This window comes from Escherichia sp. E2562 (assembly GCF_005781075.1).
Lineage (GTDB): Bacteria > Pseudomonadota > Gammaproteobacteria > Enterobacterales > Enterobacteriaceae > Escherichia.
Genome location: NZ_VATM01000003.1, coordinates 287,633 through 518,318, shown reverse-complemented (window position 1 = coordinate 518,318; position 230,686 = coordinate 287,633). Strand labels below are relative to the sequence as shown.

At 50.6% G+C, this 230,686-nt stretch carries 208 protein-coding genes, 5 tRNA genes and 12 pseudogenes (2 of these 225 cut by a window edge); 102 read left to right on the top strand and 123 right to left on the bottom strand.

The features are described 5' to 3' along the window. On the top strand, window positions 1–103 hold the 3' end of the coding sequence (gene yjdP / locus FEK43_RS06385) for a DDRRRQL repeat protein YjdP (RefSeq protein ID WP_130205873.1). 227 nt of this gene lie to the left of the window's left edge; the window shows 103 of its 330 coding nt (coding positions 228–330); its start codon lies off the left edge, out of view; its stop codon occupies window positions 101–103. Between the two features lie 26 nt (window positions 104–129). On the opposite strand, the gene phnP is transcribed toward yjdP, so the two are convergent. The 16 genes from phnP to FEK43_RS06305 form a co-directional block, all read right to left on the bottom strand. Further along, window positions 130–888 (bottom strand): phosphonate metabolism protein PhnP, encoded by a 759-nt coding sequence (gene phnP / locus FEK43_RS06380; RefSeq protein WP_135408678.1) that lies wholly within the window; start codon window positions 886–888, stop codon window positions 130–132. Between the two features lies 1 nt (window position 889). Further along, window positions 890–1,324: an aminoalkylphosphonate N-acetyltransferase gene (gene phnO, locus FEK43_RS06375; protein ID WP_001110490.1), complete on the bottom strand. Its 435-nt coding sequence runs from the start codon at window positions 1,322–1,324 to the stop codon at window positions 890–892. Beyond that, on the bottom strand, window positions 1,311–1,868 hold the full coding sequence (phnN, locus tag FEK43_RS06370; RefSeq protein WP_135408680.1) for a ribose 1,5-bisphosphokinase: 558 nt from the start codon (window positions 1,866–1,868) through the stop codon (window positions 1,311–1,313). The genes phnO and phnN overlap by 14 nt, the downstream gene beginning before the upstream one ends. Next, entirely contained in the window at window positions 1,868–3,004 is a 1,137-nt protein-coding gene (phnM, locus tag FEK43_RS06365) for an alpha-D-ribose 1-methylphosphonate 5-triphosphate diphosphatase (protein WP_130205881.1), read from the bottom strand. Before phnM ends, phnN begins: the two co-directional genes overlap by 1 nt. Continuing rightward, window positions 3,001–3,681 (bottom strand): phosphonate C-P lyase system protein PhnL, encoded by a 681-nt coding sequence (phnL, locus tag FEK43_RS06360; RefSeq protein ID WP_000611425.1) that lies wholly within the window; start codon window positions 3,679–3,681, stop codon window positions 3,001–3,003. Before phnL ends, phnM begins: the two co-directional genes overlap by 4 nt. A 110-nt stretch (window positions 3,682–3,791) precedes the next feature. Further along, window positions 3,792–4,550, bottom strand: coding sequence for a phosphonate C-P lyase system protein PhnK (gene phnK / locus FEK43_RS06355; protein WP_135405667.1), 759 nt, complete (start codon window positions 4,548–4,550; stop codon window positions 3,792–3,794). Beyond that, complete coding sequence (phnJ, locus tag FEK43_RS06350) at window positions 4,547–5,392, bottom strand: alpha-D-ribose 1-methylphosphonate 5-phosphate C-P-lyase PhnJ (RefSeq protein WP_097482381.1); 846 nt, start codon at window positions 5,390–5,392, stop codon at window positions 4,547–4,549. Before phnJ ends, phnK begins: the two co-directional genes overlap by 4 nt. Next, window positions 5,385–6,449, bottom strand: coding sequence for an alpha-D-ribose 1-methylphosphonate 5-triphosphate synthase subunit PhnI (phnI, locus tag FEK43_RS06345; protein ID WP_130205885.1), 1,065 nt, complete (start codon window positions 6,447–6,449; stop codon window positions 5,385–5,387). Before phnI ends, phnJ begins: the two co-directional genes overlap by 8 nt. Further along, window positions 6,449–7,033, bottom strand: coding sequence for a phosphonate C-P lyase system protein PhnH (phnH, locus tag FEK43_RS06340; RefSeq protein WP_135408683.1), 585 nt, complete (start codon window positions 7,031–7,033; stop codon window positions 6,449–6,451). The genes phnI and phnH overlap by 1 nt, the downstream gene beginning before the upstream one ends. Continuing rightward, entirely contained in the window at window positions 7,030–7,482 is a 453-nt protein-coding gene (phnG, locus tag FEK43_RS06335) for a phosphonate C-P lyase system protein PhnG (protein WP_135408684.1), read from the bottom strand. Before phnG ends, phnH begins: the two co-directional genes overlap by 4 nt. Then, window positions 7,483–8,208, bottom strand: coding sequence for a phosphonate metabolism transcriptional regulator PhnF (gene phnF, locus FEK43_RS06330; RefSeq protein ID WP_135408686.1), 726 nt, complete (start codon window positions 8,206–8,208; stop codon window positions 7,483–7,485). It lies immediately after the preceding gene. A gap of 20 nt (window positions 8,209–8,228) precedes the next feature. Beyond that, on the bottom strand, window positions 8,229–9,008 hold the full coding sequence (gene phnE / locus FEK43_RS06325) for a phosphonate ABC transporter, permease protein PhnE (RefSeq protein WP_130259490.1): 780 nt from the start codon (window positions 9,006–9,008) through the stop codon (window positions 8,229–8,231). Window positions 9,009–9,068: 60 nt separating this feature from the next. Then, on the bottom strand, window positions 9,069–10,085 hold the full coding sequence (gene phnD / locus FEK43_RS06320) for a phosphonate ABC transporter substrate-binding protein (RefSeq protein ID WP_000991997.1): 1,017 nt from the start codon (window positions 10,083–10,085) through the stop codon (window positions 9,069–9,071). A 24-nt stretch (window positions 10,086–10,109) separates the two neighbouring features. Beyond that, complete coding sequence (gene phnC / locus FEK43_RS06315; protein WP_001193408.1) at window positions 10,110–10,898, bottom strand: phosphonate ABC transporter ATP-binding protein; 789 nt, start codon at window positions 10,896–10,898, stop codon at window positions 10,110–10,112. 132 nt (window positions 10,899–11,030) lie between these two features. Next, window positions 11,031–11,474, bottom strand: a complete 444-nt coding sequence (gene yjdN / locus FEK43_RS06310; RefSeq protein ID WP_130205897.1) for a VOC family metalloprotein YjdN — start codon at window positions 11,472–11,474, stop codon at window positions 11,031–11,033. Between the two features lie 376 nt (window positions 11,475–11,850). Next, window positions 11,851–12,186, bottom strand: a complete 336-nt coding sequence (locus FEK43_RS06305) for a zinc ribbon domain-containing protein YjdM (protein WP_001300891.1) — start codon at window positions 12,184–12,186, stop codon at window positions 11,851–11,853. 397 nt (window positions 12,187–12,583) lie between these two features. On the opposite strand from FEK43_RS06305, the gene crfC reads away from it, so the two are divergent. From crfC to pmrR, 4 genes are all read left to right on the top strand, one after another. Beyond that, window positions 12,584–14,812 carry a clamp-binding protein CrfC gene (gene crfC / locus FEK43_RS06300; RefSeq protein ID WP_135408689.1) on the top strand — a complete coding sequence of 743 codons (2,229 nt, stop codon included), beginning with the start codon at window positions 12,584–12,586 and terminating at the stop codon, window positions 14,810–14,812. Beyond that, window positions 14,809–15,687, top strand: coding sequence for a diguanylate cyclase regulator RdcB family protein (locus FEK43_RS06295; RefSeq protein WP_138158465.1), 879 nt, complete (start codon window positions 14,809–14,811; stop codon window positions 15,685–15,687). The genes crfC and FEK43_RS06295 overlap by 4 nt, the downstream gene beginning before the upstream one ends. Before the next feature lie 262 nt (window positions 15,688–15,949). Then, window positions 15,950–17,452, top strand: coding sequence for a glycine betaine/L-proline transporter ProP (proP, locus tag FEK43_RS06290; RefSeq protein WP_130205905.1), 1,503 nt, complete (start codon window positions 15,950–15,952; stop codon window positions 17,450–17,452). Between the two features lie 114 nt (window positions 17,453–17,566). Then, on the top strand, window positions 17,567–17,656 hold the full coding sequence (pmrR, locus tag FEK43_RS06285) for an LpxT activity modulator PmrR (RefSeq protein WP_074399408.1): 90 nt from the start codon (window positions 17,567–17,569) through the stop codon (window positions 17,654–17,656). On the opposite strand, the gene pmrB is transcribed toward pmrR, so the two are convergent. The 7 genes from pmrB to melR form a co-directional block, all read right to left on the bottom strand. Further along, on the bottom strand, window positions 17,632–18,732 hold the full coding sequence (gene pmrB, locus FEK43_RS06280; RefSeq protein ID WP_138158463.1) for a two-component system sensor histidine kinase PmrB: 1,101 nt from the start codon (window positions 18,730–18,732) through the stop codon (window positions 17,632–17,634). The genes pmrR and pmrB overlap by 25 nt on opposite strands. Next, window positions 18,733–19,401 (bottom strand): two-component system response regulator BasR, encoded by a 669-nt coding sequence (gene basR, locus FEK43_RS06275; RefSeq protein WP_135408694.1) that lies wholly within the window; start codon window positions 19,399–19,401, stop codon window positions 18,733–18,735. Continuing rightward, window positions 19,398–21,041 (bottom strand): phosphoethanolamine transferase EptA, encoded by a 1,644-nt coding sequence (gene eptA, locus FEK43_RS06270; RefSeq protein ID WP_135408696.1) that lies wholly within the window; start codon window positions 21,039–21,041, stop codon window positions 19,398–19,400. Before eptA ends, basR begins: the two co-directional genes overlap by 4 nt. 104 nt (window positions 21,042–21,145) lie before the next feature. Beyond that, a complete protein-coding gene (gene adiC / locus FEK43_RS06265; protein WP_130259497.1) occupies window positions 21,146–22,483 on the bottom strand; it encodes an arginine/agmatine antiporter in 1,338 nt (445 codons plus the stop codon). A 136-nt stretch (window positions 22,484–22,619) separates the two neighbouring features. Beyond that, window positions 22,620–23,381, bottom strand: a complete 762-nt coding sequence (gene adiY / locus FEK43_RS06260) for a DNA-binding transcriptional activator AdiY (RefSeq protein WP_130221796.1) — start codon at window positions 23,379–23,381, stop codon at window positions 22,620–22,622. 333 nt (window positions 23,382–23,714) lie between these two features. Further along, entirely contained in the window at window positions 23,715–25,982 is a 2,268-nt protein-coding gene (gene adiA, locus FEK43_RS06255) for an arginine decarboxylase (protein WP_135408864.1), read from the bottom strand. A 198-nt stretch (window positions 25,983–26,180) separates the two neighbouring features. Next, window positions 26,181–27,089 carry a transcriptional regulator MelR gene (gene melR, locus FEK43_RS06250; protein WP_130205915.1) on the bottom strand — a complete coding sequence of 303 codons (909 nt, stop codon included), beginning with the start codon at window positions 27,087–27,089 and terminating at the stop codon, window positions 26,181–26,183. A gap of 282 nt (window positions 27,090–27,371) precedes the next feature. On the opposite strand from melR, the gene melA reads away from it, so the two are divergent. Then, window positions 27,372–28,727, top strand: coding sequence for an alpha-galactosidase (gene melA, locus FEK43_RS06245; RefSeq protein WP_130205917.1), 1,356 nt, complete (start codon window positions 27,372–27,374; stop codon window positions 28,725–28,727). On the opposite strand, the gene FEK43_RS06240 is transcribed toward melA, so the two are convergent. The 5 genes from FEK43_RS06240 to FEK43_RS06220 form a co-directional block, all read right to left on the bottom strand. Then, window positions 28,724–29,374 carry a DUF2238 domain-containing protein gene (locus tag FEK43_RS06240; protein WP_131161354.1) on the bottom strand — a complete coding sequence of 217 codons (651 nt, stop codon included), beginning with the start codon at window positions 29,372–29,374 and terminating at the stop codon, window positions 28,724–28,726. The two genes, melA and FEK43_RS06240, sit on opposite strands and share 4 nt — an antisense overlap. 122 nt (window positions 29,375–29,496) lie before the next feature. After that, window positions 29,497–31,143 (bottom strand): class I fumarate hydratase, encoded by a 1,647-nt coding sequence (gene fumB, locus FEK43_RS06235; protein WP_135408698.1) that lies wholly within the window; start codon window positions 31,141–31,143, stop codon window positions 29,497–29,499. A 77-nt stretch (window positions 31,144–31,220) separates the two neighbouring features. Continuing rightward, on the bottom strand, window positions 31,221–32,561 hold the full coding sequence (gene dcuB / locus FEK43_RS06230) for an anaerobic C4-dicarboxylate transporter DcuB (protein ID WP_000899528.1): 1,341 nt from the start codon (window positions 32,559–32,561) through the stop codon (window positions 31,221–31,223). Between the two features lie 556 nt (window positions 32,562–33,117). Beyond that, window positions 33,118–33,837: a two-component system response regulator DcuR gene (gene dcuR, locus FEK43_RS06225; RefSeq protein ID WP_135408700.1), complete on the bottom strand. Its 720-nt coding sequence runs from the start codon at window positions 33,835–33,837 to the stop codon at window positions 33,118–33,120. Beyond that, window positions 33,834–35,465, bottom strand: a complete 1,632-nt coding sequence (locus tag FEK43_RS06220) for a sensor histidine kinase (RefSeq protein WP_130216767.1) — start codon at window positions 35,463–35,465, stop codon at window positions 33,834–33,836. The genes dcuR and FEK43_RS06220 overlap by 4 nt, the downstream gene beginning before the upstream one ends. A gap of 179 nt (window positions 35,466–35,644) precedes the next feature. Here FEK43_RS06220 and yjdI point away from each other — a divergent pair, with 179 nt between their 5' ends. From yjdI to ghoT, 4 genes are all read left to right on the top strand, one after another. Continuing rightward, on the top strand, window positions 35,645–35,875 hold the full coding sequence (gene yjdI, locus FEK43_RS06215; RefSeq protein WP_130205927.1) for a 4Fe-4S mono-cluster protein YjdI: 231 nt from the start codon (window positions 35,645–35,647) through the stop codon (window positions 35,873–35,875). Between the two features lie 11 nt (window positions 35,876–35,886). Beyond that, on the top strand, window positions 35,887–36,159 hold the full coding sequence (locus tag FEK43_RS06210) for a GNAT family N-acetyltransferase (RefSeq protein WP_000405646.1): 273 nt from the start codon (window positions 35,887–35,889) through the stop codon (window positions 36,157–36,159). A gap of 217 nt (window positions 36,160–36,376) precedes the next feature. Beyond that, a complete protein-coding gene (gene ghoS, locus FEK43_RS06205) occupies window positions 36,377–36,673 on the top strand; it encodes a type V toxin-antitoxin system endoribonuclease antitoxin GhoS (RefSeq protein WP_130205929.1) in 297 nt (98 codons plus the stop codon). A 26-nt stretch (window positions 36,674–36,699) separates the two neighbouring features. After that, window positions 36,700–36,873: a type V toxin-antitoxin system toxin GhoT gene (ghoT, locus tag FEK43_RS06200; RefSeq protein WP_130205931.1), complete on the top strand. Its 174-nt coding sequence runs from the start codon at window positions 36,700–36,702 to the stop codon at window positions 36,871–36,873. Between the two features lie 118 nt (window positions 36,874–36,991). Here ghoT and lysS read toward each other — a convergent pair whose 3' ends face one another. The 11 genes from lysS to aspA all read right to left on the bottom strand — a co-directional run bounded on the left by lysS (window position 36,992) and on the right by aspA (window position 52,102). Then, on the bottom strand, window positions 36,992–38,509 hold the full coding sequence (gene lysS / locus FEK43_RS06195) for a lysine--tRNA ligase (RefSeq protein ID WP_135408703.1): 1,518 nt from the start codon (window positions 38,507–38,509) through the stop codon (window positions 36,992–36,994). A 237-nt stretch (window positions 38,510–38,746) separates the two neighbouring features. Beyond that, window positions 38,747–40,204, bottom strand: a complete 1,458-nt coding sequence (gene dtpC, locus FEK43_RS06190) for a dipeptide/tripeptide permease DtpC (protein ID WP_130205935.1) — start codon at window positions 40,202–40,204, stop codon at window positions 38,747–38,749. Window positions 40,205–40,262: 58 nt separating this feature from the next. Further along, a complete protein-coding gene (gene cadA / locus FEK43_RS06185) occupies window positions 40,263–42,410 on the bottom strand; it encodes a lysine decarboxylase CadA (RefSeq protein WP_130205937.1) in 2,148 nt (715 codons plus the stop codon). A 79-nt stretch (window positions 42,411–42,489) separates the two neighbouring features. Beyond that, window positions 42,490–43,824 carry a cadaverine/lysine antiporter gene (gene cadB / locus FEK43_RS06180; RefSeq protein WP_130205939.1) on the bottom strand — a complete coding sequence of 445 codons (1,335 nt, stop codon included), beginning with the start codon at window positions 43,822–43,824 and terminating at the stop codon, window positions 42,490–42,492. Between the two features lie 362 nt (window positions 43,825–44,186). Then, on the bottom strand, window positions 44,187–45,725 hold the full coding sequence (gene cadC, locus FEK43_RS06175) for a lysine decarboxylation/transport transcriptional activator CadC (protein ID WP_130205941.1): 1,539 nt from the start codon (window positions 45,723–45,725) through the stop codon (window positions 44,187–44,189). Window positions 45,726–46,326: 601 nt separating this feature from the next. After that, a tRNA-Phe gene (locus FEK43_RS06165) sits at window positions 46,327–46,402 on the bottom strand. Window positions 46,403–46,508: 106 nt separating this feature from the next. Then, a complete protein-coding gene (locus FEK43_RS06160) occupies window positions 46,509–47,084 on the bottom strand; it encodes a transcriptional regulator (RefSeq protein WP_001188520.1) in 576 nt (191 codons plus the stop codon). Between the two features lie 35 nt (window positions 47,085–47,119). Then, entirely contained in the window at window positions 47,120–48,817 is a 1,698-nt protein-coding gene (gene dsbD, locus FEK43_RS06155) for a protein-disulfide reductase DsbD (protein ID WP_130259504.1), read from the bottom strand. Then, window positions 48,793–49,131, bottom strand: a complete 339-nt coding sequence (gene cutA / locus FEK43_RS06150; protein WP_064525746.1) for a divalent cation tolerance protein CutA — start codon at window positions 49,129–49,131, stop codon at window positions 48,793–48,795. The genes dsbD and cutA overlap by 25 nt, the downstream gene beginning before the upstream one ends. A 115-nt stretch (window positions 49,132–49,246) precedes the next feature. Beyond that, a complete protein-coding gene (dcuA, locus tag FEK43_RS06145; RefSeq protein ID WP_130205947.1) occupies window positions 49,247–50,548 on the bottom strand; it encodes an anaerobic C4-dicarboxylate transporter DcuA in 1,302 nt (433 codons plus the stop codon). A gap of 117 nt (window positions 50,549–50,665) precedes the next feature. Next, window positions 50,666–52,102: an aspartate ammonia-lyase gene (gene aspA / locus FEK43_RS06140; protein ID WP_130205949.1), complete on the bottom strand. Its 1,437-nt coding sequence runs from the start codon at window positions 52,100–52,102 to the stop codon at window positions 50,666–50,668. 336 nt (window positions 52,103–52,438) lie between these two features. On the opposite strand from aspA, the gene FEK43_RS06135 reads away from it, so the two are divergent. After that, window positions 52,439–52,915: an FxsA family protein gene (locus tag FEK43_RS06135; protein WP_130258490.1), complete on the top strand. Its 477-nt coding sequence runs from the start codon at window positions 52,439–52,441 to the stop codon at window positions 52,913–52,915. A 15-nt stretch (window positions 52,916–52,930) separates the two neighbouring features. On the opposite strand, the gene yjeH is transcribed toward FEK43_RS06135, so the two are convergent. Continuing rightward, window positions 52,931–54,187, bottom strand: a complete 1,257-nt coding sequence (gene yjeH, locus FEK43_RS06130) for an L-methionine/branched-chain amino acid transporter (RefSeq protein WP_138158461.1) — start codon at window positions 54,185–54,187, stop codon at window positions 52,931–52,933. A gap of 275 nt (window positions 54,188–54,462) precedes the next feature. Between yjeH and FEK43_RS06125 the strand changes: the two genes are divergently transcribed. The 3 genes from FEK43_RS06125 to FEK43_RS06115 all read left to right on the top strand — a co-directional run bounded on the left by FEK43_RS06125 (window position 54,463) and on the right by FEK43_RS06115 (window position 56,937). Further along, the gene (locus FEK43_RS06125) at window positions 54,463–54,756 is read left to right on the top strand and encodes a co-chaperone GroES (protein WP_001026276.1); all 294 of its coding nucleotides are present in this window, start codon (window positions 54,463–54,465) and stop codon (window positions 54,754–54,756) included. Between the two features lie 43 nt (window positions 54,757–54,799). Beyond that, window positions 54,800–56,446, top strand: a complete 1,647-nt coding sequence (groL, locus tag FEK43_RS06120) for a chaperonin GroEL (RefSeq protein ID WP_000729132.1) — start codon at window positions 54,800–54,802, stop codon at window positions 56,444–56,446. Between the two features lie 137 nt (window positions 56,447–56,583). Continuing rightward, on the top strand, window positions 56,584–56,937 hold the full coding sequence (locus tag FEK43_RS06115) for a DUF4156 domain-containing protein (protein WP_000558209.1): 354 nt from the start codon (window positions 56,584–56,586) through the stop codon (window positions 56,935–56,937). 202 nt (window positions 56,938–57,139) lie between these two features. Here the strand turns inward: FEK43_RS06115 and FEK43_RS06110 are convergent, their stop codons facing one another. Together FEK43_RS06110 and epmB are read right to left on the bottom strand one after the other, a co-directional pair. Further along, window positions 57,140–58,009, bottom strand: a complete 870-nt coding sequence (locus tag FEK43_RS06110; RefSeq protein ID WP_130205955.1) for a YjeJ family protein — start codon at window positions 58,007–58,009, stop codon at window positions 57,140–57,142. 393 nt (window positions 58,010–58,402) lie between these two features. Continuing rightward, entirely contained in the window at window positions 58,403–59,431 is a 1,029-nt protein-coding gene (epmB, locus tag FEK43_RS06105; RefSeq protein WP_130205957.1) for an EF-P beta-lysylation protein EpmB, read from the bottom strand. Between the two features lie 41 nt (window positions 59,432–59,472). Here epmB and efp point away from each other — a divergent pair, with 41 nt between their 5' ends. The 4 genes from efp (at window position 59,473) to sugE (ending at window position 61,147) form a co-directional block, all read left to right on the top strand. Further along, window positions 59,473–60,039: an elongation factor P gene (gene efp / locus FEK43_RS06100; protein WP_000257278.1), complete on the top strand. Its 567-nt coding sequence runs from the start codon at window positions 59,473–59,475 to the stop codon at window positions 60,037–60,039. A gap of 51 nt (window positions 60,040–60,090) precedes the next feature. Next, on the top strand, window positions 60,091–60,216 hold the full coding sequence (gene ecnA, locus FEK43_RS06095; RefSeq protein WP_064525758.1) for a lipoprotein antitoxin entericidin A: 126 nt from the start codon (window positions 60,091–60,093) through the stop codon (window positions 60,214–60,216). A 110-nt stretch (window positions 60,217–60,326) separates the two neighbouring features. After that, window positions 60,327–60,473, top strand: coding sequence for a lipoprotein toxin entericidin B (gene ecnB / locus FEK43_RS06090; protein WP_000239596.1), 147 nt, complete (start codon window positions 60,327–60,329; stop codon window positions 60,471–60,473). Window positions 60,474–60,829: 356 nt separating this feature from the next. After that, complete coding sequence (gene sugE, locus FEK43_RS06085; protein WP_130205961.1) at window positions 60,830–61,147, top strand: quaternary ammonium compound efflux SMR transporter SugE; 318 nt, start codon at window positions 60,830–60,832, stop codon at window positions 61,145–61,147. On the opposite strand, the gene blc is transcribed toward sugE, so the two are convergent. From blc to frdA, 6 genes are all read right to left on the bottom strand, one after another. Next, window positions 61,144–61,677, bottom strand: coding sequence for a lipocalin Blc (gene blc, locus FEK43_RS06080; protein ID WP_130205963.1), 534 nt, complete (start codon window positions 61,675–61,677; stop codon window positions 61,144–61,146). The two genes, sugE and blc, sit on opposite strands and share 4 nt — an antisense overlap. Before the next feature lie 87 nt (window positions 61,678–61,764). Beyond that, the gene (locus FEK43_RS06075) at window positions 61,765–62,907 is read right to left on the bottom strand and encodes a BlaEC family class C beta-lactamase (protein WP_135408708.1); all 1,143 of its coding nucleotides are present in this window, start codon (window positions 62,905–62,907) and stop codon (window positions 61,765–61,767) included. Window positions 62,908–62,969: 62 nt separating this feature from the next. After that, window positions 62,970–63,329, bottom strand: coding sequence for a fumarate reductase subunit FrdD (gene frdD / locus FEK43_RS06070; protein ID WP_130205967.1), 360 nt, complete (start codon window positions 63,327–63,329; stop codon window positions 62,970–62,972). A gap of 10 nt (window positions 63,330–63,339) precedes the next feature. Then, a complete protein-coding gene (gene frdC / locus FEK43_RS06065) occupies window positions 63,340–63,735 on the bottom strand; it encodes a fumarate reductase subunit FrdC (protein WP_135408710.1) in 396 nt (131 codons plus the stop codon). A gap of 10 nt (window positions 63,736–63,745) precedes the next feature. Then, a complete protein-coding gene (gene frdB / locus FEK43_RS06060) occupies window positions 63,746–64,480 on the bottom strand; it encodes a fumarate reductase iron-sulfur protein (protein ID WP_064525766.1) in 735 nt (244 codons plus the stop codon). Next, the gene (frdA, locus tag FEK43_RS06055; RefSeq protein WP_130205969.1) at window positions 64,473–66,281 is read right to left on the bottom strand and encodes a fumarate reductase (quinol) flavoprotein subunit; all 1,809 of its coding nucleotides are present in this window, start codon (window positions 66,279–66,281) and stop codon (window positions 64,473–64,475) included. Before frdA ends, frdB begins: the two co-directional genes overlap by 8 nt. A gap of 324 nt (window positions 66,282–66,605) precedes the next feature. Here frdA and epmA point away from each other — a divergent pair, with 324 nt between their 5' ends. The 3 genes from epmA (at window position 66,606) to FEK43_RS06040 (ending at window position 69,716) form a co-directional block, all read left to right on the top strand. After that, window positions 66,606–67,583, top strand: a complete 978-nt coding sequence (gene epmA / locus FEK43_RS06050; protein WP_000004771.1) for an elongation factor P--(R)-beta-lysine ligase — start codon at window positions 66,606–66,608, stop codon at window positions 67,581–67,583. Between the two features lie 218 nt (window positions 67,584–67,801). Continuing rightward, window positions 67,802–69,304 carry a glutamate/gamma-aminobutyrate family transporter YjeM gene (yjeM, locus tag FEK43_RS06045; protein WP_135408712.1) on the top strand — a complete coding sequence of 501 codons (1,503 nt, stop codon included), beginning with the start codon at window positions 67,802–67,804 and terminating at the stop codon, window positions 69,302–69,304. Window positions 69,305–69,401: 97 nt separating this feature from the next. Beyond that, window positions 69,402–69,716 carry a YjeO family protein gene (locus tag FEK43_RS06040; RefSeq protein WP_130216739.1) on the top strand — a complete coding sequence of 105 codons (315 nt, stop codon included), beginning with the start codon at window positions 69,402–69,404 and terminating at the stop codon, window positions 69,714–69,716. A gap of 30 nt (window positions 69,717–69,746) precedes the next feature. Here the strand turns inward: FEK43_RS06040 and mscM are convergent, their stop codons facing one another. The 3 genes from mscM to rsgA all read right to left on the bottom strand — a co-directional run bounded on the left by mscM (window position 69,747) and on the right by rsgA (window position 75,209). Next, window positions 69,747–73,070, bottom strand: a complete 3,324-nt coding sequence (gene mscM, locus FEK43_RS06035) for a miniconductance mechanosensitive channel MscM (protein ID WP_135408714.1) — start codon at window positions 73,068–73,070, stop codon at window positions 69,747–69,749. Window positions 73,071–73,091: 21 nt separating this feature from the next. Next, the gene (asd, locus tag FEK43_RS06030; protein ID WP_130259511.1) at window positions 73,092–74,060 is read right to left on the bottom strand and encodes an archaetidylserine decarboxylase; all 969 of its coding nucleotides are present in this window, start codon (window positions 74,058–74,060) and stop codon (window positions 73,092–73,094) included. 96 nt (window positions 74,061–74,156) lie between these two features. After that, complete coding sequence (rsgA, locus tag FEK43_RS06025; RefSeq protein ID WP_130205979.1) at window positions 74,157–75,209, bottom strand: small ribosomal subunit biogenesis GTPase RsgA; 1,053 nt, start codon at window positions 75,207–75,209, stop codon at window positions 74,157–74,159. A 94-nt stretch (window positions 75,210–75,303) separates the two neighbouring features. Here rsgA and orn point away from each other — a divergent pair, with 94 nt between their 5' ends. The 5 genes from orn (at window position 75,304) to FEK43_RS06000 (ending at window position 76,766) form a co-directional block, all read left to right on the top strand. Further along, window positions 75,304–75,849 carry an oligoribonuclease gene (gene orn, locus FEK43_RS06020; protein WP_064525781.1) on the top strand — a complete coding sequence of 182 codons (546 nt, stop codon included), beginning with the start codon at window positions 75,304–75,306 and terminating at the stop codon, window positions 75,847–75,849. A gap of 210 nt (window positions 75,850–76,059) precedes the next feature. Continuing rightward, a tRNA-Gly gene (locus FEK43_RS06015) sits at window positions 76,060–76,135 on the top strand. A gap of 157 nt (window positions 76,136–76,292) precedes the next feature. Then, window positions 76,293–76,368, top strand: a tRNA-Gly gene (locus FEK43_RS06010). Window positions 76,369–76,403: 35 nt separating this feature from the next. Then, a tRNA-Gly gene (locus FEK43_RS06005) sits at window positions 76,404–76,479 on the top strand. A gap of 233 nt (window positions 76,480–76,712) precedes the next feature. Beyond that, a complete protein-coding gene (locus FEK43_RS06000; protein WP_100699686.1) occupies window positions 76,713–76,766 on the top strand; it encodes a hypothetical protein in 54 nt (17 codons plus the stop codon). Here the strand turns inward: FEK43_RS06000 and queG are convergent. Further along, window positions 76,749–77,888 carry a tRNA epoxyqueuosine(34) reductase QueG gene (gene queG / locus FEK43_RS05995; protein WP_135408717.1) on the bottom strand — a complete coding sequence of 380 codons (1,140 nt, stop codon included), beginning with the start codon at window positions 77,886–77,888 and terminating at the stop codon, window positions 76,749–76,751. The two genes, FEK43_RS06000 and queG, sit on opposite strands and share 18 nt — an antisense overlap. Between queG and nnr the strand changes: the two genes are divergently transcribed. From nnr to FEK43_RS05890, 21 genes are all read left to right on the top strand, one after another. After that, the gene (gene nnr, locus FEK43_RS05990) at window positions 77,887–79,434 is read left to right on the top strand and encodes a bifunctional ADP-dependent NAD(P)H-hydrate dehydratase/NAD(P)H-hydrate epimerase (protein ID WP_135408719.1); all 1,548 of its coding nucleotides are present in this window, start codon (window positions 77,887–77,889) and stop codon (window positions 79,432–79,434) included. The two genes, queG and nnr, sit on opposite strands and share 2 nt — an antisense overlap. Beyond that, window positions 79,406–79,867, top strand: coding sequence for a tRNA (adenosine(37)-N6)-threonylcarbamoyltransferase complex ATPase subunit type 1 TsaE (tsaE, locus tag FEK43_RS05985; RefSeq protein ID WP_000981977.1), 462 nt, complete (start codon window positions 79,406–79,408; stop codon window positions 79,865–79,867). The genes nnr and tsaE overlap by 29 nt, the downstream gene beginning before the upstream one ends. A gap of 18 nt (window positions 79,868–79,885) precedes the next feature. Next, entirely contained in the window at window positions 79,886–81,223 is a 1,338-nt protein-coding gene (amiB, locus tag FEK43_RS05980; protein WP_138158459.1) for an N-acetylmuramoyl-L-alanine amidase AmiB, read from the top strand. 9 nt (window positions 81,224–81,232) lie between these two features. Next, window positions 81,233–83,098, top strand: coding sequence for a DNA mismatch repair endonuclease MutL (gene mutL, locus FEK43_RS05975; RefSeq protein WP_135408721.1), 1,866 nt, complete (start codon window positions 81,233–81,235; stop codon window positions 83,096–83,098). Next, window positions 83,091–84,041: a tRNA (adenosine(37)-N6)-dimethylallyltransferase MiaA gene (gene miaA / locus FEK43_RS05970; RefSeq protein ID WP_001280339.1), complete on the top strand. Its 951-nt coding sequence runs from the start codon at window positions 83,091–83,093 to the stop codon at window positions 84,039–84,041. The genes mutL and miaA overlap by 8 nt, the downstream gene beginning before the upstream one ends. Window positions 84,042–84,126: 85 nt before the next feature. Then, a complete protein-coding gene (gene hfq / locus FEK43_RS05965; RefSeq protein WP_001051883.1) occupies window positions 84,127–84,435 on the top strand; it encodes an RNA chaperone Hfq in 309 nt (102 codons plus the stop codon). Window positions 84,436–84,511: 76 nt separating this feature from the next. Beyond that, window positions 84,512–85,792, top strand: coding sequence for a ribosome rescue GTPase HflX (gene hflX, locus FEK43_RS05960; protein ID WP_135490672.1), 1,281 nt, complete (start codon window positions 84,512–84,514; stop codon window positions 85,790–85,792). Window positions 85,793–85,877: 85 nt separating this feature from the next. After that, complete coding sequence (hflK, locus tag FEK43_RS05955) at window positions 85,878–87,137, top strand: FtsH protease activity modulator HflK (RefSeq protein WP_130205989.1); 1,260 nt, start codon at window positions 85,878–85,880, stop codon at window positions 87,135–87,137. 2 nt (window positions 87,138–87,139) lie between these two features. Beyond that, a complete protein-coding gene (gene hflC / locus FEK43_RS05950; protein ID WP_001232411.1) occupies window positions 87,140–88,144 on the top strand; it encodes a protease modulator HflC in 1,005 nt (334 codons plus the stop codon). 81 nt (window positions 88,145–88,225) lie between these two features. Continuing rightward, window positions 88,226–88,423 (top strand): DUF2065 domain-containing protein, encoded by a 198-nt coding sequence (locus tag FEK43_RS05945; RefSeq protein ID WP_135408723.1) that lies wholly within the window; start codon window positions 88,226–88,228, stop codon window positions 88,421–88,423. Between the two features lie 103 nt (window positions 88,424–88,526). Further along, a complete protein-coding gene (gene purA / locus FEK43_RS05940) occupies window positions 88,527–89,825 on the top strand; it encodes an adenylosuccinate synthase (RefSeq protein ID WP_000527955.1) in 1,299 nt (432 codons plus the stop codon). Between the two features lie 206 nt (window positions 89,826–90,031). Next, the gene (gene nsrR / locus FEK43_RS05935) at window positions 90,032–90,457 is read left to right on the top strand and encodes a nitric oxide-sensing transcriptional repressor NsrR (RefSeq protein ID WP_001177639.1); all 426 of its coding nucleotides are present in this window, start codon (window positions 90,032–90,034) and stop codon (window positions 90,455–90,457) included. 38 nt (window positions 90,458–90,495) lie between these two features. Continuing rightward, window positions 90,496–92,937 (top strand): ribonuclease R, encoded by a 2,442-nt coding sequence (gene rnr, locus FEK43_RS05930; RefSeq protein WP_130216725.1) that lies wholly within the window; start codon window positions 90,496–90,498, stop codon window positions 92,935–92,937. A gap of 180 nt (window positions 92,938–93,117) precedes the next feature. After that, window positions 93,118–93,849 carry a 23S rRNA (guanosine(2251)-2'-O)-methyltransferase RlmB gene (gene rlmB / locus FEK43_RS05925; protein WP_001293284.1) on the top strand — a complete coding sequence of 244 codons (732 nt, stop codon included), beginning with the start codon at window positions 93,118–93,120 and terminating at the stop codon, window positions 93,847–93,849. Window positions 93,850–93,975: 126 nt separating this feature from the next. Continuing rightward, the gene (locus tag FEK43_RS05920; RefSeq protein WP_135408725.1) at window positions 93,976–94,377 is read left to right on the top strand and encodes a DUF2170 family protein; all 402 of its coding nucleotides are present in this window, start codon (window positions 93,976–93,978) and stop codon (window positions 94,375–94,377) included. Window positions 94,378–94,395: 18 nt separating this feature from the next. Further along, window positions 94,396–95,094, top strand: coding sequence for a PspA/IM30 family protein (locus tag FEK43_RS05915; protein WP_135408728.1), 699 nt, complete (start codon window positions 94,396–94,398; stop codon window positions 95,092–95,094). A gap of 49 nt (window positions 95,095–95,143) precedes the next feature. Further along, a complete protein-coding gene (locus tag FEK43_RS05910) occupies window positions 95,144–95,803 on the top strand; it encodes a YjfK family protein (protein WP_135408730.1) in 660 nt (219 codons plus the stop codon). A gap of 17 nt (window positions 95,804–95,820) precedes the next feature. Then, window positions 95,821–96,219, top strand: coding sequence for a DUF350 domain-containing protein (locus tag FEK43_RS05905; RefSeq protein WP_131419496.1), 399 nt, complete (start codon window positions 95,821–95,823; stop codon window positions 96,217–96,219). A gap of 9 nt (window positions 96,220–96,228) precedes the next feature. Next, the gene (locus tag FEK43_RS05900; protein ID WP_135408732.1) at window positions 96,229–96,867 is read left to right on the top strand and encodes a DUF1190 domain-containing protein; all 639 of its coding nucleotides are present in this window, start codon (window positions 96,229–96,231) and stop codon (window positions 96,865–96,867) included. Between the two features lie 2 nt (window positions 96,868–96,869). After that, entirely contained in the window at window positions 96,870–98,033 is a 1,164-nt protein-coding gene (locus tag FEK43_RS05895; RefSeq protein ID WP_135408734.1) for a glutathionylspermidine synthase family protein, read from the top strand. A gap of 83 nt (window positions 98,034–98,116) precedes the next feature. Next, complete coding sequence (locus FEK43_RS05890; protein ID WP_130206003.1) at window positions 98,117–99,742, top strand: isovaleryl-CoA dehydrogenase; 1,626 nt, start codon at window positions 98,117–98,119, stop codon at window positions 99,740–99,742. A gap of 116 nt (window positions 99,743–99,858) precedes the next feature. On the opposite strand, the gene yjfN is transcribed toward FEK43_RS05890, so the two are convergent. Both yjfN and bsmA read right to left on the bottom strand, forming a co-directional pair. Next, window positions 99,859–100,134, bottom strand: a complete 276-nt coding sequence (gene yjfN / locus FEK43_RS05885; protein WP_000811566.1) for a DUF1471 family protease activator YjfN — start codon at window positions 100,132–100,134, stop codon at window positions 99,859–99,861. Between the two features lie 148 nt (window positions 100,135–100,282). Continuing rightward, the gene (bsmA, locus tag FEK43_RS05880; protein WP_000254636.1) at window positions 100,283–100,612 is read right to left on the bottom strand and encodes a biofilm peroxide resistance protein BsmA; all 330 of its coding nucleotides are present in this window, start codon (window positions 100,610–100,612) and stop codon (window positions 100,283–100,285) included. 181 nt (window positions 100,613–100,793) lie between these two features. On the opposite strand from bsmA, the gene yjfP reads away from it, so the two are divergent. Next, window positions 100,794–101,543 (top strand): esterase, encoded by a 750-nt coding sequence (gene yjfP / locus FEK43_RS05875; RefSeq protein ID WP_135408737.1) that lies wholly within the window; start codon window positions 100,794–100,796, stop codon window positions 101,541–101,543. Here yjfP and ulaR read toward each other — a convergent pair. Together ulaR and ulaG are read right to left on the bottom strand one after the other, a co-directional pair. Beyond that, window positions 101,540–102,295 (bottom strand): HTH-type transcriptional regulator UlaR, encoded by a 756-nt coding sequence (gene ulaR / locus FEK43_RS05870; RefSeq protein WP_000133631.1) that lies wholly within the window; start codon window positions 102,293–102,295, stop codon window positions 101,540–101,542. The two genes, yjfP and ulaR, sit on opposite strands and share 4 nt — an antisense overlap. A gap of 107 nt (window positions 102,296–102,402) precedes the next feature. Then, entirely contained in the window at window positions 102,403–103,467 is a 1,065-nt protein-coding gene (gene ulaG, locus FEK43_RS05865) for an L-ascorbate 6-phosphate lactonase (protein WP_135408739.1), read from the bottom strand. Between the two features lie 353 nt (window positions 103,468–103,820). Here ulaG and ulaA point away from each other — a divergent pair, with 353 nt between their 5' ends. From ulaA to ulaF, 6 genes are read left to right on the top strand one after another with little or no spacing between them, the layout of a single operon-like run. Next, entirely contained in the window at window positions 103,821–105,218 is a 1,398-nt protein-coding gene (gene ulaA, locus FEK43_RS05860) for a PTS ascorbate transporter subunit IIC (RefSeq protein ID WP_131161338.1), read from the top strand. 15 nt (window positions 105,219–105,233) lie between these two features. Next, window positions 105,234–105,539, top strand: a complete 306-nt coding sequence (gene ulaB, locus FEK43_RS05855) for a PTS ascorbate transporter subunit IIB (RefSeq protein ID WP_000218362.1) — start codon at window positions 105,234–105,236, stop codon at window positions 105,537–105,539. Between the two features lie 9 nt (window positions 105,540–105,548). After that, window positions 105,549–106,013 carry a PTS ascorbate transporter subunit IIA gene (gene ulaC / locus FEK43_RS05850; protein ID WP_000776505.1) on the top strand — a complete coding sequence of 155 codons (465 nt, stop codon included), beginning with the start codon at window positions 105,549–105,551 and terminating at the stop codon, window positions 106,011–106,013. Between the two features lie 13 nt (window positions 106,014–106,026). Further along, complete coding sequence (gene ulaD, locus FEK43_RS05845; protein WP_023216462.1) at window positions 106,027–106,677, top strand: 3-keto-L-gulonate-6-phosphate decarboxylase UlaD; 651 nt, start codon at window positions 106,027–106,029, stop codon at window positions 106,675–106,677. Window positions 106,678–106,686: 9 nt separating this feature from the next. Beyond that, the gene (gene ulaE / locus FEK43_RS05840; RefSeq protein ID WP_044697638.1) at window positions 106,687–107,541 is read left to right on the top strand and encodes an L-ribulose-5-phosphate 3-epimerase UlaE; all 855 of its coding nucleotides are present in this window, start codon (window positions 106,687–106,689) and stop codon (window positions 107,539–107,541) included. Continuing rightward, window positions 107,541–108,227 carry an L-ribulose-5-phosphate 4-epimerase UlaF gene (gene ulaF / locus FEK43_RS05835; protein WP_135408741.1) on the top strand — a complete coding sequence of 229 codons (687 nt, stop codon included), beginning with the start codon at window positions 107,541–107,543 and terminating at the stop codon, window positions 108,225–108,227. The genes ulaE and ulaF overlap by 1 nt, the downstream gene beginning before the upstream one ends. Window positions 108,228–108,356: 129 nt before the next feature. Here ulaF and yjfY read toward each other — a convergent pair whose 3' ends face one another. Continuing rightward, window positions 108,357–108,632: a DUF1471 family protein YjfY gene (gene yjfY / locus FEK43_RS05830; RefSeq protein ID WP_000492914.1), complete on the bottom strand. Its 276-nt coding sequence runs from the start codon at window positions 108,630–108,632 to the stop codon at window positions 108,357–108,359. Window positions 108,633–108,958: 326 nt separating this feature from the next. On the opposite strand from yjfY, the gene rpsF reads away from it, so the two are divergent. The 6 genes from rpsF (at window position 108,959) to FEK43_RS05795 (ending at window position 112,154) form a co-directional block, all read left to right on the top strand. Further along, window positions 108,959–109,354, top strand: coding sequence for a 30S ribosomal protein S6 (gene rpsF, locus FEK43_RS05825; RefSeq protein ID WP_001216676.1), 396 nt, complete (start codon window positions 108,959–108,961; stop codon window positions 109,352–109,354). Window positions 109,355–109,360: 6 nt separating this feature from the next. Then, window positions 109,361–109,675: a primosomal replication protein N gene (priB, locus tag FEK43_RS05820; RefSeq protein ID WP_001296681.1), complete on the top strand. Its 315-nt coding sequence runs from the start codon at window positions 109,361–109,363 to the stop codon at window positions 109,673–109,675. A 4-nt stretch (window positions 109,676–109,679) separates the two neighbouring features. Further along, window positions 109,680–109,907 carry a 30S ribosomal protein S18 gene (gene rpsR / locus FEK43_RS05815; protein ID WP_000135199.1) on the top strand — a complete coding sequence of 76 codons (228 nt, stop codon included), beginning with the start codon at window positions 109,680–109,682 and terminating at the stop codon, window positions 109,905–109,907. Window positions 109,908–109,948: 41 nt separating this feature from the next. Continuing rightward, window positions 109,949–110,398, top strand: coding sequence for a 50S ribosomal protein L9 (gene rplI / locus FEK43_RS05810; RefSeq protein ID WP_001196062.1), 450 nt, complete (start codon window positions 109,949–109,951; stop codon window positions 110,396–110,398). 410 nt (window positions 110,399–110,808) lie between these two features. Next, window positions 110,809–111,300, top strand: coding sequence for a helix-turn-helix transcriptional regulator (locus FEK43_RS05800; RefSeq protein ID WP_130206011.1), 492 nt, complete (start codon window positions 110,809–110,811; stop codon window positions 111,298–111,300). A 2-nt stretch (window positions 111,301–111,302) separates the two neighbouring features. Further along, window positions 111,303–112,154: a hypothetical protein gene (locus tag FEK43_RS05795; protein ID WP_135408743.1), complete on the top strand. Its 852-nt coding sequence runs from the start codon at window positions 111,303–111,305 to the stop codon at window positions 112,152–112,154. Window positions 112,155–112,210: 56 nt separating this feature from the next. Here the strand turns inward: FEK43_RS05795 and FEK43_RS05790 are convergent, their stop codons facing one another. From FEK43_RS05790 to FEK43_RS05755, 8 genes are read right to left on the bottom strand one after another with little or no spacing between them, the layout of a single operon-like run. Beyond that, the gene (locus FEK43_RS05790; RefSeq protein ID WP_130206015.1) at window positions 112,211–113,182 is read right to left on the bottom strand and encodes a TRAP transporter substrate-binding protein; all 972 of its coding nucleotides are present in this window, start codon (window positions 113,180–113,182) and stop codon (window positions 112,211–112,213) included. A gap of 52 nt (window positions 113,183–113,234) precedes the next feature. Continuing rightward, window positions 113,235–114,536, bottom strand: coding sequence for a TRAP transporter large permease (locus FEK43_RS05785; protein ID WP_130206017.1), 1,302 nt, complete (start codon window positions 114,534–114,536; stop codon window positions 113,235–113,237). 42 nt (window positions 114,537–114,578) lie between these two features. Continuing rightward, window positions 114,579–115,055 carry a TRAP transporter small permease gene (locus tag FEK43_RS05780; protein ID WP_130259525.1) on the bottom strand — a complete coding sequence of 159 codons (477 nt, stop codon included), beginning with the start codon at window positions 115,053–115,055 and terminating at the stop codon, window positions 114,579–114,581. A gap of 20 nt (window positions 115,056–115,075) precedes the next feature. Next, window positions 115,076–117,157: an FAD-binding protein gene (locus FEK43_RS05775; RefSeq protein ID WP_135408745.1), complete on the bottom strand. Its 2,082-nt coding sequence runs from the start codon at window positions 117,155–117,157 to the stop codon at window positions 115,076–115,078. Next, entirely contained in the window at window positions 117,154–118,695 is a 1,542-nt protein-coding gene (locus FEK43_RS05770) for a CoA-transferase (protein WP_130206023.1), read from the bottom strand. The genes FEK43_RS05775 and FEK43_RS05770 overlap by 4 nt, the downstream gene beginning before the upstream one ends. Window positions 118,696–118,704: 9 nt before the next feature. Continuing rightward, complete coding sequence (locus FEK43_RS05765; protein ID WP_130259528.1) at window positions 118,705–119,481, bottom strand: enoyl-CoA hydratase/isomerase family protein; 777 nt, start codon at window positions 119,479–119,481, stop codon at window positions 118,705–118,707. 9 nt (window positions 119,482–119,490) lie between these two features. Further along, window positions 119,491–120,333, bottom strand: a complete 843-nt coding sequence (locus FEK43_RS05760) for a sugar phosphate isomerase/epimerase family protein (RefSeq protein ID WP_130206027.1) — start codon at window positions 120,331–120,333, stop codon at window positions 119,491–119,493. Window positions 120,334–120,342: 9 nt separating this feature from the next. After that, window positions 120,343–121,134, bottom strand: coding sequence for a 3-ketoacyl-ACP reductase (locus tag FEK43_RS05755; protein ID WP_130216695.1), 792 nt, complete (start codon window positions 121,132–121,134; stop codon window positions 120,343–120,345). Window positions 121,135–121,345: 211 nt separating this feature from the next. On the opposite strand from FEK43_RS05755, the gene FEK43_RS05750 reads away from it, so the two are divergent. Beyond that, the gene (locus FEK43_RS05750; protein WP_130206029.1) at window positions 121,346–121,993 is read left to right on the top strand and encodes a TetR/AcrR family transcriptional regulator; all 648 of its coding nucleotides are present in this window, start codon (window positions 121,346–121,348) and stop codon (window positions 121,991–121,993) included. Here FEK43_RS05750 and ytfB read toward each other — a convergent pair. Next, complete coding sequence (gene ytfB, locus FEK43_RS05745; protein WP_130259529.1) at window positions 121,977–122,612, bottom strand: cell division protein YtfB; 636 nt, start codon at window positions 122,610–122,612, stop codon at window positions 121,977–121,979. The two genes, FEK43_RS05750 and ytfB, sit on opposite strands and share 17 nt — an antisense overlap. 217 nt (window positions 122,613–122,829) lie before the next feature. On the opposite strand from ytfB, the gene fklB reads away from it, so the two are divergent. Then, window positions 122,830–123,450 (top strand): FKBP-type peptidyl-prolyl cis-trans isomerase, encoded by a 621-nt coding sequence (gene fklB / locus FEK43_RS05740; protein ID WP_064525832.1) that lies wholly within the window; start codon window positions 122,830–122,832, stop codon window positions 123,448–123,450. Window positions 123,451–123,751: 301 nt separating this feature from the next. Further along, the gene (cycA, locus tag FEK43_RS05735; RefSeq protein WP_130206033.1) at window positions 123,752–125,155 is read left to right on the top strand and encodes a D-serine/D-alanine/glycine transporter; all 1,404 of its coding nucleotides are present in this window, start codon (window positions 123,752–123,754) and stop codon (window positions 125,153–125,155) included. A gap of 41 nt (window positions 125,156–125,196) precedes the next feature. Here cycA and FEK43_RS23310 read toward each other — a convergent pair. Then, window positions 125,197–125,295, bottom strand: a pseudogene (locus FEK43_RS23310) (hypothetical protein); the annotation flags it as partial. A gap of 126 nt (window positions 125,296–125,421) precedes the next feature. Here FEK43_RS23310 and FEK43_RS05730 point away from each other — a divergent pair. Together FEK43_RS05730 and FEK43_RS05725 are read left to right on the top strand one after the other, a co-directional pair. Beyond that, a complete protein-coding gene (locus tag FEK43_RS05730) occupies window positions 125,422–126,579 on the top strand; it encodes a hypothetical protein (protein ID WP_135408865.1) in 1,158 nt (385 codons plus the stop codon). A 32-nt stretch (window positions 126,580–126,611) separates the two neighbouring features. Beyond that, entirely contained in the window at window positions 126,612–128,105 is a 1,494-nt protein-coding gene (locus FEK43_RS05725; RefSeq protein ID WP_138158457.1) for a hypothetical protein, read from the top strand. 52 nt (window positions 128,106–128,157) lie between these two features. On the opposite strand, the gene ytfE is transcribed toward FEK43_RS05725, so the two are convergent. The 3 genes from ytfE to FEK43_RS05710 form a co-directional block, all read right to left on the bottom strand. Continuing rightward, a complete protein-coding gene (ytfE, locus tag FEK43_RS05720; RefSeq protein ID WP_000331451.1) occupies window positions 128,158–128,820 on the bottom strand; it encodes an iron-sulfur cluster repair protein YtfE in 663 nt (220 codons plus the stop codon). 107 nt (window positions 128,821–128,927) lie between these two features. Further along, window positions 128,928–129,893 (bottom strand): DMT family transporter, encoded by a 966-nt coding sequence (locus FEK43_RS05715; protein WP_131161393.1) that lies wholly within the window; start codon window positions 129,891–129,893, stop codon window positions 128,928–128,930. A gap of 107 nt (window positions 129,894–130,000) precedes the next feature. Continuing rightward, a complete protein-coding gene (locus tag FEK43_RS05710) occupies window positions 130,001–130,849 on the bottom strand; it encodes an SDR family oxidoreductase (RefSeq protein ID WP_135408750.1) in 849 nt (282 codons plus the stop codon). Window positions 130,850–130,937: 88 nt separating this feature from the next. On the opposite strand from FEK43_RS05710, the gene FEK43_RS05705 reads away from it, so the two are divergent. Beyond that, complete coding sequence (locus FEK43_RS05705; RefSeq protein WP_000084622.1) at window positions 130,938–131,318, top strand: helix-turn-helix domain-containing protein; 381 nt, start codon at window positions 130,938–130,940, stop codon at window positions 131,316–131,318. 212 nt (window positions 131,319–131,530) lie between these two features. Here the strand turns inward: FEK43_RS05705 and cpdB are convergent, their stop codons facing one another. Beyond that, window positions 131,531–133,474, bottom strand: a complete 1,944-nt coding sequence (cpdB, locus tag FEK43_RS05700; protein ID WP_135408752.1) for a 2',3'-cyclic-nucleotide 2'-phosphodiesterase — start codon at window positions 133,472–133,474, stop codon at window positions 131,531–131,533. Window positions 133,475–133,645: 171 nt separating this feature from the next. Here cpdB and cysQ point away from each other — a divergent pair, with 171 nt between their 5' ends. Next, entirely contained in the window at window positions 133,646–134,386 is a 741-nt protein-coding gene (gene cysQ, locus FEK43_RS05695) for a 3'(2'),5'-bisphosphate nucleotidase CysQ (protein WP_130206045.1), read from the top strand. Here cysQ and FEK43_RS05690 read toward each other — a convergent pair. Further along, window positions 134,376–134,933 carry a YtfJ family protein gene (locus FEK43_RS05690; protein WP_135408754.1) on the bottom strand — a complete coding sequence of 186 codons (558 nt, stop codon included), beginning with the start codon at window positions 134,931–134,933 and terminating at the stop codon, window positions 134,376–134,378. The two genes, cysQ and FEK43_RS05690, sit on opposite strands and share 11 nt — an antisense overlap. Window positions 134,934–135,257: 324 nt before the next feature. On the opposite strand from FEK43_RS05690, the gene FEK43_RS05685 reads away from it, so the two are divergent. Beyond that, entirely contained in the window at window positions 135,258–135,464 is a 207-nt protein-coding gene (locus tag FEK43_RS05685) for a DUF1107 domain-containing protein (protein ID WP_000689228.1), read from the top strand. A 60-nt stretch (window positions 135,465–135,524) separates the two neighbouring features. On the opposite strand, the gene FEK43_RS05680 is transcribed toward FEK43_RS05685, so the two are convergent. Both FEK43_RS05680 and msrA read right to left on the bottom strand, forming a co-directional pair. Next, window positions 135,525–136,892: a hemolysin family protein gene (locus tag FEK43_RS05680; RefSeq protein ID WP_135408757.1), complete on the bottom strand. Its 1,368-nt coding sequence runs from the start codon at window positions 136,890–136,892 to the stop codon at window positions 135,525–135,527. A gap of 187 nt (window positions 136,893–137,079) precedes the next feature. Beyond that, window positions 137,080–137,718 (bottom strand): peptide-methionine (S)-S-oxide reductase MsrA, encoded by a 639-nt coding sequence (gene msrA / locus FEK43_RS05675; RefSeq protein WP_131161328.1) that lies wholly within the window; start codon window positions 137,716–137,718, stop codon window positions 137,080–137,082. A 205-nt stretch (window positions 137,719–137,923) separates the two neighbouring features. Here msrA and tamA point away from each other — a divergent pair, with 205 nt between their 5' ends. The 3 genes from tamA to FEK43_RS05660 are packed head-to-tail and all read left to right on the top strand — an operon-like array spanning window position 137,924 to window position 143,780. Continuing rightward, on the top strand, window positions 137,924–139,657 hold the full coding sequence (gene tamA, locus FEK43_RS05670) for an autotransporter assembly complex protein TamA (protein ID WP_130206051.1): 1,734 nt from the start codon (window positions 137,924–137,926) through the stop codon (window positions 139,655–139,657). After that, entirely contained in the window at window positions 139,654–143,433 is a 3,780-nt protein-coding gene (gene tamB, locus FEK43_RS05665) for an autotransporter assembly complex protein TamB (protein ID WP_135408760.1), read from the top strand. The genes tamA and tamB overlap by 4 nt, the downstream gene beginning before the upstream one ends. A gap of 2 nt (window positions 143,434–143,435) precedes the next feature. Next, entirely contained in the window at window positions 143,436–143,780 is a 345-nt protein-coding gene (locus FEK43_RS05660; protein ID WP_130206055.1) for a gamma-glutamylcyclotransferase, read from the top strand. Window positions 143,781–144,348: 568 nt separating this feature from the next. On the opposite strand, the gene ppa is transcribed toward FEK43_RS05660, so the two are convergent. Then, window positions 144,349–144,879 carry an inorganic diphosphatase gene (gene ppa / locus FEK43_RS05655; RefSeq protein ID WP_000055075.1) on the bottom strand — a complete coding sequence of 177 codons (531 nt, stop codon included), beginning with the start codon at window positions 144,877–144,879 and terminating at the stop codon, window positions 144,349–144,351. A gap of 308 nt (window positions 144,880–145,187) precedes the next feature. Here ppa and ytfQ point away from each other — a divergent pair, with 308 nt between their 5' ends. From ytfQ to yjfF, 4 genes are all read left to right on the top strand, one after another. Next, window positions 145,188–146,144: a galactofuranose ABC transporter substrate-binding protein YtfQ gene (gene ytfQ / locus FEK43_RS05650; protein WP_064525873.1), complete on the top strand. Its 957-nt coding sequence runs from the start codon at window positions 145,188–145,190 to the stop codon at window positions 146,142–146,144. A gap of 146 nt (window positions 146,145–146,290) precedes the next feature. Next, a complete protein-coding gene (gene ytfR / locus FEK43_RS05645) occupies window positions 146,291–147,793 on the top strand; it encodes a galactofuranose ABC transporter, ATP-binding protein YtfR (RefSeq protein WP_135408762.1) in 1,503 nt (500 codons plus the stop codon). A gap of 13 nt (window positions 147,794–147,806) precedes the next feature. After that, on the top strand, window positions 147,807–148,829 hold the full coding sequence (ytfT, locus tag FEK43_RS05640) for a galactofuranose ABC transporter, ATP-binding protein YtfT (protein ID WP_135408867.1): 1,023 nt from the start codon (window positions 147,807–147,809) through the stop codon (window positions 148,827–148,829). Beyond that, the gene (gene yjfF, locus FEK43_RS05635; RefSeq protein ID WP_135408764.1) at window positions 148,816–149,811 is read left to right on the top strand and encodes a galactofuranose ABC transporter, permease protein YjfF; all 996 of its coding nucleotides are present in this window, start codon (window positions 148,816–148,818) and stop codon (window positions 149,809–149,811) included. The genes ytfT and yjfF overlap by 14 nt, the downstream gene beginning before the upstream one ends. Before the next feature lie 32 nt (window positions 149,812–149,843). Here yjfF and fbp read toward each other — a convergent pair whose 3' ends face one another. Then, a complete protein-coding gene (gene fbp / locus FEK43_RS05630; RefSeq protein WP_000853753.1) occupies window positions 149,844–150,842 on the bottom strand; it encodes a class 1 fructose-bisphosphatase in 999 nt (332 codons plus the stop codon). 175 nt (window positions 150,843–151,017) lie between these two features. Here fbp and mpl point away from each other — a divergent pair, with 175 nt between their 5' ends. Further along, the gene (gene mpl, locus FEK43_RS05625) at window positions 151,018–152,391 is read left to right on the top strand and encodes a UDP-N-acetylmuramate:L-alanyl-gamma-D-glutamyl-meso-diaminopimelate ligase (RefSeq protein WP_130206063.1); all 1,374 of its coding nucleotides are present in this window, start codon (window positions 151,018–151,020) and stop codon (window positions 152,389–152,391) included. A 179-nt stretch (window positions 152,392–152,570) separates the two neighbouring features. On the opposite strand, the gene yjgA is transcribed toward mpl, so the two are convergent. After that, complete coding sequence (yjgA, locus tag FEK43_RS05620; RefSeq protein ID WP_130259537.1) at window positions 152,571–153,122, bottom strand: ribosome biogenesis factor YjgA; 552 nt, start codon at window positions 153,120–153,122, stop codon at window positions 152,571–152,573. Between the two features lie 94 nt (window positions 153,123–153,216). On the opposite strand from yjgA, the gene pmbA reads away from it, so the two are divergent. Together pmbA and cybC are read left to right on the top strand one after the other, a co-directional pair. After that, window positions 153,217–154,569, top strand: coding sequence for a metalloprotease PmbA (pmbA, locus tag FEK43_RS05615; RefSeq protein ID WP_001162191.1), 1,353 nt, complete (start codon window positions 153,217–153,219; stop codon window positions 154,567–154,569). Between the two features lie 183 nt (window positions 154,570–154,752). Then, a complete protein-coding gene (cybC, locus tag FEK43_RS05610) occupies window positions 154,753–155,139 on the top strand; it encodes a cytochrome b562 (protein ID WP_130206066.1) in 387 nt (128 codons plus the stop codon). Window positions 155,140–155,183: 44 nt separating this feature from the next. Here cybC and nrdG read toward each other — a convergent pair whose 3' ends face one another. From nrdG to treR, 4 genes and pseudogenes are all read right to left on the bottom strand, one after another. After that, window positions 155,184–155,648, bottom strand: coding sequence for an anaerobic ribonucleoside-triphosphate reductase-activating protein (gene nrdG / locus FEK43_RS05605; RefSeq protein ID WP_064530204.1), 465 nt, complete (start codon window positions 155,646–155,648; stop codon window positions 155,184–155,186). A 325-nt stretch (window positions 155,649–155,973) separates the two neighbouring features. Beyond that, window positions 155,974–158,112, bottom strand: coding sequence for an anaerobic ribonucleoside-triphosphate reductase (gene nrdD, locus FEK43_RS05600; protein ID WP_130206068.1), 2,139 nt, complete (start codon window positions 158,110–158,112; stop codon window positions 155,974–155,976). A 393-nt stretch (window positions 158,113–158,505) separates the two neighbouring features. Next, window positions 158,506–158,601, bottom strand: a pseudogene (locus FEK43_RS23010) (hypothetical protein); the annotation flags it as partial. 46 nt (window positions 158,602–158,647) lie between these two features. Then, complete coding sequence (gene treR, locus FEK43_RS05595) at window positions 158,648–159,622, bottom strand: trehalose operon repressor TreR (protein WP_276320292.1); 975 nt, start codon at window positions 159,620–159,622, stop codon at window positions 158,648–158,650. Window positions 159,623–159,778: 156 nt separating this feature from the next. On the opposite strand from treR, the gene mgtL reads away from it, so the two are divergent. Both mgtL and mgtA read left to right on the top strand, forming a co-directional pair. Continuing rightward, window positions 159,779–159,832 carry a mgtA regulatory leader peptide MgtL gene (gene mgtL / locus FEK43_RS05590; RefSeq protein ID WP_001387276.1) on the top strand — a complete coding sequence of 18 codons (54 nt, stop codon included), beginning with the start codon at window positions 159,779–159,781 and terminating at the stop codon, window positions 159,830–159,832. Window positions 159,833–159,974: 142 nt separating this feature from the next. Beyond that, the gene (gene mgtA / locus FEK43_RS05585; RefSeq protein WP_135408766.1) at window positions 159,975–162,671 is read left to right on the top strand and encodes a magnesium-translocating P-type ATPase; all 2,697 of its coding nucleotides are present in this window, start codon (window positions 159,975–159,977) and stop codon (window positions 162,669–162,671) included. A 205-nt stretch (window positions 162,672–162,876) separates the two neighbouring features. Here the strand turns inward: mgtA and FEK43_RS05580 are convergent, their stop codons facing one another. The 4 genes from FEK43_RS05580 to pyrL all read right to left on the bottom strand — a co-directional run bounded on the left by FEK43_RS05580 (window position 162,877) and on the right by pyrL (window position 164,883). Beyond that, window positions 162,877–163,263: an enamine/imine deaminase gene (locus tag FEK43_RS05580; protein ID WP_000047542.1), complete on the bottom strand. Its 387-nt coding sequence runs from the start codon at window positions 163,261–163,263 to the stop codon at window positions 162,877–162,879. 72 nt (window positions 163,264–163,335) lie between these two features. Further along, window positions 163,336–163,797, bottom strand: coding sequence for an aspartate carbamoyltransferase regulatory subunit (gene pyrI, locus FEK43_RS05575; protein WP_000148581.1), 462 nt, complete (start codon window positions 163,795–163,797; stop codon window positions 163,336–163,338). A gap of 12 nt (window positions 163,798–163,809) precedes the next feature. Then, complete coding sequence (gene pyrB / locus FEK43_RS05570) at window positions 163,810–164,745, bottom strand: aspartate carbamoyltransferase (protein ID WP_000013052.1); 936 nt, start codon at window positions 164,743–164,745, stop codon at window positions 163,810–163,812. Between the two features lie 3 nt (window positions 164,746–164,748). Further along, on the bottom strand, window positions 164,749–164,883 hold the full coding sequence (gene pyrL, locus FEK43_RS05565) for a pyr operon leader peptide (RefSeq protein WP_032341226.1): 135 nt from the start codon (window positions 164,881–164,883) through the stop codon (window positions 164,749–164,751). 259 nt (window positions 164,884–165,142) lie between these two features. Between pyrL and tabA the strand changes: the two genes are divergently transcribed. Continuing rightward, window positions 165,143–165,595, top strand: coding sequence for a toxin-antitoxin biofilm protein TabA (gene tabA, locus FEK43_RS05560; RefSeq protein WP_130216649.1), 453 nt, complete (start codon window positions 165,143–165,145; stop codon window positions 165,593–165,595). Between the two features lie 46 nt (window positions 165,596–165,641). On the opposite strand, the gene argF is transcribed toward tabA, so the two are convergent. Continuing rightward, window positions 165,642–166,646, bottom strand: a complete 1,005-nt coding sequence (argF, locus tag FEK43_RS05555; protein ID WP_135408769.1) for an ornithine carbamoyltransferase — start codon at window positions 166,644–166,646, stop codon at window positions 165,642–165,644. A gap of 161 nt (window positions 166,647–166,807) precedes the next feature. Between argF and rraB the strand changes: the two genes are divergently transcribed. Further along, window positions 166,808–167,224: a ribonuclease E inhibitor RraB gene (gene rraB / locus FEK43_RS05550; protein ID WP_130206080.1), complete on the top strand. Its 417-nt coding sequence runs from the start codon at window positions 166,808–166,810 to the stop codon at window positions 167,222–167,224. Window positions 167,225–167,269: 45 nt separating this feature from the next. Here the strand turns inward: rraB and FEK43_RS05545 are convergent, their stop codons facing one another. Next, a complete protein-coding gene (locus FEK43_RS05545) occupies window positions 167,270–167,773 on the bottom strand; it encodes a GNAT family N-acetyltransferase (protein ID WP_135408771.1) in 504 nt (167 codons plus the stop codon). A 192-nt stretch (window positions 167,774–167,965) separates the two neighbouring features. On the opposite strand from FEK43_RS05545, the gene FEK43_RS05540 reads away from it, so the two are divergent. Further along, entirely contained in the window at window positions 167,966–169,153 is a 1,188-nt protein-coding gene (locus FEK43_RS05540) for a DUF898 family protein (RefSeq protein ID WP_131161392.1), read from the top strand. Window positions 169,154–169,202: 49 nt separating this feature from the next. Here the strand turns inward: FEK43_RS05540 and valS are convergent, their stop codons facing one another. The 3 genes from valS to pepA all read right to left on the bottom strand — a co-directional run bounded on the left by valS (window position 169,203) and on the right by pepA (window position 174,467). Beyond that, window positions 169,203–172,058: a valine--tRNA ligase gene (gene valS, locus FEK43_RS05535; RefSeq protein ID WP_130259542.1), complete on the bottom strand. Its 2,856-nt coding sequence runs from the start codon at window positions 172,056–172,058 to the stop codon at window positions 169,203–169,205. Then, the gene (gene holC, locus FEK43_RS05530) at window positions 172,058–172,501 is read right to left on the bottom strand and encodes a DNA polymerase III subunit chi (protein WP_000786399.1); all 444 of its coding nucleotides are present in this window, start codon (window positions 172,499–172,501) and stop codon (window positions 172,058–172,060) included. The genes valS and holC overlap by 1 nt, the downstream gene beginning before the upstream one ends. Window positions 172,502–172,955: 454 nt before the next feature. Beyond that, entirely contained in the window at window positions 172,956–174,467 is a 1,512-nt protein-coding gene (gene pepA, locus FEK43_RS05525; RefSeq protein ID WP_000397144.1) for a leucyl aminopeptidase, read from the bottom strand. A 153-nt stretch (window positions 174,468–174,620) separates the two neighbouring features. On the opposite strand from pepA, the gene ytgA reads away from it, so the two are divergent. The 3 genes from ytgA (at window position 174,621) to lptG (ending at window position 176,916) form a co-directional block, all read left to right on the top strand. Beyond that, complete coding sequence (gene ytgA, locus FEK43_RS23005) at window positions 174,621–174,671, top strand: protein YtgA (protein WP_211180521.1); 51 nt, start codon at window positions 174,621–174,623, stop codon at window positions 174,669–174,671. A 62-nt stretch (window positions 174,672–174,733) separates the two neighbouring features. Beyond that, a complete protein-coding gene (gene lptF, locus FEK43_RS05520; RefSeq protein WP_105290081.1) occupies window positions 174,734–175,834 on the top strand; it encodes an LPS export ABC transporter permease LptF in 1,101 nt (366 codons plus the stop codon). Continuing rightward, entirely contained in the window at window positions 175,834–176,916 is a 1,083-nt protein-coding gene (gene lptG, locus FEK43_RS05515) for an LPS export ABC transporter permease LptG (protein ID WP_105290080.1), read from the top strand. The genes lptF and lptG overlap by 1 nt, the downstream gene beginning before the upstream one ends. Window positions 176,917–177,041: 125 nt before the next feature. On the opposite strand, the gene FEK43_RS05510 is transcribed toward lptG, so the two are convergent. Continuing rightward, complete coding sequence (locus FEK43_RS05510) at window positions 177,042–178,544, bottom strand: helicase HerA-like C-terminal domain-containing protein (RefSeq protein ID WP_130206088.1); 1,503 nt, start codon at window positions 178,542–178,544, stop codon at window positions 177,042–177,044. 109 nt (window positions 178,545–178,653) lie between these two features. Next, window positions 178,654–178,840, bottom strand: a pseudogene (locus tag FEK43_RS23000) (alcohol dehydrogenase); the annotation flags it as partial. Between the two features lie 193 nt (window positions 178,841–179,033). Here FEK43_RS23000 and FEK43_RS05500 point away from each other — a divergent pair. The 4 genes and pseudogenes from FEK43_RS05500 to FEK43_RS05485 all read left to right on the top strand — a co-directional run bounded on the left by FEK43_RS05500 (window position 179,034) and on the right by FEK43_RS05485 (window position 180,849). Continuing rightward, window positions 179,034–179,118 (top strand) — tRNA-Leu (locus FEK43_RS05500). A 189-nt stretch (window positions 179,119–179,307) separates the two neighbouring features. Further along, window positions 179,308–179,418: pseudogene (locus FEK43_RS05495) on the top strand (Arm DNA-binding domain-containing protein); the annotation flags it as partial. 103 nt (window positions 179,419–179,521) lie between these two features. Beyond that, a complete protein-coding gene (locus tag FEK43_RS05490; protein ID WP_131161319.1) occupies window positions 179,522–180,301 on the top strand; it encodes an HNH endonuclease in 780 nt (259 codons plus the stop codon). A 68-nt stretch (window positions 180,302–180,369) separates the two neighbouring features. Continuing rightward, the gene (locus FEK43_RS05485; protein WP_240780247.1) at window positions 180,370–180,849 is read left to right on the top strand and encodes a hypothetical protein; all 480 of its coding nucleotides are present in this window, start codon (window positions 180,370–180,372) and stop codon (window positions 180,847–180,849) included. Here the strand turns inward: FEK43_RS05485 and FEK43_RS05480 are convergent. The 14 genes from FEK43_RS05480 to FEK43_RS05415 form a co-directional block, all read right to left on the bottom strand. After that, window positions 180,812–182,020, bottom strand: coding sequence for an IS256 family transposase (locus FEK43_RS05480; protein WP_135408774.1), 1,209 nt, complete (start codon window positions 182,018–182,020; stop codon window positions 180,812–180,814). The genes FEK43_RS05485 and FEK43_RS05480 overlap by 38 nt on opposite strands. 106 nt (window positions 182,021–182,126) lie before the next feature. After that, window positions 182,127–183,596, bottom strand: a complete 1,470-nt coding sequence (locus FEK43_RS05475; protein WP_135408775.1) for a serine/threonine-protein kinase — start codon at window positions 183,594–183,596, stop codon at window positions 182,127–182,129. Further along, window positions 183,593–184,135: a hypothetical protein gene (locus FEK43_RS05470; RefSeq protein WP_240783060.1), complete on the bottom strand. Its 543-nt coding sequence runs from the start codon at window positions 184,133–184,135 to the stop codon at window positions 183,593–183,595. The genes FEK43_RS05475 and FEK43_RS05470 overlap by 4 nt, the downstream gene beginning before the upstream one ends. Window positions 184,136–184,142: 7 nt before the next feature. Next, window positions 184,143–185,828, bottom strand: a complete 1,686-nt coding sequence (locus FEK43_RS05465; RefSeq protein ID WP_131161316.1) for an ATP-binding protein — start codon at window positions 185,826–185,828, stop codon at window positions 184,143–184,145. Then, complete coding sequence (locus FEK43_RS05460; protein WP_024223197.1) at window positions 185,818–186,975, bottom strand: hypothetical protein; 1,158 nt, start codon at window positions 186,973–186,975, stop codon at window positions 185,818–185,820. The genes FEK43_RS05465 and FEK43_RS05460 overlap by 11 nt, the downstream gene beginning before the upstream one ends. A gap of 2 nt (window positions 186,976–186,977) precedes the next feature. Beyond that, window positions 186,978–187,826: a hypothetical protein gene (locus FEK43_RS05455; RefSeq protein WP_135408778.1), complete on the bottom strand. Its 849-nt coding sequence runs from the start codon at window positions 187,824–187,826 to the stop codon at window positions 186,978–186,980. 10 nt (window positions 187,827–187,836) lie between these two features. Next, complete coding sequence (locus FEK43_RS05450; RefSeq protein ID WP_135408780.1) at window positions 187,837–192,123, bottom strand: hypothetical protein; 4,287 nt, start codon at window positions 192,121–192,123, stop codon at window positions 187,837–187,839. Further along, window positions 192,120–193,406, bottom strand: coding sequence for a hypothetical protein (locus FEK43_RS05445; protein ID WP_135408782.1), 1,287 nt, complete (start codon window positions 193,404–193,406; stop codon window positions 192,120–192,122). Before FEK43_RS05445 ends, FEK43_RS05450 begins: the two co-directional genes overlap by 4 nt. A 17-nt stretch (window positions 193,407–193,423) precedes the next feature. Then, entirely contained in the window at window positions 193,424–194,947 is a 1,524-nt protein-coding gene (locus FEK43_RS05440) for a restriction endonuclease subunit S (RefSeq protein ID WP_138158455.1), read from the bottom strand. A gap of 2 nt (window positions 194,948–194,949) precedes the next feature. Then, entirely contained in the window at window positions 194,950–197,097 is a 2,148-nt protein-coding gene (locus FEK43_RS05435; RefSeq protein ID WP_135408785.1) for an N-6 DNA methylase, read from the bottom strand. Between the two features lie 50 nt (window positions 197,098–197,147). Next, the gene (locus FEK43_RS05430; RefSeq protein ID WP_131161310.1) at window positions 197,148–197,534 is read right to left on the bottom strand and encodes a hypothetical protein; all 387 of its coding nucleotides are present in this window, start codon (window positions 197,532–197,534) and stop codon (window positions 197,148–197,150) included. Next, window positions 197,531–198,874, bottom strand: coding sequence for an McrC family protein (locus FEK43_RS05425; protein WP_135408787.1), 1,344 nt, complete (start codon window positions 198,872–198,874; stop codon window positions 197,531–197,533). The genes FEK43_RS05430 and FEK43_RS05425 overlap by 4 nt, the downstream gene beginning before the upstream one ends. Next, window positions 198,867–200,942, bottom strand: a complete 2,076-nt coding sequence (locus FEK43_RS05420) for an AAA family ATPase (protein ID WP_135408789.1) — start codon at window positions 200,940–200,942, stop codon at window positions 198,867–198,869. The genes FEK43_RS05425 and FEK43_RS05420 overlap by 8 nt, the downstream gene beginning before the upstream one ends. A 169-nt stretch (window positions 200,943–201,111) precedes the next feature. Then, window positions 201,112–201,984, bottom strand: coding sequence for a phosphorothioated DNA-binding restriction endonuclease (locus tag FEK43_RS05415; protein ID WP_135408791.1), 873 nt, complete (start codon window positions 201,982–201,984; stop codon window positions 201,112–201,114). A 99-nt stretch (window positions 201,985–202,083) separates the two neighbouring features. Between FEK43_RS05415 and FEK43_RS05410 the strand changes: the two are divergent. After that, window positions 202,084–202,188, top strand: a pseudogene (locus FEK43_RS05410) (HNH endonuclease); the annotation flags it as partial. A gap of 7 nt (window positions 202,189–202,195) precedes the next feature. Here the strand turns inward: FEK43_RS05410 and FEK43_RS05405 are convergent. Together FEK43_RS05405 and FEK43_RS05400 are read right to left on the bottom strand one after the other, a co-directional pair. Further along, window positions 202,196–202,375, bottom strand: a pseudogene (locus FEK43_RS05405) (sialate O-acetylesterase); the annotation flags it as partial. A 104-nt stretch (window positions 202,376–202,479) separates the two neighbouring features. Next, window positions 202,480–203,586, bottom strand: coding sequence for an N-acetylneuraminate epimerase (locus FEK43_RS05400; RefSeq protein ID WP_135408795.1), 1,107 nt, complete (start codon window positions 203,584–203,586; stop codon window positions 202,480–202,482). Window positions 203,587–204,145: 559 nt separating this feature from the next. Between FEK43_RS05400 and uxuA the strand changes: the two genes are divergently transcribed. The 4 genes and pseudogenes from uxuA to iraD form a co-directional block, all read left to right on the top strand. Beyond that, a complete protein-coding gene (gene uxuA / locus FEK43_RS05395; RefSeq protein ID WP_135408798.1) occupies window positions 204,146–205,330 on the top strand; it encodes a mannonate dehydratase in 1,185 nt (394 codons plus the stop codon). Window positions 205,331–205,410: 80 nt separating this feature from the next. Then, window positions 205,411–206,871 carry a fructuronate reductase gene (locus tag FEK43_RS05390; RefSeq protein ID WP_000208194.1) on the top strand — a complete coding sequence of 487 codons (1,461 nt, stop codon included), beginning with the start codon at window positions 205,411–205,413 and terminating at the stop codon, window positions 206,869–206,871. A 268-nt stretch (window positions 206,872–207,139) separates the two neighbouring features. Further along, window positions 207,140–207,913, top strand: a complete 774-nt coding sequence (gene uxuR, locus FEK43_RS05385; protein WP_130216613.1) for a Uxu operon transcriptional regulator — start codon at window positions 207,140–207,142, stop codon at window positions 207,911–207,913. 413 nt (window positions 207,914–208,326) lie between these two features. After that, a pseudogene (gene iraD / locus FEK43_RS05380) lies at window positions 208,327–208,674 on the top strand (anti-adapter protein IraD); the annotation flags it as partial. Between the two features lie 36 nt (window positions 208,675–208,710). Here iraD and FEK43_RS05375 read toward each other — a convergent pair. From FEK43_RS05375 to FEK43_RS05365, 3 genes and pseudogenes are all read right to left on the bottom strand, one after another. After that, window positions 208,711–208,987 (bottom strand): annotated as a pseudogene (locus FEK43_RS05375) (LysR family transcriptional regulator); the annotation flags it as partial. A gap of 64 nt (window positions 208,988–209,051) precedes the next feature. Continuing rightward, window positions 209,052–210,224, bottom strand: coding sequence for a beta-aspartyl-peptidase (iadA, locus tag FEK43_RS05370; protein WP_130204694.1), 1,173 nt, complete (start codon window positions 210,222–210,224; stop codon window positions 209,052–209,054). A gap of 12 nt (window positions 210,225–210,236) precedes the next feature. Then, window positions 210,237–210,425: pseudogene (locus tag FEK43_RS05365) on the bottom strand (hypothetical protein); the annotation flags it as partial. Between the two features lie 177 nt (window positions 210,426–210,602). On the opposite strand from FEK43_RS05365, the gene kptA reads away from it, so the two are divergent. Next, window positions 210,603–211,157 carry an RNA 2'-phosphotransferase gene (gene kptA / locus FEK43_RS05360; protein WP_130204700.1) on the top strand — a complete coding sequence of 185 codons (555 nt, stop codon included), beginning with the start codon at window positions 210,603–210,605 and terminating at the stop codon, window positions 211,155–211,157. A 12-nt stretch (window positions 211,158–211,169) separates the two neighbouring features. Here kptA and FEK43_RS05355 read toward each other — a convergent pair whose 3' ends face one another. The 4 genes and pseudogenes from FEK43_RS05355 to FEK43_RS05345 form a co-directional block, all read right to left on the bottom strand. After that, window positions 211,170–212,348, bottom strand: a complete 1,179-nt coding sequence (locus FEK43_RS05355) for an MFS transporter (protein WP_135408800.1) — start codon at window positions 212,346–212,348, stop codon at window positions 211,170–211,172. A gap of 76 nt (window positions 212,349–212,424) precedes the next feature. Then, window positions 212,425–213,276 carry a YjiK family protein gene (locus FEK43_RS05350; RefSeq protein WP_135408802.1) on the bottom strand — a complete coding sequence of 284 codons (852 nt, stop codon included), beginning with the start codon at window positions 213,274–213,276 and terminating at the stop codon, window positions 212,425–212,427. 60 nt (window positions 213,277–213,336) lie between these two features. Further along, window positions 213,337–213,497: pseudogene (locus FEK43_RS22995) on the bottom strand (2-hydroxyacyl-CoA dehydratase); the annotation flags it as partial. Window positions 213,498–213,531: 34 nt separating this feature from the next. Next, window positions 213,532–214,812 (bottom strand): DUF445 domain-containing protein, encoded by a 1,281-nt coding sequence (locus tag FEK43_RS05345; RefSeq protein ID WP_135408804.1) that lies wholly within the window; start codon window positions 214,810–214,812, stop codon window positions 213,532–213,534. A 184-nt stretch (window positions 214,813–214,996) separates the two neighbouring features. On the opposite strand from FEK43_RS05345, the gene FEK43_RS05340 reads away from it, so the two are divergent. Then, window positions 214,997–215,941, top strand: a complete 945-nt coding sequence (locus tag FEK43_RS05340) for an Rpn family recombination-promoting nuclease/putative transposase (protein ID WP_135408806.1) — start codon at window positions 214,997–214,999, stop codon at window positions 215,939–215,941. 243 nt (window positions 215,942–216,184) lie between these two features. Here the strand turns inward: FEK43_RS05340 and FEK43_RS05335 are convergent, their stop codons facing one another. Continuing rightward, window positions 216,185–217,597 (bottom strand): PLP-dependent aminotransferase family protein, encoded by a 1,413-nt coding sequence (locus FEK43_RS05335; RefSeq protein ID WP_135408808.1) that lies wholly within the window; start codon window positions 217,595–217,597, stop codon window positions 216,185–216,187. Window positions 217,598–217,739: 142 nt separating this feature from the next. On the opposite strand from FEK43_RS05335, the gene FEK43_RS05330 reads away from it, so the two are divergent. From FEK43_RS05330 to FEK43_RS22985, 3 genes and pseudogenes are all read left to right on the top strand, one after another. Further along, the gene (locus tag FEK43_RS05330; RefSeq protein WP_232379226.1) at window positions 217,740–217,892 is read left to right on the top strand and encodes a cytoplasmic protein; all 153 of its coding nucleotides are present in this window, start codon (window positions 217,740–217,742) and stop codon (window positions 217,890–217,892) included. A 142-nt stretch (window positions 217,893–218,034) separates the two neighbouring features. Then, window positions 218,035–218,917: pseudogene (locus tag FEK43_RS22990) on the top strand (DUF262 domain-containing protein). A gap of 47 nt (window positions 218,918–218,964) precedes the next feature. Next, window positions 218,965–220,128, top strand: coding sequence for a DUF1524 domain-containing protein (locus FEK43_RS22985; protein ID WP_135408811.1), 1,164 nt, complete (start codon window positions 218,965–218,967; stop codon window positions 220,126–220,128). Window positions 220,129–220,174: 46 nt separating this feature from the next. Here FEK43_RS22985 and symE read toward each other — a convergent pair whose 3' ends face one another. The 4 genes from symE to FEK43_RS05300 all read right to left on the bottom strand — a co-directional run bounded on the left by symE (window position 220,175) and on the right by FEK43_RS05300 (window position 226,456). Beyond that, complete coding sequence (symE, locus tag FEK43_RS05315; RefSeq protein ID WP_135408813.1) at window positions 220,175–220,516, bottom strand: endoribonuclease SymE; 342 nt, start codon at window positions 220,514–220,516, stop codon at window positions 220,175–220,177. Window positions 220,517–220,736: 220 nt separating this feature from the next. Next, complete coding sequence (locus tag FEK43_RS05310; RefSeq protein ID WP_138158453.1) at window positions 220,737–222,488, bottom strand: restriction endonuclease subunit S; 1,752 nt, start codon at window positions 222,486–222,488, stop codon at window positions 220,737–220,739. Beyond that, window positions 222,488–223,957, bottom strand: a complete 1,470-nt coding sequence (locus tag FEK43_RS05305; RefSeq protein ID WP_135408816.1) for a type I restriction-modification system subunit M — start codon at window positions 223,955–223,957, stop codon at window positions 222,488–222,490. The genes FEK43_RS05310 and FEK43_RS05305 overlap by 1 nt, the downstream gene beginning before the upstream one ends. Window positions 223,958–224,023: 66 nt before the next feature. Beyond that, window positions 224,024–226,456, bottom strand: coding sequence for a DEAD/DEAH box helicase family protein (locus tag FEK43_RS05300; RefSeq protein WP_135408819.1), 2,433 nt, complete (start codon window positions 226,454–226,456; stop codon window positions 224,024–224,026). A 140-nt stretch (window positions 226,457–226,596) separates the two neighbouring features. On the opposite strand from FEK43_RS05300, the gene FEK43_RS05295 reads away from it, so the two are divergent. Next, complete coding sequence (locus FEK43_RS05295) at window positions 226,597–227,565, top strand: hypothetical protein (RefSeq protein WP_135408821.1); 969 nt, start codon at window positions 226,597–226,599, stop codon at window positions 227,563–227,565. Between the two features lie 40 nt (window positions 227,566–227,605). Beyond that, a pseudogene (locus tag FEK43_RS05290) lies at window positions 227,606–227,767 on the top strand (antitoxin); the annotation flags it as partial. A gap of 114 nt (window positions 227,768–227,881) precedes the next feature. On the opposite strand, the gene yjiA reads toward FEK43_RS05290, so the two are convergent. The 3 genes from yjiA to btsT form a co-directional block, all read right to left on the bottom strand. Next, window positions 227,882–228,838 (bottom strand): GTPase, encoded by a 957-nt coding sequence (gene yjiA, locus FEK43_RS05285; RefSeq protein ID WP_135408825.1) that lies wholly within the window; start codon window positions 228,836–228,838, stop codon window positions 227,882–227,884. Between the two features lie 10 nt (window positions 228,839–228,848). After that, window positions 228,849–229,052, bottom strand: coding sequence for a YbdD/YjiX family protein (locus tag FEK43_RS05280; RefSeq protein ID WP_000467859.1), 204 nt, complete (start codon window positions 229,050–229,052; stop codon window positions 228,849–228,851). Between the two features lie 130 nt (window positions 229,053–229,182). After that, on the bottom strand, window positions 229,183–230,686 hold the 3' portion of the coding sequence (gene btsT, locus FEK43_RS05275) for a pyruvate/proton symporter BtsT (protein ID WP_001309197.1). Its footprint extends 647 nt past the window's final position; 1,504 of the gene's 2,151 nt are visible here — the last part of the coding sequence; its start codon lies beyond the right edge, outside the window — the gene reads right to left on this strand; it ends in the stop codon at window positions 229,183–229,185.

The window sequence follows — 230,686 nt, the reverse complement described above, 5'->3', positions numbered from 1 at the left end:
AGATCGCCGCAGGCAGCTGGACGATCGCCAGCGCCAGCTTGATCGGGAGCGTCGGCAACTGGAAGATGAAGAGCGGAGGATGGAAGATGAGTATGGGCGGTGAGGGGGCCAGTGCGCACATTCTCCCCATCACGCTACCCCAATCTCCATCCCATCAAACCCCGCCTCAAATCCCGACGGCAGCGCGTTCTCCATCAGCCACGCATCAAACTGGTGGCTGATGTGCGTCAGAATCACGCGCGGCGAGCGGATAACTTCATTCAGCGCCAGCACGGTGTTTAAATCGCAGTGATTACGCGGCGCATCCTCGCGCGGCGGGTGGCTGCAATCAATCACCATCACTTGCGGCTGGTTATTGCGTAAAAATTTCAGCGTTTTTTCCGGCAGGCCAGCGGTGTCAGACAGCCACGCCACCCGGCTATGTGCCGTTTCCAGTAAATAGCCGAAAGTGAGTTTTGAGTGGGTGAGCGGCAGGGGCGTGACCTGCACCCCCTGCAAATCAAACACTACAAACGGTTCCACCGTGTGGCTGAAATCAAGCAGGCCCGGATGTTTAAACAGATCGTCGCAACCCTGTTCATCCGGCGGGCCGTAAACCGGGATCGGATCGCCAACGCCCCAGCGCAGCGGAAACAGCCCCTGCACGTGATCCATATGATAATGCGTCAGCAAAAACTGCTGGAACGATCCGGGTGACCAGCGATCGGCGAGATCGTGCCGCCCGGCGTCGATCAGGGTGACAGCCTCGTTAAACTTCACCACGCCGCTGCATGGCTGGCGGCGATACTGCGGTGAGCGCCGCGCTCTGACGCAGGCCGCGCACTCACAGCCCCATGCCGGAACGCCCTGTGCGCCGCCAGTGCCGGTGAGCGTGAGAGTCAGGCTCATGTTACAGCGCCTTCGTGAAGCGGAAATGGCTCTGCTCGTAGCCTTCGCGCAGATAGAAACGGTGCGCGTCGTGGCGCTTCACGTTGGTGGAAAGCTCGGTCATTTCGGCCCCGGCCTGGCGGGCTTCTTCTTCTGCCCATGCCAGCAACTTGCTACCGACGTTCAGGCCGCGCGCCTGCGGCATCACCACCAGTTCCTGAATTTCGCCGATCCAGTTGACATGATGCAGATGAAACTGCAAATGCAGGCCGATCATGCCGACAACTTCGCCATCCAGCAGCGCCAGATGGTAGCGCATATTCGGGTCGCGCAGGTTGGCGTTAAAGCCCACGCGAAACGCGTGATGGTCAAACTCCGCCTGTTTTAGCTCACAAATCAGCGCGTAAACCGCGTCGGTATCGTACTGCGTGGCCGGGCGAAGCTCACAAGCAGGCATGGTGTTTCTCCTTCTGATGGATCAGCGTCAGCAGCGTGTCGACCGACTGGCGCAGGCTGCCGTCATTGTTGAGCGTATGGCAATCCTGCGGAGTATAGCGGGCGGCGCGCGCCAGCCGGGCGTTAATTTCACTGGGGTTTTCACGCCCACGGTTTTCCAGGCGCTGGCGGAGGATCTCCGGCGAAACCTGTAAACAAATGGGCAGCAGCGCCGATTGATAGCGCGCCCGCGCCTGCGGCAAATGCGCGCGTGAGCCGTTGACCACCACGTCGAATCCAGCGTGCAGCCAGAGGTCAATCTCGATGCCGATGCCATAATACAGACCATTAGCGTGCCAGCTTAAGGCCAGCAGATTTTGCCCCGCGCGGGTAAAAAACTCCTGCTCGCTCAGGGCGATATGGTTTTCGCTTCCGGCACAGGCATCGCGCGTGATGTAGCGATGTGCCACCAGTAACTGCGCCTGTTCCCGCTGGCGCAGCGCCGCCAGCAGGCTGTCTTTCCCGGAGCCGGAAGGCCCCATCAACCAGATTAGCTTTCCCATCATCAGAACACCCTTTTACCCTGACGCCAGACGTGGTCGATATGAATATGATTGCCCTTGCGATGCGCCAGCACCAGGTCGGCGCGTTTGCCCTCGCCAATCACCCCGCGATCCTGAAGATTCAGCGCCTGGGCCGGATTTTTGGTCACCAGCTTCACCGCCTGCGGCAGCGTAAAGCGGTTGCTCTGGTCATCGGCGACGCGAAATGCCGCATCCAGCAGGCTGGCGGGGTAGTAGTCGGAAGAGAGGATATCCAGCAGGTCAAGCTGCGCCAGTTCACTTGCCGCCACGTTGCCGGAGTGCGAGCCGCCACGCACGATATTCGGCGCGCCCATCAGCACGTTCATGCCATGCTTACGCGAGGCTTCCGCTGCTTCAAACGTGGTGGGAAATTCGGCGATCACGCTGCCAAGCTGGTGGGATTCGGCGACGTGGGCGTGCGTGGCGTCATCGTGGCTGGCAAGCGCAATCTGGCGTGTGCGGCAGATCGCGGCAATGGTTTCGCGATTCGGCTGCGACCAGCGTGCGGCGAGCGCCAGTTGTTCCTCTTCGTACTGCTGCATCTGCGCATCGGTGAGCGAGTATTTGCCCTGATAATATTCGCGATACTTCTCGCGGTTGGCGAACTGGCGCTGGCCGGGTGAGTGGTCCATCAACGACACCAGCGTGACTGGCTCGCGCTGCACCAGTTTTTCAAACAGCGGCAGCGTGGTGTGATGCGGCAGTTCGCAGCGCAGGTGCAGACGGTGCTCGGCGCGGTTGACGCCGCGTTTCTGCGTCTCTTCGATGGCGTTGATCATCTTCTCCAGATTCTCCAGCCGATCGCCGCCGTCGCGCACATCACCAATCGCCACGGCGTCCAGCACGGTGGTGATGCCGCTCGCCACCATCAGCGCGTCGTGGCTGCTCATCGCCGAGTGGGCAGGCCAGTCAACTTTCGGGCGCGGGGTGAAGAATTTATCGAGGTTGTCGGTATGCAGCTCAATCAGCCCCGGCAGCAGCCAGCCGCCTTCGCCGTCCATCGCTTCTGGCAGGCGGCTCTGGCTTTCGGCAAAGGCGCGGATTTCGCCGTCCTGCATCTCCAGCGAACCGTGCACCACTTCGTTTTCCAGCACCAGTTTGACGTTATTGATAATCATGCAGAGGCTCCCATTGGGTGCAGGCGGTCGGCGACGTCATTGCGTACGGCTTCATCATGGAAGATGCCGACGATGGCCGCGCCACGGGCTTTGGCTTCGCGAATCAGCTCGACTACGGCGGCGCTGTTTTTGGCGTCCAGCGAGGCGGTGGGTTCGTCGAGCAGCAGAATGGGGTAGTCGACGATAAAGCCACGGGCAATGTTGACGCGCTGCTGTTCGCCGCCCGAGAAGGTTGATGGCGCAAGGTGCCACAGGCGTTCCGGTACGTTCAGGCGCGTGAGCAGACGCGCGGCTTTAGCGGCGCAGGCTTCACGCGGAACGCCAGTATCGAGCAGCGGCTGCATCACCACTTCCAGCGCCGAAATACGCGGGATGACGCGCAGAAACTGGCTCACCCAGCCGACGGTGGTTTTGCGGATTTCCACCACTTTGCGCGCTGGTGCAGTGACCAGGTCTACCCATTCGTCACCGTGTTTGATCTGGATTTGCCCTTCGTCGGGCAGATAGTTGGCGTACAGCGAGCGCAGCAGGGTTGATTTGCCGCTGCCGGAGTGGCCGTGGAGCACCACGCATTCGCCCGCGTTGACGGTGAGCGAGGCGCGTTGTAAGACGGGCAGGCGCACGCCGTTTTGCTGGTGCAGGATGAAGGTTTTACTGACGTTTTGTACGTTAATCATTTTTCGCCTCGTGGTTCGGGTGTCGGATGCGACGCTGATGCGTCTTATCCGACCTACTGGGAGCGCATTTGTAGGCCAGATAAGGCGTTTACGCCGCATCCGGCACCGGCTCAATTCTGCAAAACCGATGACACCAGCAGTTGGGTATACGGGTGATGCGGGTCGTCGAGCACACGGTCGGTTAACCCACTCTCCACCACTTGCCCCTGCTTCATCACCAGCAAACGGTCCGCCAGCAGGCGGGCGACGCCCAGATCGTGGGTGACAATTACCACTGCCAGATTCAGCTCCACCACCAGGCTGCGCAGCAGATCGAGCAGGCGTGCCTGTACCGACACATCCAGCCCGCCGGTTGGCTCGTCCATAAACACCAGCTTCGGATGCGTCACCAGGTTGCGGGCGATCTGCAAACGTTGCTGCATGCCGCCGGAAAAGGTGGTCGGCAGGTCGTCGATCCGGTTAGCGGGAATCTCCACCTCTTCCAGCCATTTCTGCGCGGTGGCGCGAATGTCGCCGTAATGACGCGCCCCGGTCGCCATCAGCCGCTCGCCGATATTGCCGCCTGCCGACACCTGGCGGCGCAGGCCGTCGAGCGGATGCTGATGCACCACGCCCCATTCGGTGCGCAGCAGGCGGCGGCGGTCGGCTTCGCTCATGCCATAGAGGGAACGGTTCTCGTAGTAAATCTCCCCCTGTTGCGGCGTCAGGCGGGCGGAGATTGATTTCAGCAGCGTGGTCTTCCCGGAGCCGGATTCCCCGACAATGCCCAGCACTTCCCCCGGCCATAAATCAAAAGAGACATCGCTGAAGCCTTTGCCCGGCGCGTAAAGATGAGTCAGGTTATTGACCGAAAGTAACGGTTGATTCATTGGCTTTTCGCCTCGCTCTGTTGGCGGCAATAATCGGTATCGGAGCAGACAAACATGCGGTTTCCGGCGTCATCCAGCACCACTTCATCAAGATAGCTGTGGGTCGATCCGCAGATGGCGCACGGCTCATCCCACTGCTGGACGGTGAACGGGTGATCGTCGAAATCGAGGCTTTCCACGCGGGTAAACGGCGGCACCGCATAGATGCGTTTTTCGCGCCCCGCGCCGAACAGCTGCAGGGCGGGTATCATGTCCATTTTCGGGTTATCAAATTTCGGGATCGGCGACGGGTCCATCACGTAGCGCCCGTTTACTTTCACCGGATAGGCGTAGGTAGTGGCGATATGACCGAAGCGGGCGATATCTTCATACAGCTTCACCTGCATCACGCCGTACTCCTCCAGCGCGTGCATGGTGCGGGTTTCCGTTTCGCGCGGCTCGATAAAGCGCAGCGGTTCCGGGATCGGCACCTGGAAAATAATGATCTGATCTTCGGTCAGCGGCGTTTCGGGGATGCGATGGCGCGTCTGGATAAGCGTCGCATCGTCCGTGCGCTCGGTGGTGTTTACCCCGGTCACGCGCTTAAAGAAGTTGCGGATCGACACGGCGTTGGTGGTGTCGTCTGCGCCCTGGTCAATCACCTTCAACACGTCGCTTTCGCCAATCACGCTGGCGGTGAGCTGAATGCCGCCGGTTCCCCAGCCGTACGGCATCGGCATTTCGCGCCCGCCAAACGGCACCTGATAACCGGGGATCGCCACCGCTTTTAAGATGGCGCGGCGGATCATGCGTTTGGTCTGCTCGTCGAGGTACGCAAAGTTGTAGCCGCTCAGATTAGCCATGGTTCTGCTCCTGTTGCAGACGTTTGAGTAGCTCCAGTTCGGCCTGGAAATCGACGTAGTGCGGAAGTTTGAGGTGCGAGACAAAGCCTGCGGCTTCGACGTTATCGGCATGCGCCAGCACGAACTCTTCATCCTGCGCCGGGCCTGTCGCGTGCTCGCCGTATTCCGGGGCTTGCAGAGCGCGGTCAACCAGCGCCATTGCCATCGCTTTGCGCTCGCTCATGCCGAACACCAGCCCATAGCCGCGTGTAAAATGCGGCGGCTCATCCGGCGGGTCGATAAAACCGTTGACCATTTCACACTCAGTCATCAGCAGTTCGCCGACGTTCACCGCAAATCCCAGCTCTTCCGGCACAATCGACACGTCGATATAGCCGCTGCGGATTTCGCCTGCGAACGGGTGGTTGCGCCCGTAACCACGCTGGGTGGAGTAGGCCAGCGCCAGCAAATAGCCTTCGTCGCCGCGCATGAGCTGTTGCAGGCGGGAGGAGCGTGAGCAGGGGTAAACCGGCGGCGTGCGGGTGATGTCGTCCGGCTGTGCGCCGCTATCTTCTTCAAACTTCGCCAGCCCCTGACGCGCCAGCAGGCTGAAAACGTGCGGCGACGGCTGTTGTTCGCTGTCGGCGGTGGTTAGCGTCGGCGCTTCACCGTTTGCCAGCAGAGTGAAATCGAGCAGGCGATGGGTGTAGTCGTAGGTTGGGCCAAGCAGCTGGCCGCCGGGAATGTCTTTATAAACCGCCGAAATACGCCGTTCGAGGCGTATCTCGGTGGTGTCGAGCGGCTCGCTTACCGCCAGCTTTGCCAGCGTGGTGCGGTAGGCGCGCAGCAGGAAAATCGCTTCAACGTTATCGCCGCTGGCCTGTTTCAGCGCCAGCGCCGCCAGTTCGCGGTCGGCAATGCCGCCTTCGGTCATCACGCGATCCACCGCAAGGTTAAGCTGCTGTTCAATCTGGGCGACGCTCAGTTCAGGCAAATCGGTATTGCCCCGGCGTCGGCTTTCTTGCAGGGCGTGGGCGGCGTCGATCGCCTTTTCGCCCCCTTTCACGGCAACGTACATCAGCACACCTCCACATGAGTGGTCCGCGGAATAGCCAGCAGGCGCTCGCCGCAGGTCAGGATCAGGTCGATGCCGAGCGGGAACGGGTGCGGGCGCTCGGTGAGTTCGTGCAGAACGCACTCCGGTAGCTGCGGGGCGATCATTCGTTCTTCGGCAATACCCGCGCCGGTTAGACGCAACATGCGCCCGCCGCTCAGGCTGGCGACCTGTAAAATCAGCGTCGCGCCCGCTTCTGGCGCAACGGCGGTGCCGGTGGAAAGGGCGTTGAGCTGTTCGCTGGAAATCGCCTCATCCGTTACCGCGAAGGTCGCCTGTTCCGGTTGATTGACCAGCGGCGCGTTGGTATGAAAACGCAGGCTCTGGCTGACGATATCGTTACTTAATGGCGCGGAAAGCCACACCGGCGTGTCGTTATCGGCCAGCGTGAGCAGCACGCTGGTGGTGGCGATATTCAGCGGCTGCCAGCCGCGTTTGAGCTGATGCAGGGCGACAATCACGCCCGGCTCGCTCATGGCCTTTAACAGGCGACGAAAACTGTGCTGGGCATCCTGCACAGGAAGCATAAAAGCGGTTTCCAGGGTCATGCGTTGTCTCCGCGAACCATCGTAAAGAAGTCGACCTGGCTGGCGTTCACTTCGGCCTGGCGTGCGGCAATGCGTGCCATACGGTCAGCGTCCAGCGGGGCAATAAGGGTTTCTGATAAGTTTTGAAAGTGGCGAGATTGCTGCATCAGCGCGTCAATCAGCGCGCAGCGTTCGGCATGCTGTTTATCACGCCCCAGCACCCAGCTGTAGCCGAGCGTGCCGTCAGTCAGGCGCACGGCGGCGCGGGTGAGCGTGGCGTCGCCAGCAAAAAAGCGTTCGCCGGTGCCGCCCATCCGCGCCTGAATCTGCACCAGGCCGGTTTCAGCGGCGCGAATCACTTCATAGTCGGCGGTGATGTTCAGCGCTTTCAGGCGGGCTGCCAGTTCAGCCGGTTGGCTGTGCGCCAGCACGGACATCCAGTGCTGGCGGGTCGCGGTATCTGCGTGCATTCAGTGCTCCATAGTGAATTCAATCATGTCGGCGCGCGTCAGGCTGACGGAGTACTCCGCCTGGCTGCTTTCACCGTCACGGTGGTTAAGGGTGCGCACGCACAGCAGCGGCGACATATTCGGGATTTCAAGACGCTGGCACTCTTTGGCCTGGGCGCGGCGGGCGCTGATCCGCGTCTGGCTGCGGCGCAGCGCAATCCCCGTTTGCTCGCGCAGAAAATCGTGCAGCGAGCCGCTGTCGAAGCGTTGCAGCGTCGGCCAGAGGGTGAGGTCCGCAAAGTAGTGGTCGATTAAACAGAGCGCGACGCCGTTGACCCGACGCAGGGTGCGCAGGTGGATGACGTTCTCCCCCTCAGTTATCCCCAGCGCATCAGCGACGTGACCGGAGGCGGGGCGCAGCACCGACAGCAGTTTTTCGCTGGTGGGGTGGCTGCCCTGGTCCAGCAGGTTCTGGCTAAAACGCGCCTGGGCGTTGAGCGGGTAATCGAACGGGCGCATCAGCACCAGCACGCCGACGCCCTGACGGCGCTGTACCCAGCCTTTCTCCACCAGTTGGTCGATGGCGCGGCGCAAGGTGTGGCGGTTCACCTCAAAGCGTGCCGCCAGTTGATGCTCCGCGGGGAGATAGTCACCGCAGCGGTAGTGTTGACGAAGCTCCTGCTCAAGTTTTGCGGCTATCTCCTGATAGCGTGTCGGGTAGCTGGTCGGATGTGTAGACAAGTGCATAGATATCAATGCCTCGCTAATCAGATAAAGTGCTTACGCAACCGTTGAGAGAGGAAATCCAGCAGGCTGACCGTGACGATAATCAGCACCATCAGGGCGCAGGTTTGCTGGAACTGGAAACCGCGAATCGCTTCCCACAGCGTGACGCCGATCCCGCCCGCGCCGACCATGCCGACGACGGTCGCCGAGCGGACGTTGGATTCGAAGCGATAGAGGGAGTAGGAAATCAGCAGTGGCATCACCTGTGGCAGTACGCCGTAGAGGATCTCTTCGAGCTTGTTGGCGCCAGTGGCGCGAATGCCTTCCACCGGGCCGGGTTCAATCGCTTCCACTGCTTCGGAAAGCAGTTTGGAGAGCACGCCGGTGGTGTGGATAAACAGCGCCAGCACGCCAGCGAACGGACCGAGGCCGACGGCGACCACGAACAGCATGGCGAAGACCATTTCGTTAATGGCGCGGCAGGCGTCCATCAGGCGGCGCGTGGGCTGGTAAACCCACCAGGGCACCAGATTTTCGGCGCTCATCAGACCGAAGGGAATGGAGAGAATGATGGCCAGCGCAGTTCCCCAGACGGCGATTTGCAGCGTGACGGCCATTTCGGTGAGGTAATCCTGCCACTGGCTGAAATCGGGCGGGAAGAAGTCGGCGGCGAAAGTCGCCATGTTGCCGCCATCTTTAATCAGCGTGAGCGGGGCCATTTCCGCGCCCTGCCACGAGACGACCAGCACGGCGAGAACAACGGCCCAGCTGAAGATCGAGAACCAGCTGCGCTTGGGTGGGGCGATGGTGATGGTTTGCATGTTTGGCTCCGTTTAATGTTTTCTCCCTCTCCCTGTGGGAGAGGGGACCGATCGAGCACATTACTGCACCGCTTTACTCACCGAACTCATCGCGCTTAACGCGTTGTTCAGGCGGTCTAGGTCATCCAGCTGTGCCTGAATCTCGGTGGTTTTCGCCAGCTTGTCCTGCTCATTCAGTCCTTTATTGCCTTTTACGCCCTGCATCTCTTTAAACAGCGCGAGCTGGCGAATGGGTACCAGTTGCAGGTCGCTGGAGGCGCGGAACGGCGCCCAGCCCAGACGCTCCAGCACCGCTTTCTCTTCCGGCGTTTTGCCGTAGTTCATAAAGAAGTCGTAGATCTTGTCTTTGGTGGTTTCGGACAGGTTTTTGCGCCAGACGATCGGATCGCCTGGGATCAGAGGCGACTTCCAGATCACTTTCAGTTCTTTCAGCTTCTCTGGTGCGGAGGTTTTCAGCTTGTCGAGGTTTTCAGTGTTGTTGGTGGCAACATCCACCTGTTTGTTGGCGACGGCGAGGGCGTTGGTTTCATGCCCGGCGTTGACCGTGCGCTTAAAGTCGCTGGCGGAGATATTGTTTTTGGCAAAGACGTAGTAACCGGGGACGAGGAAGCCAGAGGTGGAGTTAGGATCGCCATTGCCGAAGGTGAGATCTTTCCGCTTTGCCAACAGATCGTTCAGGTTGTTGATCGGGCTGTCTTTGTTGACGATCAATACGCTCCAGTAACCCGGCGATCCATCCGCCGCAACCGTCTGGGCGAAGACCTGGCCGTTGGCGCGATCCACCGCTTCCATCGCCGACAGGTTGCCGTACCAGGCGATATCCACTTTGTTGAAGCGCATTCCCTGGATAATGCCCGCGTAGTCCGGGGCAAAGAAGGCGTTGACCTTCACGCCCAGCTTCTTTTCCATATCCTGTAAGAACGGCGTCCATTGCGGTTTCAGGTTTTGCTGTGATTCCGTTGAAATAATGCCGAAATTCAGCGCCTTTTCCTGCTCTTCGGCGTGTGCCGGGCTTAACAGGGTGCTGAGGCTGAACATGCTGGTGAAGGCCAGCGAGGCAATTATCTTAGCGTTCATTCGTTTTCCTCAATGATGGGGATGTCAGGCAGCTTTCGCGTTCTCTTCGATGCGATTAATGCTGCGGTAGAGATGGTCAAAACGTTCGTTATCAAACTGTTGGCTGCTGCCGTCGTAGAAGACGTGCCCCTGGCGCAGGGCGACGATGCGTTCGCAGTAGCGCAGGGCGTAATCCACCTGATGCAGCGTGACGACCACGGTGATGCCGTCGTTCTGGTTGATGTCGCGCAGGGTGTCCATCACGATGCGCGCTGATTCCGGGTCCAGCGAGGCGATCGGTTCGTCCGCCAGAATTACCTTCGCCTGCTGCATCAGCGCACGGGCAATCGCCACACGTTGCTGCTGGCCGCCGGAGAGGGTGGAAACGCGCTGATGAGCAAAGTGCACCATGCCAACGCGGGTCAGCGCCTGTAACGCGCGCTGTTTCTGCTCGCCGGTGAACCAGCTAAAACAGGTGCGCCAGAACGGCGTGCTGCCGAGCGCGCCAATCAGCACGTTCTCCAGTACGCTCAGGCGATTCACCAGGTTGAATTGTTGGAAGATGTAGCCGGTATGGGCGCGGCTTTTGCGGATATCGCGCGCCAGACGGCCTTCGCGCTGGACAGTGCGGCCCAGCAGCTCGATATGGCTACCGACAGATTTATCGCCGGTAATCAAACCGCTTAAGTGACGTAAAAGGGTGGATTTGCCGGAACCCGACGGCCCAAGCAGAGCCACCATTTCACCATGATGAATGTTCAGATCAACCGCGTGCAGCGCCTGATGCTGATTGAAGGTTTTGGCGAGCTTCTCGACACGGATAATCGTTTGCATGATGCAGCCTCCCTAAAAAAGTGGCTCCATCGTGGCGGATTATTGTGACGATTTGGTTAATTAAAAGTGACTAACAGATGAAGAGTTAACGGGAATTCGATGACAGTGCGGGAGGGCGGGCCTCCCGGCGGGTTATTGCGTTGGTTGTTGTTTGACGACATTAATCATCCACGGTACGCCAAATTTATCGGTGACTTTGCCGAAGCCATGCGCCCAGAAGGTTTCCTGCCAGTCCATTTCGATTTTTCCGTTAGCTGCAAGGTTATCAAACCAGCGTTTTCCTTCTTCGACCTGTTGCGAATCGAGCACCAGCGTAAAGCCGGAGTAGCTGGCTTTTCCTGACGGCATGGCATCGCTCATCATGATATCGCTTCCGGCAATACGCACGTTAGCATGGGCGATGGCGGTATCGGGAAATTGCAACCCGGAAGGGCAGCCTTCGGCGCTGTCCTGCGCTGATTTCGGCATTTCGCCGAAGCTGATTTTATAGAGCAGTTCCGCGCCCAATGTGCGTTGATAATAAGCAATTGCGTCGGCACAGTTACCGGCAAAAGAGAGGTAGGGACTTAACGGCATGATGGTGACCTCAGTTAAGAGAAGCCAGTTAAGTGTAGTTCGAAATTTGTACAGATGAGAGGCGGCCTGATAAGACGCGCGAGCGTCGCATCAGGCAGTCGCACTGTTGCCGGATGCGGCGTGAACGCCTTATCCGGCCTACGGATGGTGCGAGAATTTGTAGGCCTGATAAGACGCGCAAGCGTCGCATCAGGCAGTCGGCACCGTTGCCGGATGCGGCGCGAGCGCCTTATCCGCCCTACGGATGGTGCGAGAATTTGTAGGCCTGATAAGACGCGTGAGCGTCGCATCAGGCATCTGGCACCGTTGCCGGATGCGGCGCGAGCGCCTTATCCGGCCTACCGATCATGTGCCAACATTACATTGAGCAATACAATCAGTTCTTTTTCACGAACTCAGATTTCAGTTTCATCGGACCAAAACCGTCGATTTTGCAATCGATGTTATGGTCGCCTTCAACCAGGCGGATGTTTTTCACTTTGGTGCCGATCTTCAGCATCGAAGAGCTACCTTTCACCTTCAGATCTTTAATGATGGTAACGCTGTCGCCGTCAGCCAGCAGGTTGCCGTTAGCATCTTTAACGATCAGCTCGTCACTTTCCTGTGCAGGTTCTGCGTCGTTCCATTCGTAGGCGCATTCCGGGCAGATGTACATGCCGTTATCTTCGTAAGTGTATTCGGAGTTGCATTTTGGGCAGTGTGGTAATGACATGTGGATTTCCTCAAAAGTCAGCGGGGCAAAAGCGCCAAAAAACGGCAGATTGCCGAAAAAGGCCGCAATTATACACAAAATCCCTGAGTTTGTCGGGGGTACTGCTGATTTTAGACGACGATCGTTTTCATTTGAAAGAGAAGGCAAAAAGAAAATAATCTTTTTGCCTCAGTTTATTATTTGAGATAAGGTTAACTTTATTCTTGTTCTTTTTTTTATTTAATTGTTTTCTATCTTTCTGACTTTTAAACGTGTCGGAAGAGACGTCGTCATTCTAATAAAAACAACAAATTAAATATAAATTATTTCCCGCAGTAATTATAAAAGCCGAAAACAGAACTAAAAAACGATCTGGCTAAATAAAAGTAATAAAATTTGCTTTAAGGAAGAACTTTCCATGTGCACACAGACAATATATGAGTTAAGTCAGGAGGCGGAACGTCTGTTACTGCTTTCCCGACAACAGTTGCAGTTACTGGAAAAAATGCCTCTCGCTGTACCTGGAGAAGTGGCGCCGCCTCTGACTTTACCCTGGAGTCAGCATAATATCGTCGAGCGCCACGCGATGCTGAATAATGAGCTGCGTAAAATTTCCCGTCTGGAAATGGTGCTGGCGATTGTCGGCACAATGAAAGCAGGGAAATCAACCACCATTAATGCCATTGTTGGCACTGAAGTTCTTCCTAATCGCAATCGCCCTATGACTGCGCTGCCAACGCTTATTCGCCATACACCGGGGCAAAAAGAACCCGTGCTGCATTTTTCACATGTCGCGCCAATTGACCGTTTAATCCAACAATTACAACAACGCCTGCGTGATTACGATATTAAACATCTGACCGATCTGCTGGAAATAGATAAAGATATGCGTGCACTTATGCAGCGGATCGAAAATGGCGTCGCTTTCGAAAAATATTACCTGGGCGCCCAGCCTATTTTTCATTGTCTGAAAAGTTTGAATGATTTGGTGCGCATGGCGAAAGCGCTGGACGTTGATTTTCCTTTTTCTGCTTACGCCGCCATTGAACATATTCCGGTGATTGAAGTGGAGTTCGTCCATCTGGCGGGGCTGGAAAGTTATCCGGGGCAGTTAACATTACTGGATACTCCCGGGCCAAACGAAGCCGGACAACCACATCTGCAACAAATGCTTAATGAGCAGCTGGCGCGCGCTTCTGCGGTGCTGGCGGTGATGGATTATACGCAACTGAAATCGATCTCCGATGAAGAGGTGCGTGCGGCGGTTATGGCCGTCGGCAAGTCAGTACCGCTGTATGTATTGGTCAATAAATTCGATCAGCAGGATCGTAACAGCGACGATGCCGAACAGGTGCGGGCGCTGATTTCCGGGACGTTGATGAAAGGCTGTGTTACGCCAGGGCAGATATTTCCGGTATCGTCGATGTGGGGCTATCTGGCGAATCGGGCGCGCCATGAGTTAGCCAGCAGCGGCAGGTTGCCCGATCCTCAACAGCAACGCTGGGTGGAGGATTTTGCTCATGCGGCGCTCGGTAGGCGCTGGTGTAACGCGGATCTGGAGGATATCGACCATATTCGCCATGCAGTTGAGCAATTGTGGGAAGACTCGTTATTTGAACAGCCGGTGCAGGCGTTGCTTCATGCCGCGTATGCCAACGCGTCGTTGTACGCTCTGCGTTCTGCCTCGCATAAATTGTTGAATTACGCCCAGCAGGCGCGGGAGTACCTTGATTTTCGCGCCCACGGCCTGACTGTCGCCTGCGAGCTATTGCGGCAAAATATCCACCAACTCGAAGAAAATTTGCAGCTATTGCAACTCAATCAGACGCAGGTGAGCGGTGAGATTCAACATGAAATAGAACTTGCTCTGGCATCAGCCAACGACTTTTTGCGTCAGCAGCAAGAGCAGGTGAATGCCCAGTTAGCCGTGCTGTTTCAACATGATTCGTGGCCATTAAGCGAGATTCGTACTCGCTGCGAGACACTGTTACAGACGGCACAGACCCAAATCAGCCGGGATTTCACGCTGCGTTTTGCTGAACTGGAATCAACCCTTTGCCGGGTACTAACCGATGTTATTCGTCCCATTGAACAACAGGTTAAAGTGGCATTGAGTGAGTCTGGGTTTCGCCCTGGATTTGAGTTTCCTGTTTTTCGCAGCGTGGTTCCCCACTTCAATACTCGCCAGCTATTCAGCGATGCAATATCACTCCAGGAAATACCGGATGAGCAGGTCACCCGTTTAGGTGTTGTACGTGAGACTTTCTCGCGCTGGTTGAATCAACCAGACTGGGGACGGAGTAGTGAGAAATCCCCGACGAAGACCGTTGATTACAGTGTGCTACAACGTACGTTAACCGAAGAAATTGACCTCTATTGCCAACAAATGGCTAAAGTTTTAGCGGTTCAGGTCGATGATTCTGTCACGGCAGGAATGAGCACATTTTTCGCTGATTTCGCTGTATGTTTGACGGAATTACACACGCGTTTACGCGAAAGTCTGGCTTTGCGACAGCAAAATGAATCCGTGGTGAAAATTATGCAGCAGCAATTGCAGCAGACTGCAACAACGCACGGCTGGATTTATACGGACTCTCAGTTGTTACGCGATGATATTCAAACTCTTTTCACGGCAGAACAGTATTGACAAAGACGTTACTGGACGGCCCCGGTCGCGTACTGGAGTCGGTTCATCCCCGCTTTTTAGTGGATCTGGCGCTGGGCGATGATACCCGCCATCCGCAAGCCCATCAGCAGCAGTTTCGTGAACGACTGATGCAGGAGATCCTTGCTCGCACACAGCTTCAGACGTGGGCGAATGCCGGAATGTTAAATGCGCCGCTTAGTCTACGCCTGGCATTGGTGGAAAAATTGGCGGCAATGCTTGACCCCGGTCATCTGGCGTTGACACAGATCGCACAATATCTGGCGTTACTGCAAAAAAGGGATCTCCGCCCACAATCCGCTTTCCCGGAACTCCAGCAGCAAATTACCGCTTTATATGAGTGGTTTTCAGCCCGTTGTCACTGGAAGGAAAAAGCCTTAACGCAACGAGGGTTGCTGGTGCAGGCGGGCGAACAGAGCGAGCAAATTTTTACTCGCTGGCGTGTCGGTGCGTATGACAGTTGGTCGCTGCCTGGACGTGGTTTCATCGTTCTGGAAGAACTGCGTTGGGGGGCGTTTGGCGATGCCTGCCGTCTGGGAAGTCCGCAAGCGGCAGCGTTGTTGCTTGATGATTTGCGCGTGAAAGCGACGCAATATCTGGCTGAAAGTATCAACGCGGCACCGACTACTCGTCATTATTACCACCAATGGTTCACATCACCCACAGCTCTAAGCGGTGGGGAGCATGCTGACTTTTTAGGTTGGTTGGGTAAGTGGTCCGATGCAGATAAACAGCCCGTTTGCTGGTCGGTGACCCAACGTTGGCAAACTGTCGCGGTAGGGATGCCACGGCTCTGTTCAGCACAACGTCTGGTGGAGGCCATGGTCGAGGAAATCTTCTCTGTAAATTGCGTGTAAATGATTAGTTACATTGATGGGTGTTTAACGAAATCCATGTGTGAAGTTGATCACAAATTTAAACGCTGGTAGGGTAAAAAGGTCATTAACTGCCCAATTCAGGCGTCAACTGGTTTGGTTGTACAATTCTTAATCGGAACGTGTAAGTAAACCCGCTACGCTTGTTACAGAGATTGCACCCTGCAATTCCCGCTTCCCTTTTGCGGGCGCCACGTCATTTGCCTGACGTGTGCGGAAATGGGCTTACTCTGCGAGGAAAGCTATGCTGAAAAGGAAAAAAGTAAAACCGATTACCCTTCGTGACGTCACTATTATTGATGACGGTAAACTGCGCAAAGCCATTACCGCAGCATCGCTGGGTAATGCAATGGAATGGTTCGATTTTGGTGTTTATGGTTTTGTTGCCTACGCATTAGGTAAGGTCTTTTTCCCGGGGGCTGACCCCAGCGTGCAGATGGTTGCTGCACTTGCCACCTTCTCCGTTCCCTTTCTGATTCGACCGCTTGGCGGGCTCTTCTTCGGTATGTTGGGCGATAAATATGGTCGCCAGAAGATCCTTGCGATCACCATTGTGATTATGTCGATCAGTACGTTCTGTATTGGCTTAATACCGTCCTACGCCTCTATTGGTATTTGGGCACCGATTCTGTTGTTGATCTGTAAGATGGCGCAAGGATTCTCGGTGGGGGGCGAATATACCGGGGCGTCGATATTTGTTGCGGAATACTCCCCTGACCGTAAACGCGGCTTTATGGGCAGTTGGCTGGATTTCGGTTCTATTGCCGGGTTTGTGCTGGGTGCGGGCGTGGTGGTGTTAATTTCGACCATCGTCGGTGAAGAAAACTTCCTCGACTGGGGCTGGCGTATTCCGTTCTTTATCGCTCTGCCTTTAGGGATTATCGGGCTTTACTTGCGCCATGCGCTGGAAGAGACGCCAGCTTTCCAGCAACATGTTGAGAAACTGGAGCAGGGCGACCGGGAAGGTTTGCAGGATGGTCCGAAAGTCTCGTTTAAAGAGATTGCCACCAAACACTGGCGCAGTCTGTTGACGTGTATTGGCCTGGTGATTGCCACCAACGTCACTTACTACATGCTGCTGACCTATATGCCGAGTTATTTGTCGCATAACCTGCACTACTCCGAAGACCACGGAGTGCTGATTATTATCGCCATTATGATTGGTATGTTGTTTGTGCAACCGGTGATGGGGCTGCTTAGTGACCGTTTTGGCCGTCGTCCGTTTGTGATCCTCGGCAGTGTTGCGCTGTTTGCGCTGGCGATCCCGGCGTTCATCCTGATTAACAGTAATATCATCGGCCTGATTTTCGCCGGGTTGTTGATGCTGGCAGTGATCCTTAACTGCTTTACGGGTGTTATGGCCTCAACGCTGCCAGCGATGTTCCCGACGCATATCCGTTACAGTGCACTGGCGGCGGCATTTAATATTTCGGTGCTGATTGCTGGTCTGACGCCAACACTGGCGGCCTGGCTGGTCGAAAGCTCGCAGAATCTGATGATGCCCGCCTATTATCTGATGGTCGTGGCGGTGGTTGGTTTAATCACCGGCGTAACCATGAAAGAGACGGCGAATCAGCCATTGAAAGGTGCGACGCCAGCGGCGTCAGATTTACAGGAAGCGAAGGAAATTCTTGTCGAGCATTACGATAATATTGAGCAAAAAATCGAGGATATTGACCACGAGATTGCCGATTTGCAGGCGAAACGTTCTCGCCTGGTGCAGCAACATCCGCGTATTGATGAGTAATCTGAAATGGATGGCCTGATGCGACGCTGTCTTATCAGGCCTACAACCGAACTCTTAAGGTTCACTTAATCTCTGGCGCGCATACTCTCCTCCAGGTTAACGGAGGAGAGTGCAATGAAAAACCGTATTTATGAACGTTTAACTACCGTGTTCAGCGTGCTGGTAGTCAGCAGCTTTCTCTATATCTGGTTTGCCACGTACTGATCTTTCTTCAGCCGTACCCAGGCACGCGTGCCGGAGGTTTCTTCCCGGTTTTGCAGGAAAAACTGCCCGTGATGCAACTGCGTGATGCGGCTGACAATACTTAATCCCAGACCAATTCCGCCATAACGGCTGTCCATTCGTACAAACGCTTTGCTTAACTCCCCGCATTTACTCTCATCAATACCTGGCCCTTCATCTTCAACCGCCATTACCGCACCGCCATCTTCTTGCAGCTTAATCATAATGTTGCTGCCTTGTGGGCTGTAACGATGGGCGTTTTCTACCAGGTTTCGCAATAACATCCGCAGCAGGGTTGCATCACCCTGAACGGTGATGTCGGCGGCGCTTTCTGGCAACAGCAAGGTTTGCTGACGCTGATCGAGCATGGTACTTAACTCGTCATACGAGGGCAGAATCACATCTTCCAGCAGTTTTACATGCTGATAATTACCGGATGAAAATGACTGACCCGCACGCGCCAGTTGTAACAACTGGGAGACGCTCTCCATCATCTGATCAAGCCGCGCCACTAACGGCGCTACATCAATGTGATGCGTTTTCGCCAGCAACTCCAGATGCAAACGTACCCCCGCCAGCGGCGTTCGCAGTTCGTGAGCGACGTCAGCGGTAAACAAGCGTTCGTTATCCAGCGTGCTGGTCAGGCGAGATACCAGATCGTTCAAAGCCGAAACCACCGATTCGATTTCGAGGGTGGCACTGTGAATGGCAATGGGCGTTAAGTTGTCGGCGGTGCGCGCTTCCAGCTCTTTTTGCAACTCCGCCAGCGGACGGGTGATGCGCCGTACCGCTTGATAGCAGATAAATAGCGCCAGGCTGACCATAAACACGCCGGGGACAATCAGGCTGGCGACCGCCTCGCGGATCTCACGCATGATGTGGCGATCGTTGTTGCGATTGTCGCGTAACGCCTGCTCAAATAGCTGAATCTGCTCGGTACTTTCATGCCATAGCCAGAAGACGCTGATCAGCTCAAACACCAGCAAAATGGCCCCGATGGTCAATATTAGCCGCTGGCGTAGCGATATTGGACGACGCAGAAAACGAATCAGATTCAATTAGTTCTCCTCATTTATGACCAGCATATAGCCAAAACCGCGTACGGTACGGATGCGCGACTTACCCACTTTATCGCGCAGGTTGTGGATATGCACTTCCAGGGTGTTAGTCGAGGGTTCGTTGTCCCAGTTATAGATGTCGTTGTAGAGAATTTCCCGATGCACGGGGCTGCCTGCCTTGAGCATCAACCGTGACAGCAGAGCATATTCTTTCGGCGTCAGAATCAGTTCTTCACCGCCCATCCATACCTGACGGCGGCCCATATTCAGCGTCAGGTTGCCAACAATCAACTCGCTTTCGCCCTGATTATTATGGCGTCGCAGCAGGGCGCGAATGCGGGCGTGTAACTCTTCCAGCGCAAAAGGCTTCACCAGATAGTCGTCAGCCCCGACATCCAGCCCAGCGATTTTGTCGGTCAGAGTGTCGCGGGCGGTGAGGATCAGCACCGGCAGGGTGTATTTTTTCTGCCGGATGCGGGCGAGAAAATGCAGTCCATCTTCGTCGGGTAACCCTAAATCCAGTACCACCAGGCTGTAATGACCGGCTTCAAGGCTTTGTTCCGCCATCCGTGCGGTCGTGACGCCGTCGCAGGCGTAGCCTTCCGTTTGCGCCGCCAGAATCAATCCCTGCAATAACAGTGTATCGTCTTCAACAATTAGAATTTTCATTCAGTCGTTCTCCTGCAAGTTTGCAGAATATCATCCGCAGCCTGGTAATACTTCGTCTCAACACCGGTTAATCCCAACAGCGTTGAGAATAAATTGTCTTGTGAATAGTGCTGCGTTTGCGCCTGTTTTTGCAGGCAATTCTGGTCAACCTGATACCGCTTTTGATAATCCTCCGACATCCACAGCAGCATTGGCACCTGTTTTTGGCTATCCGGGGCGATGGCATAAGGCAGGCCGTGCAGATAGATGCCATTTTCACCTAACGATTCACCGTGATCAGAAAGATAAACCAGGCTGGTGGTAAATTTATCCTGATGTTCTTTCAGCAGATTAATCGCTTTATCAACAATATAGTCGACGTAGACCAGCGTGTTGTCGTAAGTGTTCACCAGTTGTTCTTTCGTGCAGGTTTGGATCTCGTTGGTGTCGCAAGTAGGGGTAAATTTCCTGAACTGCGGCGGATAACGGTTGTAATAGGTCGGGCCGTGGCTGCCGATGGTGTGTAATACAATCACGCCATCTCCCAGCAGGTTATTGATGTACTCTTCCAGCCCGTGGAACAGCACTTCGTCATAGCATTCGCCGTTGATGCACTGACCAGGCAAGTTCAGCGCAGTGACGTTCTGGTGAGGCACGCGGTCGCAGACGCCTTTGCAGCCGCCATCGTTGTCATTCCAAAGCACGTTGATACCCGCCCGCTGAATGATATCCAGCACGCCTTCCTGGTGTTGTGCCAGCTCTTCTTTGTAATGCTCGCGCGGCATATCCGAGAACATGCACGGTACAGAAACAGCCGTTGCTGTGCCGCAAGACGCAGTATTTGGGAAATAGACCACGTTATCTTTCGCCAGCCGCGGGTTAGTTTCACGCGGGTAGCCGTTGAGCGAGAAGTTTTCCGCCCGTGAAGTTTCACCGACGATCAAAATGGTCAGGTTTTTCCGATCTCCATTTTGCATTAACGGGTTGCGGCGAGCATCCTCACCAATGCGTACCAGCGGCAGATTCGCCAGTCGTTGATGAGAATACCATGACCAGCTGGCAACAATGCTGTTAGAGGGGCTTAAGGATTTCACCAGCTCTTTGTTGTTGCGAAACAGCGAGGCGTAGTCTTTATAAAACAGTGCGGCGACCAGCACAATCAGCAGTATAGAAATCAGGATGCTGGCTCCGCGGAAAAGAACACTGCGCAGGCGCGAGGTGGCAGGTTTGATTTTTATCCAGCAGGCAATCAGCGCGGCAAGTACGCCGCTTAACCCTAGCGTTAATAACATCCGCGGCGTCATCAACGCATAACTTTCCGCCGCTGTGGTATCCATAATATTGGCAATCATTGAACGGTCGATGACGATGCCATAAGTCATGATGAAATATTGCGCTGATGCGCCGACAAGAATAAACAGACATGCCAGCGGGCGATTAAGCCATAAGAAAGAGCTTAGTGTCAGGACAATATTAATCACGCTGAAGGCGACGACCGGCATCGACAAGAAAACCAGCACGTTATGCAGTGAATCCAGCGGTAACGCCTGTAAGACCTGTTTAAAAAAGGCAATATTCAGGCAGATAGAGATATAAAAAGAGGCCAGCAATAGCCAGGCGAGTAAATTCAAAGAGGGTCTTTTTAGAAGGCGCTTCAACATCACGGTGTTTCCATCGAACAAAGTGCGCATATGTTCGCAAAGCAAAGTTAAGCCAACCTTAAGTTCTTAAGGTTGGCTTATGCGTTTGCTGGATTAAGAGAGGCTTAATCTTTACTGGTCGGTGCATCTAAAGGATAGGGGTTTTTATGCATCCGGTTGTAGTTCAGCGTGTACATGGCTGTGATCACCATCAGAGTGACGAATGACCACATGACCTCTTTTGCGCCAGAACCGACCACCGCCCAGATACAGTAAAGGAAGGCGATAGTCGTGATGGTCACATACGCCGGACGCGTTTTGCCAAAGTGACCGTGACCTAAAAGCAGTAAAGCGGCACAGGTGTAAAGATAAGGCACGAGGGTAAAGATTACCGATACGGAGGACACCAGACCAAACTCTTTGGTGGCGTTTGGCGAGATGCTGCTGAACTGGAAGATAGTCATCAGAATACCAACGATAATCAACCCGGCAACCGGAGTACCCGCTTTGTTAACGCGGGCAAAAATGGGGGGGAACAGGCCGTCATCGGCAGCCGCTTTCGCCGTTTGCCCGGCCAGTAGTGTCCAGCCGCCCAGCGAGCCTAAGCAACCTGCCGCTGCGCAGAAGGAGACAATGGCCCCAGCGGTATCACCCAGCGCCATCCGCGCTGCATCGCCAAAAGGTGAGGCGGAAACGCGCAGCGCGGCATTAGGGATCATCCCCATAATTGCCGTGGTCGAGAGTACATAGCAGACGGCGGCAATCAACACCCCGCCAATGGTGGCGATAGGCACGTTGCGTTTCGGGTTTTTCACTACGCCCGCCGCAACGGAAGCACTTTCTACCCCGATAAACGACCACAACGTGACGTTTAAGGTACTTTGAATCGCACCGAAAGTACCCTGACCACTCACGTTCCAGGCTGCCATATACGTTTCACTGTGGAACCAGAACCAGCCGAATACTGCAATCCCGACAATGGGGATCAGCGCCAGCACAGTGGCGACAGCCTGCACGCGGGTGATCATTTTTGGACCGACGATATTAAGTAGAACGAAGATCCACAGCACCACCACACAGGTGATGGTTAATACCAACGGATCTTTGAGGATAGGGAAGAAGTAGCTTAAATACCCCACGCCAATGACCACCATGGCAATATTGCCGATCCAGCAGGCCAGCCAGTAGAGAACGTTTGTTTGATACCCGAGGAAAGGGCCAAAGCAGCGGCGCGCGTAGGCATATGAACCGCCAGGGCTGGGATCAAGGAAAGACATTTTGGCGTAGACCATCGACAAAGCCAGCGCACCGATAATCGTCACCAACCAACCATATATGGCTATCCCGCCTGTCGAGGCCAGGTTTGCAGGTAACAGAAAAACACCTGACCCCATAATATTCCCCGACACCATCAGGGTGACGGGGATTAAGCCCACTTTGTGAGCGTCAGCATCCGAAGACATAATTAAACTCCTGCGAAGGCGAGCTTCGTGACAATAAATTACGTCATATCATACGCCTACACTCGCGCGTTGAATTATCCTCAACCGGGTTATCGCTGATGCTGTTATTAATATAGCTCTTCGTTCAGGTTATAAATCAGGCGACAGAACGTTCTCTGTGCTGGCTAACATAATGGAGAGGCGTCATACCATAGAAGTCTTTAAATACAGATATAAAATAGGAAGTGCTGTTGTAGCCGCAGGATTGTGATACCTGTGAGATATTTTTGCCGTCCATCATTAATTCATTTACGGCATAACGCATACGGCAGGTGGTGATTATTTGGCTATAACTGGTGTTTTCACTTTTCAGTTTTTTCTTTAACAGGCTGGGGCTTAGACATAAACAGCTTGCTACCATACTAAGATTCCAGTCTTTATGAATATCGCTTTCAATTATTTGATAAACGCTATCACTTACACAATTACGTAACATATACATCATAAGAGAAAGGAATTTTTTACTGTCGAGAAAGCGTGATAGCACAGTGAATAATAATGCACGAGTGCGTTCTTTTTCTGACTCTGTTTCAGCGGGCATCATGCTATGTTGAGCAGCGACGCGAAAGAGGTCCAGTGTCAGGCATGGTAAGGCCAGAACTGGGGTGGCGCTTCGTTGCCAGACGGGTATTTTTGAGAGATCTTTATTCAGAAAACGGAGGTAATCTTTGATGATGTTATGACTAATATGCGCAACCAAAGTGTTATTAAGTGAGGAGACATCAATAATATTATTTTCACAACTTAATAACGCCATGTGGTTAGCCTTCAGGCTTATAGGTTCTTTCCCATTCACCCTTAACCAGACATCTTTTTCAGTCAATAAAACAATACAAGGTTGGTCGCTGCAAATCCTCATACATGTACTCCTGAATGCAAATAAAAGACCCGTTTTCGCCAGGAAGAGCGATACGGGGAAATGGTTATATAATTGTATGACGAATCAAAACATGCATAAAAATAACGTGTTTTACTAATATTACAAATTTTTATAGTAATTTCTCATGTACAAAAAATTTTACATGCTGAAAAAGTGTAAATAACAGGCAAAAAAAAGCGCGGGGTGGGGCCGCGCAAAAAGTATGACATTTTTGTTTGCAGCAATTTTTATGAAAACGTTGCCATACTCAAAAGGCCTCAGGCCAGGCGGCGTAATGTTATTTAAACAATTACGCCTTCAGCGGAATAGTGGTTACGCTTTCACACACATCACGTGGTAAATACCGTCAATAATTTCGGTACCTTCAGTTTCGTGTTCGAAACCAGGGAAATGATGATCCCAGGATTGTAGTGAGCGTAAATAGCTTACCTGCGGACTGTTTTTATCGCCGAAGTTTTCGCCAGAGAGCAGCATTGGGATTCCTGGCGGATACGGGATGACAGAGTTCGCCGCAATACGTCCCGGCAGGTTTTCAATGGATACCAGTTCGACGTTGTTATCGACAATCGCGTTGTAGGCTTCACGCGGGGTGATTTCAGCCACCGGCAGGCCAGAATAGGCTTCGTTCAACCGTGCGCCTGGGTTGTTTTCTTTCAGCCAGGCAAACATTTTGTCACCCAGATCGTGAATACCCATATTCGCGTAAGTGTCAGGATATTGTTCAGCAAGTTCCGGCATCACCTGCGCCAGGGGGGTATTAGCATCGTAGTGGCGTTTGAAAGAGCAAAGTGTGTTAACCAGAGTTCCCCATTTCCCACGGGTTACGCCCATAGAGAACAGGAACATAATCTGGAAGTCAGTGGTGCGGGTTGGCACAATGCCGTGACGACCAAGCCAGGCGGTGACCAGTGCGGCAGGTACGCCAGTCTCTTCCAGTTCGCCGTCTTCTCCCATCCCCGGTGCGAGGATGCTGACTTTAATCGGGTCGAGCATGCTCCAGTTGTCCGGGATATCTTTAAAGCCGTGCCAGCTTTCGCCTGGGTGCATTACCCAGCAGTCCTGAACGGTGGTCAGCAGTTTGCTCGGCGCATCGGCAAAGTCATAGGTTTTACCAGTTTCCGGGTCGGTAACCACTTCTTTATTCCACGGTTTAAAGAACCAGTTTCCTTCGTCGGTAAATTCTTTATACAACCGCGCCATTGCCTGACGGAAATCGACCGCTTCGTCGATTACTTCCTGCGTCAGCGACAGGCCGCTGTTGCCGTCCATCATCGATACTGCCACATCGTTTGATGCGCAGATGGCATACAACGGGGAAGTGGTGGCATGCATCATGTATGCCTGATTAAAGCGGGAGAAGTTAATCGCTCCACGACCTTCACGCACATGAATGTAAGACGCCTGCGACAGCGCATTCAGCAGTTTGTGAGTGGAGTGGGTAGCAAAAACGGTTGGGCCGTTATGATCGCCCGGTTCACCGCGCATGGCATAGTGATCGGCATAGATCGGATTAAAGCGCGCATAGCCGTACCAGGCTTCGTCGAAGTGCAGACGATCGGAGGTTTTTTCTAACAGATCCTGCGCTTCTTTGGCGTTGTAGCATACGCCGTCGTAGGTGCAGTTGGTTACCACGCAGTAAGAGGGTTTTTGCCCAACTTTATCTTTGGTCAGCGGGCTTTCGCTGATTTTCTTCTGTAAAGTTTCAGGCTGCATTTCCTGCGGGTAGATTGGCCCGATAATGCCGTAGCGGTTGCGGCTTGGCACCATGTAGACCGGTTTCGCGCCAGTCAGCATTAAGCCTTGTTCGATGGATTTGTGGCAGTTACGGTCAACGACCACCACATCGTTATCGGTCATGCAAGCCTGCATGATAGTGCGGTTAGAGCCGGAAGTCCCAACGACGACCGACCAGGAGCGATCGGCACCAAATACGCGCGCGGCATATTTTTCGCTTTCGCCAAATGCGCCAGTATGGTCGAGTAAAGAACCGAGGGAAGTTCTTTCGATGCCCATGTCGGTACGGAACAGATTTTCACCATAATAGTCATGGTAGAAACGCCCGGCTGGCGTTTTGGTGAAGCCAACGCCGCCCTGGTGGCCCGGTGCGGCCCAGGAATACTCGTGGATGTCGCTATATTTCATCAGCGCGCTGAACAGTGGCGGCAACAGTTGCTGACGATAGCGGGTCATCGCGGCAACGGCGCGTCCGGCGATAAAGTCGGCGGTATCTTCCAGAATCCAGGCGAATTCATCGACAAGCTCCAGCAGGTCGCGATCTATTGCGGCGAGGGCTTTTTCCCGATCGCCCAACAGGAAGACCGGCACATTTTGCTGGCGTTCGTGAAGCTTACCGATCAATTCTCTGACGTTTTGATGTTCGTCCGGATGTTCCATTTGATAGCTGAACATCAGACAATCAATGGCCTCATTTGAAGAGAGAATGGCAAAGCCGTCATCAAATGAGGTTGATTTAATGACAGTGACATTTTGCTGGCTTAAGGCATTCGCCAGACGCTCAACGGCGTTACCGACCCAGGTGTCCTGATGGAGAAACTCGCTTTCAACAATTAATACTTTCATCATTGCTTACCCGGTTATGAAGGAATCTTCGTTGCGGGCAAGTATCTTCTGGGTATTTCAGGCTGTAAAGCGAGTAAAAAAACAGTCGCTTTTGTTTTTTTATTTTTATAAACAAACAATTACATTGATTTCTAAAGTTGTTTTCACTGCTTATTATCGACAGCTAAACTATTTTTTTGGCTGATACTGATATCATCTTTATCCGGGAAGTGTCTGGCGGTGTTGTTGGCTAAGTTTGCGGTATTTTTGCGGCGACATGCCGACATATTTGCCGAACGTACTGTAAAAGCGACTGCTCGAACGAAAGCCTGCTGTCAGGGCAATATCGAGAATACTTTTATCGGTATCGCTCAGTAATGCGCGAACGTGGTTGATGCGCATCGCCGTAATGTACTGTTTCATCGTCAATTGCATGACCCGCTGGAAGATCCCCATCGCATAGTTGGCGTTAAGTTTGACGTGCTCGGCCACGTCGTTGATGGTTAGCGCTTGATCATAGTTTTCTGCAATAAAGCCCAACATCTGGCTGACATAAAACTGTGCATGACGCGAGACGCTGTTTTTGTGCGTACGCGAGGTTTTATTGACCAGAACCGGCTCCCAGCCAGAGAGGCTAAATCGCTTGAGCATCAGGCCAATTTCATCAATAGCGAGTTGGCGAATTTGCTCGTTTGGGCTGTTGAGCTCCTGCTGCCAGCGACGCACTTCAAACGGACTAAGCTGCTGTGACGCCAGTGATTTGATCACCATACCGTGAGTGACGTGGTTTATAAGGTCTTTATCCAGCGGCCAGGAGAGAAACAGATGCATCGGCAGATTAAAAATTGCCATGCTCTGACAGGTTCCGGTATCTGTTAGCTGATGTGGCGTACAGGCCCAGAACAGCGTGATATGCCCCTGGTTGATCTTCACTTTTTCATTGTTGATCAGGTATTCCACATCGCCATCGAAAGGCACATTCACTTCGACCTGACCATGCCAGTGGCTGGTGGGCATGATATGCGGTGCGCGAAACTCAATCTCCATTCGCTGATATTCTGAATACAGTGATAGCGGGCTGCGGGTCTGCTTTTCATCGCTGCTACACATAAAGTTATCAGTATTCATGGATGGCTCTCTTTCCTGGATTATCAGAATTATGACATGAGTGGGGGAGGATGACTGCGAATGGGAGCACGGTTTTCACCCTCTTCCCAGAGGGACGCGGGGAGCGTCCAAGGATAAGGAGGCCGAAATCTCTGCTTTTCAGCTAATTTATTTCCATAAACTCAGATTTACTGATACTTCACTCAGGATCTGAGTTTATGGGAATACTCGACGGGGAAGCCGGAAGTTTTCTGCGGTATCGCCTGCCATGATGAAGTTATTCAAGCAAGCCAGGAGATCTCCATGATGTCTGCACCCAAAATTACATTTATCGGCGCTGGTTCGACAATTTTCGTTAAAAATATTCTTGGTGATGTGTTTCACCGTGAGGCACTGAAAACGGCGCATATCGCTCTGATGGACATCGATCCCACACGGCTGGAAGAGTCGCACATCGTGGTGCGCAAGCTGATGGATTCAGCAGGAGCCAGCGGCAAAATCACCTGTCATAGCGAACAGAAAGAAGCCTTACAGGGCGCCGATTTTGTGGTGGTGGCGTTTCAGATTGGCGGTTATGAACCCTGCACAGTGACTGATTTTGAGGTCTGTAAGCGCCACGGTCTGGAACAAACCATTGCCGATACGCTGGGGCCTGGCGGCATTATGCGTGCGCTACGTACCATTCCGCACTTGTGGCAGATTTGCGAGGACATGACGGAAGTTTGCCCCGATGCCACCATGCTCAATTACGTTAACCCGATGGCGATGAATACCTGGGCGATGTATGCCCGCTATCCGCATATCAAACAGGTGGGGCTGTGCCATTCGGTGCAGGGAACGGCGGAAGAGCTGGCCCGCGACCTGAATATCGATCCGTCCACGCTGCGTTATCGTTGCGCTGGTATCAACCATATGGCGTTCTACCTGGAGCTGGAGCGCAAAACCGCAGACGGCAGTTACGTGAATCTCTACCCGGAACTGCTGGCAGCGTATGACGCAGGCCAGGCACCGAAACCGAATATTCATGGCAATACTCGTTGCCAGAATATTGTGCGCTATGAAATGTTCAAAAAGCTGGGCTACTTCGTCACGGAGTCGTCAGAACATTTTGCCGAATATACGCCGTGGTTTATTAAGCCAGGTCGCGAGGATTTGATTGAGCGTTATAAAGTGCCGCTGGATGAGTACCCGAAACGCTGTGTTGAACAGTTGGCGAACTGGCATAAAGAGCTGGAGGAGTATAAGAACGCCTCCCGGATTGATATTAAACCGTCGCGGGAATATGCCAGCACGATTATGAACGCTATCTGGACCGGTGAGCCGAGTGTGATTTACGGCAACGTCCGTAACGATGGTTTGATTGATAACCTGCCACAAGGATGCTGTGTGGAAGTGGCCTGTCTGGTTGACGCCAATGGTATTCAGCCAACCAAAGTTGGTGCACTGCCTTCGCATCTGGCTGCCCTGATGCAAACCAACATCAACGTACAGACGCTGCTGACCGAAGCCATTCTCACCGAAAATCGTGACCGTGTTTACCACGCCGCAATGATGGACCCGCACACCGCCGCCGTGCTGGGCATTGACGAAATTTATGCCCTGGTTGACGACCTGATTACCGCTCACGGCGACTGGCTACCTGGCTGGTTGCACCGCTAAGGTGTAATCGCTTCCGGCGCTCTGGTGATTAAGCCATAGCGCCGTAACTGGCGGCAGTGAAGACGAGCGAGCAATATCACTGTCGTTAATGCGCCAAGCAACGCACAGAACATATCGGATTGCGTGTCCCACTGGTCGCCCTGGGTGCCGAGAAAATCATCCGCCCCCTGGCCCATCGCCAGCGCCGCCCACCACTCGATCAACTCATACATGGCGCTTATTGCCAGCGCTACGCAGCAGACCAGGAACGCCACCATTTTCCGTCCACGAACGTACATTCCGCGCACGAGAATTTCTCGTGCCACCAGTGCAGGCACCAGCCCCTGGAAAAAATGCCCCAGCTTGTCATACGGATTACGGCTCAACCCTAACCATTCCTGCACCTCAAAACCGATGGGAACTTTCGCGTAGGTGTACTGCCCGCCGACCATCAGGATGATGGCGTGAAAGAAAATGAGCGTATAGAGCAGCGGCGTTAACGGGTAACGTCTGGCGGTGGCAAGCAGTAGCGGCACGACAATAATCACCGGTGTCACTTCCATCAACCAGGTGAGTTTGTCATGGGCCGAAATGCCGGTATAAATCAGGATTAACGTTAGCGCCAGTGCGCCGGTGTTAAGAATTAACGGCTTGAGTGTGCGGGTCATGGTGAGTTCGCAAGTCAGGGAAAATACTGACTATTCACCAGCAAGCGTGAAATTACAATCGCAAAAGAGGTGGCCCAGGGGGATCACCTGGCAGCATGCTGCCAGGCGCTGGGCCGAAGAGGTTACTTAGTGCAGTTCGCGCACTGTTTGTTGACGATTTGCTGGAAGAAGTCGTTGCCTTTGTCATCGACCAGGATAAACGCCGGGAAATCTTCTACTTCGATTTTCCAGATAGCTTCCATACCCAGCTCCGGATAAGCAACGCATTCCAGACGCTTGATGCTCTGCTGCGCCAGTACCGCCGCCGGACCACCGATGCTACCGAGGTAGAAGCCGCCGTGTTTATGACACGCGTCGGTAACCTGCTGACTGCGGTTACCTTTCGCCAGCATGATCATGCTGCCGCCGTGGGATTGCAGCAGATCCACGTAGGAGTCCATACGACCTGCGGTGGTTGGGCCAAGTGAACCTGATGGATAACCGGCAGGGGTTTTCGCCGGACCCGCGTAGTAGATCGGGTGATCTTTGATGTACTGCGGTAGTTCTTTACCGGCGTCAATCAGCTCTTTCAGCTTGGCGTGTGCAATATCGCGACCCACGATAATGGTGCCGGTGAGCGACAAACGAGTGGAAACCGGATATTGCGAAAGCTGGGCGAGGATCTCTTTCATTGGGCGGTTGAGGTCAACTTTCACCGCTTCGCCTTCACCCGCCAGGCGCAGTTCTTCCGGAATGTACTGGCCTGGGTTGTGTTCCAGTTTTTCGATCCAGATACCTTCGCGGTTAATTTTCGCTTTGATGTTACGGTCAGCGGAACAGGACACGCCCATACCGACCGGGCAGGAAGCGCCGTGACGCGGCAGGCGGATTACGCGGATATCGTGAGCAAAATATTTACCGCCAAATTGCGCGCCGAGGCCGAGTTTCTGGGCTTCTTCCAGCAGTTCCTGTTCCAGCTGGACATCGCGGAACGCCTGACCGTGTTCGTTCCCTTCGGTCGGCAGTTCATCGTAATAGTGAGCGCTTGCTAACTTGACGGTTTTCAGGTTGGTTTCCGCAGAAGTGCCGCCAATCACAAACGCGATATGGTACGGCGGGCAGGCTGCGGTCCCGAGGGTGCGCATTTTCTCGACGAGGAAGTTTTTCAGTTTACCCGGAGTCAGCAGGGCTTTAGTTTCCTGATAGAGATACGTTTTGTTGGCAGAACCGCCGCCTTTGGCGACGCAGAGGAATTTATATTCATCGCCATCTACCGCGTACAGGTCGATTTGCGCAGGCAGGTTAGTGCCAGTGTTGACCTCTTTGTACATGTCCAGCGGCGCGTTCTGTGAATAGCGCAGGTTATCTTCGATATAGGTGTTATAGACGCCTTTCGACAGCGCTTCTTCATCACCACCGCCGGTCCATACGCGCTGACCTTTTTTACCAACAATGATCGCGGTGCCAGTATCCTGGCAGGTCGGCAGCACGCCTTTGGCGGCGATTTCGGAGTTTCTCAAGAATTGCAGCGCCACGTACTTATCGTTCTCGCTGGCTTCTGGGTCGTGAAGAATAGAAGCAACCTGTTTCTGGTGTGCTGGGCGGAGCATGAAAGAGGCGTCGTGGAAGGCTTGCTGCGCCAGCAGGGTCAGGGCTTCTGGTTCCACTTTCAGGATGGTTTCGCCGTTGAATTCGGCAACGCTAACGTAATCGGAAGTGAGCAGATAGTATTCGGTGTTGTCTTTCCCCATCGGGAAAGGCGCCTGGTAGATAAATGGTTTGTTTGACATAGCTTCCAGCCTGTAACTCTGTATTTGTTATACGAAAATGGCGTGCCGCACAGCGACGGGCGGCACGCAAAGTGCATTTATAAGAACCCGTACATCGCGGCGAAGATCCAGCCAAAGACGCAAGATACGCTCACGCCAATCAACCCTGGCAGAATAAAGCTGTGGTTGATGACGAAGCGACCGATGTGGGTGGTGCCGGAACGGTCAAACTGAATCGCTGCCAGATCGCTCGGATAGGTCGGCAGGATATAATAACCGTAGCAAGCCGGTGCTGAAGCCACGATGTAAGCAGGGTCAACGCCAATCGCCAGTGCGACAGGAACAATCGCCGCCAGCGCCGCGGCCTGGGAGTTTACAAACTTGGAAACCAGCAGCAGAACAATGGCATAGGCCCACGGATACTCTTTCACCATTTCGCCCAGTACGCCCTGAATTTCAGACATATGCGCACCGAACATGGTTTCTGCCATCCATGCGATACCGTACACCGCCACGATAGCGATCATACCGGAACGGAATACTTCGTTTTTTGAGATAGACGCGGGATTGGTTTTGGTCAGGATAATAATCAGCGCCCCGGTCAGCAGCATAAACATCTGAATAACCAAGACCATCGACAGCGGTTTGCCGCCGAAGGACGGACGCAGGTCCGAATCAGCACCGAGAAGTGCGACCACGGCAATTGCCCCGAGGAAGATCCACATTGCCAGCCAGTTGCTTTTCGGCAGTTTTTTATCCAGCAGCGTCGCGGTGTCACCGTAAACGTACTCACGGTTTTCCGGTACGGAGATGAATTTCTGGAACTCTTCGTCTTTATCCAGATCTTTACCGCGGAACCAGCTGAAGATACCGATCGCCAGGATACCGAGTAACGTCGATGGAATGGTGATTGCCAGCAGGTCGAGGAACTCAAGGTGACGACCATCAAAGGTAACGTTACCCAACATCGCGACCAGTGACACTACCGCAACCGACACCGGACTGGCGATAATCCCCATCTGTGCACCGATAGAACTTGCCGCCATCGGACGTTCCGGACGGATATTGTTCTTAATTGCCACGTCGTAGATGATTGGCAGGATGGTGTAAACCACGTGACCTGTACCGCAAAGAATGGTCAGCGTACAGGTAACAAACGGCGCGACAATGGAGACATATTTCGGATTGCGGCGCAGCAGTTTCTCGGCAATTTGCAGCATGACGTCAAGGCCGCCCGAGGCTTGCAACGTGGCCGATGCCGCCACCACCGCGATGATAACCAGCATAACATCAACCGGTGGTTTACCTGGCTGAAGATGGAAGACGAATACCAGAATGACGAGGCCGATACCGCCTAATAGACCTAGCGCGATACCGCCCTTTCTGGCGCCATAGAACAGACATATCAATATTATGATAAGTTGGATAGTAAATAACATTTGTGAACCCTCGCGATAATCCCATTTAAATTTCTACTGAATAGAACGCAGTCTCGTTCTGTTTGTATGAACTTTTTTCAGAGCCTGACTAATATCCTTTTGGTCGTTACTGGCCTGAGTAATTACTTCACAGTGAATATTGGCTGATTCAGGCAGCAATAAATTAATACACTGTGATAAGCGACTTTTTCAGAGAAAAATACTCTCTGGCGATGGGGTTATAGTTTGTGCTGCGCAGATGTTAATAGTTTGTTTTCTACTATCTTATTGATATTTATTGGTGTATTTTTTGTTCTAATGACGGTTATAGATTATTCTTATCTACCCATTTATGGGTAAAAATACACATAATGCGGGTGACATAATAGTTAATTAACTTTTGTTAGCGTTTTGAAATTAAAAACACTATTTATCCTAAAGAATATTAAATCGATGAAATGAGAAGGGGATAATTATATTTGATCTGGCACAAGTTTTACTGATGGACGATGTAACTTGTGCCAGTGCTCTTTTGCATTACTGCAATAATTGTTACTTGCGGATAACCAATGGTGCGTTATTGGCAATATTGTTTCAGCAATGAGTAATGTTCCGCTTGAATACGGTAACGGTAAACCGGACGACCCGTGACGCCATAATGGATGCTGGTAAATAAGATGTGGCAGTTGACCAGCCAGATCAGGTACTTGCGGCAGGAAACGCGCGAGATGTTCACCTCGTTGGCCAACTCGTCGGTTGAAAACTCATAGTCCTGATGCGCGTCAATCCACTGGCACAGCGTGCGTAACGTCTGCGGCGTTAAGCCTTTTGGCAAGCGACGAGGATCCTGCTCGTTGGCGCTGCTGCCGTGGATTAGCTGATCCAGCTCGGCCTGGTCATAATACTGATGTTTTTCCAGCGCCATTTTCTTTTGTCGCCAGCCGGTGAGTGCCTCTTCAAAGCGTGATGCCTGGAAGGGTTTTATCAGGTAATCAACAACGCCGTAATGCAGCGAATCTTTAATCGTCGCGGCATCGGCGGCGGAAGAGATGACTATCACATCGCTTTTGCAGCGAGCGTTATGCAGTGCCGGAAGTAAATCGAGCCCGTTCTCCTTCTGCATATAGATATCGAGCAATATCAGGTCAATAGACGTGTCGCTGTTGAAAATTATCTCTTTGGCTTTTTCCAGTGTCGAGGCCGTTCCGCAGCATTGAAAGCCCGGGATCTGCGCCACGTATCGGCGATTCAGCTCCGCCACCATTGCGTCGTCATCGATAATTAATACATTGATCATTTGCTCGACTTCTCCCCGTCCCAGGGTATCTGGACAAAAAATTGTGTGAAAATCCCGGGTTCCGATTCTACGGCGATACTGCCGTCGAGATTTTCTACCTGTTGTTTGACAAGAGCTAAACCGACGCCTCGTTCGCTTCCTTTTGTCGAGACACCTTTGTCAAAAATGTGATCGATTTTGTCGGGTGCGATCCCCGGTCCATCATCGTTAACTTCACAGTGCAGCCAGCCGTGACGGTAGTGCAATGTTACGCTAATTTCGCCTCCAGCTTCCGGCCCTAATGCCTCCAGCGCGTTTTCTATCAGATTTCCCAACGTGGTAATCAGCGTCGCGACCTGGTCTTCACTGCCGCTGTCGGGCAACTGGCTTTCGCTGTTTAAAATCAGCGTATGGCCTAAATCGGTCGCGCGGTTAATCTTGCTGATTAAAAAACCAGCGATAACCGGCGATTTGATCTTGCCCAACAGAGAGCCAATCTCTTCCTGATAGTTATTGGCTGTTTTGAGAATGTAATCTTCCAACTGCTTATAACTCTTCAGATGCAATAATCCGAGAATCACGTGCAATTTATTCATAAATTCGTGGGATCGTTCACGAAGTGCGTCAGCATAGTTGACCAGACCATCCAGTCGCTGCATCAGTTTACGTACTTCAGTTTTATCCCTGAAGGTTGAAATGGCACCGATGATAACGCCATTACTGCGCACCGGAACGGTGTTGATCAGTAATAGCCGATCTTTGACGGTAATCTCTTCGTCGCGGCGCGGCGTACCGTCGCGTAACACTTCCGAGACATCTACTACCTGTGACCACGAGTGGCTTAGCGTCGACAGTTTCTCATCGTCCTGCGACTTACGGTAATTCAGCAATTCTTGTGCGGCATCGTTGATCAGCGTGACTTCGCCGCGATCGTCCACGGCAACGACGCCTTCTTTGATAGACTGCAACATGGCCTGGCGTTGCTCAAACAGTGTGGATATTTCGTAGGGTTCCAGGCCGAAAAGGATTTTTTTCAGCACCTTAACCAGAATGCAGGTGCCGATGAGGCCGACCAGCATGCCAAATAACACCGACCAGATAATGCTCCAGCGACTGTCATTGATTTGTTGGGTCACGCGGCTTAATTCAAGGCCGATCGCCACCACGCCAATCTGTTTATTATTCTCATCATAGATGGGGGTAAATACGCGTAAAGCCTGCGCCAGAAAACCGCGATTGATAGCGACATTTTCTTCGCCATTCAGCGCTTTAAGGATGTCATCACCTTTAAATGGCTGACCAATACGCTGGGCTTCAGGATGCGAGTAGCGAAGACTTTGCATATCGGTAACGACAATAAATAGCAGATCGTTACGTTTGCGCACGGCTTCCGCGATGGCCTGGATCCCGCTCTCCTGCGGTTTTTTCTGCAAGCCCTGACGGATTTCCGGCGAATCGGCAAGGGTACGCGCTACCGCCAGCGCCTTGTTGGCCAGTCCGTCACGCGTCATATTACTGATTTGCGAGAAGTAAATCAGATGCACCACCAACAGCACCGAGAACAGCACCGCGCTGACCATTAAGATCACTGTGGTACTCAATTTCATCGGACGTTTGCGTAACTTGCGGTAGGGCAATGGATGTCTCATCAGCTTCCTTGTGTGACAAATTTCTTAAGCATTATCTCTGATGAGGCAGGTAATTCAAAGGGAGTAAGAATAATTGGCTATATAGGGGGAGAGACTCTGGAAACTGAAACTGCCGGTGCTGTATGAAGATTCCGGGCTATGCTTATTGCGAAAACCATACTGATGAGAGAGGGAAGGTCATGGATCAGGATCTACTGGACGGTGGTTATCGCTGCTATACCGGCGAAAAGATCGATGTCTATTTCAACACTGCAATATGTCAGCATTCTGGCAATTGCGTACGTGGCAACGGCAAGTTATTTAATCTCAAACGTAAGCCGTGGATCATGCCGGATGAAGTGGACGTCGCCACTGTAGTGAAAGTGATTGATACGTGCCCGAGCGGCGCACTGAAATACCGTCATAAATAAGCGAGGGAAAAATGGAAATACGTGAAGGTCACAATAAATTTTACATCAATGACGAACAGGGTAAGCAAATCGCTGAAATTGTCTTTGTGCCGACTGGAGAGAATTTAGCGATTATCGAACATACCGATGTTGATGAAAGCCTGAAAGGGCAAGGGATTGGTAAACAGTTGGTTGCGAAAGTCGTGGAAAAAATGCGCCGGGAAAAACGAAAAATTATCCCACTGTGCCCATTTGCGAAACACGAATTTGATAAAACGCGTGAGTATGATGATATTCTCAGTTGATGAGTAACGATATTTTTCATGCTCTGCGTAATGCGATGCAGGGGAGTATCTGAAGGGTCGGGGGATGCACAAAGAATGGTCAGAGAGAGCTTTTTCTTGTCCCAAGTCATCCCCTTTAGTGAGCAAAAAAAAAAGAATATCTCCTATATGAGAATCATCAATCGGGGTTAATAAACTTTGCATACCCAGGGCATTTAATATTGATAGGAGTCTTATTATGGAAGGTAAAAAAAAGTTCAATACTTATGTCGTTTCTTTTGATTATCCATCATCTTATTCCTCAGTTTTCTTAAGGTTAAGATCATTGATGCATGATATGAACTTCTCCTCTATAGTGGCTGATGAATATGGAATACCACGACAATTGAATGAGAATTCTTTCGCAATAACGACATCATTAGCCGCAAGTGAAATTGAAGATTTAATCAGGATCAAATGCTTAGACTTGCCAGATATTGATTTTGACCTCAACATTATGATAGTTGATGATTATTTCCGTCAGTTTTACAAATAGATGGAAGGGATAAGAAGATATTCAAAATGACACTATTCTATAAAATATTAATTTTTTATGTGATTGGTGTGAACATATCCTTTGTCATTATCTGGTTTATCTCACATGAGAAAACACATATTCGTTTACTTAGTGCATTCCTGGTAGGAATAACCTGGCCAATGAGTCTGCCTGTGGCATTACTTTTTTCTCTCTTTTAGGAGCTGTGGTTGAGTGGATCCGCTGGTTATCTTGAAACGAAGCGTCTCTCCTCAAAACTTGATTTGCGGAACGACGAACGAAGCAGTCGCCTGGCTGCTTCGTTCATTAAAGTGAAACTTATTTCTGTGGACGCATCGCCGGGAAGAGAATAACGTCGCGAATAGTATGACTGTTAGTAAACAGCATAATCATTCGGTCGATACCAATTCCCAGACCTGCGGTTGGCGGCAGACCATATTCCAACGCAGTCACGTAATCTTCGTCGTAGAACATCGCTTCGTCGTCACCTGCAGCTTTGGCGTTAACCTGTTCCTGGAAACGTTCAGCCTGATCTTCTGCGTCGTTTAATTCGCTAAAACCATTACCGATTTCACGACCACCGATGAAGAATTCAAAACGGTCGGTGATTTCCGGGTTAACATCATTACGGCGCGCCAGCGGTGACACTTCTGCCGGATACTCAGTAATAAAGGTTGGCTGAATCAGATGTGCTTCTGCAACTTCATCAAAGATTTCGGTGACAATACGTCCCAGTCCCCAGCTTTTCTCTACTGTAATACCGATAGATTCAGCTAATGCTTTAGCGGCATCAAAATTATCCAGGTCGGCCATATCGGTTTCTGGACGATATTTTTTGATTGCTTCGCGCATGGTGAGTTTTTCAAACGGTTTGCCGAAATCAAACACATGCTCGCCATAAGTGACTTTAGTGGTACCCAGTACCTCTTGTGCCAGGGTGCGGAACAGTGACTCTGTCAGTTCAATCAAATCGTGGTAATCCGCATACGCCATGTAGAGTTCCATCATCGTGAACTCAGGATTATGACGAACAGAAATACCTTCATTACGGAAGTTACGGTTGATTTCGAATACCCGTTCAAAACCACCTACAACCAGACGTTTCAGATACAGCTCCGGCGCGATACGCAGATACATATCTAAATCCAGAGCATTATGATGGGTAATAAACGGGCGAGCAGATGCCCCACCTGGAATTAACTGCATCATCGGGGTTTCTACTTCCATAAAGCCGCGTGCGACCATGAACTGGCGGATAGCGGCCAGAATTTTTGAACGGACAACAAACGTTTGACGGGATTTATCGTTAGCGATGAGGTCCAGATAACGTTGACGATAACGGACTTCCTGATCCTGCAGACCATGGAATTTATCTGGTAAAGGACGTAGTGCTTTAGTCAGCAGGCGTAACTCAGTACAGTGAATGGAAAGCTCACCAGTTTGCGTCTTAAACAGCGTACCGCGGGCACCGATAATGTCACCCAGGTCCCATTTTTTAAACTGATCGTTATAAACACCTTCTGGCAGGCTATCTCGTGCAACGTACAGTTGAATACGGCCACCGACATCCTGCAATGTTACAAAGGAGGCTTTCCCCATGATTCGACGGGTCATCATTCGGCCAGCAATTGAGACTTCAATGTTTAAGGATTCCAGTTCTTGGTTATCCTTCGCATCAAACTCTTCGTGCAACTGGTCAGAAGTATGGTCGCGGCGAAAATCATTGGGAAACGCCACGCCTTGCTGACGCAGCGCTGCCAGTTTTTCGCGACGATTTCTCATTTCATCGTTAAAATCAATAGCCTCATTGGCTCCCTGTGTTTCTTGTTCAGACATTTTGGTTCCTCTTAATCCAGCTTTCAATTTAGCGTAGATAAAGAGACAGATCGGTACACTGTATTATCTGCCTCGACTATTAGTAACTCAGTTCATCTTATCTAAACCAACGCTTACCTCAAGTTGATATCACTAATAAATAACCATAAAAATGGTTTAAATATCTTATTAATCTGGGATTTGCTAGTGTGATTAACTGAAAGTAAATTGATTCATAACTAATTGTTTTTACGGAAGTTAATCGTTGCTTTCCTGTATCATATTCGTCGGAGTGCTAAACAGAAATCGGGTAGCAAAGGCCAATGCCACGATGATCGCGACACAAGCCAACGTCCACTCTCCCATCTGGGAAAAGAATCGCTGGTAAGCTGCAATTGCCATACCGCTAATTTGCGACTCTGTCGTCTGTTGTGCCACTACGCCTGCCAGCCAGTTGGCGACCGCGCCTGTTGCCAGCATATAAATACCGGTTAATACGCCAGACATTTTCAGACGCGTGATTTGCGCAATCGCCACCGGGTCAATAAAGAGTTCGGCAAAGCCCATTAGCGCCAGCCCGGATATCATCACACCCATTGACGCTTGACCGCCAGCCGCTGCATGTCGGGCATCAAATGCCAGCAACATAAAGCCACAAGCCATCAGCAGTAAGCCAAAGGCAAACTTCAGCCAGACGCGCAATGTTGAGTTGCCGTGGCTTTCTGGCGACGCCAGCCAGGCAAGTACAACCCCAGCGAGCATCACCGCAATTGCATTCACTGACTGGAATAGCGCAGTAGGTACTTCAATATTGAATGCCTGACGATTCACAAAGCGATCGATAAACAAGCTGATGGTACTGCCGCCCTGTTGTGCCAGTACCCAGAACAACGTCCCGACAAACATCAACAATACAATTTGCCAAAGAGCACGGCGGTGTTCGGGGAATTTGATCATCATGCGGGCAATGATTTGTGCAGCAATAAGGCAAACAATCGCCAGCAAATATCCGGACCAGTCGTTCTCCAGCAGCAGGGTAAAAAATACTGGGGCTAAACAGAGCATCACCACTAACCAGCTCCATACCGGTAAGGCAAACTTCACGCGAGTGAGCGCTTTTTTATCCATACTACGCGTGGACTGGAAATGACGATGACCGCTTAAGAAAATCAACAAACCGATAAACATGCCGCCACCCGCAAGGGCAAAGCCAACATGCCATCCATACCACTGAGCAGCCAGGCCGCAGGCGATGGGGGCTGCGATAGAACCGATATTGCCCGCAGCATACAGCAGCGAAAAACCGCCATCACGTCGATGATCGTTCTCGTCGTAGAGCTCGCCAAGCAAACAGCTGATGTTTGATTTGAATAAACCGTAGCCACAAATAATGATTGCCAGCGCCAGATACAGGCTAAAGGTTGAATTTGTATCAATGCCCAGCACCACATGGCCAAGGGTCATTAACAGCGCGCCGGCAATTACCGCAGTGCGGTTGCCGAGCAGGCGGTCGGCAAGCCAGCCGCCGAGAATAGGGGTAACGTAAACCAAAGAAGCGTATGCGCTGAACAGGCTGATGGCATGGTTATCATCAAAACCAAGCTGATGGGTGAGATAGAGAATGAGTAAGGCACGCATGCCGTAAAAACTGAAGTACTCCCAGATCTGGATCGCCACGATATAGTATATCGCGCGCGGCTGTGAGGGTGTTTTCATGTGTTCTCCTTATGAGCAAAAAAGGGAAGTGGCAAGCCACTTCCCTTGTACTAGCTAATTATTTTTTGCTTTCTTCTTTCAATACCTTAACGGTATAGCGGCCATCAGCCTGACGGTATGCACCGTGAATATCGGTTTCAAAGCCCGGATAGTGAGCGCCGATTTCACACAGCATCTGCAGGAACTCCAGAACCGGACGGCTTTCTTCGGTGATCATTTCACCCGGCATTACCAGAGGAACTCCCGGCGGATACGGAAGGATCATATTGGCGTTAATACGACCTACCATTTCGTCGAGGTAAACTTCTTCGGTCATACCGTGCAGCTCTTTCTGGAACGCAGCATACGGAGTCATTACCATTGTCGGCAGCACTTCAAATGCGCGATACATCAGATCCGGCAGATTGTGGTGAACAATCAGTTTGTGGATATTCTGAGCCAGTTCCTGAATACGCATGTTTTCATAGAATTCAGGATCTTCACGATACAGAGACGGCAGCATGTTTTTCACACGCAGGTTCAGGTCGAACGCACGTTTGAAGTCAGTCAGAGCACGCAGCAGGCTCAGTGCTTTGGTCTTATCAATACCGATGCTGAACAGGAACAGCAGGTTATACGGACCGGTCTTCTCAACAACGATGCCATGTTCGTCGAGGTATTTCGCCACGATGCTGGCCGGAATACCAAAGTCGCTCATGGTGCCGTCTTTTTCCATCCCCGGAGTCAGCAGAGTGACTTTGATCGGGTCAAGATACATGTGCTCGTTATCGATGTTTTTGAAGCCGTGCCAGGTGCTGTCAGAACGCAGCGGCCAGCATTCAGTAGTATCGATATGATCCGGCTGCCATACATCAAAGAACCAGCCATCAGATTCTGTTCTCAGACGTTTGATCTCTTTACGGAACTTGATCGCACGTTCAATGGAACCGTCGATCAGGCGTTTACCGGCATTACCTTTCATCATCGCCGCAGCGGTTTCAGTGGACGCCACGATACCGTAGTGCGGAGAAGTGGTGGTGTGCATCATGTAGGCTTCGTTAAAGGTTTCTTCGTTTACGTCACCTTTAACGTGGATCATGGAAGCCTGAGAGAACGCCGCCAGCAGTTTGTGAGTGGACTGGGTTTCGTAAATCACTTTCCCTTCGACACGGCCACCGCTCATACCGCATTTACCTTCGTAAATCGGTGAGAAGTTGGTGTAAGGCACCCACGCGGAGTCAAAGTGGATGGATTTCACATCCAGCGTTTTCTTAATGAAGTCGGTGTTGTACAGCAGACCATCATAGGTAGAGTTAGTAATTACGGCATGTACCGGCCAGGTCGCGTTTGGTGTTTCTTTCACGCGCTTAGCAATGGTAGCGTGCTGGAATTCACTCTGTGGGATACCGCCAAGAATACCGTAAGCGTTACGGGTCGGGCGGAAATAGATTGGCGTAACATCGCTCATCATCATCAGATGGGTCAGCGATTTGTGGCAGTTACGGTCAATCAGAATGGTGCTGCCTGCCGGAGCAGAGTACATACCAACAATTTTGTTCGCAGTGGAAGTACCGTTGGTCACCATGTAGCTGCGCTCTGCGTTAAAGACGCGAGCGATATACTGTTCTGCTTCTTTGTGTGGACCGCTGTGATCCAGCAGGGAACCCAGTTCAGATACTGAAATGGAAATATCAGATTTCATGGTGTTCGGACCAAAGAAATCATAGAACAGGCTACCTACCGGGCTTTTCTGGAATGCAGTACCGCCCATGTGACCAGGAGTACAGAAAGTATATTTACCTTCACGAACATATTTAAACAGCGCTTTGGTCAGCGGAGGCAGAATAGTGTTGATATATTCGTCAGTGGTCTGCTTGATCTTGTTAGCAATATCATCAGCAGCACCCAGCGCATATTCAAAGAAGCTAATCTGTAAACGCAGATCGTTCAGGCTTACATCGAGTGTGGAATATGTATTAGCGAACGCGTACAACGGCAGGTTCTCGTTCATTTTGCTAATTTCTTCGCACAACTCGAGATTATATTTATCCCAGTCAAAAATAACACCGCACAGACGCGCATTGTTTTCGATCAGTTTTAATAAGTCGTCACGGTCGTTCGGGTAAACAATCTGGAAGTTCAGACGTTCAAGCGCGCGATGAAGTTCACGGATGGGTTCTTCTTTAAAATAAACCCCCATGTGATTCAATATTGCAATAACGTTCATAGTCATATCTCCAGGTAAAAAAGGCCCCTCCCAACACATGGGACAAAATGAAAGGAGGAGCCTCGGAAAATACTTTTAATTAATGTGCGTTAGATGCTGTGTGGTTATCCATTGAGTGGCTCTGGCGCTCATGCATTTTGCGAGCGTAGAACATCAGGATAATCAGGCTGACGATGAAGGTACCTGCCAGCTCGAAGGAGCTTGCGCCCATCAGAGCGATGAAGCAGAACACGCAACCCAGTACAGAGCAGATCAGGCTGACAAAGTTGCGGATGTTAACGCCTTCAAAACGAATCAGGTCAACGCAAGAGTAGAAGTACGGCAGCATAGTCAGCAGTACTGCGATACCGGTCAGTTCACCGAACAGGTCAGATGCTTTACCACCGGCAGAGTTCATCAGAGTGATGAGGATCATCAGGGCAGTCATTTTCACTGCAGCCAGCAGCAGACCTTTTTTCGGAATACCGTTGCTGTCGACTTCACCATAAACTTTCGGGAAGTTACCGTCGTTAGCGGCACGTACACCTGCCTGGCCTACCAGCATCATCCAGGAGCCCAGAGAAGTCAGGCACGCAAAGGCGGTGAATGCAGAAACCAGCGGCGCAGCCCAGTTACCGAGGATAGTTGAAGCACTGATTGCAAACGGAGCACCGGAAGCTGCCATTACAGAAGACGGATACATACCGGAAAGCACCTGAGTCGCAGCAATGTAAACAATACCTGCTAAACCAGTACCCAGCATGGTTGCCAGTGGAACGGTACGTTTCGGGTTTTTAACCATACCAGTACTTACAGCTGCGGATTCAACACCCACGAAGGCCCACAGGCAGAGCAGAATACTTTTAATGATCGCATGACCATCAGTGGTACCCGCAGTATTCCAGTTAGCTGCATAAGTTGCAGCATCAAACCAATGCCAGCCAACAATAGCAGTCATAACCACAGGAATAAGAACCAGCACCAGGCCAATAGTGGTTAAACGGCTTACCCAGGTACCGCCGAGCATATTTACAAAGGTAAATACCCAGACGATAGCAATACAGGCGATACCCGCCGGAACAGGATCATTTAATACTGGGAAGAAGGTGGAAAGATAAGATACAGCGGTAATACCAATCGCCAGGTTACCAATCCAGTTAGCATGGTAATAAAGAACACCTGTCTGAAAACCAAATGCAGGGGAAATTTCTCCAGCATAAGCAATTGGGCCACCTTGTTGCGGGTTCTTTGTTGCCAGTCGGGCATATACATAAGCCAGCGACATTGCACCAATAATAGAGATGATCCAACCCCAGATAGCAATACCACCGATACTTGCAAGGTTCGCAGGTAATAATGCAATACCGCTCCCCATCATATTACCGGCAACAACACCGGTACAGGCAAATAGCCCAATCTTCTTGGCAGAACTCATGCTCTTCTCCTAATTTCATTTTAGAATTTGGAGTCCGGGTCATGATGTATAACTATTTACTGACCAGACCAAACTGGCGACAAGACTACTCAAAAAAAAAGATTAATCCTAAAGATTAGGTGAAATAATACAAAAGTTTATGTCAGTGATTATTTTAGCTCTTCATTAACAGATCAGAATCGCAAGTTGATATCATGAAAAGATAAACATTCAATATTTACAATGAATTACGAGAAAGTTGCTGGTTAAATTTATGTAATAAAAAATTATGCAGCAAATAAATTGCTGCAACATGTTATGTCAATAAATATACAAGCGTTTAACGCTAAAAATCCCCGCGAATGAATCAACCCAGGATTCGTTTATTCTGAAGCGAGAAATTTGTCGAGATAAGGAACAACATAAGAAACAGAAGTCTGGAATATGCCATTTTCAATCCAGTAAAGGGTGTTTGCTCCTGGGCGTAAATTAAAGGCGGTGAGATATGCATCAGCAGCTTCTCGGTTCATCCCCTTCATCTCATAAACTTTGCCAAGCAATACATAATTTAGCCAGGACATTTCAAGGTCAATGCCAGTATTTATCGCCTGATAAGATTCGTCTGTTTTTCCTTTTGTCAGAGCACTGACCGCTTTTATTTGATAGAGAATGGCCAGACTATTCATTCCTGGCAGTGTAGCAATGTTATCAATTTCTGTGTTCAGTGCTGCTAATTGTTTTTCATCTAAAGGATGCTGAGAATGACGTACTATATCAACTAATGCTTTCTCTGCTCTCGCGTAGGTAAATTCGGGAGATGATTGAACAATCTCACCTAATAACTCACTGGCACGGTTCAATGATTTATCATCACCATGCATTAAATAATCATGTGCCTGATAAAAATTAGTTAATAACGCACCACGATGAGGCAAAATTTGTTGGAGCATCTCCTGCATTCGTTGTGGCCACGGTTGATTTAACGCTTTTGACAAACTCTCCAGTAAATCATTTTGAATCGCCAGCTGATTACCGTTAGTGATGACATAACGTTTATCCAGCATGGTTGAACCATCTGCATTGTCTACCAATTTCACCGACATAAAGCACTGTTGAGCGCGGTATTGGCGCTGATTAACAAACGCAATAGATAATGTTTTACCGGAACTGCTCGGTTCATCAATGTTGTAGTTGATTTTGTCATGAACCATAAAAGTGGAGAAGGTATTAAGTGACGTAGCCACCAAATCACCCACGCCTATCGCGTAAGAGAGCTGATACGGGGAAGTCCAGCTGTTACAACTCTTATTCACCATATTAATGTCAATATCGCGTGGATTGAGCAAAATACGCGATTTACTCATAGGAAGGCGCGTTTCAAGACTGGAAAACGCCACCAGTGCTACACAGATACCTAACGACAACAGGAAAAAAAACCATACCCAAAAGGTAGTGAATCGTTTGCTTTTAAGTTGGGATTGTTCAGGTGGCGTTGCGGTGTTTTGAATGTTAAGACTGTGGGAAGGAGAATCTGTGTCAGGAATCGCCTCTGGTATAGGGGGAGGCGAAGATTGCATTATTTCTTCTCCCTCCTCTTCGCTGTACCAGATAACTGGCACCATTAATTTATAACCGCGCTTTGGTACAGTAGCGATATAGACAAGACTATCTTCATCATTATCTTTTAATGACTTACGCAGTTCTGAGATACTCTGCGTTACAACGTGATTGGTAACAATACTTCTCTTCCAGACATTATCGATAAGTTCATCTCTGCTAAGTACTTCGCCACTGTGTTGAGCAAAGAAAACCAGAAGATCGATTAGTCTCGGCTCAAGGGTAAGTTGACGCCCATTGCGACTAATTTGGTTTATGGACGGAGTAACAAGCCACTCGCCAACGCGAACTACAGGTTGTTGCATAATAAAAACTCATTCGAAAAGGGAATGGTGCAATGATAATTGCCATAACCTATTTTTACCATCTATAGATGGATGCGTTTACATATTACAGGTGAATGTGAGACGTTATTTTTACCACCCGTAAACCTCTTGATTACATCGCCTTACGAAATGACTTTAATGAGAATCAGAAGTAATTTGCCTTACCACCAAGATTGATTATCTTTGCCAAAGAAAACGTTCAGAAAATAATCCCCGGAAAATTGCCTGGAACGCTTACTATTTTAATGGATTGTTAGTCTTTGCATGATCAAACGGACTGATACATTTCTCTTTGTTCGCATCCAGGAAATCTCATCAGTCGGCGTTCTGTTTATGGATGCGTTACGCTCCTGATGACGTCATTTGACGTTCAACAGCATCACGGGGGCGCACGACATTTCGCGTCAGTCAGTGTCATAGCTCAGGGACAAATTTTCTCAAACAGGGGTATACCCGCAAAATGCTGGTGATGTGGGAGAATTTGGTTGAGTTTGGTGGGAGTGATTTGGAGGAAGAACGGTTAAATCGTCGCGTCCTGAAACGAAAAACGGACCTCCGTGGAGGTCCGTTCATATGAATTTGGTGCCCGGACTCGGAATCGAACCAAGGACACGGGGATTTTCAATCCCCTGCTCTACCGACTGAGCTATCCGGGCAACGGGGCGCATTAAACCGTAATCTGCACATCTCGTCAACCTAATTTCAGTAAAAGCGATTCAACTGCTTAAGATTGCGGCAAATCGCTTCTTTTCTGTGTTTCTGTCAGGTCAGTGCGCCACCCTGGCGGCAGCGAGCGAAGCGCAGGATATCTTCCGCCAGCCGATGTGCGGTGTCGACATCCGCCTGGCTACGATTCACCAGCATTCGGCTTAAACAACCTTCCAGCACCAGTTCCATCTGCTTTGCTACCATCGCCGGATCGTCCACTTCCAGCGTGGTTAACAGTTCGTGGGTAAAGTCGTAGGCCGCGCTTTTTTGCTGATCGGCCAATTGATGAATAGGGTGGCCAGGATCGGGATAAAACGTACAGGCAGCGATAAACAGACAGCCCGGATAGCGGTTGTTTTTAACGCACTCCGATAGCGCCTGATAACGTGCCAGCAGCTTTTGTTCGGCGGTTTGCGTTTCGTCCAGCATCAGCTGACGACGCCAGACATCTATCTGTTGGCTAAGATAGCGCAGGGCATCGTAGAGGATCGCCTCTTTGTCTGGCCAGAAGCGGCGCAGCTCGTCCAGTGGATAATCCACACGTTCAGCAACCATCTCCAGCGTGGTGTTGGCAATCCCTTGTAATTCTAATAATTTCAGGGCTTCTCCCAGTACATCTTCACGTTGCACGCTATTTTCCTCCGTCTTTCCCACTGAAGTGTCGTTCACGGTTGGCGATCGCGCAAATGTGCGCTGAAGGTTTCAGCATCCATAAAGCCCGTGACGCGCGCTTGTGGATGCTCCTGGCCTTGTCCGTCAAAAAAGAGAATTGTCGGTAGGCCAAGGACATTTAGATGCTTTAACAGCGCCACATCTTGTGCGTCGTTGGCAGTGACGTTGGCCTGAAGTAAGACCGTGTCTGCTAACGCTTTTTGCACCTGCGGGTCGCTGAAGGTGTATTTCTCAAACTCTTTACAGGCGACGCACCAGTCGGCATAGAGATCTAACATCACCGGTTTGCCTTTGGCTTCAGCGAGTGCCTGATTTAACTCATCTACCGTTTTGATTTGTGTAAAGTTGAGATGCGCCTGAGTTTGCGCGGTATGCGTCGCGCCAAATGCCCAATCCTGGAGTGGGCGCACGCTAACCAATGCTGCCGCCAGCAGGATAATTTGCACAATACGCATCCAGCCGCGTTTGGCCTGTAAGCTGGTGATAAAGGCCCAGCCAAAGAACGCGACACCAAGCGCCGACCACAAGCGTAATCCCCAGACATCACCAACTACTCGCTCCAGCAGGAAGACCGGCAGTGCGAGGATCACAAAACCAAATGCGGTTTTGACCTGTTCCATCCACGGACCGCTTTTCGGTAGCAGACGGTTGCCAAAGACGGTAATTAGCATCAGCGGCAGGCCCATGCCCAGCGCATAGAGATAAAGCGTGCCGCCGCCCAGCCACATGTTCCCGCTTTGGGCGATATACAGCAGAATCGCGCTAAGCGGTGCGGTGGTGCATGGTGAACAGATCAGCCCGGCAATCGCCCCCATAACAAACACACCGCCAGGTGAGCCGCCCTGTTGGCGATTGCTCATCAGCGTGAGACGTGTTTGCAGCGAAGAGGGGAGTTGCAGAGTAAACAAGCCAAACATTGACATCGCCAGCAAGGTAAAGACGATAGCGAGGCCAATGAGCACGTATGGGTGCTGTAGCGCCGCCTGGAACTGTAACCCTGCGGCGGCAACCACCAGACCCAGTGCCGTGTAGGTGAGCGCCATCCCCTGCACATAAATAAAGGTCAGCAACAATGCTCTGGCAGTGGAGAGCCGCTGTTTACCGCCCAGCACGATGCCAGAAATCAGTGGGTACATTGGCAGCACGCATGGCGTAAAGGCGATACCAATACCGATCAACAACGCCCAGAGCGCGGAAAAGGGCAATTGCGCGGTGGGCTGCTCTTGCTGCGGAACTGATGCAGACGGTGGCGTCGCGTTGTTAGTAACCACTTCGCTTAACGGAACGGTTTTGGTTTCTGGCGGATAACAAAAACCGGCGTCAGCACAGCCCTGGTAAGTGACTGTCAATGTCGCACCCGCACTTGCCTGGTTGATGGTCACAGGAAGCGTCAGCCGCTCGCGGTAAATCTCGCTTTTGCCGTAAAACTCATCTTCATGCCAGACGCCCTGGGGCAGCTGCACGTCGGCAATTTTCGCTTGTTCCGGCGTAATGCGGATCTGTTTACGGTAAAGATAGTAACCGTCTTTGATCTGCCAGCTCAGATTAAGCTCATGTTGGTTTTGCTGAAAATCAAAAGCAAAGGCTTGATCCGCTGGGACAAATTGTGAGCGTCCCGGCGCGTCGAATAATCCGGCAAAAACGGAAGTGCTGCAAAGTAGCAGGATCAGCGTAAAGATGCGTTGAGCCATGAGAGGTAATCTGTGTCTCCGTGTGTAACAGGTAAAACCAGAAGCTCCGGGGTTTGATACGGATGATGAGACTTCAGGCATTCCAGCAGTGCCTGCTGGTGAGATACGGTGGTTTTTAAAATCATCTGCACTTCGTATTCCTGTTCCAGTTTACCTTCCCAGTAATAGAGAGAGGTAGCGCCAGGAATCAAGGTTGCGCAGGCCGCCAGTTTTTCCGCCAACACTTTGGCGGCTAATTCCTGGGCCGTCGCTTCATCCGGCGCGGTGCACAGCACCACGACGGACGCGGTATTCGAACTTTTTTCATCAAGCATAAACACCTCGCAAGAACAGATGGAACCGCAAGAGAGAGGTCACTATACAACGGACGGGGAAAGGATGTTAGTCGGCGGGAAAGAAAGCGGGGCGTGAACGCCCCGCGATTTGTCATTACAGCATCACGCTGCCCAGCACGAAGCCGAAGCAAACGGCCAGGGCAACACCCAGAGTACCTGGGATAAAGAACGGATGGTTGAAGACGAATTTACCGATACGAGTGGTACCCGTGTCATCCATCTGTACCGCAGCAACCAGCGTCGGGTAGGTCGGCAGAATGAACAGACCAGACACGGCTGCGAAAGAAGCTACAGCGGTCAGTGGAGAAACGTTCAGCGCCAGAGCCATCGGCATCAGTGCTTTTGCAGTTGCAGCCTGAGAGTACAGCAGAGCAGAAGCAAAGAAGAAGATAACAGCCAGCAGCCACGGATGGCCCTGAATAACTTCACCAGCGGTATCTTTGATCCAGTCGATGTTGTTGGAAACGAAAGTATCGCCCAGCCATGCAACACCCAGGATACAAATACAGGCGCTCATACCTGCTTTGAAGGTGCTGGAGTTGAGGATGTTGTCGGTGTCCACTTTACAAAGAACAGTGGTCAGGGTTGCAACGCTCAACATGATAATCAGGATCGCGTTAGTGGTGTTCATCAGCGGTTTTTCAACCAGGCCCATGCTCGGGCTGTTGATAATCGCATAGATAACCACGCCAACTACGCCCAGCAGGAACAGCCAGACGGATGCTTTCGCGCCTTGTTTGATTTCAATCTGTTTCTCACCGCGCAGTTCAACCAGACCTTCTTCCAGACGCTTGCGATAAATCGGATCGTCAGACAGTTTGGAGTTGAAAAGCATGGTTACCAGGAAGGACATCACCAGAACTGCCAGCAGGGTAGACGGGATGACCACAGAGAGCAGATGCAGGTAGCTGATGCCATGACCTTCCATCACGGAAGACATGTAAACCACCGCCGCAGAGATTGGCGATGCGGTGATCGCAATCTGCGCGGATACCACTGCAGTAGACAGCGGACGGCAAGGTTTAACGCCTTGTTCCTTCGCAACTTCAGCGATAACTGGCAGTGTCGCCAGAGAGATGTTGCCGGTACCAGCAAAGATGGTCAGGAAATAGGTTACGATCGGTGCAAGGATCGTGATGTATTTCGGGTTACGGCGCAGCAGCTTTTCTGTCTGGTGAACCAGATAGTCCAGACCGCCAGCAACCTGCATAGCAGAAATAGCAGCGATAACCGCCATGATAATGGAAATGACATCGAATGGGATGTTACCAGGCTTGACGCCGATAGCGGCAAGAACCAGCACCCCCAATCCACCTGCAAAACCAATACCAATTCCCCCTAATCTGGCGCCCAAGAAGATCGCCAGCAAAACGATGATGAGTTCTACAACTAGCATATTAGCCTTCCTTGTTTTTTAACAAGTTGATATCAGGTTGTTGTTTTTAAGTTACTACTCACAAGAAAAAAGGCACGTCGTCTGACGTGCCTCTTTTATTTGTACTACCCTGTACGATTACTGTTCGCTTTCATCAGTATAGCGTTTTGCTTTGTAAGCCGGATGCATCAGGTTCTGTACGGAGAAAATATCGTCTAGTTCTGCTTCAGTCAACAGACCGCGCTCCAGAACGACTTCACGTACGCTCTTGCCAGTTTCGGCACAGATTTTACCCACGATGTCACCGTTGTGGTGGCCGATGAATGGGTTCAGGTAAGTGACGATACCGATAGAGTTGTAAACGTAACCTTCGCACACTTCTTTGTTAGCAGTGATGCCGTTAACGCATTTTTCCAGCAGGTTGTAGCAAGCGTTGGTCAGAATGTGAACGGATTCAAACATGGCCTGGCCAATGACCGGCTCCATAACGTTCAGCTGCAGCTGACCCGCTTCTGCTGCCATGGTAACAGTGATGTCGTTACCGATGACTTTGAAGCAAACTTGGTTAACCACTTCCGGAACAACTGGGTTTACTTTAGCTGGCATGATGGAAGAGCCAGCCTGCAGTTCCGGCAGGTTGATCTCGTTCAGGCCGGCACGTGGGCCAGAAGAGAGCAAGCGCAGGTCGTTACAGATTTTGGACATCTTCACAGCCATGCGTTTCAGCGCGCCATGAACCATAACGTAAGCGCCGCAGTCAGAGGTCGCTTCGATCAGGTCTTCAGCAGGTACGCATGGGAAGCCAGTGACTTCAGCCAGTTTTTTCACTGCCAGCGGAGAGTACTCTTTCGGCGTGTTCAGGCCAGTACCGATTGCAGTTGCGCCGAGGTTAACTTCCAGCAGCAGTTCAGCGGTACGTTCGATGTTTTTCACTTCTTCTTTCAGCAGGATGCTGAAAGCGCGGAATTCCTGACCGAGGGTCATCGGTACTGCGTCCTGCAGCTGGGTACGACCCATTTTCAGGATGTCCTGGAATTCGACAGCTTTACGTTCAAAGCCTTCACGCAGTTGGTTAATAGCATCTACCAGTTTAATCAGAGAAGAGTAAACTGCGATGCGGAAACCGGTCGGGTAGGCGTCGTTAGTGGACTGACATTTGTTAACGTGGTCGTTCGGGTTCAGATACTGATATTCACCTTTCTGGTGACCCATCAGTTCCAGACCGATATTGGCCAGCACTTCGTTGGTGTTCATGTTTACGGAAGTACCTGCGCCGCCCTGGTAGACGTCTACCGGGAACTGATCCATGCATTTTCCGTTGTTCAGGACTTCATCACATGCGGCAATGATTGCATTCGCTACACTTTTAGGAATGGTTTGCAGCTCTTTGTTTGCCATAGCTGCAGCTTTTTTAACCATTACCATACCGCGAACAAATTCAGGAATATCGCTGATTTTGTTGTTGCTGATATAGAAGTTTTCAATCGCTCTCAGAGTGTGAACACCATAGTAGGCATCAGCTGGAACTTCCCTGGTACCCAACAGATCTTCTTCGATACGAATGTTGTTTGACATGTGAACCTTCTTTTTCAAGCTGCCAATGATTTGCTTTAAACACACAGAATATATGTGGTTTCGAATGTTTTTCGACCGACGATTATCCCCTGCATCAGTCGAATACCCGGGATCATATGCTGCTTGAGGATTTCTACCGTAATCTGGATCACTTTAAGTGTTGGTTTTTACCCCTTAATTATTAATTTGTGAAATAGATCACCGCTTTGGGATTACTACCAAAAATAGTTGCGCAAACATCTTGAAATTTTGCTAATGACCACAATATAAGCTGAACGCGATTCGCAACCCATTCAGGCGACCTGATTTAACTGGTTGCTATTACAGGAGAAACCTTTGCGCTGGTTACCTTTTATTGCCGTTTTCCTTTATGTCTATATTGAGATTTCAATCTTTATTCAGGTTGCTCATGTCCTTGGGGTATTGCTGACCCTCGTGCTGGTTATATTCACCTCAATTATTGGTATGTCACTGGTACGTAATCAGGGCTTTAAGAATTTTGTGCTGATGCAACAAAAAATGGCGGCGGGAGAAAACCCAGCGGCGGAAATGATTAAAAGTGTTTCGTTGATCATTGCCGGTTTGCTGCTTTTATTACCGGGCTTTTTCACCGATTTCCTCGGTCTTCTACTTTTATTACCGCCAGTGCAAAAGCACCTGACGGTGAAGCTGATGCCGCATTTGCGCTTTTCCCGTATGCCGGGCGGTGGTTTTAGTGCCGGAACCGGTGGCGGTAATACTTTTGATGGTGAGTATCAGCGTAAGGATGATGACCGCGACCGCCTTGATCATAAAGACGATCGCCAGGATTAATGACGAAACGCCGGATTATGTGGTTATGCCATTTTCCGGCGTTTTTCGTTTTGGCAGAAATAGCCATAACCCCGCCAGCATGATCAGGGCATATAAACTTTTCCAGCCGACCATCGCCAGTAACAGAACACATAACAGCCCGCCAATTACCGCCAGTAGTCGATAACGTCCTTGCAATAATTTACAGCCTGCCAGCATGCATAACAGGTAAATCATAATAAAGATGCCATTGGCATAGATGATAAGTGCGTCCAGATTGATCTCTAACATATGGATCGCCAACGTGCTCACCACGCAACAGCCGAGCACGGCATTAAGGGCATTAGTCGGAATATGGCGAGAAGAGAGGCGTGCCAGGTAGTGGTCAGGATTGTGTTGCGCCTGCGACCAGACTAATCGGGCGAAGCTCTGTATATAAATGTTGAGACTGGCAAAGCAGGCCAGATAGCCAATCACGCAGGCAATCCACAATGCTCCTACACCGAACAGCTGCACCACAATTTTTGGAAGCGATGCTGCCGCCGCCATTTTTTCACCATAGGCGTCGAAGCGTAATACCACCACCGTACAGCTCCAATAGACTAATCCTGCCAGCAACAGACCAATCATCAGAGCGCGGGGAAAATCACGCTCTGGATTTTTAAATTCCGAGGCGAGATGGGCAAATGCCTCCAGACCGACAAAGCACCAGAACATCACCGATAACGCAGCAAACAGCCCGGAAAGTTCGATATTACCAGGCGCAGGGAAGGGGATATTCACAGGTTTGATATCGCCCGCCCACCAGATAGCGACAATCAGCGCGACGATAAGCCCGGCAATAACCGTTTGTAGATTAGCACTGGAACTGGCACCGCGAGTGCCGATGTACCACACCAGCGCCAGCGTACCAAGTTCTGCCAACAACAGTTGCCAACTATGCCAGCCAAACATTGCCTGGCCAAAGCCGGCGGCAATTTGTAGTGCAGCGGGCAGGCCCACGGGAATGACCGATAAAAATAGCCAGCCAGTGACTCGCTCAAGCCGCGAGCCAAACGCTATGCCAACGAAGTGCGCGACGCCGCCCGCACTGGGATAGTGGCGTCCCAGCAGCGCAAAGACGATTGCAATCGGGAACACTAAGATAATCAAAACGGGCCAGGCCCACAGGCTGGTATTGCCCGCTAGCAGGGCTGCTAATGCGGGAACGGCAAACACGCCCGTGCCTAATAATGAGGTTGATAACAGGCCGATCCCCTGGGCCAGTCCCAGTTCTTGTTTGAGTCCACTCATGGGTTAATGTCCAATTGTGCCCAAAATTTGGGCAACTGCGCAGGATTTCGATGGTAGCACAATCAGATTCGCGTATGGCGGCGATGGAGAAATTGCGATGAAATGTGATGTGAATCAGGATTTTTACCCGATTTTGTACTGATCAGAATTTTTTTTCATTTGCCCCCTTGAAGGGGGAGAAGCCCATCCCCATTTCACTGGTCACCAGCCGGGAAACCACGTAAGGTCCGGCGTCACCCATAACAGATACGGACTTTCTCAAAGGAGAGTTATCAATGAATATTCGTCCATTGCATGATCGCGTGATCGTCAAGCGTAAAGAAGTTGAAACTAAATCTGCTGGCGGCATCGTTCTGACCGGCTCTGCAGCGGCTAAATCTACCCGTGGCGAAGTGCTGGCTGTTGGCAATGGCCGTATCCTTGAAAATGGCGAAGTGAAGCCGCTGGATGTGAAAGTTGGCGACATCGTAATTTTCAATGATGGCTACGGTGTGAAGTCTGAGAAGATCGACAATGAAGAAGTGTTGATCATGTCCGAAAGCGACATTCTGGCAATTGTTGAAGCGTAATCCGCGCACGACACTGAACATACGAATTTAAGGAATAAAGATAATGGCAGCTAAAGACGTAAAATTCGGTAACGACGCTCGTGTGAAAATGCTGCGCGGCGTAAACGTACTGGCAGATGCAGTGAAAGTTACCCTCGGTCCGAAAGGCCGTAACGTAGTTCTGGATAAATCTTTCGGTGCACCGACCATCACCAAAGATGGTGTTTCCGTTGCTCGTGAAATCGAACTGGAAGACAAGTTCGAAAACATGGGTGCGCAGATGGTGAAAGAAGTTGCCTCTAAAGCGAACGACACTGCAGGCGACGGTACCACCACCGCAACCGTACTGGCTCAGGCTATCATCACTGAAGGTCTGAAAGCTGTTGCTGCGGGCATGAACCCGATGGACCTGAAACGTGGTATCGACAAAGCCGTTACTGCTGCAGTTGAAGAACTGAAAGCGCTGTCCGTACCGTGCTCCGACTCTAAAGCGATTGCTCAGGTTGGTACTATCTCCGCTAACTCCGACGAAACCGTAGGTAAACTGATCGCTGAAGCGATGGACAAAGTCGGTAAAGAAGGTGTTATCACCGTTGAAGACGGTACTGGTCTGCAGGACGAACTGGACGTGGTTGAAGGTATGCAGTTCGACCGTGGCTACCTGTCTCCTTACTTCATCAACAAGCCGGAAACTGGCGCAGTAGAACTGGAAAGCCCGTTCATCCTGCTGGCTGACAAGAAAATCTCCAACATCCGCGAAATGCTGCCGGTTCTGGAAGCCGTTGCAAAAGCAGGCAAACCGCTGCTGATCATCGCTGAAGATGTTGAAGGCGAAGCGCTGGCAACTCTGGTTGTTAACACCATGCGTGGCATTGTGAAAGTCGCTGCGGTTAAAGCTCCGGGCTTCGGCGATCGCCGTAAAGCTATGCTGCAGGATATCGCAACCCTGACTGGCGGTACCGTAATCTCTGAAGAGATTGGTATGGAGCTGGAAAAAGCAACCCTGGAAGACCTGGGCCAGGCTAAACGTGTTGTGATCAACAAAGACACCACCACCATCATCGATGGCGTGGGTGAAGAAGCTGCGATTCAGGGCCGTGTTGCTCAGATCCGTCAGCAGATTGAAGAAGCAACTTCTGACTACGACCGTGAAAAACTGCAGGAGCGCGTAGCGAAACTGGCAGGCGGCGTTGCAGTTATCAAAGTTGGTGCTGCTACCGAAGTTGAAATGAAAGAGAAAAAAGCACGCGTTGAAGACGCCCTGCACGCGACCCGTGCTGCGGTAGAAGAAGGCGTGGTTGCTGGTGGTGGTGTTGCGCTGATCCGCGTAGCGTCTAAACTGGCTGACCTGCGTGGTCAGAACGAAGAGCAGAACGTGGGTATCAAAGTTGCACTGCGTGCAATGGAAGCTCCGCTGCGTCAGATCGTACTGAACTGCGGTGAAGAACCGTCTGTTGTTGCTAACACCGTTAAAGCTGGCGACGGCAACTACGGCTACAACGCAGCAACCGAAGAATACGGCAACATGATCGACATGGGTATCCTGGATCCAACCAAAGTAACTCGTTCTGCTCTGCAGTACGCAGCTTCTGTGGCTGGCCTGATGATCACCACTGAGTGCATGGTTACCGACCTGCCGAAAAACGATGCAGCTGACTTAGGCGCTGCTGGCGGTATGGGCGGCATGGGTGGCATGGGCGGCATGATGTAATTGCCCTGCACCTCGCAGAAATAAAGAAACCCCCGGGCAGAAATGTCTGGGGGTTTTTCTTTTGGTCATCTTTCTAGTATAAGATTCAGACACGGACGACGCGAGTTGCGTCCAGCTCATTGATTATGGGGAATAACATGCACGTAAAATACTTAGCAGGGATTGTCGGTGCCGCGCTACTGATGGCGGGTTGTAGCTCCAGCAACGAATTGAGCGCTGCCGGACAGAGCGTTCGCATCGTGGACGAGCAACCAGGTGCAGAGTGCCAGCTGATTGGTACTGCTACCGGTAAGCAAAGTAACTGGCTTTCCGGGCAACACGGTGAAGAGGGCGGTTCTATGCGTGGTGCGGCAAACGATCTGCGCAACCAGGCGGCAGCAATGGGCGGTAACGTGATTTATGGTATCAGCAGCCCGTCGCAGGGCATGTTGTCCAGCTTTGTCCCGACTGACAGCCAGATTATCGGTCAGGTATATAAGTGCCCGAACTGATGGGATCCTGAGGCTGGGTGACAAACGTATAATTGCCAGATGCGCTTCGCTTATCAGGCCCACATCAGGCATTGCAACTGATTGAATGCTTGAGAATTTGTAGGCCGGATAAGGCGTTTACGCCGCATCCGGCATGATCGACGATCACGTTATCGGTCATTTCAGGCTGGATGGCTCCAGCCTCGCATTAGCAAAGATGGGATTATTTCGCCTGTGGTGCAGTTTTGCTGATGGATTGAACGCGTAGGTGATGCAGTGCGCGTAGGCATTGATCCTGGGTCAGTGGTTGGGCGTTATTGGCTGCCATAGTCCGAACGTAGACCTGACACGGCACACCCGCGAGTTTTTTCAGTCGAGGACTGAAATCAAGCATCCGGCGAGTGATAGCCTCCACTTCTTTACCCGCTGTTGCTTCACGCGTTTTTACTACTGCTCCGCTAAATTGCTCTTTGCCACCTTCATCTTTAAAGCGATAAAGTACGGCCAGATAATGACTAAACAGATTATGTTTCCATTCTGGTTGGGAATAGGTGTCGTATTCCAGATTGCCATTGTCCTGGCAGTCGACGTCATATAACGGCAGGAAATCTAATAGCGACGTAATACGTAATGCCAGTTCACGCATTTCTGCATTATTAATTGCATGAATGATTGCTCGCGCCAGCATTTCAATCTGCAACTCATTGACCACTAATTCGCATTTGCTGCCATCATGTAGCGTTAATGCGAAATTAAGATTTTCGCCCTGATTATCGGTAAGTTCCAGTGCGTTAACCCGGCGATTAATATCGGCATTTTTAAGCTCATCAACCAGAATTTCCGGGATATTTTCTGCCATTTTCTTAATGACTTTATCGCGAGCTTGCTCATACAGAAGGCGTGCATCAGCATCCAGTTTATGCTTTTGATGCAGACGACTTTCCAGCGCTATCAAAAGGTCGCGCAGTTCCATCACAGACATGAAGAACAACGATTCTTTATTGCGAGGCTCTTTAATTTTCAGCGCCAGTGCAATGAAATTATTACTCTTGCGAATAACACCGGTATTAACACCCTTGATGCTTATGGCCATGTAGGTTCTCCCTAACCATTTCTCAATTAAATAATTAATTTTAATTTATAAGCCAGATAAATGGGCTTGGTAGTAATAGTTGTTAAAATAACATAAATAGCCGTGCTCACTCTATATAAACAGAAAAGAAAGGTTAATTATTGGTGTTGGCTATATAAAGAGTAAAAATAGCAATGTATATGAATAATTAAAGGTTATGCAACGGGCAAAGATTAAACTTCCCTGTAAAATGACAGGTCGCTGTACTGCGTTTGTTGCTCTTGCCGGATGCGGCGTAAACGCCTTATCCGGCCTATAGTTCATTGAAAATTCATTCAATTTCAATGCACGATGTAGGCCTGATAAGCGTAGCGCATCAGGCAATTTTAATGTTTAACTTCCCTGTTTAATCAGTTACTGCTGGCGTAGCTGGAGATCCAGCGGCGTTTTGCTGGGTTCGCCACCAATCTCGCGCGCCAGTTTTGGCACCAGATATCCCGATACTAACGTCAGCAACTCACGCATAATCTGCCGCGCTTCATCATCGCTCACCATGAAATGCGCCGCGCCCTGCACTTTATCGAGCACATGCAGGTAATAGGGCATCACACCGGCGTCAAACAGTGCATTACTCAGATTTGCCAGCGTTTGCGCGTTATCGTTCACGCCACGTAACAGAACGCTTTGGTTAAGCAGGGTGACGCCGACACGGCGCAATTTAGCCATCGCCTGACGAAACGTTTCATCTACCTCATTGGCATGGTTGATGTGATTCACCAGCAAGATTTGCAGCGTAGAACGGGCAAAGCGTTCAACCAGCGCCTCGGTGATGCGTGCCGGGATCACAATCGGCAGACGGCTGTGAATCCGCAGACGTTTGATATGTGGGATGGCTTCCAGTTGCGTTAATAACCAGTCCAGTTCGTGATCTTTCGCCATCAGCGGATCGCCGCCGGAGAAAATAATCTCGTCCAGTTCCGGATGCGCAGCAACATACTCAAGTGCCGTCTTCCAGTTTCGCTTGTTGCCCTGATTTTCGGCATACGGGAAGTGGCGACGGAAGCAATAGCGGCAATTTACCGCGCAGCCGCCTTTGACCAGCAATAGCGCCCTGTTGTGGTATTTATGCAACAAACCAGGCACTACGCTGTGCTGTTCTTCCAACGGGTCGGTGGAGAATCCGGGCGCGACGACAAACTCATCTTGCGAGGTAAGTACCTGACGCAAAAGTGGATCGTTTGGATTGCCTTTCTCCATGCGATCGATAAATGAGCGGGGCACGCGCAGGGCAAACAGCTTTTTGGCGCTGCGTCCGGCCAACAGTTTTTCGTCCGCGTCTATATTCAAAAGACGCAGAAGTTCATCAGGATCGGTCACAACATCGGCAAGTTGCGCTAACCAATCTTCTCTGGATGGGGTATTTAGGGTTACAATATGCGCCATTTTGTGGCTTAGCTACCAATTAATAAATTTCAGAGGGCCTTATGGCAACGTACTATAGCAACGATTTTCGTGCTGGTCTTAAAATCATGTTAGATGGCGAACCTTACGCGGTTGAAGCCAGTGAATTCGTGAAACCGGGTAAAGGTCAGGCATTCGCTCGCGTTAAACTGCGCCGTCTGCTGACTGGCACTCGCGTAGAAAAAACCTTCAAATCTACCGATTCCGCTGAAGGCGCTGATGTTGTCGATATGAACCTGACTTACCTGTACAACGACGGTGAGTTCTGGCACTTCATGAACAACGAAACTTTCGAGCAGCTGTCTGCTGATGCAAAAGCAATTGGCGACAATGCTAAATGGCTGCTGGATCAGGCAGAGTGCATCGTAACTCTGTGGAATGGTCAGCCGATCTCCGTTACTCCGCCGAACTTCGTTGAACTGGAAATCGTTGATACCGATCCGGGTCTGAAAGGTGATACCGCAGGTACTGGCGGCAAACCGGCTACCCTGTCTACTGGCGCTGTGGTTAAAGTTCCGCTGTTCGTACAGATCGGCGAAGTCATCAAAGTGGATACCCGCTCTGGTGAATACGTCTCTCGCGTGAAGTAATGCGGTTGTGGTGCGGCCTGTGGGCTGCACCATCACTTTCTCAGGTCAGAGATGATGAAACGCCTTATCCTTCTTGTTTTGCTTGCCAGTGCGCTGCTCACGGGCTGTAACACCGCTCGCGGTTTTGGTGAAGACATTAAACATCTCGGTAATTCCATCTCCCGCGCAGCCAGCTAATTTTTCTTCTCTTCCTAAAAATCATCAGATTTCCGTCATTTTCGGTGGTGTTGTCTATTATTAATTTGCTATAGGCAAACACAAATAACATTACCTAAAAGGAAGACGTTATGGTGAAGAAGACAATTGCAGCGATCTTTTCTGTTCTGGTGCTTTCAACAGTATTGACTGCCTGCAACACCACGCGTGGCGTTGGTGAAGATATCTCCGACGGCGGTAACGCGATTTCTGGCGCAGCAACGAAAGCGCAGCAATAAGCAATAACGGTACGGCAGTTTTGTCGTGCCGTTGATACTGATGACAAAGGCAAAATTGCCTGATGCGCTACGCTTATCAGACCTACATAGCCCATACAATATATTGAATTTGCACAATTTTGTAGGCTGGGTAAGGCATTAACGCCGCATCTGGCATAAACAACTGACACTTTGTCAACAATCTGTAACGGTACGACAAGTTTGTCGTACCGTTTATTTTTTCAGCGATAGTCACTAAGGTAATAGTTGAAATTCCCCTGCCACCTGGCAAAATATCCGTTCAACCATCAGCTTTGCAGGACGACCTGCAAACGCTTCTTTTCACCGGGGACGGCCCCATTTCTCCGGAGTTTTATATGTCCTGGATTATTTTATTTATTGCTGGTTTGCTGGAAGTCGTCTGGGCTGTTGGCCTGAAATATACCCACGGCTTTAGTCGTTTGACGCCAAGTGTTATTACCGTGACGGCGATGATTGTCAGTATGGCGCTGCTCGCCTGGGCGATGAAGTCATTGCCTGTAGGGACGGCTTATGCTGTCTGGACGGGGATTGGCGCAGTCGGCGCGGCTATCACCGGCATTGTGCTGCTCGGCGAGTCCGCTAACCCGATGCGCCTGGCGAGTCTGGCGTTAATTGTGGTGGGAATTATTGGTCTGAAACTCAGCACTCACTAACTACCGGGCTGCTGTACCCAAATAAACTTACTAACATCAAACCCTTCCCGGGTTGCGACTGCCAGCATCTCCTGTTTAACTTCGTCAGAAATGGTTGGCGTGCGAGAGAGTATCCACAGGTAGTCGCGGTCCGGGCCGCAAACCAGCGCGTGGCGGTACTCCCGGTCGAGCGCGATGACATTATAACCGCCGTAGAATGGCCCAAAGAACGACACCTTCAGGGCTGCGCGACGCGGATCTCCAGTAAAGTAGGCTTTTCCTTCACTCTGCTGCCACATCTCTCTGTCAGGGTTATAGCCTTTATTAATGACATTCAGGCCGCCGTCATCACGCAGGCTGTATGTTGCGGTGACTTTTTCCAGTCCACGTTCAAAGCGGTGATCAAAACGGGCAATCTCATACCAGGTGCCCAGATAGCGTTTGGTATCGAAATTATTTACCACGGTCACGCCACGCGGTGGTGTGGGAGAACTACAGGCAACCACCAGAAATGCAGCCGTCGCTGCGGCAACGAGAGGGAGCAGGCGCATAAATGTTTCCTTACTGGTTTTTTCTAAGTGTAGATGACAGCAAGGAAATGCGAAGAAAAGGTCCGAAAATTCGGACCCGATGAAATTTTACTGCAGAGCGTTGAGAATCTGCCAGGCGGCGGTAACTCTCGCTGGATTGGGATAATTTTTGTTAGCCAGCATCACAATACCCAGCTCTTTTTCTGGGATAAACGCGACATAGCTACCAAATCCACCGGTCGCACCTGTTTTATGCACCCATGATGACCGCACAGCAGGAGCAGGGGGCGTAATCGCTTTTACTGGGCTTGTCGCCAGCGCAATTTTACTGTCGCTGCCATTGATGATGCTGTCAGGATTTACCGGCCAGTCCAGCATTTCCCAGCCCAGGCCCTGATACATATCGCCGGTTTGCCAGTAGCGAGATTGCGCCAGTTGTATCCCTTGCTGAAGTGTTTTGTCGTTGATATCACGGGGATTCATATTGCTTCGTACCCAGCGGGCCATATCTTCAATCGTCGATTTTACACCGTAAGCCTCAGCATCCAGCGCCCCTGACGAAACATGCACTGCCTTGCCTTCGCGATATCCCCAGGCGTAATTCTTTTCTTCCGCTGATGGCACATTAATCCACGTATGGGTGAGTTTGAGTGGCTGGAAAACACGAGTTTGCATCGCCTGTTCAAAGCTCAAACCGGATGGCTTCACAGCCAGTGCGCCGAACAAACCGATACTGGAGTTTGCATACAGACGTTGTGTTCCTGGCGCCCATTCAGGCTGCCAGTTTTGATAGAAGCGCAGCAAGTCGCTTGAGGATTTCACCTCATCCGGCACCTGTAACGGCAGGCCGCCAGCGGTGTAGGTTGCGAGATGTAATAGTGTGATCCCATTCCACTGTTTAGCGGTAAGTTCAGGCCAGTATTTTGTGACGGGATCGTTTAGATTGATTTCCCCTCGAGCAATAGCATCGCCACCAAGCACGCCCGTAAATGTTTTACTGACCGAGCCTAACTCAAACAACGTTTGCTGCGTGACGGGCCGCTTTTTTGCCACATCCGCGTAGCCCCAGGTAAAGTAATAAGGCTTACCCTGATAAATCACTGCAACGGCCATGCCGGGGATGTTTTGGTGCTCAACCAGTGGGGTAATTGTGTGATGCACAATATCGTTGATTTGTTGTTCGCTGTGGGGTGCGGCAAGAGTGGAGCAAGAGACGGTAATCAGTAAGGCGCAAAGCGTCGTTTTGAGCATAAGGTCTGGTTTCCATACAAAACGGCCCGCCATAGGCGGGCCGGATTTACATTGGCGATACGTTAGATTGTAACGATACCAATCAGTGTGACAACTGTCAGGATAGCAGCCAGACCGTAGAAAACCCATTTACCCGCAGGCACGTGAATTTTCAGATCGTGCATCGCGTGGTGCATACGGTGTAAACCACACCACAGCGGCAGGACGATCATCAGGAACAGGAATACGCGACCAATGAAGCTTTGCGCGAACGCCAGAACGCGTTCGTAGCTCAGTGCGTCACCCGGGAACAGACCCAGCGGCAACAGAATGCCAACCAGCAGGATCACTACCGGCGCAATGATCGCACTCCACATACCACCGGCCCCGAAGAGGCCCCAGAATACCGGTTCGTCAGAACGCTTTGGATTTGGATTAATCATCTCAGGCTCCTTACCAGTACAGGGCAACAAACAGGATTACGATGGTGGCAACCACGGTTACCGCCCAGAGACTTTTGATAATTGGCTCTGGTCCCATTTTTTCGTCTTTTACAATGATATTGGTCGCTTTCGGTGCCAGTTCAAACCAGGTTTTGGTGTGCAGCAGGGCTGCCGCCAGAGTAATCAGGTTAATGATCACGATAACCGGGTTTTGTAAAAAGTCGACGAATCCCGCCCAGGTTTCCGGGCCATTTTTCAGGGCAAACAGCCCGAAAATCAGTTCAATGCTGAACCACACAGCCGGAACCGCTGTGCCTTCGCGCAGCATGTAAAAGCGATAAAACGGCAATTTTTTCCACCAGGTGGACGTCATTGGCCGTACATACGGTTTACGTTTAGTCGTCATGTTGCACTCCTTAGCGTGGTTTCAGGGTCGCGATAAGAAAGTCTTTTGAACTTTCTACTTTGCCCTGCTGAATGGCCGCAGCCGGATCGACGTGTTTCGGGCAGACTTCGGAGCAGTAGCCCACGAAAGTACAGCTCCATACGCCGTTCTGGCTGTTTAACTGCGCCATACGCTCCTTCTTACCGTGGTCGCGGCTATCTTCGTTATAACGATGTGCCAGCGTAATGGCAGCCGGACCGATGAACTCTGGGTTCAGGCCGAACTGCGGGCATGCGGCATAGCACAGACCACAGTTGATGCAACCGGAGAACTGGTGATACTTCGCCATCTGCGCCGGGGTCTGGATGTTAGTACCCTGATCCGCGGTGCGGGAGTTGCCGATGATGTACGGTTTGATCGCTTCCAGACTTTCGATGAAGTGGGTCATATCGACCACCAGATCGCGTTCAATCGGGAAGTTAGCTAACGCTTCAACCTTCATGCCGTTGGTGTAGTCACGCAGGAAGGTTTTACATGCCAGTTTCGGCACGTTGTTAACCATCATGCCGCAGGAGCCACAAATCGCCATACGGCAGGACCAGCGGTAGCTCAGGTCCGGCGCAAGGTTGTCTTTGATATAGCCCAGCGCATCCAGCAATGAGGTGGTTTCATCATAAGGCACTTCATAGAATGCGCTATGTGGTGCGGTATCGACTTCCGGGTTATAACGCACCACCTCAATTTTCAGGTTTTTCATCTCAGCCATTCGCCTTCTCCTTCTTATTGGCTGCTTCCGCCTTATCGGCTGCATCCGCTTCGCCACCGTACATGCGTTTGGCCGGCGGCAGCTTAGTAATTTTCACGTCGCTGTACTCCAGGCGAGTAGTGCCATCAGCATCGCGGAAGGCGAGGGTGTGTTTGAGGAAGTTGATGTCGTCACGTTCAGTGCAACCTTCGTCCAGACGCTGGTGCGCGCCGCGGGACTCTTTACGTGCCATTGCAGAGTGCGCCATACATTCGGCAACGTTCAGACCGTGGCCCAACTCAATGGTGTAAAGCAGGTCGGTGTTGAACACGCTGGAAGTGTCGGTGATGCGAACGCGCTTGAAGCGTTCCTGCAGTTCCGCCAGCTTGTCGATGGTTTTCTGCATCAGTTCCGGCGTACGGTAGATACCGCAGCCTTCTTCCATGGCCAGGCCCATTTCGTCGCGGATCTTCGCCCAGTTTTCGCCGCCGTCCTGGTTAACCAGATCTTTCAGACGCTGTTCAACGCCAGCAACCTGGGCATTGATCGCGGCATCGTTGCCATTACCGGCAGTAGATGCGCGCTCCATTGCTTGCTCACCGGCCAGACGACCAAAGACCACCAGCTCCGCCAGGGAGTTGGAGCCCAGACGGTTTGCGCCGTGCAGACCTACAGAGGAACATTCGCCCACGGCGAACAGGCCCTTAATGCGGGTTTCGCAGTTCTGATCGGTTTCGATACCACCCATGGTGTAGTGTGCGGTCGGACGTACCGGAATCGGCTCTTTAACCGGATCGACGCCAACATAAGCTTTCGCCAGTTCACAGATGAACGGCAGACGTTCGTGCAGTTTTTTCTCGCCCAGGTGACGCAGGTCAAGGTAAACCACATCGCCACGCGGCGTGGAGATGGTGTTGCCTTTACGCCATTCGTGCCAGAAGGCCTGAGAAACTTTGTCGCGTGGACCCAGTTCCATGTATTTGTTTTTCGGCTCGCCCAGCGGAGTTTCTGGACCCATGCCGTAGTCTTGCAGATAACGGTAGCCATTTTTGTTGACCAGAATACCGCCTTCGCCACGGCAACCTTCGGTCATCAGGATACCGGAACCTGGCAGACCGGTTGGGTGATACTGAACGAATTCCATGTCACGCAGCGGAACACCGTGGCTCAGCGCCATACCCATACCGTCGCCAGTAACGATGCCGCCGTTGGTGTTGTAACGATAAACACGGCCAGCGCCACCGGTTGCCATCACCACTGCGTTAGCACGGATCTGAACCAGCGTGCCTTCCATCATGTTCATTGCTACCAGGCCGCGAACATGACCATCATCAACCAGAATATCCAGCACGAAGTGTTCGTCAAAACGCTGGATCTGCGGGAATTGCAGAGAGGTCTGGAACAGCGTATGCAGCATATGGAAGCCGGTCTTATCGGCGGCGAACCAGGTACGCTCGATTTTCATGCCGCCGAAGCGACGTACGTTCACGCTACCATCCGGGCGACGGCTCCATGGGCATCCCCACAGTTCCAGTTGGGTCATTTCGGTTGGGCAGTGGTGGACGAAATAATCCACAACATCCTGCTCACATAACCAGTCGCCACCCGCTACTGTATCGTTAAAGTGATAATCGAAGCTGTCATGATCCTGCGCGACAGCGGCGGAGCCCCCTTCTGCAGCAACGGTATGGCTGCGCATTGGGTATACTTTTGAGATTAGTGCGATTTTTGCATTCGGATTTGCCTGCGCGGCAGCAATTGCAGCACGTAATCCCGCGCCACCGGCACCTACAATGGCAAGATCGGCTTGAAAGGTTTGCACGACATTCCTCCAGATTGTTTTTATCCCACATCCACGTACTTCAGGGTAAGTGCCTGAAAGTTACGGTCTGCGAACGCTATTCCACTGCTCCTTTATAGGTACAACAGTATAGTCTGATGGATAAGTCTGAAATTTGACGAGATCGATTTTTTTAGTGCGCAAGCGGGCTAAATTATCACTGAAGATGATTAATTTAATTACTAAACCATCAGATTGTGGTTTTTTTAGTCACCCCCCCTTGCTGAATGATTCCTGCGTAAAATTTGTCTCGCCGTCGCGTTGCGAGTAGACTTCGTGCCCTTGTTAAAAACTGGAGATTTCACTATGAGCGAAACGGCATCCTGGCAGCCGAGCGCATCCATTCCTAACTTATTAAAACGCGCGGCGATTATGGCGGAGATCCGTCGTTTCTTTGCCGATCGTGGAGTGCTGGAGGTGGAGACGCCTTGTATGAGCCAGGCGACGGTAACCGATATTCATTTGGTCCCGTTTGAGACACGTTTCGTTGGCCCCGGACACTCCCAGGGGATGAATCTCTGGTTAATGACCAGCCCTGAATATCACATGAAACGCCTGCTGGTTGCCGGTTGTGGACCAGTATTCCAGCTGTGCCGCAGCTTCCGTAATGAAGAGATGGGGCGTTATCACAACCCTGAGTTCACGATGCTGGAGTGGTATCGGCCGCATTATGATATGTACCGGTTGATGAACGAAGTTGACGATCTTCTGCAGCAAGTACTGGATTGCCCGGCTGCAGAAAGCCTTTCCTATCAGCAAGCCTTCTTACGTTATCTGGAAATTGATCCGCTCTCAGCTGATAAAACGCAGCTGCGGGAAGTGGCGGCGAAACTGGATCTGAGCAACGTTGCCGATACCGAAGAAGACCGTGATACGTTGTTGCAGTTGCTGTTTACCTTTGGTGTGGAACCGAACATTGGTAAAGAAAAACCGACCTTTGTTTATCATTTCCCTGCCAGTCAGGCATCACTGGCGCAAATCAGTACCGAAGATCATCGGGTCGCAGAGCGCTTCGAGGTCTACTACAAAGGTATTGAGCTGGCGAATGGTTTCCACGAATTAACGGACGCCCGTGAACAGCAACAACGCTTTGAGCAGGATAACCGTAAGCGTGCGGCGCGTGGTTTACCGCAGCATCCAATCGACCAAAACCTCATCGAAGCTCTGAAAGTCGGTATGCCTGACTGCTCCGGCGTAGCTCTGGGCGTTGATCGTCTGGTGATGCTGGCGTTGGGCGCGGAGACGCTTGCGGAAGTGATTGCCTTTAGCGTTGACCGGGCATAATTCTGAAAAATCATCTAATTAACCACACAGAATGGCGCTGTAACGCCATTCTGTAGCAGATGTTTTCATTTTTCTGCTAAAGGCCACAATTTAAGACTGGATATTTGCTATCATCCAGGTATCAATTCTGTATGTTTTTTTATTGCGGCCCGTCAATCGATGGGTAGTGCAGTTCAGTGCGCGCGTTTTATACATGTGCTAAAACGAAGGATAATTTCATGCCTCACACGATAAAAAAGATGAGTCTGATAGGACTCATATTGATGATCTTTACCTCAGTATTTGGGTTTGCCAATAGTCCGGCAGCTTATTATTTAATGGGGTATAGTGCGATTCCCTTTTATATATTTTCTGCATTATTATTTTTTATACCATTTGCCTTAATGATGGCAGAAATGGGCGCGGCCTATCGCAAAGAAGAAGGCGGCATCTATTCCTGGATGAATAATAGTGTCGGACCACGTTTCGCCTTTATCGGCACATTTATGTGGTTTTCCTCTTATATCATCTGGATGGTGAGTACCTCAGCTAAAGTCTGGGTACCATTTTCTACGTTCCTCTACGGTACCGACATGACTCAGCACTGGCGCATTGCTGGCCTGGAGCCAACGCAGGTAGTGGGTCTGCTGGCGGTGGCATGGATGATCCTGGTTACCGTGGTTGCCTCAAAAGGGATTAATAAAATTGCTCGTATTACTGCAGTAGGTGGTATTGCAGTAATGTGTCTTAATTTAGTATTACTGTTAGTGAGCATTGCCATTTTGTTATTAAATGGTGGCCATTTTGCACAGGATATTAATTTCGTGGTATCGCCGAATCCAGGATATCAATCCGGTCTGGCGATGTTATCGTTTGTGGTATTTGCCATTTTCGCTTACGGCGGAATTGAAGCGGTTGGTGGTCTGGTAGATAAAACAGAAAACCCAGAAAAGAACTTTGCCAAAGGTATTGTTTTTGCCGCTATTGTTATTTCAATCGGTTATTCGCTGGCGATATTTTTATGGGGCGTCAGCACTAACTGGCAGCAGGTATTAAGTAATGGTTCCGTTAACCTCGGCAATATCACCTATGTGTTGATGAAAAGTCTGGGGATGACGCTGGGTAACGTGCTGCATTTGTCACCTGAGGCGTCATTGTCGCTGGGCGTATGGTTTGCGCGTATTACCGGGCTTTCGATGTTCCTGGCTTACACCGGCGCGTTCTTTACTCTTTGCTACTCGCCACTAAAAGCGATCATCCAGGGTACGCCGAAAGCGTTATGGCCGGAACCGATGACGCGCCTGAACGACATGGGCATGCCGTCTATCGCCATGTGGATGCAGTGCGGGCTGGTTACTGTCTTCATCCTGCTGGTTTCGTTTGGCGGTGGTACTGCATCAGCGTTCTTTAACAAGCTGACGCTGATGGCGAACGTTTCCATGACGCTTCCCTATCTGTTCCTCGCGCTGGCTTTCCCATTCTTTAAAGCTCGTCAGGATCTCGACAGACCATTTGTGATTTTCAAAACACACATGTCGGCAACGATCGCGACAGTGGTGGTGGTACTGGTGGTGACGTTTGCGAACGTTTTCACAATTATCCAGCCAGTGGTTGAAGCCGGAGACTGGGATAGCACATTGTGGATGGTTGGCGGCCCTGTCTTCTTCTCGCTGTTAGCGATGGCGATTTACCAGAATTATTGCAGCAGAGTGGCAAAAAATCCGCAGTGGGTGGCTGAGTAATCAGATGCCCTATCGTCGGCCTGACGATAGGGCGTAATGACAGGGAATGAGTGGGATTTCGTATGCGCTATAGCGAAATTAAACTACGGGTTACCTCATGAGTGCGCGCATGTTTGTCTTGTGCTGCATCTGGTTTGTTGTGGCGATCCCCTGGATACTCATCACTTCCACGCTGGACAAAGAGTGGATGATTGATGAAGGCGGGGTTAAAAACATCTGCGATGTGCTGGAGTATCTGGAAAATGACGATACCCGTGATGTCGGTGTGATATTGACGTTGCCGCTCTTTTTCCCTTTTCTCTGGTTCGCGCTGCGGCGAAAAAAAGGCGGCTGGTTTATGTACGTCACTGCACTTGCGATCTTCGGCTATTGGCTGTGGCAGTTTTTCCTGCGCTATCAGTTTTGTTTGTGAGCCGGAGTGGTTCATCCGGCCACAAAGACCTTACAAACTTCCCGCCTGACGACCTTTGCCCGCAGAAGTTAATGTTCTCCCCGTTTGTTTACCGTTGAGGCTTTCCAGACGCATCTGGAAGGGCGGGAATGGCATATCAATACCGTGGGCGTGGAAGCCCGCCAGAATCAGTTGATGGATTTCATGGCGCAGCGGCATGCGGTGACCCATTTCTGCGGCGTAAATACGCAGCTCGAAAATCTGAATCCCTTGCTGTAGATCCACCAGGAAGACTTCCGGCGCCGGGTTGTCGATCACCAGCGAGCAGCGGCGCGCAGCGTTAAGCAAGATTTCCGTCACTTCTTCACTGTTGGCATCAGCAGGGGCCGGAATCGTCAACACCACGCGCGTGACCGAGTCAGAGAGCGACCAGTTGATAAACTGCTCAGTAATAAACGCCTTGTTCGGCACGATAATTTCTTTGCGGTCCCAGTCGCTGATGGTGGTGGCGCGGGTGTTAATTTTCGTCACGCTACCGGTAAGATCGCGGATCGTTACCGTATCGCCAATGCGAATCGGTTTTTCGAACAGGATAATCAGGCCAGAGATAAAGTTGGCGAAAATTTCCTGCAAACCAAAACCGAGACCAACACCGAGCGCGGCGACCAGCCACTGCAATTTCGACCACTCAATACCAATCATCGAGAAGCCGACCAGCCCGCCAATCAGCATCAGCAGATATTTGGTGATGGTGGTGATGGCGTAGCCCGTACCCGGCGTTAAATCGAGATGCTGCAAGATTGCCAGTTCCAGCAGCGCGGGCAGATTGCGCACCAGTTGCGTGGTGATGATGAACACCAGAATGGCTATCAGCACCGCACCGAGGGTTATCGGCTCCAGACTTTCTACGCCCTGTACCGTGGAGGTGACGTCCCACAGCGAAATATTTTCGAGGAAGCCGAAAGCGGAATGGATTTCTGACCACAGCACAATGACCGAAAGCAGGGCGATCAACATCAGGATTGAGCGCACCAGCCGCAAGGACTGCGCACTGATGGCATCGAGATCGACTTCGCTTTCATCGACTTCAATCGCCCCTTCCGGGCTACTGTGATGATGCGCTTCCTCTTCGCCACGCGCGCGCTGCGCTAACATCTCGGCCCGGCGATGTTTCGCCCGGTCAAAAGCCAGTCTGCGCCGCTGGATTAGCATCCAGCGGCGGATAACGTGGTAAACCACCAACAGCAGGAACCAGATGGCGACCGAGGTTTCAAGCCTTGCTAACAGCGCCTGTGCCGTTGCCAGGTAACCGACTGCCGCTGCCAGAATAGCGACCAGCGGCGCGCCAATCATCATGTTCCATAACATATGGTTGGTAATGTTATCGCCGCTTCCCTCTTTGTTGAGGTACAGCGGGATCCCCGCTTTTTTCAAACTGAGGGTGACCACCGCCAGCGCACCACATATGAGAATAAAGCAAAGCCGTCCCAGCGAACCGGAAAACTCGCGGTCGTCGAGATTATCGAACATCATCAGCGCCATAATCAGCGGCACGATAAGCCCGATGCTCATCAGGTAGTAGCGCATCCCGCGGGAAACACGTTCGCGCGGCCAGCCAAAATGAGCGATAAACAAGCCGTTCGGGCGGGCAAATGTGGCGCAAATCATCACTACCCACAGCAGCGGCACGGTGGCTGTTACGCCATCACCAATCGCTACCGCCAGCGGATAAGGCCACGCCTCGCGCAAGCCGTAACCCAGCGTCATCCACAGCACCGGTAACGGTGACGCGACGAGAATCGACCAGAAAAGGGTGCGTAATGTCAGCCAGAAGTGATCCTGAGTCACCTTGCCGACTTTCGCTGCCGAACGTTCGAGAAAACGGGTGAAATAGCGGCGCGAGTAAATACTGCAACCGACCAGAATCAACGCGCCAAACAGCGGCAAAATCGTTTCTTTGCTGGTCAGCATCATGATGCTGGCTTTACCTAACTGGCTGAAGGTGTCCAGCGAAATGAGACGGCGCAGGTCCTGGGCGATTTCCAGCGGCCAGGCGATGGTCATCGGGCGCACGTCAGAGGTCCAGAACAGATAGCGGTGCGTCGCTTCGTTCACCTCTTTCAGCGCATCTTCCAGTTGCCCGTTGGAGACTTTCAGCTTGGTCAGTTCCAGCAGTAGCGTGTCACCACCCTGCAACAATGAGTTCAGCAACTCACGCTGAGTACGCAGTTGTGCTTCGAGAATACGGTTTTGCTCGGCGGTCAGCGGCTGACCGTCAGTCTGAAGGATTTGTCGCAGTTGCGGTTGTTTATTGAGTAGATCCTCATAGTGCAACCGTTGCACGCGCAACTGCGCCATTTCGGTATCAAGTTGTTGCGGTTTCGGCATTTCCGGCAGTCGTGCCACCTGCGCTCGCAACGCTTCGCCGAGCAGGTTGGACGCTCCCAGCCATTGTGACTGCTCGCGCAGGGTATTCAGCGCCTGCCGGACCTGTAATGTCTGGCTGGCAGCCTGACGCTGTTGCGAAGCGACGAGATCCATTCGCTGCGCTTGTTGATTCAGCGCTGCCGACAGTTCGCGGTTAATTTTGAATTGCGCGACGATATCTTTCGGTAAATTGGCACTACTTTCAGCCAACAACTCGGTGCTTTCCAGCGCCCGCTCCGCCTCAAGCTGGCGTTGGCTGTTCAACTGATTACGTAAGGCCTGCAAATACGCATCCAGCTGCTGGCTCTCTTTTTCCGCCAGCTCAGAGCGCAAGCGCGCTAATTCCTGGCGGTTATTGGCAGACAGCTGCGCCAGCTCCAGTTCATCAACGAGGGCTTTCAGACGCGCGGAGTCAGACTGCAACGCGAAAATTTGTGCCTGATTAAGCGGGGTATTGCCGGTAAGTGTTCCCAGGCGGCGCTCAATTTCATTTAACTGACGACGGGCATCGGTTTGCTGTTGCGGCAGTTGATTCAATGAATCCGCTATCTCGCGGGCGCGTTCCTGCTCTTGCTGGGCCTGACGGCTCTTATCCAGCAACTGACTGCTGACCTGGAGAATTTCCTGATTCAGCGCGTCGGTAGACATTCCCGGCGACACGCTGCGCGGCTCGTCACGCATGTTGTTTAATTGTGCGCGCAGAGTAGCAGAGAGTTTCGGATAATTATCAATGACTTCTTGGTATTGCTTGATGCGCTCAAGGGAACTTTTTCGTTCCTCAAGCGCATTTAAGGCAGACTGGAGCGCCTCTACGACTTCCGGCTGCGCGGGTTTCGCCGCTTTTGCCTGCTCCAGTTCCTGGGTGATTTGTTTGCTATCGGGGGCCGTCGCGGCGTACGCCCCCCAACTGAGGCACCAGGCCATCAGAAAAGTGATAATCAGGCGCACGTCAGCGTTTCCTTTGATGGATTAGACCTGGTCTTTTTTGTCGTCAACCAATGGGCTGGCGTCGTGTTCTGCTTCGATCTCTTCAGCAGGAAGCGGGGCTGGTTCAGCGTCTGGCGTAACAAAGGTTTCGGTAGATACTGCCAGCGGTTGGCCAATTTTCGTGACAGACAGGCTTTCCAGTTGCTCAACCAGATTCACTTTACCTGGTGCAAACAGGTTGATAACGGTAGAGCCAAGTTTAAAGCGACCCATTTCCTGGCCTTTCAGCAGCGCCACAGAACCGTCGTTTTCCCCGGCAGGCCAGGTCCAGCGTTTGATGATGCCTTCGCGCGGTGGTGTAATGGTACCCGCCCAGACAGTCTCAATGCTGCCAACAATCGTCGCACCAACCAGAATCTGCGCCATCGGGCCAAATTCGGTATCGAACAGGCAGATCACGCGTTCGTTACGGGCAAACAGATTTGGCACGTTCTGAGCAGTGAGATGGTTAACGGAGAAGAGATCGCCCGGCACGTAGATCATCTCACGCAAAATACCGTTGCACGGCATGTGTACGCGGTGATAGTCACGCGGGGAGAGGTAAGTGGTCACAAACGTACCATTGCGGAAAAGATCCGCCATCAGATAGTTGCCCGCCAGCAGGGCTTCGAGGCTGTAATTGTGGCCTTTGGCTTGCAGGATTTTATCTTCTTCGATTTTACCTAACTGGCTGATAACGCCATCGGCAGGCATGACCAGTACATTCGGATCGGTATTGATTGGGCGTACTTCGTCACGCAGCGGACGGACAAAAAATTCGTTAAAGGAGCGGTAGCTGGCAGTATCCGGCTTCTGCGCCTCTTGCATGTCGACTTTGTAGTATTTAACGAACAGATCGATAACCAGTTTTGTCAGCCATCCTGCTCGCTTGCTTGCGCCCCAACCCGCCAGGCGAGTAAGCCATAGTTTCGGCAGAATGTACTGTAGCGAAAGTTTAAATGAATTTAACAAAGTAGCCTCCAGGCCATTGTTTTGTCGTTCCTGATCCGGCGTATATGCCGGATCCTGAAAAAAAGGGGACGATTCTAACGACGGTTAGCTTAATTGTCAGTCATCCGTATCAGAAAAGTTTTTACGCGTTTTTACCTGCGCCATGCTTTCCAGAATACGGTGATAGTTTTCGAAACGGGTTTCCGCGATTTTCCCTTCGTCAACGGCTTCACGGATAGCGCAGCCCGGATCGGTATCGTGTTTGCAATCGCGGTATTTGCACAGACCTAAGTAGTCATGGAATTCGACAAAACCGTGAGTGATTTGTTCCGGCTCGAGATGCCAGAGTCCGAATTCGCGTACCCCAGGAGAATCAATCACATCGCCGCCGTGCGGGAAGTGATACAACCGAGCGGCAGTCGTGGTGTGCTGGCCCAGACCTGAGTTGTCAGAGACATCGTTGGTCAGGATCTCTTTTTGCAGCCCCAGCAACGCGTTCAGCAGGCTGGATTTGCCGACGCCAGATTGCCCGGCAAAAATGCTGATGCGTCCGGTCAATGCCTCTTCCAGCGGTTTCAGCCCATCCTGAGTATGGCTGGAAACCATCAATACGCGATAACCGATGTTGCGGTAGATATCCATCTGTTCGTTGACGAACGCCATGCCTTCGTCGTCCAACAGGTCAATCTTGTTGAGCACAATAATCGGCTCAATCTGCAAGGTTTCGCAGGCTACCAGGTAACGGTCGATGATATTGAGCGACAGCTCCGGCAAAATGGCGGAGACAATAACAATCTGATCGATGTTGGCGGCGATGGGTTTCACGCCGTCGTAGAAATCCGGGCGCGTTAACACCGAGGTGCGCTCATGTACCGCTTCCACGATCCCTTTGACATTTACGCCTTCCGCCGCCGGTTTACCCGGACGCCAGACTACGCGGTCGCCGGTCACCAGCGAACGGATGGTACGGCGAATATTGCAGCGGTGAACGTCGCCATCGGCGGATTCCACATCAGCGTGCATACCAAAGCGGCTGATGACGATACCTTCATCAGGCTCACCAAACAGATTGTCGTCGTAGTCGGGCTTCTCCTTAGACGTTTTAAGACGACGCTGGTGATTGGCGTTCACGCGGCGCTGCTGGCCTTTGGAGAGTTTATTTTTACTCAATCGTACAGACTCCTGGTCGCCCCTGATGGGCAAAACATCTATGATACACGCAATTGTGGATCAATATAGTCACTGTGAATGGGTGGAAAATAGCATGAGTGCCAATGAAAACAACCTGATTTGGATCGATCTTGAGATGACCGGTCTGGATCCCGAGCGCGATCGCATTATTGAGATTGCCACGCTGGTGACCGATGCCAACCTGAATATTCTGGCAGAAGGGCCGACCATTGCAGTACATCAGTCCGATGAACAGCTGGCGCTGATGGATGACTGGAACGTGCGTACTCATACCGCCAGCGGGCTGGTAGAGCGCGTGAAAGCGAGCACGATGGGCGATCGGGAAGCAGAACTGGCGACGCTCGAATTTTTAAAACAGTGGGTGCCTGCGGGTAAATCACCTATCTGCGGTAACAGCATCGGTCAGGATCGCCGCTTCCTGTTTAAATACATGCCGGAACTGGAGTCGTACTTCCACTACCGCTATCTCGATGTCAGCACGCTGAAAGAGCTGGCGCGCCGCTGGAAGCCGGAAATTCTCGACGGTTTTACCAAGCAGGGGACGCATCAGGCGATGGATGATATCCGCGAATCAGTTGCGGAACTGGCTTACTACCGGGAGCACTTCATCAAGCTGTAAAATTTTCCCTGGTCACGTAACCGCCGGAATCCACTTGCGGCGGCGTGATTTTGACGCTAAATTGAACGCCTTGCTGATAATTTCAGCACTTGAGATAAAAATTCGAAAATTTTTTTTTAGGGGGGTTGCAGAGGGAAAGATTTCTCGTATAATGCGCCTCCCGTAACGACGCAGAAATGCGAAATTACGAAAGCAAAAATTAAGTAGTACGCGGGAATAGCTCAGTTGGTAGAGCACGACCTTGCCAAGGTCGGGGTCGCGAGTTCGAGTCTCGTTTCCCGCTCCAAAATTTGAAAAGTGCTGCAAAGCACAGACCACCCAATCGCAGTATTTCGAATTGCGACAAGGCGGAAACTGAACGAATTCTTGGAAGCTTGCAAAAGTAAGTGACTAAGGTGAGTGAAGGCAGCCAAGGCAGTAGCAGTTCGAAAGACGAAGATTAAGCGGGAATAGCTCAGTTGGTAGAGCACGACCTTGCCAAGGTCGGGGTCGCGAGTTCGAGTCTCGTTTCCCGCTCCAAAATTTGAAAGTGCTGCAAAGCACAGACCACCCAAGCGGGAATAGCTCAGTTGGTAGAGCACGACCTTGCCAAGGTCGGGGTCGCGAGTTCGAGTCTCGTTTCCCGCTCCAAATTCTTCCCCCAATAAAATATCCACAGCGACGCGATGCGTTATTGCTGGTTTTTGTTGCCTCTGACAAACTCTTGTAAACAGAGTTATCCACAGGTCCGGGCTGTAATCTTAATTTCAGAAAAACTTCGCACGGTGAATAGTAATTTTTTAACTTGTTGATATATAAGTTGAAAATTAAGATTGTATTTTGTCGTATCGATCACTTGACGATGATATTCGTCTTGAATTGCAATGCGTTTTTATTTTTATTCACAAGCTGTGGATGAATCAGGCGTCACGTGGTAGTCCCTTTTCAATTACACGAACCAGACGCTGTTTTTTCGGTAATTGCACTTCGACCACGCACGCATTTCGTCTCTCAATTTGCTGCGCAATCGCCCACGCTATATGCTCATCAAGAAGTGGGTGCTCACCTTTACGACTTTCCAGCGCCGTCAGAATCGCTTCATCCCAGGGCGCATTGCCTAATGCTACGGCGATATTACGCAGCCAACGCAGGTGACCTATACGGCGAATCGCCGATCCTTCCGTGACTTTTAAGAATTTCTCTTCGCTCCATGCAAAAAGCTCAATGAGTTCCGGTGCGTGTAGTGGTTTGCGCGGGCTGAAATCGTCTTCAGTTGTCAGTTGTGAATAGCGATTCCACGGGCAGATAAGCTGACAGTCATCACAGCCGTAAATACGGTTTCCCATTAACGGTCGCAACTCTTCCGGGATAGCCCCTTCCAGCTCAATCGTCAGATAAGAAATACAACGGCGAGCATCGACGGTATATGGCTCGACGATGGCGCCGGTCGGGCAAATCGTCATACAGGCCACGCATTTACCGCATCCTTCCTCGACCGGTTGATCCACGGGCAGAGGAATATCGACCAGCAATTCACCTAAAAAGAAGAACGAACCGGCCTCGCGATTGAGGATAAGTGAGTGCTTACCTGTCCAGCCAAGTCCAGCTTTTTCAGCTAACGGGCGCTCGAGAATAGGCGCAGAATCGACAAACGGTCTAAAATTCAGCGAAACACAATGTTGCTGAATCATCTCGCCCAGCTTTTTGAGTCGGTTGCGCAGAAGCTTGTGATAGTCACGGCCCAGCGCATAACGGCTAACATAGCCGAGTTTGGGATTTTTCAGCGTGCTGGCAAATGCGGCGTTGGCAGGAAGATAATTCATCCGCACGCTGATCACGCGCAGCGTACCGGGCAATAACTCGTGGGGGCGGGCGCGCAGCATACCGTGACGCGCCATCCAGTCCATTTCGCCGTGGTACTGTTTGTCCAGCCATGCTTGCAGTTTGGGCTCGGACTCGCTGAGATCGGTATCGGTAATACCCACCTGCTGAAAGCCCAGTTCCAGCCCCCACTGTTTAATTTTTTGCGCTAACTGATTGAGATCGATGGGCTCTGACATGACGGACCATACAATGAAGAAAAACCCCGTAAGTATACCACACACCGTCTGGCACGCCGACGATATCCGCCGCGGCGAACGTGAGGCGGCAGATGCGCTGGGGCTAACGCTCTATGAGCTGATGCTTCGCGCTGGCGAAGCCGCATTTCAGGTGTGTCGTGCGGCTTATCCTGACGCCCGCCACTGGCTGGTGCTGTGCGGTCACGGCAATAACGGCGGTGATGGTTACGTGGTCGCGCGGCTGGCAAAAGCGGTCGGCATTGATGTCACGCTGCTGGCCCAGGAAAGTGACAAACCGTTGCCGGAAGAGGCCGCGCTGGCACGCGAGGCATGGTTAAACGCGGGAGGCGAAATCCATGCGACGAATATTGTCTGGCCCGAGTCGGTGGATCTGATTGTTGATGCGCTGCTCGGCACTGGATTGCAGCAAGCGCCTCGTGAATCTATTAGCCAATTAATCGACCATGCTAATACCCATCCTGCGCCGATTGTGGCGGTTGATATTCCTTCCGGCCTGTTGGCGGAAACCGGCGCCACGCCAGGTGCGGTGATCAACACCGATCACACCATCACCTTTATTGCGCTGAAACCTGGCTTGCTCACCGGGAAAGCACGGGATGTTACCGGACAACTGCATTTTGACTCTCTGGGGCTGGATAGCTGGCTGGCAGGTCAGGAGACGAAAATTCAACGGTTTTCTGCTGAACAACTTTCTCACTGGCTGAAACCGCGTCGCCCGACTTCGCATAAAGGTGATCACGGGCGGCTGGTGATTATCGGTGGCGATCACGGCACGGCAGGAGCTATTCGTATGACAGGAGAAGCGGCGCTGCGTGCTGGCGCTGGTTTGGTCAGAGTGCTGACCCGCAGTGAAAACATTGCGCCGCTGCTGACCGCACGACCGGAATTGATGGTGCATGAACTGACTATGGACTCTCTTACAGACAGCCTGGAATGGGCCGATGTGGTGGTGATTGGCCCAGGTTTGGGCCAGCAAGAATGGGGAAAAAAAGCCCTGCAAAAAGTTGAGAATTTTCGTAAACCGATGTTGTGGGATGCCGATGCATTGAACCTGCTGGCAATCAATCCCGATAAGCGTCACAATCGCGTGATCACGCCGCATCCTGGCGAGGCTGCACGGTTGTTGGGCTGTTCCGTCGCTGAAATTGAAAGTGACCGCTTACATTACGCCCAACGTCTGGTACAACGTTATGGTGGTGTGGCGGTGCTGAAAGGTGCCGGAACCGTGGTCGCCGCACATCCTGACGCTTTAGGTATTATTGACGCCGGAAATGCAGGCATGGCGAGCGGCGGCATGGGCGATGTGCTCTCTGGTATTATTGGCGCATTGCTTGGGCAAAAATTATCGCCGTATGATGCAGCGTGCGCGGGCTGTGTCGCACACGGTGCGGCAGCTGACGTACTGGCAGCGCGTTTTGGTACGCGCGGTATGCTGGCAACCGATCTCTTTTCCACGCTACAGCGTATTGTTAACCCGGAAGTGACTGATAAAAACCATGATGAATCGAGTAATTCCGCTCCCTGATGAGCAGGCAACATTAGACCTGGGCGAGCGGGTAGCGAAAGCCTGCGATGGCGCAACCGTAATCTATCTGTATGGCGATTTAGGCGCAGGTAAAACCACCTTCAGCCGGGGCTTTTTACAAGCTCTGGGTCATCAGGGTAATGTCAAAAGCCCCACTTATACGCTGGTCGAACCCTATACGCTCGACAATTTAATGGTTTATCACTTTGATTTGTATCGCCTTGCCGATCCCGAGGAGCTGGAGTTTATGGGGATCCGCGACTATTTTGCCAACGATGCCATCTGCCTGGTGGAGTGGCCACAACAAGGTACAGGTGTTCTTCCTGACCCGGATGTCGAAATACACATTGATTATCAGGCACAAGGCCGTGAGGCGCGCGTGAGTGCGGTTTCCTCTGCGGGTGAATTGTTGCTGGCGCGTTTAGCCGGTTAACCTTTAAAAGGTGGCGGGATGATGTATCGCATCAGAAATTGGTTGGTGGCGGTGTTGGTGCTGCTGTGCGCGCAGGCTGGCGCCGCGACGCTCTCTGATATTCAGGTTTCTAACGGTAATCAACAGGCGCGGATAACGTTAAGTTTTAATGGCGATCCTGATTATGCGTTTAGCCATCAAAGCAAACGCACCGTGGCGCTCGATATCAAACAAACGGGCGTGATTCAGGGGCTGCCGTTGTTGTTCAGCGGTAATAATCTGGTGAAGGCGATTCGCTCTGGAACGCCTAAAGATGCACAAACGTTGCGGCTGGTGGTCGATCTTACCGAAAACGGTAAAACCGAAGCGGTGAAGCGGCAGAATGGCAGCAATTACACCGTTGTCTTTACGATTAATGCCGATGCGCCGCCACCGCCCCCTCCAACGCCTGTGGTTGCTAAACGCGTTGAGGCTCCGCCAGTGGTTGCCCCGCGTGTCAGCGAACCGGCGCGCAATCCGTTTAAAACAGAAAGCAACCGTACCACGGGTGTTATCAGCAGCAATACGGTAACGCGTCCGGCAGCGCGCGCGACGGCTAACACTGGCGATAAAATTGTCATCGCTATTGATGCTGGACACGGCGGTCAGGACCCTGGCGCTATCGGCCCTGGTGGTACGCGGGAGAAAAATGTCACCATCGCCATTGCGCGTAAATTACGTACCTTGCTCAATAACGATCCGATGTTTAAGGGCGTTTTAACCCGTGACGGGGATTACTTTATCTCGGTGATGGGGCGCAGTGATGTGGCACGTAAGCAAAACGCCAATTTCCTTGTGTCGATTCATGCCGATGCCGCACCAAACCGTAGTGCCACCGGTGCCTCTGTATGGGTGCTCTCAAACCGTCGCGCCAACAGCGAAATGGCAAGCTGGCTGGAACAGCATGAGAAGCAGTCGGAGCTGCTGGGCGGGGCGGGCGATGTGCTGGCGAACAGTCAGGCCGACCCGTACCTAAGTCAGGCGGTGCTGGATTTACAATTCGGTCATTCCCAGCGGGTAGGGTATGATGTGGCGACCAATATGATCAGTCAGTTGCAACGCGTTGGCGAAATTCATAAACGCCGACCAGAACACGCCAGTCTCGGCGTTCTGCGTTCGCCGGATATCCCGTCAGTACTGGTCGAAACTGGTTTTATCAGCAATAACAGCGAAGAACGTTTGCTGGCGAGCGACGATTACCAACAACAACTGGCAGAAGCCATTTACAACGGCCTGCGCAATTACTTCCTTGCGCATCCAATGCAGTCTGCGCCGCAGGGTGCAACGGCACAAACTGCCAGTACGGTGACGACGCCAGATCGCACGCTGCCAAACTAAGGATTATTGATGCCAATTCAGGTCTTACCGCCACAACTGGCGAACCAGATTGCCGCAGGTGAGGTGGTCGAGCGACCTGCGTCGGTAGTCAAAGAACTGGTGGAAAACAGCCTCGATGCGGGCGCGACGCGTATCGATATTGATATCGAACGCGGTGGGGCGAAACTTATCCGCATTCGTGATAACGGCTGCGGTATCAAAAAAGATGAGCTGGCGCTGGCGCTCGCGCGTCATGCCACCAGTAAAATCGCCTCTCTGGACGATCTCGAAGCCATTATCAGCCTGGGCTTTCGCGGTGAGGCGCTGGCGAGTATCAGTTCGGTTTCCCGTCTGACGCTCACTTCGCGTACCGCGGAGCAGCAGGAGGCCTGGCAGGCTTATGCCGAAGGCCGCGATATGGACGTGACGGTAAAACCGGCGGCCCATCCGGTGGGAACGACGCTGGAAGTGCTGGACCTGTTCTACAACACCCCGGCGCGGCGCAAATTCTTGCGCACCGAGAAAACCGAATTTAACCATATCGATGAAATCATCCGCCGCATTGCGCTGGCGCGTTTCGACGTCACTATCAACCTGTCGCATAACGGAAAAATCGTACGTCAGTACCGCGCAGTGCCGGAAGGCGGGCAAAAAGAGCGGCGCTTAGGCGCGATTTGCGGCACCGCTTTTCTCGAACATGCGCTGGCGATCGAATGGCAACACGGCGATCTCACGCTGCGTGGCTGGGTGGCTGATCCGAATCACATCACGCCCGCACTGGCAGAAATTCAGTATTGCTACGTAAATGGGCGCATGATGCGCGATCGCCTGATTAATCACGCGATCCGCCAGGCCTGCGAAGACAAACTGGGGGCCGATCAGCAACCGGCATTTGTGCTATATCTGGAGATCGACCCGCATCAGGTGGACGTCAACGTGCACCCCGCCAAACACGAAGTGCGTTTCCATCAGTCGCGTCTGGTGCATGACTTTATCTATCAGGGCGTGCTGAGCGTGCTGCAACAGCAGCTGGAAACGCCTTTGCCGTTGGAAGATAACGCCCAGTCAGCACCGCGCCATATACCCGAAAACCGCGTGGCAGCAGGGCGTAATCACTTTGCTGAACCGGCAGTTCGTGAGCCAGTGGCTCCGCGTTACTCTCCGTCTTCATCTCCTGCGCCTGCTGCAAGTAGCGGTAGCCGTCAGGCCGCCCCGTGGCCGAACGCGCAACCGGGCTACCAGAAACAGCAAGGCGATGTGTATCGCCAGCTTTTGCAAACGCCTGCAGCGATGCACAAACCAAAAGTGCAAGAATCGCAGGAACTTACGCTGGCTGCGAATGGTCAAAGCTTTGGTCGGGTGTTGACTATCGTCCATTCGGACTGTGCGCTACTAGAACGTGACGGCAATATTTCACTTTTAGCCCTGCCGGTGGCGGAACGCTGGTTACGTCAGGCGCAGTTAACGCCGGGAGATGCGCCGGTCTGCGCTCAGCCGCTGCTTATTCCGCTGCGGTTAAAAGTCTCTGGTGAAGAAAGAGCGGCCTTAGAAAAAGCGCAGTCTGCACTGGCGGAATTGGGTATTGAATTTCAGTCCGATGCGCAGCATGTGACCATCAGGGCCGTGCCTTTACCCTTACGCCAACAAAATTTACAAATCTTGATTCCTGAACTGATAGGCTACCTGGCGGAGCAGTCCGTATTCGAACCTGGCAATATTGCGCAGTGGATTGCACGAAATCTGATGAGCGAACATGCGCAGTGGTCAATGGCACAGGCCATAACCCTGCTGGCGGACGTGGAACGGTTATGTCCGCAACTTGTGAAAACGCCGCCGGGTGGTCTGTTACAATCTGTTGATTTACATCCGGCGATAAAAGCCCTGAAAGATGAGTGATATCAGTAAGGCGAGCCTGCCTAAGGCGATTTTTTTGATGGGGCCGACGGCCTCCGGTAAAACGGCGTTAGCTATTGAGCTGCGTAAAATTTTACCAGTAGAGTTGATAAGCGTTGATTCTGCCCTTATTTACAAAGGGATGGATATCGGGACGGCGAAGCCGAACGCTGAAGAATTACTCGCCGCGCCGCACCGATTGCTGGATATTCGCGATCCGTCGCAGGCTTATTCGGCCGCTGATTTTCGCCGCGATGCGCTGGCGGAAATGGCCGATATCACGGCGGCGGGGCGGATCCCGCTGTTAGTGGGCGGTACGATGTTGTATTTCAAGGCGTTGCTGGAAGGGTTGTCGCCACTACCGTCGGCGGACCCGGAAGTACGGGCCAGAATTGAGCAACAGGCGGCAGAGCAAGGTTGGGAGTCATTGCATCGTCAACTTCAGGAGATCGATCCGGTTGCGGCAGCAAGGATTCATCCAAATGATCCACAAAGGCTTTCCCGGGCACTGGAAGTTTTTTTCATTTCGGGTAAAACTTTAACGGAACTGACGCAAACGTCAGGAGACGCTCTACCGTATCAGGTGCATCAGTTCGCCATCGCCCCGGCGAGCCGTGAACTGCTCCATCAACGAATTGAGCAGCGTTTTCATCAGATGTTGGCTTCAGGTTTTGAAGCAGAAGTCCGGGCGCTTTTTGCCCGAGGAGATTTGCATACGGATTTGCCTTCCATTCGTTGCGTGGGTTATCGCCAGATGTGGTCTTACCTTGAAGGCGAAATCTCATACGATGAAATGGTTTATCGAGGTGTTTGCGCCACGAGACAGTTGGCGAAGCGGCAGATAACCTGGCTGCGTGGTTGGGAAGGAGTTCACTGGCTTGACAGTGAAAAACCAGAACAGGCGCGTGACGAAGTATTACAGGTTGTTGGTGCTATCGCAGGCTGAATGTGTACAATTGAGACGTATCGTGCGCAATTTTTTCAGAATCGAAAGGTTCAAAGTACAAATAAGCATATAAGGAAAAGAGAGAATGGCTAAGGGGCAATCTTTACAAGATCCGTTCCTGAACGCACTGCGTCGGGAACGTGTTCCAGTTTCTATTTATTTGGTGAATGGTATTAAGTTGCAAGGACAAATCGAGTCTTTTGATCAGTTCGTGATCCTGTTGAAAAACACGGTCAGCCAGATGGTTTATAAGCACGCGATTTCTACTGTTGTCCCGTCTCGCCCGGTTTCTCATCACAGTAACAACGCCGGTGGCGGTACCAGCAGTAACTACCATCATGGTAGCAGCGCGCAGAATACTTCCGCGCAACAGGACAGCGAAGAAACCGAATAAGGTTTCGGGCTGTTTTTTTTACACGGGGAGCCAGCGATCCTGCGTTCCCCGCTGATCTATTTAGAGGGTTATACGCTTGTTTGACCGTTATGATGCTGGTGAGCAGGCGGTACTGGTACACATCTATTTTACGCAAGACAAAGATATGGAAGACCTCCAGGAGTTTGAATCTCTGGTTTCTTCCGCCGGTGTCGAAGCATTGCAGGTGATTACCGGTAGCCGTAAAGCGCCGCACCCAAAGTATTTTGTAGGTGAAGGTAAAGCAGTTGAAATTGCGGAAGCCGTAAAAGCGACGGGAGCTTCGGTCGTTCTTTTTGACCATGCCCTGAGCCCGGCGCAGGAGCGTAACCTGGAGCGTTTGTGCGAGTGTCGTGTTATCGACCGCACCGGCCTTATTTTAGATATTTTCGCCCAACGTGCGCGTACCCATGAGGGTAAGTTGCAGGTTGAGCTGGCGCAGCTGCGCCATCTGGCTACGCGCCTGGTGCGTGGCTGGACCCACCTTGAAAGACAGAAAGGCGGGATCGGTTTGCGGGGGCCGGGTGAAACCCAGCTCGAAACCGACCGTCGTTTGTTGCGTAATCGCATCGTACAGATACAGTCGCGCCTGGAAAGAGTTGAAAAGCAGCGTGAGCAGGGGCGGCAATCACGTATCAAAGCCGACGTCCCTACTGTTTCGCTGGTGGGATATACCAACGCCGGTAAATCTACCCTTTTCAATCGCATCACCGAAGCGCGGGTCTACGCGGCAGACCAGTTGTTTGCCACCCTCGACCCGACGTTGCGGCGTATTGACGTCGCAGATGTCGGTGAAACCGTGCTGGCAGATACCGTAGGGTTTATTCGCCACCTGCCGCACGATCTGGTGGCGGCATTTAAAGCCACGTTACAAGAGACGCGGCAAGCCACATTGCTGCTGCACGTCATTGATGCGGCAGATGTGCGTGTACAAGAAAACATCGAAGCGGTGAATACGGTTCTTGAAGAGATCGATGCTCACGAGATCCCAACTCTGCTGGTGATGAACAAGATCGATATGCTGGAAGGTTTCGAACCGCGTATTGATCGGGACGAAGAGAACAAACCGATCCGTGTCTGGCTTTCCGCACAGACCGGAGCGGGGATACCACAGCTTTTTCAGGCTTTGACGGAGCGGCTTTCCGGCGAGGTGGCGCAGCATACATTGCGTCTGCCGCCGCAGGAAGGGCGTCTGAGAAGTCGTTTTTATCAGCTTCAGGCAATAGAAAAAGAGTGGATGGAGGAGGACGGCAGCGTAAGTCTGCAAGTTCGTATGCCGATCGTTGACTGGCGTCGCCTCTGTAAACAAGAACCGGCGTTGATCGATTACCTGATCTAACGGCGTAGCGTCTGAAGCGTGGAGTCATATCCTCTGGCGTCGAAAGACAACAGGGATCACCGCATAACAAATATGGAGCACAAACATGGCGTGGAATCAGCCCGGTAATAACGGACAAGACCGCGACCCGTGGGGAAGCAGCAAACCTGGCGGCAACTCTGAGGGAAATGGAAACAAAGGCGGTCGCGATCAAGGGCCACCTGATTTAGATGATATCTTCCGCAAACTGAGCAAAAAGCTCGGTGGTCTGGGCGGCGGTAAAGGCACTGGTTCTGGCGGTGGCAGTTCATCGCAAGGCCCGCGCCCGCAGCTTGGCGGTCGTGTCGTTACCATCGCAGCGGCAGCGATTGTCATTATCTGGGCGGCCAGTGGTTTCTACACCATTAAAGAAGCCGAACGCGGCGTGGTAACACGCTTTGGCAAATTCAGCCATCTGGTTGAGCCGGGTCTGAACTGGAAACCGACGTTTATCGACGAAGTCAAACCGGTGAACGTGGAAGCCGTGCGTGAACTGGCCGCTTCCGGTGTGATGCTGACGTCCGATGAAAACGTAGTGCGCGTTGAGATGAACGTGCAGTACCGCGTCACCAATCCGGAAAAATATCTGTATAGCGTGACCAGCCCGGATGACAGCCTGCGTCAGGCTACCGACAGCGCCCTGCGTGGGGTTATCGGTAAATACACCATGGACCGCATTCTGACGGAAGGTCGTACCGTGATTCGTAGCGATACTCAGCGCGAACTGGAAGAGACTATCCGCCCGTATGACATGGGTATCACGCTGCTGGACGTCAACTTCCAGGCTGCTCGTCCGCCGGAAGAAGTAAAAGCGGCGTTTGATGATGCGATTGCCGCGCGTGAAAACGAACAGCAATACATTCGTGAAGCAGAAGCGTATACCAACGAAGTTCAGCCGCGTGCGAACGGTCAGGCGCAACGTATCCTCGAAGAGGCGCGTGCGTACAAGGCCCAGACCATCCTGGAAGCTCAGGGTGAAGTGGCGCGCTTTGCTAAACTTCTGCCGGAATATAAAGCCGCGCCGGAAATTACTCGCGAGCGTCTGTATATCGAGACGATGGAAAAAGTGTTGGGCAACACCCGCAAAGTGCTGGTTAACGATAAAGGTGGCAACCTGATGGTTCTGCCGTTAGACCAGATGCTGAAAGGTGGTAACGCCCCTGCGGCGAAGAGCGATAACGGTGCCAGCAATCTGCTGCGTCTGCCGCCAGCCTCTTCCTCCACAACCAGTGGAGTAAGCAACACGTCGTCCACCAGTCAGGGCGATATTATGGACCAACGCCGCGCCAACGCGCAGCGTAACGACTACCAGCGTCAGGGGGAATAACGATGCGTAAGTCAGTTATCGCGATTATCATCATCGTGCTGGTAGTGCTTTACATGTCTGTCTTTGTCGTCAAAGAAGGTGAGCGCGGTATTACGCTGCGTTTTGGTAAGGTACTGCGTGACGATGACAACAAACCTCTAGTTTATGAGCCGGGTCTGCATTTCAAGATACCGTTCATTGAAACGGTGAAAATGCTCGACGCGCGTATTCAGACCATGGACAACCAGGCAGACCGCTTTGTGACCAAAGAGAAGAAAGACCTGATCGTCGACTCTTACATCAAATGGCGCATCAGCGATTTCAGCCGTTACTACCTGGCAACGGGCGGTGGCGACATTTCGCAAGCGGAAGTGCTGTTGAAACGTAAGTTCTCTGACCGTCTGCGTTCTGAAATTGGTCGCCTGGACGTGAAAGACATCGTCACCGATTCCCGTGGTCGTCTGACCCTGGAAGTGCGTGACGCGCTGAACTCTGGTTCTGCGGGTACAGAAGATGAAGTTACTACCCCGGCAGCAGATAACGCCATTGCCGAAGCGGCAGAGCGCGTAACGGCTGAGACGAAGGGCAAAGTTCCGGTCATCAACCCGAACAGTATGGCGGCGCTGGGTATTGAAGTTGTCGATGTGCGTATCAAGCAGATCAACCTGCCGACCGAAGTGTCTGAAGCGATCTACAACCGTATGCGCGCCGAGCGTGAAGCGGTAGCGCGTCGTCATCGTTCACAAGGTCAGGAAGAAGCAGAAAAACTGCGTGCGACTGCCGACTATGAAGTGACCAGAACGCTGGCAGAAGCTGAGCGTCAGGGCCGTATCATGCGCGGTGAAGGTGATGCCGAAGCTGCCAAGCTGTTTGCAGACGCATTCAGCAAGGATCCGGACTTCTACGCGTTCATTCGTAGCCTGCGTGCTTATGAGAACAGCTTCTCTGGCAATCAGGACGTGATGGTCATGAGCCCGGACAGCGATTTCTTCCGCTACATGAAGACGCCGAGTTCCGCGACGCGTTAAGATAACGACCGCGGTACAGGTCAATAAAGCCACCGCATCCTCAGGGATGTCGGTGGTTTTCTTTTTCTATAAGGATAATGAATGAATTCGACAATCTGGCTGGCGCTTGCCCTGGTTTTAGTCTTGGAAGGTATAGGGCCGATGCTTTACCCGAAGGCATGGAAGAAGATGATCTCCGCAATGACTAATTTACCCGATAATATTTTACGTCGTTTTGGCGGTGGACTTGTGGTTGCGGGCGTTGTGGTCTACTACATGTTGAGGAAAACGATTGGCTGAGCAAAAAATAGGCTGGCTAAGGTCATTTTTGGATGCAAAAAGTGCTGTAACTCTGAAAAAGCGATGGTAGAATCCATTTTTAAGCAAACGGTGATTTTGAAAAATGGGTAACAACGTCGTCGTACTGGGCACCCAATGGGGTGACGAAGGTAAAGGTAAGATCGTCGATCTTCTGACTGAACGGGCTAAATATGTTGTACGCTACCAGGGCGGTCACAACGCAGGCCATACTCTCGTAATCAACGGTGAAAAAACCGTTCTCCATCTTATTCCATCAGGTATTCTCCGCGAGAATGTAACCAGCATCATCGGTAACGGTGTTGTGCTGTCTCCGGCCGCGCTGATGAAAGAGATGAAAGAACTGGAAGACCGTGGCATCCCCGTTCGTGAGCGTCTACTGCTGTCTGAAGCATGTCCGCTGATCCTTGATTATCACGTTGCGCTGGATAACGCGCGTGAGAAAGCACGTGGCGCGAAAGCGATCGGCACCACCGGTCGTGGTATCGGGCCTGCTTATGAAGATAAAGTAGCACGTCGCGGTCTGCGTGTTGGCGACCTTTTCGACAAAGAAACCTTCGCTGAAAAACTGAAAGAAGTGATGGAATATCACAACTTCCAGTTGGTTAACTACTACAAAGCTGAAGCGGTTGATTACCAGAAGGTTCTGGATGATACGATGGCAGTTGCCGACATCCTGACTTCTATGGTGGTTGACGTTTCTGACCTGCTCGACCAGGCGCGTCAGCGTGGCGATTTCGTCATGTTCGAAGGTGCGCAGGGTACGCTGCTGGATATCGACCACGGTACTTATCCGTACGTAACTTCTTCCAACACCACTGCTGGTGGCGTGGCGACCGGTTCCGGCCTGGGCCCGCGTTATGTTGATTACGTTCTGGGTATCCTCAAAGCTTACTCCACTCGTGTAGGTGCAGGTCCGTTCCCGACCGAACTGTTTGATGAAACTGGCGAGTTCCTCTGCAAGCAGGGTAACGAATTCGGCGCAACTACGGGGCGTCGTCGTCGTACCGGCTGGCTGGACACCGTTGCCGTTCGCCGTGCGGTACAGCTGAACTCTCTGTCTGGCTTCTGCCTGACCAAACTGGACGTTCTGGATGGCCTGAAAGAGGTGAAACTCTGCGTGGCTTACCGTATGCCGGATGGTCGCGAAGTGACTACCACTCCGCTGGCAGCTGACGACTGGAAAGGTGTTGAGCCGATTTACGAAACCATGCCTGGCTGGTCTGAATCCACCTTCGGCGTGAAAGATCGTAGCGGCCTGCCGCAGGCGGCGCTGAACTACATCAAGCGCATTGAAGAGCTGACCGGTGTACCGATCGATATCATCTCTACCGGCCCGGATCGTACTGAAACCATGATTCTGCGCGACCCGTTCGACGCGTAATTCTGGGACGCCCGGCAGATATTTTGCCTGCTGGGCTAACAGTGTGATACATTACTGTGTCGGGTAAGCCATTACGCTATCCGACACAGTGTTAAATCCTCGCTTTTTTCCTTCCCCAAACTGAAATAAATTAGCGACACAGCTTGTGGCTGGTTTATCATCAATATAAATGTATTTTTTCCCGATTTCCCTTTTTTGAGGTTGATGTGCAGTTAACGAGTTTCACTGATTACGGATTACGTGCGCTGATCTACATGGCATCATTGCCAGAAGGGCGGATGACCAGTATTTCTGAAGTGACTGACGTCTACGGCGTCTCCCGTAATCATATGGTCAAAATAATCAATCAACTTAGTCGTGCCGGCTACGTGACTGCTGTTCGTGGAAAAAATGGCGGCATTCGCCTGGGTAAACCGGCGAGTGCGATACGTATTGGTGATGTGGTGCGCGAGCTGGAACCTTTATCGCTGGTGAATTGCAGTAGTGAGTTTTGCCACATTACACCTGCCTGTCGGTTGAAACAGGCACTTTCTAAGGCCGTGCAAAGTTTTCTTACGGAACTGGATAACTACACGCTTGCCGATTTGGTTGAAGAGAATCAACCGCTTTATAAATTATTGCTGGTGGAGTGACGAAAATCTTCATCAGAGATGACAACGGAGGAACCGAGATGTCACAAGATCCTTTCCAGGAACGCGAAGCTGAAAAATACGCGAATCCCATCCCTAGTCGGGAATTTATCCTCGAACATTTAACCAAACGTGAAAAACCGGCCAGCCGTGATGAGCTGGCGGTAGAACTGCACATTGAAGGCGAAGAGCAGCTTGAAGGCCTGCGTCGCCGCCTGCGCGCGATGGAGCGCGATGGTCAACTGGTCTTCACTCGCCGTCAGTGCTATGCGCTGCCGGAACGCCTCGACCTGGTGAAAGGTACCGTTATTGGCCACCGTGATGGCTACGGCTTTCTGCGGGTTGAAGGACGTAAAGATGATTTGTATCTCTCCAGCGAGCAGATGAAAACCTGCATTCATGGCGATCAGGTGCTGGCGCAGCCGCTGGGCGCTGACCGTAAAGGTCGTCGTGAAGCGCGTATTGTTCGCGTACTGGTGCCAAAAACCAGCCAGATTGTTGGTCGCTACTTTACCGAAGCGGGCGTCGGCTTTGTGGTTCCTGACGACAGCCGTCTGAGCTTCGATATTTTAATCCCGCCCGATCAGATCATGGGCGCGCGGATGGGCTTTGTGGTGGTTGTTGAACTGACCCAACGCCCGACTCGCCGTACCAAAGCGGTGGGTAAAATCGTCGAAGTGCTGGGCGACAATATGGGCACCGGCATGGCGGTTGATATCGCTCTGCGTACCCATGAAATTCCGTACATCTGGCCGCAGGCTGTTGAGCAACAGGTTGCCGGGCTGAAAGAAGAAGTGCCGGAAGAAGCAAAAGCGGGCCGTGTCGATCTGCGCGATTTACCGCTGGTCACCATTGATGGCGAAGATGCCCGTGACTTTGACGATGCAGTTTACTGCGAGAAAAAACGCGGCGGCGGTTGGCGTTTATGGGTCGCGATTGCCGACGTCAGCTACTATGTGCGTCCGCCAACACCGCTGGACAGCGAAGCGCGTAACCGTGGTACGTCGGTGTATTTCCCTTCGCAGGTTATCCCGATGCTGCCGGAAGTGCTCTCTAACGGCCTGTGCTCGCTCAACCCGCAGGTAGACCGCCTGTGTATGGTGTGCGAGATGACCATTTCGTCGAAAGGCCGCCTGACTGGCTACAAATTCTATGAAGCGGTGATGAGCTCTCACGCGCGTCTGACCTACACCAAAGTCTGGCATATTCTGCAGGGCGATCAGGATCTGCGCGAGCAGTACGCCCCGCTGGTTAAGCATCTCGAAGAGTTGCATAACCTCTATAAAGTGCTGGATAAAGCCCGTGAAGAACGCGGTGGGATCTCGTTTGAGAGCGAAGAAGCGAAGTTCATTTTCAACGCTGAACGCCGTATTGAGCGTATCGAACAGACCCAGCGTAACGACGCACACAAGTTAATTGAAGAGTGTATGATTCTGGCGAATATCTCGGCGGCGCGTTTCGTTGAGAAAGCCAAAGAACCGGCACTGTTCCGTATTCACGACAAGCCGAGCACCGAGGCTATTACCTCTTTCCGTTCAGTGCTGGCGGAGCTGGGGCTGGAACTGCCGGGCGGTAACAAGCCGGAACCGCGTGACTACGCGGAGCTGCTGGAGTCGGTTGCCGATCGTCCTGATGCAGAAATGCTGCAAACCATGCTGCTGCGCTCGATGAAACAGGCGATTTACGATCCAGAAAACCGTGGTCACTTTGGTCTGGCATTGCAGTCCTATGCGCACTTTACTTCGCCGATTCGTCGTTATCCTGACCTGACGCTGCACCGCGCCATTAAGTATCTGCTGGCGAAAGAGCAGGGGCATCAGGGCAACACCACTGAAACCGGCGGCTACCATTATTCGATGGAAGAGATGTTGCAACTGGGTCAGCACTGTTCGATGGCGGAACGTCGTGCCGACGAAGCAACGCGCGATGTGGCTGACTGGCTGAAGTGTGACTTCATGCTCGACCAGGTGGGCAACGTCTTTAAAGGCGTTATTGCCAGCGTCACTGGTTTTGGCTTCTTTGTTCGTCTCGACGACCTGTTCATTGATGGTCTGGTCCACGTCTCTTCGCTGGACAATGACTACTATCGCTTTGACCAGGTAGGGCAACGCCTGATGGGCGAATCCAGCGGCCAGACTTATCGCCTGGGCGATCGCGTGGAAGTTCGCGTCGAAGCGGTTAATATGGACGAGCGCAAAATCGACTTTAGCCTGATCTCCAGCGAACGCGCACCGCGCAACGTCGGTAAAACGGCGCGCGAGAAAGCGAAAAAAGGCGATGCAGGCAAAAAAGGCGGCAAGCGTCGTCAGGTCGGTAAAAAGGTAAACTTTGAGCCAGACAGTGCCTTCCGTGGCGAGAAAAAACCGAAGCCGAAAGCGGCGAAGAAAGATGCGAGAAAAGCGAAAAAGCCATCGGCTAAAACGCAGAAAATAGCCGCAGCGACCAAAGCGAAGCGTGCGGCGAAGAAAAAAGTGGCAGAGTGATCATTACCCTCTTCAAACAGAAGAGGGTTAGATTGCTGACAAAATGCGCTTTGTTCATGCCGGATGCGGTGTGAACGCCTTATCCGGCCTACATAATCACGCAAATTCAATATATTGCAGGGACCATGTAGGCCGGATAAACGTAGTGCATCAGGCAAAACGTAAACAACGAGTACATTAATGAGCGAAATGATTTACGGCATCCACGCAGTGCAGGCCCTGCTGGAGCGCGCCCCTGAACGTTTTCAGGAAGTCTTTATTTTAAAAGGCCGTGAAGATAAACGTCTGTTACCGCTGATTCACGCCCTTGAATCCCAGGGCGTGGTTATCCAGCTGGCAAACCGCCAATATCTCGATGAGAAAAGCGACGGTGCCGTGCATCAGGGCATTATCGCCCGTGTGAAACCAGGACGGCAGTATCAGGAAAACGATCTGCCGGATCTGATCGCTTCGCTCGAACAACCGTTCCTGCTGATCCTCGACGGTGTAACCGATCCGCACAACCTCGGTGCGTGCCTGCGTAGCGCGGACGCCGCTGGTGTTCATGCGGTGATTGTGCCGAAAGATCGCTCCGCACAGCTCAACGCCACGGCGAAAAAAGTAGCCTGCGGCGCGGCAGAAAGCGTTCCGCTGATTCGGGTGACTAACCTTGCGCGCACCATGCGTATGTTGCAGGAAGAGAACATCTGGATCGTCGGTACGGCAGGCGAGGCGGATCATACGCTCTATCAGAGCAAAATGACCGGACGACTGGCGCTGGTGATGGGCGCGGAAGGTGAAGGTATGCGTCGCCTGACTCGTGAACATTGCGATGAGTTGATCAGCATCCCAATGGCAGGAAGTGTTTCTTCGCTGAACGTTTCGGTTGCGACCGGAATTTGCTTATTTGAAGCGGTTCGCCAGCGCAGCTAATCCCTCTGATTTAAGAAAAACCATCCAGATTTGGATGGTTTTTTTTTATCTATAGCTGGTAAGATAATTACGCTCTATAAATATTCACCTTATTAATAATTAAATTTAATATATATGGAATAATATATGATATGGAATCCGTTGGCGCTGGCGACAGCGTTACAAGCTGTACCTAAACAAAATATTGATGTAACAAATAGTGAAAATGCATTAATTATTAAAATGAATGATTACGGCGATTTGCAAATCAATATTCTTTTTACTTCTCGCCAGATGATTATCGAAACATTTATTTGTCCGGTAAGTAGTATCAGCAATCCAGATGAATTTAATACCTTCTTATTAAGAAATCAGAAGATGATGCCGTTGTCATCGGTAGGGATCTCCAGCGTGCAACAGGAAGAGTATTACATTGTTTTCGGTGCGTTATCGCTTAAATCTTCTCTTGAAGATATCCTGCTTGAGATAACCTCGCTGGTAGATAACGCATTGGATCTGGCTGAAATTACAGAAGAATATTCACACTAATTACAAGGACGGGTATTTATGGGAATTTTAAAAAGTTTATTTACGCTGGGGAAATCGTTTATCTCCCAGGCGGAAGAATCCATTGAAGAAACCCAGGGCGTGCGCATGCTGGAACAACATATTCGGGACGCCAAAGCTGAACTGGATAAAGCCGGAAAATCTCGCGTCGATCTGCTGGCGCGGGTGAAATTAAGTAACGATAAACTGAAAGATTTACGCGAGCGTAAAACCAGTCTGGAAGCCCGTGCGCTGGAAGCATTAAGCAAGAACGTTAACCTATCGTTAATTAACGAAGTCGCCGAAGAAATTGCGCGCCTTGAGAATCTTATTACCGCTGAAGAACAGGTGTTGTCGAATCTGGAAGTCTCCCGCGATGGTGTGGAAAAAGCCGTTACGGCAACGGCACAGCGTATTTCCCAGTTTGAGCAACAAATGGAAGTCGTTAAAGCTACTGAAGCCATGCAGCGTGCGCAGCAGGCCGTAACGACCTCGACCGTTGGCGCCTCTTCCAGCGTTTCGACAGCTGCAGAGTCATTAAAACGCCTGCAAACGCGTCAGGCTGAGCGCCAGGCCCGGCTGGATGCCGCCGCGCAGCTGGAAAAAGTGGCAGACGGTCGCGATCTCGACGAAAAACTGGCGGAAGTGGGGATTGGTGGTGTTAATAAAAGCAATGCCCAGGATGTGCTGGCAAGGCTGCAACGCCAACAGGGCGAGTAATTTTTTGCCAGCCTCACTAAAAGGCTGGCTGCTAATTTAAGGATAAAATATGTCTGGTTTTTTCCAGCGCCTGTTTGGTCAGGATGATAAGCCTGTTATCGTTCGCGGTCCGCTGGGACTTCATCTCAATAGTGGCTTTACGCTCGACTCGTTAGCGTTTCGTTTGCTGGAAGATGAATTGCTGATTGCGCTGCCGGGTGAAGAATACACGGTAGCAGCTGTCAGCCACATCGATCTGGGCGGCGGTAGCCAGATTTTCCGCTACTACACTTCGGGCGATGAATTTCTGCAAATCAATACCACCGGCGGCGAAGATATTGATGACATTGATGATATCAAGCTCTTTGTCTATGAAGAGAGCTACGGTATCAGTAAAGAGAGTCACTGGCGCGAGGCGATCAACGCCAAAGCGATGGGGGCAATGACCTTAAACTGGCAGGAAAAACGCTGGCAGCGATTTTTTAACAGCGAAGAACCGGGAAATATCGAACCCGTCTACATGCTGGAAAAAGTAGAAAATCAAAACCATGCCAAATGGGAGGTCCATAATTTTACCATGGGCTACCAACGGCAAGTGACCGAAGATACTTACGAATATTTGCTGTTAAATGGTGAGGAATCTTTTAACGATCTCGGCGAGCCGGAGTGGTTATTTTCGCGCGCGCTGGGCGTCGATATCCCGCTGACATCACTTCATATTATTGGTTAATTACAGGGACGTTTACGATGCATATACTGGATTCACTTCTTGCTTTTAGCGCCTATTTTTTTATTGGCGTGGCGATGGTAATTATTTTTCTTTTTATCTATTCTAAAATTACACCACACAACGAATGGCAGTTAATCAAAAACAATAATACCGCGGCGTCACTGGCGTTTAGCGGTACATTGTTGGGCTACGTGATCCCGTTATCCAGTGCGGCAATCAATGCGGTGAGCATTCCAGATTATTTCGCCTGGGGCGGGATCGCACTGGTGATTCAGTTACTCATTTTTGCTGGCGTCAGGCTTTATATGCCGGCATTAAGCGAAAAAATTATTAATCACAATACCGCAGCAGGAATGTTTATGGGAACCGCCGCGCTGGCTGGCGGTATTTTTAACGCAGCTTGTATGACATGGTAATGGACGATCATGGCCAGAAAACGCAAATCAAGAAATAACTCTCAGTTAGGTCACGGAGCTATCAGCCGTATCGGTAGACCAAATAACCCTTTCGAGCCGCGTCGGAATCGCTATGCGCGAAAATATCTGACCCTGGCGATTATGGGGGGCGCTTTATTTTTAGTGCTGAAGGGATGGAGTGAAAGTAGCGACGAAGATAACGACGGCGACGGAACGTTTTATTCGACAGTGCAGGATTGTATTGATGACGGTAATAATGCAGACATTTGCGCACGTGGCTGGAACAACGCCAAAGCGGCATTTTATGCCGATGTTCCGAAGAATATGACTCAGCAAAATTGCCATTTTAAGTATGAAAATTGCTATTACGACAATGTTGAACAGAGTTGGATCCCGGTCATTTCTGGATTTTTGTTAAGCCGGGTTATTCGTAAAGATCGCGATGAGCCGTTCGTCTATAACAGCGGCGGATCCTCATTTGCTTCCCGTCCCGTCTGGCGCAACACTTCCGGTGATTACTCCTGGCGCTCCGGTTCTGGCAAAAAAGAGTCTTATTCCACGGGCGGCTTTACCACCAAAAAAGCGTCTACCGTTTCTCGCGGCGGCTATGGTCGTTCTTCCAGCGCCCGTGGGCATTGGGGAGGCTAATCATGCTGAGACACAATGTTCCTGTGCGGCGGGATCTGGACCGGATTGCCGCCGATAACGGATTTGACTTTCATATCATCGACAATGAAATCTATTGGGATGAGAGTCGGGCTTACCGCTTTACTCTGCGCCAGATTGAAGAGCAGATCGAAAAACCGACTGTGGAACTGCATCAGATGTGCCTGGAGGTGGTGGATCGTGCGGTTAAAGATGAAGAGATCCTGACGCAACTGGCGATCCCGCCGTTGTACTGGGATGTGATCGCCGAAAGCTGGCGCGCACGCGATCCTTCGCTGTATGGCCGTATGGATTTTGCCTGGTGTGGTAATGCGCCGGTTAAGTTGCTGGAGTACAACGCCGATACGCCAACTTCATTGTACGAGTCGGCTTATTTCCAGTGGTTGTGGCTGGAAGATGCTCGGCGCAGCGGCGTTATTCCGCGCGATGCCGATCAGTACAATGCCATTCAGGAGCGCCTGATTTCACGCTTTAGCGAGCTTTATAGCCGGGAGCCATTTTATTTTTGCTGCTGTCAGGACACCGACGAAGACAGGAGTACCGTGCTGTACTTGCAGGACTGCGCTCAGCAGGCAGGACAGGAGTCGCGGTTTATCTACATTGAAGATCTCGGTTTGGGCGTCGGCGGTGTACTGACCGATCTTGATGATAATGTCGTCCAGCGTGCATTTAAGCTGTATCCGCTGGAGTGGATGATGCGTGACGATAACGGTCCGCTGCTGCGCAAGCGTCGTGAGCAGTGGGTAGAGCCGTTATGGAAAAGTATCTTGAGTAACAAAGGGCTAATGCCGCTGCTTTGGCGCTTCTTTCCTGGTCATCCTAATCTTCTGGCGTCCTGGTTTGAGGGTGAAAAACCGCAGATCGCCGCTGGCGAAAGCTATGTGCGTAAACCGATCTACTCACGCGAGGGCGGTAACGTCACCATTTTCGACGGCCAGAATAACGTCGTTGACCACGCTGATGGTGATTACGCCGATGAACCGATGATCTATCAGGCGTTTCAACCGCTACCGCGATTTGGCGATAGTTACACGCTGATTGGTAGCTGGATTGTCGATGATGAAGCGTGCGGTATGGGTATCCGCGAAGATAACACGCTGATCACTAAAGACACTTCGCGTTTTGTTCCGCACTACATTGCGGGTTAAGAATGTTTTAGCAATCTCTTTCTGTCAGGAATCCGTGGCAGTGACCATACTAATGGTGACTGCCATTGATGGAGGGAGACACCGTGCACTGGCAAACTCACACTGTTTTTAATCAACCTATACCCTTAAATAACAGCAATTTATACCTGTCTGATGGCGCGCTCTGCGAAGCGGTAACGCGCGAAGGCGCTGGCTGGGATAGCGATTTTCTCGCCAGTATTGGTCAGCAACTCGGAACGGCAGAATCCCTTGAACTGGGGCGGCTGGCGAATGTAAACCCACCTGAACTGTTGCGCTACGATGCCCAGGGGCGACGTCTGGACGATGTCCGTTTCCATCCCGCATGGCACCTGCTGATGCAGGCGTTATGTACCAATCGGGTACACAACCTGGCCTGGGAAGAAGATGCTCGTTCTGGCGCATTTGTGGCGCGGGCGGCGCGTTTTATGTTGCACGCGCAGGTTGAGGCCGGGTCGTTATGCCCGATAACGATGACCTTTGCCGCTACGCCATTGCTGTTACAGATGCTACCCGCGCCGTTTCAGGACTGGACCACGCCGCTGTTGAGCGATCGCTACGATTCCCACTTATTGCCAGGCGGGCAAAAACGCGGTTTGTTGATTGGCATGGGAATGACGGAAAAGCAGGGCGGTTCCGATGTCATGAGCAACACCACCCGTGCAGAGCGTCTGGAAGATGGCTCTTATCGGCTGGTGGGGCATAAATGGTTTTTCTCGGTGCCACAAAGCGACGCGCATCTGGTGCTGGCGCAGACCGCGGGCGGTTTGTCCTGCTTTTTTGTGCCGCGATTTTTGCCTGACGGACAACGCAACGCGATTCGGCTGGAGCGTCTGAAAGATAAGTTGGGTAATCGTTCCAATGCCAGTTGCGAAGTGGAGTTTCAGGATGCCATTGGCTGGTTGTTGGGTCAGGAAGGGGAAGGGATTCGCCTGATCCTGAAAATGGGCGGGATGACGCGTTTTGATTGTGCTCTGGGCAGCCACGCCATGATGCGCCGTGCGTTCTCGCTGGCGATATATCACGCTCATCAGCGCCATGTATTTGGTAATCCGTTAATCGAACAGCCTCTGATGCGCCATGTCTTAAGTCGCATGGCACTTCAGCTTGAAGGGCAAACGGCGTTGCTGTTTCGTCTTGCGCGAGCGTGGGACCGGCGCGCCGATGCCAAAGAAGCTCTGTGGGCGCGTTTATTTACGCCTGCGGCGAAATTTGTGATCTGCAAACGTGGCATTCCGTTTGTGGCTGAAGCGATGGAGGTGCTGGGCGGTATTGGCTATTGCGAAGAGAGCGAACTACCGCGACTTTATCGGGAGATGCCAGTGAACAGCATCTGGGAAGGTTCCGGCAATATTATGTGCCTCGATGTGCTGCGCGTTCTTAATAAGCAAGCGGGCGTATACGACTTGCTGTCGGAAGCGTTTATGGAAGTGAAAGGGCAAGATCGTTATTTTGATCGCGCGGTTCGTCGTTTACAGCAGCAGTTGCGTAAGCCAGCTGAAGAACTGGGGCGAGAGATTACTCATCAGCTATTCCTGCTGGGCTGCGGTGCGCAAATGTTGAAATATGCTTCTCCGCCAATGGCGCAGGCGTGGTGTCAGGTGATGTTAAATACGCGCGGTGGCGTGCGGTTGTCAGAGCAGATCCAGAATGATTTATTGCTGCGGGCGACGGGGGGAGTGTGTTTGTAAGCGTATACGACGGATGCGACGCTGGTTTCGATTAACTAAATGAAATATGTGAAAATTGTAGGCCGGACAAGGCGCTCGCGCCGCATCCGGCATTGTTCATTTGCTGTAGATGACACTCACGCATACAGTATCGCCTGTACACGCCAGTTATCGGGCTGCTGGTCTTCATACATGGTAATAATGCGATACCATGATGCCCCTTGTTCATCGGCCTTTAACGCCACGATACGTTCCACGTCCTGCGGATCCCCTGAAATATTGCTAACCGAGATCTGACCTATTTCATTCAGGCCCGTCACGCAGTCAGCACTGGCGAATTCTGCAGACTGTGCCGTGGCGCTCGCAGGATAAGTCACTAATTGCAGCGAGGGTGAGGCAAGTAATTGTTTCATCGTCAGCTCCATTTTTCGTTTCCCCACATGTTGCAGGGCATTCCATCGCGGTAATAAACGCCCGAGCTTCCAGCCGGTAATTTATTGTGCACAGGTAAACGCATAGGGACGCAAAGCAATGTAAAGCTGACTATGTAAGTTGTCTGATTTATTTACGGTACAAAATGGCTTGTGAATACCACTGTCCTGTCACGATGGTTTCATCCACCATTACGACAACGTAATAATCAGCTTTTGCAGCGACAGCTTTCGCTCTGATTTCTGCTAATGCGTCATCCGGAGAGCCCCGAACCATCGTGCTTACGCTACCTATTCGCTGTAACCCTTGTGTCTGGTCACGGCGAATCTCTTGCGGATGGTCCGTTACTGGCGGTGCTGGCTGTGGCGTACCTTGCAGTGCGCTACAGGCGCTTAGCATCAACACCAATAATAAACTGGCAAACCGATAAATAACGCTATTACGTTTCCTGCTAACCATAGTGTAGTGCCTTATTTATTTAACTTGAGGGGAATGTTCCCGAATTGTTACCTGGTACGCGATTTTCGAATGAAAACGTTGTGAAAGCGTAATCCACATCTCAACATTATGAACTAATACGGTCAGCAGAAACTTGTGCTAAGGATTTCTTCATGTCATACCAGACTCAAAGGAGAAAAAGATGATTGAATTAGAATCACGCGTGCTGGCTGATATTCCCGTTCTTCACGCTTATCCCATAGGGCAAAAAGAACCCCCATTACCGTGTGTGATTTTTTATCACGGATTTACTTCATCCAGCCTGGTTTATAGCTATTTTGCCGTCGCGCTGGCGCAGGCTGGTTTCCGGGTGATCATGCCGGATGCGCCCAATCACGGTAGCCGTTTTAGTGGCGACGCAGCGAGGCGTTTAAATCAATTCTGGCAAATCTTGCTACAAAGTATGCAGGAATTCACTACTTTACGTGCGGCAATAGCCGAAGAAAACTGGCTGCGTGATGAACGCCTGGCGGTTGGTGGCGCGTCGATGGGCGCAATGACCGCGTTGGGGATTACCGCTCGCCACCCCACGGTGAAATGTACCGCCAGCATGATGGGGTCTGGCTATTTCACATCGCTTGCCCGTTCACTGTTTCCACCGTTGAAGCCTGAAACGCCAGCACAGCAAAACGAATTTGATAACATTATTGCTCCACTGGCAGAGTGGGAAGCGACAAACCACCTGGACGAACTGGGAAGCAGGCCACTGCTGTTGTGGCATGGCCTTGACGATGATGTTGTGCCTGCCGAGGAATCACTACGTTTGCAGCAGGCATTAAGAGATACGGGACGAGATAAACAGTTAACCTGTTTATGGCAGCCTGGCGTGCGCCACCGTATTACACCTGAGGCGTTAGATGCTGCAGTGACGTTTTTCCACCAGCATCTTTAAACACGCAGAATGCTGACCCCTTGCGCTTCCAGCTGTTGCAGGATCTCTGGGTTAGCATTTTTGCCGGTGATCAGCATATCGATTTGATCGGCGCGGCTAAAGAGCATCCCCGCGCGTTCACCAATCTTACTGCTATCGACCAGCACTACCAGTTTCCCTACCACGCTCAGCATCTTCTGCTCTGCCATCGCTGTCAGCATATCGGTTTTATATAACCCTTCTGCGGTCAGCCCTTTGCCGCTGGTAAACATCCAGTGCCCGGCATAGAGACTGTTTTCGCTGCCCTGTGGGCTTAAGGTGATGGACTGACTTTTGTTGTACTGCCCGCCCATGATGATCACGCTGTCATGTTCCTGATCGATCAGATAGTTTGCCAGCGGGAGATAATTAGTGATGATTTGTACCGGTTTGCCACACATTTCCCGGCCGAGCAGAAACGCGGTAGAGCCGCAGTTGATGACCACGCTTTCGCCCGGATTGACCAGTTGTGATGCCGCTTTAGCGATACGTACTTTTTCATCGTGATTCTGCGCCTGATGCAGATTCATCGGCGTCCATCGCGGGCGCTGCTGGGTAATCGCTTCGGCGCCATTGCGCACTTTTTTCAGTTTGCCGCTTTCGTCGAGTTTATTGATATCGCGTCGCGCAGTGGCAGGCGAAATTCCCAGACGCTCAACGACTTTCTCCACGGTCACAAAGCCCAATTGTGCGAGCATTTCCAGGAGGATTTGATGTCTTTGTGCTTCAGTCATGAGCTATTCCGATAAAATTTGATTTTTTTAGATGATATTTGAAATAGCCAGGAAATACTACGCCGGATAGCGCGAACAGATCCACGCTACCCGGTATCAACGACAGATTACAGGAACGATTTGAACGGCAGATCCGGTTCAATAGTGAAGCAATCGTCAAAACCACGCGGATAGTGATACTCGAAGTTATCTTTATCCAACGGCCAGGTAAACTTGCCACCGACCTGCCAGATAAACGGCTTAAAGCCATACTTCAGACGATCTTTTTTCATCTCCCACAGTACGCGGATTTCCTGCGGATCGGCCTGGAAGTTTGACCAGATATCATGGTGGAACGGGATAACTACTTTCGCATTCAACGCTTCGCCCATACGCAGCATATCGGCGCTGGTCATTTTGTCGGTAATACCGCGTGGGTTCTCACCGTACGATCCTAACGCCACGTCGATCTGATGCTCGTTGCCATGTTTTGCATAGTAGTTAGAGTAGTGGGAATCGCCGCTGTGATACAGGGAACCGCCCGGTGTTTTGAACAGATAGTTTACTGCGCGATCGTCCATGCCGTCTGGCAGCACGCCAGCCGCTTTTTGTTCCGCTGGTAGGGTGATCAGTGCAGTACGGTCGAACGCGTCAAGGGCATGAATTTCAATGTCTTTCACTTTTACCACATCGCCTGGTTTGACCACGATGCAGCGCTCTTTTGGTACTCCCCAGCCAATCCATAAATCCACGCAGGTTTTCGGTCCGATAAACGGTACGTCATCAGCACAGTTCTGCATCACGGCAGCAGCGACGTTGACGTCGATATGATCGTTGTGATCGTGAGTTGCCAGTACCGCGTCGATCTGGCGAATCGCAAATGGATCAAGAACAAACGGGGTGGTACGCAGGTTTGGCTGCAGTTTTTTCACACCAGCCATGCGCTGCATCTGATGACCCTGTTTCATCAGCGGGTTACCGTGACTTTGTTTGCCAGTACCGCACCAGAAATCAACACAAACGTTGGTGCCACCTTCCGATTTCAGCCAGATCCCAGTACAACCGAGCCACCACATCGCGAATGTACCAGGAGCTACCTGCTCTTGTTCAATTTCTTCATTCAGCCAGCTACCCCACTCCGGGAAAGTGCTCAGGATCCAGGATTCACGGGTGATACTTTTCACTTTACTCATCGCCATTTACCTTCATGATGTTCAATTTTAATCAATATGTGATTGGTTTTGATTAATCCTGACACTATTTTTTCAGGAAGGCAATGACCATTTTTTGACTTTTTGCCAGGGGAGTTGTTGTGGATTTTGAGTGTGGAAAGATTTAACGGAATGTGTAATTCATTTAACTAAATGAATTTAAATGAGTAATTGTTTCGTTGCATGAATCCCACTCTATCCATGTGGAATTATTTGCGTGCCGCGTCACATTTAATCATAAATAATCTTGTTGTGATTACTTTTGAAAATTAGAGTGAATGCACAACATTCCGGGTGTGCGGAATACCCGGTTACCTCTTCTTCAGGAGATCGTTATGGAGATCCTCTACAACATCTTTACCGTGTTTTTTAACCAGGTCATGACCAATGCCCCGTTGTTGCTGGGTATTGTGACCTGTCTGGGCTACATCCTACTGCGCAAAAGTGTCAGCGTTATTATTAAAGGGACGATTAAAACCATTATTGGTTTCATGTTGTTGCAGGCAGGGTCCGGCATCCTGACCAGCACCTTCAAACCGGTGGTGGCGAAAATGTCGGAAGTCTACGGTATCAACGGTGCGATTTCAGATACTTACGCTTCGATGATGGCCACTATCGAGCGCATGGGCGATGCCTATAGCTGGGTGGGTTACGCGGTGTTGCTGGCTCTGGCGCTGAACATCTGTTACGTGCTGCTGCGTCGTATTACCGGTATTCGCACCATCATGCTGACTGGTCACATCATGTTCCAGCAGGCGGGGCTGATTGCCGTTACGCTGTTTATTTTCGGTTATTCCATGTGGACGACCATTATCTGCACCGCGATTCTGGTTTCGCTCTACTGGGGTATCACCTCCAATATGATGTACAAACCGACTCAGGAAGTGACGGACGGCTGCGGTTTCTCCATCGGTCACCAGCAGCAGTTCGCATCATGGGTTGCCTATAAAATCGCGCCGTTCCTCGGCAAAAAAGAGGAAAGCGTTGAAGATCTTAAACTGCCGGGCTGGCTGAATATTTTCCACGACAACATCGTCTCCACGGCGATTGTCATGACCATCTTCTTTGGCGCCATTCTGCTCTCCTTCGGTATCGATACCGTGCAGGCGATGGCAGGCAAAGTGCACTGGACGGTCTACATCCTGCAAACCGGTTTCTCCTTTGCGGTGGCGATTTTCATCATCACTCAGGGCGTGCGCATGTTTGTGGCGGAACTCTCTGAAGCATTTAACGGTATCTCCCAGCGTCTGATCCCAGGTGCGGTTCTGGCGATTGACTGTGCGGCTATCTATAGCTTCGCGCCGAACGCCGTGGTCTGGGGCTTTATGTGGGGCACCATCGGTCAGCTGATTGCGGTTGGCATCCTGGTCGCCTGCGGTTCCTCCATTCTGATTATTCCTGGCTTTATCCCGATGTTCTTCTCCAACGCCACCATCGGCGTGTTCGCTAACCACTTCGGCGGCTGGCGTGCGGCGCTGAAAATTTGTCTGGTGATGGGGATGATTGAAATCTTTGGTTGCGTCTGGGCGGTGAAACTCACCGGTATGAGTGCCTGGATGGGTATGGCGGACTGGTCAATTCTGGCACCGCCGATGATGCAGGGCTTCTTCTCCATCGGTATCGCCTTTATGGCCGTCATCATTGTAATTGCACTGGCTTATATGTTCTTCGCTGGCCGCGCACTGCGCGCAGAAGAAGATGCAGAAAAACAACTGGCAGAACAGTCTGCTTAATAAGGAGTTTTGATTATGACCGTACGTATTCTGGCTGTGTGTGGCAACGGACAAGGCAGTTCCATGATCATGAAGATGAAAGTGGACCAGTTTTTAACCCAATCAAACATTGACCACACGGTAAATAGCTGTGCGGTTGGCGAATACAAAAGCGAGTTGAGCGGCGCGGATATCATCATCGCTTCTACGCACATTGCGGGCGAAATCACCGTGACCGGCAACAAATACGTGGTTGGCGTACGCAACATGCTCTCTCCTGCTGATTTTGGCCCGAAACTGCTGGAAGTGATCAAAGAGCATTTCCCGCAGGATGTGAAGTAAGGACGCGCCATGAAATTACGTGATTCGCTGGCGGAGAATAAATCTATCCGTCTGCAGGCTGAAGCTGAGACATGGCAGGACGCAGTGAAAATCGGCGTTGACCTGCTGGTGGCGGCGGATGTTGTCGAGCCGCGTTACTACCAGGCGATTCTGGATGCGGTTGAACAGCACGGCCCGTACTTTGTGCTCGCACCAGGCCTGGCAATGCCGCACGGTCGCCCGGAAGAGGGCGTTAAGAAAACCGGTTTTGCGCTGGTGACGCTGAAAAAGCCGCTGGAGTTCAACCACGAAGATAACGACCCGGTGGATATCCTCATCACTATGGCGGCGGTTGATGCCAACACTCACCAGGAAGTGGGCATCATGCAGATCGTCAACCTGTTTGAAGATGAAGAGAATTTCGACCGTTTACGTGCCTGCCGTACCGAGCAGGAAGTACTGGATCTCATTGACCGCACCAACGCGGCAGCTTAAGAAGGAATTGAACATGTCATTACCGATGTTGCAAGTCGCGCTGGACAACCAGACTATGGATAGCGCCTACGAAACCACTCGCTTGATTGCCGAAGAAGTCGACATTATCGAAGTGGGCACCATTCTATGCGTGGGCGAAGGCGTGCGTGCGGTTCGTGACCTGAAAGCGCTCTACCCGCACAAAATCGTGCTGGCAGATGCCAAAATTGCCGATGCGGGCAAAATCCTTTCTCGTATGTGCTTCGAAGCCAACGCTGACTGGGTGACCGTAATTTGCTGTGCGGATATCAACACCGCCAAAGGTGCGCTGGACGTAGCAAAAGAGTTTAACGGCGACGTGCAGATCGAACTGACCGGTTATTGGACCTGGGAACAGGCGCAGCAGTGGCGTGACGCAGGCATTCAGCAGGTGGTTTATCACCGCAGTCGTGACGCGCAGGCCGCAGGCGTGGCATGGGGCGAAGCGGACATTACCGCGATCAAACGTCTTTCCGATATGGGCTTCAAAGTAACCGTCACCGGTGGTCTGGCGCTGGAAGATCTGCCGCTGTTCAAAGGTATTCCGATTCATGTGTTTATCGCAGGTCGCAGCATCCGTGATGCCGCTTCTCCGGTTGAAGCTGCGCGTCAGTTCAAACGTTCCATCGCCCAGCTGTGGGGCTAAGGAGCGGATATGTTGTCCAAACAAATCCCGCTTGGCATCTATGAAAAAGCGCTCCCCGCCGGGGAGTGCTGGCTGGAACGGCTGCAACTGGCAAAAACGCTGGGCTTCGATTTTGTCGAGATGTCGGTAGATGAAACTGACGAGCGCTTGTCGCGCCTCGACTGGAGCCGCGAACAGCGTCTGGCGCTGGTGAACGCGATTGTTGAAACCGGCGTGCGTGTGCCGTCCATGTGCCTTTCCGCCCATCGTCGTTTCCCGCTGGGTAGCGAAGATGATGCGGTGCGGGCGCAGGGGCTGGAGATTATGCGTAAAGCTATCCAGTTCGCCCAGGACGTCGGCATTCGCGTGATCCAGTTGGCGGGCTATGACGTTTACTATCAGGAGGCCAATAACGAAACGCGTCGTCGTTTCCGTGACGGCCTGAAAGAGAGCGTCGAGATGGCGAGCCGTGCGCAGGTCACGCTGGCAATGGAGATCATGGATTACCCATTGATGAACTCTATCAGCAAGGCGCTGGGCTACGCGCACTATCTCAACAATCCGTGGTTCCAGCTCTACCCGGATATCGGCAACCTGTCGGCGTGGGACAACGATGTGCAGATGGAATTGCAGGCCGGAATCGGGCATATCGTCGCGGTGCATGTGAAAGACACCAAACCGGGTGTCTTCAAAAACGTGCCGTTTGGCGAAGGCGTAGTGGATTTCGAACGTTGCTTTGAAACGCTCAAACAGAGTGGCTATTGCGGGCCGTACCTGATTGAGATGTGGAGCGAAACGGCGGAAGACCCGGCGGCAGAAGTGGCGAAAGCGCGTGATTGGGTAAAAGCGCGCATGGTCAAAGCGGGCATGGTGGAGGCGGCATAATGCAAAAGCTGAAACAGCAGGTGTTTGAAGCCAACATGGATCTGCCGCGTTACGGGCTGGTGACCTTTACCTGGGGCAACGTCAGCGCCATTGACCGCGAACGAGGGCTGGTGGTGATCAAGCCCAGCGGTGTCGCCTACGAAACCATGAAAGCGGACGATATGGTGGTGGTCGATATGAGCGGCCAGGTGGTGGACGGGATGTATCGCCCGTCTTCCGACACCGCGACGCATCTCGAACTCTACCGCCGTTATCCGTCGCTCGGCGGCATTGTCCATACCCACTCCACTCATGCCACCGCATGGGCGCAGGCAGGGCTGGCGATCCCGGCGTTAGGCACCACGCACGCTGACTACTTTTTGGGCGATATCCCGTGTACGCGCGGGTTAAGCGAAGAAGAGGTGCAGGGCGAGTACGAACAGAACACTGGCAAAGTGATTATCGAAACGCTGGGTGACGCCGAGCCGCTGCATACGCCGGGAATTGTGGTGTATCAGCACGGACCGTTTGCCTGGGGGAAAGATGCTCACGATGCGGTGCATAACGCGGTGGTGATGGAAGAAGTGGCGAAAATGGCGTGGATTGCCCGCAGTATTAACCCACAACTGAATCACATCGACAGCTTCCTGATGAATAAACACTTCATGCGTAAGCACGGTCCCAACGCCTATTACGGGCAGAAGTAAAATACGTGCTGCGGAAATTTCCTTCTTCGGGAGATAACTGGTCTGATTCCGCAGCCGTTTTTCAAAAAAATGCCCCCGGAGAAGGGGGCAAAGCAAACTATGGCAATGTTTCGTTGGTTATACCTGGTGCTAGCGATAAATATCCGCGCTGGCGTGCATATTGCCGTTACTCCCCGGTTCCCGCATCAGAATCACGTGGTAGTACGTTGCGCCTTGCGCATCTGTCTCTTCATTCAGTGCCTGGCGAGCTTCACTTTCAGTGGCGAAGTTATGGTTGATATAAATCACGCCTAAGCTCTGCACGTCGTCCATATTTCTGGCCTGGTGATTATTAATTTCAATGGCTGCCCATGTATTTGCACTTAGCAAAAGCACAGCCAGAAGGGCTAAAACACGGCTGAACATAGATACCTCCTCAACGGCTGACTTTGTGCGCGCTCCTCTGTGATGATCTTCTGATTTAATTTTAATCAATGATAAAGAAGTTGATGGTGACCATTTCTGATGCAGTTGTTCAAAAAAACGCCCTGATGGGATGTGATGAACTTCAAATCAGCGGGTTAGTACGATTTGGCGAAAGATGAGATTTATTTGTCGGCTGGCCTTGAGTTTAGCGGGGCATACAAGTACTATAACGCGTCATTTTTCAGCCGACCTTTAACACGTTCCTTGCCTCCCCGGGATTCGGCTGACCCAGACAGGAGGCTGAATAATCCGTAAGGAGCAATTCGATGCGTCATTACGAAATCGTTTTTATGGTCCATCCTGACCAGAGCGAACAGGTTCCGGGCATGATCGAGCGCTACACTGCTGCCATCACTGGTGCAGAAGGCAAGATCCACCGTCTGGAAGACTGGGGCCGCCGTCAGCTGGCTTACCCGATCAACAAACTGCACAAAGCACACTACGTTCTGATGAACGTTGAAGCTCCGCAGGAAGTGATCGATGAGCTGGAAACTACCTTCCGCTTCAACGATGCCGTTATCCGCAGCATGGTTATGCGTACCAAGCACGCTGTTACCGAAGCATCTCCGATGGTTAAAGCGAAAGACGAGCGCCGTGAGCGTCGCGATGATTTCGCAAACGAAACCGCAGATGATGCTGAAGCTGGGGATTCTGAAGAGTAATTTCTGATGACCAACCGTCTGGTGTTGTCCGGCACCGTGTGCAGGACTCCCCTTCGCAAGGTCAGTCCATCAGGAATTCCTCACTGCCAGTTCGTGCTTGAGCATCGTTCTGTGCAGGAGGAAGCCGGTTTTCACCGGCAGGCGTGGTGCCAAATGCCCGTTATTGTTAGCGGACACGAAAACCAGGCCATTACTCACAGTATAACGGTCGGCAGTCGCATAACCGTTCAGGGGTTCATTTCATGCCACAAGGCAAAGAACGGTCTGAGCAAAATGGTTTTGCATGCCGAGCAGATTGAATTGATAGATTCTGGAGACTAGCCATATGGCACGTTATTTCCGTCGTCGCAAGTTCTGCCGTTTCACCGCGGAAGGCGTTCAAGAGATCGACTATAAAGATATCGCTACGCTGAAAAACTACATCACCGAAAGCGGTAAGATTGTCCCAAGCCGTATCACCGGTACCCGTGCAAAATACCAGCGTCAGCTGGCTCGCGCTATCAAACGCGCTCGCTACCTGTCCCTGCTGCCGTACACTGATCGCCATCAGTAATCGGTCACGGTCCATTAATACGACTTTGAGAGGATAAGGTAATGCAAGTTATTCTGCTTGATAAAGTAGCAAACCTGGGTAGCCTGGGTGATCAGGTAAACGTTAAAGCGGGCTATGCTCGTAACTTCCTGGTACCGCAGGGTAAAGCTGTTCCAGCTACCAAGAAAAACATTGAATTCTTCGAAGCACGTCGCGCTGAACTGGAAGCTAAACTGGCTGAAGTTCTGGCAGCAGCTAATGCTCGCGCTGAGAAAATCAATGCACTGGAAACTGTTACCATCGCGTCTAAAGCTGGCGACGAAGGTAAACTGTTCGGTTCCATCGGTACTCGCGACATCGCTGACGCTGTAACTGCAGCTGGCGTTGAAGTGGCTAAGAGCGAAGTTCGTCTGCCGAACGGCGTTCTGCGTACCACTGGCGAACACGAAGTGAGCTTCCAGGTTCACAGCGAAGTATTCGCGAAAGTGATCGTAAACGTAGTAGCTGAATAATTCGTTATTCAACGAGACGTAAAAACGCCGACCTTGTGTCGGCGTTTTGCTTTTAGTGATAAAAACCTCAGAAACAGCTGTTCCCTTCATAAAGTTCTCTTACTATTCCTTTTATAAAAAATTCTCAGGACCCATACCTGGCCCCCAGCCTCGCCGCTGGTAGCTCGTGTCATGTTTTTTTACGCGGAAAACATGACAAAAGCATCAATACAGCGTCTCCCTTGTAAGATAATAAAAACAATAAGTTAGGTGCAAATGCGCTGTTATTTTATTGTTTTTTTAGATAAAAAGATAAAATATTATCGCTTCTATGGGGCTGATTGCTTGATGTGCAAAGTAAAAGATCGTTTAACCAAAAAAATGCTAATATTATGGTTATTATTGTCGTAAAAAGATAAAATATTATCACTATGGGTAAAAAAACAGCACCGTTACTCCCTTATACGAATCAGATGCTTAGTGAATTTGGTGAGCGGCTGAAACTTGCTCGTTTACGACGCAGGCTTACCGCAAAGCAAGTTGCTGAACGTGCCGGGATGTCGCCAATAACATTGCGTTCTCTGGAGTCAGGAAGTGCAGGGGTCACGATAGGGGCATATTTGTCTGTGATGCAGGTTTTGGGTCTGGAAACGGATTTAAATAAGCTTGCAGCTGAAGACGACTTAGGGCGTCAGCTCCAGGATTCCCGTTTGATTAAAAAAAGAGGGCTTGCTCGTTCATCCGGTAAGAATGACGAAGGGATTCAGACAGCCTCATTTCAGACGAAACGCGAGAAAGAAGGTCATCTCACCACGGATTTAACAGCGCTGGCAAAAGACTCAACGCCAACTAATCCAGGGGAAACGTCCACCTCTCTTGCTGCACTATTACAACCGATAAAAAAACCGATAAAAGGAAATTAATTATGGCATTAATCGGAGTGTATGCGGATTGGGAAGGCCTGGATGGTCCTGCGCGTATTGGTTATTTGCACAGTCGTCGCACCCGGGCGCGTGAGATATTTGAGTTTGAGTACGATAAAAAGGCGCTTGCAGATCCTGCACTTAATTTTATTCAGTTAGATCCTGAAATAATGTTGTATGAGGGAGCACAGTACCCAATTCCTCCTAAGGATAAATTTGGTGCATTTAGTGATTCCTGCCCGGATCGTTGGGGACGCATGCTAATGAAGCGGCGTTTTGAGAGGGATATCCGAGACGGATTATTTGATAAAGACTCCCACCTTTATGAGTCTGATTATTTATTAGGTGTACATGATCTTTATCGGGTTGGGGCTCTTCGATATAAACTTGAAGACACTGGAGAGTTTCTTGATAACCGCATTGATGTTGCAGCCCCACCATTTACCGAAATAGCGAGTCTGGAAAGAGCTAGCCGGGCAATTGAAGAAGATCCTGATAATAAAGAACTCATGGGGCAAAAATGGTTAAGAATGCTAATCGCTCCGGGGGGATCATTAGGAGGGGCACGTCCGAAAGCCAGTGTTGTTGATGAAGCAGGACATCTCTACATCGCTAAATTTCCCAGTGTAAAAGATGAGTATGATGTTGGTGGATGGGAAATGGTCGTTAATGCACTTGATTTGGAATTAGCTCGAGAAGTTGCGGAGTATTTTCGACTTGGTTTGACAGAAGCAGATGACATTATTGCTAATTTTAGAGGAATTGTCAGTCAGTGGCGAACCATTGCCGAGCGTCTTAGATTACCTGGTCGTGAACAAGAGTTAATGGCAGAGGCGTTCAGGGCGTCAATTTAGAATAGTTATTTCGATATATTCGATGAGGGCCGCAATAAGCAGCCCTATTAAGATAATTACTTCGTCGCCTGAATGTCGGCCAGCATTGGGGCAAGGGCAGGGTTATCCTTAGCGAAGTTTGCGTACATTGGCTGTACTTTCTCGATAAACGGAGCTTTATCAACCTGGTAGACTTTCACGCCCATTTTATCCAGTTTCGCAAATTCTTGTTTCTCTTCTTCGCTCCACAAGTCTTTCATGTAGCTCATTGATTCTTTAGATGCTTTTAATATAGCAGCCTGATTTTCCGGGCTAAGTTTATCAAATGCAGCATTGCTCATCAGAACCACATCGGGAACCATAGTGTGTTCGTCAAGGCTGAAAGATTTTGCCACTTCACCGTGACGCATGGTGGTCAGCGCCATCACACTGTTTTCCGCCATATCGACGACGCCCTGCTGTAAGGCTGTATACAGCTCGCCGTAATCCAGTGGCGTCGGGTTACCGCCCATGACTTTGATCATTTCAACTGCGCCAGGACTTGGCTGGACACGGACTTTCATGCCTTTCAGATCGTCTGGTTTCAGTACCGGTTTATTGCCGTAGAAGCTGCGGGCGCCTCCATCATAAAAAGTCAGCCCGAAATAACCTTTGCTTTTCGTTGAGTCGAGGATTTTTCTCCCGATATCGCCCTGCATCACCTGATAATAATGATCACGATCGCGGAACAAATAAGGCAGGCTAAATAATTTATAAGAATTTTCAAATGCTTCCATTTCTGCCGCATTGGTTTTTACCAGCGGAATAGCGCCAGAACGAATCAGCTCCATTGTTTCTCGTTGAGTACCCAATGTTCCATTTGGATAAATACGAATAGTAATATCACCGTTAGAGTACTCTTTGCTCTTTTTCGCAAAGAACTCCATCGCTTTATGAACAGGATGAGACTTATCCTGATTATGACTCAGTTTTAATGTCACTGCCCAGGACTGGCTTGCGGATAACATAAGAACAGCACCGATAATGCCAGCGGATACTTTTATTTTCATAGATGTTCCTTTTCTAATAAATATGGCGGCAGGTGCCGCCAGTGAATGCATATCAGTAGCCCAGTGCTCTTGGCAATGCCATACTGATTTGCGGAATATAAGTCACCATTGCCAGCACCAATACCATCACGGCATAGAATGGCAGCATAGGTTTGATAATTTTATTAATCGGTAATTTAGATACACTACAACCGACAAATAACACACTGCCTACAGGCGGAGTACAAATACCGATACACATGTTCAGTACCATGACAATACCAAAGTGAATCGGGTCCATGCCCAGTTCGGTGACAACCGGTAAAAATATCGGCGTAAAAATCAGTACCGCTGGCGTCATATCCATAAATGTGCCAATGATCAACAAGATAATATTGATAATAAGCAGGATTACTATTGGATTATCAGAAATGGTATTGAGCAAATCGAGGATCAGGAAGGGGACGTCAGCGTTGGACATAGCCCATGACATGCCCATTGAAGAGCCGATCAATAACAAAACAATTGCGGTGGTAATGACGGATTCCAGAAATATTTTAGGCAAATCTTTAACTGAGATTTCGCGATAAAGAACCAGCGCAAGGAAAAGGGTATAAATTACCGCAATTGCCGAAGCCTCTGTCGGGGTAAAAACACCGCTTAGTACACCACCCATAATTAACACAATCAGGAAAATACTGGGGATCGCCATCCATATAGCCACTCCAGCCTGGCGTAAAGTTGGGCGTTCTGGTTTGGGGTATCCGCGACGTACCGCGATAATACCGGCGACGACCATCAGCGCCAGGCCCAGTAAAATTCCCGGAACATACCCTGCCAGGAACAGTGCAGCAATAGATGTACCGCCGCTGACCAGTGAATAGACGATCAACGTATTGCTTGGTGGAATAAGTAAACCAGTAGGAGCAGAAGCAACGTTAACCGCAGTGCTGAATGCCGGGTCGTAGCCTTCTTTAACCTGTTGCGGATGCATGACACCGCCCATCGCCGCCGCCGAAGCAACGGCTGAACCAGAAATTGCCCCGAACAGCATATTGGCGAGAATATTACAGTGGGCAAGTGAGCCAGGCAGACGACCGCCAAGAATTCGCGCAAAGTTAATTAGCCTTCGTGCTATTCCTCCATGATTCATAATGTTGCCAGACAAGATAAAAAATGGGATTGCCAACAACGTAAAACTATCTAACCCGGAGGCTAACTTTTGGGAAACCACACTCAATGCTGAGTTGAAATCGAGTTGTGTGGAAATTGATGCCAGTGTCGATAAACCAATGGCATAAACAATAGGTACACCTAATGCCAACATAAAAAAGAAGGCACCAAATAACACAATAATCGGTAACCAGTAATCCATAATTTCTCCATTCCTACTATGGTTGGTTGTTGTTTATTATCTTTAGCGTGGTTGTTTAAGTTCTGTTAAAACCATATCTATGGTGTATATAATAATAAGTACACCACTAATCGGGATGCTCATATAGATATATCCCATCTGCCAACCTAAAGCGGGTGAGGTTTGACCTGAATCGAATGTGTCCATAGTTAATAGCCCACCACCATATACCATAATGATGGTAGCGAAGATAATAACGATAGTCTGAATACACAAAAATAAATGACGCCGTGCTTTTCCTTTCAGCATCATAGGAAGCAGGTCAATCGCCAGGTGCCGGTTCTGCCCCGCGGTATAGGCACCACCAAAAAGGCCAAGACAAATAAAAAGCAAACGACTGAGCTCATCCGTAAATATACTGGGGCTTTTAAATATAAATCGTGCTACCACCTGCCATGTCACACATGCCACAATGATCGCCAAAATAGTAATATTCAATGTTGCAAGCAGAGCATTAATAGATCTAATTATATTTCGCATAGTGATTAACCTTTGCAATATCATTCATCCTGTGGCTGGTAAATTGTCCCATTAAGAAAACCAGGCCAGTTTTTTTCAAACCAAATGCCGCGGATAATGGGAAACTCACGAACAGGTGCTTTTCTGACGTGAAAGATACCATTGCAATAATGAATAAGTAGCTTATCTTTTTTATCCTCAGTACGCTCTGAACGAAAGCGCCAAGCATCACAAAAACCATTTCGTGTTTGCGGAATCGAATTTCCATCTCCGTCGAGAATAATACGAGCCCCACGGCTACCACCATCGGCATCAATATAATGCGTCAACTGTGTCAATACGGCAGCAGAGGTCAGCGCCATATGCCGCCACATAAACAGCTCGGCAACTTCGCCCACATGTTTGATAGCCAATCCATGCTGTTGGACAAATTCGTTCAATAGCAGGGCATCACGAGTGGCACGTCGGACTTTATCGGCATGGCAAATAAACCCCGCATGATCAGACATTCGTGCCTGAATTTTTTCCTTAACCAATGACAATGGCATCCCGGTCCCGTTATCGTGCGCCTGAGTAATGATCTCTCTTATGGACGCCAGGGCCGGAGCGGTCAGTTGTGCAATATCTCCATCAACAGACTGCTTCTGCGTGCAACCAATAAAGCGTGCCAGGCGCACTGCAAAAACCTGCCCGGCATTCAGCGCCGCGCCGCCGGGGCGAGTGACGCCGTGCGTACCAGCAACTTCCCCCACGGCAAAACAGCCGGGGAGGGTGGTTTGCCCCCAGATATCTACCGCAATACCGCCATTCATGTGCTGATTATTCATGGCAAACTGCAATGGCTGCGTGGTGAGATCGTAGCCGTGCATCTTGTACAGCGAGATAGACAGCGGATTCATTCGTTGCAGGCGTTCGATGGGCGATTGCGCCAGGGCGCCGTTGTTTTCAAGATATGCGCGAACGTCGTCGTCCAATCGATCCAATGAGAACGGCAAATCACCAGGCACCGCTTCAGGATTGCGATTGAAATCCATAAATACCTGGCGACCTGATTGCTGTTCCTGCGCCACCGCCATGTCTAACAAGCTTGAACCAAAATCCATCACTCGTGTGGCGTGGAATGGCCACTGATAGCCTTTACGGAAGATGTTTGAAGCCAGTTCCTGGGTGGTGCGATAGTAATCTGCAAGGAAGTTATACTCGTTGCCCTCAGCATCCACAGAATAGATATACGGGATCACCTGCACATAGGTGCCGGATAAATTCCACGGAAACGTGCTGCGTGGCGTGCCTATACCAAACTGGCTTTCTGTCAGATTGGTTAGCGTCAAACCTTCTTCCAGTGCCAGTCCCAGCGAGCCGAAGCATTTATGTGGATAAACACTGTCGCGATAAAGCTCGCCCGGTCCGCCCGTTGCCAGTACCACATTGGGCGTAGTCACAATGGCCAGCCCCCAGGGGTTATGGGCGCGGGAACCGGTTGCGAGAATAGCCCCCGCCACGCGATCTTCGCCATTCTCTCCGCACTGATGCAGGAGCTTAATCACCGTTGCACTGGTCAACATTGGGATGGCGAGGCGCTGCACTTCCTCCAGCAATACTTTTACCATCAGGCGAGATGTCCGCGGTCCACAGGAGGTTGCGCGTCCGGCTTCGTCATGGTCGGTTTGATAACGGAGAATTGCGCCATAGCGATCTTCCGGTAATTCCAGACCAAGATATTGCAGACCGCCGAGGGTATGCAGAGAACCGACCGCCTCGACATAAGCGGTGTCGTGATCCATTGCGCCACCGCTCGCTAGTGCTTCCGCCAGTTTGGCGAAGTTGTCACCATTGCCCGCAGTAGCGGCGGTAAACAGTGTTTGTTTATCAGAACCGGAACACGCTGACGTCCCCATATATAACCCGGCGGTCGCGATCAGTACATTTTGCTGGCGACGTTTCAGCTCAACCGCCGCACGTAATCCTGCTGCGCCGCTACCAACGACCAGCGCATCAACTTGCCAGATCGGGTAATCAACATCCTCAACGGTGACAATTGACGTTGGTTCTGCTGACACAAACCCCTTTGGAAAAGTGACGTGCGTCAGCGAATCGAGGATGGCGTCATCAAGCTGGCTCATGCATCCTCCATCGGCGTAAACAGGCTGCTTTCCATCAGACGTGGTTGCCTGATAATCGGGCGGAAGGCCATGAACGGCAGAATGTCGCGCTCAATCTCCACACCTGGCGCGATCTCAATTAATTCAACGCCTTCTGCCGTTAACTGGAATACCGCGCGTTCGGTGATATACAGCACCTCCTGACCGCTTTGCTGTGCGTACGCGGCGCTAAAGGTAATTTTTTCCACCTGAGTAACCAGTTTGGGGATTTGACCTGACTGGGCGATATGCAGGCCATCTGGCGTTACATCGATTTTGCTACCTTTGGCGTCAAACGTGCCGCAGAACACCACTTTTCGGGCGTTTTGTGCAATTTCGAGGAAGCCGCCGGGGCCGATCAGATTGCCGTTGAGATGCGAAACGTTGACGTTGCCGTGCTGATCCATCTCGCCCATGCCGAGGAAAGTGATATCGATACCGCCGCCGCTGTAGAATTCGAATTGATCCAGCGAAGGGATAATGGCGTCGGCGTTACGGGCGCAGCCAAAAAACGCGTCATCCAGCATCATGCCGTTATGTACGCCTTGCTCAACACTTAGCCACAAACTTTGATAAGGCACGCCTTCACGCAGCGCAACGCCAGGAATACCGCCCGGAATACCAAAGCCAAAGTTGGTTGAAGCACCAGCTACCAGTTCACGTGCTGCCCGACGGGCAATCAGACGACGTACCGGATGACTAACCAGTTCAATAGCGTCGTTAGAACTCAGACGGCGATGTTGACCACTAATTGTCAGGTCGTAACCACCAAGATAGGTTTGCGGTTGTTCGCGGTGTTCAACGATGCCATCGACCAGAATCCCCGGAAGCTTGACTCTACGTGGTTCAAGCGCGCCTGCTTCCAGTACATCGCGCACCTGTACGAACACTTTGCCGCCGCTGTTGTGTGCTGCCAGCGCCATCGAATAGCTATCCATATCAATCGCTTCTTCTTCGAGGCTGACGTTGCCACGCGGATCGGCATAAGTGCCGCGCAAAATGGCATAGTCCACTTTGAAAGGGCGGTAGCGGAGTTTGGTTTCACCATCAATTTCAATCAGTTCTACCAGATCATCGGTGGTGCAAGCGTTTGACTTCCCGCCGCCATTACGCGGATCAACAAACGATCCCAACCCTACGTGGGTAAAAAGTCCCGGACGTCCGGCGCCGATCTCCCGCAGCAGAGCCTGAATTACGCCGCCCGGGAAGCAGTAGGCTTCAATGGCATTGTTTTTCACCAGTTCCTGCATTTTGGGTGACCAGGTAAAGTGTCCGGCAATTATGCGTTTGAGCATTTCGGCATGAGCGAAGCGATTGGTACCTTTGCTGTCGCGATCGCCAATACCCAGCGAGTGGATTAATGTCAGATCGCGCGGGTGTCCGGTTTGCAGGAAACGAGCTTCAATGGCTGCCAGAATATGGTCAGCTTCCACCATGCCGCCGCCGTTACCGCTAATGGCAATGGTTGCGCCGTCCTGAATTTGCGCCGCCAGTGCCTCGGCGGTTGTTATCTTACGCATACAATTTCCTTATTGATTGTGGAAGCTCACGCTACTTTTTTCGGCAAACGCGCGCGTCGCCTGCTGGCAATCCTGAGTGGCGGACATTAACCCTGCCAGTAACTGGTGCGAGTAATCGGCGTGTTTATTTTCCAGCGCCAGAATCAGTTGCTTAATATGCGCCAGTGCCACCGGACCACATTTTTCCAGCTGCGCTAACTGATTCGCCATCCAGCTTTCTACCTGTTCTTTTTCCACCACTTCATCAATTAAATTCGCCGCCTGGGCTTCATGTGCCGTCAGACGTTTACCCAGCATCAGCATCTGGCGACCAACCACCGGGCCAACCTGATTAAGCACGCGCTCAATGCCCATCCAGCCTGGCACCATGCCGAGGATCACTTCAGGATTAGAGAATTTCGCGTGGGGGCGAGCGATACGAATATCACAGCACAAAGCAAGTTCAATCCCACCGCCGATGGTATGACCGTTGAGATTCGCAACGGTTAATTGGGGTAAATTGCGCAGGCGATTAAAAACCTCATTACCGCGTTTAATCCATTTTCTGCCCATATCTAATGGCGAATAGGCTGACCACGATTTAATATCGCCGCCTGCACAAAAGAATTTATCGCCGGTAGCAGTTAATTCGACTAATCGTAATGTGGTGTCGTTTTCAATTTCATTTAAATAATGATCGAGAGATTCGATCATTTCTTCATTAATAGCATGACATTTATCTTCACGGTTCAATGTCAGGCGGCAGGTAGCCGCCGCTCTGCTGAACAGAACGGGTTGGTCACTCATGTTCATTCCTTAACAATAATGCGCGATGCGATCGACGCTAATATCCAGCGTGCTGTTAATATCTTTCTGCCACCAGTACGGCGAGAATATTTCCAGTTCAATAGCGCCATTAAATCCGGCGTTTTCAACCAGCCGACGGATTGACGGAATATTGATGACGCCATCTCCCGGCATTCCCCGATCATTGACCAGATCGGTGGTTGGTACTAACCAGTCGGAAACATGAAACGCGAGAATGCGTTTTCCGGCACGCAGGATTTGGCTGGCGAGCTCCGGATCCCACCAAACGTGGTAGACATCTACCGCGACGCCGAGGCCAAATTCGCCATCGGGATCGAGTTCATCACACCAGTCCAGCGCCTGGCGTAACGTGCACAAACAGGAACGATCGGCTGCGGTCATCGGGTGCAGCGGTTCCAGCGCAATCGGCACGCCGACCTCTTTCGAATGCGGTAGTAACTGGCGAATCCCTTGTTTCACCTGTTCCCGCGCCTCATACAGATCTTTTGTACCCGTTGGCAGTCCACCAACCACCTGCATATAACAGGCGGCGTTAAGCACGGCGGCGTCGTCCAGCGCCCGGCGGTTATCATCAATCGCTAGTTTGCGTTCCGCCAGCGTCGGTGCGGTGTAGTAAGTGCTACGGCACAAACCGGAGACGCTCATGTTACTGGCGGCGAGTTGGCGGGCGATCTGCTGGAGATCTTCGCCCTGCAATTCTCTGCGCCAGGGGGCTATTGCGCCAATACCGCGCGCGGCGCAAGCGTCAATAATGGCGGGCAGCGGCGTTTTATAACCCAGCGTCGCGGTATTAATGCTGAATAAATCAGGGCGTTGTAACAGATCTCTCATGATTCAGCCTCAGAAGCGCGGCATACTTAAGCCGCCGTCGATGGCGACCGCCTGACCACAGGTGTAAATCAGTTTGCCTTCCGCCATCGCGCGGACAGTGGAGGCGATATCAGCCGGATAACCCCAACGTCCCCACGGCACCAGACCTTTGGCAATCAATTCGTCGTAATAGGCGGTTGCCGGAATGGTCATATCGGTTTTTATTAGGCCAGGGCGCACTTCATAGACGCCAATTTGTTCGTTACAAAGGCGAGCGGCAAACAGACGAGCAGCGGCAGAAACGGCGGTTTTGGCAATGGTGTATTCGCCGCGATTCATCGCCAGCATGATGGCGTTTATGGAACTGACAAAAATAATCGAACGGTGCGGCAGCTCCGCTTCCGGCTTCGGCTGTGCGAGCAGACGTTTACTGAATGCCTGAGCGAGGAAGAACGGTGCGCGGGTATTGATGGCAATGTTTTGGTCGAAACTGTCTGGTTCGAGATCGAGGAGGTCACCGCGCTTTTTCACTGAAATCCCTGCGTTGTTGAGCAGACAGTCCAGACGCCCCCACTGGTTTTGCGCCGCATCGAGCATCTCTTCATGTAGGGAGAGATCGCCGACATCGGCAGGGAAGCAAATGACTTCCACGCCTTCTGCCATACATTCTTGTTGTGTGATATGCAGTTTTTCTACGCTGTCGGCATCAGGGCGATCGTTAATCAGCAGGTTAAACCCGCCACGAGCAAGTTCCAGCGCACAACCCTTTCCAATACCACGTGCAGCGCCAGTGATGACAGCAACAGGACGAGTGGATTTCATAGGTTAATCCTCTTTTTTTGAATATTGTTTCCTTAAGTGATGGTTAGCTTGCAACTAGTTAGTAAAAAGATCAACCATCTGGTTGGTTGATCTGCGATAATGATCACAGGACATTTGATAACTCGATGAAAGACAATGTTTTGCCTTTTTGCTGTCGCTGAGATCAAATACGGTTATGATAGCCATCACGAAGAAGACGTGGGGAAGCGGAATGTATCTTGATACCAGTCACGCGCAAAACCTGAAGGAAAAATTGTTGTTATGCGCAGTCAATGAATTTGCCGAATATGGCTACGAAGGGGCCAGAGTCGATAATATTGTGAAGGCCGCAGGGTGCAGTAAACAGACGGTTTATCACCACTTCGGGAACAAAGAAAATTTATTTATTGAAGTTCTGGAATATACCTGGAATGATATTCGGCAAAAAGAAAGATCCCTTGATGTTTCTGGCCTTCCGCCACAAAAAGCCATAGAGGAAATTATCGATTTCACCTGGGATTATTATATATCTAATCCCTGGTTTCTAAAGATCGTGCATAGCGAAAACCAAAGTAAAGGTGTGCATTATGCGAAATCACAGCGCCTCCAGGATATTAACCACGCGCACTTGCAGTTAATGGAGTCATTATTGGCTGAAGGGAAGAAACGTAATATTTTTAAGCCAGATATCGACCCGCTGCAGGTGAATATTAATATTGCTGCACTCGGGGGATATTATTTGATAAACCAGCATACACTTGGCCTGGTTTATCACATCAGTATGGTTTCACCGCAGGCGCTGGAAGCCAGACGTAAGGTCATCAAAGAAACTGTCCTTAGCTGGCTTCTGATTGACCCTTCAGCTATCGAGCGCGAATAAAACTGCCATCCGGCTGGCGGGTAAACAAGACTTGTTGATTATTCCCCGTATCAATGGTTAAGCCCGTCACCACGCCGCTGGCGTTCTGGCGGATTTTCACTATCTGCCCGTTTTGCAAATTACTTAATGGTTTACCTGCGCCTTCTACCTGTGCCATTGCGTATACATCGGTAGGAGGCAGACCGTGGTCGCGGAACAGTTGTGCCATCGTTTTACCGGCTTCAACACGATAAGAGCGCCATTGATTGTCAATACCGCTATCTGGCTGGAAAGGTTGCGCTTGCGTAGTTTGCTGCTCTTCCGGTTGACCTTCCTGTATTGGTTCTGGAGCGACCGGGGCAACTTGATCCGGATCGTTTTGCGGCGTAACTAGCTGCGCCCGAAGTTGTTCTTCTGTCGGCGGCTGAGATTGCGACTGAATATCCAGCTGCGCTTCACGCGTCACGACGGGGGAGTCGGGCGCATCCTCAGACGGAAGCAGAAAACCGACCACCAAAATAATGGCGGCAATAATAATCCCCCGACGATGCATCGGTGGTAGCGGATCCATGAAGCGAAAGTTGTCTGGCGCGTGCCAGACCTTCTCCAGGGTTGGTTTTAGTTCAAAGCGCCCGGGCATGGTTTCCTCCTGCTCCGCGTCTTGTTCCTCAATCATAGCCTATGAATAAGCTAACGCTATGATGTCCGTGGTAAACCCGCCTCTATTATATTCATACGGGATATTGCTATTGTTTCTTTTTCCCCGGGATTTGTCATCACTCTCGCGACAAAGTTTTACCCAAGGAAGTGTGGCTGATATGCTGCCCGTTACTTTATACCCTGAGGAAGGAAATACGATGACCACCCCAACTTTTGACACCATCGAAGCGCAAGCAAGCTACGGCATTGGTTTGCAGGTAGGGCAACAACTGAGTGAATCTGGTCTGGAAGGGCTGCTGCCAGAAGCGCTGGTTGCAGGTATTGCCGACGCGCTGGAAGGCAAACATCCGGCTGTTCCGGTTGATGTGGTGCACCGCGCGCTGCGTGAAATCCATGAACGTGCCGATGCTGTTCGTCGTCAGCGTTTCCAGTCGATGGCTGCTGAAGGTGTGAAATATCTTGAAGAAAACGCTAAAAAAGAAGGCGTGAACAGCACTGAATCCGGCCTGCAATTCCGCGTGATCAACCAGGGCGAAGGCGCAATTCCTGCCCGTACCGACCGCGTCCGCGTTCATTACACCGGTAAATTGATCGACGGCACTGTATTTGACAGCTCTGTTGCCCGTGGCGAACCGGCTGAATTCCCGGTGAACGGCGTGATCCCTGGCTGGATTGAAGCACTGACTCTGATGCCAGTAGGTTCTAAGTGGGAACTGACTATCCCGCAGGAACTGGCCTATGGCGAGCGCGGCGCTGGCGCGTCCATCCCTCCGTTCAGCACCCTGGTGTTTGAAGTCGAGCTGCTGGAAATCCTCTAAACAGCGTATTCTGTTCCCCTCGAGCCAGAGGGGAGCAGGCATTTAGCAATAAACCCTTCAGTTTGCCAATAGGCGATATTTTGTGTTGCAAACACTCCGTAAGCGTGTATTTTTGTGAGCTGTTTCGCGTTATCACCGTGATATGACACTCACTTTAAACATAAAATTAACATTAGATCTAAATCTTAGTATTCATCCCACGTATTGTTTCCTAATATCGATGAGTCCCGATACAGATTCGTCGTATCATAGACTGACTAAAGGCCGCAGAGCCTGAACAACACAGACAGGAAGAAAAAACATGGTAGATCAGGTAAAAGTCGTTGCCGATGATCAGGCTCCGGCTGAACAGTCGCTACGGCGCAATCTCACAAACCGGCATATTCAGCTTATTGCCATTGGCGGCGCCATTGGTACGGGGTTGTTTATGGGATCCGGTAAAACAATCAGTCTTGCCGGGCCGTCGATCATTTTCGTTTATATGATCATCGGTTTTATGCTCTTTTTCGTGATGCGGGCAATGGGGGAATTGCTGCTTTCGAATCTGGAATACAAATCTTTTAGTGACTTCGCTTCCGATTTATTAGGGCCGTGGGCAGGATATTTCACTGGCTGGACTTATTGGTTCTGCTGGGTGGTTACCGGTATGGCGGACGTGGTTGCCATCACGGCTTATGCGCAGTTCTGGTTTCCGGGGCTATCTGACTGGGTCGCCTCGTTGGCGGTGATAGTGCTGTTGCTGACCCTGAACCTCGCCACCGTGAAAATGTTCGGTGAGATGGAGTTCTGGTTTGCGATGATCAAAATCGTCGCCATCGTGTCGTTGATTATCGTCGGCCTGGTCATGGTGATGATGCACTTCCAGTCTCCGACCGGTGTGGAAGCGTCATTTGCGCATTTGTGGAATGACGGCGGCTGGTTCCCGAAAGGCTTAAGCGGCTTCTTTGCCGGATTCCAGATAGCGGTTTTCGCTTTCGTGGGGATTGAGCTGGTAGGTACTACTGCTGCGGAAACCAAAGATCCTGAGAAATCACTGCCGCGCGCAATTAACTCTATTCCGATCCGCATTATTATGTTCTACGTCTTCGCGCTGATTGTGATTATGTCCGTGACGCCGTGGAGTTCGGTAGTCCCGGATAAAAGCCCGTTTGTTGAACTGTTCGTGTTGGTGGGGCTGCCTGCTGCTGCCAGCGTGATCAACTTTGTGGTGCTGACGTCTGCGGCTTCTTCCGCTAACAGTGGCGTCTTCTCTACTAGTCGCATGCTGTTTGGTCTGGCGCAGGAAGGTGTGGCGCCGAAAGCGTTCGCTAAACTCTCTAAACGTGCAGTACCAGCGAAAGGGCTTACCTTCTCTTGTATCTGTCTGCTCGGCGGTGTGGTGATGTTGTACGTGAATCCAAGCGTGATTGGCGCGTTCACGATGATCACGACGGTTTCCGCGATTCTGTTTATGTTTGTCTGGACGATTATCCTTTGCTCATACCTGGTGTATCGCAAGCAGCGCCCGCACCTGCATGAGAAGTCAATCTACAAGATGCCGCTCGGCAAGCTGATGTGCTGGGTATGTATGGCGTTCTTTGTGTTCGTCATCGTGCTGCTGACGCTGGAAGATGACACCCGCCAGGCGCTGCTGGTTACCCCACTGTGGTTTATCGCGCTGGGGCTGGGCTGGCTGTTTATTGGTAAAAAACGCATGGCGAAGTAATGCCGCTAAGGCACCTGCGGGTGTCTTTCAGGCTGCAAAATTGCCTGATGCGCTACGCTTATCAGGCCTACAGAACCTCTGCAATATATTGAATTTGCGTGCTTTTGTAGGCCGGATAAGGCGTTTACGCCGCATCCGGCATGAACAAAGCACACTTTGTCAGCAATCTCCTTTGTCTTTATACATTCCTAAAAATACTTCCTGTCATCGACAGCTCTCAGGCGCGGGCTTACCGTGGATCTTTGCCACTCATTGCAGAGTTCACTATGGCTAAGCACAGTTGGTTATTAATCGCCGCATTACCTCTCTCCATTTCACCTTCCTGGGGCGCAGATTTTTATTACCGCCAGCAGGAGAAAAGCACGGTTTATGTCGCCGAACAGAAGGGAGAAAAAGATGAGATCCTCTCCGAACTGCCGGACGTTAATTTTTCCCGCCTCTGGCGCATTGCCAATTTAGCCAATAAACAAGAAACCCGTTTACTGTCCGATTTTAATCCCGATAAGTTCGATTGCGATGATGAGGGGGATTGCCAGCATACCTGGCTCACCGATGGACGCTCTGTTCTTTGGTCTGGCAAAGTCCTGAAAAATCCACCCGGTAAACCTAAAGTCGATGCCGCCAGTTTTCAGGCATTCGGCGCTTTCGCTGCCGATAAACGCAGCGTCTATTTTGACGGCCAGCGTACCGATGATAATAGCGGTGATAAGCAGGTAGATATGTCAACTCTGGAAGAGACGGACATCTGGAATTTACTGCGTGATAAAAATAGTCTCTGGCATAAGGGGCGCTGGTTGGGAAGCGCTGACGGGTTTCAAATCGTGCGGCATGATTCATCCCTGCAATTTGTTGTGCTGACAAATTCGCAGGTGATTGTTAATGGCAAGCCGCTGCCCGCCGATCGCAAAACCTTTCAGATTAAACGTTGGATGCCTGGCGAACGGTTGGTTTATCGCGATAAAAGCGGTGAGCATGACTATGAGCTGGAGGATACCAGCTATCGCTGTGCACCTTTTAATATTGGTCTGAATAACGTGTCCTGGCTCAAACATAAAGCCACTCCAGCGGGCAGTGAGTGTATTTATGAAACGCTGGCGGGAGTTGATCCGGAATATTTTTATCTATTTGTTCGGAATACCGGTTTATATAAGAACCAAATTTATAAAGTCACAACCAACGCCCTGGGCGAAGGGGAGTTGATTAATCTCAAGCCAGAGGATCTCTCCGACTCACTTGAAGCAGGTGGTAGTTGGGGATTAACTAACACGTTTATATCAACAGACGGGCAGCTTTACACTCAACAAGCGACTGGAATTGGGAAAGAGCACGCCCAACAAGGTGAATGGCTGCGTTATAACTTAGGTAAGGGAGGTTGGTCATCGGTGAAGCAACCCCCGAGCGGTCTTAAACCCTTATTTAAATAACCTCTTCACGCTAACAGCTTCAGGATGACGCTATGTTGCCAATTAAACCCTTTTGTCTCGCACTGGCTTTATTTTCAACCTCCTCACTAGCCTGCTCCGGTGTGCCTACTGCTGTGTTTTATTACCAGCCGTGGGGGCAAGGCACAAAATATATCGTTGAAGATAGCGACGGTTACGGACTCTATTTCCCGGATATTCATATACCACAGGTGAAGTTCAAACAACTGCGCCGTGTATCTGACGGCACTGATGATGAATATGATTCTCCTGATGATATCAATAATGATTTTGTGCAGGTGGATGCTGGCACTAATATCAGAACTAACGGTAGTTGGCGTTTCGACTGGTTGACCGATGGCCGCCATATTTTATGGGCAGGGAAAATAGTCCAGAACCCGCCGGGAACACCGAAAGTCGATGCCGCAACATTCCGCGCCTGGGGCCGTTTTGCCGCTGATAAAGACAGCCTCTATTTTGATGGCGAACGCACGGATGATAATCACGGCGAAAAACAGGTCGATATGGATTCGCTGCAACAGGTAGGGGGGAGGATGAATTCAGTTGATTCCGCGGATGTGCTGAAAGATCGTCGTAATCTTTACTTTCAGGGACGCTGGTTGGGTAGTACGCAAGGATATTCTATTCTTGACATTAAACCCTGGGTCCAACGGAATATTCTTTATTTGCCAAATAGTTGTGAAAGGTGGGGGCATCCCGCACCCTGGGATACAATCTGGCGGACTAAATCGCAGGTCTTTGTGAATGGAGATGCCATCAACGCCGATCCGGATACCTTTCATATTGTGCGCTGGATAGCCGGTTCACTGCTGATTTATCGCGATAAAGACGGGGAGAAACGTTATGCGTTCGGTAAAAATTGCCGGAGTACGTTTGACCTGCAGCGGGATAAAGTAACATGGTTGACGCGTGATGCTTCCCGGCACGCTAATGATTGCCGGGTTGCGACTATTCCTGATGTTGATCCGGAATATTTTCGCCCGCTGACGGAGAATGTGGCGCAATATAAAGATTCGCTCTATCTGGTGAAATATATATCTGCAGTCGAAAAAACGCTGTCGGTCATACATTTACCAGGCCCACAACAAGAATTACAGGAAGGTGCTAATGTTGTAGGGAACAAAGTTTATTTCATTGCGAGCGATGATGTGACTATTTTTGATATCAATGGGCAATGGCAGTGGTATAAAAGCTCCGATGGCACACCATTAAATTATTTAGCACATGACGATCGCTATACGTATTTTATTAATGGAGACACGGTTGAGCATTTTGAACTGAAAGGCCAATGGACCTGGTTTAAAGACGCTAATGGTCAATTATCAGATACCTTTGCTCATGATGACCATTATATTTATTACGTAGGCGATGGGCTGGTTCGTGATGCGAAGCGGCGTAATGAGACTCGACAACTCAATGCGGCGCATCTTGATAAAAATGGCAGTCTGCTTACCGTTGAAGGCAGGTACACCAGTTACAACAATGAATTACTTCCATTGAATGACTGAGTCACTTAATAATCAACGATCCTGCTCATGTCAGGATCGTTGATCGAACAAATCACTCACCCGCCAGCGCGCGCGGGAACAGTACATTGTTTTCCAGACTGATGTGCTCCATCAGGTCATCAATCAGTTCATTAATGCCGTTATACATCGCTTTCCAGGTGGTGCAGGCTTCCGGCGGCGGTGTGACGTTATTGGTGGTGTGTTTAATCACTTCCAGCAGTTCACCCGCTTCATCGTGCTCGCTTTCCATCACGCTGATTGGCCCCATTGCCTGGCTGCCCATGCCTTGTTTGATCATCGGGAAGAGGATCTGCTCTTCTTTCATCATGTGGCTGGAAAGCTCTTCATGCAGCATAGTCAGATATTTTGTCAGCCCTTTTGGAACACTCGGTTTGTCGGCGTGAACGCGCTCTACTTTGGTAGCTTGCAGGATCAGCTCCGGCAGCTGCTCGCGGTGACGATCGTGGTAGCGCACGATGATATGATCGATGATTTCCGCCAGCGGCGCGCTACGCCAGTCTTTCTCAATCGGTTGTTCAGCAAGCTTTGCCAGCTCGGCCTCAATGACGTCAACATCCAGCTCTTTACGTGCCGCAGCACGAGCCAGCGTCTGCTTACCGCCACAGCAGTAATCCATATCATATTTACGAAACAGAGCCGAAGCGCGAGGAATAGAGAGCGCCAGTTCACCTAAAGGTTGGTCGCGATAAGCCATAGCGGATACCTCATTCTTAATAATATAAGATGTATTTTAAATGCATCTTTAAGGCAAAAGCTATAACCCTTACGTAGCAGAGGCTTATTTAACTTACTGCCAGCATGTCAACTTTCTGAGACAGATTCAGTTAAAGGCTTTTCCGGTTTTGCTCTGACTGCAATGACCACGCCAACCACTAACAGCGCGATACCGCTCAGCGTCATCAGCGGTGGAATTTGTTGGCGTAGCAAAAAGGTGTACAGCAAACCTGCCAGCGTTTCGAAAACAATCAGCGGCCCGAGAATCACTGTCGGTAATCGCTGGCTGGCGACGTTCCAGCAGAGTGCACCGACCCATGAGCAAAGTACGGCAATGGCAATCATCAGACTAATAAACACCAGCGGACGGGGGCCAAAGGGTAGGGAGAAGTCCGGCGTTTGGGCATTCAGCCAGTAACAAGCGACGAGATAGCCGATGAGAGAAACCGGCAGTGTGACCAGTGCCTGGGCCGTCGCCCACATCATTGGATGTTTGTCTGGGTTTTCCCGCAGCCAGCGGGCGTTGCGCAGGGCATACCACGCCCAACAGACTACAGAGACTGACGCCAGCACGATGCCTGAGGTATAACGAGCCCAGTCAAAATCGGGGAGTCCGTGGTTTAACTCAGCAATATTCACACACGCCAGGCCGATGCCAATACAAACCAGCGCCGGGGCGAGTTTTCCCCACGCGAGTTTGCCGTCGCGCTGGCTATAAAGCAGATTGGCGAAGACAGGAATAACTACCGGCAGAGTTCCGATAATCATCGTGGAAACAGGCGCGCCGGTACGTTGAATGGCACTGGCGAGACAGAAGTAATAGATGAGGTTGCCCATCATGGTGAGCATTAGTGCGGTAAGCCAGTCGCGACGCGCCAACTGACGCAGACGCACGCGTCCCAGCCAGGCAATGGGCAGCGCAATTAACCCTAACGCCAGATAACGCCCCATCGACTGCAACATCGCTGGGTATTCTGGCACGATCAACGGCCCGACAAAAATAAGCCCCCACATCAACCCTGCTAACAGGGCGTACAGCACGCCGCTAATCATTACTGGCATCCATTGGTCTGTCAGAAGAAAGTTCAGGAAGCAGACGTGATTGCTCCCGGCATCCCGTCATTATCAGAGAGGATGCGGGAGGATGCCACTTTAATTAACTAGTTATTAACATTAAAAAGATGGCTTACGCTTTCGGCTAGCGTTGTCGTTGGGCGGCCAATTAATTTGCTAAGCGTTTTGCTGTCATCAAACAGACCGCCTTTCGATGCGCCAACGTCAGAATCCGCCAGTCCGTCAGGCAGTCCGACGCTTTTCAGTGCCGCGGCGAAATCGGCTTCGCTCAGGTTTTGATAGGTAACCTGTTTGCCGCTCTGTTTGGTTAGCTCTGCCGCTAACTGTGTCAACGTCCAGGCACTATCGCCCGCCAGTTCATAAATTTTGCCTTCGTGGCCTGTTTCGCTCATTACGCGCGCCGCAGCTTCTGCATAATCTGCGCGCATGGCTGAGGCAATTTTGCCATCGCCCGCGGCACCGATAAATACGCCGTGCTCCAGTGCTGCCGGGGCGCTGGCGAGGTAGTTTTCGGTGTACCAGCCGTTACGCAGCAGGGTATAAGCGATGCCAGAATCAGCCAGCATTTTCTCGGTTTCGATGTGCTCATCGGCGAGGCCGAGCGGTGAGGTATCTGCATGTAGCAGGCTGGTATAAGCGATAAATTTCACGCCAGCCGCCTTTGCGGCATTAATAACATTACGATGCTGCGGGGCACGTTGACCCACTTCGCTGGAAGAGATCAGCAGCAGTTTTTCCACGCCCTGTAGCGCAGATGTCAGTGCGGCTTCATTTCCGTAGTCAGCCTGACGCACGGCAATGCCTTGTGCGTTCAATGCATGGGCTTTTGCCGGATTACGAACGATAGCCACTATTTGGCTGGCAGAAACCGATTTCATCAAGGATTCAATAATATAGTGACCAAGTTGGCCAGTTGCGCCAGTAATAGCGATCATGGGAAGTCTCCATCTGTTTGTCTTGTGTTTAAATACGCTAACACCTAAACTTACTTTTAGTAAGTACGTACAAAAAGGTAAGTATGAGATGAGTCAGGTTAGCCTGTCGCAACAACTGAAAGAGGGAAATCTCTTTGCTGAACAGTGCCCTTCGCGCGAGGTGTTGAAACACGTCACCAGCCGTTGGGGGGTATTGATTCTGGTGGCGCTACGCGAAGGTACTCATCGCTTTAGCGACCTGCGGCGCAAAATCGGCGGGGTGAGTGAAAAGATGCTTGCGCAGTCGTTACAGGCGTTAGAGCAGGATGGTTTTCTTAACCGTATCGCGTATCCGGTGGTGCCGCCGCATGTGGAATATAGCCTCACGCCGCTGGGCGAGCAGGTGAGCGAAAAGGTTGCTGCACTGGCGGACTGGATTGAGTTGAATTTGCCCGAGGTGTTGGCGGTGCGGGATGAACGTGCGGCATAACAGCCGGATGCGCTGCGCTTCTACGGCCTACGGTTCATAGCTTGTAGGGCGGATAAGATGCGCCAGCATCGCATCCGCCAGGAAGAGCCGGATGAGCTGCGCTTATCCGGTCTACGGTTCATGGCTTGTAGGGCGGATAAGATGCGCCAGCATCGCATCCGACAATAAATGCCGGATGCGGTTGATGATTTGTAGGCCGAAAATGAAGTGTTTTACTTACTCAAATCCACCTGATAAATCGCAAAGCCGATATCATCGGTCGCGACTTTATTCATCGGATACTGCCCTTTCTCTTTAATAAATGCTGCGGCTTTATCTGACGGGGATGTTTCGAAACGGATATCCAGTTTCTTATCGCCAGCAATCGGCGCTAGACGCCAGTTGTTATCTGCCGCCGGGTGGATTTCTCCCGCACGTTTAGACTCTTCAGCAATCCACGCTGCCAGTACCGAACGGTTCTCATCCGGTGAAGTAAAGGCAATATGGCTATCACCTGTTCCGGCAAATTTGCCGCCGTAAGCGCGATAGTTATTGGTGGCAACGAGGAACATGGCGTTCGGATCAATGGGTTTACCGTTAAAGGTCAGGTTCTTAATCCGCTCTGCATTGGCATTAACCACCTGACATTCGCCGTCATAGCGGGCGGGCTGGGTAACATCAATCTGATAATTCACGCCATCAATCACATCAAAGTTATAGGTACGGAAACCATCCCAGTTGATGAGTGACTGTGGTTGAGTGCTGTTGGGGTCTATCTGATTAAACTGCCCGGCGGAGCACTCCAGCCACTCTTTCACCTCTTTACCGCTGGCTTTCACCACGATAAGCGTATTGGGATAGAGATAGAGATCGGCGGCATTACGGAAGGTCAACTGGCCTTTTTCCACTTCGACATAACTGGCAGGGTCGTTCTTACGCCCACCGACTTTAAACGGCGCGGCAGCAGAGAGCACCGGCAGTTTTGCCAGGTCCGGATCGCCCTGAATGTAATGTTCGACATACGCTTTTTGCGCGTTGTTCACTACCTGCACGGTCGGATCATCCTGCACCAGCGCCAGATAGCTATACATGTTGTCGGCAGATTTACCGATCGGTTTGCTGACAAACTGGCGTGTGGCGTCGTGATCGGCTTTGAGCGTATCGACCAGTTTACTGTCTTCCGCCGCGAGGGATTTTTTATTGGCGATATCGTAGATTGGGCGAGCCTTCGCTTTCGCCTGCGTCACCTGCCATTTCCCGCTGTCATTATTGAGTTGCAGATCGACCACGCCCAGATGATCGCCCCACATGCCAGGCATTACCGCCGGAACGCCGTTCAGCGTACCTTTGGCAATATCCGCGCCTTTAATATCGGCAAAATCTTTACTCGGGAAGACGGCGTGAGCATGGCCAAACATAATGGCGTCAACGCCCGGAATTTCACTGAGATAATAAACTGAGTTTTCCGCCATCACTTTATACGGATCGGCAGACAAACCAGAATGCGCCAGGACGACAACAACATCGGCCCCTTTCTCGCGCATTTCTGGTACGAACTTGCGCACCGTTTCAGTAATATCGTTAACGGTGACTTTGCCGGATAAATTGGCTTTATCCCAGCTCATAATCTGCGGTGGCACGACGCCAATGTAGCCAATTTTCAGCGTCTGTTTTTTCCCGTCTTTATCGACCACTTCGGTGTCTTTAATTAAATACGGCGTAAACATCGGCTGTTTGGTCTTAGCGTCAATGACGTTGGCGTTTATATAAGGGAATTTCGCCCCTGCCAGCGCATTTTTCAGGTAATCCAGACCGTAGTTAAATTCATGATTGCCGAGTGTGCCGACCGTATAATCCAGCGTATTCAGCGCCTTATAAACCGGATGAACATCACCTGCTTTTAATCCTTTCGCCGACATGTAATCTGCCAGCGGACTCCCCTGAATCAAATCGCCGTTATCGACCAGCACGCTGTTTTTCACTTCATTACGCGCGCCATTAATCAGACTCGCAGTACGAACCAGTCCGAATTTTTCTGTGGCGGAGTCTTTGTAATAATCGAAATCCATCATATTGCTATGCAAATCAGAGGTTTCCATTATGCGGAGATCGACTGTTGCCGCATTCACACTGGCGGCAATCAGCGTAGCAAGGAGCGTTGCACTAAACTTAACCATCTGGGCATCCTTTTATGAATGAGTAGATGAAACGTCTTTCATACAGAGCGTTGAAGGATGCCATAAATAATAAATCAGGAAACGATGACGCCATCACAGTTGGCGGATTCTTTAACGATAGGGTATAAGTAAAACAACGAGTTAACACCACTGAAACAAAAGAGGTGGAGAATGTTAGAACAAGTATGTCAACTCGCACGGATTGCGGGCGATGCCATTATGCAGGTCTACGACGGGACGAAACCGATGGACGTCGTCAGCAAAGCGGATAACTCACCGGTGACAGCGGCGGACATTGCCGCGCATACCGTAATCATGGACGGTTTACGTACGCTGACGCCGGATATTCCGGTTCTGTCTGAAGAAGATCCTCCCGGCTGGGAAGTCCGTCAGCACTGGCAGCGTTACTGGCTGGTGGACCCGCTGGATGGCACTAAAGAGTTTATTAAACGTAACGGCGAATTCACCGTTAATATTGCGCTCATCGACCACGGAAAACCGATTTTAGGTGTGGTGTATGCGCCAGTAATGAACGTAATGTACAGTGCGGCAGAAGGCAAAGCCTGGAAAGAAGAGTGCGGCGTGCGCAAGCAGATTCAGGTACGCGATGCGCGGCCGCCGCTGGTGGTCATTAGCCGATCCCATGCGGATGCAGAGCTGAAAGAGTATCTGCAACAGCTTGGCGAACATCAGACGACGTCCATTGGCTCTTCGCTGAAATTCTGTCTGGTGGCGGAAGGGCAGGCGCAGCTCTACCCACGTTTCGGACCAACCAATATTTGGGACACTGCCGCCGGCCACGCTGTTGCTGCTGCAGCCGGAGCGCACGTACACGATTGGCAGGGTAAACCGCTGGATTATACCCCGCGTGAATCGTTCCTGAACCCAGGATTCAGAGTTTCTATTTATTGAGCAACTTATGCAGCAAGTCCATCACTTGCTGCACCTCTGCCTGGGTGAGCGCTCCGTCCTTCGCCCATTGCACTCGGCCGTCTTTATCGAGCACGGCAATGGCAGAACTCTCTTCATCCAACTGCCAGGCGCCGCGCGCGACGCCGTTGCTATCGACAATAAACTGCGACCACGGATAAAGCTTTTTATTACTTTCCAGACTGCTGCGCACAAACATGCCGGAACCCGGAATTGCGTCATCTGTGTTGACAATGGTGGTGGTCTGGTAGCGATCGTGCGGCAACTTCGCCGATTTAATCGCTTCTATCAGCGTCGCGTTTTTCTCTTTGGCTGACGTACGACCAGCTATATGTTGTAGCACTCGCACTTTTCCCGCTAACTGCGCGCTGTTCCAGGTTTTGTAGCTAAACTGATCTTTATCAAGCACCAACTCGCCACGATCGGTAATGCCAATCGGCGGTACTCGCTGGCCGGTTTCGAACTGATGTGCAGAGGCCATCATCGGCAGCAGCAGGCAGGTGAGGGCCAGAATCTTGCGTAGAGTCATGGTGTTTCCTTCTTATGATATGCAGGTGATCCGACCACTTGGGTCTGACTTTTAATCATATGTGCTATTTATCGAAAATCCCGCAAGTGTGATGCCAGTTTGCGGACAAGCGCACAAATCATATGAAAAATGAATGCTTATACTAAAGATTCTGATTAGGCGAAAAGATAATTCTGAATAATTGTAACGTTACGGTAAAAAAACTCATACAGGCTGGAAACATTACCGCAGTAGTCTATAGTCATTAGGCATTAAAATTTGCGCCTCATAATAGTTGGACCGATTGTGGTACCGCAAAGGCGTAATACTCAGCAGGAGACAACAATGAAAATTTTCCAACGGTACAACCCACTGCAAGTGGCGAAGTACGTGAAGATCCTGTTTCGTGGACGGTTATACATCAAGGATGTTGGCGCTTTTGAATTTGATAAGGGTAAAATTCTTATCCCAAAAGTGAAGGATAAACTGCATTTATCAGTGATGTCCGAAGTAAACCGTCAGGTTATGCGTCTGCAAACAGAGATGGCTTAACCAAAGTGCTATGCAGTAATAAGACGGCTCCTGATTCAGGAGCCGTTGATGTTTCTGAGGTTATGCGACGTTTTCTTCTTTATCTTTATCTTTATCTTTGTCTTTATCTTTAGCGTCAGTCAGTTTTGGCGAAAGGACGGTGGCTTTGCTGTCGATCCGCGTTACCAGCAGCTGGTCGATGCGGTAGTTATCGATATCCACCACTTCAAATTTGTAGCCGGCGAATTTCACCGAATCAGTGCGTTTGGGGATCTTACGCAGCATAAACATCATAAAGCCGCCAATGGTTTCGTAATTGCCTGACTGCGGGAACTCGTCAATATCCAGTACACGCATCACGTCATCAATCGGTGTTCCACCATCGATTAGCCATGAGTTCTCATCACGCGCCACAATCTGCTCTTCCAGACCCTGACCAACCAGATCGCCCATCAGTGTGGTCATCACGTCGTTGAGGGTGATTATCCCCACAACCAGCGCGTATTCATTCATGATTACTGCAAAGTCTTCGCCCGCAGTTTTAAAACTTTCCAGCGCCTCAGAAAGGGTCAGCGTGTCTGGCACGATCAGCGTGTTGCGAATTTGTACGCCACTGTTCAGCGCCAGGCTTTGATTGGCCAGCACGCGGTTAAGCAGATCTTTCGAATCCACATAGCCGATGATGTGGTCGATATCTTCAGTACAGACGAGGAATTTTGAGTGCGGATGTTCCGCCACTTTATTCTTCAGACTTTGCTCGTCTTCGTGGAGATCGAACCAGATGACGTTCTCACGCGGAGTCATAGACGACGGGACAGTACGGGATTCAAGCTCGAACACGTTTTCAATCAGTTCATGCTCTTGTTTACGTAATACCCCCGCCAGCGCCCCCGCTTCTACTACCGCGTAAATATCATCGGAAGTGATGTCATCCTTGCGCACCATCGGCAGTTTAAAGATACGGAAGATCATGTTCGCCAGGCCGTTGAAGAACCATACCAGCGGGGTGCAGACGTACAGGCAGAAGCGCATCGGGTTGATGATACGCAAAGCCACAGCTTCTGGCGCAATCATACCGATGCGTTTCGGGGTTAAATCCGCAAACAGGATAAACATGCCAGTCACTAACGAGAAAGAGAGAATAAAGCTCAGTTGCTCAGAGAGCTCTGCCGACATATAGCGGGAGAACAGGCTGTTAAAAGCCGGGGAGAACGCTGCATCACCGACGATACCGCCGAGAATCGCCACTGCGTTCAGACCGATTTGTACCACGGTAAAGAACATGCCGGGATTTTCCTGCATATTCATAACGCGTTGGGCATTTATATTGCCTTCATCAGCCAGCAGTTTAAGTTTGATTTTGCGTGAGGCGGCAAGCGAGATCTCGGACATCGAGAAGAACGCACTTACGGCGATCAAGCAGAGTATGACTAAAATACTGTTTAACATATCTTATCTAACCGTTCAGGTCAGATCCTCGGAAGGGGAAGTTGATTAATTTGTGTGAAATACACATTGAAAGCCGATTCGAAGAGAGTGAACCGGCATTTTCAGAGGCTAGTATAGCGTAAGGTACTGTAAAGTCGCCAGAGGGTTAAATTTTTGTCTCATTTCACTTTGGGGCCACCTTTTAATACTACACTTCAGGCGGCAGACAAACGCCTATTCCACCAATTCCGCAATAGCCATAAGGGTTTTTATGTAGATACTGTTGGTGGTCATCTTCGGCATAATAGAACGGTGTGGCGTTAGCAATCTCGGTGGTTATCTGGCGATTGTCATCGGCGGTGAGCATTGCGGCCTGAAAACGTTCCAGACTGGCGCGGGCGGCGGCATCCTGTTCTGGTGTCAGCGGGTAAATCGCGGAACGGTACTGCGTGCCGTGATCATTACCTTGACGCATCCCTTGTGCAGGATCGTGGTTTTCCCAGAAAACCTGCAACAGTTGTTCATAGCTGATTACCGACGGATCGTAAACCACTCGCACCGCTTCGGCGTGGCCGGTCTCACCGGAACACACTTCCCGATAAGTCGGGTTTGGCGTGTAACCGCCAGTGTAGCCTGCGGCAGTACTGTAAACACCGGGAAGTTGCCAGAAAAGGCGTTCAACGCCCCAGAAACAGCCCATCGCAAAAATGGCGATCTCCATTCCGTCAGGCACATTTGTCATTGAGTGACCGTTGACCGCATGCAGCGTAGCTACGGGCATCGGGGTATTCCGTCCAGGAAGGGCATCGGTGGGGGAAACCAGATGCTTTTTATCAAATAAACTCATGGTGTCGTTCTCCCGAAAGTCGGTCATAGGGGTTTAGGTTGTAACAAGGGACGTATTTGCACACAATAACCCCCGTGAATGGGTCTAAAGTAAAACATAAGTAATATTTTGGGTTTAGTCTGCTTTTTAATCCATATTGCTGGATTATTGTTAAGCCGTTTAACGGAGTTCCAGGGGCAGGAATAAAGGATATTCAGGAGAAAATGTGCGCTATATCCGACAGTTATGCTGTGTAAGCTTACTCTGCTTTAGTGGTTCTGCCATCGCCGCGAATGTCCGTCTACAGGTGGAAGGGTTATCGGGACAGCTGGAAAAAAACGTTCGTGCACAGCTTTCTACGATTCAAAGTGATGAAGTGACGCCAGACCGGCGCTTTCGCGCACGTGTTGATGATGCCATTCGGGAAGGTCTAAAAGCACTGGGCTATTACCAGCCAACAATTGAATTTGATCTCCAGCCACCGCCAAAGAAAGGACGGCAGGTGCTGGTTGCTAAAGTTACACCGGGTGTACCCGTGTTGATTGGCGGCACCGATGTAGTCTTGCGCGGCGGTGCGCGAACCGATAAAGACTATTTGAAGTTGCTGGATACTCGCCCGGCTATAGGTACGGTGCTAAACCAGGGCGATTATGAAAATTTCAAAAAGTCCTTAACCAGTATTGCGCTGCGTAAAGGCTATTTCGATAGCGAATTTACCAAAGCTCAGTTAGGCATAGCGCTTGGCCTGCATAAAGCTTACTGGGATATTGATTACAACAGTGGCGAACGTTACCGCTTTGGGCATGTCACTTTTGAAGGTTCGCAAATTCGCGACGAGTACCTGCAAAACCTGGTACCGTTCAAAGAAGGCGATGAATACGAGTCAAAAGATCTGGCGGAACTGAACCGTCGCCTTTCCGCGACTGGCTGGTTTAATTCGGTGGTAGTGGCACCGCAATTTGATAAAGCGCGCGAAACGAAAGTATTACCATTGACGGGCGTGGTTTCGCCGCGAACAGAAAACACCATCGAAACTGGGGTCGGTTACTCTACGGACGTGGGACCGCGCGTGAAAGCGACGTGGAAAAAGCCGTGGATGAACTCATACGGTCACAGTCTGACTACCAGTACCAGTATTTCCGCGCCGGAACAGACCCTCGACTTCAGCTATAAAATGCCGCTGCTGAAGAATCCACTGGAACAATATTATTTGGTGCAGGGCGGTTTTAAGCGTACTGACCTGAATGACACCGAATCCGATTCCACTACCCTGGTCGCTTCCCGCTACTGGGATCTTTCCAGCGGCTGGCAGCGCGCAATTAACCTACGCTGGAGTCTCGACCACTTTACTCAGGGTGAAATTACTAACACCACAATGCTGTTTTATCCAGGGGTGATGATTAGCCGGACGCGATCACGCGGCGGCCTGATGCCGACCTGGGGCGACTCGCAACGCTACTCTATCGACTATTCCAACACAGCCTGGGGATCGGATGTCGATTTCTCCGTTTTCCAGGCACAGAACGTCTGGATCCGCACACTGTACGATCGCCATCGCTTTGTTACGCGCGGCACGTTGGGCTGGATTGAAACCGGTGACTTCGACAAAGTACCGCCGGATCTGCGTTTCTTCGCCGGGGGCGACCGCAGTATTCGCGGCTATAAATACAAATCTATTGCGCCGAAATATGACAATGGTGACCTGAAAGGGGCATCAAAACTAATTACCGGATCACTGGAGTACCAGTACAACGTGACCGGAAAATGGTGGGGCGCGGTGTTTGTCGATAGCGGTGAAGCGGTGAGTGATATCCGCCGCAGCGACTTCAAAACCGGCACCGGGGTTGGCGTGCGCTGGGAATCGCCGGTCGGGCCGATCAAGCTCGATTTCGCCGTACCGGTCGCGGATAAAGACGAGCACGGGTTACAGTTTTACATCGGTCTGGGGCCAGAATTATGAGTTTATGGAAAAAAATCAGCCTCGGCGCGGTTATCGTCATCTTACTACTGCTGGGCTCGGTGGCATTTCTGGTTGGCACCACCAGCGGCCTGCATCTGGTATTTAAAGCGGCGGACCGCTGGGTGCCTGGGCTGGACATCGGCAAGGTCACTGGCGGCTGGCGCGACCTTACCCTGTCTGACGTTCGTTATGAGCAGCCAGGCGTGGCGGTAAAAGCGGGCAATCTGCACCTGGCCGTTGGGCTGGATTGTCTGTGGAACAGCAGCGTTTGTGTTAACGATCTGGCGCTTAAAGATATTCAGGTCAACATCGACAGCAAAAAAATGCCTCCTTCTGAGCAGGTTGAAGAAGAGGAAGATAGCGGGCCGCTGGATCTCTCCACGCCGTATCCCATCACCCTGACGCGCTTGGCGCTGGATAACGTCAACATCAAAATTGATGACACTACGGTGTCGGTGATGGACTTCACCTCCGGCCTGAACTGGCAGGAGAAAACCCTGACCCTGAAACCGACGTCGCTGAAAGGCTTGCTGATTGCCTTGCCGAAAGTGGCGGACGTGGCGCAGGAAGAAGTGGTCGAGCCGAAGATTGAAAATCCGCAGCCGGAGGAAAAGCCGCTCGGCGAAACGCTGAAAGATCTCTTTTCTCGCCCGGTATTACCGGAAATGACCGACGTGCATTTGCCGCTTAACCTGAACATTGAAGAGTTTAAAGGCGAGCAACTGCGCGTGACAGGCGACACGGATATCACCGTGAGCACCATGCTGCTGAAAGTGAGCAGCATCGACGGCAATACCAAACTGGACGCGCTGGATATTGACTCTAACCAGGGGATTGTCAATGCCAGCGGTACGGCACAATTGTCCAACAACTGGCCAGTAGATATCACCCTCAACAGCACTTTGAATGTGGAGCCGTTGAAAGGTGAAAAGGTGAAGCTAAAAGTGGGCGGCGCGCTGCGCGAACAGCTGGAGATAGGCGTTAACCTTTCCGGCCCGGTGGATATGGATTTGCGCGCTCAGACGCGGCTGGCGGAAGCCGGACTGCCGCTCAACGTGGAAGTGAACAGCAAACAACTTTACTGGCCGTTCACTGGTGAGAAGCAATATCAGGCGGATGACCTGAAACTGAAACTCACCGGCAAAATGACCGATTACACGCTGTCTATGCGTACGGCGGTGAAAGGGCAGGAGATCCCGCCAGCGGCCATTACCCTTGATGCGAAAGGGAATGAACAGCAGGTCAATCTCGATAAACTCACCGTTGCGGCGCTGGAAGGAAAAACCGAGCTGAAGGCGCTGCTCGACTGGCAGCAGGCCATTAGTTGGCGCGGCGAATTGACGTTCAACGGCATTAATACGGCGAAAGAGTTCCCGGACTGGCCATCGAAACTCAATGGTTTGATCAAAACGCGCGGTAGCCTGTACGGCGGCACCTGGCAGATGGACGTGCCGGAGTTGAAGCTGACCGGCAACGTCAAACATAACAAAGTGAACGTTGAGGGAACGCTGAAAGGCAACAGTTATATGCAGTGGATGATCCCAGGTCTGCATCTGGAACTGGGGCCAAACAGTGCCGAAGTGAAAGGCGAGCTGGGGGTGAAAGATCTCAATCTTGACGCCACCATCAATGCGCCTGGTCTGGATAACGCGCTGCCAGGACTTGGCGGTACAGCGAAAGGGCTGGTGAAAGTTCGCGGTACGGTGGAAGCGCCGCAGTTGCTGGCGGATATCACCGCGCGCGGCTTGCGCTGGCAGGAACTTTCTGTGTCGCAGGTTCGCGTGGAAGGCGACATCAAATCCACCGATCAGATTGCGGGTAAACTCGACGTGCGCGTTGAGCAAATCTCGCAGCCGGATGTGAATATCAACCTTGTTACTCTGAATGCGAAAGGCAGCGAAAAGCAGCACGAGTTACAACTGAGGATTCAGGGCGAGCCGGTTTCCGGGCAGCTTAATCTGGCAGGTAGCTTTGATCGCAAAGAAGAACGCTGGAAGGGAACACTTAGCAATACGCGCTTCCAGACGCCGGTCGGACCGTGGTCGCTAACGCGTGATATCGCGCTGGACTATCGCAATCAGGAGCAAAAAATCAGCATTGGGCCACACTGCTGGCTTAACCCGAATGCGGAACTGTGCGTGCCGCAAACCATTGATGCCGGGGCTGAAGGGCGTGCGGTTGTGAATCTCAACCGCTTCGACCTGGCAATGCTGAAACCGTTTATGCCGGAAACTACTCAGGCAAGCGGTATCTTCACGGGTAAAGCGGACGTTGCCTGGGACACCACCAAAGAGGGGCTGCCACAGGGTAGTATCACTCTTTCGGGGCGTAACGTGCAGGTGACGCAAACCGTCAACGATGCGGAGCTACCGGTGGCGTTTCAGACGCTGAACCTATCGGCAGAGCTGCGGAATAATCGCGCTGAGCTGGGCTGGACCATCCGTCTGACCAATAACGGCCAGTTTGATGGTCAGGTGCAGGTGACCGATCCGCAAGGCCGTCGGAATCTTGGCGGCAACGTCAACATCCGCAATTTTAACCTCGCAATGGTGAACCCCATCTTTACGCGTGGTGAAAAAGCAGCGGGGATGGTGAGCGCCAACCTACGTCTGGGCGGTGATGTGCAAAGCCCGCAGCTGTTTGGTCAGCTACAGGTCACAGGCGTGGATATCGACGGCAACTTTATGCCATTTGATATGCAGCCGAGCCAGCTTGCGGTCAATTTTAACGGTATGCGCTCGACGCTTGCGGGGACCGTGAGGACTCAGCAGGGTGACATCTACCTGAACGGTGATGCTGACTGGAGCCAGATTGAAAACTGGCGGGCGCGGGTAACGGCGAAAGGCAGTAAGGTACGGATCACCGTACCACCGATGGTGCGGATGGATGTGTCGCCTGACATCGTATTCGAAGCGACACCAAGCCTGTTTACCCTTGATGGTCGCGTGGATGTACCGTGGGCGCGCATTGTGGTGCACGATCTGCCGGAAAGTGCGGTGGGTGTCTCAAGCGATGTGGTGATGCTCAACGATAACCTGCAACCGGAGGAGACGAAAACCGCGTCAATTCCGATCAACAGCAACCTGATTGTCCACGTCGGCAATAACGTGCGCATTGATGCCTTTGGCCTGAAGGCGCGGCTGACGGGCGATCTCAACGTCGTACAGGACAAACAAGGTCTGGGCCTGAACGGGCAAATTAACATCCCTGAAGGGCGCTTCCATGCATATGGCCAGGATCTGATTGTGCGCAAAGGCGAGCTGCTGTTCTCTGGTCCACCGGATCAACCGTATCTCAATATCGAAGCCATTCGTAACCCGGATGCTACAGAAGATGACGTAATCGCTGGTGTTCGTGTCACCGGGCTGGCGGATGAGCCGAAAGCGGAGATCTTCTCTGACCCGGCGATGTCACAACAGGCTGCATTGTCTTACTTATTGCGTGGACAAGGGCTGGAGAGCGATCAGAGCGACAGCGCGGCGATGACTTCGATGCTGATTGGTCTGGGGGTTGCGCAAAGTGGTCAGATTGTGGGTAAAATCGGCGAGACATTTGGTGTAAGTAATTTAGCGCTCGACACCGAGGGGGTAGGTGATTCTTCCCAGGTGGTGGTCAGCGGCTATGTATTACCAGGCTTACAAGTGAAATACGGCGTGGGGATATTTGACTCTATAGCAACACTCACGTTACGTTATCGCCTGATGCCGAAGCTATATCTGGAAGCCGTGTCTGGTGTAGATCAGGCACTGGATTTGCTCTATCAGTTCGAGTTTTAGCTATGCGAATATTTGTCTACGGCAGTTTACGTCACAAACAAGGCAACAGCCACTGGATGACAAATGCCCAGTTGCTGGGCGATTTCAGTATCGATAACTACCAGTTGTATAGCCTGGGCCACTATCCAGGCGCAGTTCCGGGAAACGGAACGGTACATGGTGAAGTTTATCGTATTGACAACGCCACGCTGGCCGAACTTGATGCCTTGCGCACCAGGGGCGGTGAATACGCGCGCCAGTTGATTCAGACGCCGTACGGGAGTGCATGGATGTACGTTTATCAACGACCCGTCGATGGATTAACGCTGATTGAAAGCGGCGACTGGTTAGACAGGGATCAGTCATAATATAAACACGCCACCTTCGGGTGGCGTTGTTTTTTGCGATGTATCTCGCGATTTTTTTGTAACTTTCACATCTTTTGCTTTTCTCTCCGAGCCGCTTTCCATATCTGCAATCGCATAAAAAACTCTGCTGGCGTTCACAAATGTGCAGGGGTAAAACGGGGGCACGCTTTGAACGGTGAGTATGAGTGAGGTCGGCTAACTTCCAGCAAGTGGCTATGAACAGCAAAATGGTGGTCGAGTTTAGCTTGTTCTTACCGTTCAAGCCTTTCAACTGCTGAAAATAATAATAGTGGAGTAGATAGTTTATAAATTGCGGGCATAAAAAAACCCTTACTAACCGAAGCCCGGCGTTCAGGGTTATTGCGCTATACTCGTCATACTTCAAGTTGCATGTGCTGCGACTGCGTTCATTCACCCCAGTCACTTACTTCTGTAAGCTCCAGGGGATTCACTCACTTGTCGCGTTACTCGGCCTTAGGCCTCGCCCTTTCAGGGCCAACGCAAGCGTTGTTCAAAACGCCGCTGGCGTTTTGTCCTGCAAGTTGAATTATTTAGAGTATCTAAGAACTTATTTATTCTTTGCGCGCTCGAAGGAAGCAACGATTTCAGCTTTAGCGGCTTCAGCGTTTTCCCAACCTTCAACTTTCACCCACTTGCCTTTTTCGAGGTCTTTGTAGTGCTCGAAGAAGTGAGCGATCTGAGCTTTCAGCAGCTCCGGCAGATCGTTAACGTCTTTGATGTGATCGTATTCTTTGCTCAGTTTGCTGTGCGGAACAGCAACCAGTTTCGCATCTTCACCAGCTTCGTCGGTCATTTTCAGAACGCCAACCGGACGGCAACGGATCACAGAACCCGGCTGCAGCGGGTACGGAGTCGGGACCAGAACGTCAACCGGGTCACCGTCCAGAGACAGAGTGTGGTTGATATAGCCGTAGTTGCACGGGTAGAACATCGCGGTGGACATGAAGCGGTCAACGAACAGTGCGCCGCTCTCTTTGTCGATTTCGTATTTGATCGGATCAGCGTTAGCCGGGATTTCGATAACAACGTAGATGTCTTCCGGCAGATCTTTACCCGCAGGGACGTTGAGTAAGCTCATGTCTGTTTCCTTTAGAATATGTGGCAAACAAGTGCCGAGTATTATAGCCAACTCGCGCCGAATGTCTTCGCTTGTTTTCGCCCTCATTTTCCTTTTTCGCCAGTTTTAAGACGGTTCGCAGAGCTGGAAAATCCATAACCGTAGCCGCATTTTTCATAGTGATATGAAAGCGATTACAAACTTGTGATTAACGATGTATTTACTTTTTTGAAGTGTGATGTAACGCAATCTGTTACAGAACCAATTGTCTATAGTTTTTTCGCGAACATCTTTTCACCAATAATAATCACCCCGACGAGGACAACCCTATGTGGAAACGCTTACTTGTAGTCTCTGCAGTCTCGGCAGCCATGTCGTCTATGGCGTTGGCCGCTCCGTTAACCGTAGGATTTTCGCAGGTTGGATCCGAATCCGGCTGGCGCGCAGCAGAAACTAATGTGGCGAAAAGTGAGGCCGAAAAACGCGGTATCACACTGAAAATTGCCGATGGTCAGCAAAAGCAGGAAAACCAGATTAAAGCAGTGCGTTCCTTTGTCGCGCAAGGGGTAGATGCCATCTTTATCGCCCCGGTGGTTGCAACGGGTTGGGAACCTGTTTTGAAAGAAGCAAAGGAAGCCGAAATTCCGGTCTTTTTGCTTGACCGTTCCATCGACGTGAAAGACAAATCTCTCTATATGACCACCGTCACCGCCGACAACATCCTCGAAGGCAAGCTGATTGGTGACTGGCTGGTTAAAGAGGTCAATGGCAAACCGTGTAACGTGGTTGAGTTACAGGGCACCGTTGGGGCCAGCGTCGCCATTGACCGTAAGAAAGGCTTTGCCGAAGCCATTAAGAATGCGCCAAATATTAAAATCATCCGCTCGCAGTCCGGTGACTTCACCCGTAGTAAAGGTAAAGAAGTGATGGAGAGCTTTATCAAAGCGGAAAACAACGGCAAAAACATCTGCATGGTTTACGCCCATAACGACGACATGGTGATTGGCGCAATTCAGGCAATTAAAGAAGCGGGCCTGAAACCGGGCAAAGATATCCTGACAGGCTCTATCGACGGCGTGCCGGACATCTACAAAGCGATGATTGATGGCGAAGCGAACGCCAGCGTTGAACTGACGCCAAACATGGCGGGACCCGCCTTTGACGCGCTGGAGAAATATAAAAAGGACGGCACCATGCCTGAAAAGCTGACGCTGACCAAGTCCACCCTTTACCTGCCTGATACCGCAAAAGAAGAGTTAGAGAAGAAGAAAAACATGGGGTATTGAGACGTATCAGGCATTAATGCCTGATACCGACTCGTAGGCCGGATAAGGCGTTTACGCCGCATCCGGCGTTTATGCACTGATGCCTGATGCGACGCTGGCGCGTCTTATCAGGCCTGGCGGGAGCACGCTTTACTTCGGGGGAAACCATGACGACCGACCAACACCAGGAAATCCTCCGCACCGAAGGATTAAGCAAATTTTTCCCTGGCGTCAAAGCGTTAGATAACGTTGATTTCAGCCTGCGCCGTGGTGAAATCATGGCGCTGCTCGGTGAAAACGGGGCGGGAAAATCAACGCTAATCAAAGCATTAACCGGCGTTTACCATGCCGATCGCGGCACCATCTGGCTGGAAGGTCAGGCTATTTCACCGAAAAACACCGCCCACGCACAGCAGCTCGGCATCGGCACTGTCTATCAGGAAGTTAACCTGCTACCCAATATGTCGGTCGCTGATAATCTATTCATCGGCCGCGAACCTAAGCGTTTCGGCCTGCTACGCCGTAAAGAGATGGAAAAGCGCGCCACCGAACTGATGGCATCTTACGGTTTCTCCCTCGACGTGCGCGAACCGCTCAACCGCTTTTCAGTCGCGATGCAGCAAATCGTCGCCATTTGTCGGGCCATCGATCTCTCCGCCAAAGTGCTAATCCTCGATGAACCCACCGCCAGTCTCGACACTCAGGAAGTAGAGTTGCTGTTTGGCCTGATGCGCCAGCTGCGCGATCGCGGCGTCAGCCTGATCTTCGTTACTCACTTTCTCGATCAGGTCTATCAGGTCAGCGATCGGATCACCGTCTTACGCAACGGCAGCTTTGTTGGTTGTCGGGAAACCCGCGAGCTACCGCAGATCGAACTGGTGAAAATGATGCTGGGGCGTGAGCTGGATACTCATGCGCTACAGCGTGCCGGAAGAACATTGCTTAGTGACAATCCTGTTGCAGCGTTTAAAGATTACGGCAAGAAAGGAACGATCGCGCCGTTTGATCTGGAAGTACGCCCCGGCGAGATCGTCGGTCTGGCAGGCTTGCTGGGATCAGGACGTACCGAAACCGCTGAAGTGATCTTCGGCATCAAACCAGCCGATAGCGGCACGGCGCTGATCAAAGGCAAACAGCAAACCCTGCGATCGCCACATCAGGCTTCGGTACTGGGCATCGGCTTTTGCCCGGAAGACAGGAAAACCGATGGCATCATCGCCGCCGCCTCGGTGCGGGAAAATATCATCCTCGCTCTCCAGGCCCAGCGCGGCTGGCTACGGCCGATTTCCCGTAAAGAACAGCAAGAGATTGCCGAACGCTTTATCCGTCAGCTGGGCATTCGTACTCCTTCCAGCGAACAACCGATTGAATTTCTCTCCGGCGGCAATCAGCAAAAAGTGTTGCTCTCACGCTGGCTGCTGACTCGTCCGCAATTTCTGATCCTCGATGAGCCAACGCGTGGCATTGACGTTGGCGCCCATGCCGAGATCATTCGCCTGATTGAAACGCTGTGCGCTGACGGTCTGGCGCTGCTGGTGATCTCCTCCGAACTGGAAGAACTGGTGGGCTATGCCGATCGGGTGATTATCATGCGCGATCGCAAACAGGTGGCGGAGATCCCGCTGGCAGAGCTTTCCGTTCCGGCGATCATGAACGCCATTGCGGCGTAAGGAGAACAGTGTGATGCCTCAATCTCTCCCTGACACCGCGTCGTCGAAAAAGCGCTTTCGCTGGCCGACGGGGATGCCGCAGTTGGTGGCGCTATTGTTGGTGCTGGTGGTCGATAGCCTGGTGGCCCCGCATTTCTGGCAGGTGGTGCTTCAGGATGGGCGTTTGTTCGGTAGCCCTATCGATATTCTTAATCGCGCCGCCCCGGTTGCGTTACTGGCGATTGGCATGACGCTGGTGATCTCTACGGGTGGGATTGATCTCTCCGTAGGGGCGGTGATGGCTATCGCCGGAGCCACAACGGCTGCGATGACGGTTGCGGGGTTCAGCCTGCCAATTGTTTTGTTAAGCGCCCTGGGTACCGGCATTCTGGCTGGATTGTGGAACGGCATACTGGTGGCGATCCTCAAAATTCAGCCGTTTGTTGCCACCCTGATCCTGATGGTTGCCGGGCGCGGTGTGGCTCAACTGATCACCTCCGGGCAGATCGTCACGTTCAACTCGCCGGATCTCTCATGGTTCGGCAGCGGATCGCTATTGTTCCTGCCAACGCCAGTCATTATCGCTGTGCTGACGCTCCTCTTCTTCTGGCTGTTGACCCGCAAAACGGCGCTGGGGATGTTTATTGAAGCCGTTGGCATCAACATTCGGGCGGCAAAAAATGCCGGAGTCAACACACGAATCATCGTCATGCTCACCTACGTATTGAGCGGGCTGTGTGCGGCAATCGCGGGCATTATCGTGGCGGCGGATATTCGCGGTGCCGATGCCAATAACGCTGGGTTATGGCTGGAGCTGGACGCCATTCTCGCGGTGGTAATTGGCGGCGGATCGCTGATGGGCGGGCGCTTTAACCTGCTGCTTTCGGTGGTGGGGGCGCTGATTATTCAGGGGATGAATACCGGAATTTTGCTTTCGGGCTTTCCGCCAGAGATGAACCAGGTGGTGAAAGCGGTGGTGGTGCTTTGCGTGCTGATTGTCCAGTCGCAACGCTTTATCAGTCTGATTAAAGGAGTGCGTAGCCGTGATAAAACGTAACCTGCCGCTTATGATCACCATCGGCGTCTTTGTGCTGGGTTATCTCTACTGCCTGACGCAGTTTCCCGGCTTTGCTTCCACGCGCGTGATCTGCAATATCCTGACCGATAACGCCTTTCTTGGGATCATTGCCGTTGGCATGACCTTTGTGATCCTCTCCGGTGGGATCGATCTCTCTGTCGGTTCGGTGATCGCCTTTACCGGCGTGTTTCTGGCGAAAGTGATTGGCGATTTCGGTCTCTCACCGCTGCTGGCGTTTCCGCTGGTGCTGGCGATGGGTTGCGCCTTCGGCGCATTTATGGGGCTTCTGATCGACTCCCTGAAGATCCCTGCGTTCATCATTACCCTGGCAGGAATGTTCTTTTTGCGCGGCGTCAGCTATCTCGTATCGGAAGAGTCGATCCCGATAAATCATCCAATTTATGACACGCTTTCAAGCCTGGCGTGGAAAATCCCCGGCGGTGGTCGCTTAAGCGCGATGGGGCTGCTGATGCTGGCGGTGGTGGTTATCGGCATATTCCTCGCGCATCGTACCCGTTTTGGTAATCAGGTATACGCCATTGGCGGCAACGCGACGTCGGCAAACCTGATGGGGATTTCCACTCGCAGCACCACTATTCGCATTTATATGCTCTCTACCGGACTGGCAACGCTGGCAGGAATTGTCTTCTCGATTTATACCCAGGCCGGATATGCGCTGGCGGGCGTAGGTGTGGAACTGGACGCTATCGCGTCGGTGGTGATTGGCGGTACGTTGTTAAGTGGTGGGGTGGGAACGGTGCTGGGAACACTATTTGGTGTGGCGATTCAGGGACTGATCCAGACTTACATAAACTTTGACGGCACGCTGAGCTCATGGTGGACGAAAATCGCCATCGGCATTTTGTTATTCATTTTTATTGCCTTACAGCGTGGGTTAACGGTGTTGTGGGAGAATCGTCAGAGTTCGCCAGTGACAAGAGTCAACATTGCGCAGCGATAAAAAGGCCTCTCCGTGTGGAGAGGCGCAGGAGATTACGCGTCCGGGAACTCACGGATAAAGCGTTCGACATCTTCAACCATATGGTCGTTGCCGACGAAGAACGAACGACGCTGGTGCAGGGTTTCCGGGATGATATCCAGAATACGCTCTTTGCCATCGCTCGCTTTACCGCCCGCTTGTTCCGCCAGGAATGCCATCGGGTTGCACTCATACAGCAAACGCAGTTTGCCGTCCGGGTGGCTGGCAGTGCTTGGGTAGAGATAAATACCGCCTTTCAGCAGATTACGGTGGAAATCCGCGACCAGCGAGCCGATATAACGTGAGGTATACGGACGGTTGGTAGATTTATCTTCTTCCTGGCAGAATTTAATGTACTTCTTCACCCCGTTCGGAAACTTAATGTAGTTCCCTTCGTTGATAGAGTAGGTTTTTCCTTTCTCCGGGAAGCGCATCCGTTCCTGGCACAGGCAGAAAACGCCGAGCGAAGGATCGTAAGTAAAGGCGTGAACACCGCATCCGGTGGTGTAAACCAGCATGGTAGAGGAGCCGTATACCACGTAACCTGCAGCAACCTGTTTGTTACCAGGCTGGAGGAAATCTTCTTCCGTTACCGGCGTGCCGACCGGTGTAACGCGGCGGTAAATGGAGAAAATGGTACCGACAGAGACGTTAACATCGATGTTGGACGAGCCATCCAGCGGATCCATCAGCACAACGTATTTTGCGTGTTCACAACCTTCAAAGACGACAATCTCATCTTCTTCTTCGGATGCAATGCCCGCAACAATATCGCGTGCTTTCAGTGCGGCTTTCAGTTTTTCATTAGCGAACAAGTCGAGTTTTTGTTGAACCTCGCCCTGCACATTCTCAGCACCGCTGGCACCCAGGATATCAACCAGTCCAGCTTTGTTGATATCGCGATGAATAATCTTGGCGCCCAGTTTTATTGCCGATAGCAAAGCAGTGAGCTCACCGGTAGCATGAGAAAACTCGTGCTGCTTTTCGACAATAAATTCACCTAACGTTTTCATAAAACTTTCCCTGCAATGTTTATGGAGTAAAGCGACCGCAATAATCTTAACAAATAATCTCAATGTTGCGCTCAGGTGAATCGCGCCAGCAAATTACGGATTATCCTGAAATGCGTTTCTCTGTTGCCCGACATATGCGTAAAATGAACGGTAGATTAAAAAAGGATAGTGACGTATGCGCATTCATATATTAGGAATTTGTGGCACGTTTATGGGCGGTCTGGCGATTCTGGCGCGCCAGTTGGGCCATGAAGTAACGGGTTCGGACGCCAATGTGTATCCGCCGATGAGCACCTTACTTGAGAAGCAAGGCATTGAACTGATTCAGGGTTATGATGCCAGCCAGCTCGATCCTCAGCCGGATCTGGTGATTATTGGCAACGCCATGACCCGTGGAAATCCGTGTGTGGAAGCGGTACTGGAAAAAAACATTCCATATATGTCAGGTCCGCAGTGGTTGCACGATTTTGTGCTGCGTGACCGCTGGGTGCTGGCCGTTGCCGGTACACACGGTAAAACCACCACCGCGGGAATGGCGACCTGGATTCTGGAACAGTGCGGCTATAAACCAGGTTTTGTGATCGGTGGAGTACCGGGGAACTTTGACGTTTCTGCACGCCTGGGCGAAAGCGACTTCTTTGTTATCGAAGCAGACGAGTATGACTGCGCCTTCTTCGACAAACGCTCTAAGTTTGTTCATTACTGCCCGCGAACGCTGATCCTCAACAACCTTGAGTTCGACCACGCCGATATCTTCGACGACCTGAAAGCGATTCAGAAACAATTCCACCATCTGGTGCGTATTGTTCCTGGTCAGGGGCGTATTATCTGGCCGGAAAACGACATCAACCTGAAACAAACCCTGGCGATGGGCTGCTGGAGTGAACAGGAGCTGGTGGGCGAGCAAGGTCACTGGCAGGCGAAAAAGCTGACCACTGACGCTTCCGAATGGGAAGTCTTGCTGGATGGCGAAAAAGTGGGCGAAGTGAAATGGTCGCTGGTGGGCGAACATAATATGCACAATGGTTTGATGGCGATTGCTGCGGCCCGTCATGTTGGCATCGCACCGGCTGATGCTGCTAACGCGCTGGGATTGTTTATCAATGCCCGTCGCCGCCTGGAACTGCGTGGCGAAGCTAATGGCGTGACGGTGTATGACGATTTTGCCCATCACCCAACGGCAATTCTGGCAACGCTGGCGGCGCTGCGCGGCAAAGTTGGCGGTACGGCGCGTATTATTGCCGTGCTTGAGCCGCGTTCCAACACCATGAAGATGGGCGTCTGCAAAGATGATTTGGCTCCGTCATTAGGTCGTGCCGATGAAGTCTTCCTGCTGCAACCGTCACATATTCCGTGGCAGGTAGCTGAAGTGGCAGAAGCATGTATTCAGCCTGCGCACTGGAGTGGAGATGTTGATGCGCTGGCAGAAATGGTGGTGAAAACCGCTCAGCCTGGCGACCATATTCTGGTGATGAGCAACGGCGGTTTTGGTGGGATCCATCAGAAACTGCTGGATGGTCTGGCGAAGAAAGCGGAAGCTGCGCAGTAATCCTGAGACGTTTTATCAGGCCTACAGGGGCAACGTGCTTTTGTAGGCCGGATAAGGCGTTGACGCCGCACCCGGCATTTGAGCATAGCGCCTGATGCGACGCTTGACGCGTCTTATCAGGCCTACAGATCTGACGGTGCACTGCATCCGGCAAACCATACTCACATCAACAACGAAAATTACCCTTCGTTCTCTGCCAGCTCGCGCAGATACTGGAAAATCTGGCGTGCGGATTTCGGCGGCTTATTCCCTTCTTTCTCTTTCTTCGCGTTGCGGATCAGAGCACGCAGTTGCTGACGATCGGCATCTGGCCACAGATTCAATACTTCAGCGATAGCATCATCCCCTTGATCGATCAGACGATCGCGCAGGTTTTCCAGTTTATGGAACAACACCACCTGCTGGTTGTGGCGGTTTTTCAGCTTATCCAGCGCCTGACGGATAGGCTCTACATCGCGTTGGCGCAGCATCTTACCAATGAGCTGCAACTGGCGGCGGCGACCTTCCATCTTAATACGCTGGGCTAACTCAATAGCCGCACGCAGATCCGCATCTAACGGGATCTTATCCAGCGCGTTTTTCCCCAGATCAACAATTTCTGCGCCCAGGCGTTTTAGCTCCTCGGCGTCACGTTTAATTTCACTTTTACTAACCCAGATAATTTCATCGTCTTCGTCTTCGATGTCATCACCGGGAACGTCGTCGAGCCAGTCTTCGGGCTGCTTAGTCATGTCAGGCTCCTTAAAAAAAAGAGGCTAATGTTACCAGTTAAGATGCGCACTGAAAAACGGTTCTCTGTTAGACTTCAGAGAAACTCTCTACATTATGGCACTTGCAATGAAAGTAATCTCTCAAGTTGAAGCGCAGCGCAAGATTCTGGAAGAAGCAGTTTCGACTGCGCTGGAGTTGGCCTCAGGCAAATCGGACGGTGCGGAAGTTGCCGTCAGCAAGACCACCGGCATTAGCGTTAGTACGCGCTATGGTGAAGTGGAGAATGTCGAATTCAATAGTGATGGCGCGCTGGGGATAACCGTTTATCACCAGAACCGCAAAGGTAGCGCATCATCCACCGATTTAAGCCCGCAGGCCATTGCACGCACCGTACAGGCGGCGCTGGATATTGCGCGTTACACTTCGCCAGATCCGTATGCAGGCGTGGCAGATAAAGAACTGCTGGCTTTCGACGCGCCGGATCTTGACTTGTTCCACCCCGCAGAAGTCTCTCCAGACGAAGCCATTGAACTGGCGGCCCGTGCTGAACAGGCGGCATTACAGGCGGATAAACGCATTACCAACACCGAAGGCGGCAGTTTTAACAGCCATTACGGCGTCAAAGTTTTCGGTAATAGCCACGGTATGTTGCAAGGCTACTGCTCAACGCGTCATTCGCTCTCCAGTTGCGTGATTGCCGAAGAAAATGGCGATATGGAGCGTGATTATGCCTACACCATTGGCCGCGCGATGAGCGATCTACAAACGCCAGAGTGGGTCGGGGCCGACTGCGCTCGCCGTACCTTATCGCGTCTGTCACCGCGTAAACTCTCCACCATGAAAGCGCCGGTCATTTTTGCCAATGAAGTGGCAACCGGGCTGTTCGGTCATCTGGTGGGGGCGATTGCTGGTGGTGCGGTCTACCGTAAATCCACCTTCCTACTGGATTCGCTGGGTAAACAAATTCTGCCAGACTGGCTGACCATTGAAGAGCATCCGCATCTGCTGAAAGGGCTGGCATCTACGCCATTCGACAGCGAAGGTGTTCGTACCGAACGTCGCGACATTATTAAAGATGGCATCCTGACTCAGTGGCTGCTGACCAGCTACTCGGCGCGCAAATTGGGGCTGAAAAGCACCGGACACGCGGGCGGTATTCACAACTGGCGCATTGCCGGACAAGGTCTAAGCTTCGAGCAGATGCTCAAAGAGATGGGCACTGGGCTGGTGGTGACGGAATTGATGGGCCAGGGCGTGAGTGCAATTACCGGTGATTATTCCCGTGGTGCGGCGGGCTTCTGGGTAGAAAACGGCGAAATTCAGTATCCGGTTAGCGAAATCACCATCGCAGGTAATTTAAAAGATATGTGGCGCAATATTGTCACCGTCGGTAACGATATTGAAACACGCAGTAATATACAGTGTGGTTCTGTGCTGTTGCCGGAGATGAAAATCGCCGGACAGTAAAAAAACTGGCGCGACCTGCCGCGCTATAAACTAAAAAATTACACAAAATCATTCGCACTGCATCGAGACGGAAAGTGAATGAGGGCCGGGGAGCGTACTCGTAGTACGTGACTCGGGCGAATGAGCTTAGCCGTCGATGAGGCAGTGTGAAGGATGAAGTGTAAATAAAAAAGGATGTGAGCAATGCGTAAAAGCCTGTTAGCTATTCTTGCAGTCTCCTCGTTGGTATTCAGTTCGGTGTCGTTTGCCGCTGAGCTGGAAGACAATATGGAAACCCTCAACGACAATTTAAAAGTGGTCGAAAAAGCGGATAACGCGGCGCAAGTCAAAGACGCGTTAACCAAAATGCGTGCCGCGGCGCTGGATGCGCAAAAAGCAACGCCGCCGAAGCTGGAAGGAAAATCGCCAGACAGCCCGGAAATGAAAGACTTCCGCCACGGTTTCGACATTCTGGTTGGCCAGATTGACGACGCGCTGAAGCTGGCTAATGAAGGTAAAGTAAAAGAAGCGCAGGCCGCCGCAGAGCAACTGAAAACGACCCGCAATTCATATCACAAGAAGTATCGTTAATTCCTTATTTCCCTGTTGCCTGCACTCAGGTAACAGGGAGCTTATCAACGTAAATGGTGTACCACCTGGTTGCTGCTGCCGCGCCAGATCAGGGAAGGGTCTTTTAAATCCTGCATAAACTTGCCATCAACCAGCACGTTAATCAAATCAACAACCTGCATTTGTGCAGCGTTGAGTTCGTCGAGTTTATACCCTGTCCACACCCAAATGTCTTTACCCGGGCATTCGGCACGGATGCGTTGTACCAGTTTCAGAATATCCGGCACGTTTTGCGGATGCAGCGGATCGCCGCCGGAGAGGGAAATGCCCTGGCGTTTGATGCGAGTGTCGTTCAGATCGTTGATGATCTGGTCTTCCATTTCTTTGGTAAATGGCTGACCGGAATTTACCCGCCAGGTGCTTTTGTTATAGCAACCGGGGCATTCATGAACACACCCGGAGACAAACAGGGTGCAACGAGTGCCGGGGCCGTTGACGATGTCGACAGGATAGTATTGATGGAAGTTCATATTTCGCCTGGCTTATCAGTCTGCGTGTAGGCCGGATAAGGCGTTTACGCCGCATCCGGCAATTAACGCCTGATGCGACGCTGTCGCGTCTTATCAGGCCTACAGCCGTTGCTACAGTCTGGAATTTGTAGGCCGGATAAGGCGTTTACGCCACATCCGGCAATCAATGCCTGATGCGACGCTGTCGCGTCTTATCAGGCCTACAGCCGTTGCTACAGTCTGGAATTTGTAGGTCGGATAAGGCGGTTTACGCCACATCCTGCAATCAACGCCGGATGCGACGCTTTCACATCACATCCGGCATTTGCTTAACGCAGCGTGGAGATCAACCGATCTGCCCATTTCCCAAATGTTTAACGCGGCGTTTAACTTCTTCCTGCTTGCCGGCGTTAAACGGACGCGCATCCGGACTACCTAAATATCCACACACGCGGCGAGTTACCGACACACGGGAGGTGTCATGGTTACCACATTTCGGACAAGTGAAGCCTTTGCTGGTGCACTCAAACTCGCCGGTAAAGCCACATTCGTAGCATTCATCGATCGGTGTGTTGGTGCCGTAATACGGCACATGCTGATAGCTGTAATCCCAGACATCTTCCAGCGCCTTCAGGTTGTGCTGAATGTTTGGATACTCGCCGTAGCAAATGAAGCCACCGTTCGCCAGCGGCGGGTAAGGCGCTTCAAAGTCGATCTTGTCGTACGGGTTCACCTTCTTCTCCACATCAAGGTGGAAACTGTTGGTGTAGTAACCTTTATCGGTCACGCCCGGCACCACGCCAAACTCGGCGGTATCGAGACGGCAGAAGCGGTCGCACAGGTTCTCACTCGGCGTACTGTAGAGGCTGAAACCGTAGCCGGTTTCTTCTTTCCACTGATCCACCGCCTGACGCAGACGTTCAACAATCGCAATACCTTTCGCACGCAGCTGCTCGTTGTCGTAAACATGCTCGCCGCCGAACAGCGCGTTAATGGTTTCGTGGATACCGATGTAACCCAGCGAGATAGACGCTCGACCATTTTTGAAGATTTCAGACACGTCATCGTCTGCATTCAGACGTACGCCGCAGGCACCTTCCATATAGAGGATCGGCGCTACGCGCGCTTTCACGCCTTCCAGACGGGCGATACGGGTCATCAGCGCCTTACGCGCCAGCACCAGACGTTCATCCAGCAGCTTCCAGAAGGTGGCTTCATCGCCTTTTGCTTCCAGAGCAATACGTGGCAGGTTCAGACTGATCACGCCGAGGTTGTTACGACCATCGTGGATCTGCTCACCGTTTTCGTCTTCCCACACGCCGAGGAAGCTGCGGCAGCCCATCGGGGTTTTAAACGAGCCGGTGACTTTCACTACCTGATCGTAGTTCAGGATATCCGGATACATGCGCTTGCTCGCGCACTCCAGCGCCAGTTGTTTGATGTCGTAGTTCGGATCGCCCACTTTATGGTTCAGGCCATCGCGAATTGCGAACACCAGTTTCGGGAACACGGCGGTTTTACGGTTTTTACCCAAGCCCGCGATACGGTTACGCAGGATAGATTCCTGAATCAGGCGCGATTCCCAGCTGGTACCCAGACCAAAGCCAAAGGTCACAAACGGCGTCTGACCGTTGGCGGTGTGCAGGGTATTTACTTCATATTCCAGCGACTGGAATGCGTCGTAGCACTCTTTGATAGTACGAGAGTTAGCGTAACCTTCGACGTCAGGAATGCTCCACTCTTCCGCAGTTTTACGGTGCTTGTTGTAGCTGGCGGTGACAAACGGTGCCAGAACTTCGTCGATACGGTTAATGGTGGTGCCACCATAAATATGGCTGGCGACCTGAGCGATAATTTGCGCAGTTACTGCGGTAGCTGTAGAGATCGACTTCGGCGGTTCAATCTCGGCATTCCCCATCTTAAAGCCTTGCGTCAGCATGCCTTTCAGGTCGATCAACATGCAGTTGAACATTGGGAAGAACGGCGAGTAATCGAGATCGTGGTAGTGGATATCACCACGTTCATGTGCCTGCACCACGTCACGCGGCAGCAGGTGCTGACGTGCATAGTGTTTAGCAACAATCCCGGCCAGCAGGTCACGCTGGGTCGGAATGACTTTACTGTCTTTATTCGCGTTTTCATTGAGCAGCGAGGAATTAGTCTGCTCGACCAGACCACGGATCTCCTGGTTCAGACGACCGCGTTTTTCACGTTCAATGTCGCGATCGTGACGGTACTCAATATATGCACGGGCCAGTTGTTTGTACGGGCCAGACATCAGTTGGTTTTCAACAGCGGTCTGGATTTCGTTGATATCTACCTGGTTACGCCCCTGCATTTGCTCGCTGACGATAGCGGCAACAGTGGCACAATAATCTGCATCATCGACTTCCGCTGCTTTAGCTGCACGCAGAATAGCTTCTTTGATGCGCTCTGATTTAAACGGCACTTTGCAGCCGTCTCGTTTCATCACATGCGGTGTCATGATCGCTCCATATTTTTAAGAACAGGTTATCCACAGAAAGTTGGGAAGTGCGCCCCGGTTTATTCAGCTCTTGTTACGGGGATTTACTGCAATCCCAATTCGCTTTATCCACAATTGTGTCGGCTTCGTTGATGTGTATCTTGTTGCAAGTTTAGACGATGGATACAACATATTGGGTTTGGATGCATTTTAAAGTCTATATATAGTGCTTTGCATTAAGGATGTTTGCGTTTTTTTTGATTTAGCTCAAAGTAAAAAGCAGAGAGTACGGATGGCGGGCGCTAGAGCGATGTGTAAATTTTTTGATGATTTTCTGGTTATAAAATCAACAAAAACAATATACTACCCGGTAAGTCCCCGGAAATACTCGCTTTAGCATGGTCTGGAGAGGGATTATCTCTGAAACCACCAGACAGCCTCAAAAGACCGTAATGTCGTGGCACAGAGTTGTGGTGAGGTTTCTTCAAAGCTATACATCAGAAGCTGCCAGTAGTGTTCTGAACACTCTTTGGATAAATCTGGTAGAAGGTAACTCTCAGGAAAGGGCTGCTGGGATGACGATTTGTTGAGGTTCGCTGCGTCCGGTTACCTGTTCGATCAACTGGCTGGCAGCCTGACGTCCGGCTTCGGCGTAGCCTGGATCAACGGTGACGATCTCCGGATGGAGAAACTTCATTAACGGCGTATTACCGACGCTCGCCAGTTGCAGTGTGTCGATGTGTTGCTCTTGCAGGTACTTACATGCCCCGAGCGCCAGCGTGTCGGTTGCGCACAGCAACGCAGTGGTTTCTGGCGTAATCACTTTTGCCACGTTCTCGTAACCTTGCTTCATGGCCAGGCCGGGCAGGGCGGCGACGGGATGTAGTTTATGTGCTTTGCAAAATGCCAGATAAGCCTCATGACGCCGCTTACCAGTGGTAATGTCGCTGTGTGGTACGCCAAGATAACTGATATTGCGATGCCCCCGATCGTAGAGGCATTGCATCAGAATCTTAATCGCCCCTTCGTCGTCATAACAGACCGAAGCAAAACCTTTTGCGTCATGCGCCAGCAGTACCAGAGATGATTGCCAGTGAGCTAACATTTCTTCCGTTATGCCGGTAAAACCGAACAGCACCACTCCGTCAATATTGCGACGTTTCAGAACGCCTAAATGTTCAGTAACCAGCTGTGGCGAAAACTGGCTTTCCATCATGATCGGATCGTAACCCTGTTCATAGAATGCCGGCAGCATCGTCTGAACGGCGAGATTTTCTGATAACGAATCCAGACGGGTGACGATAATAGCAACCACTTTATCGCTTTGCCCACGCATAGCACGCGCGGATCGGGAAGGGGAAAATCTATGCTGATTCATCACTGCTTCCACGCGCTCGCGCGTGTGCTGACTCACGCCACTTTCGTTATTCAGCACTCGGGAAACCGTGGATTTCCCCACGCCGCTTAAACGAGCAATGTCTTTGATGGTCAGCCGATTTTGCATCCTGTTGTCCCGTAATTTGCGTTTAATTATTTGAGCCTAACTTTACCCACGCATTCAGCAATGGGTAAAGTCTGGTTTATCGTTGGTTTAGTTGCTTGCAGATATTATATCGGCATAAATGCTACGAATATTATTGGATTCTCCTTATTATTTGCGGCGCTTTTTTCACTTACCGGAGGTTATATGGAACCTGATCCCACGCCTCTCCCTCGACGGAGATTAAAACTTTTCCGGTAAGCCCGTCTTTTCACGGCATTACCGGATGTGTAAGGCCGTGACGTTTTAACGTCCCAGCTCATGTTTATTACCTTCAGGTAAGGCTTTGCGACGCCTGAAGATATTTTCTGCACCATGCTTACAGGGTGCGGAGGGACTTCCTATGTTTAAAGAAATTTTTACCCGGCTCATTCGCCATTTACCTTCTCGTCTGGTCCATCGCGATCCGTTGCCTGGTGCGCAACAGACAGCGAATATTCCGATCCCGCCTTCCTTAAGCGCGCATTGCCTGAAAATGGCGGTGATGCCAGAAAAGGAATTATGGAAAACCTTCGGCACGCATCCAGAAGGGTTAAATCAGGCGGAAGTGGAATTAGCCCGCGAACAACACGGTGAAAATAAACTACCCGCGCAACAACCGTCGCCGTGGTGGGTACATTTGTGGGTCTGTTATCGCAACCCCTTTAATATTTTGCTCACGATCCTCGGCGGCATTTCTTACGCCACGGAAGATTTATTTGCCGCGGGCGTTATTGCGTTAATGGTAGCTATTTCTACGTTGCTGAACTTTATTCAGGAAGCGCGCTCCACCAAAGCGGCAGATGCCCTGAAAGCGATGGTCAGTAATACTGCGACGGTGCTGCGCGTAATTAACGATAAAGGCGAAAATGGCTGGCTGGAGATCCCGATCGACCAGCTGGTGCCTGGCGATATTATTAAACTGGCGGCGGGAGATATGATCCCGGCAGATTTACGTATTTTGCAGGCGCGGGATCTGTTCGTCGCCCAGGCATCGTTAACCGGTGAGTCTCTGCCCGTGGAAAAAGCTGCAACCACTCGCCAGCCAGAGCACAGCAATCCGCTGGAGTGCGATACCCTGTGTTTTATGGGCACCACCGTGGTGAGCGGTACGGCACAAGCAATGGTGATTGCCACAGGTGCCAACACCTGGTTTGGTCAACTGGCGGGGCGTGTCAGCGAGCAGGAAAGCGAGCCGAATGCTTTTCAGCAAGGGATCAGCCGCGTCAGTATGCTGCTGATTCGCTTTATGCTGGTGATGGCGCCCGTGGTGCTGTTGATCAACGGTTATACCAAAGGCGACTGGTGGGAAGCTGCACTGTTCGCGCTTTCGGTAGCAGTAGGCTTAACGCCGGAAATGTTGCCGATGATTGTCACTTCGACGCTGGCGCGTGGAGCAGTAAAACTGTCGAAACAGAAAGTGATCGTCAAACATCTGGACGCGATTCAGAACTTTGGTGCAATGGATATTCTGTGCACTGATAAAACAGGCACCCTGACGCAAGATAAAATTGTGCTGGAGAATCATACCGATATCTCCGGTAAAACCAGTGAGCGCGTGCTGCATAGCGCGTGGTTGAACAGTCATTACCAGACCGGACTTAAAAACCTACTTGATACGGCGGTGCTGGAAGGTATAGATGAAAAGTCAGCGCGCTCGCTGGCCAGTCGTTGGCAGAAAGTGGATGAAATTCCTTTTGATTTCGAGCGTCGCCGGATGTCGGTGGTAGTGGCAGAAAATGCCGAACACCATCAACTGGTGTGCAAAGGCGCATTGCAGGAAATCCTTAATGTATGTTCGCAGGTGCGTCACAATGGCGCGATTGTTCCGCTCGATGACACCATGCTGCGTAAGATTAAGCGGGTTACAAATACGCTTAATCGTCAGGGGTTGCGTGTGGTGGCGGTGGCGACGAAATATCTGCCCGCGCGTGAAGGGGATTATCAGCGGATTGATGAATCCGACCTGATCCTCGAAGGATATATTGCTTTCCTTGATCCGCCAAAAGAGACAACCGCTCCGGCACTGAAGGCATTAAAAGCGAGTGGAATTACCGTCAAAATCCTTACTGGCGACAGTGAGTTAGTGGCGGCGAAAGTGTGCCATGAAGTGGGACTAGATGCGGGAGAGGTGGTAATTGGTAGTGATATTGAAACGCTAAATGACGATGAACTGTCAAGCCTGGCGCAACGTACCACACTGTTTGCCCGCCTGACGCCGATGCATAAAGAACGCATCGTGACCTTGCTAAAGCGCGAAGGGCATGTGGTTGGCTTTATGGGCGATGGTATTAATGATGCGCCCGCCTTACGCGCTGCGGATATCGGCATTTCTGTGGACGGTGCGGTAGATATTGCCCGTGAAGCGGCTGATATCATTCTGCTGGAAAAAAGCCTGATGGTACTGGAAGAGGGGGTTATTGAAGGACGCCGAACTTTTGCCAACATGTTGAAATACATCAAAATGACGGCGAGTTCGAATTTCGGTAATGTGTTCAGCGTGCTGGTGGCGAGTGCTTTCCTGCCCTTCCTGCCGATGTTGCCGTTACACTTGCTTATTCAAAACCTGCTGTACGATGTGTCACAGGTGGCGATCCCGTTTGATAATGTCGACGACGAGCAAATTCAAAAGCCGCAGCGTTGGAATCCGGCGGATTTGGGGCGCTTTATGATCTTCTTCGGGCCGATCAGTTCGATCTTCGATATTCTGACGTTTTGCCTGATGTGGTGGGTATTTCATGCCAATACGCCGGAAACGCAAACGCTGTTCCAGTCGGGCTGGTTTGTGGTGGGATTACTGTCGCAAACGCTGGTTGTGCATATGATCCGCACCCGCCGTGTGCCGTTTATTCAGAGTTGTGCGTCGTGGCCATTAATGGCGATGACCGCGATCGTGATAGTCGTGGGGATCGCGTTGCCGTTTTCACCGCTGGCTGGTTATCTGCAACTACAGGCACTGCCGTTAAGTTACTTCCCGTGGCTGATTGCGATTCTGGCAGGGTATATGGTGTTAACGCAGTTGGTTAAAGGGATTTATAGTCGTCGTTACGGCTGGCAGTAAAGAATTAACTGGGCATGGTGGCCCGGATTCAGATTGCAGACAAAGTGAGTTTTGTTCATGCCGGATGCGGCGTAAACGCCTTATCCGGCCTACAAATTCAATAAATTGCAGGAATCACGTAGGCCTGATAAGCGTAGCGCATCAGGCGATTTTGCTTTTGTCATCAGACTTAATCCGGGCATGATAGCCCGGATTTCCATCAAGATTAGCGACGAACAGCGATCGCTTCGATCTCAATCTTCACGTCTTTCGGCAGACGTGCAACTTCAACGCAAGAACGTGCCGGGAAGGTGGCATTGTGCTCGGTGAAGAACGCTTCGTAAGTGGCGTTTACGGTTGCGAAATCGTTTAAATCTTTCACAAACACCGTGGTTTTAACGATATCGCCCACTTTCAGACCTGCCGCTTCCACGATCGCTTTTACGTTATCCAGCGACTGACGCGCCTGTGCAGCGACGTCTGCCGGTACTTCGCCAGTTTTCGGGTTTACCGGGATCTGACCGGAAGTGATGATCATACTGCCCAGATCAACGCCCTGAACATACGGACCGATAGCTGCGGGTGCATTTTCCGTCGCGATAGTTTTGCTCATGATTTCTCCTTTATTACAGCGGTAAAAAGTCTGGCTCATTATAGGGAGCCTGACATTTATTACCAACCGCAATTAATTGGCCAGCACCACATTATGCGAAAACTCTTTTTCACAATATTTGCATTTGAGCGCAATATCATTGGCGCGTTTTCTCACGGCAAAGCTGGAAGAAACCGGTTCTGCATGGCTGATACAGTTGCTGTTCGGGCAGACCAGCACATTATCAATACGTTCCGGCAGGCTGGGGCGTGATTTGCCGACCACTTCATAGTTGTCGATACGGTTTACCGTGGCTTGCGGTGCATACAGTGCCAGCTGGTCTACTTGATCTTCACTTAAAAAGGTATTTTCGATTTTGATCAGATCCTTGCGGCCCATCTCGCCGGAAGGTAGGTTCAGACCGATGGTGATGCGCTGATCGGTTTCGGTTAACTTGAACAAGCTCAACAGCTTAAATCCGATCTGGGCGGGGATATGGTCAATTACCGTGCCGCGTTTAATAGCTTCAACTTGCAATTTATTATCGTGTGTCATCTCTATTTCCCCTTACAGTACCAGATCGCGATTCAGAACCAGTGCCAGTAACGCCTGGCGAGCGAAAATCCCATTGCCTGCTTGCTGGAAGTACCAGGCGTGCGGCGTTTTATCGACATCCGTCGCAATTTCATCAATACGCGGCAGCGGATGCAGCACTTTCATATTGGCTTTGGCGTTGTGGAGATCGCTGGCGCGCAGGACAAACTGTGCTTTTACGTTGGCGTATTCGGACGGGTCCAGACGCTCTTTTTGCACGCGAGTCATATACAGAATGTCCACTTCCGCCATCACTTCTTCAATGGAACTATGCAGACTCCAGGCGATACCTTTTTCATCGAGCATATCCAGAATGTATTGCGGCATTGCCAGCGCGTCCGGCGCGATGAAGTAAAAACGGTTGCCGTCGAACTTCGCCAGCGCCTGGGTCAGGGAGTGAACGGTGCGACCATATTTCAGGTCGCCGACCATTGCGACGCGAAGATTGTCGAGACGTCCCTGGGTTTCCTGAATGGTGAACAGATCCAGCAAGGTTTGCGTCGGATGTTGGTTGGAGCCATCACCGGCATTCAGTACCGGTACATTGCCGGAAAATTCGGTTGCCAGGCGTGCCGCACCTTCCTGTGGATGGCGCATCACAATCGCATCGACGTAAGTGCTGATAACCGAGATGGTATCAGCCAGCGTTTCCCCTTTTTTTCCCAGTGAGGTGTTTGCGCTGTCAGAGAATCCCACCACACTAGCGCCCAGGCGGTGCATCGAGGTTTCGAAAGAGAGGCGGGTGCGGGTTGATGCTTCGAAGAAGCAACTGGCAATCACTTTATGTTTCAACAGTTCTGGTTGCGGGTTCGCTTTCAGTTTCGCCGCTGTCGCCAGCACCAGATTAAGGTCATCGCGACTAAGGTCGTTTATGGAAATGATATGTTTTTGATATAGCGGATTAGCCATCTTTTATCTCCTGACGCCTGGGCAAAAAAAAGCCCCTCGATTGAGGGGCTGGGAATAGGTGAACAACGGGAAGAAAAACGGCAGGCCAGCGTCTTTTTTCAGACGCGGTAAGACAAAATGTCGAACACACTGAACCATACATCCTCCCGGCAAATTGTCCGGCATTATACTCAGCCAGAAAGTGGGATCAAGCAATCAATGCAAAAAATTACCCAGGTAAACGATTGTAGTGAATTTATATGCTTTAAAATTGAGTTTTTAACAATAATTTTTTTGTGAAAAGCGGGCGGAAAAACATGCTTTGGCGCAATCGGACAGCAAAAAATGCTGGTATGGCAGTAAGGAATTACGTATAACGAGAGAAATGAAACGTTGTTTTAATTGAGGAATGAAAAAGATGATCATCGGAAATATTCATAATCTCCAGCCGTGGTTGCCAGAAGAGTTACGCCAGGCCATTGAACATATCAAAATGCACGTTACGGCAGAAACGCCAAAAGGTAAGCATGATATCGAAGGCAACCGTCTGTTTTATCTTATCTCTGAAGATATGACTGAGCCGTATGAAGCGCGTCGCGCGGAGTATCATGCCCGCTATCTCGACATCCAGATTGTGTTAAAAGGGCAGGAAGGAATGACTTTTAGCACACAGCCTGCGGGTACGCCGGATACTGACTGGTTAGCTGATAAAGACATCGCCTTTTTGCCTGAAGGTATTGAAGAGAAAACAGTTATCCTTAATGAAGGCGATTTTGTTGTGTTTTATCCGGGTGAAGTGCACAAACCGCTGTGCGCAGTGGGTGAGCCTGCTCAGGTTCGCAAAGCGGTTGTTAAGATGCTGATGGCTTAAGCGAGTACCTGCCGGTGGCGACGTGAAGCCGCCTCCGGTACTGAAATTATTTGGCAAGCGTCGCAACCATTACCGCTTTGATAGTATGCATACGGTTTTCCGCCTGATCAAAAACAATGCTGGCGGGAGATTCGAAAATCTCGTCCGTTACTTCCATCCCACCATGTAGGCCAAATTCTTCAGCCATCTTTTTGCCAAGCGTTGTTTGGTCATCATGAAACGCGGGCAGGCAGTGGAGGAATTTGACCTCCGGGTTACCAGTTAACTGCATCATCTTGCTATTCACCTGATAATCACGCAGCAATGCAATCCGTTCAGCCCATTTCTCTTTTGCTTCACCCATTGATACCCACACATCGGTATAGATAAAGTCAGCACCTTTAACGCCAGTCGCGACATCTTCTGTCAGGGTAATATTCCCGCCATTTTGTTGTGCCAGGGCGCGGCATTCCGTAACCAGCGAAGATTCCGGCCAGCATGCCTGTGGCGCCACCAGACGCAAATCCAGACCGGTCAGCGCGGCCGCTTCCAGCATCGAGTTCCCCATGTTATTGCGGGCATCTCCGGCGTAGACCAGCGTCATCTCATTAAACGCTTTACCCGGTAAATGTTCTTGCATGGTCAGCAGATCTGCCAGCAGTTGCGTGGGGTGGAACTCATTGGTCAGCCCATTCCATACCGGGACGCCAGCGTATTCCGCCAGTGTTTCGACAATCTCCTGACCATAGCCACGATACTGAATACCGTCATACATGCGGCCAAGCACGCGGGCGGTATCTTTAATTGACTCTTTATGGCCAATCTGGCTGCCGCTTGGGCCGAGATAAGTAACGCGAGCGCCCTGGTCATATGCGGCAACTTCGAAAGAGCATCGGGTACGGGTTGAGTCTTTTTCGAAGATGAGCGCGATGTTTTTACCGGTGAGTCTGGCTTCTTCTTTACCGCTTTTTTTATCTGCTTTTAGTTTAGCGGCTAGCTGGAGCAAGGTGTTGAGTTCAGCTGGCGTAAAATCAAGTAATTTCAGGAAATGCTTATGATAAAACCCGGACATAGATCCCTCCTGTGGCTTGCGCCATAATGAATTAAAATTCAATTTATATGTATGAATATTCATTTGCAAGCTTAAAGCATAAAACTTTGTCACAAAGGTGGAGGCAATGTCAGTGGTGTGTGACAATAAGAGAATCAGCAGGACATTAAGAGGAATAAGTCATGGCAAACCCGGAACAACTCGAAGAACAGCGTGAAGAAACACGTTTGATTATTGAAGAATTACTGGAAGATGGCAGCGATCCGGACGCGCTGTACACCATCGAACATCACCTTTCCGCAGACGATCTGGAAACCCTGGAAAAAGCAGCGGTTGAAGCGTTTAAACTCGGTTACGAAGTGACCGATCCGGAAGAGCTGGAAGTGGAAGATGGCGATATCGTAATTTGCTGTGACATCGTCAGCGAATGCGCGTTGAATGCCGATCTGATCGATGCCCAGGTTGAGCAATTGATGAACCTGGCAGAGAAATTCGACGTTGAATACGACGGTTGGGGGACTTATTTTGAAGATCCTAACGGCGAAGATGGCGACGATGAAGATTATGTCGACGAAGACGATGACGGTGTTCGCCATTAATTAATTGATTAAAATGCCCGATAGCACACACTAGCGGGCATTTTTTTAGAGTTCGCGCAACATCCGCACTTCACAATCAACATGGCCCGTGCAGCCAAGTGCATAGTCGATATGTTGAAAACCTAAATGTTCATACAAACCAATCGCTTCTTTCAAAAAAGCAGTCGTTTCCAGATAGCAGCGTTTGAAGCCCATTTCTCGTGCCTGCTCCATCGCCATTAAGGCCAGTTTTTTCGCCAGCCCTTTGCCGCGAATGGCGGGAAGAAAATACATTTTCTGCAGTTCGCAAATGTCCGATTCACTACCTGCTAATGGCGCAATCCCGCCGCCGCCCACCACTTCGCCATTGTGTTCAACTACCCAATAGGCATGACCGGGCTGACTATACACTTGATACAATTCGTCGAGATTGGGATCGGCGACGGTATAGCCTTTATCAGCGGTAAGACCGTACTCTGCGGACACCTGGCGGATGACGCTGGCAATAGCAGCATTATCGGCGGCGGTAAGTTTGCGCAAACGGAGCGCGGGCGAAACGACAACATTCATAGCATAGCTCAATTTCAAATGTATGATTTGTAGCTCCCTTTAATACCACCCTCGCTTATGTGGTGCAAGAAGAAGATAAATCAGAAAATATTAAGCATATATCGCTTAGATAAAGCGTATTCTAGGTGGTCCAGTATCAATTGACTGGAATTATTATCTATATGAATGGAATTTATTTTAGGGATATAGTTCATGAATGGTGTAAACGTCGGGAAAGATAATCCTCGTCACGCATTTGTTTTTACAGGCAAGGGTGGTGAGTATTTTCTTATTTGTCTTGTGAATTTTTTACTGACAATTATTACTCTGGGAATATATGGGCCGTGGGCATTAGTGAAATGCCGTCGTTATATTTATCAACATGTGACACTCAAGGGGCAACCATTTAGTTATAAGGGAACAGGTGGTGCCATTTTTGTTAGCATGTTACTTATTATGATCGTTTATTTTTTCAGTATTTCTTGTTTTGCAGGCCAACACTTTGTTCTTGCTTTTCTCCTGTTTGCTCTCTTGATCTGCGGTATTCCTTGCATGGCAGTGAAGAGTCTGCAGTATCAGGCGAACATGACCTCACTGAATGGTATTCGCTTTGGCTTTAACTGCTCAATGCTTCGTGCATGGTGGGTTATGTTAGGTCTGCCTGTTCTGTTGGCATTAGCTTTTTGGCTCGCACTGTACCTTATTGCGCAAGTGACGACATCGATAGGTGGGTTATTCTTTAACTTAGTGGTCTTAAGCTTGCTTTCCGTCATCGGACTGGGTGTTATCAACGGTATTACCTATAGCAAGTGGATGCCATTACTGGGTAATAACGCGACTTTTGGTGTCCATCAATTTTCCATTAAGGTCAACGTAAAAGAATGCATTAAAGGCTGTATGCTCGCAATATTAACCATGGTTCCTTTCATCATTGTGATTGGTATTATGATTGCGCCAGTATTTCAGCAGTTAATGATGATGACCATGTTGGGTAGGTCTGATGCGGGCAGGGAGCTAGTATTGCAATATTACCCGCAGATTACGGCTTCTTATTTCCTGTATTTTGTCGCGATTCTTGTTTTTGCCAGTTATCTCTATGTCACGTTACGCAATCTGTTTTTGAATAATCTGACACTGGCAAATGGCACTATTCGTTTTCATTCATCTGTTACCGCGATCGGTATGCTTTTGCGCATGTTGGCGGTATTAATGGGGTCCTCAATTACCTGTGGTCTGGCTTATCCCTGGCTGAAAATGTGGATGGTTAGCTGGATTGCTAACAATACCCATGTCCAGGGCGACCTTGATTCGCTGGAGTTAACCAATGATGACAAACCGCAGGATAGCGGTCCGTTAATGTGGATATCTCGCGGTATTATGCCGTATGTTCCGTTTATCTAAATAAAAAGGCCGGAGCATGCTCCGGCCTTCGTTTTCTTCACAGTGTTGATTACAGCGCGGCGATAACTGCCTGCTGTTCAATCAGCTTCGCTTTCGCTTCCGCATAACCTTCCAGCTTTTCACGCTCTTTCGCTATGACCGCTTCCGGTGCGCGCGCTACAAAGCCTTCGTTCGCCAGCTTGTTCTCGATGCGGCTGATTTCACCTTCAATCTTCGCCACTTCTTTCGCCAGACGCGCCAGCTCATCTTCTTTGTTAATGAGGCCAGCCATCGGGATTAGCAGCTCTGCGCCGTCGACGATCTTAGTAACGGAAACCGGGCCCTTGTCATCCGCAGGCAGTACGGTGATGCTTTCCAGACGCGCCAGCGTTTGCAGGAAGCCACGGTTTTCGTTCACGCGACGTTCTGCATCTGCACTGCAACCACGCAGCAGCAGCTCCAGCGGTTTGCCCGGCGCGATGTTCATTTCCGCGCGGATATTACGTACAGCAACGATCGCCTGCTTCAGCCACTCGGTGTCGGCCAGCGCCGCTTCATCGACCTGAGACGCATCGTACTGCGGGAACGGCTGCAGCATGATGGTGTCGGCAGTGATGCCACAAAGCACTTTCACACGCTGCCAGATGGTTTCGGTGATGAACGGAATGATCGGATGCGCGAGGCGCAGCAGACCTTCCAGCACGGTCACCAGCGTATGGCGAGTACCGCGCAGTTCGGCTTCGGTGCCACCGTTCATTACCGGCTTGGTCAGCTCCAGATACCAGTCGCAGAACTGGTTCCAGGTGAATTCATACAGAATCCCTGCGGCAATATCGAAGCGGAAGCTGTCCAGCGCTTCGCGGTACGCTTTGATGGTCTGGTTGAACTCAGCCAGAATCCAGCGGTCCGCCAGTGACAGTGTCATTTCGCCGCCGTTGAAGCCGCAATCCTGACCTTCCGTGTTCATCAGCACAAAGCGGCTGGCGTTCCACAGCTTGTTACAGAAGTTACGGTAGCCTTCCAGACGCTTCATATCCCAGTTGATGTCACGACCGGTAGAAGCCAGCGCCGCCAGGGTGAAGCGCAGCGCGTCAGTACCGTGCGGCTCAATGCCGTTCGGGAACTGCTTCTCGGTGCGCTTACGGATTTTATCCGCCAGCTGTGGCTGCATCATATTGCCGGTACGTTTTTCCAGCAGTTCTGGCAGCGAAATACCGTCAACCATATCCAGCGGGTCGATAACGTTACCCTTGGATTTAGACATCTTCTGGCCTTCGTCATCACGAATCAGACCGGTCATGTAAACGGTGTGGAACGGCACCTGCGGTTTGCCATTTTCATCTTTGATGAAGTGCATGGTCATCATGATCATGCGGGCAATCCAGAAGAAGATGATGTCGAAACCAGACACCATTACGCTGGTTGGGTGGAACTGACGCAGGGCGTCGGTGTTTTCCGGCCAGCCAAGGGTAGAGAATGTCCACAGTGCAGAAGAGAACCAGGTGTCGAGAACGTCTTCGTCCTGACGCAGGGCAACATCAGCACCGAGGTTATTTTCTTTACGCACTTCGTCTTCGTTGCGGCCAACATAAACGTTACCCGCTTCGTCATACCATGCAGGGATACGGTGACCCCACCACAGCTGACGAGAGATACACCAGTCCTGAATATCGCGCATCCAGGAGAAGTACATGTTTTCGTACTGCTTCGGTACGAACTGAATGTCGCCGTTCTCAACCGCTTCAACCGCCGGTTTCGCCAGTACATCGGCACGCACGTACCACTGGTCGGTCAGCATCGGTTCGATAACTACGCCGCCACGGTCGCCGTAAGGAACGGTCAGGTCGTGCGGTTTAATTTCTTCCAGCAGGCCAAGCGCGTCAACCGCAGCAACGATGGCTTTACGCGCAGCAAAACGCTCCAGTTTCTGGAACTCTGCCGGAATCTCGCTGGAATAAACATCAGATTCGTTACCTTTGGTATCGAACACTTGAGCGCTTTCACGGATATCACCGTCAAAGGTCAGGATGTTGATCATCGGCAGGGCGTGACGTTTACCGACTTCATAGTCGTTAAAGTCGTGCGCCGGAGTGATCTTCACGCAGCCGGTGCCTTTTTCCATATCGGCGTGTTCGTCGCCCACGATCGGAATACGACGGTTAACCAGCGGCAGAATGACATATTTGCCAATCAGATCTTTGTAACGCGGGTCTTCCGGGTTAACGGCCACGCCGGTGTCGCCCAGCAAGGTTTCCGGACGGGTAGTCGCAACCACCAGATAATCTTTACCGTCTGCGGTTTTCGCGCCATCAGCCAGCGGATAGCGGATGTGCCACATCGAACCTTTCGATTCGCGGTTTTCTACTTCCAGGTCAGAGATAGCGGTACGCAGTTTCGGGTCCCAGTTTACCAGGCGTTTGCCACGGTAAATCAGGTCTTCTTTATACAGACGGACGAAAACTTCTTTCACCGCATTGGACAGGCCTTCGTCCATGGTGAAGCGTTCACGCTCCCAGTCGACGGAGTTGCCGAGACGGCGCATCTGACGGGTAATGGTGCCGCCGGATTCCGCTTTCCATTCCCAGATTTTGTCGATGAAAGCTTCGCGGCCGTAATCGTGACGGGTTTTACCTTCTTCTGCGGCAATCTTGCGCTCAACGACCATCTGGGTAGCGATCCCGGCGTGGTCAGTACCGACCTGCCACAGGGTGTTTTTGCCCTGCATGCGCTGATAGCGGATCATGGTATCCATGATGGTTTGCTGGAAGGCGTGACCCATATGCAAACTGCCGGTGACGTTCGGCGGCGGGATCATGATGCAGAAACTTTCCTGGCTTTCATCGCCATTAGGCTTAAAGTAGCCCTGCTTTTCCCAGTGCTCGTAAAGCGGCTGTTCGATATCTTGTGGGTTGTATGTCTTTTCCATTATTTCCAGGTTGCCGTATTCAGGTTGAAACCAGCCACGCGGTAGGCTTTATAGCGTTCGCGCGCCAGTTGTTTCAGAGAATCTTCATAAGGAACGAAGTCTACCACTTCTGTGAAAGCGGTGGCAAAATCTGCAAAGCTTGTTCGCAGACTAATCAATATATCGCGCGGGCTGCTGCTGCGTTTTTGCGGCCAGGCGATCTCCACCGGCGCACCGCCGCGCGGTCCTTCTCCCGCTAAATTATGCGGAACAAAGCTTTCTGCCGGACGCGCCCACAGGGCTTCATCCAGCCGGTAAGCCTGCTTTTCATCTTCACAGGCGATGAGCACGCGCTTACCACTGCGCCAACGTTCTGCGGCAATTTCACACACCAGCTGCTCAACGGCGCTTAAGCCATCGACGGTGGTGTCATTGTCCAGAAGGTAGAACGTTGCGTTTTTCATATATGGGGCTTCTTGTGGTGGATTTAAATATGCATCTGGTAATACACAGCATTGCCTGATGCGACGCTGCCACGTCTTATCAGGCCTACAAGTTCAGTGCTGTGTGTCGGTCGGATAAGGCGTTCACGCCGCATCCGACAATAACAGCGTTGCCTGATGCGACGCTGCCGCGTCTTATCAGGCCTGCGAGTTCAGTGCTGTGTGTCGGTCGGATAAGGCGTTCACACCGCATCCGACAATAACAACTTTGCCTGATGCGACGCTGCCACGTCTTATCAGGCCTACGAGTTCAGTGCTGTGTGTCGGTCGGATAAGGCGTTCACACCGCATCCGACAATAACAACTTTGCCTGATGCGACGCTGCCACGTCTTATCTGGCCTACGAGTTCAGTGCTGTGTAGGTCGGATAAGGCGTTCACGCCGCATCCGACAATAACAACGTTGCCTGATGCAATTACTCTTCGCCGTTAAACCCGGCGCGATTCAACAGGAACTGTGCCAGCAACGCCACCGGACGACCGGTTGCGCCTTTTGCTTTACCAGAACGCCAGGCTGTTCCTGCAATATCCAGGTGCGCCCAGTTGTACTTGCGGGTAAAGCGCGACAGGAAGCAACCTGCGGTAATTGCCCCGCCAGGACGACCGCCAATGTTCGCCATATCGGCAAAATTGGACTCCAGTTGTTCCTGGTACTCGTCACCCAGCGGTAAACGCCATGCGCGGTCACCGGATTGTTCAGATGCAGCAATCAGCTCATGGGCCAGCGGGTTATGGTTCGCCATCAGACCGGTAATGTGATGACCCAGCGCGATAACGCAAGCACCGGTCAGCGTCGCCACGTCAATCACCGCTTCCGGCTCAAAACGCTCAACGTAAGTTAACACGTCGCACAGTACCAGGCGGCCTTCGGCGTCGGTATTCAGCACTTCTACGGTTTGACCGGACATGGTGGTTAACACATCGCCCGGACGATAGGCACGGCCGCCAGGCATGTTTTCGCAGCCTGCCAGCACGCCGATAACGTTAATCGGCAGTTGCAGTTCCGCGACCATCCTCATCACGCCATAAACCGCCGCCGCACCGCACATATCGTACTTCATCTCATCCATGCCTTCTGAAGGCTTGATGGAGATACCGCCGGAGTCGAAGGTTAAACCTTTACCAACCAGCACGATAGGGCGTGCATCTTCCGACGCGTTGCCTTTGTACTCAATCACCGACATCAGCGATTCGTTTTGCGAACCCTGACCGACAGCCAGATAGGAATGCATCCCCAGCTCTTTCATCTGCTGTTCGCCGATAACGCGGGTGATGACATTCTTGCTGTAGCTGTCAGCCAGCTGGCGCGCCTGAGAGGCGAGGTAAGCGGCGTTACAGATATTCGGCGGCATATTGCCGAGATCTTTTGCTGCTTTAATCCCGGCGGCAATCGCCAGACCGTGCTGGATCGCGCGCTCCCCGCTGGTCAGTTCACGGCGGGTCGGCACGTTGAACACCATTTTACGCAGCGGACGACGCGGTTCGCTCTTGTTCGTTTTCAGCTGATCAAAACTGTAGAGTGTCTCTTTTGCCGTCTCGACAGCCTGGCGCACTTTCCAGTAGTTGTTACGGCCTTTAACGTGCAGTTCAGTCAGGAAGCAGACCGCTTCCATCGAGCCAGTATCATTCAGCGTATTAATGGTTTTCTGAATCACCTGCTTGTACTGGCGCTCATCCAGCTCACGTTCTTTACCGCAACCAATAAGGAGAATGCGCTCAGAAAGCACGTTCGGCACATGGTGCAGCAACAGCGTCTGCCCCGGTTTTCCTTCCAGTTCGCCTCGGCGCAGCAGGGCGCTGATGTACCCATCGCTGATTTTATCGAGCTGTTCTGCAATCGGAGAAAGGCGACGTGGTTCGAAGACGCCCACGACGATGCAGGCACTCCGCTGTTTCTCCGGGCTACCGCTTTTTACACTAAACTCCATGCACTACGCTCCTGAATCTTAAAGACAACGGCGGTGGCTACAGATAGAATTGCAAGCTTTCGTAACTCATGTCCGCTGTTGCGATGACTTCGTGTTAATCTTAACGTTATTACGGCATTGGCACGTCAGAACAAAATCTGAGAGGTGAATCCGTTGAGTATAATTATCTTAGCGACGATTTCGACGACTCAAGAGAATAAATGACGTTTAAGCCATGAAACAAGCTAAAATCCTGCAAAAGACGAGTTTTTACGGGCGTATTTAAAGTGATAATCATAAGATATCTGGTGCGGGAGACGCTCAAAAGCCAGCTGGCGATACTCTTCATCTTGCTTTTGATCTTCTTCTGTCAAAAGTTAGTGAGGATCCTCGGCGCAGCGGTTGACGGCGATATTCCGGCGAATCTGGTGCTCTCCCTGTTGGGGCTGGGCGTGCCGGAAATGGCGCAGCTTATCCTGCCATTAAGCCTGTTCCTCGGGCTGCTGATGACGCTGGGCAAACTGTATACCGAAAGTGAAATTACGGTAATGCATGCCTGCGGCCTGAGCAAAGCGGTGCTGGTGAAAGCGGCGATGGTTCTCGCGGTGTTCACGGCGATTGTCGCGGCGGTTAACGTTATGTGGGCGGGGCCGTGGTCATCGCGCCATCAGGATGAAGTGCTGGCAGAAGCGAAAGCTAACCCAGGCATGGCGGCGCTGGCGCAAGGGCAATTCCAGCAAGCGACTAATGGCAGCTCAGTGCTGTTCATCGAAAGCGTTGACGGCAGCGATTTCAAAGATGTGTTCCTCGCGCAAATTCGACCAAAAGGTAACGCGCGTCCTTCTGTGGTGGTGGCCGATTCCGGACATTTAACGCAACTGCGCGACGGATCCCAGGTCGTCAGCCTCAACCAGGGAACGCGCTTCGAAGGCACTGCACTGTTACGTGATTTCCGCATTACGGACTTCCAGGATTATCAGGCGATCATTGGTCACCAGGCGGTGGCGCTCGACCCGAACGATACCGACCAGATGGACATGCGCACATTGTGGAACACCGACACCGATCGTGCCCGCGCAGAACTGAACTGGCGTATCACGCTGGTATTCACTGTATTTATGATGGCGCTCATGGTTGTGCCTCTGAGCGTGGTTAACCCGCGTCAGGGACGTGTCCTGTCGATGCTGCCAGCCATGCTGCTATATCTGCTTTTCTTCCTGATCCAGACCTCCCTTAAATCTAACGGCGGTAAAGGTAAGCTGGACCCGACGCTGTGGATGTGGACCGTTAACCTGATTTATCTGGCTTTGGCGATTGTTCTCAACCTTTGGGACACAGTGCCGGTCCGCCGACTGCGCGCCAGTTTTTCGCGTAAAGGAGCGGTGTGATGCAACCTTTTGGTGTTCTTGACCGCTATATCGGTAAAACCATTTTCACCACCATCATGATGACGCTGTTCATGCTGGTGTCGCTCTCCGGCATTATCAAGTTTGTCGATCAGCTGAAAAAAGCCGGGCAGGGGAGTTACGACGCGGTAGGCGCGGGAATGTATACCCTGTTGAGCGTGCCGAAAGATGTGCAAATCTTCTTCCCGATGGCGGCCCTGCTGGGCGCGTTGCTCGGGCTAGGGATGCTGGCGCAGCGCAGCGAACTGGTGGTGATGCAGGCTTCTGGTTTTACCCGCATGCAAGTCGCGTTGTCAGTAATGAAAACCGCCATTCCACTGGTTTTGCTGACGATGGCGATTGGCGAATGGGTCGCGCCGCAGGGCGAACAGATGGCGCGTAATTACCGCGCGCAGGCGATGTACGGTGGTTCGTTGCTCTCTACTCAGCAAGGTTTATGGGCTAAAGATGGTGACAACTTTGTCTATATTGAGCGAGTAAAAGGTGATGAAGAGTTAGGTGGTATCAGTATTTATGCCTTTAACGAGAATCGTCGTCTGCAATCCGTTCGCTATGCCGCTTCCGCGAAGTTTGACCCTGAACATAAAGTCTGGCGTCTGTCGCAGGTTGATGAATCTGACCTGACCAATCCAAAACAGATAACCGGTTCGCAGACGGTGAGCGGCACCTGGAAAACCAACCTCACGCCGGACAAACTGGGCGTGGTAGCGCTGGATCCTGATGCGCTCTCCATCAGTGGTTTGCACAACTACGTGAAGTATCTGAAGTCGAGCGGTCAGGACGCCGGGCGCTACCAGCTTAATATGTGGAGCAAAATCTTCCAGCCGCTATCCGTGGCGGTAATGATGCTGATGGCGCTGTCATTTATCTTCGGTCCACTGCGCAGCGTGCCGATGGGCGTTCGTGTGGTCACCGGTATTAGCTTCGGTTTTGTGTTCTACGTACTGGACCAGATCTTCGGCCCGCTGACGTTGGTTTACGGCATCCCGCCGATTATCGGCGCACTGTTGCCAAGCGCCAGCTTCTTCTTAATCAGTCTGTGGCTGTTAATGAGAAAATCGTAACTTGATGAATGAATAAAGGGAGCTAAAGCTCCCTTTATTATTGTTAGCAAAGTGGCGTAGGCCTGATAAGCGTAGTGCATCAGGCAAAGGCAAGCTGGTGTGAGAGAATACAAACAGCGCCTGACTTACCTTTTTCTCCCCCCAAGCAAACTCCCCAGCACACCGCGTACAATCTGATTCGTCACCTGGCGGGCGGCGCTTTTCGCCATTGTTTGCACCACGCCATCTTTCTTCCCGCCGCGTGGTCCGGTAGTGCCAAACAAAATATCCTTCAACCCACCCAGAATACCGTCATCTTCACTTATCTCTTTCCCTTTGGCCGGAGGGGTATTTTGCTGCTCGGTACTTGCCTGTACGCCTTTTTGCAACATCTCATAGGCGGATTCCCGGTCCACGTCATCTTCATACTTGCCATACACCGGGGAGTGATTAATCAAGCCATTACGCTCATCTTCTGTCACCGGCCCCATCCGTGAACAAGGCGCGATCACCATCGCACGCTCTACCACAGAAGGGCTTCCTTTCGCATCCAGAAAAGAGATCAACGCTTCGCCGGTTCCTAGTTCCTGAATCGCCTTTTCCGTATCAAATGCAGGATTAGGTCGCATGGTTTGCGCTGCCGTCTTCACCGCTTTCTGGTCTTTCGGTGTAAAGGCGCGCAGAGCGTGCTGAACACGATTTCCCAACTGCCCAAGCACGTTGTCCGGAATATCAGAAGGGTTTTGCGAAACAAACCAGACGCCTACGCCTTTTGAACGGATAAGCCTTATTACCTGTTCAATCTTATCCAGCAGCACCTGCGGCGCATCGTTAAACAACAGATGCGCTTCGTCAAAGAAAAACACCAGTTTCGGTTTATCCAGATCGCCTGCTTCCGGCAGTTGTTCATACAACTCTGAAAGCATCCACAACAGGCTGGCGGCGTACAGTTTTGGCATCTGGTAGAGTTTTTCGGCGCTAAGGATATTGATAACACCCTTACCGTTGGCATCGGTACGCATCCAGTCTTTGATATCCAGCATCGGCTCGCCAAAGAAATGCGTTGCCCCTTGCTGTTCCAGCGTCAGTAATCCGCGCTGGATGGCACCAACCGATGCGCTACTGATATTACCGTACTGATTCTGGAATGATTTGGCGTTATCACCGATGTATTGGGTAATCGCCCGCAAATCTTTAAAGTCGAGAAGCAACAATCCCTGATCGTCAGCAATACGGAAAATGATATTCAGGACGCCAGATTGCACATCGTTGAGATTCAACAAACGCGCCAGCAACAACGGCCCGAGATCCGATACCGTTGCCCGCACTGGATGACCTTTCTCACCAAAAATATCCCATACCACCACTGGATTAGCATGTGGTTGCCAGTCGTTGACGCCGATATTTTTCAACCGAGCGAGCAGTTTTTCCGAGGTAGTACCTTCTGCCGCAACCCCGGTCAAATCACCTTTTACATCGGCCATAAACACCGGAACGCCGATTTCTGACAGAGATTCCGCCAGTTTTTGCAGCGTGACAGTTTTACCTGTCCCCGTTGCGCCAGTAATCAGTCCGTGACGGTTAGCCATAGCGGGTAGTAAAAACAGTTCTGTGTCCGGCGTGCGGGCAATTAAACGTGGTTCGCTCATGAGATTTCCTCCAGTTCCCTGTCTGGAGTATAGGCACGGTTAAAAAGTTTTCACCACTAAATTCAGCCGATTGCGAGATATCTTAAAGGCCTGGCAGAAGCGACCCAACAAAGTCTCCGCAATTCATAATTGTAGGCACCGCACCTTGCCAGAAGTTGATCTGATTATCGCGAATACAGGCGCCGCAGTGACCACGGCTACGCGGCGCTACCCTGGGCAGCCACGCGGCGAATCACCTTATGTTCGGCAAGTAGCTGATATTGCGAGAATCCCTATTCGTTATTGATTATCGACATGCTTTTGTCGTCCTCTGGTGTTGCCCGGGAAGTGTAGAGAATGGCTGAGCGGGGCCCGGAGTGTGACAAAGGTTACATATCTCTGAAGACAACGCTGAAATTTTCAGCACTTAGCGAGGCAGGCACAAGCTGGCGCTTGCATGGTGGCGCGTGACAGGTATAATCCACAACGTTTTCCGCATACCTCTTCAGTGCCGAAGTGGCGAAATCGGTAGACGCAGTTGATTCAAAATCAACCGTAGAAATACGTGCCGGTTCGAGTCCGGCCTTCGGCACCACATCGTATGCAAATCGAGTCGCTCAAGGGCGGCTTTTTTTGTGTCTGAAATCCAGTAGTTATCTACCTTTTTCGCTATTTTAACTCTCTCAGGGGCAACCTATATCAACGAACATCTACAAACACATGTTGGTACAGATGATGGTATTTCCGGTTCGAAAATGCTTGTACCTACAGGCAGGGGATAAGCATGGCGTTAACAGATATCCAGGTCAGAACAGCCAAGCCAACGGATAAGCAATACAAACTGACCGATGGCAGCGGTATGCACCTGCTTGTTCCTCTTAATGGTTCTGAGTATTAGCGTTTGCAGTACCGTTCTGCAGGTAAGCAGATCAGTTTAGTAAACGTTCTTTTCAGATATAATCTGGTGATAATTTACTCTGCAAAAACAGGACGTAATATTGAATAGCTCTGAAGACGATTTGCTTGAAGTGGCGTGGTATTTGTCGAAGTACGGTAAATCTCAACCACCCGCAGGACTGGGTGTTCAGAAATGGAAAGAGGCTTTTGCCTTGTTTTATCCTCGATTTGGAGCGGGCAAAACTGCCAGCGAGTTTCACAATAGTCTGAAAAATAGTCGTGACCGTTTTGATTCATGGCTTACTGATGTGCGTGTTGGCTGGCGTGACGAGCAGGGCGCTCCTGTTGCGCTTTCTCATTCAGCGCAGCGTGTGCATAAGCGATTGAGTTTGCTTTCTGATAGTGCAATTGAGCAACGCGTTCTTTCGTTAATATCTTCTGATGGAGATGAACAGGCACAACGTGATTGTCTTGCTATTCAGCAGGATAAAAGTATTGAAGATACCGTACGCGAGCAGTTGATTGCGGCACGATTGGGGCAAGGTGCCTTTCGGAAAAAGTGTCTCATGTTGTATCCGGCTTGCCCTGTTACGGGAACAACTTTTGCGCCTTTACTGCGTGCCAGCCATATAAAGCCGTGGGCTGCCTGCGAGAATGGAAATGAACGTCTTGATCCTTTTAATGGAATTATATTGGCTGCGCATATTGATATTCTATTCGATCAGGGATGGATTTCGTTTGAGAACGATGGGCATTTATTAATTAGTAAGGAGCTGGATATTAGCGTTAAAGAGCAATATTTGTTTCCGGAAAAAATAAAGGCGTTTTCTGTTGAATCGTATTGTTATCTGGAGTGGCATCGGAAGAATTTACTGAGATAATTAAGTTTTGACGAGAATGCCTTTGATATAGGATGTCGCGATTCGTTTGGTAAGGGGCAAAGTACAAAATGAAGATGGTAAAAATATATTCAACAGGAAGCTGTGATGCTGCAACACGTGAAGGTTCGGCGGAAGTTGTGCTGGAATGCGAAGGAAAAATAAAATATCTGACTTTCTCCTACCGTGATACGACCGTAAATAGATGCATTCTCCAGGGCTTAATTGATGGTGTGAATTATTTGAAGAAACCCTGTACCATTGAATTAATCAGTTCATGTGATCTCGGTGTGAAGAAAGCGCAGAAAGGAAAGGGAGTTAATGTTTATTTGCACAAGGAATTATGTGGAATCTTGATAAAGAAAGAGTGTGAATATTCTTTTTCTGTCATGCATGGTGAAGGCAACATTTTGAATGCTTTTATTCGCAAGCATCGGACAAAACAATGGCTCGCGCGCCTGAGCCTGTCAGTAATTCTGAGCCTGTCAGTAATTCTGTGTAACCGCCAATGTATTAAAGGTGATCGCTCAGGCGGTCACCAAACTCGATAATAAAACGGCTCATTGCTAACCGCCAGTTCTGGATCGGCATACTCCATTTTTTCGACGCATCTTTGATCGCCAGATAAATAACCTTTCGTACCGAGTCATCCGTCGGGAACACTTTGCGTTTCTTAATCGCAGCCCGGATCACACTGTTAAGCGATTCGATTGCGTTCGTGGTGTAGATGGCCTTGCGGATATCCGGCGGATAACTGAAGAGCGTATTGAGGTTTTCCCAGTGCGCACGCCAGCTTTTGCTGATTTGCGGATATTTATCGTCCCAGACTTCCGCGAACGCATCGAGCGCCATCAGTGCCGCCTCTTCGGTAGGGGCCTGATAGACAGTCTTCAAGCCGCTGGTGACGGCTTTATAGTCCTTCCAGGACACGTATTTCAGGCTGTTACGCACCATATGGATGATGCACAGCTGGATATGGGTCTGCGGGAAGACGCTGTTTATCGCATCCGGGAAGCCCTTAAGACCGTCCACGCAGGCTATCAGGATGTCCTGGAGGCCACGGTTTTTCAGCTCCGTCAGCACACTCAGCCAGAACTTTGCGCCTTCGTTTTCGGCCAGCCACATGCCCAGCAATTCTTTCTGGCCTTCGGTATTGATCCCCAGAGCCAGGAAGACGGCCTTGTTTATCACACTCCCGTTCTGACGGACTTTTACGACGATACAGTCCATGTAAACAATGGGATACAGCGCATCCAGCTGTCGGTTTTGCCACTCAGTAACCTGTTCTTTTACCGCGTCGGTGACCTTAGATATCAGCGTGGGTGACACATCGGCGTCGTACATTTCTTTGAAGGTGGCGACGATTTCGCGGGTAGTCATGCCTTTGGCGTAGAGGGATAAAATCTGGCTGTCCATCTGAGTAATGCGCGTCTGGTGCTTCTTAATCAGCTGCGGCTCGAAGGTGTTTTCACGGTCACGCGGCGTGTTCAGTTCGATCTCGCTATCATCGCATAACACCGTTTTTGACGAGTAGCCATTGCGGGTGTTTGAACCTGTTTTGGGTGCATTTTTCTCATGCCCGGGGTGGTCAGTCAGCTCCGCATTGAGCACTGTTTCGACGGTTAATTTCGTCAGCATACGGGAAAACTGATTGAGGTCGGCTTCGGTTTTAAGGCACTTAGCCAGTTCAGCCGCCAGTGCTTTAAGTTTCTTTTCGTCCATAATTTGCCTGTCTCCGTTGTTGGAGTGAACATATCAAAAACAGGCAATTACACAATTTTAATTACAGTCTCAATATATCTTGTTTGCACAATGGTCATCTTTTCAATCAAATAACCCCAAGCTTTGCATACGATTCTTTTTTCTCTTTCATGCTGTTATCCAATGGTGCTACTCGCAATGCCGCTTTCAAATAAGCCGCAGCACCAGAGTAATCACGCATTTGCTCGCAAACTAAAATGAGTTGGCTTAACACATGGAGCTTCATTGGAGTTGTCTGGTTTACTTTCTCCAATAGTACTCTTGCTTCAGAATATTTCGCTTCAAGGCCAAGAATAGATGATTCTAAATACATAGTAGTCGCGTTTTCTGCTTCAGCTTGCTTTCGTTGCAACAGCCAGAATTTTGCTTGACTGATATTGCGTAACTGTAGGTTTGCCTTAACTATCAATTCGAACAAAGCCGCTGGTTGAGTCAATTTATCCTCAAGCAATATCCCTTTATTATCTTCTACTACTTTTTCAAAGTCGAATAAGTGATTGGCACGGTACAAGGCAATAAGTTGCTGATGTAAAGCTTGTAGATCTTTACTGCGGCTATACTCCTGCGACGCTAACTGAGCTGCTTTTTGGTAAGATTGATTGGACATTGCTTCAAGTACCGCACTTGACCAGTCCTGATCAGATTTAGTCTGAAAAACGGGAGCAATAGCACCAACTTTTAATTGCTTAGTGGCAGCAGCATCAAATGCATGAATTAAGTCGGAAATAGTGGAAAAGCGATCCTCCGCTCGTTTTTGTAAGCAGGTAAGAACCACTTGCTCCAGGTCTGTGTGAATAGAGCTATTAATCTCTGTCGGAAGCTTGAAAGGTGCGTGGCGCTGAACTTGTGCTGGCGTATCATGGGGCAGCTTTCCTGTCAGCAGCTGGTATAGCAAAACACCTAAGCTATAGATGTCGCCCAATAGTAGCTCTTCCAGGCTGCCTCTACGGCTATCGACGTTGGAGAACTCTGGGGCCGAATACAACACAGTCCCGCCATTTTCTCGGGTACGAACGTAAATTTCTTCTGGTAAAGCTGAGCTGCCAAAGTCCGTCAACTTCACCAGGTCCCGCTCTCCAACCAAAATGTTATGTGGCTTAATATCTCCATGAGATATTGGCACTGGTAGTTCAGCCAAATAATGCACAGCACAGAGCACTTGACGATATATTCTGAACAACCGTTCATAGGTCTGACCAAAATTACGCTGCCTGTCATCGAGCTTTTGCGCCAGAGTTTGGCTGGGAAAATACTCCATTTCAATATAGAACCATTCATTATCTATACGGCCCATATCAAAAATTTGCACAATATTTTCGTGCGGCTCGACGTTTAAAAGCTCTTTACCTTCGGCAAGCTGACGGTCTTCCCGAGTAATATCCTTAGGGATTTTTACTGCGACAATTTTTCCATCTTTCAGGCGTTCCGCCCGCCATACCCAGCCATGGCTGCCATCACCAAGGCATTCAAGTAACAGGTATTTGTCACCAAGGCGTTTATTCGTCCCTGGCAAAAAATGTGCTGATTTTATATTCACATCAACACCTCATAGTGAATTCTGTCCAAAACAATCATGTTCAGATTTTTGATAAATAAAAAGCGACTAAACACCACCTCAACATCAGGAGCGGCGCTTACTTGGGCACCCGTGGACGAAGTAAAACCCATACGGCATATGTCTTTCAGTTTTTGAGTATCAGGTGCACCTACTAAGCCCTGGCTCCAGGCACTGAGGACCAGAGTTTTGGGGGAATTATTCCAGCGCTGTGCTGCTTCCAGTAAGTTTTTTAATTTTTCTTCCAGCTTTTGCTGCCCCTTCGCTGAACCATCAAAGCGTTCAAATTCGATTAAACACACAGGCGATGTAGAAGATTTATGAAACCAGCCCGAGTCAGAGCGAATATCAGCACCAAATGTCCCTGGAGCCGGGCATTCCACTACCGCCATAAATGACTGTTCATGCCCGAATGTATTCCAAACGCTACAGCCCAGGCTGTGGACCAATACATCCTGGTCCAATAGCTTACCGCTTGCTAAAAGTGGAAACGTCTCATTTACCCAGGCAACTTCAGGCATAGGCACCTTAGCCACTGAAAGAGCCCCAAACACGCAGTACCTCTGGTGATTCACCACCGTGAATTAATGCCTTACTACCAACTTTAACAAGCAGTGGTGCAGGGATTGAACGACCACACACCAAAGCTTCACCGGTTGATAAACTCGGGAGTTCCTCCAGATCAGCTTTGCTCACCATATCTGATGCTTTAGCTATAAATCGTTGATCGTCTGGGTTCTTTAAGCGCATCGTAATTAGCGTATTGCACTGAGAGGTCACATCTGAATCTAATTTCGATGGACGCTGGCTCACAATGCCAAATCCAACACCAAATTTACGACCTTCACCGGCGATCTTTTTAATAATGCGGTGACTGACTGCGTTGCCGCCGGCCGGGGCAAAATTATGGCCCTCTTCGTAAATGATAAAGCATGGGCGCAGCGGGTCCGTTTTGCTCGAAGCTGCTTTTAATATTTCACTAGATAACAGTGCACAAATGACTTGCTTAGCGGTATCACTCAAACCTTGTAAGTCAACAACGACTAAACGCCCCTGTTGATTGCTCGGGCGTCCCACCATTTTGTAAATATCAGTTGGCTCAGCCATTGTTGCACTGTAAAAACTTTTGGCTTCATTAAGCACGCGTGAAAGCTTCATCGAGGCGACGGCGGCACTACGGCCTGATAACGCCTTAGACTCAGCTTCAGAAAGGTCGTCCCACTCTTTTAACTCTTCAATACCATCACCTAATAAGAAGCGTAGGCGGTTAATATCTCGTGGCTCAGTCTTATCTGCAGAGCGCCAATAACGAATTGCAACATCGAGTACTCGTTGCTGCGGTTCCGTTAAGCCAGGTAATATTTCAGCAATATCGTCCATTTCAAAATGGTCAAACTGAAGCGCTAATGGCGTATTCTTACTGGCGTATTTATGTTTAAAAGATTCGTGCTGCGGCGAGTAAACCTGAATACCTGCACCGGCGGCCTGCAGCTTTTCAAAGGTCTGTTTTATCAGTGGCAGTGCTTCTTGATCACGCTTATCGTCAGTGGCTTCTAAGAAGCTTGAGAATTGCAGATTACCGCCAGCGAGGGCTTTACCGTATTCACCATGTGGGTCAAATACTACTACCGTACCGTTATTAACTGCGACTAAACGCTCAATAATGCGGCCAACTGTATAAGACTTACCTGAACCCGTCATTGCCAGAACAGCCAAATGCTCAGTGACCAACTTGTTCACGTCAATAAAAACAGGAACTGTATTCTCGCCTTTGTCGTAGCCTACTAAGTTACCCAAGTGCAAACTGGAATGTTCATTAAATTCGTAAAAATCACTCAAAAACTGAAAATCGACGGTTTCAACAGCAGTACCCGGGTTAAGTGGGCGACGTGGAATTTTGATTTGACGAGTAACAGGATCGCGGTAACCAACCAGCTCGACCTGAGCAAACATATTCTCACCAGTTACATTCGCACCGGGCAAAAGCTCAAGCTCGGTTACACCATCGCCAAAGCCGGCGTTGTAGAGCATATTGGTACGACTGATCTTGGTCACTCGCCCCAGTACGGCGACTTGCCCTTCATCTTTGCGTTCCTGGTGCATAATGCGTACAAACTCACCACGGCGTACTGAAAACGAGTCTTGCACAACCATAGTTAACTGGCTGGCATCACCTGTGTTACCGACTAATTTACCTAAAACTTTATAAGCCATTATTCAATCCCTCATCGAGGCCTGCCAACCACCCGGCCTCAATATCATTATTCTTTAGTGCTTGGTGTAAACCCTGGCGATAAAACGTAGCAAATTTAGGTAAAATACCAAGCTGTTGATAGCCAAGTAATTGTGGCAACGGCATTGCATTACCTTTGTTTTGCATATCCAGCACCATCAGGCGAGAGGCAACTAAATCGAGATCAGCACTTTTCCATTCTGGTTCGTCACCCGCTAATTGCACCATTTTTATCTGTCCGCCTCGGGCACTACGGAAGTGAAAACCAATTAGACCTTGTTTAGCTTCAATGTTGGGTTCAATGCGCTTTTCTTGTTCAGACAAACGAAATGCGATGGTGCGCGAATAGTTGCCTAAAATGCCATTGATAAATCGCAAATCCCCCACGCCAACCAAACTTTCATCCAGTCCTTCCAGATTTTGCATCAACTCTTTAGAAAACCCATCAGATGCTAAAATTTGTTTGCGGCCTTGTTCGGTACGTAAATCTTGTTTAGCGATACTTACAATGGCACTAAAGCGCTCAGCCAAAATGCTCGCAAGTACTACACCATTTTGATTCCAGGGAAAAATTCTGGAGCGATGGTTTTGCCAAAAAGTTTCTATCACTTGTCTGGTTTTTTCGTACTCTTGTTTATGACGGACATTTCGCTCCAGCGGAGCCATATCCCGTGCTAAAAACAACGGCGTATCCAGCAAAATTAAATCGCCAGGCTCATAACTTAAAAGTTTTTTCTCAACTAACTGATAAGCCTGACGAATTTCAATTAAATCAAGCCGTTTACGCTGAGCTTCAAAATCAATATCATCCAGTTCTGATACCGAGTCGCTACCCACCGTGCTGACTTTATTATCATCTATTAGCAAATCTGTGCGCACTGCTGCACTAGCATAAATAAAACCACCCAATACCTTGTCTAAGCACGATTTAGTCGCAATACCGGCTACGCGTAAATTAACGATTGTGGGCTTGGGGACCGCTTTCACTAAGCCAGCATCACGGAACAGCGGCGCCACTTGCTCAATATCACGGACCTGTTTAAGCAAGCGTCCTGCACTTCCCGGTAAGCGAAGCTGGCTATCGATGGCGAGCGATTGCGCTAAATTCATCGTTTTGTTCTCATTCATGCTTATAGCGTTCCTGTGTGTAGCTGCTCGCTAAGTAATGGGGCATAAGCCCAATATTGCGAGGCTTGTAGGCATGTTTTACCGGTAGCTGTTATGCCCGCATCGTCGATAAAATCGTGCTGCCGCAACATCTCACCCCGCTTGACAATATCAAGGCTATTAACATCAAACATCAGCTTAACCGCATTATGCTCAGACAACGCTTGTAAGCTCATGCCACCACCAGCGTAGAGTAATAGCAATACAACCAGATCGTGCTTATCTGGTGTGTAGTCAGTTGATGGCGCTTTAGGTTGGATTATTCGTTCAGCAATGCCTGCATGGTCCACAAACCAATTCAACCAGCTTACCAGGATCTCACTATGATCGAGTAAAGTCAGCGACCACAAAGGTAACGTGGTAAAGGCTAATAGCCCACTGTTGCTGTGTTTTCGTATGTAGCGGGTATGCACTACATCACCGGCCTGGTGCTGGTGGCGATCTGCACTGCCAGTAAAGCCAGCAATAGCTTGGTCTGTTTCACTGGCTAGCAAAGCGGTTAGCTCCGGTTCCTGCACCCTCAAGATAGCTGGTACTAACTGCCAATCCAGTGGGGAGGGCAATTGCGCTAATAAGGTAAATTGTTCTGCTTTCAGGTTTATTACCAAAGCGGCACAACCTGCCTGCATAGCCCAGTGATACAGGTGCTGCATAGTATTAGCGTCAGTCAACTCTTCTGCTTGCACTATTAACAAACCGCTGGCTGGCGGCGAGCTAATCCAATCCTTCGTTAAGGGGGTAGCCCCCGCAACAGTTTGCAAAAAACGGCCTTTACGATTACTGGCCAGTGCCGCAGATAAATAAAGACTCATCGCGTCACCTCTATAAACCAGTGGCAAAGGTAAGGCGCATTTTTACAATGCCTTTGTCTACAAGTCCTTTCTGTTGCTCAGGTGTTAACACGGGTTCCTGATTTTGGCTCAAAGCCTGATAAATCGGTTGCCAATCCGCCAGTGTTAAGCCTGTATCTTTTAGTATTTGCTCACCTTGACTCTGCCATTTGGCCTGGGTGCTTTCACACACCTGTTGAAGTTCTCTGACACCCAAATTGCTCACATCCTCCAGAGTCAACGCTGCTGGTTCCGCTTGCTTTTGAGAAGCCAATAGCGGTTTTAATAACGGCAGCCAGCTGTTTACCTGCGCGATGGAGTTGCGTCTTACTTGGTTTAGACGCTCTTCAATTTTAAGTAGCTGGCCTTGAATCGGTGTAAGTTGACCGCGTGCCGGTTTTAAAAGCTCTTCTGGTAAATCCCGTAACGATGAAAACTGCCCATTGCGCAAACTGTTTTGCATACTTTGACGCTTGCTTTCGGCATCGTTGGGGAGATCGGCAATAGCGTCTTCAATGAGCTGTAATTTCATTACCAGTTTTGGTAGCTCTGCAATGTCATCAGCGTACTCATACTCAGCCGTGGCGCTACTGAGCCATTTTTGCAGCTGTTGGACGCGTTGGTTTTGCACTGCTAGGTTATTAACCAGCTTACTAAATCGTTCTTTGCAGTTGCGGTAGCTGGACAAAATATGCCCCTGAATCTCCGCTATCGGCAACTGTTGATCATTGTGCAGGTTTAAACCCACTTCTTGCGCTAAGGCTGAAAGCTTGTCATGCGCTCTACCTAAATCGAGTTTACGCAGGTAATGCAGTAAGGTATCGCTATCTGCTTGCTGCTCTTTTCGGCCAGTGGCACTGCTGGTATCGTCTTTTAACGCTCCGTCTAAAATATGACCTATGGTGCGCAGCGTGTTGGTGTACAGTCGTTTCGGGAAATTCGTCAGCGGGGCACACTCTGTTTCAACATCTATGATTAAATCAACGAGTCGGTTGTTGATACGCTCAGCGCTGCGCTCAACAAACTCGGCAAATAAACAGGCCTGTTCAATCCGTTGATAAAGCGAGGTCGTTTTGTCTTCTAAGCTGAGAATATGGGCATCTTTTAGCATAGGCCTGGAACTATTAAGCGGTTTAACCTTTGCTACCAGCTCCAGCACTTCAGCACGTTTGTGGATAAGCCCTGCCAATACTTTCGTGTCGTTGGCTTCGACCATATCAGCCAGTTGTTCTTCTTGCTGTTTGAGCACGTTAAATAGCGATTGTGCTTTTTCCAGCTGCTCTTTAGCTTCCACGGTGACGAAACCCAGCTTATTTTTACCCAGTGGCGCGAACATTTCATTAATGCGTGCATAACCATACACGCGGCTCATGACTTCCACATTGGCTGCGTAGCTGCCCATATCGTTACCGCGGAACCAGTTTTGCGCTTCTCTAATAGCATTTTCTAAGCGGGAGCGCGGGTAGTGCTCCCAAATTGCCTGTTTTTCTGTTGGATTGGTTAAAGTGAGTAAGTTCAGCTCTCCACACCACCACATCCAGTCATTAAACACGCCTTTAGCGGTAACACTCGTTTCAGCCACATAGGCGAAATAAAACTGTTGCTTAAAGCCTTCGAATTGCCACTTGTGCTTTTTATTAGGGTGAGCAATACGGGATAAAAATAATGGGATCTGCGCCTGGCTTCGCTGCACATTATTAAGTTCAGTAAATAGCCCGGCATGTTCATCGGCCGTGTAGCCTTTGGCAATATAGCTGCCCGGCACCTTAAGTTTATCCAACAAGCTGCTCAGCTCATTCACTGGCACGCCGTGTTGCTGCTGTAAATCGAGAATGCCATTTAACTCAGGGTGAGCAATGGCCAGCTGATACCAGCCTTTAAACAACAGGTCTCGGTCATTTGGTGATAATTTACCATCTACCTTTAATGGCCAGGCAATTAAACCGCGCTGCTGCAAACGCTGGCGCCACTTGTGAATGGCATCCGTGGCAAAGGTTGTTAGGGCATGTAGCTTGTTTTTGAATTTCGCGGTAAAGCTGTCGGCAGTTAAATTCACGCCGTGCAACTGGCATGCTGCCAAACTTAAGCCAATACGCTCTAACTGGTCTGCTTCGCTTGGGTTGACATAATGCAGCAGTATCGCATCACGCAACTCATTTCTTTCATCCAGTCGGCTGTATTGCTCCATGAGATGTGCAGATGCGGTTAACGCTAATACTGGCGTGCGACCATTTTGGTGGCTGTGGTTTGCCGCAAAGGTGTGAAGATTGTTCAGCTCAATTAGGTTGCTGACCCAGGCAAACAAGGCTTTACCTTCTGGGTGAAGCTTAAATCCATCCAGGGTAAGTAAACCACCTTGGCGGCCACGGGGCTCGGTTAAAATGGCCAAAGGTGCATCGTCGCTGCCCGCTTTATTACTCAGTAAGTTTTCATCATAGGTCCAGTTGTTATCCAGTAATCTCACAAAACCCGTTACACGAGCTAATAGCTTGATGAGCGGCTTCTGGCTACTTTGTTTGCTAAGTTCACTCATTGCCTGTTCATGAGCGTCGCCCATGGCGGGATCTTTAAAAATCAGTGAGTTTTGCTGGGCACTGCGATAGCGCAAATCCAGGCGCAGTAACATCGCCACACTGGGGCCAATATGCGTTGCTTCGCTGGCGTCCAGTTCGGTAGTTTCACCCACTAACTTGTGCCATAAGGCATCGGCAGCGAATTCAATCGCTGGGTGGTCATACAGCAAGCTGAGTAAGTATTTAAACTCACCTTTTGACAGAGGTAGTAATACCGCGCCTTTATCGCCGCTTGCGGCTTGTTCTTTAATTGAAAAAGTACGCAGGTTATCCAGCAAAGTATCTAAGTTCAGTGCTTGATCTACTGCAGGGTAGTACCATTCATCTTTATCGCGGCGGAATTTGGCTTGCTCCAGGGCTTGTCGGCACTGTAGGCGGTCAATGCTCAGTTTGCGGTAATGAGCGGCTATGGGTTCCAGATCTTCGTTTTTCAGCGCCAGCAATTCTGTGGCATAGCCCATTTCAGCTAAGCGCACGGGTAATTGGCCGTAGAGCAAACTACGACATTCGGTCAATAGCGCCTGGTCGCGAGTTTGAATGCCTTCTATCGCCCCTTTATCCAGCACATGCCTGGCTACGCGGCCAGAGCCTGCCAGCACAGCTTCAAATAAATCGCCCACATCCTTGATACTGCGGCCTGCTTGTTGGTATTGGCTCAGCACTGCATCCACATTAGCCATGACCACGTTAAACCAACCGAAGTTGGCACCACTCATGGCGTATGCAGCTTCCACTAAACCAGCAGGGTAATTAAAACCCAGCTTGCCGTCTTTTAAGAGGCTTGCCACATAGTCTGATACATCGGCAAAGGCATTATGCTCAAGTTCCACTAACTCAAAGCGGCGTGCGACCGATTGAATTTCACGCAATTGCTGGCCAAGCAGTGGTGAACACAGCGCCACATAGCGCAACCATGGAAGTTTACGACGAGGGTCTTCCTCTTTAATTGCTTTACCAATCAGGCGAATGGCCTGGCCATCGAGGCGTTTATCTTGTTCATCTTCCAGGCCAAAGGTGGCGGCTTCTGCAACGGTTTCCAGCTCATCCAGCACCACCAACATATACTGCACGCCAAAACTCTTTAATACTTTATAGGCGGCTTGCACCAAACTGACTACCAGCGTTTGGTCAGTATAGAGGTCTTCTTCGCTGTGGTTGGCGTTCAGCTGTAAGGCATCTGCTAACAGTTCAGATTTAAAGCCAAATGGCATTAAGCGTTCATAGGCTTGTTTGGCAATTTCACTTTGAATCGATCCATCAAAGGTTTGGGTGGCCAGTGGTAATAGCGCCTGATATAAACCAAAAGCAAACCAGTTATCCGAGTTTTGATAATCTGATGCCACTTGCGAGTAGCGAATGTAGAGCGCCAGGTATTTGTCTTGCGTGTCGCGATTAAACAGCTGCTTATCGTGCAGTTGGCCTTGCTCGTCGCGGACAAACCAACCCCTTGAACAGTCGTTAATTTGTGCGACCAATTCATGGCCTAAACGTGATTTCCCCCGGCCCCATTCGGCTTCGACGGCAAACACATGGGCAAAGCGATCATCGTCGTGATCCACCGTATGCAAAAAGGTTTGAAAGCGTTTAAAAAAGCGGCTCTGGCCCACTAACGGGTCGCGAGGTGGATAATCTGATACACCCGTCGCCGCCCAGCGATGTTGTTTTGCCAGGCTATCAACCATCTGTTCGTTTAATTCAAAACTCATAACGACGATCCTTGAAGGTTTATTCTATTGGCGGCGCGTTTTTTATTGGCATAGCAGTTTTGCGCCAGTTGCTTAATGGCCCGTTGTAACGTTTGGCTTTTGTAGCCAAATAGTGGTGCTAACGGCAGGCTATAACAGGCATCGCTGAAGCTTGTATGAATTCGATATTGGCCGGACTCACCACGACCCGCCTCGGTAAATTGCCAGATTTTTTTTGCCAACAATTCGGCAATGAATGAGCTCAGGACGCGGTTTAGGCGGTTGATGCTTTCCGTGTTCGCATCGAGTGCCGGATAGAGGGGGATATTGAGCTCACCGAGCAGAAGCACAAGAAACTCGGCCAAACTACCCAGACTCACCTCATCACCTTCAATGCCTTGTACCGCCACATTTATTTGACCGGGGGCAAAGGCATTTTGCCCGGCAGGTAAGGTGAGCAACAAACCGCCACGTTGCTCGGCAGCCCAGGCATCTTGCACAAAGACAATGAGACTGAGTAAAAATAACCAGGGCTGTTGGGCGAATAGCTCGGTAAGCGGCACGTTGTCATGACCCGAGCGGGACACCAATAACCAATCGGCATTAGGTTTCAGGTCATGTTCATTAAGCAATGTATTGGGGAGTGCTAACAACCGCCCACTACACCAGTTATTTGTCAGTTGTTTTGCGGTGACATCCACCGCTTGTATAGGTGCCGGTGGTTCATTTTGTTCGCTCACGGTAAACAGGGTATGGCTGGTGCGCAAAATACGGCATAGAGCGGGAATGGCAGCATTGTCGTTTAGGCTATGACCGAGCAAATCGCGTTCGGTTTGTGCCAGAGGGCCGGCAATGATTTGCGGCGTGGTGGCAGTGCTTTCCAGCTGGGCTAAGACCCATTCACTGGCATTGCCCAGTTGCTGAATGAGTTTAACCAATACCATTGGGTCACTCATCGCGCCAGCTTCCTGGCAGCGAGCGGCGGCTAAATTTATCCAATGTTGGCGAACATCTGGGTTTAAGCCCAACACCGCTAATTGCCATTCACCCGACTGGCTTAAATCACTAAAGGCATCAAGTAATGGTGCAGTGAGGCTAAAGGCGCTAATGATATCCGTTTCAGCGTCTTTCTTTTTCGGCTGTATTATTGGTTGTAACAGTGACCTGAGGGCAGGCACAGCCGCCAGTAACAACGCTGCTTTACTGGCGGTTAAACCGCCTTGCTGCCAAAGCTGCAGGCAGAGGTCAAGTGCCACTTCGCTATTTACGGGGGCGTTATTTTGCCTGGTTGTAATGCTGTCCATGCCCCTTGTCTCCATTTTTACTCTTCAGCCTCCGCTTGCGCCGCCTCTTCCAGCAAACTGTATAACTCATCCACATCGCTAAATAGCGGTGTGGCGCCTTCTATGGCATAACCCTCAGCGCTCAGTTTACTTAAAATCGCCTGATCTAAGCTGTTGTCGCCATCTTCCAGGGCTTGTTGGGCCTGGATTAATTGTTGCTCAGTCAGTTGGCCTTCGATGAGGGCTTCGACCAGGGTTTTGGCGGCGTTCACTTGTTGTGCAGCGGCGAAGTATGCTAATTGAGCATTTTCAATCCATGATCCCATTATCTGATGGTCCTGATGTATTGGGAGTACTAAATCATATAAATCATATTGGTCGATCCGAGGATGAGTCGAGCCGCTTGCAACTGGTTTGAGCTGTTGCAGCGTAATATCTGATTTCAATACCCCGTATAAATACCAATTACTTGTAGCACCTGTTGCTTTCACACAAAGAAGTTCGGTCGAACCAACAGCGCCAGCAAGCGATTTAGGGATATAGCTAACTTTGTTTAGATACGGACGCAGCTTGGCGACAACAGGCCCTTCGGATAGCAGCCTTGACGTACCAGTAACATCGCTCTCCCTAATAGTCGAAGGTGAAAGTGCACAACTATTTGAACTGATTGAATCTAGCCCAATATATTTTGTTTGAGGTGAGTAGCTAGAACAGGTTGGTCCCTCTATAGTTGCAATTTCCCTTAATTTTACGGCACCAAGTTTCTTTAAATATAAGCGTATTCTCAATCGTTCTTCATCAAAAGCTCCAGGATTCAATGTGTACGAAATATCTTCCACTGGTGCTTTCGAATACTTCTTACCAGTTCGTTTATCCTCAAATACCTCTGGATAATTTTCTGTGAGCTTCTGGTGGAACTGATTCTCCAACCGCTTCGCCCAAGCGCGCAGCTGCTCGGCTTGGCGAACTTTATCCCCTATGTATTTTTGAGCTTTTTCTTTAAACTCAATAACGGGAATTGAGTACAGTGCATCTTTTGCAATGTAGTTAATGATTGTGTTGCTAGTTAGGCGATTCTTTAGGATTTGACCATCTTTCGACTTTAAAAATGCGAGCACATAATGTGAATCTACTCTTCTGGGGTTCAAAGTAGCTTTATACAAAGACCCACTTATCATCAAATTTTTTGGGAACGCTGAAGGGACAATACCCACTTTTGATACATTACCTTTAACTTCGACTAAAATCTCGCCAGCTTTTCCTAACCCTTTAGGATATTGATCTTTGTAGTACAGAGGAAGTTTATCAGCATCTTCGAAATTGATTGAACCATTGGCATCAATTTGTGTTGGGGATAAAAAAGGAAGTACCTCGGAATCTTTTAATCCGTTAATAGAATCTGTACCGTGGTAAACCACTCGATAGCCTTCGTCAACCAGGTCCCCAAAAGTAGTAACCGTACCTTTGGTTTCCATCTTCTTCAACGTGCTCAATGCTGCTGGGTTATAGTATTCAGCATCGAGTCGGTCATTGATTTCTTGTAAAACTCGGACTTTGTACATAACTATTCACCCCGCTTATAAGCCGACACAATCTTATCCAGATCGTTAGCGACACCGGCGTTATAGTCTTCAATGTTGTTTTTCACCACGTAGCCCAAGGTTTCAGCCACTGCCATAAACACGTCGGTTTGTGGCTCGGGCAAAAATTGCTCTGGCTGGTTGGGGTTAGCATGGCGTTTTTGTAAATACAAAATCGAGGTTTTGGCCCCCGTGCCGGAGAGTTTAAAGCAGTCGCTCGGCAATGAAATTACTGCTTTTACAATAGCTTTACCGCCAACAAACTCGCCGGTTTTTTCGTCTTTTTTCCCCATAATGTACTCACGGACATAACGGTCGCCGGAGTTACATAAAATACCATCAGGCAGCACTATTAACAGACGGCCGCCGGGTTTAAGCAGTTGCAGGCAGCGGTCGATAAAAAGTACTGCTGGGTCAATAGTGGCACCTACCGGTTGCCAGTTGCCCTTGCTATCGGGTTTACTGCCCAGCGCGAGCCCTGCGGTTGAAGGCTGCAGGCTGTAAAACGGCTTTTTATCTGTACCGCCTGTTCTGCGCAAATCTGTACGATAGCCCGCCCATTTAGGCTCGCCGTTTTCATCCAGCTCTAAATCACCGATATCCTGCCACTTCATTTTCACGTGGTCATACCAGGCGTTGTAGCTATCAACGACTTTTTTGGTCGGACGAAAACCACCGAGCACTTGCTCCATATTGGCTTCGTAATTGGCTTTTGAGTTTTGACCATTTTTGCCTTTATCAAATTTAGGCGTACCGAACGGCGGGTTGGTGCAAATAAGGTCAAAGCTATTCGGCTTCAGGGCGTTAGTAGTGAGTGAGTTGTCGGTATAGAAAATCTGCGCTTTGGGAGCACCTTGCAATGCCATATTCACGCGGGCCAGCATTACCATGCGTGGTGCAGCATCGGCACCGGTAAATGCACAGTCGCGTAATTTCTGTTTCAATGATTCTTTTTTATCGTCGGCCAGCACCAGCTTAAAATCGATCCATTTATCAATCTGGCTTAACGCCACCGAGCCAAAACCAAAGGAGCCACAGGTGGGATCGCAGAAACGAAAATCGCCATTGGCTAAGCGCGATCGCATTTCATCGTCATCGTCGATGTCGTGCATAGCAATTTCTAGCATGGCCTGTTTTACTGGGTTAGGTGTTAAATAAACGCCAAGGCCACCTTTGGATTCAAAGTTAGCGCGTAGGAATACATCAAACACTCTGCCGAGTAAATCTCCTGACACATCAGCCAACGTGCCGTGTTCTTTAGCGATTTTGCCGTCGTTGGTTTTTACCGGACCCAGGTTTTGTATTGCTTCCAGCAAATCCTGATAGTTTTTCGCAACAGACAGCCGCAGGTGTGTTTCTTTACTAAAGATGGGGTTACGTGAGCCATCATCTGAGATCACAACGTAGTTTTCGTGGTTTTTAAATTCCTCAAAGGCGGCTTTGATTTGGGCAACGGCTTTATCGCCGTGGCTCTCCACATATTGCCAATCAAAGACATCACGAAAACGCAGGGTATTTCCCTCATCATCTTTAAAGGTAAGGTCTTCATCGTGATGCAGGCGGAAAGTTTCTAAAAACAGAAGCTTAGCTACTTCCTCAATAATGTCGTTCTTGTCGTTTACCTTGTCTTTGGTAACGCGATAAACATTTTCATGGAAGGCATCAAATCGCTGCATTAAGCGTGTATAAACACGCATCGACCAGCGAAAGGTTGGATCACGCTCCATGCGATCAAAGCTACGTAATTCTTCCAGACCTGGCAGGGTATCTGCACCGTGGGTACCGTCAGATCCATCGGCACCGAACAAGGCCAAAATACGTTGGTTCAAGCCATCGTCCACAACGGCATATACTGGCCAGTCACCTTCGATATCACTTAACAGCTGATAGGCTAAATCATCAAACTTTGCAGTGTCAGCGGCGTATTCCCAATGGCCTTCTGTCAGCGCAATCAACATGACTGGTGGCGTTAAGTTGCCTTCAACCAGGCCTTGAATGAGACCAGCCTTGGCGAATTCATGCTCGGGTAATTCGACCAATGGCTGAGTAAACTCGGAGTGCTGTTTGACCAGTTTATTGAACAGTGCTTCTAGCTGCTGTTGCGGGTCTTGTTTTTTTGCTTCTTTTGCCATGATGTTTTCTAAAATCCTTTAATACAGCCAATGGTTACTACAAATGCCGGCTAATTTATCAGTACCAGCAAGGGGCCTTTAATCTCTATCTGCGCGTGCTTCTGTGCCAGTTTGCGTATCTGCTGTTCACTGGTCGTAATACCAGCAGGGAGCTTTTTCAGTACTTGTGCAAGGGGCATGCGCCCACCAGCTTGTTGTAACAATGATACCAAATGTGCCGCGATATCAGGTATAACCTGGTACGTTGCCATTGTTGGCCCTTTTAGATGATTACTTTGAGGCAATGAGGCAAGCCATAGCGAAACTTGAGACTGGCTAAAGCCAAGTGTTTGCCAGAGGGTTTGGTTCTCATTAAATACAACGGCGGCGCTTTTGGCTGTTGCTGTTTGCTGAGTAATTAGTTGTTCCAGGCTTTGTCGCTGGTATTCATGGGTCATCTCATGCCTCCACTATAGGATACTGAAGCAGCCATCCGATCCTGCTTGGGGCTCATTGTACAGGACACGTCATTCGGCCACATCATCCTCTCACCGCGTTTTGCCGTTATCCGGTATGGCACAACCCATAATTTTAAAGTCTCCGAGAAAGCAAAATGCTGCGGTATCGGTTGGCTAAAGTCATCATGCGCAGGGTAAATCAGATACATTTCGCCATTCCCACCAAGATATTTTTGTCCGTAGGCAAACATTTGATAGAAGTCAGCTTGTGCCAGTCCATAGAGTGATTTTGTCTGCTGGCTGCTATTCACCAGCTTCCATTTTGTATCCATCACCATTTTGGTTTGAACTGGTTTGTGTGATTGAATCAGTAAGTCGGGGCGAAGCTTAAAGCAATCTTTAAGTCCATGCTTTACCAAAGAATAAGTTGCTGCTTGAGGTAAAACTTTGAGGTGAGGTGGTAACTCGTCGGGTAGGGTCTGTGCCACAAAGGATTCAAATACCGCTTCCATAGGGAACAAAAGTGATATCGCTTTGGTGTTTCCCTGCAAAGCACTCGGGCTCATTCCCCTCAGGATCAATTGCGCCCATGCCATTGGTTCGTTGTAATGAGCCATACCACGCTCGAGGCGTAAGTTGTTTATATCACGTTCAATATCCCGGCTAAGTGGAATACCGTCAAACGCAAAGCGCAGTTCGTAAAGCCAGCGTTGATTCTCTGATGACAGCTTTAGACTAAGAAGCTTATCTAGCGCGGAGTGTAAGAGCCGATTGGCTGCACAATCAGGCATGTAGTCATCATAATCGACACAAAACTTATGGCGATTCACCGCGTTATGTCGCAGCTGTGAAGAAAGCATCAGCTTGCCCTTCATAAAAGCCAGATTACCTTGCTTGCTCACATAGTCGGAGCGTAAACCTTGTTTAAGCAATTGGCTGACGCTATGCAAAAACTGATTGATAAAAATCTCAAGCAAAGGCATACGCTGAGCCTGAAGAGTGGCTTGCTGGGTTTGAATATGTCGAAACCCAGGCAGATGGCTTAGCATCGTCAGCAATGTTTGACGCGCATTAGCCGCTGTGAGGTTTTTACCAACCTTGGGCAGTATCTCAAGCTGGAAACCGTGAGGTGTTGAAAGCATCCCTGCGTAGTTTTGAACCTGAAGCAATTTGAAGCCTGAGCGAGAGGTGAGTTTGAGGAACTGGCTCCCTTGATTACTTGCCAGGCTAAGCGCTTCTAAATAATTAAAGACCTGTGGAGGCACCGGTTTTGCGCCAACTGAAGCCGCGTTTCCACTCCCCAGTAGGTCATATTCAAAAACGGAGATAACTTCACCCATGATTTACAGCCTGCTCATCAAGGGGAGTCTGCTGGGGCTGATAAATTGAACGATAAGCCTGAGGAATATTCCAGATCTCTTGATCGAAATCTTTGAGCTCATAAGCTGTTGATTGCTGATCATGGCGTCGTAAACCATGGTTGTTACCAAAAAGCGTATCGAGATCGTCGGTTTTCTCAATCACGAATTGCAGGTTGTCGTCTTGCTTTTGATTGTCTGCCAGCACCAACCGGATCTTGTTCCAGTCATCGAAAAAGTATTCCTGTAAAAGCGGAATGATCTTTTTCTGGAATGCGATCTTCAATTGTTTAAACGCTGCTTCTTCATCACCGGCATCGAGTGCATTTTTTACCGGCATAAAGAACGCATGCCCCAGCGTATGTTCACGATCGTAAAGAGCCTCGATGCGGCTATTGAGTTTCTCTAACAACGACTCGAGCTCTATGCCTTTCACCTTAGCTTCACTCAGTAAAGAGAGATCAGGCATCATTTCGACAAAGTCAAAGCGACGGCGCAAAGCCGTGTCCATCAGAGCTAAAGAACGGTCCGCTGTATTCATGGCTCCGATGATATCGACATTGCCGGGTACGCTGAAGTGATCACCGCTATAAGCCAGTTGCAGGCTCATTGCATTGGGCATGCCTGCACGCTTGTCAACTTCAATGAGTGAGATCAGTTCACCAAAGATCTTGGATATGTTGCCGCGATTGATCTCATCAATAAAAATGGCGTAGCGATGTCCTGGATCGGCATTCGCACGTTGGCAAAGGCGCATAAAGATACCCGGCTCAATGGGATAAGAGATATTGCCACTCTCGTCAGAGCGAGCGCGTATACCTTCAATAAATTCTTCATAGCCGTAAGATTGGTGGAACGTAACCACCGCAAAACGCTGGATGGCTTCGGCAGATTTAGGGCCACGTTTAAGTTCGGCGTAGAGCTCTACCAAATCCTCCACTTGCTCGAGCTGTGAATCAACTAGCAACCATTCGCTGTTATCTGTTTTGTTAAATACGGCAGGCTCACGCCGATTCTTATAATCAACACTTAGCGACTCCGGAACTGTATAGGATTGCAAAGCTGCCCAGGCAGTATTCGATAGATTGCCATTACGACCGTTTAATAATGCCTTACGTTGAAACCACATATGTTCAATAATTTGGCGAACTTTCGCTCGTTTCCCAAGATCGAGCAGCACCAGCGTTATAACCTGCATCCAGTTCAACGATTCAAGGCGAGAATCCAGCCAGGCATCACGATCAGCGGGAACAGCATGAGAAGTGTACTCTTTCATTTTTTGCTGCAACCTGAAGGTCTTGCCAGTGCCAGGGGGGCCAAAGAAGATCACGTTAGTTGGTGAATGTAGGATGATCTTGTTCTCGATGGGCTCACTGCTGGTTATGGATGTAGTGCTAGCTACTTTCTCCTGCTTTTGTTCATTATCGCGTTCACGGAGCAATTCATAGAGATGCCAGATGGCCATATTCACGTAATAAGGATCTGTATCAGGAGATTGGGCGTGTATGGCTTGTTTCAATTCATAGTTTTTCTGTAACCAATTTCCGGTCAGTACCAAACCGAGATGGAAGTGCTGATTTAAGAATTCTGCTGCTTTATTAAAAGCATTCTCATCCACAGTACTGGTGTAGTTTTCTGGCGAGAACGCGGCAAAGACGCGATTTCTCAAACTCCAATACATGCGCTTGAGAAGTCCGTTTTCTTTAGCTTGTTGTAGTGCATTGCCAACATATTGGTAAGTTTCTTCATCCGGCTGTTGCCGAATTCGTTCAGTTAGTTCTCTAAGCAGTGGCAGGCTTTGCTGATATTCTGCTAAGGATGGAACGCCCTGGCGAATACTTGCAATGCCGTTATCACGTTCATACCAAAGCTGTTTGACCAGACCATCTGTTGCAGGTTCAGCAAAAGTTGAGGTTTGCTGTAGCAAAGTCGTAAACGCACGGTATCGCTGATACCATCTGGAAGCTGTGTAATTTTTATCTTTCGCCAGGGCATCAATCAATTCACTAATCGTTAGCCTATCTGCTTCGACACTATCTACAAGAGTCATCGTGACTTTTCCTCTGTTGTGACATTACTTATTTTTTAATTAATATGAGGTATTCTAACTATATTGAGTTAATCGTTGTGACAAGTGCCTGTTATATATACAACTATCTGTTAACTCAGCTCTAATTTAAATACAATGTAAGGTTGTAGGGTGAATGCTGTTATCAACCTCACCCCCTAAAAACCTCTTTCCGATGCCACTCAACAAACCCCTCAAAAGGGTAATTTTTACGCACCTGCGGCAACGCAATAGTTTTCCCGTCAAAATCCCAGAATAGTTTCTCAACGATACCTCCGCCGTTTACCGCATCTGATACCAGTACCCGCATATTTTCATCCAGGCCAATCGATCCTTTATCAAAGGCTTTATGGTGAATTGCGCAAAGCGCCAGGCCATTAGGGATTTCACAAGGACCGCCGTGCTGTTTCCATTTTATATGCGCCGCTTCCAACGCGACGGTGGTGTCATCGTGGCGCATATTAAAGCCACATATCGCGCATTGGTAGTTATATGCGCGCAATACAAGTTTGCGAAATAAAGGGTCGCGCTGTTTACGGATTTGCTGGAGCTCAAAACCCAGCTCGTCAGCAATTTCTTCCTGAATACTCTCGGTGAAGTGCGCTTCGAGTATCTGTTGCGCCAGAGTATTGATGAGTTTTTTATTGCCGGTTACCAGGGCGTAGTGCTGTTCATCGAAACCGCCTGCAACGTGGTATTCGGTCAGTTCCTTCACTGGCGGTTGTCGGCTGCTCCCTGCTGTTGAGCAAAGCTCGGCATTGTGTAATTGCCAGAATCCGTCGCGTTGTAATCGCCAGAACGGCATATCAGGTCGGTACTGCGAACGCTGTGGCCCAAAACGTTCCAGTAAACTGTGCAGAGGTTCGTAGATTTCCGATCCATAATCGAAAAGGCGCGGATGTCCATTCAGGTATCCCGCTAATACGTATAGCAGTAACAATGGTTTATGCGGCGCGCGCTGTTCACCCTTGTGCCAGATTTTTATGTTGGCAATTGCCTGCTGTAGCGATTTACTGGAAGCCATTGTTATCCCTGGCAGTGAAATAATTGCGATCATGCTCGCAAATTTTCTGCTGTTCAAGCCTGCAAGCGAAGATATATTACCTTGATCTCATTTGTTTTTTTGCTGCCTGTTTGCCCTAATTGCCATGCGATGCTGCACCGGCGCAAACCACCGTTTACGCCGGAGGAGTTAAAAGCGTTGATGAATGCAAATAAATCAAATTAATGAACGCTCATCTTTCGCGCCAAAACTGCAAAATAGCGTCAACAAATTTGTCTACAATCATCCCCCGACTGAAATGACGGCTTCGTAGCGCCGTCGTCCAGTTCTCCAGCGTTCGGTACGCTGAACCGTAATATCCCTTGCTCAAATTATTTGGATTTTCATCAGGCGCGTTTGTCAGTTCTCTTTTAAAGTGATATGGCGGGCGCGGGATGTATCTGCGCAAACCGCGCCAGTTATTTTATTCCGGGATGAACAACATCTTTATTTTCAGGCAATGGATACCCTGAAAAGTTAGTTTTGCACAGTAACTTTATTATCTCTCACTGAGAGCAACATTGAATCCGCAACAGCTTTACCACCCGCAATTTCACCGCCAATAATCAATAGACTATTATTCCAGGGCAATGATACTCCGTAGGCCCGACCTTGCGTCAGTTCGCCAGATTTCTCCCATTTCCCGTTATGCCACAGATAAATATCAGCACTATACGATTTATTCAGGCCTTCATGCGCATAGTTCTTACCGTTCTGGTAATTTTCGCGCGAGCCTTTAAATCCGGCTCCTCCGGCAAATATCAGAGAAGCATTGCCTATCCCCGCAAAACCGCCAGCGACGCCATCTGGTGATGAGACGGGAGGAAGCTTATTCCATTTTACGTTATTGCCGGTAAAATCAAGCTCAAATACGGCATCCGTTCGCAATCCTGGTTTGGCTTCGCCATTAATAAGCCAGGTTTTATCACCTTTGTTCACAACCGCCGCACCAGCCGTCCCGTACCAGGGCGATTCGCCAGCGTAACTCCATTGCTGTGTTGAGGGATCAAAAGACAACAAAAACTTATTGAAGAAATAATCTTCTGCTTTTTTGTCAAAATAGTGGGCGTTGATTTTATCTATAGCTTTTGAATCTTTTCCGGCCTCGTTGAGATCTTCAAAATAGCCATTGAAGATATTTTGGTTAACACCGCCAGTAACATAAGCCTTGCCGTTGTGTACAAAAGTCACATGACCCGCCATGCCCATTGGCGCGTGTGACATCAATTTAATCCAGGTATTAGTTGCTGGGCTATATTTGTACACATCGTTGAACACCCTGGTTAAACCTTGTTGGTTTTTGCCAATACCGCCAAATACATACAAATCACCATCAATAAATGCGGACGTTGCTTGATCTCTCGCGCCGCCGGGGAATTCAGCCAGAGCTGTCCATTTTTTATCTTTGGCCTGTGTGTCCAGCTTATACCATGCTGTTCCTGCACTACCTAAACCGATGTAGACAGTGTTGTTATCAATTGCACCAGTACCACTTTTAAATGGTACTGGAATTTCCGGTAATACAGACGCGTTCGCGGCAAATGATGCCATCATGATAGCAAGCGCCGTTATTGTTTTATTCATTGTGAATTACTCCTGCTCGCTGGAATTCAAATGTCGCACCATGTGCCTATATACCTTTTATACCAAAACTAAATAGCAATCTTCGCAACAACATCAGTTTTGTTGTGTCGGTCACAACTTATGCAATGGGGGAAGCAGGTTAAGAGAGAAGCATCAGGGGTATAAGGCGTTTTATAATCCACGCTGTCAGCATCACCACCACAATCGCCGAGAAACCAATAACATTTTACCTCTCCAGGTTAATCCATTGTTATGTTGGACGACACGTTATGTAAATTGGTCAACCATTATTGCGATGAATGTCACATCCCCCGATCACTAACCGCCGATCCTCCTTTGTTGCCATTTGCGTCAACCGGCAGGAGAGTAGATTTCTTGTGATGTGGTTAACCAATTTTAGATTTCAGGTTGACATGTATTACCAAAAGGTAGAACTTATACGCCATCTCATCCGATGCAACGCCACGGCTGCGGTCTGGTCGTTCATTCGGATACCTAAACAACTCCGGGGTTCCGCGTCTCTTCGCTGTTGAACCCACTACGTGAAAGAGGAATAAACATGGAACAGACCTGGCGCTGGTACGGCCCTAACGATCCGGTTTCTTTAGCTGATGTCCGTCAGGCGGGCGCAACTGGCGTGGTTACCGCGCTGCACCATATCCCGAACGGCGAAGTATGGTCCGTTGAAGAGATCCTCAAACGCAAGGCTATCGTTGAAGACGCAGGCCTGGTGTGGTCTGTCGTAGAAAGCGTGCCAATTCACGAAGATATCAAAACCCACACTGGCAACTATGAGCAGTGGATCGCTAACTATCAGCAGACCCTGCGCAACCTGGCGCAGTGCGGTATCCGCACCGTGTGCTATAACTTCATGCCGGTGCTCGACTGGACCCGTACTGACCTTGAATACGTGCTGCCAGACGGCTCCAAAGCTCTGCGCTTCGACCAGATCGAATTCGCTGCATTCGAAATGCACATCCTGAAGCGTCCAGGCGCGGAAGCGGATTACACCGAAGAAGAAATTGCTCAGGCAGCTGAACGCTTCGCCACCATGAGCGACGAAGACAAAGCGCGTCTGACCCGTAACATCATTGCTGGTCTTCCGGGCGCGGAAGAAGGTTATACCCTCGACCAGTTCCGTAAGCACCTGGAGCTGTACAAAGATATCGACAAAGCCAAACTGCGCGAAAACTTTGCGGTCTTCCTGAAGGCGATTATTCCGGTTGCCGAAGAAGTTGGCGTGCGTATGGCTGTTCACCCGGACGATCCGCCGCGCCCAATCCTCGGCCTGCCGCGCATTGTTTCTACCATTGAAGATATGCAGTGGATGGTTGATACCGTAAATAGCATGGCGAACGGTTTCACCATGTGCACCGGTTCCTACGGCGTGCGTGCTGACAACGATCTGGTTGATATGATCAAGCAGTTCGGTTCGCGCATTTACTTCACCCATCTGCGTTCCACCATGCGTGAAGATAACCCGAAAACCTTCCACGAAGCGGCGCACCTGAACGGTGACGTTGATATGTACGAAGTGGTGAAAGCGATTGTTGAAGAAGAACACCGTCGTAAAGCGGAAGGCAAAGAAGACCTGATCCCGATGCGCCCGGACCACGGTCATCAGATGCTGGACGACCTGAAGAAGAAAACTAACCCAGGTTACTCCGCAATTGGTCGTCTGAAAGGCCTGGCCGAAGTTCGCGGTGTCGAACTGGCGATCCAGCGCGCTTTCTTTAGCCGTTAATACCCACCGGCATGGCTGCGCGCCGTGCCGGTTCCTTCTTCCTTGCCGTCACTCTCTGAAGACGGATTCTGGAGTTTACGATGACTACTATTGTTGACAGCAATCTGCCGGTTGCCCGCCCGTCATGGGATCATTCTCGTCTGGAATCACGCATTGTGCATCTCGGTTGCGGGGCGTTTCACCGCGCGCACCAGGCGCTGTATACCCATCACCTGCTGGAAAGCACCGATAGCGACTGGGGTATCTGCGAAGTTAACCTGATGCCAGGCAACGACCGCGTGCTGATCGAAAACCTGAAAAAACAGCAGCTGCTGTACACCGTGGCGGAAAAAGGCGCGGAAAGCACCGAGCTGAAAATTATTGGTTCGATGAAAGAAGCCCTGCATCCGGAAATCGACGGTTGCGAAGGTATTCTCAACGCGATGGCGCGTCCGCAGACGGCGATTGTCTCCCTGACGGTCACGGAAAAAGGCTACTGTGCCGATGCGGCGAGCGGTCAGCTGGATCTCAATAACCCGCTGATCAAGCACGATCTGGAAAACCCGACTGCGCCGAAGTCCGCAATTGGTTACATCGTAGAAGCCCTGCGTCTGCGTCGTGAAAAAGGGCTGAAAGCGTTTACGGTGATGTCCTGTGATAACGTGCGTGAAAATGGTCATGTGGCGAAAGTTGCCGTTCTGGGGCTGGCTCAGGCGCGTGACCCGCAACTGGCTGCATGGATTGAAGAGAACGTCACCTTCCCGTGCACCATGGTTGACCGTATCGTTCCGGCAGCTACCCCTGAAACGTTGCAGGAAATTGCTGACCAGCTGGGCGTTTATGATCCGTGCGCCATTGCCTGCGAACCATTCCGTCAGTGGGTCATTGAAGATAACTTCGTTAATGGTCGTCCGGACTGGGATAAAGTCGGCGCGCAGTTTGTTGCGGATGTTGTACCGTTCGAAATGATGAAACTGCGTATGCTTAACGGCAGCCACTCTTTCCTGGCATACCTCGGTTACCTCGGCGGTTATGAAACCATTGCCGACACCATGACTAACCCGGATTACCGCAAAGCGGCCTTTGCCCTGATGATGCAGGAACAAGCACCAACGCTGTCGATGCCGGAAGGGACTGATCTGAACGCCTATGCGACGCTGCTGATCGAGCGTTTCAGCAACCCGTCTCTGCGTCACCGTACTTGGCAGATTGCGATGGACGGCAGCCAGAAGTTACCACAGCGTCTGCTGGACCCGGTGCGTTTACACCTGCAAAACGGCGGTAGCTGGCGTCACCTTGCGCTTGGCGTAGCGGGCTGGATGCGTTACACCCAGGGCGTGGATGAGCAGGGTAATGCTATCGACGTGGTAGACCCGATGCTGGCCGAGTTCCAGAAGATCAATGCGCAGTATCAGGGCGCAGACCGCGTGAAAGCGTTGCTGGGCCTGAGCGGTATCTTTGCCGATGATCTGCCGCAAAATGCAGACTTTGTTGGCGCGGTGACTGCGGCATATCAGCAGCTGTGCGAGCGCGGCGCGCGTGAGTGTGTGGCTGCACTGTAACTGACTGATTACCCTACAGACTCACTGGTCAATCAAAAATATATTTGGTTGACCAGTTTTCGTTTTTTGCCCACCTGTACGTGCCAACTTCCAGTGCTAATGGTATAGTTTGAAATTAACGGTCAACGTAAAATTGCCCGGTAAGTAAGCCTGGCGGGCCTACGGATCAATCGCAATTTATTGAATACGCACTCTTTGTAGGCCGAATAAGGCGTTCACGCCGCATCCGGCAATAATTTGATTAATCGCATCTAACGGACACAACATCATGAAATCTGCCACCTCTGCGCAAAGACCTTACCAGGAAGTTGGGGCGATGATCCGCGATCTGATCCTTAAGACGCCGTACAATCCTGGGGAGCGACTACCGCCGGAGCGTGAAATCGCAGAAATGCTGGATGTCACCCGCACGGTGGTGCGTGAGGCACTGATCATGCTGGAGATCAAAGGGCTGGTAGAAGTACGACGTGGTGCCGGTATTTATGTGCTCGACAGTTTACCCAGCCATAATGCAGAGAGCGCAGAGGCCAACGTCTGCAATGACGCCGGTCCTTTTGAACTGTTACAGGCGCGCCAGTTGCTGGAAAGTAACATCGCCGAGTTTGCCGCTTTGCAGGCTACCCGCGAAGACATCGTTAAAATGCGTCAGGCATTGCAACTGGAAGAGCGTGAACTGGCTTCCAGCGCGCCGGGTAGTAGCGAAAGCGGCGACATGCAGTTCCACCTCGCTATTGCTGAAGCCACGCATAACAGCATGCTGGTGGAACTGTTCCGTCAGTCCTGGGAGTGGCGGGAAAATAATCCAATGTGGATCCAGTTACATAGCCATCTCGATGACAGCTTATACCGCAAAGAGTGGTTAGACGATCACAAACAGATCCTGGCTGCGTTAATCAAAAAAGATGCCCGCGCGGCAAAACTGGCGATGTGGCAGCATCTGGAGAATGTGAAGCAGCGCTTGCTGGAGTTCTCTAATGTTGATGACATCTATTTCGATGGTTATCTGTTTGATTCGTGGCCGTTGGATAAAGTGGACGCCTGATCCCTCATTTCTGGTGCAAAGTTGAACCGCTTTGCACTATGTATGTTCCCTGAATAATTAATTATGTTCTGCAGAATATATTATGCGTAATTTAATCATTACGTACGATATATTGTTTTGGAATAATTATATATCAGTTTAACGCTGAGAAATTATTCGGAATAATCAGAATATGTTAACATATTTCCGTTATGTTTAATGACTTTTGTCAAATGATACCTTTTTAAATAAAAAGTCAGTGGATATTCTTTTCTGTACAGTGTTTTATCTTTGGCGGATCTTATAAATCCCTTATGAAAGTGCCAGGGACGCAATGAGCATAAAGGAATGATTATGGAATATGAGCATCAACCCAGTGGTGTCCAGCAGCCAGGGCAGGATACAGATGCCACTAAACGTCAGGAGTGCGCAAAATGATGCGCCAATCGGTTCAGACGGTATTACCTGAAAGTACAGGGAACAATACGTTATCGCTGCGTGATTCCGTATGTCGGGATCTCTTTCAACTTTTTAGTTCTCCCCATTCACCGCTACCAATATTACTTGTTTCAGGCATGCCTGAGTGGCAAGGGCATAATCAGAGCGACAAGCTTCTCCAGAGTTGGTATTGCCGCCAGTTACGTTCCGCGCTTTTATTTCATGAGCCACGTATTGCAGCATTGCAGGTCAATCTGAAAGCAGTCTATTGCCACGAGTTGGTCATTAGTCTGGAGATGATGCTGTACCACGATGATGAGCCGCTAACGTTTGACCTGGTCTGGCAGAAGGGGAGCTGGCATAGTTCAATACCGGGACTTTCAGCCAGGTTCAATCTCCAGCCCACGCAGTTCACGCCAGAAACGCTCTGCAACGGGATTCATCCGGAATGCGGGATAACTAATTCGTCCCGATTCAGGACAATGAGCTGCCCGCTGCGAATTTCTTGTTGTATGGCGTACTCCGGTAGCCAGATATTCCACAGCTGCCGAAGGCAACTTGCTTGAATAATTGGCCCATGAAGAGCCAAAAAGTGCTGAAACGTAACTCGCAGTGGCATGTCAGGGGGCGGTTAATAAATCGCCCCACACAGGAGTTGTAGCGTTGCCTTTGGCGATTAAACAGCTCAACGCCAGTCGCCTGTTCAAGCGTTCGGAACTGCTTATGCAGTTTCAAACGTCCCTTTCACACACGCTTTGCCGTCTTTGACCATCAGTTTGCCGCGAGCGTATACCTGCTCAATACGCAACTGTGGTGTCATCACTAACAGATCCGCGTCATTGCCCGGCAGAATTTCGCCTTTACCGGTCAGGTTGAGGAAACCAGCGACGCTACTGGTGAGTGGACGCAGGGCATCGCTGATACTAAAGCCATAGTCTTTAACCAACACTTGCACGGTTTCCAGCAACGTCTCAAAACCCGCAACACCGATATGCGTTAAATTCCCTTCATCGTCAAAGAACGGCTGACTGCCGTTGCCGTCGGAGCTAAGGGTAACGCGAGCCAGCGGAATACCCGCCTGAACGGCGCGGGCAATACCTTCGGCAGGGGCGACCGGTTCGTCAATGCTGCTGGTGATATCGATGGTGCCGCCTTTGCGCGCGAACTCCAGCGCCTGCTCAAACAACGGAACGTTGCGGTTAACGTGGGTCGGCAGCAACTTGCTGATGGGTACGTCGCAGTTCTCAAGAAGGTCATAGATGGGCTGTAACGCCTTTTTGCTGTCGCCCATGTGGAACACGGTGACGCCAGGTTTACCGCCGAGCAAACCTCCAACGCGGGATTCCGCCGCCATATTGGCCAGATGATAAACATCCGGCGCGGCCGAGCGGTGGTCTGAGATGGCACATTTCACGCCAATCACGCGATCGATAATCGCCACATCTTTTTCCACCGAGCCTGTAATGGTACGGGAAGGCACATGATAAGCACCGGTCAGCATCCAGGCGCTAATGCCTTCTTCATTGAGCGCACGAGTCTTGGCGAGTAAGGATTCCGGGTGGCGAGAGATAGAGTCGGTGCCGAGCAGACCAACCACTGACGTGACGCCCGCTTCTGTCAGACGACTAAGCGCGACTTCCGGCGTGCGTGTAGTGGGGCCAGCTTCGCCGCCGCCGCCAATTAAATGGACGTGTTGATCAATAAAACCTGGGCAGAGGATCTGCCCGCTGAGATCGACAACCGTGCAGTCCGGTACGATGTCAGAAGGGATGTTGCTGGCAACGGCGATAATCTTGCCGTTAGCGACGAGGACATCGCAAATTCCTCGATCTTCCGGCGCATATAAATGCGCTCCCTGCAGCAGGGTAAAACCGGCTGCGGAATAATCAATCATGGTAACTCCTTGTTAAATAATAAGCTGCATAACCAGGTTTGACAGCAACGCGTTAATCACGCAGACCGTAATGATATGCGGGTAATATTTGGCATTTACTTCGGCTGTCCCCAGGCAGCGACCGACATTTTGCACCGGGTTGCCCATTAAATACATCGCGGGCAGTAAAACGGTGACATCATGGTCGGTTAACACGCCAGCTACAGCATCCCCTTGTTGTGCCATAACAATCCCCATTATGTATGCTTGTGGCGGCTACGTGGAAAAATTACGCTGCGCGGAGAACCTTCCTGTAAGGATTGAGTTGCAGAAAATTCATAAACACGGTGACAATAACGGCTGGTGAGTAAAGGCGGCGAATACAAGGACGAATGCAAAATGGCAAAATACAACGACAAAGAGCTGGCAGAGACGAGCAAGTTTTTAAGTTTTGTCCTCCGACATAAACCGGAGGCGATTGGCATCGTGCTGGACCGTGAAGGATGGGCGGATATCGATAAGCTCATACTCTGTGCACAAAAAGCTGGCAAGCGGTTAACCCGCGCATTACTGGATACTGTGGTCGCCACCAGCGATAAGAAGCGCTTTAGTTATTCCAGTGATGGTACGTGTATTCGCGCCGTTCAGGGGCATTCGACTTCGCAGGTCGCCATTGCCTTCATCGAAAAAACACCGCCACAATTTCTCTACCACGGTACGGCAAGCCGTTTTCTTGAGGCGATAAAAAAACAGGGGCTGATTGCAGGGGAGCGTCATCATGTGCATCTCTCTGCTGATGAAGCAACGGCCCGCAAAGTTGGGGCAAGACACGGTTCGCCGGTTATCTTAACCGTCAAAGCACAGGAAATGGCGAAACGAGGGATCCCTTTCTGGCAAGCGGAAAACGGGGTCTGGCTGACATCAATGGTTGAGGTTGAGTTTCTTGAGTGGTAAGGGAAACAGCCCTTATGAAGCGACCACTTGTAGCTTAAATAATTGCACTGTGCTGATAAGCGCAGCAATAAACAACGCCGCCGCGCCGCAGAGAGTGGCGCTGGCAAGCGCCGATGTTCCATTGCCGAGCATACTGGTCAGCGCCGGGCCGAGGATTTGCCCAATGCCGTAAATGAGCGTCACAAAGCCTAAAAGATTGAGATTTCCCGGTACGCTCAGTTGGCGGGCGATAGTCATCACCAGAGATGTCGTGCCCATAAAGGTACCGCCAAAACCGATACTACTGATGATAAGCAAGAGAGGCGAGTCGCTGGCGAGAGTAAGCAGCACACAGACAGCCTGCACCAGTAAATTCGCCGTCAGGCAGGGTAATGCTCCCCAACGTTTTGCTGCCCATAGCCAGCCAAAGCAACCAGGCACAATTGATAAGCCGACTAACGTCCAGAGATGGGCGGTTAACAATGGTGAGCCTGCATCTTTCGCCATGAGCGGCAGGTAAGTCGCGACGATGATGTAACCAAATCCCGCCAGGCCGTACAGAATAGCCAGTAACCACCAGCTCATTATCTGTTGCTCCGTTTTTGCCAATGGCGTTGGCGCGACGGTGTGTTTTTTCGAGGGCATTAAAAGCGTAAGTGCAATCAGCATCATGCCAGAAAGCGCCCCGGCTCCTTGCCATAACGTTTGCGAGGAGAGGGCAAAATGCAGGCCTGCCAGAACATATTCATTGCCCAGCGCGATGCCAATACCAACGCCAGAAAACAAAGCTGCCAGCACAAAAGGATGGCGCGTGTGCTGCATAATCAGCGTCGAACCAAAAATCAGCATTCCAGCGCTGGCGACACCCGCCAGGAAGCGAATCAATAACACCAGGATAAATGACGGCAACCATGCCATTGCGAGGATCAACAATCCGCTCGCCAGGGCAGAAGCCAACAGAAATGGGCGCAGACGCGACGGCTGGTGAAATGCGCCAAACGAAAATAGCAGACTGCCAGCCAGATACCCCGCATAGTTGCCGCTGGCAATCCACGAGAGCTGGCTAAATGAAAACGCCCCTTCCGCCATCATGACGGGCAACATAGGTGTATAAAGGAAGCGACCTAATCCCATACCTAAGGTCAGAACCAGCATCCCGAAAAGCGCGGTGCTGAAAGAAAAGCGTTCTACGGGATGCGAGGACGGAGGCATGTTTAACCTTGTTTGTATTTTTTGTAATTAACAAGTTAATAACAAAAAAGTGAAACATGCCAGCCTGTTAATGTGATTATTTAGGGGTAAAGCGATAAAAATGATTTGGTTCGCTAACGATATAAATATTACCAGAGGCATCCATCGCAACCCCTTCGGCCTGTTTGATGTTATGTGAAAGGCCATACTTGCCTTTGGTTAACGACATTTCGCCGATCACGTCTCCTGTTACGGTTACTTCCTGGAGTGCGCGTGATTCATGAGACAACACCAACAAGCTATTTTTTTGTGGGTTAAAATCTGCGCCAGAAACATCATCTAAATTAAACTGCTGCTGTAATGTCTGGTCTTTGCTGATGTGTAATTCATCGTTACGCAACAGCCCGCTCACTTTGTAGACCTCGATCGGATTTTTCTCTTTAAAAAACCAGAAAGTTTGATCGGCAGGAGAATAGGCCAGCCCTTCAAAACCACAATTGGTCGGGGTTTCCTGCAGCGGGATTTTTATTTTTTTGAGGATTTTTACTTCCGAGTTGGCATTAAGTGAAATCACATAAATGGCATAATCGCGCTCATCGCTAATGACAAACTTATTATCGCCAATGTATTCGATCGTCTCGAGATCCTTAACAAAATCCAGAGGAATAGTACGGATCAAATCGCCATTGGTGGTCATTTCAACAATCGTCGCGGGCTTGTTGATAGTGCTAAACAGGGTATTGCTCTGTGCCGACCAGGTCAGCGAGGAGATATTATTCGTTACGCCTGCAATTTCTTTGCCGGCAATGGTGGCGTGGTAATTCTGAAATGATGCTGCATGATTGCTTTTACGGGCGCAAGATTGCACGAAGAAAGTACACACTGCCACAATGGCAAAAAGAATCACAATAACGGAGATGCGTTTACTTAACGAAATACTTTTTGTCACGGTAATCCCTTTAAGGCAAATCAATAAGATATCGGGAAGTATACGTAGCGATCTTAATGAATCCTTAACGCCGTTCGGCTGTTGCATTACATGAACAGGTTTAAACGCCGCCATGTATTCGTACATTTTCTTTTTGCTGTCGCAGATAGCTTCACTGACCACCAGATCAGAAAAATAGAAGTAGGGGCATTATCGGTTTTGCTGAAACTGTAGCTGCTTTTCTCAGTTCGCCCCTGGCATAATTTTTATCGCTTCCTAAAAATTGCTGAAGGGTAGCAAGGCCGGGATCTGCGACAACAAATACAAAATCAGACCAATACAACCGCCGACTAGTGTGCCGTTAACACGGATAAACTGGAGGTCCTTGCCAATATTTAACTCGATCTGCCGCGACATATCGCGCGCATCCCAGCTTTTTACCGTATCGCTGATGTGGCGCGTCAGGAATGCCGAAAACTCTGGCGCGACGCGGTGCGCGGCCTGTTCCAGATGACCATTTAACGAGGCGCGCAGGGCATCATCGGCAATTAACGTCTCGCCAAACCACTGTCCTGCACGAGCAATACGTTCTTTCACGCGAGAATCGTCGCTGTTGATATCCGCTTTCAGCCATTCCCGTAAATCCCCCCACAATTCACCAAGATAGCGGTTAAATGCTTCATCTTCTTTCAGATAACTTTTCACGGCATCGGCCCGCGCCGCCATTTCCGGATCGTTTTTCAGTTTCTCGATCAGCGCGAAGGTAGCGCGATCAAACGCATGGCGGATCTGATGTGCGCGATCGCGGCTGATATCATCAAGCAAAGAATTCACGGCGTCAGAAACCAACTCCGCGCTATGTTCGCCCAGCCATTCAGTGGGCAAAATTTTGGCTTTCAGCGGATGCTCGCTCTCCAGCCAGCGGACGATCTGCTGGGCGATAAACTTGCGCGATTTGTCTCGTTGCAGCAGGGCGATCAGTTGTGCGATTAACGTATCGAGCAGCACCTGATGACGATCGTTTTTGGTCATGCTCTCCAGCATCAGTGCACTGGTGCCGGAAAGATCCACTTTATCGATCGCCTTATGCACCGCACGCTTAAGCAGACGTTGAATACGCGCATCATCGGTCAGCTCGAGAAAACCACTCATGATCTGCAACAGATGCTGTCCAACGCGACGGGCGTTTTCCGGCTGACTAAACCAGTTGCCAATTAACAACGCCGGTTCATGACGCCGGATTAGCGCTACCAGCGACTGAGTATCGAGAAATTTTTCCTGCACGAACTGGCCGAGATTTTCGCCAATCCGGTCTTTATTACGCGGAATAATCGCCGTATGGCGAGAAATAATCGGTATCGGCACGCGGCGAAACAGCGCCACCACCGCAAACCAGTCCGCCAGCGCGCCGACCATCGCCGCTTCGGCAATCGCCTTCACGCCGCTCACCCAAAAATTAGGCGGTAAAAACAGCGTAACGATAAAAGTCGCGGCAGCAACGAGCAGCAAAGAGAGCGCCAGCATTTTGGCGCGTCGGAGTTCAATGATTTTATTCATATCGTAAGAATAGAGCCTGACGGTAAGAAAACGCAAAAAGCGAGATATCTTCCATAAGAATGTATCGTTTGCAGAGGAATAAAAATAGCCTGGAAAGCGCCTCGGGGAATGGGAATTTGCCGGGTGAGAAGGGTTTTGTTAGTCGCTAAAGTCGGGTCATCTTATCAACAGGTGACGGATCGCCATGACAAACTTCACGACCAGCACGCCGCATGATGCATTATTTAAAACCTTTCTCACGCACCCTGACACTGCGCGGGATTTTATGGAGATCCATTTACCAAAAGGCATACGTGAACTATGCGATCTCGACACCTTAAAACTGGAATCTGCCAGCTTTGTCGATGAAAAATTGCGGGCGCTACACTCCGATATTTTATGGTCGGTAAAGACCCGCGAAGGCGATGGCTATATCTATGTGGTGATTGAACATCAGAGCCGCGAGGATATCCATATGGCGTTTCGTCTGATGCGCTATTCCATGGCGGTGATGCAGCGCCATATCGAGCATGATAAACGCCGGCCGCTACCGCTGGTCATCCCGATGCTGTTTTATCACGGTAGCCGTAGTCCTTATCCCTGGTCCTTGTGTTGGCTGGACGAATTTGTCGACCCGACTACCGCACGAAAGCTCTATAACGCCGCGTTCCCGCTGGTGGATATCACTGTCGTGCCAGACGACGAGATTGTGCAGCATCGCAGAGTCGCCCTGTTGGAGTTGATCCAAAAGCATATTCGCCAACGCGATCTGATGGGGCTTATCGACCAACTGGTAGTATTACTGGTTACAGAGTGTGCTAATGACAGCCAGATAACTGCGCTGTTAAATTACATTTTACTGACTGGCGATGAAGCGCGTTTTAAGGCGTTTATCAGCGAACTTACCCGTCGAATGCCACAACAAAGGGAGCGAATAATGACTATTGCAGAGCGAATTCATAATGATGGATGGCTGTTGGGGAGGGAGAAAGGGAAAGAAGAAGGGGAACAGCGCCTCCTCCGATTGTTGTTGCAGAATGGGGCAGATCCTGAATGGATACAAAAGATTACTGGACTTTCGGCAGAGCAAATGCAGGCATTAGAGCAGCCCTTGCCTGAAAGCAAGCGCGATCCATGGATCGAGTACTAATCAGAGACTGATGACAAACGCAAAGCTGCCTAGTGCGCTACGCTTATCAGGTCTACATAACCCATTCAATATATTGAACTTTAAAGATTTTTGTAGCCCTGGTAAGGCGTTCACATGGCATCCGGCATGAACAAATCGCGCTTGGCCTAAGCCATGCTGGAACGTGGCGATGGCCCTGCAAAGATAAAACGAGTCACAGGCGATTCGTGAGAGGAAATCAGGGGCCTCGCCACTAATTCGAATTCATTCCATTGCCTGATACACGGCCTCGCCAATTTGCTTCAGTGCTTCGCGATAGGTTTCGCTGAGCGGCAAAGCGCAGTTGATGCGCAGACAATTACGGTATTTGCCGGAAGCTGAGAAAATCGAGCCTGCCGCCACCTGGATTTTCATGCAGTATAGCTGCCGCGCGACGCAGACCATATCGACCTGTTCAGGCAATTCGATCCACAGTAAAAATCCGCCTTTCGGGCGCGTAATACAGATTTCGCAGGGAAAATATTCCCGTATCCAGCAGGTATAAAGCGCCAGATTGCGCTGATAAGTCTGCCGCATCCGCCGGATATGGCGATGATAGTGACCTTCCAGCACAAACGTTGCCGCCGCCATTTGCGTGGACGGCACATTAAAGCTGCTGATGGCGTATTTCATATGCATCAGTTTATCGTGATAACGCCCCGGTGCGACCCAACCCACGCGCAGGCCTGGTGCAATGCTTTTACTGAACGAGCTGCACAACAGCACTCGCCCGTCGATATCCCAGGAATGAATGGTCCGCGGGCGCGGATACTCCGTTGCCAGTTCGCCGTAGACATCATCTTCAAAAATCACAATATCATGACGCTGAGCGAGAGAGAGAACGGCCCGTTTGCGCGCGTCCGGCATAATAAATCCCAGCGGATTATTACAGTTTGGCACCAGAATGATGCCTTTAATCGGCCACTGTTCCAGCGCCAGTTCCAGCGCTTCAACGCTGATGCCTGTTTCTGGATCGGTTGGGATTTCAATCACTTTCACGCCCATGCCGCGCAGCATCTGCATTGAACCGTAATAACAGGGAGATTCGACCGCGACAATATCGCCCGGTTTACACACCGCCATTAACGCCAGCGACATCGAGTTATGGCAGCCGCTGGTGATGATGATGTCATCGGCGGTGACCACCGAGCCGCTGTCGAGCATCAGGCGGGCAATCTGCTCCCGCAACACTCGCTGACCGGCTAACAAGTCATAACCGAGAACGGTTTGCAGATTATGCTGTACCACCCGGCTTAGCTCCCGCCAGAGTGGTTTCAGGCTGGGCGTTTCGACATCCGGCGTGCTTTTGCTTAACGGAACAATGGAACTGTCGCTATGCGCCTCCAGCATATCCAGCACCTGATCCCACTGGGTAATTTCCACCGGGCGTTGCACCGGACGCGTCATCGGCGGCACTGGCGGTTGGGCTTTACGTTGTGCGACAAAATAACCCGAACGCGGCTGCGGAGTGATGAGCTTCATCGTCTCCAGCGTCTGATACGCCTGCTGCACGGTGCTGATGCTGACGCCGTGCTCCAGACTTAAGCTGCGCACCGACGGCAATTTCTCCCCGTGACGATACAGCCCTTGCTCAATCCGCTCGGCAAGTAGAGTCGCCAGATGTTGATAACGCGTCATGCTGTGTTCCTTATTTGGACCATACAGAGAGAAAAACCGGTACAGATGAGGCTAAAAAACCGGATGCAGATGCTGTTTTAACCTGTCTGTATGTTAAATAAAACTAATATTTGAATCTGTATTGTGAACTGCCAGAAGGCGGATGATGAAGCCTCTGAAAGATGAGGAGGCAGCAGATGGAATTTCACGAAAACAGAGCCAAAACGCCGTTTATTGGTTTCGTACAACTCTGGCAGGCGGTGAGGCGTTGGTGGCGGCAAATGCAGACCCGACGGGTGTTACAGCAAATGAGTGATGAACGGTTGAGGGATATTGGGTTACGCAGGGAGGATGTGGAGTGAGGGGGCAATTCGTCGCGGATAAACCGGATTTCGCTATAACCTTCACAAGGAAGTGGTTATTATTGCGTCATTATTGCTTCACGGAAAGACGTCAGAATGAAAGCTACAGAAGCTCGCCTACTCGATTTTTTAAAACGTTCGCAGCAGTTTGTTATTCCCATTTATCAACGGACTTATTCATGGACAGAACAACAATGTCGGCAACTTTGGGACGACATCATTCGTGCAGGAAAGCGTGACGATATATCAGCGCATTTTATCGGTTCGGTTGTTTATATAGAGCAGGGATTGTATCAGGTTTCTGGTATTTCTCCGTTGCTGGTCATTGATGGTCAGCAGCGGCTGACGACCGCAATGTTGCTGATTGAGGCTTTATCGCGCCATCTTGGCGAAGACGAAGTTTTTGATGGCTTTTCGGCAATGAAATTGCGTAATTATTATTTGCTCAATCCTTATGAGTCCGGCGAGAAAGGTTTTAAATTACTGCTGACCGAGACTGATAAAGACAGTTTACTGGCGTTAATAAAACAAAGACCAATGCCAGAAAACTATTCCCATCGAATAATGGAAAACTTTACTTTCTTTGATGAACAAATTGCCAAACTCGGTGATGACTTGATCCCCTTATGTCGTGGGTTAGCAAAGTTATTAATTGTCGATGTGGCGCTTAATCGTGGTCAGGATAATCCGCAACTGATTTTTGAAAGTATGAACTCCACCGGTAAGGCGTTAAGTCAGGCCGATCTGGTGCGCAATTTTATTCTGATGGGCCTCGAACCAGAGCATCAAACCCGGTTGTATGAAGATCACTGGCGTCCAATGGAAGTCGCCTTTGGTCAGCAAGGTTACAGCGAATATTTTGACAGTTTTATGCGTCATTATCTGACGGTAAAAACGGGGGAGATCCCTCGGACAGATGAAGTCTATGAGGCATTTAAACTCCATGCCCGCAGCCAGCGTGTTGCTGAAAAAGGCGTAGATCGGCTGGTTGAAGATATTCATATCTACGCGGAGTATTACTGTGCAATGGCATTGGGAAAAGAAAGTGACAAATCGCTTGCTACGGCTTTTCAGGATTTGCGCGAGTTAAAGGTCGATGTGGCGTATCCTTTCTTACTGGCGCTTTATCATGACTATAAAAATGGCGTTTTGTCTCACGAAGATTTCCTGAGCATAATTCGTTTAATTGAATCTTATGTTTTCCGCCGTGCAGTTTGTGCAATTCCGACAAATTCTTTGAACAAGACATTTGCCACTTTTTATAAAGTTATTAATAAAGAAAATTATCTGGAAAGTATTCAGGTACATTTTTTGAATCTACCTTCATATCGTCGTTTCCCCAACGATGATGAATTTAAACGGGAATTAAAAGTTCGCGATCTCTATAACTTCCGTAGTCGCAGCTACTGGTTACGACGACTGGAAAACGATAAACGCAGAGAGCGCGTGGAAGAGTTTACGATTGAACATATTATGCCGCAGAACGAAAATCTGTCGGCTAAATGGCGTGAAGAGCTGGGAAGCGACTGGCAGCGTGTGCATAAAGAACTGTTACATACGTTGGGGAATCTCACTTTAACGCGCTATAACTCCCGCTACAGTGACAGACCTTTCGCGGAAAAACGCGATATTGACGACGGCTTTAAACATAGCCCGCTCTATTTGAATATCGGTCTTGGACAGTGCGAAAAATGGGATGAAGCCGCCATTCGCGCCCGTGCCGATCGTCTGGCGGAGCTTGCGGTTCAGGTCTGGCAAGCGCCTTCTCTTCCTGAAGAGGTTTTAGCTGTTTATCGGGGGCAGCCGGAGAACAAAACCAGTTACAGCCTGAGTGATTATCCTTTTCTTGCTGATGGTTTGCATAGCCGGGTGTTATTCGATCATCTTCGCGATGAAGTTATGCGCCTGGACGCAGGGATCACGCAGGAAGTTTTAAAACTGTATATTGCGTTTAAAGCGGAAACGAATTTTGTTGATGTTGTGCCGCAAAAAAGCCGACTGCGATTGTCGCTTAATATGCAGTTTCATGAATTGGTCGTTCCGAAAGGTATTGCCACGGATGTGACAAATGTTGGGCGCTGGGGTAATGGTGATGTGGAAATTGGTTTCAGTGACCTCGCACAACTTCCTTACATTATGGGATTAATTCGTCAGGCATTTGAAAAACAGATGGAGAGCGCGTTGGTCTAACGCGGCGAATAATACCCGGTAGCACTGGCGCTACCGGGTCAATGTATCAGGCGACTTTCCGTTTACCTGTAATCACCCCAATAAAATCCTGCACCTGCTTTTGTTTACGCGCCGACAGTTTGCACACCTGGCGCAGTGACTGCATCAGTTCGCTCTCTTCGGCGGCGGGTGGTTGGGCGGTGAGGACAATACAGCCTTCCATCACTTTGACATCTACCGCCGTACCGGTGGTAAAACCGGCGGCTTCCAGCCACTGACCTTTCAGGGTGATGGCGGGAATACGGCTGTAATCCGGGTAGCGACTCGCATAACTCACGGTTAATTGACGGTTATTTGCCGGGGAGACTTCTGCTTCGAACGGTTGTGCAATAGAATGCGTGTCAGTCATGATTACTATTCTCGTGAAATAGGGATTGTGATTAGCGGTGCGGGTGTGTTGGCGCACATCCGCACCGCGCTAAATACCTGGATATATCATCAGTAAATACAGGGAAAGTCCAGCTAAAAATTAATGAAAATAAGATGAAAATTAGCGTGAAATATAATTTTTGGTGATGTGAATAAAGCGGCTATTTAGCCGCTTTATTGGTTTTTTGAGGGCGAGGAAATTAGTTTATCGCCGCGTCAGTCAGTGCGTCTGCAAGGTGCAGTTGGGTTTGTTGGGCGGATTTTATTTTTTTCAGCATTGCTTTACTTATATCTTCAATTTTTTTTATATTATCAATAATTTTTGCTGCTTCCATACTGGGTGCTAGCGGAATTAAGGTGTTAGATAATCTATTTAATGCCATTTTTTGTACACCTACCTGCAGTGTCTTATCTGTGAACTGATTTTGACAAAAATTACTTCTAAGACATTGGTATAAATATTCTTTTGATAATTTATCATGTGGTGTAAGACGAGCTGCATTTTCTGTTAAATTCATGCCATCAAGCTCTGGAGGAATAAGCCCACATTTCCCAATCGTAGCCCCAACAATTGTCATATATATATCTTCTTTCTTTATTATATAGTTTGATATTTTTTCATGCATATTGCTATCAATATATCTGAGATCAGAAAGATCAATGGTTCCATCTTTCATGTCAGAGACTCTGATATATATGTGAGGAGTTGCAGTCGTCAGTAATTTATATCCATTAGCAACTCTTTTACCTCCTCTGATGGTAACAATATCTCCCAAACGACACCACTCCCACCCATCCGGCAGTTCAAAAGGTTTTTCCTCATCGCTAATTGGCGGCAACGGTTTTTGTTTTTTTATTTTCCCTTCTTTCACCAGTTGAGCTTTTTCCTGCGCAATTCGTTTGAGCAGTTCAGAGGCTGGTTCGTCATTCGGATCCTGCGGCACAAGTTTACCCATTACGGCCAGTTGCAGAATGGTCTGTTTTAACGCATCCACGCTGGCTTCGGTGGTAAATAGGGTGTCGAAATGCTCGCTAATACGTGCCCAGTTTTCAGCCAGTTCCTCGGCGTTTTGGCTGTCTGTAAGTGTTCCCAACAGGGTTTCAACCAGTTGCTGATGTGCGTCCAGACTGGTCAGGGATTGTTGTTCCAGTTGGTCGCAGAGGGACATGAGTTTATCAACACGTGAAACAATTCGCAGTTGCTCCTGGATAGGAGCTAATTCGATGACAGCCTGCTGAGCTTTTTCTGTACCAAGCCTTGGTAAGTTCATTCCATGTGTAGAGCTATTTGCATAAGTAATGAAATTTGGTGCTTTCAGCAATAGACGTAAGAACTCTGGGTAAATATTACCATAGCTTGTTATTGGGATAATTTCAGTAGTACATACACCCGGTTCATTAGCAACGATCACTTTATCTAGGTACGGACGTAATTTTCCATAAAGTACATCACCTTGTGAGAATCGATTCTTAGAGCTTTTAAATGGTCTTTCTGCAAAAGTTACCTTATTGAGAAGCTTTGATGTGACTTTCTCTATATCCTCTAATTCAAGGATCCATGTTTCAGGTGTTACGTCTTCAGGTTCTGCTTTATCACAAAAACCATAGTTTGAAATAAATCCTAACCTCGTCCACTCCCATCCCTCCGGCAATTCAAACGGCTTCTCTTCCTCGCTAATTTCCGGCAGCGGTTTTTGCTTTTTAATTTTACCTTGCTTCACCAGCTCCGCTTTTTCCGCCGCAATACGCTTCAGCAGCTCCGACGCCGGTTCATCGTTCGGGTCCTGCGGCACCAGTTTACCGCGCACAGCCAGTTCCAGAATCAGCTCACGCAATTTCTTAATGCCATACAAATCAATTTTACCGGAACTGCCGCGCCCGGCGGTGGAACGGGTTTGCAACGCCGAGGTCCAGGTTTCCATATGATCAACGATCAGCTTTTCCACACTCATCAGTTAACCTCCTTGCCAGACAGTGCTGCGCCGAGAATATCGCGCAGTTGATTACGCAGCGTCTGGATCTCCGCCTGTTGCTTTGCATACTGCGCTAACAATTCATCTGGATCATGGCTGACGGTTTCCGCCTGATGTGGGTTTTTAATATCCAGATTGAAGTTACGCGCAATCACGTCATCAATGCTGACTTTCCATGCCTGCTCATTCTCGACGCGGCTGGCAAAACCATCGGCCTCGTTACCCCACCAGTCGATCTCCGCCTGAAACTCTTCAAACTTCATCGGCTTGGTTTTGCTGTAGTTTTTCACGCCCGACGGATACGGATGCTCATAGAACCAAATCTCTTTGGTTGGCTGACCTTTGGTAAAGAACAACAGGTTGGTTTTAATGCCGGTATAGGGGTTAAACACACCATTCGGTAAGCGCACGATGGTATGCAGGTTGCACTCTTCGGTAAGTAGCTTTTTGATTTTGGTTTTAACGCCTTCGCCAAATAGTGTGCCATCCGGCAATACCACCGCCGCACGACCGTTTTTCGCCAGTACTTCCACAATCAGTTGCAGGAACAGATCCGCCGTTTCGCGGGTTTGCATCTCTGCCGGAAAGTTCTTCTCAATACCGTCTTCTTCCGTGCCACCAAATGGCGGGTTGGTAACAATGACATCCAGTTGCTCATCCCAGGAGGAAAGCGGTTTATTCAGGGTGTTGTCGTGACGAATTTGTACCGGTACTTCAATGCCGTGCAGCAGCATATTGGTGGTCGCCAGCAGGTGCGGAAGCTGTTTTTTCTCAACACCGTGGATCTGTTGTTGCAGCGTCTGATGATCGGCGACGCTCTTCACGTATTTGTTCTTTACATGATCAAATGCGCAGGCAAGAAAACCGCCCGTACCGCAGGCCGGGTCCATAATGGATTCGCCGAGTTTCGGATCGACGCGATCCACCATAAAGCGAGTGACGGCGCGTGGAGTATAGAATTCGCCCGCATTGCCCGCAGATTGCAGATCTTTAAGGATCTGTTCGTAAATATCACCAAACAGATGGCGTTCGCTGGCGCTGGTAAAGTCAATTTCGTTCAGCTTGTTGATCACCTGACGCAGTAGCGTACCGTTTTTCATATAGTTATAGGCATCGCTGAACGCCTGCTTTACCACGTAGCCGCGTGGGTTTTTATCGATAGGCGCAGTGAGGTTTTTCAACGCCGGGAACAGATCATCATTAACGAATTCCAGCAGGGAATCACCGGTAATGCCCTGCGCGTTGGCGGCCCAACTGCGCCACAAATAACGCTGTGGGATCGGATATTGATAGTTATCCTGCTCCAGTTCCAGCGCCTCTTCCTGGGCATCGAAGATTTTCAAAAACAGCAGCCAGGAGAGCTGACCGAGACGCTGCGCATCGCCGTCCACACCGGCATCTTTGCGCATAATATCTTGTAATGATTTGATTACTGAACTGATAGACATGTTGTATTCCATGAAAAACAAGGCCTTCTGCAACATGATGGTTGCAGAAGGCGCAAAAGAGAGTTGTTAAGCAGAGCGGGGCGGTAATTGGTAGATTTCGTTTTCCAGCTCGCTGAGCGCCTGATTATACCCGTTACGGTCGCCAAATCCGGTTTTAATAATCTCCGGTAAGGTGCCCATGCTGTCGAATGGCTTAAGTTTCAGCACCTGAATACTTTCGATCTCCTGGACGCCCGCATCGGCGTATTTATCCAGCAGATTATCGAGCACGGCTTGCGCTGCCTCAGAGTATTTTGTGAAGTAGTTCCGCTTGCGCACGTTCTCGGCGCGCTCTTTGCGGGTTAACGGCGGCTGACCATACACTACGTGGCAAAGCATGTCGAACGGGTCGAGATCTTTACCGACTTCTTCTGCCAGCACTTCCCAGATGATCCCCTGTTGCTCCAGCTCGTGAATGATCGCTTCTTTGCGATCGGCGTCCTGCCACTTGCGGGTAAAGTCATCCAGCGAGGCATATTCTTTGAGCAGTGTTTTGCGGGTGTAATCTTTAAAGGATTCGGTAACCAGTTTACCGTCGGCGTCGTAATACTGAACACGCTGGGCAATAACGCCCACCGCGACACCGTTGACGTGAAACTTGCGGATTTTCTTCTCGTCTTCTTCCGGAAGTGGGCCGACATCATCGGTATCGGTAACCTGGTATGGTGGCGCAGGCGGTTCATCAACGCCTGTTACCTGCTCTTCGTCGTGTTCGCTGATTTCTTCGAGTTTCTCTTCAAAATCAGATTCTGGATCGGCGATATCCTCTGGTGTGGTATCCATGACTTTTTCGGGAATGCCATCGAAACGCTCATCGGCAAACAGTTCGGTGGCTTTTTTAAAGTCGAGGATGGTAAACCAGAGTTTGCCGTAACGTTCGTCGATGCGTGTACCACGACCGATAATCTGCTTGAATTTGGTCATCGACTGGATGTTCTGGTCCAGTACTACCAGTTTGCAGGTTTTAGCATCCACACCGGTGGTCATCAGCTCTGAAGTGGTCGCGATAACCGGGTACGGTTTTTTCGGGTTGATGAAGTTATCCAACTGAGCTTTGCCAATTTCATCATCGCCGGTAATTTTCATGACGTATTTGTCGTTCTTTTTCACCTGCTCCGGGTTGAGATTAACCAGGGCGCGGCGCATACGTTCTGCATGATCTATGTCGTTACAGAAGACGATGGTTTTATCCATCGGATTGGTGCGCTTGAGGTAGTCGGTAATGGTTCTGGCAACCAGTTCTGTGCGTTCGTCGATTACCATCGTGCGATCGAAATCTTTCTGGTTATAGATACGATCGTCGATCACTTCGCCGTTTAAGTCAGTTTGCCCTTTGGTTGGGCGCCAGCCTTGCAGATCAACATCAATATCAACACGGACAACTTTATAAGGGGCGAGGAAGCCGTCTTCGATCCCTTCTTTTAGCGAGTAGACGTAAACCGGATCGCCGAAGTAATCCGTGCTGGAGACTTCATGCGTCTCTTTTGGCGTGGCGGTTAAGCCAACTTGGGTGGCGGAACTGAAATAATCAAGGATCTCTCGCCAGGCGCTGTCTTCGGATGCGCTGCCGCGGTGGCATTCGTCGATCACGATCAGATCGAAGAAATCTGGTGCGACTTGTTTAAACGCTTTTTGGTCTTCCTCCGGGCCAGTTATAGCCTGATAGAGCGCGAGGTGAATTTCATAAGCGGGATCAATGGTGCGTCCGCTGACTTTGGTCATTGCCGTACCAAATGGCTGGAAATCATTATTTTTGGTTTGGTCGACCAGAATGTTGCGATCGGCAAGGAACAAAATGCGTTTTTTATTTTTTGATTTCCACAGGCGCCAGATGATCTGGAATGCGGTATAGGTTTTCCCTGTTCCGGTCGCCATGACCAGCAGAACGCGGTTTTGCCCGTTGGAGACGGCTTCAATGGTTTTGTTGATTGCCTGAAGCTGGTAATAACGTGGCGATTTACCGCTGCCATCGTCGTAATAGTCCTGAGTAATCACCGGAAGCTGAGCTTGTGTGTATCCTTTCCAGAGGCAGAATTTTTGCCAGAGTTCAGCGGGGGAGGGGAAGTCATCCAGTGTTATTTGCTTTTCAAGGCATTCACCTTCAGCTGCGGTGGTATCGCGGAAGATAAAGCCATCACCGTTGGTGGCAAAAACAAAAGGAACGTCCAGCAGGCGCGCATATTCAATGCCCTGTTGCATCCCTTTGCCAATTTCATGTTTGTTGGCTTTTGCTTCAATCACGGCTAAGGGAATGCCTGGTTTGTGATACAGCACGATGTCAGCAGATTTTACCGTTCTGCGTGCCGCAACTTTACCACGTACGATGACTTTACCGTCCCGGAGTTTGACCTCCTGTCTGATTTGCGTTGTGTTGTCCCAGCCTGCATTGAGAATGGCTGGCATAACGCATTTGGTAATGATGTCTGCTTCCGTCAGGTTACTTAGGTTCAGTTCCGCCATGGGGTGTTCTCATCTAAATGCGATGCGCAAATTCTACACAGAAAAATAGATGAATTCATCTGTTCAAAGAGTATTATCAGCGTTAAGTCACTGTTTTAAAGGTATTCTTGAGTTTCATCAATAGCTGGATAAGGATTCATATGGAGAATGTTCGGTTCTTGCAAGGAGTGAAACAATATTTTTGTACTAAGGCATTAGATGTCATTCTGCTAATTTATCTACTCCTTGGTTTTATACTTCTCCCTTATAAATATCTGTGGAAAGATATTATTTTATCTCTGTACTTTGTTGGTATTCTTCTTTATGCATTAGTGGAAGAAAATCGCATTACAGAATATATGGGGTATTTTGTTAAGTTCAGCAATAAAAGCAGGTTGAATAGTTGTGCTGCCTGGTGTTCACTTATTGCATGGTTTATATTTTTGTTTTTTGTGCTTTCAATTAATATTTTTCCAGTCAGTGCCTCTGTATATATTTTTAGTGCTTTTTCAGTATTTGTTTTTCTGGGAGGTATTTTTATTATATTAGAGTTAGAGTTTAAAGAAAATAAAAAATTAATGATTATTAGGTCTATGACTATAGCTGTCATGCCAATTATATATTTATTCACAAGTAGTTATGCTTCCAGTTTATTTTTAAGTTTGAGTAATCTAAACATTACGCTAACTCCATGGGTTGAGTATTTCTGGAAAGGGATGGTTTTTATGTTGCTTTTCTTCATGTTAATGCAACTTATTATCTATTTTGCTTTTTTAACTCTGGGGACTAAATTAAGTGTGTATAGGTTGTTTATACTTGCCGGAGCATTTGTAGTATCTACTTTTTTAGTGACTTTTGCTTCAAAAAATGTAGAAGGTATTTCGTACTACGTTTTAAAAAGCACCATTGATTTTGAATGGCGCAGTCAGGTTAAATGTGGAGAATTGAATATTTCACATCCGAATGAAAGGTATTTCGGTTTTAATACTGATAAATATACTGTATTTTATTCCAATAGAGAGGGTAAATGGGGTTTTGATGAGTTGAAATGTAAGAAAGGTTCTGACAGGAGAGATGCATATTCCATTGAGAATGTCTCAGAATATAACGTGCCTGGATGGCTGAAATAAGATATCTTTATAAATTATATAGTAAAGGTTCTGGTCATAAATGAGCATGGTTAAACATAAACGGGGCACACTCTACACACTTGATGTGCAGCAAGAAGCTGAACTCATGGCTTTGGTTAATAAATCCGATGAAGACATTGATTACAGCGACATTCCTGCTTCTGGTAGCGAAGCATGGTCTGACGCCAAACGCGGCAATTTTTTGCCCAATCCAGGTATTCACGCGCAATAAAACATAGCGGAGGGGAGCACGTCGTTCTGTTTCCCCTCACCGCTAAATAGGGCATTGAACTGCTTTACACTCAACCTTTCACGATTACTTCCTCAACCCCGCAAACGCCGCCCTTATCTCATCCTCCGGCAGCTGAATCCCGATAAACACCATCGTGCTATGCGGTTTTTCATCGCCCCACGGGCGGTCCCAGTCGGCGCTGTAGAGGCGTTGGACGCCCTGGAACAGCAGGCGGTTAGGTTCGCCGTCAATCCACAGCATCCCTTTGTAACGCAGCAGTTTATCCGCCGACTCCAGCAGCAGGTTTTCCATCACCCGGGAAACTTCGCTGATATCTACCGGGTAATCCAGTTCCACCACAATCGACGTAATATCGTTTTGTTTATCCGCGATAAAGTGGAAACGTGGTTTGGTGCTGACAACGTTTTCTTCCAGCATAAAACCGTTGGTGTTGAACAGCAGGCCCAGGTCGATGTCTCCGTGGGTGACGGTGTAGACCGGTGCGCGGGCGTTGATGCGCGCCAGGCGTTCACGCAGTTTTTCTGCTTCGCCCGCGACGTCGGTTTTCGTCAGCAGAATACGGTCGGCGTAGCCAACCTGTGACTGGGCGATGGTGAACTGGTTCATCTGCTCATCGGCATGTACCGCATCCACCAGCGCAATCACGCCATCCAGCAGGTAGCGCTGGCATAAAATCTCATGGGAGAAAAAGGTCTGAATAATCGGGCCGGGATCGGCCATGCCGGTGCATTCAATAACCAGACGGTCGAACTGAATATTGCCCTTGTCGAGATTGTCCAGCAGGTCGAGTAGCGCGTCCTCCAGCTCGTTGGAGCGCGAACAACAGATGCAGCCGTTGGTCAGCGTTTTGATCTGCGTGGCGCGGTCGCCAATCAATTGATCATCAACGGAGACTTCGCCGAATTCGTTTTCAATCACGGCAATCTTGTAGCCGTGTTGTTCGTTAAGAATATGGCGCAGCAGGGTGGTTTTTCCTGCGCCTAAAAAACCGGTGAGTAGGGTAACTGCAATCGGGTTCATGCTCTCTCCATTAACAACAGCGCATACCGCCTTTACCATCGCCGCCGTAGCGCGCGTTCTGGCGTTCGCGGAAGAATTCTTCATAGCTCATGTACGGCTTGTCGGGATGGTTGGTCTTCATATGCTCGACGTAGTTGTCGTAGTCTGGAATGCCAATCAACATCTTCGCCGCCTGGCCGAGATATTTTTTTGCCTGTCCTAAGTTACCAAACATTTTGCCTTCCAGATATGCGTAAAGCCCGGAAGGTCCGGGCTGGGGATTTGCCGGATGCGGCGTAAACGCCTTATCCGGCCTACGATAGACACTTTGTAGGCCGGATACGCGCAGCGCATCCGGCAACCGATTAGTGGTGCGAAGAGATCTTCACGCCGCCTTCCGGGATTGGAACGTACGGAGTTTCTTTGTCAGTACGTTTGTCGCTGTTACGCACCTTCAGCCAGGTTTTGAAACCGTAGAAGATGATGCTGTACACCACAATCAGGAACAGAATACTCAGGCCTGCGTTGGTGTAGTTGTTCACAACGATGTGGTTCATGTTGGCAATCTGCTGCGCCGTCAGGTCAGTACCGTTAGCAATCTTCTCTTTGTACTGGCTTGCCATGTAGAAGAAGCCTTCCATCTGCGGGTTGGTGCTGAACAGTTTCAGGCCCAGCGCCCAGGTGGTGCAGATAAGCAGCCATACAGCCGGAACAACAGTTACCCAGATGTATTGGGTGCGCTTCATCTTAATCAGCACAACGGTGCCCAGTACCAGCGCTACGGCTGCCAGCATCTGGTTGGAGATACCGAACAGTGGCCACAGGCTCTTAACGCCGCCCAGCGGATCGACCACGCCCTGATACAGCAGGTAGCCCCACAGACCCACACAGCCCGCAGTACCGATGATACCGGCAACCAGAGAGTCGGTTTTTTTCAGGAACGGGATGAAGTTACCCAGCAGGTCTTGCAGCATAAAGCGGCCAGAACGGGTACCCGCATCCAGCGCGGTCAGGATGAACAGGGCTTCGAACAGAATACCGAAGTGATACCAGAAGCCCATGTCAGCCATCGGCAGCACTTTGTGGAACACGTGAGCGATACCTACCGCCAGCGTCGGCGCACCACCTGCACGGTTCAGGACAGAAGGCTCACCAATGTCTTTCGCGGTTTGCAGGATCTGCTCTGGCGAAATCACGAAGCCCCAGGAGCTGACAGTCGCTGCCGCGTGTGCGGTAACGTCTTTCAGCTGCGCCATGATGATCGGCGCGTTCTCGCCACCCATTTCATGCAGGTTAGGCATGGTGATGCCAAGGCCCGCAGGCGGTGTGTTCATCGCGAAGTAAAGACCCGGTTCGATGATGGACGCAGCAACCAGCGCCATAATCGCCACGAAGGACTCCATCAGCATTGCGCCATAGCCAATGAAACGCGCGTCGGTTTCATTAGCCAGCAGTTTCGGCGTCGTACCGGAAGAGATCAGCGCGTGGAAGCCAGATACCGCACCACAGGCGATGGTGATGAACAGGAACGGGAACAGAGCGCCTTTCCACAGCGGGCCAGTACCGTCAATATACTGGGTCATCGCAGGCATTTTCAGTTCCGGGTTCAGCACCACGATACCCAGCGCCAGGCCGACGATAACGCCGATTTTCAGGAAGGTTGCCAGATAGTCGCGCGGTGCGAGGATCAGCCACACCGGCAGCAGTGCGGAAACAAACGCATAGCCAATCAGCGCGAAGGTAATGGTGGTGTCTTTAAAGGTCAGTGCCGGACCCCAGTACGGATCGTGAGCAATCACGCCACCGAAGTAGATAGAGGCAACCAGCAGCACGATACCAATGACAGAGACTTCACCCACACGCCCCGGA

Coding starts and splice junctions, on each gene's coding strand:
- FEK43_RS05510 (WP_130206088.1), bottom strand. CDS start 178,544: ATGAGCGAACCACGTTTAATTGCCCGCACGCCGGACACAGAACTGTTT.
- tabA (WP_130216649.1), top strand. CDS start 165,143: ATGATCATCGGAAATATTCATAATCTCCAGCCGTGGTTGCCAGAAGAG.
- pmbA (WP_001162191.1), top strand. CDS start 153,217: ATGGCACTTGCAATGAAAGTAATCTCTCAAGTTGAAGCGCAGCGCAAG.
- FEK43_RS05900 (WP_135408732.1), top strand. CDS start 96,229: ATGGCCAGAAAACGCAAATCAAGAAATAACTCTCAGTTAGGTCACGGA.
- rlmB (WP_001293284.1), top strand. CDS start 93,118: ATGAGCGAAATGATTTACGGCATCCACGCAGTGCAGGCCCTGCTGGAG.
- FEK43_RS05335 (WP_135408808.1), bottom strand. CDS start 217,597: ATGACGCGTTATCAACATCTGGCGACTCTACTTGCCGAGCGGATTGAG.
- FEK43_RS22985 (WP_135408811.1), top strand. CDS start 218,965: ATGGCATTGGGAAAAGAAAGTGACAAATCGCTTGCTACGGCTTTTCAG.
- FEK43_RS06115 (WP_000558209.1), top strand. CDS start 56,584: ATGCACGTAAAATACTTAGCAGGGATTGTCGGTGCCGCGCTACTGATG.
- FEK43_RS05440 (WP_138158455.1), bottom strand. CDS start 194,947: ATGTACAAAGTCCGAGTTTTACAAGAAATCAATGACCGACTCGATGCT.
- FEK43_RS05545 (WP_135408771.1), bottom strand. CDS start 167,773: ATGAATGTTGTCGTTTCGCCCGCGCTCCGTTTGCGCAAACTTACCGCC.
- FEK43_RS05905 (WP_131419496.1), top strand. CDS start 95,821: ATGCATATACTGGATTCACTTCTTGCTTTTAGCGCCTATTTTTTTATT.
- FEK43_RS05920 (WP_135408725.1), top strand. CDS start 93,976: ATGATATGGAATCCGTTGGCGCTGGCGACAGCGTTACAAGCTGTACCT.
- tamB (WP_135408760.1), top strand. CDS start 139,654: ATGAGTTTATGGAAAAAAATCAGCCTCGGCGCGGTTATCGTCATCTTA.
- FEK43_RS05485 (WP_240780247.1), top strand. CDS start 180,370: ATGAAGATGGTAAAAATATATTCAACAGGAAGCTGTGATGCTGCAACA.
- frdC (WP_135408710.1), bottom strand. CDS start 63,735: ATGACGACTAAACGTAAACCGTATGTACGGCCAATGACGTCCACCTGG.
- frdB (WP_064525766.1), bottom strand. CDS start 64,480: ATGGCTGAGATGAAAAACCTGAAAATTGAGGTGGTGCGTTATAACCCG.
- phnP (WP_135408678.1), bottom strand. CDS start 888: ATGAGCCTGACTCTCACGCTCACCGGCACTGGCGGCGCACAGGGCGTT.
- FEK43_RS05295 (WP_135408821.1), top strand. CDS start 226,597: ATGGAGAATGTTCGGTTCTTGCAAGGAGTGAAACAATATTTTTGTACT.
- pyrB (WP_000013052.1), bottom strand. CDS start 164,745: ATGGCTAATCCGCTATATCAAAAACATATCATTTCCATAAACGACCTT.
- dcuA (WP_130205947.1), bottom strand. CDS start 50,548: ATGCTAGTTGTAGAACTCATCATCGTTTTGCTGGCGATCTTCTTGGGC.
- FEK43_RS05685 (WP_000689228.1), top strand. CDS start 135,258: ATGAAAATTTTCCAACGGTACAACCCACTGCAAGTGGCGAAGTACGTG.
- phnH (WP_135408683.1), bottom strand. CDS start 7,033: ATGACCCTGGAAACCGCTTTTATGCTTCCTGTGCAGGATGCCCAGCAC.
- FEK43_RS05425 (WP_135408787.1), bottom strand. CDS start 198,874: ATGGGTGAAGTTATCTCCGTTTTTGAATATGACCTACTGGGGAGTGGA.
- crfC (WP_135408689.1), top strand. CDS start 12,584: ATGTGCACACAGACAATATATGAGTTAAGTCAGGAGGCGGAACGTCTG.
- epmB (WP_130205957.1), bottom strand. CDS start 59,431: ATGGCGCATATTGTAACCCTAAATACCCCATCCAGAGAAGATTGGTTA.
- FEK43_RS06240 (WP_131161354.1), bottom strand. CDS start 29,374: ATGACCCGCACACTCAAGCCGTTAATTCTTAACACCGGCGCACTGGCG.
- efp (WP_000257278.1), top strand. CDS start 59,473: ATGGCAACGTACTATAGCAACGATTTTCGTGCTGGTCTTAAAATCATG.
- FEK43_RS05420 (WP_135408789.1), bottom strand. CDS start 200,942: ATGACTCTTGTAGATAGTGTCGAAGCAGATAGGCTAACGATTAGTGAA.
- yjdI (WP_130205927.1), top strand. CDS start 35,645: ATGGATCAGGATCTACTGGACGGTGGTTATCGCTGCTATACCGGCGAA.
- FEK43_RS05540 (WP_131161392.1), top strand. CDS start 167,966: ATGAATGGTGTAAACGTCGGGAAAGATAATCCTCGTCACGCATTTGTT.
- FEK43_RS06125 (WP_001026276.1), top strand. CDS start 54,463: ATGAATATTCGTCCATTGCATGATCGCGTGATCGTCAAGCGTAAAGAA.
- phnN (WP_135408680.1), bottom strand. CDS start 1,868: ATGATGGGAAAGCTAATCTGGTTGATGGGGCCTTCCGGCTCCGGGAAA.
- FEK43_RS05790 (WP_130206015.1), bottom strand. CDS start 113,182: ATGAAAATAAAAGTATCCGCTGGCATTATCGGTGCTGTTCTTATGTTA.
- rpsR (WP_000135199.1), top strand. CDS start 109,680: ATGGCACGTTATTTCCGTCGTCGCAAGTTCTGCCGTTTCACCGCGGAA.
- yjiA (WP_135408825.1), bottom strand. CDS start 228,838: ATGAACCCGATTGCAGTTACCCTACTCACCGGTTTTTTAGGCGCAGGA.
- phnG (WP_135408684.1), bottom strand. CDS start 7,482: ATGCACGCAGATACCGCGACCCGCCAGCACTGGATGTCCGTGCTGGCG.
- holC (WP_000786399.1), bottom strand. CDS start 172,501: ATGAAAAACGCAACGTTCTACCTTCTGGACAATGACACCACCGTCGAT.
- adiC (WP_130259497.1), bottom strand. CDS start 22,483: ATGTCTTCGGATGCTGACGCTCACAAAGTGGGCTTAATCCCCGTCACC.
- ecnA (WP_064525758.1), top strand. CDS start 60,091: ATGATGAAACGCCTTATCCTTCTTGTTTTGCTTGCCAGTGCGCTGCTC.
- amiB (WP_138158459.1), top strand. CDS start 79,886: ATGATGTATCGCATCAGAAATTGGTTGGTGGCGGTGTTGGTGCTGCTG.
- fumB (WP_135408698.1), bottom strand. CDS start 31,143: ATGTCAAACAAACCATTTATCTACCAGGCGCCTTTCCCGATGGGGAAA.
- rraB (WP_130206080.1), top strand. CDS start 166,808: ATGGCAAACCCGGAACAACTCGAAGAACAGCGTGAAGAAACACGTTTG.
- adiA (WP_135408864.1), bottom strand. CDS start 25,982: ATGAAAGTATTAATTGTTGAAAGCGAGTTTCTCCATCAGGACACCTGG.
- ghoS (WP_130205929.1), top strand. CDS start 36,377: ATGGAAGGTAAAAAAAAGTTCAATACTTATGTCGTTTCTTTTGATTAT.
- cutA (WP_064525746.1), bottom strand. CDS start 49,131: ATGCTTGATGAAAAAAGTTCGAATACCGCGTCCGTCGTGGTGCTGTGC.
- FEK43_RS05455 (WP_135408778.1), bottom strand. CDS start 187,826: ATGAGTCTTTATTTATCTGCGGCACTGGCCAGTAATCGTAAAGGCCGT.
- epmA (WP_000004771.1), top strand. CDS start 66,606: ATGAGCGAAACGGCATCCTGGCAGCCGAGCGCATCCATTCCTAACTTA.
- FEK43_RS05580 (WP_000047542.1), bottom strand. CDS start 163,263: ATGAGCAAAACTATCGCGACGGAAAATGCACCCGCAGCTATCGGTCCG.
- cadB (WP_130205939.1), bottom strand. CDS start 43,824: ATGAGTTCTGCCAAGAAGATTGGGCTATTTGCCTGTACCGGTGTTGTT.
- FEK43_RS05345 (WP_135408804.1), bottom strand. CDS start 214,812: ATGAATAAAATCATTGAACTCCGACGCGCCAAAATGCTGGCGCTCTCT.
- ulaR (WP_000133631.1), bottom strand. CDS start 102,295: ATGACTGAAGCACAAAGACATCAAATCCTCCTGGAAATGCTCGCACAA.
- FEK43_RS05680 (WP_135408757.1), bottom strand. CDS start 136,892: ATGTTAAACAGTATTTTAGTCATACTCTGCTTGATCGCCGTAAGTGCG.
- yjfN (WP_000811566.1), bottom strand. CDS start 100,134: ATGAAACAATTACTTGCCTCACCCTCGCTGCAATTAGTGACTTATCCT.
- cybC (WP_130206066.1), top strand. CDS start 154,753: ATGCGTAAAAGCCTGTTAGCTATTCTTGCAGTCTCCTCGTTGGTATTC.
- argF (WP_135408769.1), bottom strand. CDS start 166,646: ATGTCCGGGTTTTATCATAAGCATTTCCTGAAATTACTTGATTTTACG.
- nnr (WP_135408719.1), top strand. CDS start 77,887: ATGACGGACCATACAATGAAGAAAAACCCCGTAAGTATACCACACACC.
- ulaC (WP_000776505.1), top strand. CDS start 105,549: ATGAAATTACGTGATTCGCTGGCGGAGAATAAATCTATCCGTCTGCAG.
- yjfY (WP_000492914.1), bottom strand. CDS start 108,632: ATGTTCAGCCGTGTTTTAGCCCTTCTGGCTGTGCTTTTGCTAAGTGCA.
- FEK43_RS05800 (WP_130206011.1), top strand. CDS start 110,809: ATGGGTAAAAAAACAGCACCGTTACTCCCTTATACGAATCAGATGCTT.
- FEK43_RS05400 (WP_135408795.1), bottom strand. CDS start 203,586: ATGAATAAAACAATAACGGCGCTTGCTATCATGATGGCATCATTTGCC.
- dcuR (WP_135408700.1), bottom strand. CDS start 33,837: ATGATCAATGTATTAATTATCGATGACGACGCAATGGTGGCGGAGCTG.
- mutL (WP_135408721.1), top strand. CDS start 81,233: ATGCCAATTCAGGTCTTACCGCCACAACTGGCGAACCAGATTGCCGCA.
- ytfR (WP_135408762.1), top strand. CDS start 146,291: ATGACGACCGACCAACACCAGGAAATCCTCCGCACCGAAGGATTAAGC.
- FEK43_RS05705 (WP_000084622.1), top strand. CDS start 130,938: ATGAGTCAGGTTAGCCTGTCGCAACAACTGAAAGAGGGAAATCTCTTT.
- pmrR (WP_074399408.1), top strand. CDS start 17,567: ATGAAAAACCGTATTTATGAACGTTTAACTACCGTGTTCAGCGTGCTG.
- FEK43_RS05730 (WP_135408865.1), top strand. CDS start 125,422: ATGGCTAAGCACAGTTGGTTATTAATCGCCGCATTACCTCTCTCCATT.
- ghoT (WP_130205931.1), top strand. CDS start 36,700: ATGACACTATTCTATAAAATATTAATTTTTTATGTGATTGGTGTGAAC.
- ulaD (WP_023216462.1), top strand. CDS start 106,027: ATGTCATTACCGATGTTGCAAGTCGCGCTGGACAACCAGACTATGGAT.
- FEK43_RS05390 (WP_000208194.1), top strand. CDS start 205,411: ATGACTACTATTGTTGACAGCAATCTGCCGGTTGCCCGCCCGTCATGG.
- tsaE (WP_000981977.1), top strand. CDS start 79,406: ATGATGAATCGAGTAATTCCGCTCCCTGATGAGCAGGCAACATTAGAC.
- ulaB (WP_000218362.1), top strand. CDS start 105,234: ATGACCGTACGTATTCTGGCTGTGTGTGGCAACGGACAAGGCAGTTCC.
- ulaA (WP_131161338.1), top strand. CDS start 103,821: ATGGAGATCCTCTACAACATCTTTACCGTGTTTTTTAACCAGGTCATG.
- purA (WP_000527955.1), top strand. CDS start 88,527: ATGGGTAACAACGTCGTCGTACTGGGCACCCAATGGGGTGACGAAGGT.
- hfq (WP_001051883.1), top strand. CDS start 84,127: ATGGCTAAGGGGCAATCTTTACAAGATCCGTTCCTGAACGCACTGCGT.
- melR (WP_130205915.1), bottom strand. CDS start 27,089: ATGAATACTGATAACTTTATGTGTAGCAGCGATGAAAAGCAGACCCGC.
- msrA (WP_131161328.1), bottom strand. CDS start 137,718: ATGAGTTTATTTGATAAAAAGCATCTGGTTTCCCCCACCGATGCCCTT.
- yjdN (WP_130205897.1), bottom strand. CDS start 11,474: ATGCCGTTAAGTCCCTACCTCTCTTTTGCCGGTAACTGTGCCGACGCA.
- FEK43_RS05755 (WP_130216695.1), bottom strand. CDS start 121,134: ATGAAATCCACTCGTCCTGTTGCTGTCATCACTGGCGCTGCACGTGGT.
- FEK43_RS05770 (WP_130206023.1), bottom strand. CDS start 118,695: ATGCGTAAGATAACAACCGCCGAGGCACTGGCGGCGCAAATTCAGGAC.
- yjeM (WP_135408712.1), top strand. CDS start 67,802: ATGCCTCACACGATAAAAAAGATGAGTCTGATAGGACTCATATTGATG.
- melA (WP_130205917.1), top strand. CDS start 27,372: ATGATGTCTGCACCCAAAATTACATTTATCGGCGCTGGTTCGACAATT.
- blc (WP_130205963.1), bottom strand. CDS start 61,677: ATGCGCCTGCTCCCTCTCGTTGCCGCAGCGACGGCTGCATTTCTGGTG.
- pepA (WP_000397144.1), bottom strand. CDS start 174,467: ATGGAGTTTAGTGTAAAAAGCGGTAGCCCGGAGAAACAGCGGAGTGCC.
- FEK43_RS05430 (WP_131161310.1), bottom strand. CDS start 197,534: ATGACCCATGAATACCAGCGACAAAGCCTGGAACAACTAATTACTCAG.
- symE (WP_135408813.1), bottom strand. CDS start 220,516: ATGACTGACACGCATTCTATTGCACAACCGTTCGAAGCAGAAGTCTCC.
- phnE (WP_130259490.1), bottom strand. CDS start 9,008: ATGCAAACCATCACCATCGCCCCACCCAAGCGCAGCTGGTTCTCGATC.
- FEK43_RS05725 (WP_138158457.1), top strand. CDS start 126,612: ATGTTGCCAATTAAACCCTTTTGTCTCGCACTGGCTTTATTTTCAACC.
- dtpC (WP_130205935.1), bottom strand. CDS start 40,204: ATGAAAACACCCTCACAGCCGCGCGCGATATACTATATCGTGGCGATC.
- FEK43_RS06305 (WP_001300891.1), bottom strand. CDS start 12,186: ATGTCATTACCACACTGCCCAAAATGCAACTCCGAATACACTTACGAA.
- cycA (WP_130206033.1), top strand. CDS start 123,752: ATGGTAGATCAGGTAAAAGTCGTTGCCGATGATCAGGCTCCGGCTGAA.
- ytfT (WP_135408867.1), top strand. CDS start 147,807: ATGCCTCAATCTCTCCCTGACACCGCGTCGTCGAAAAAGCGCTTTCGC.
- yjgA (WP_130259537.1), bottom strand. CDS start 153,122: ATGACTAAGCAGCCCGAAGACTGGCTCGACGACGTTCCCGGTGATGAC.
- phnI (WP_130205885.1), bottom strand. CDS start 6,449: ATGTACGTTGCCGTGAAAGGGGGCGAAAAGGCGATCGACGCCGCCCAC.
- ulaE (WP_044697638.1), top strand. CDS start 106,687: ATGTTGTCCAAACAAATCCCGCTTGGCATCTATGAAAAAGCGCTCCCC.
- pyrI (WP_000148581.1), bottom strand. CDS start 163,797: ATGACACACGATAATAAATTGCAAGTTGAAGCTATTAAACGCGGCACG.
- FEK43_RS05470 (WP_240783060.1), bottom strand. CDS start 184,135: ATGCCTGAAGTTGCCTGGGTAAATGAGACGTTTCCACTTTTAGCAAGC.
- FEK43_RS05465 (WP_131161316.1), bottom strand. CDS start 185,828: ATGGCTTATAAAGTTTTAGGTAAATTAGTCGGTAACACAGGTGATGCC.
- bsmA (WP_000254636.1), bottom strand. CDS start 100,612: ATGGTTAGCAGGAAACGTAATAGCGTTATTTATCGGTTTGCCAGTTTA.
- rnr (WP_130216725.1), top strand. CDS start 90,496: ATGTCACAAGATCCTTTCCAGGAACGCGAAGCTGAAAAATACGCGAAT.
- eptA (WP_135408696.1), bottom strand. CDS start 21,041: ATGTTGAAGCGCCTTCTAAAAAGACCCTCTTTGAATTTACTCGCCTGG.
- nrdD (WP_130206068.1), bottom strand. CDS start 158,112: ATGACACCGCATGTGATGAAACGAGACGGCTGCAAAGTGCCGTTTAAA.
- queG (WP_135408717.1), bottom strand. CDS start 77,888: ATGTCAGAGCCCATCGATCTCAATCAGTTAGCGCAAAAAATTAAACAG.
- priB (WP_001296681.1), top strand. CDS start 109,361: ATGACCAACCGTCTGGTGTTGTCCGGCACCGTGTGCAGGACTCCCCTT.
- uxuA (WP_135408798.1), top strand. CDS start 204,146: ATGGAACAGACCTGGCGCTGGTACGGCCCTAACGATCCGGTTTCTTTA.
- cpdB (WP_135408752.1), bottom strand. CDS start 133,474: ATGGTTAAGTTTAGTGCAACGCTCCTTGCTACGCTGATTGCCGCCAGT.
- FEK43_RS05780 (WP_130259525.1), bottom strand. CDS start 115,055: ATGCGAAATATAATTAGATCTATTAATGCTCTGCTTGCAACATTGAAT.
- basR (WP_135408694.1), bottom strand. CDS start 19,401: ATGAAAATTCTAATTGTTGAAGACGATACACTGTTATTGCAGGGATTG.
- adiY (WP_130221796.1), bottom strand. CDS start 23,381: ATGAGGATTTGCAGCGACCAACCTTGTATTGTTTTATTGACTGAAAAA.
- dsbD (WP_130259504.1), bottom strand. CDS start 48,817: ATGGCTCAACGCATCTTTACGCTGATCCTGCTACTTTGCAGCACTTCC.
- FEK43_RS05760 (WP_130206027.1), bottom strand. CDS start 120,333: ATGAGAGATCTGTTACAACGCCCTGATTTATTCAGCATTAATACCGCG.
- phnJ (WP_097482381.1), bottom strand. CDS start 5,392: ATGGCTAATCTGAGCGGCTACAACTTTGCGTACCTCGACGAGCAGACC.
- FEK43_RS05945 (WP_135408723.1), top strand. CDS start 88,226: ATGAATTCGACAATCTGGCTGGCGCTTGCCCTGGTTTTAGTCTTGGAA.
- FEK43_RS05750 (WP_130206029.1), top strand. CDS start 121,346: ATGTATCTTGATACCAGTCACGCGCAAAACCTGAAGGAAAAATTGTTG.
- ecnB (WP_000239596.1), top strand. CDS start 60,327: ATGGTGAAGAAGACAATTGCAGCGATCTTTTCTGTTCTGGTGCTTTCA.
- FEK43_RS05340 (WP_135408806.1), top strand. CDS start 214,997: ATGACAAACTTCACGACCAGCACGCCGCATGATGCATTATTTAAAACC.
- FEK43_RS05775 (WP_135408745.1), bottom strand. CDS start 117,157: ATGAGCCAGCTTGATGACGCCATCCTCGATTCGCTGACGCACGTCACT.
- FEK43_RS05460 (WP_024223197.1), bottom strand. CDS start 186,975: ATGAATGAGAACAAAACGATGAATTTAGCGCAATCGCTCGCCATCGAT.
- FEK43_RS05715 (WP_131161393.1), bottom strand. CDS start 129,893: ATGATTAGCGGCGTGCTGTACGCCCTGTTAGCAGGGTTGATGTGGGGG.
- phnM (WP_130205881.1), bottom strand. CDS start 3,004: ATGATTATCAATAACGTCAAACTGGTGCTGGAAAACGAAGTGGTGCAC.
- mgtA (WP_135408766.1), top strand. CDS start 159,975: ATGTTTAAAGAAATTTTTACCCGGCTCATTCGCCATTTACCTTCTCGT.
- FEK43_RS05795 (WP_135408743.1), top strand. CDS start 111,303: ATGGCATTAATCGGAGTGTATGCGGATTGGGAAGGCCTGGATGGTCCT.
- aspA (WP_130205949.1), bottom strand. CDS start 52,102: ATGTCAAACAACATTCGTATCGAAGAAGATCTGTTGGGTACCAGGGAA.
- nrdG (WP_064530204.1), bottom strand. CDS start 155,648: ATGAACTTCCATCAATACTATCCTGTCGACATCGTCAACGGCCCCGGC.
- FEK43_RS06210 (WP_000405646.1), top strand. CDS start 35,887: ATGGAAATACGTGAAGGTCACAATAAATTTTACATCAATGACGAACAG.
- FEK43_RS05480 (WP_135408774.1), bottom strand. CDS start 182,020: ATGGACGAAAAGAAACTTAAAGCACTGGCGGCTGAACTGGCTAAGTGC.
- lysS (WP_135408703.1), bottom strand. CDS start 38,509: ATGTCTGAACAAGAAACACAGGGAGCCAATGAGGCTATTGATTTTAAC.
- FEK43_RS06040 (WP_130216739.1), top strand. CDS start 69,402: ATGAGTGCGCGCATGTTTGTCTTGTGCTGCATCTGGTTTGTTGTGGCG.
- mpl (WP_130206063.1), top strand. CDS start 151,018: ATGCGCATTCATATATTAGGAATTTGTGGCACGTTTATGGGCGGTCTG.
- FEK43_RS05765 (WP_130259528.1), bottom strand. CDS start 119,481: ATGAGTGACCAACCCGTTCTGTTCAGCAGAGCGGCGGCTACCTGCCGC.
- phnF (WP_135408686.1), bottom strand. CDS start 8,208: ATGCACTTGTCTACACATCCGACCAGCTACCCGACACGCTATCAGGAG.
- valS (WP_130259542.1), bottom strand. CDS start 172,058: ATGGAAAAGACATACAACCCACAAGATATCGAACAGCCGCTTTACGAG.
- FEK43_RS05915 (WP_135408728.1), top strand. CDS start 94,396: ATGGGAATTTTAAAAAGTTTATTTACGCTGGGGAAATCGTTTATCTCC.
- kptA (WP_130204700.1), top strand. CDS start 210,603: ATGGCAAAATACAACGACAAAGAGCTGGCAGAGACGAGCAAGTTTTTA.
- FEK43_RS05450 (WP_135408780.1), bottom strand. CDS start 192,123: ATGAGTTTTGAATTAAACGAACAGATGGTTGATAGCCTGGCAAAACAA.
- iadA (WP_130204694.1), bottom strand. CDS start 210,224: ATGATTGATTATTCCGCAGCCGGTTTTACCCTGCTGCAGGGAGCGCAT.
- yjeH (WP_138158461.1), bottom strand. CDS start 54,187: ATGAGTGGACTCAAACAAGAACTGGGACTGGCCCAGGGGATCGGCCTG.
- ytfE (WP_000331451.1), bottom strand. CDS start 128,820: ATGGCTTATCGCGACCAACCTTTAGGTGAACTGGCGCTCTCTATTCCT.
- rplI (WP_001196062.1), top strand. CDS start 109,949: ATGCAAGTTATTCTGCTTGATAAAGTAGCAAACCTGGGTAGCCTGGGT.
- FEK43_RS05305 (WP_135408816.1), bottom strand. CDS start 223,957: ATGTCTATCAGTTCAGTAATCAAATCATTACAAGATATTATGCGCAAA.
- phnL (WP_000611425.1), bottom strand. CDS start 3,681: ATGATTAACGTACAAAACGTCAGTAAAACCTTCATCCTGCACCAGCAA.
- FEK43_RS06220 (WP_130216767.1), bottom strand. CDS start 35,465: ATGAGACATCCATTGCCCTACCGCAAGTTACGCAAACGTCCGATGAAA.
- ytfB (WP_130259529.1), bottom strand. CDS start 122,612: ATGCCCGGGCGCTTTGAACTAAAACCAACCCTGGAGAAGGTCTGGCAC.
- cadA (WP_130205937.1), bottom strand. CDS start 42,410: ATGAACGTTATTGCAATATTGAATCACATGGGGGTTTATTTTAAAGAA.
- dcuB (WP_000899528.1), bottom strand. CDS start 32,561: ATGTTATTTACTATCCAACTTATCATAATATTGATATGTCTGTTCTAT.
- pyrL (WP_032341226.1), bottom strand. CDS start 164,883: ATGGTTCAGTGTGTTCGACATTTTGTCTTACCGCGTCTGAAAAAAGAC.
- ulaG (WP_135408739.1), bottom strand. CDS start 103,467: ATGAGTAAAGTGAAAAGTATCACCCGTGAATCCTGGATCCTGAGCACT.
- FEK43_RS05690 (WP_135408754.1), bottom strand. CDS start 134,933: ATGACTCTACGCAAGATTCTGGCCCTCACCTGCCTGCTGCTGCCGATG.
- FEK43_RS05300 (WP_135408819.1), bottom strand. CDS start 226,456: ATGGCGGAACTGAACCTAAGTAACCTGACGGAAGCAGACATCATTACC.
- FEK43_RS05710 (WP_135408750.1), bottom strand. CDS start 130,849: ATGATCGCTATTACTGGCGCAACTGGCCAACTTGGTCACTATATTATT.
- FEK43_RS05785 (WP_130206017.1), bottom strand. CDS start 114,536: ATGGATTACTGGTTACCGATTATTGTGTTATTTGGTGCCTTCTTTTTT.
- frdD (WP_130205967.1), bottom strand. CDS start 63,329: ATGATTAATCCAAATCCAAAGCGTTCTGACGAACCGGTATTCTGGGGC.
- FEK43_RS05310 (WP_138158453.1), bottom strand. CDS start 222,488: ATGAGTGTGGAAAAGCTGATCGTTGATCATATGGAAACCTGGACCTCG.
- FEK43_RS05895 (WP_135408734.1), top strand. CDS start 96,870: ATGCTGAGACACAATGTTCCTGTGCGGCGGGATCTGGACCGGATTGCC.
- fbp (WP_000853753.1), bottom strand. CDS start 150,842: ATGAAAACGTTAGGTGAATTTATTGTCGAAAAGCAGCACGAGTTTTCT.
- fklB (WP_064525832.1), top strand. CDS start 122,830: ATGACCACCCCAACTTTTGACACCATCGAAGCGCAAGCAAGCTACGGC.
- orn (WP_064525781.1), top strand. CDS start 75,304: ATGAGTGCCAATGAAAACAACCTGATTTGGATCGATCTTGAGATGACC.
- hflC (WP_001232411.1), top strand. CDS start 87,140: ATGCGTAAGTCAGTTATCGCGATTATCATCATCGTGCTGGTAGTGCTT.
- miaA (WP_001280339.1), top strand. CDS start 83,091: ATGAGTGATATCAGTAAGGCGAGCCTGCCTAAGGCGATTTTTTTGATG.
- ulaF (WP_135408741.1), top strand. CDS start 107,541: ATGCAAAAGCTGAAACAGCAGGTGTTTGAAGCCAACATGGATCTGCCG.
- proP (WP_130205905.1), top strand. CDS start 15,950: ATGCTGAAAAGGAAAAAAGTAAAACCGATTACCCTTCGTGACGTCACT.
- phnC (WP_001193408.1), bottom strand. CDS start 10,898: ATGCAAACGATTATCCGTGTCGAGAAGCTCGCCAAAACCTTCAATCAG.
- uxuR (WP_130216613.1), top strand. CDS start 207,140: ATGAAATCTGCCACCTCTGCGCAAAGACCTTACCAGGAAGTTGGGGCG.
- phnK (WP_135405667.1), bottom strand. CDS start 4,550: ATGAATCAACCGTTACTTTCGGTCAATAACCTGACTCATCTTTACGCG.
- rpsF (WP_001216676.1), top strand. CDS start 108,959: ATGCGTCATTACGAAATCGTTTTTATGGTCCATCCTGACCAGAGCGAA.
- FEK43_RS05355 (WP_135408800.1), bottom strand. CDS start 212,348: ATGCCTCCGTCCTCGCATCCCGTAGAACGCTTTTCTTTCAGCACCGCG.
- phnO (WP_001110490.1), bottom strand. CDS start 1,324: ATGCCTGCTTGTGAGCTTCGCCCGGCCACGCAGTACGATACCGACGCG.
- FEK43_RS06075 (WP_135408708.1), bottom strand. CDS start 62,907: ATGCTCAAAACGACGCTTTGCGCCTTACTGATTACCGTCTCTTGCTCC.
- groL (WP_000729132.1), top strand. CDS start 54,800: ATGGCAGCTAAAGACGTAAAATTCGGTAACGACGCTCGTGTGAAAATG.
- hflK (WP_130205989.1), top strand. CDS start 85,878: ATGGCGTGGAATCAGCCCGGTAATAACGGACAAGACCGCGACCCGTGG.
- lptG (WP_105290080.1), top strand. CDS start 175,834: ATGCAACCTTTTGGTGTTCTTGACCGCTATATCGGTAAAACCATTTTC.
- sugE (WP_130205961.1), top strand. CDS start 60,830: ATGTCCTGGATTATTTTATTTATTGCTGGTTTGCTGGAAGTCGTCTGG.
- FEK43_RS06110 (WP_130205955.1), bottom strand. CDS start 58,009: ATGGCCATAAGCATCAAGGGTGTTAATACCGGTGTTATTCGCAAGAGT.
- FEK43_RS05435 (WP_135408785.1), bottom strand. CDS start 197,097: ATGGCAAAAGAAGCAAAAAAACAAGACCCGCAACAGCAGCTAGAAGCA.
- FEK43_RS05910 (WP_135408730.1), top strand. CDS start 95,144: ATGTCTGGTTTTTTCCAGCGCCTGTTTGGTCAGGATGATAAGCCTGTT.
- FEK43_RS05660 (WP_130206055.1), top strand. CDS start 143,436: ATGCGAATATTTGTCTACGGCAGTTTACGTCACAAACAAGGCAACAGC.
- ppa (WP_000055075.1), bottom strand. CDS start 144,879: ATGAGCTTACTCAACGTCCCTGCGGGTAAAGATCTGCCGGAAGACATC.
- phnD (WP_000991997.1), bottom strand. CDS start 10,085: ATGAACGCTAAGATAATTGCCTCGCTGGCCTTCACCAGCATGTTCAGC.
- cysQ (WP_130206045.1), top strand. CDS start 133,646: ATGTTAGAACAAGTATGTCAACTCGCACGGATTGCGGGCGATGCCATT.
- cadC (WP_130205941.1), bottom strand. CDS start 45,725: ATGCAACAACCTGTAGTTCGCGTTGGCGAGTGGCTTGTTACTCCGTCC.
- FEK43_RS05445 (WP_135408782.1), bottom strand. CDS start 193,406: ATGGACAGCATTACAACCAGGCAAAATAACGCCCCCGTAAATAGCGAA.
- FEK43_RS05280 (WP_000467859.1), bottom strand. CDS start 229,052: ATGTTTGGTAACTTAGGACAGGCAAAAAAATATCTCGGCCAGGCGGCG.
- FEK43_RS05415 (WP_135408791.1), bottom strand. CDS start 201,984: ATGGCTTCCAGTAAATCGCTACAGCAGGCAATTGCCAACATAAAAATC.
- ytfQ (WP_064525873.1), top strand. CDS start 145,188: ATGTGGAAACGCTTACTTGTAGTCTCTGCAGTCTCGGCAGCCATGTCG.
- FEK43_RS05330 (WP_232379226.1), top strand. CDS start 217,740: ATGATGAAGCCTCTGAAAGATGAGGAGGCAGCAGATGGAATTTCACGA.
- yjfP (WP_135408737.1), top strand. CDS start 100,794: ATGATTGAATTAGAATCACGCGTGCTGGCTGATATTCCCGTTCTTCAC.